This window comes from Catenuloplanes indicus (assembly GCF_030813715.1).
GTDB lineage: Bacteria > Actinomycetota > Actinomycetes > Mycobacteriales > Micromonosporaceae > Catenuloplanes > Catenuloplanes indicus.
In genome coordinates, this window is the sequence record NZ_JAUSUZ010000001.1 from 327,470 (window position 1) to 558,155 (window position 230,686).

200 protein-coding genes, 3 pseudogenes and 2 riboswitches (2 of these 205 cut by a window edge) are annotated in these 230,686 nt (G+C 73.8%); of the genes and pseudogenes, 86 read left to right on the plus strand and 117 right to left on the minus strand.

Annotation, left to right across the window (positions count from 1 at the left end; translation table 11 throughout):
- Positions 1-284 carry the 5' portion of an LD-carboxypeptidase gene (locus J2S42_RS01840; RefSeq protein WP_307234539.1) on the minus strand. 46 nt of this gene lie to the left of the window's left edge, so the window shows 284 of its 330 coding nt (coding positions 1-284); it begins with the start codon at positions 282-284; the stop codon falls past the left edge of the window.
- A 4-nt stretch (positions 285-288) separates the two neighbouring features.
- On the minus strand, positions 289-1,734 hold the full coding sequence (locus tag J2S42_RS01845; protein WP_307234541.1) for an Hsp70 family protein: 1,446 nt from the start codon (positions 1,732-1,734) through the stop codon (positions 289-291).
- A gap of 132 nt (positions 1,735-1,866) precedes the next feature.
- On the opposite strand from J2S42_RS01845, the gene J2S42_RS01850 reads away from it, so the two are divergent.
- The 5 genes from J2S42_RS01850 to J2S42_RS01870 are packed head-to-tail and all read left to right on the plus strand — an operon-like array spanning position 1,867 to position 5,466.
- Positions 1,867-2,625: a glycerophosphodiester phosphodiesterase family protein gene (locus J2S42_RS01850; RefSeq protein ID WP_307234543.1), complete on the plus strand. Its 759-nt coding sequence runs from the start codon at positions 1,867-1,869 to the stop codon at positions 2,623-2,625.
- A 16-nt stretch (positions 2,626-2,641) separates the two neighbouring features.
- The gene (locus tag J2S42_RS01855; protein WP_307234545.1) at positions 2,642-4,009 is read left to right on the plus strand and encodes an MFS transporter; all 1,368 of its coding nucleotides are present in this window, start codon (positions 2,642-2,644) and stop codon (positions 4,007-4,009) included.
- Between the two features lie 42 nt (positions 4,010-4,051).
- Positions 4,052-4,393 (plus strand): ArsR/SmtB family transcription factor, encoded by a 342-nt coding sequence (locus J2S42_RS01860; protein ID WP_307234547.1) that lies wholly within the window; start codon positions 4,052-4,054, stop codon positions 4,391-4,393.
- Between the two features lie 3 nt (positions 4,394-4,396).
- Positions 4,397-4,849 (plus strand): SRPBCC domain-containing protein, encoded by a 453-nt coding sequence (locus J2S42_RS01865; RefSeq protein WP_307234548.1) that lies wholly within the window; start codon positions 4,397-4,399, stop codon positions 4,847-4,849.
- The gene (locus J2S42_RS01870) at positions 4,849-5,466 is read left to right on the plus strand and encodes a dihydrofolate reductase family protein (protein ID WP_307234550.1); all 618 of its coding nucleotides are present in this window, start codon (positions 4,849-4,851) and stop codon (positions 5,464-5,466) included. The genes J2S42_RS01865 and J2S42_RS01870 overlap by 1 nt, the downstream gene beginning before the upstream one ends.
- 126 nt (positions 5,467-5,592) lie before the next feature.
- On the opposite strand, the gene J2S42_RS01875 is transcribed toward J2S42_RS01870, so the two are convergent.
- Genes J2S42_RS01875 through J2S42_RS01890 form a run of 4 tightly spaced genes read right to left on the minus strand, consistent with a single transcriptional unit; the run spans position 5,593 to position 8,561 of the window.
- A complete protein-coding gene (locus J2S42_RS01875; RefSeq protein WP_307234552.1) occupies positions 5,593-6,027 on the minus strand; it encodes a hypothetical protein in 435 nt (144 codons plus the stop codon).
- Between the two features lie 27 nt (positions 6,028-6,054).
- The gene (locus J2S42_RS01880) at positions 6,055-6,897 is read right to left on the minus strand and encodes an SDR family NAD(P)-dependent oxidoreductase (protein ID WP_307234554.1); all 843 of its coding nucleotides are present in this window, start codon (positions 6,895-6,897) and stop codon (positions 6,055-6,057) included.
- A gap of 15 nt (positions 6,898-6,912) precedes the next feature.
- Entirely contained in the window at positions 6,913-7,833 is a 921-nt protein-coding gene (locus J2S42_RS01885) for a nucleoside hydrolase (protein ID WP_307234556.1), read from the minus strand.
- The gene (locus J2S42_RS01890; RefSeq protein WP_307234558.1) at positions 7,821-8,561 is read right to left on the minus strand and encodes a TSUP family transporter; all 741 of its coding nucleotides are present in this window, start codon (positions 8,559-8,561) and stop codon (positions 7,821-7,823) included. The genes J2S42_RS01885 and J2S42_RS01890 overlap by 13 nt, the downstream gene beginning before the upstream one ends.
- Before the next feature lie 194 nt (positions 8,562-8,755).
- On the opposite strand from J2S42_RS01890, the gene J2S42_RS01895 reads away from it, so the two are divergent.
- The gene (locus J2S42_RS01895) at positions 8,756-9,538 is read left to right on the plus strand and encodes an endonuclease/exonuclease/phosphatase family protein (protein WP_307234560.1); all 783 of its coding nucleotides are present in this window, start codon (positions 8,756-8,758) and stop codon (positions 9,536-9,538) included.
- A 261-nt stretch (positions 9,539-9,799) separates the two neighbouring features.
- Here J2S42_RS01895 and J2S42_RS01900 read toward each other — a convergent pair whose 3' ends face one another.
- Positions 9,800-10,759, minus strand: coding sequence for an SDR family oxidoreductase (locus J2S42_RS01900; RefSeq protein WP_307234561.1), 960 nt, complete (start codon positions 10,757-10,759; stop codon positions 9,800-9,802).
- A 423-nt stretch (positions 10,760-11,182) separates the two neighbouring features.
- Here J2S42_RS01900 and J2S42_RS01905 point away from each other — a divergent pair, with 423 nt between their 5' ends.
- Genes J2S42_RS01905 through J2S42_RS01915 form a run of 3 tightly spaced genes read left to right on the plus strand, consistent with a single transcriptional unit; the run spans position 11,183 to position 15,598 of the window.
- On the plus strand, positions 11,183-12,811 hold the full coding sequence (locus tag J2S42_RS01905) for an IucA/IucC family protein (protein WP_307234563.1): 1,629 nt from the start codon (positions 11,183-11,185) through the stop codon (positions 12,809-12,811).
- On the plus strand, positions 12,808-14,454 hold the full coding sequence (locus J2S42_RS01910; RefSeq protein ID WP_307234565.1) for an IucA/IucC family protein: 1,647 nt from the start codon (positions 12,808-12,810) through the stop codon (positions 14,452-14,454). Before J2S42_RS01905 ends, J2S42_RS01910 begins: the two co-directional genes overlap by 4 nt.
- A complete protein-coding gene (locus J2S42_RS01915) occupies positions 14,444-15,598 on the plus strand; it encodes a type III PLP-dependent enzyme domain-containing protein (protein WP_307234567.1) in 1,155 nt (384 codons plus the stop codon). Before J2S42_RS01910 ends, J2S42_RS01915 begins: the two co-directional genes overlap by 11 nt.
- A gap of 8 nt (positions 15,599-15,606) precedes the next feature.
- Here the strand turns inward: J2S42_RS01915 and J2S42_RS01920 are convergent, their stop codons facing one another.
- Complete coding sequence (locus tag J2S42_RS01920; protein ID WP_307234569.1) at positions 15,607-15,912, minus strand: helix-turn-helix transcriptional regulator; 306 nt, start codon at positions 15,910-15,912, stop codon at positions 15,607-15,609.
- 274 nt (positions 15,913-16,186) lie between these two features.
- Between J2S42_RS01920 and J2S42_RS01925 the strand changes: the two genes are divergently transcribed.
- Together J2S42_RS01925 and J2S42_RS01930 are read left to right on the plus strand one after the other, a co-directional pair.
- Positions 16,187-17,194 (plus strand): TerC family protein, encoded by a 1,008-nt coding sequence (locus J2S42_RS01925; protein ID WP_307234570.1) that lies wholly within the window; start codon positions 16,187-16,189, stop codon positions 17,192-17,194.
- A 416-nt stretch (positions 17,195-17,610) separates the two neighbouring features.
- A complete protein-coding gene (locus tag J2S42_RS01930) occupies positions 17,611-18,060 on the plus strand; it encodes a hypothetical protein (RefSeq protein ID WP_307234572.1) in 450 nt (149 codons plus the stop codon).
- Here J2S42_RS01930 and J2S42_RS01935 read toward each other — a convergent pair.
- Both J2S42_RS01935 and J2S42_RS01940 read right to left on the minus strand, forming a co-directional pair.
- Positions 18,032-18,802, minus strand: coding sequence for an alpha/beta fold hydrolase (locus tag J2S42_RS01935; protein ID WP_307234574.1), 771 nt, complete (start codon positions 18,800-18,802; stop codon positions 18,032-18,034). The genes J2S42_RS01930 and J2S42_RS01935 overlap by 29 nt on opposite strands.
- Positions 18,803-18,837: 35 nt before the next feature.
- Positions 18,838-19,503, minus strand: coding sequence for a DUF7919 family protein (locus J2S42_RS01940; RefSeq protein WP_307234575.1), 666 nt, complete (start codon positions 19,501-19,503; stop codon positions 18,838-18,840).
- A 155-nt stretch (positions 19,504-19,658) separates the two neighbouring features.
- On the opposite strand from J2S42_RS01940, the gene J2S42_RS01945 reads away from it, so the two are divergent.
- Both J2S42_RS01945 and J2S42_RS01950 read left to right on the plus strand, forming a co-directional pair.
- Positions 19,659-19,985 carry a YciI family protein gene (locus J2S42_RS01945; RefSeq protein WP_307234576.1) on the plus strand — a complete coding sequence of 109 codons (327 nt, stop codon included), beginning with the start codon at positions 19,659-19,661 and terminating at the stop codon, positions 19,983-19,985.
- 2 nt (positions 19,986-19,987) lie between these two features.
- Positions 19,988-21,922 carry an RNA polymerase sigma factor gene (locus J2S42_RS01950; protein WP_307234578.1) on the plus strand — a complete coding sequence of 645 codons (1,935 nt, stop codon included), beginning with the start codon at positions 19,988-19,990 and terminating at the stop codon, positions 21,920-21,922.
- Here J2S42_RS01950 and J2S42_RS01955 read toward each other — a convergent pair.
- Both J2S42_RS01955 and J2S42_RS01960 read right to left on the minus strand, forming a co-directional pair.
- Entirely contained in the window at positions 21,891-22,580 is a 690-nt protein-coding gene (locus J2S42_RS01955) for a hypothetical protein (protein ID WP_307234580.1), read from the minus strand. The genes J2S42_RS01950 and J2S42_RS01955 overlap by 32 nt on opposite strands.
- A gap of 22 nt (positions 22,581-22,602) precedes the next feature.
- Positions 22,603-23,127, minus strand: a complete 525-nt coding sequence (locus tag J2S42_RS01960; RefSeq protein ID WP_307234582.1) for a SigE family RNA polymerase sigma factor — start codon at positions 23,125-23,127, stop codon at positions 22,603-22,605.
- A gap of 334 nt (positions 23,128-23,461) precedes the next feature.
- Between J2S42_RS01960 and J2S42_RS01965 the strand changes: the two genes are divergently transcribed.
- Positions 23,462-23,734, plus strand: a complete 273-nt coding sequence (locus J2S42_RS01965; RefSeq protein ID WP_307234584.1) for a hypothetical protein — start codon at positions 23,462-23,464, stop codon at positions 23,732-23,734.
- 701 nt (positions 23,735-24,435) lie between these two features.
- Here the strand turns inward: J2S42_RS01965 and J2S42_RS01970 are convergent.
- The gene (locus J2S42_RS01970; RefSeq protein ID WP_307234586.1) at positions 24,436-24,837 is read right to left on the minus strand and encodes a hypothetical protein; all 402 of its coding nucleotides are present in this window, start codon (positions 24,835-24,837) and stop codon (positions 24,436-24,438) included.
- Positions 24,838-24,940: 103 nt separating this feature from the next.
- On the minus strand, positions 24,941-25,087 hold the full coding sequence (locus tag J2S42_RS01975; protein WP_307234588.1) for a hypothetical protein: 147 nt from the start codon (positions 25,085-25,087) through the stop codon (positions 24,941-24,943).
- Between the two features lie 105 nt (positions 25,088-25,192).
- Between J2S42_RS01975 and J2S42_RS01980 the strand changes: the two genes are divergently transcribed.
- Positions 25,193-26,395, plus strand: a complete 1,203-nt coding sequence (locus J2S42_RS01980; RefSeq protein WP_307234589.1) for a cytochrome P450 — start codon at positions 25,193-25,195, stop codon at positions 26,393-26,395.
- Here the strand turns inward: J2S42_RS01980 and J2S42_RS01985 are convergent.
- Entirely contained in the window at positions 26,308-26,877 is a 570-nt protein-coding gene (locus J2S42_RS01985) for a hypothetical protein (protein ID WP_307234591.1), read from the minus strand. The two genes, J2S42_RS01980 and J2S42_RS01985, sit on opposite strands and share 88 nt — an antisense overlap.
- A gap of 69 nt (positions 26,878-26,946) precedes the next feature.
- Between J2S42_RS01985 and J2S42_RS01990 the strand changes: the two genes are divergently transcribed.
- Positions 26,947-27,939 (plus strand): lysylphosphatidylglycerol synthase transmembrane domain-containing protein, encoded by a 993-nt coding sequence (locus tag J2S42_RS01990; protein WP_307234593.1) that lies wholly within the window; start codon positions 26,947-26,949, stop codon positions 27,937-27,939.
- A gap of 207 nt (positions 27,940-28,146) precedes the next feature.
- On the opposite strand, the gene J2S42_RS01995 is transcribed toward J2S42_RS01990, so the two are convergent.
- Complete coding sequence (locus J2S42_RS01995) at positions 28,147-30,393, minus strand: immune inhibitor A domain-containing protein (RefSeq protein ID WP_307234595.1); 2,247 nt, start codon at positions 30,391-30,393, stop codon at positions 28,147-28,149.
- Positions 30,394-30,558: 165 nt separating this feature from the next.
- On the opposite strand from J2S42_RS01995, the gene J2S42_RS02000 reads away from it, so the two are divergent.
- Positions 30,559-30,837, plus strand: a complete 279-nt coding sequence (locus J2S42_RS02000; RefSeq protein ID WP_307234597.1) for an Rdx family protein — start codon at positions 30,559-30,561, stop codon at positions 30,835-30,837.
- A gap of 13 nt (positions 30,838-30,850) precedes the next feature.
- Here the strand turns inward: J2S42_RS02000 and J2S42_RS02005 are convergent, their stop codons facing one another.
- From J2S42_RS02005 to J2S42_RS02020, 4 genes are all read right to left on the minus strand, one after another.
- On the minus strand, positions 30,851-31,156 hold the full coding sequence (locus J2S42_RS02005) for a hypothetical protein (protein ID WP_307234599.1): 306 nt from the start codon (positions 31,154-31,156) through the stop codon (positions 30,851-30,853).
- A 63-nt stretch (positions 31,157-31,219) separates the two neighbouring features.
- A complete protein-coding gene (locus J2S42_RS02010; protein WP_307234600.1) occupies positions 31,220-31,375 on the minus strand; it encodes a hypothetical protein in 156 nt (51 codons plus the stop codon).
- Positions 31,345-32,358 (minus strand): Acg family FMN-binding oxidoreductase, encoded by a 1,014-nt coding sequence (locus tag J2S42_RS02015; protein ID WP_307234602.1) that lies wholly within the window; start codon positions 32,356-32,358, stop codon positions 31,345-31,347. Before J2S42_RS02015 ends, J2S42_RS02010 begins: the two co-directional genes overlap by 31 nt.
- Before the next feature lie 268 nt (positions 32,359-32,626).
- Entirely contained in the window at positions 32,627-33,553 is a 927-nt protein-coding gene (locus J2S42_RS02020; protein ID WP_307234603.1) for a LysR family transcriptional regulator, read from the minus strand.
- Positions 33,554-33,637: 84 nt separating this feature from the next.
- Here J2S42_RS02020 and J2S42_RS02025 point away from each other — a divergent pair, with 84 nt between their 5' ends.
- Positions 33,638-34,270: a hypothetical protein gene (locus J2S42_RS02025; RefSeq protein ID WP_307234605.1), complete on the plus strand. Its 633-nt coding sequence runs from the start codon at positions 33,638-33,640 to the stop codon at positions 34,268-34,270.
- On the opposite strand, the gene J2S42_RS02030 is transcribed toward J2S42_RS02025, so the two are convergent.
- Positions 34,192-34,551: a hypothetical protein gene (locus J2S42_RS02030; RefSeq protein WP_307234607.1), complete on the minus strand. Its 360-nt coding sequence runs from the start codon at positions 34,549-34,551 to the stop codon at positions 34,192-34,194. The genes J2S42_RS02025 and J2S42_RS02030 overlap by 79 nt on opposite strands.
- Positions 34,552-34,574: 23 nt before the next feature.
- Here J2S42_RS02030 and J2S42_RS02035 point away from each other — a divergent pair, with 23 nt between their 5' ends.
- Complete coding sequence (locus J2S42_RS02035; protein ID WP_307234609.1) at positions 34,575-35,459, plus strand: phosphotransferase enzyme family protein; 885 nt, start codon at positions 34,575-34,577, stop codon at positions 35,457-35,459.
- Here J2S42_RS02035 and J2S42_RS02040 read toward each other — a convergent pair.
- Complete coding sequence (locus J2S42_RS02040) at positions 35,377-36,033, minus strand: class I SAM-dependent methyltransferase (protein ID WP_307234610.1); 657 nt, start codon at positions 36,031-36,033, stop codon at positions 35,377-35,379. The two genes, J2S42_RS02035 and J2S42_RS02040, sit on opposite strands and share 83 nt — an antisense overlap.
- A 78-nt stretch (positions 36,034-36,111) precedes the next feature.
- On the opposite strand from J2S42_RS02040, the gene J2S42_RS02045 reads away from it, so the two are divergent.
- From J2S42_RS02045 to J2S42_RS02060, 4 genes are all read left to right on the plus strand, one after another.
- Positions 36,112-36,669 (plus strand): helix-turn-helix domain-containing protein, encoded by a 558-nt coding sequence (locus J2S42_RS02045; RefSeq protein WP_307234612.1) that lies wholly within the window; start codon positions 36,112-36,114, stop codon positions 36,667-36,669.
- A 62-nt stretch (positions 36,670-36,731) separates the two neighbouring features.
- Positions 36,732-38,219: an MFS transporter gene (locus J2S42_RS02050; protein ID WP_307234613.1), complete on the plus strand. Its 1,488-nt coding sequence runs from the start codon at positions 36,732-36,734 to the stop codon at positions 38,217-38,219.
- 684 nt (positions 38,220-38,903) lie between these two features.
- The gene (locus J2S42_RS02055) at positions 38,904-39,962 is read left to right on the plus strand and encodes a helix-turn-helix transcriptional regulator (protein ID WP_307234615.1); all 1,059 of its coding nucleotides are present in this window, start codon (positions 38,904-38,906) and stop codon (positions 39,960-39,962) included.
- Entirely contained in the window at positions 39,959-40,501 is a 543-nt protein-coding gene (locus J2S42_RS02060) for a hypothetical protein (RefSeq protein WP_307234617.1), read from the plus strand. The genes J2S42_RS02055 and J2S42_RS02060 overlap by 4 nt, the downstream gene beginning before the upstream one ends.
- Positions 40,502-40,516: 15 nt before the next feature.
- Here J2S42_RS02060 and J2S42_RS02065 read toward each other — a convergent pair whose 3' ends face one another.
- The gene (locus J2S42_RS02065; protein ID WP_307234619.1) at positions 40,517-41,062 is read right to left on the minus strand and encodes a TrmH family RNA methyltransferase; all 546 of its coding nucleotides are present in this window, start codon (positions 41,060-41,062) and stop codon (positions 40,517-40,519) included.
- Between the two features lie 110 nt (positions 41,063-41,172).
- Between J2S42_RS02065 and J2S42_RS02070 the strand changes: the two genes are divergently transcribed.
- Entirely contained in the window at positions 41,173-41,499 is a 327-nt protein-coding gene (locus J2S42_RS02070) for a TraR/DksA family transcriptional regulator (RefSeq protein ID WP_307234621.1), read from the plus strand.
- 51 nt (positions 41,500-41,550) lie between these two features.
- A complete protein-coding gene (locus tag J2S42_RS02075; RefSeq protein WP_307234624.1) occupies positions 41,551-42,126 on the plus strand; it encodes a mycothiol transferase in 576 nt (191 codons plus the stop codon).
- Between the two features lie 277 nt (positions 42,127-42,403).
- Here J2S42_RS02075 and J2S42_RS02080 read toward each other — a convergent pair whose 3' ends face one another.
- Both J2S42_RS02080 and J2S42_RS02085 read right to left on the minus strand, forming a co-directional pair.
- Positions 42,404-42,631 carry a GNAT family N-acetyltransferase gene (locus tag J2S42_RS02080; RefSeq protein ID WP_307234626.1) on the minus strand — a complete coding sequence of 76 codons (228 nt, stop codon included), beginning with the start codon at positions 42,629-42,631 and terminating at the stop codon, positions 42,404-42,406.
- Positions 42,610-43,002 carry a hypothetical protein gene (locus tag J2S42_RS02085; protein ID WP_307234628.1) on the minus strand — a complete coding sequence of 131 codons (393 nt, stop codon included), beginning with the start codon at positions 43,000-43,002 and terminating at the stop codon, positions 42,610-42,612. The genes J2S42_RS02080 and J2S42_RS02085 overlap by 22 nt, the downstream gene beginning before the upstream one ends.
- A gap of 389 nt (positions 43,003-43,391) precedes the next feature.
- On the opposite strand from J2S42_RS02085, the gene J2S42_RS02090 reads away from it, so the two are divergent.
- Entirely contained in the window at positions 43,392-46,256 is a 2,865-nt protein-coding gene (locus J2S42_RS02090; RefSeq protein WP_307234630.1) for a M36 family metallopeptidase, read from the plus strand.
- Positions 46,257-46,647: 391 nt separating this feature from the next.
- Here the strand turns inward: J2S42_RS02090 and J2S42_RS02095 are convergent, their stop codons facing one another.
- The 5 genes and pseudogenes from J2S42_RS02095 to J2S42_RS02110 all read right to left on the minus strand — a co-directional run bounded on the left by J2S42_RS02095 (position 46,648) and on the right by J2S42_RS02110 (position 49,666).
- Complete coding sequence (locus tag J2S42_RS02095; protein WP_307234632.1) at positions 46,648-47,073, minus strand: hypothetical protein; 426 nt, start codon at positions 47,071-47,073, stop codon at positions 46,648-46,650.
- A 49-nt stretch (positions 47,074-47,122) separates the two neighbouring features.
- Positions 47,123-47,395 (minus strand): annotated as a pseudogene (locus tag J2S42_RS42165) (hypothetical protein); the annotation flags it as partial.
- Between the two features lie 184 nt (positions 47,396-47,579).
- Entirely contained in the window at positions 47,580-47,978 is a 399-nt protein-coding gene (locus tag J2S42_RS02100) for a hypothetical protein (protein WP_307234633.1), read from the minus strand.
- 33 nt (positions 47,979-48,011) lie between these two features.
- Positions 48,012-48,446 (minus strand): DoxX family protein, encoded by a 435-nt coding sequence (locus tag J2S42_RS02105; protein WP_307234635.1) that lies wholly within the window; start codon positions 48,444-48,446, stop codon positions 48,012-48,014.
- Positions 48,447-48,577: 131 nt separating this feature from the next.
- The gene (locus tag J2S42_RS02110) at positions 48,578-49,666 is read right to left on the minus strand and encodes a saccharopine dehydrogenase NADP-binding domain-containing protein (protein WP_307234637.1); all 1,089 of its coding nucleotides are present in this window, start codon (positions 49,664-49,666) and stop codon (positions 48,578-48,580) included.
- Positions 49,667-49,747: 81 nt separating this feature from the next.
- On the opposite strand from J2S42_RS02110, the gene J2S42_RS02115 reads away from it, so the two are divergent.
- Positions 49,748-50,311, plus strand: a complete 564-nt coding sequence (locus tag J2S42_RS02115; RefSeq protein WP_307234639.1) for a TetR/AcrR family transcriptional regulator — start codon at positions 49,748-49,750, stop codon at positions 50,309-50,311.
- A gap of 21 nt (positions 50,312-50,332) precedes the next feature.
- On the opposite strand, the gene J2S42_RS02120 is transcribed toward J2S42_RS02115, so the two are convergent.
- Positions 50,333-51,130, minus strand: a complete 798-nt coding sequence (locus J2S42_RS02120; RefSeq protein WP_307234641.1) for a hypothetical protein — start codon at positions 51,128-51,130, stop codon at positions 50,333-50,335.
- Positions 51,131-51,346: 216 nt separating this feature from the next.
- Here J2S42_RS02120 and J2S42_RS02125 point away from each other — a divergent pair, with 216 nt between their 5' ends.
- Positions 51,347-52,153: an SAM-dependent methyltransferase gene (locus J2S42_RS02125; RefSeq protein ID WP_307234643.1), complete on the plus strand. Its 807-nt coding sequence runs from the start codon at positions 51,347-51,349 to the stop codon at positions 52,151-52,153.
- A 4-nt stretch (positions 52,154-52,157) separates the two neighbouring features.
- Here J2S42_RS02125 and J2S42_RS02130 read toward each other — a convergent pair whose 3' ends face one another.
- From J2S42_RS02130 to J2S42_RS02140, 3 genes are all read right to left on the minus strand, one after another.
- On the minus strand, positions 52,158-52,817 hold the full coding sequence (locus tag J2S42_RS02130) for a DUF4166 domain-containing protein (RefSeq protein ID WP_307234645.1): 660 nt from the start codon (positions 52,815-52,817) through the stop codon (positions 52,158-52,160).
- The gene (locus J2S42_RS02135) at positions 52,814-53,488 is read right to left on the minus strand and encodes a hypothetical protein (protein WP_307234647.1); all 675 of its coding nucleotides are present in this window, start codon (positions 53,486-53,488) and stop codon (positions 52,814-52,816) included. Before J2S42_RS02135 ends, J2S42_RS02130 begins: the two co-directional genes overlap by 4 nt.
- Positions 53,489-53,557: 69 nt before the next feature.
- Complete coding sequence (locus tag J2S42_RS02140; RefSeq protein WP_307234649.1) at positions 53,558-53,980, minus strand: MarR family winged helix-turn-helix transcriptional regulator; 423 nt, start codon at positions 53,978-53,980, stop codon at positions 53,558-53,560.
- Positions 53,981-54,100: 120 nt separating this feature from the next.
- Between J2S42_RS02140 and J2S42_RS02145 the strand changes: the two genes are divergently transcribed.
- Positions 54,101-55,867, plus strand: a complete 1,767-nt coding sequence (locus J2S42_RS02145; RefSeq protein ID WP_307234651.1) for an ABC transporter ATP-binding protein — start codon at positions 54,101-54,103, stop codon at positions 55,865-55,867.
- A gap of 172 nt (positions 55,868-56,039) precedes the next feature.
- Positions 56,040-56,813 (plus strand): aminoglycoside phosphotransferase family protein, encoded by a 774-nt coding sequence (locus J2S42_RS02150; RefSeq protein ID WP_307234653.1) that lies wholly within the window; start codon positions 56,040-56,042, stop codon positions 56,811-56,813.
- Between the two features lie 4 nt (positions 56,814-56,817).
- On the opposite strand, the gene J2S42_RS02155 is transcribed toward J2S42_RS02150, so the two are convergent.
- Together J2S42_RS02155 and J2S42_RS02160 are read right to left on the minus strand one after the other, a co-directional pair.
- Positions 56,818-57,132 (minus strand): hypothetical protein, encoded by a 315-nt coding sequence (locus J2S42_RS02155; protein WP_307234655.1) that lies wholly within the window; start codon positions 57,130-57,132, stop codon positions 56,818-56,820.
- Complete coding sequence (locus J2S42_RS02160) at positions 57,132-57,716, minus strand: GNAT family N-acetyltransferase (RefSeq protein ID WP_307234657.1); 585 nt, start codon at positions 57,714-57,716, stop codon at positions 57,132-57,134. Before J2S42_RS02160 ends, J2S42_RS02155 begins: the two co-directional genes overlap by 1 nt.
- Before the next feature lie 311 nt (positions 57,717-58,027).
- Here J2S42_RS02160 and J2S42_RS02165 point away from each other — a divergent pair, with 311 nt between their 5' ends.
- Complete coding sequence (locus tag J2S42_RS02165) at positions 58,028-58,540, plus strand: globin domain-containing protein (protein ID WP_307234659.1); 513 nt, start codon at positions 58,028-58,030, stop codon at positions 58,538-58,540.
- Here the strand turns inward: J2S42_RS02165 and J2S42_RS02170 are convergent.
- Both J2S42_RS02170 and J2S42_RS02175 read right to left on the minus strand, forming a co-directional pair.
- The gene (locus J2S42_RS02170) at positions 58,535-59,746 is read right to left on the minus strand and encodes a nitric oxide synthase oxygenase (protein WP_307234660.1); all 1,212 of its coding nucleotides are present in this window, start codon (positions 59,744-59,746) and stop codon (positions 58,535-58,537) included. The two genes, J2S42_RS02165 and J2S42_RS02170, sit on opposite strands and share 6 nt — an antisense overlap.
- Before the next feature lie 139 nt (positions 59,747-59,885).
- Positions 59,886-60,545, minus strand: coding sequence for a GntR family transcriptional regulator (locus tag J2S42_RS02175; protein WP_307234663.1), 660 nt, complete (start codon positions 60,543-60,545; stop codon positions 59,886-59,888).
- A gap of 16 nt (positions 60,546-60,561) precedes the next feature.
- Here J2S42_RS02175 and J2S42_RS02180 point away from each other — a divergent pair, with 16 nt between their 5' ends.
- Positions 60,562-63,345 carry an FAD-binding and (Fe-S)-binding domain-containing protein gene (locus J2S42_RS02180; protein WP_307234664.1) on the plus strand — a complete coding sequence of 928 codons (2,784 nt, stop codon included), beginning with the start codon at positions 60,562-60,564 and terminating at the stop codon, positions 63,343-63,345.
- Between the two features lie 50 nt (positions 63,346-63,395).
- On the opposite strand, the gene J2S42_RS02185 is transcribed toward J2S42_RS02180, so the two are convergent.
- On the minus strand, positions 63,396-70,799 hold the full coding sequence (locus J2S42_RS02185; RefSeq protein WP_307234666.1) for a LamG-like jellyroll fold domain-containing protein: 7,404 nt from the start codon (positions 70,797-70,799) through the stop codon (positions 63,396-63,398).
- Between the two features lie 271 nt (positions 70,800-71,070).
- Between J2S42_RS02185 and J2S42_RS02190 the strand changes: the two genes are divergently transcribed.
- Complete coding sequence (locus J2S42_RS02190; protein WP_307234668.1) at positions 71,071-71,997, plus strand: serine hydrolase domain-containing protein; 927 nt, start codon at positions 71,071-71,073, stop codon at positions 71,995-71,997.
- 285 nt (positions 71,998-72,282) lie between these two features.
- Here J2S42_RS02190 and J2S42_RS02195 read toward each other — a convergent pair whose 3' ends face one another.
- Entirely contained in the window at positions 72,283-73,719 is a 1,437-nt protein-coding gene (locus J2S42_RS02195) for an MFS transporter (protein ID WP_307234670.1), read from the minus strand.
- A gap of 80 nt (positions 73,720-73,799) precedes the next feature.
- On the opposite strand from J2S42_RS02195, the gene J2S42_RS02200 reads away from it, so the two are divergent.
- Positions 73,800-74,366: a TetR/AcrR family transcriptional regulator gene (locus J2S42_RS02200; protein WP_307234672.1), complete on the plus strand. Its 567-nt coding sequence runs from the start codon at positions 73,800-73,802 to the stop codon at positions 74,364-74,366.
- Here J2S42_RS02200 and J2S42_RS02205 read toward each other — a convergent pair.
- Positions 74,360-75,262 carry a L,D-transpeptidase family protein gene (locus J2S42_RS02205; protein WP_307234673.1) on the minus strand — a complete coding sequence of 301 codons (903 nt, stop codon included), beginning with the start codon at positions 75,260-75,262 and terminating at the stop codon, positions 74,360-74,362. The genes J2S42_RS02200 and J2S42_RS02205 overlap by 7 nt on opposite strands.
- A gap of 159 nt (positions 75,263-75,421) precedes the next feature.
- Here J2S42_RS02205 and J2S42_RS02210 point away from each other — a divergent pair, with 159 nt between their 5' ends.
- Positions 75,422-76,375 (plus strand): helix-turn-helix transcriptional regulator, encoded by a 954-nt coding sequence (locus tag J2S42_RS02210; protein ID WP_307234675.1) that lies wholly within the window; start codon positions 75,422-75,424, stop codon positions 76,373-76,375.
- On the opposite strand, the gene J2S42_RS02215 is transcribed toward J2S42_RS02210, so the two are convergent.
- Both J2S42_RS02215 and J2S42_RS02220 read right to left on the minus strand, forming a co-directional pair.
- Entirely contained in the window at positions 76,327-77,322 is a 996-nt protein-coding gene (locus J2S42_RS02215) for a ribonucleotide-diphosphate reductase subunit beta (RefSeq protein WP_307234677.1), read from the minus strand. The two genes, J2S42_RS02210 and J2S42_RS02215, sit on opposite strands and share 49 nt — an antisense overlap.
- A 38-nt stretch (positions 77,323-77,360) precedes the next feature.
- Positions 77,361-79,733, minus strand: a complete 2,373-nt coding sequence (locus J2S42_RS02220; protein WP_307234679.1) for a ribonucleoside-diphosphate reductase subunit alpha — start codon at positions 79,731-79,733, stop codon at positions 77,361-77,363.
- Between the two features lie 146 nt (positions 79,734-79,879).
- Positions 79,880-80,096, minus strand: a riboswitch (cobalamin riboswitch).
- Between the two features lie 171 nt (positions 80,097-80,267).
- Between J2S42_RS02220 and J2S42_RS02225 the strand changes: the two genes are divergently transcribed.
- Complete coding sequence (locus J2S42_RS02225; RefSeq protein WP_307234681.1) at positions 80,268-80,489, plus strand: hypothetical protein; 222 nt, start codon at positions 80,268-80,270, stop codon at positions 80,487-80,489.
- 154 nt (positions 80,490-80,643) lie between these two features.
- Here J2S42_RS02225 and J2S42_RS02230 read toward each other — a convergent pair whose 3' ends face one another.
- Entirely contained in the window at positions 80,644-82,413 is a 1,770-nt protein-coding gene (locus J2S42_RS02230; RefSeq protein WP_307234684.1) for a DEAD/DEAH box helicase, read from the minus strand.
- 51 nt (positions 82,414-82,464) lie between these two features.
- Positions 82,465-82,710, minus strand: coding sequence for a hypothetical protein (locus J2S42_RS41850; RefSeq protein WP_370879136.1), 246 nt, complete (start codon positions 82,708-82,710; stop codon positions 82,465-82,467).
- Between J2S42_RS41850 and J2S42_RS02240 the strand changes: the two genes are divergently transcribed.
- Positions 82,630-82,977 carry a hypothetical protein gene (locus J2S42_RS02240; RefSeq protein WP_307234688.1) on the plus strand — a complete coding sequence of 116 codons (348 nt, stop codon included), beginning with the start codon at positions 82,630-82,632 and terminating at the stop codon, positions 82,975-82,977. The two genes, J2S42_RS41850 and J2S42_RS02240, sit on opposite strands and share 81 nt — an antisense overlap.
- A gap of 115 nt (positions 82,978-83,092) precedes the next feature.
- The gene (locus J2S42_RS02245; RefSeq protein WP_307234690.1) at positions 83,093-83,245 is read left to right on the plus strand and encodes a hypothetical protein; all 153 of its coding nucleotides are present in this window, start codon (positions 83,093-83,095) and stop codon (positions 83,243-83,245) included.
- A gap of 330 nt (positions 83,246-83,575) precedes the next feature.
- On the opposite strand, the gene J2S42_RS02250 is transcribed toward J2S42_RS02245, so the two are convergent.
- A complete protein-coding gene (locus J2S42_RS02250; RefSeq protein ID WP_307234692.1) occupies positions 83,576-84,523 on the minus strand; it encodes an NmrA/HSCARG family protein in 948 nt (315 codons plus the stop codon).
- A gap of 92 nt (positions 84,524-84,615) precedes the next feature.
- Here J2S42_RS02250 and J2S42_RS02255 point away from each other — a divergent pair, with 92 nt between their 5' ends.
- The gene (locus tag J2S42_RS02255; RefSeq protein WP_307234694.1) at positions 84,616-85,116 is read left to right on the plus strand and encodes a MarR family winged helix-turn-helix transcriptional regulator; all 501 of its coding nucleotides are present in this window, start codon (positions 84,616-84,618) and stop codon (positions 85,114-85,116) included.
- A gap of 160 nt (positions 85,117-85,276) precedes the next feature.
- Here J2S42_RS02255 and J2S42_RS02260 read toward each other — a convergent pair whose 3' ends face one another.
- From J2S42_RS02260 to J2S42_RS02285, 6 genes are all read right to left on the minus strand, one after another.
- On the minus strand, positions 85,277-86,194 hold the full coding sequence (locus tag J2S42_RS02260; protein ID WP_307234696.1) for an NADP-dependent oxidoreductase: 918 nt from the start codon (positions 86,192-86,194) through the stop codon (positions 85,277-85,279).
- A 429-nt stretch (positions 86,195-86,623) separates the two neighbouring features.
- Positions 86,624-87,232: a DM13 domain-containing protein gene (locus J2S42_RS02265; protein WP_307234698.1), complete on the minus strand. Its 609-nt coding sequence runs from the start codon at positions 87,230-87,232 to the stop codon at positions 86,624-86,626.
- A gap of 36 nt (positions 87,233-87,268) precedes the next feature.
- Positions 87,269-88,291, minus strand: a complete 1,023-nt coding sequence (locus J2S42_RS02270) for a sensor histidine kinase (RefSeq protein ID WP_307234700.1) — start codon at positions 88,289-88,291, stop codon at positions 87,269-87,271.
- Positions 88,288-88,977 carry a response regulator transcription factor gene (locus J2S42_RS02275; protein WP_307234702.1) on the minus strand — a complete coding sequence of 230 codons (690 nt, stop codon included), beginning with the start codon at positions 88,975-88,977 and terminating at the stop codon, positions 88,288-88,290. The genes J2S42_RS02270 and J2S42_RS02275 overlap by 4 nt, the downstream gene beginning before the upstream one ends.
- Positions 88,978-89,066: 89 nt before the next feature.
- Positions 89,067-90,524: a class I adenylate-forming enzyme family protein gene (locus J2S42_RS02280; RefSeq protein WP_307234704.1), complete on the minus strand. Its 1,458-nt coding sequence runs from the start codon at positions 90,522-90,524 to the stop codon at positions 89,067-89,069.
- Positions 90,517-92,064: an NAD(P)-binding domain-containing protein gene (locus tag J2S42_RS02285; RefSeq protein WP_307234706.1), complete on the minus strand. Its 1,548-nt coding sequence runs from the start codon at positions 92,062-92,064 to the stop codon at positions 90,517-90,519. Before J2S42_RS02285 ends, J2S42_RS02280 begins: the two co-directional genes overlap by 8 nt.
- Before the next feature lie 63 nt (positions 92,065-92,127).
- On the opposite strand from J2S42_RS02285, the gene J2S42_RS02290 reads away from it, so the two are divergent.
- From J2S42_RS02290 to J2S42_RS02330, 9 genes are read left to right on the plus strand one after another with little or no spacing between them, the layout of a single operon-like run.
- Positions 92,128-93,609, plus strand: a complete 1,482-nt coding sequence (locus tag J2S42_RS02290) for an aromatic amino acid ammonia-lyase (RefSeq protein WP_307234708.1) — start codon at positions 92,128-92,130, stop codon at positions 93,607-93,609.
- A gap of 10 nt (positions 93,610-93,619) precedes the next feature.
- Positions 93,620-95,173, plus strand: a complete 1,554-nt coding sequence (locus J2S42_RS02295; RefSeq protein WP_307234709.1) for an NAD(P)-binding domain-containing protein — start codon at positions 93,620-93,622, stop codon at positions 95,171-95,173.
- Between the two features lie 5 nt (positions 95,174-95,178).
- Positions 95,179-96,186, plus strand: a complete 1,008-nt coding sequence (locus tag J2S42_RS02300) for an alpha-hydroxy acid oxidase (protein WP_307234711.1) — start codon at positions 95,179-95,181, stop codon at positions 96,184-96,186.
- On the plus strand, positions 96,183-97,514 hold the full coding sequence (locus J2S42_RS02305; RefSeq protein ID WP_307234713.1) for a cytochrome P450: 1,332 nt from the start codon (positions 96,183-96,185) through the stop codon (positions 97,512-97,514). The genes J2S42_RS02300 and J2S42_RS02305 overlap by 4 nt, the downstream gene beginning before the upstream one ends.
- Positions 97,511-98,782: a cation:proton antiporter gene (locus J2S42_RS02310; RefSeq protein WP_307234715.1), complete on the plus strand. Its 1,272-nt coding sequence runs from the start codon at positions 97,511-97,513 to the stop codon at positions 98,780-98,782. Before J2S42_RS02305 ends, J2S42_RS02310 begins: the two co-directional genes overlap by 4 nt.
- Positions 98,783-98,832: 50 nt before the next feature.
- On the plus strand, positions 98,833-99,492 hold the full coding sequence (locus tag J2S42_RS02315; protein ID WP_307234717.1) for a response regulator transcription factor: 660 nt from the start codon (positions 98,833-98,835) through the stop codon (positions 99,490-99,492).
- Entirely contained in the window at positions 99,489-100,712 is a 1,224-nt protein-coding gene (locus J2S42_RS02320; protein ID WP_307234719.1) for a sensor histidine kinase, read from the plus strand. Before J2S42_RS02315 ends, J2S42_RS02320 begins: the two co-directional genes overlap by 4 nt.
- A 9-nt stretch (positions 100,713-100,721) precedes the next feature.
- Positions 100,722-100,982, plus strand: a complete 261-nt coding sequence (locus J2S42_RS02325; protein ID WP_307234720.1) for a hypothetical protein — start codon at positions 100,722-100,724, stop codon at positions 100,980-100,982.
- 55 nt (positions 100,983-101,037) lie between these two features.
- Positions 101,038-102,408: a family 43 glycosylhydrolase gene (locus tag J2S42_RS02330; RefSeq protein WP_307234724.1), complete on the plus strand. Its 1,371-nt coding sequence runs from the start codon at positions 101,038-101,040 to the stop codon at positions 102,406-102,408.
- Here J2S42_RS02330 and J2S42_RS02335 read toward each other — a convergent pair.
- The 7 genes from J2S42_RS02335 to J2S42_RS02365 form a co-directional block, all read right to left on the minus strand.
- Positions 102,375-103,826: a glycosyltransferase 87 family protein gene (locus J2S42_RS02335; RefSeq protein WP_307234726.1), complete on the minus strand. Its 1,452-nt coding sequence runs from the start codon at positions 103,824-103,826 to the stop codon at positions 102,375-102,377. The two genes, J2S42_RS02330 and J2S42_RS02335, sit on opposite strands and share 34 nt — an antisense overlap.
- 297 nt (positions 103,827-104,123) lie before the next feature.
- Complete coding sequence (locus tag J2S42_RS02340) at positions 104,124-104,546, minus strand: hypothetical protein (RefSeq protein ID WP_307234728.1); 423 nt, start codon at positions 104,544-104,546, stop codon at positions 104,124-104,126.
- A gap of 45 nt (positions 104,547-104,591) precedes the next feature.
- Entirely contained in the window at positions 104,592-104,906 is a 315-nt protein-coding gene (locus tag J2S42_RS02345) for a CATRA system-associated protein (protein WP_307234730.1), read from the minus strand.
- Positions 104,907-104,963: 57 nt separating this feature from the next.
- Entirely contained in the window at positions 104,964-105,218 is a 255-nt protein-coding gene (locus tag J2S42_RS02350) for an NAD(P)-dependent oxidoreductase (RefSeq protein WP_307234732.1), read from the minus strand.
- A complete protein-coding gene (locus tag J2S42_RS02355; protein ID WP_307234734.1) occupies positions 105,205-105,438 on the minus strand; it encodes a hypothetical protein in 234 nt (77 codons plus the stop codon). Before J2S42_RS02355 ends, J2S42_RS02350 begins: the two co-directional genes overlap by 14 nt.
- 43 nt (positions 105,439-105,481) lie before the next feature.
- Positions 105,482-105,904, minus strand: a complete 423-nt coding sequence (locus J2S42_RS02360) for a hypothetical protein (protein WP_307234736.1) — start codon at positions 105,902-105,904, stop codon at positions 105,482-105,484.
- 103 nt (positions 105,905-106,007) lie between these two features.
- Entirely contained in the window at positions 106,008-106,571 is a 564-nt protein-coding gene (locus J2S42_RS02365) for a DUF4865 family protein (RefSeq protein WP_307248589.1), read from the minus strand.
- Between the two features lie 137 nt (positions 106,572-106,708).
- Here J2S42_RS02365 and J2S42_RS02370 point away from each other — a divergent pair.
- A pseudogene (locus J2S42_RS02370) lies at positions 106,709-107,986 on the plus strand (ThuA domain-containing protein); the annotation flags it as partial.
- Positions 107,987-108,119: 133 nt separating this feature from the next.
- Complete coding sequence (locus J2S42_RS02375) at positions 108,120-108,365, plus strand: hypothetical protein (RefSeq protein WP_307234738.1); 246 nt, start codon at positions 108,120-108,122, stop codon at positions 108,363-108,365.
- A 375-nt stretch (positions 108,366-108,740) separates the two neighbouring features.
- Here J2S42_RS02375 and J2S42_RS02380 read toward each other — a convergent pair whose 3' ends face one another.
- The gene (locus J2S42_RS02380) at positions 108,741-109,619 is read right to left on the minus strand and encodes a hypothetical protein (RefSeq protein WP_307234740.1); all 879 of its coding nucleotides are present in this window, start codon (positions 109,617-109,619) and stop codon (positions 108,741-108,743) included.
- Between the two features lie 40 nt (positions 109,620-109,659).
- Positions 109,660-110,544, minus strand: a complete 885-nt coding sequence (locus tag J2S42_RS02385) for an AraC family transcriptional regulator (RefSeq protein ID WP_307234742.1) — start codon at positions 110,542-110,544, stop codon at positions 109,660-109,662.
- Between the two features lie 80 nt (positions 110,545-110,624).
- Here J2S42_RS02385 and J2S42_RS02390 point away from each other — a divergent pair, with 80 nt between their 5' ends.
- Positions 110,625-111,536 carry an NAD(P)/FAD-dependent oxidoreductase gene (locus tag J2S42_RS02390; protein WP_307234743.1) on the plus strand — a complete coding sequence of 304 codons (912 nt, stop codon included), beginning with the start codon at positions 110,625-110,627 and terminating at the stop codon, positions 111,534-111,536.
- Positions 111,537-111,695: 159 nt separating this feature from the next.
- Here the strand turns inward: J2S42_RS02390 and J2S42_RS02395 are convergent, their stop codons facing one another.
- Positions 111,696-111,992, minus strand: coding sequence for a hypothetical protein (locus J2S42_RS02395; protein ID WP_307234745.1), 297 nt, complete (start codon positions 111,990-111,992; stop codon positions 111,696-111,698).
- Between the two features lie 298 nt (positions 111,993-112,290).
- Here J2S42_RS02395 and J2S42_RS02400 point away from each other — a divergent pair, with 298 nt between their 5' ends.
- The 11 genes and pseudogenes from J2S42_RS02400 (at position 112,291) to J2S42_RS02445 (ending at position 123,762) form a co-directional block, all read left to right on the plus strand.
- Complete coding sequence (locus J2S42_RS02400; RefSeq protein WP_307234747.1) at positions 112,291-113,928, plus strand: P-loop NTPase family protein; 1,638 nt, start codon at positions 112,291-112,293, stop codon at positions 113,926-113,928.
- A 409-nt stretch (positions 113,929-114,337) separates the two neighbouring features.
- A pseudogene (locus tag J2S42_RS41855) lies at positions 114,338-114,505 on the plus strand (cupin domain-containing protein); the annotation flags it as partial.
- Complete coding sequence (locus J2S42_RS02405) at positions 114,488-114,883, plus strand: helix-turn-helix transcriptional regulator (RefSeq protein ID WP_370879366.1); 396 nt, start codon at positions 114,488-114,490, stop codon at positions 114,881-114,883. The pseudogene J2S42_RS41855 and the gene J2S42_RS02405, both read left to right, overlap by 18 nt.
- A gap of 74 nt (positions 114,884-114,957) precedes the next feature.
- Complete coding sequence (locus J2S42_RS02410) at positions 114,958-117,402, plus strand: excinuclease ABC subunit UvrA (RefSeq protein ID WP_307234749.1); 2,445 nt, start codon at positions 114,958-114,960, stop codon at positions 117,400-117,402.
- 44 nt (positions 117,403-117,446) lie between these two features.
- Positions 117,447-117,623 carry a 50S ribosomal protein L32 gene (gene rpmF / locus J2S42_RS02415; protein WP_307234751.1) on the plus strand — a complete coding sequence of 59 codons (177 nt, stop codon included), beginning with the start codon at positions 117,447-117,449 and terminating at the stop codon, positions 117,621-117,623.
- The gene (locus J2S42_RS02420; protein ID WP_307234753.1) at positions 117,620-118,837 is read left to right on the plus strand and encodes a GTP-binding protein; all 1,218 of its coding nucleotides are present in this window, start codon (positions 117,620-117,622) and stop codon (positions 118,835-118,837) included. Before rpmF ends, J2S42_RS02420 begins: the two co-directional genes overlap by 4 nt.
- 14 nt (positions 118,838-118,851) lie before the next feature.
- Positions 118,852-120,042: a GTP-binding protein gene (locus tag J2S42_RS02425; protein WP_307234755.1), complete on the plus strand. Its 1,191-nt coding sequence runs from the start codon at positions 118,852-118,854 to the stop codon at positions 120,040-120,042.
- A gap of 27 nt (positions 120,043-120,069) precedes the next feature.
- Positions 120,070-120,324 carry a type B 50S ribosomal protein L31 gene (locus J2S42_RS02430; RefSeq protein ID WP_307234757.1) on the plus strand — a complete coding sequence of 85 codons (255 nt, stop codon included), beginning with the start codon at positions 120,070-120,072 and terminating at the stop codon, positions 120,322-120,324.
- Between the two features lie 51 nt (positions 120,325-120,375).
- A riboswitch (cobalamin riboswitch) is annotated at positions 120,376-120,558 on the plus strand.
- 89 nt (positions 120,559-120,647) lie between these two features.
- On the plus strand, positions 120,648-121,649 hold the full coding sequence (locus J2S42_RS02435) for a FecCD family ABC transporter permease (protein ID WP_307248592.1): 1,002 nt from the start codon (positions 120,648-120,650) through the stop codon (positions 121,647-121,649).
- Positions 121,646-122,689 carry an ABC transporter ATP-binding protein gene (locus J2S42_RS02440; RefSeq protein WP_307234759.1) on the plus strand — a complete coding sequence of 348 codons (1,044 nt, stop codon included), beginning with the start codon at positions 121,646-121,648 and terminating at the stop codon, positions 122,687-122,689. The genes J2S42_RS02435 and J2S42_RS02440 overlap by 4 nt, the downstream gene beginning before the upstream one ends.
- The gene (locus J2S42_RS02445) at positions 122,686-123,762 is read left to right on the plus strand and encodes an ABC transporter substrate-binding protein (protein WP_307234761.1); all 1,077 of its coding nucleotides are present in this window, start codon (positions 122,686-122,688) and stop codon (positions 123,760-123,762) included. The genes J2S42_RS02440 and J2S42_RS02445 overlap by 4 nt, the downstream gene beginning before the upstream one ends.
- Before the next feature lie 127 nt (positions 123,763-123,889).
- Here J2S42_RS02445 and J2S42_RS02450 read toward each other — a convergent pair whose 3' ends face one another.
- The 4 genes from J2S42_RS02450 to J2S42_RS02465 all read right to left on the minus strand — a co-directional run bounded on the left by J2S42_RS02450 (position 123,890) and on the right by J2S42_RS02465 (position 128,670).
- On the minus strand, positions 123,890-124,351 hold the full coding sequence (locus J2S42_RS02450; RefSeq protein WP_370879137.1) for a LuxR C-terminal-related transcriptional regulator: 462 nt from the start codon (positions 124,349-124,351) through the stop codon (positions 123,890-123,892).
- 103 nt (positions 124,352-124,454) lie between these two features.
- Positions 124,455-125,618 (minus strand): cellulose binding domain-containing protein, encoded by a 1,164-nt coding sequence (locus J2S42_RS02455; RefSeq protein ID WP_307234762.1) that lies wholly within the window; start codon positions 125,616-125,618, stop codon positions 124,455-124,457.
- A gap of 62 nt (positions 125,619-125,680) precedes the next feature.
- A complete protein-coding gene (locus J2S42_RS02460) occupies positions 125,681-127,039 on the minus strand; it encodes a glycoside hydrolase family 43 protein (protein WP_307234764.1) in 1,359 nt (452 codons plus the stop codon).
- Positions 127,036-128,670 (minus strand): glycoside hydrolase family 27 protein, encoded by a 1,635-nt coding sequence (locus J2S42_RS02465; protein WP_307234765.1) that lies wholly within the window; start codon positions 128,668-128,670, stop codon positions 127,036-127,038. Before J2S42_RS02465 ends, J2S42_RS02460 begins: the two co-directional genes overlap by 4 nt.
- A gap of 302 nt (positions 128,671-128,972) precedes the next feature.
- Between J2S42_RS02465 and J2S42_RS02470 the strand changes: the two genes are divergently transcribed.
- Positions 128,973-131,024 (plus strand): RICIN domain-containing protein, encoded by a 2,052-nt coding sequence (locus J2S42_RS02470; RefSeq protein WP_370879138.1) that lies wholly within the window; start codon positions 128,973-128,975, stop codon positions 131,022-131,024.
- Between the two features lie 247 nt (positions 131,025-131,271).
- On the opposite strand, the gene J2S42_RS02475 is transcribed toward J2S42_RS02470, so the two are convergent.
- The 3 genes from J2S42_RS02475 to J2S42_RS02485 form a co-directional block, all read right to left on the minus strand.
- Positions 131,272-132,879 (minus strand): methyl-accepting chemotaxis protein, encoded by a 1,608-nt coding sequence (locus J2S42_RS02475; RefSeq protein WP_307234767.1) that lies wholly within the window; start codon positions 132,877-132,879, stop codon positions 131,272-131,274.
- A 100-nt stretch (positions 132,880-132,979) separates the two neighbouring features.
- Positions 132,980-133,816, minus strand: a complete 837-nt coding sequence (locus J2S42_RS02480) for a cytochrome c oxidase assembly protein (protein WP_307234769.1) — start codon at positions 133,814-133,816, stop codon at positions 132,980-132,982.
- Complete coding sequence (locus J2S42_RS02485) at positions 133,813-134,283, minus strand: DUF2243 domain-containing protein (protein WP_307234771.1); 471 nt, start codon at positions 134,281-134,283, stop codon at positions 133,813-133,815. The genes J2S42_RS02480 and J2S42_RS02485 overlap by 4 nt, the downstream gene beginning before the upstream one ends.
- Positions 134,284-134,516: 233 nt before the next feature.
- Here J2S42_RS02485 and J2S42_RS02490 point away from each other — a divergent pair, with 233 nt between their 5' ends.
- The gene (locus J2S42_RS02490) at positions 134,517-135,980 is read left to right on the plus strand and encodes a PepSY-associated TM helix domain-containing protein (RefSeq protein WP_307234773.1); all 1,464 of its coding nucleotides are present in this window, start codon (positions 134,517-134,519) and stop codon (positions 135,978-135,980) included.
- Positions 135,981-136,022: 42 nt separating this feature from the next.
- Here J2S42_RS02490 and J2S42_RS02495 read toward each other — a convergent pair whose 3' ends face one another.
- Both J2S42_RS02495 and J2S42_RS02500 read right to left on the minus strand, forming a co-directional pair.
- Entirely contained in the window at positions 136,023-136,499 is a 477-nt protein-coding gene (locus J2S42_RS02495) for a MarR family winged helix-turn-helix transcriptional regulator (protein WP_307234775.1), read from the minus strand.
- Positions 136,500-136,507: 8 nt separating this feature from the next.
- Positions 136,508-137,755, minus strand: a complete 1,248-nt coding sequence (locus J2S42_RS02500) for an FAD-dependent oxidoreductase (protein ID WP_307234776.1) — start codon at positions 137,753-137,755, stop codon at positions 136,508-136,510.
- 119 nt (positions 137,756-137,874) lie between these two features.
- Here J2S42_RS02500 and J2S42_RS02505 point away from each other — a divergent pair, with 119 nt between their 5' ends.
- Positions 137,875-138,405, plus strand: coding sequence for a nitroreductase family deazaflavin-dependent oxidoreductase (locus tag J2S42_RS02505; RefSeq protein ID WP_307234778.1), 531 nt, complete (start codon positions 137,875-137,877; stop codon positions 138,403-138,405).
- 4 nt (positions 138,406-138,409) lie between these two features.
- Here the strand turns inward: J2S42_RS02505 and J2S42_RS02510 are convergent, their stop codons facing one another.
- Positions 138,410-139,060: a DUF4360 domain-containing protein gene (locus J2S42_RS02510; RefSeq protein WP_307234780.1), complete on the minus strand. Its 651-nt coding sequence runs from the start codon at positions 139,058-139,060 to the stop codon at positions 138,410-138,412.
- A 428-nt stretch (positions 139,061-139,488) separates the two neighbouring features.
- Between J2S42_RS02510 and J2S42_RS02515 the strand changes: the two genes are divergently transcribed.
- From J2S42_RS02515 to adhE, 4 genes are all read left to right on the plus strand, one after another.
- Positions 139,489-140,133: a DUF4360 domain-containing protein gene (locus J2S42_RS02515; RefSeq protein WP_307234781.1), complete on the plus strand. Its 645-nt coding sequence runs from the start codon at positions 139,489-139,491 to the stop codon at positions 140,131-140,133.
- Positions 140,134-140,292: 159 nt separating this feature from the next.
- Positions 140,293-142,914, plus strand: coding sequence for an ATP-binding protein (locus J2S42_RS02520; protein WP_307234783.1), 2,622 nt, complete (start codon positions 140,293-140,295; stop codon positions 142,912-142,914).
- A 132-nt stretch (positions 142,915-143,046) separates the two neighbouring features.
- Positions 143,047-145,962 carry an ATP-binding protein gene (locus J2S42_RS02525; protein ID WP_307234786.1) on the plus strand — a complete coding sequence of 972 codons (2,916 nt, stop codon included), beginning with the start codon at positions 143,047-143,049 and terminating at the stop codon, positions 145,960-145,962.
- 267 nt (positions 145,963-146,229) lie between these two features.
- Positions 146,230-148,881, plus strand: coding sequence for a bifunctional acetaldehyde-CoA/alcohol dehydrogenase (adhE, locus tag J2S42_RS02530; protein WP_307234788.1), 2,652 nt, complete (start codon positions 146,230-146,232; stop codon positions 148,879-148,881).
- Positions 148,882-148,934: 53 nt separating this feature from the next.
- Here adhE and chrA read toward each other — a convergent pair whose 3' ends face one another.
- The 5 genes from chrA to J2S42_RS02555 form a co-directional block, all read right to left on the minus strand.
- Positions 148,935-150,308 (minus strand): chromate efflux transporter, encoded by a 1,374-nt coding sequence (gene chrA / locus J2S42_RS02535; protein WP_307234790.1) that lies wholly within the window; start codon positions 150,306-150,308, stop codon positions 148,935-148,937.
- 8 nt (positions 150,309-150,316) lie between these two features.
- Positions 150,317-150,745, minus strand: coding sequence for a chromate resistance protein ChrB domain-containing protein (locus J2S42_RS02540; protein WP_307234791.1), 429 nt, complete (start codon positions 150,743-150,745; stop codon positions 150,317-150,319).
- Positions 150,742-151,215 carry a Chromate resistance protein ChrB gene (locus J2S42_RS02545; RefSeq protein WP_307234793.1) on the minus strand — a complete coding sequence of 158 codons (474 nt, stop codon included), beginning with the start codon at positions 151,213-151,215 and terminating at the stop codon, positions 150,742-150,744. The genes J2S42_RS02540 and J2S42_RS02545 overlap by 4 nt, the downstream gene beginning before the upstream one ends.
- 78 nt (positions 151,216-151,293) lie before the next feature.
- Positions 151,294-154,134, minus strand: a complete 2,841-nt coding sequence (locus tag J2S42_RS02550; protein WP_307234795.1) for a DUF4132 domain-containing protein — start codon at positions 154,132-154,134, stop codon at positions 151,294-151,296.
- A gap of 298 nt (positions 154,135-154,432) precedes the next feature.
- A complete protein-coding gene (locus tag J2S42_RS02555) occupies positions 154,433-155,098 on the minus strand; it encodes a DoxX family protein (protein WP_307234797.1) in 666 nt (221 codons plus the stop codon).
- Positions 155,099-155,180: 82 nt separating this feature from the next.
- Here J2S42_RS02555 and J2S42_RS02560 point away from each other — a divergent pair, with 82 nt between their 5' ends.
- On the plus strand, positions 155,181-156,038 hold the full coding sequence (locus J2S42_RS02560) for a LysR family transcriptional regulator (protein ID WP_307234799.1): 858 nt from the start codon (positions 155,181-155,183) through the stop codon (positions 156,036-156,038).
- A 646-nt stretch (positions 156,039-156,684) separates the two neighbouring features.
- Positions 156,685-157,092 (plus strand): four-helix bundle copper-binding protein, encoded by a 408-nt coding sequence (locus J2S42_RS02565; protein WP_307234801.1) that lies wholly within the window; start codon positions 156,685-156,687, stop codon positions 157,090-157,092.
- A 100-nt stretch (positions 157,093-157,192) separates the two neighbouring features.
- Here J2S42_RS02565 and J2S42_RS02570 read toward each other — a convergent pair whose 3' ends face one another.
- Positions 157,193-158,596 carry a glycoside hydrolase family 16 protein gene (locus tag J2S42_RS02570; protein ID WP_307234803.1) on the minus strand — a complete coding sequence of 468 codons (1,404 nt, stop codon included), beginning with the start codon at positions 158,594-158,596 and terminating at the stop codon, positions 157,193-157,195.
- Between the two features lie 180 nt (positions 158,597-158,776).
- Between J2S42_RS02570 and J2S42_RS02575 the strand changes: the two genes are divergently transcribed.
- The gene (locus tag J2S42_RS02575) at positions 158,777-159,088 is read left to right on the plus strand and encodes a hypothetical protein (protein ID WP_307234805.1); all 312 of its coding nucleotides are present in this window, start codon (positions 158,777-158,779) and stop codon (positions 159,086-159,088) included.
- Positions 159,089-159,287: 199 nt separating this feature from the next.
- Here the strand turns inward: J2S42_RS02575 and J2S42_RS02580 are convergent, their stop codons facing one another.
- Positions 159,288-159,431 (minus strand): hypothetical protein, encoded by a 144-nt coding sequence (locus tag J2S42_RS02580; RefSeq protein ID WP_307234807.1) that lies wholly within the window; start codon positions 159,429-159,431, stop codon positions 159,288-159,290.
- 37 nt (positions 159,432-159,468) lie between these two features.
- Complete coding sequence (locus J2S42_RS02585) at positions 159,469-160,083, minus strand: GOLPH3/VPS74 family protein (RefSeq protein ID WP_307234810.1); 615 nt, start codon at positions 160,081-160,083, stop codon at positions 159,469-159,471.
- A 373-nt stretch (positions 160,084-160,456) separates the two neighbouring features.
- On the opposite strand from J2S42_RS02585, the gene J2S42_RS02590 reads away from it, so the two are divergent.
- Together J2S42_RS02590 and J2S42_RS02595 are read left to right on the plus strand one after the other, a co-directional pair.
- Positions 160,457-160,786: a methyl-accepting chemotaxis protein gene (locus J2S42_RS02590; RefSeq protein WP_307234812.1), complete on the plus strand. Its 330-nt coding sequence runs from the start codon at positions 160,457-160,459 to the stop codon at positions 160,784-160,786.
- Between the two features lie 40 nt (positions 160,787-160,826).
- Positions 160,827-160,952 carry a hypothetical protein gene (locus J2S42_RS02595; RefSeq protein ID WP_307234814.1) on the plus strand — a complete coding sequence of 42 codons (126 nt, stop codon included), beginning with the start codon at positions 160,827-160,829 and terminating at the stop codon, positions 160,950-160,952.
- A 141-nt stretch (positions 160,953-161,093) separates the two neighbouring features.
- Here J2S42_RS02595 and J2S42_RS02600 read toward each other — a convergent pair whose 3' ends face one another.
- Positions 161,094-161,570, minus strand: a complete 477-nt coding sequence (locus J2S42_RS02600) for a MarR family winged helix-turn-helix transcriptional regulator (protein ID WP_307234816.1) — start codon at positions 161,568-161,570, stop codon at positions 161,094-161,096.
- A gap of 141 nt (positions 161,571-161,711) precedes the next feature.
- On the opposite strand from J2S42_RS02600, the gene J2S42_RS02605 reads away from it, so the two are divergent.
- Both J2S42_RS02605 and J2S42_RS02610 read left to right on the plus strand, forming a co-directional pair.
- Positions 161,712-163,223: an aldehyde dehydrogenase family protein gene (locus J2S42_RS02605; RefSeq protein WP_307234817.1), complete on the plus strand. Its 1,512-nt coding sequence runs from the start codon at positions 161,712-161,714 to the stop codon at positions 163,221-163,223.
- A 32-nt stretch (positions 163,224-163,255) separates the two neighbouring features.
- Entirely contained in the window at positions 163,256-164,287 is a 1,032-nt protein-coding gene (locus J2S42_RS02610) for an alpha/beta hydrolase (RefSeq protein ID WP_307234819.1), read from the plus strand.
- Between the two features lie 43 nt (positions 164,288-164,330).
- Here the strand turns inward: J2S42_RS02610 and J2S42_RS02615 are convergent, their stop codons facing one another.
- On the minus strand, positions 164,331-164,492 hold the full coding sequence (locus J2S42_RS02615) for a hypothetical protein (RefSeq protein WP_307234821.1): 162 nt from the start codon (positions 164,490-164,492) through the stop codon (positions 164,331-164,333).
- Positions 164,489-164,902 (minus strand): MFS transporter, encoded by a 414-nt coding sequence (locus J2S42_RS02620; protein WP_307248597.1) that lies wholly within the window; start codon positions 164,900-164,902, stop codon positions 164,489-164,491. Before J2S42_RS02620 ends, J2S42_RS02615 begins: the two co-directional genes overlap by 4 nt.
- A gap of 318 nt (positions 164,903-165,220) precedes the next feature.
- Here J2S42_RS02620 and J2S42_RS02625 point away from each other — a divergent pair, with 318 nt between their 5' ends.
- Positions 165,221-167,533, plus strand: a complete 2,313-nt coding sequence (locus J2S42_RS02625; protein WP_307234823.1) for a discoidin domain-containing protein — start codon at positions 165,221-165,223, stop codon at positions 167,531-167,533.
- A gap of 121 nt (positions 167,534-167,654) precedes the next feature.
- Complete coding sequence (locus J2S42_RS02630) at positions 167,655-169,613, plus strand: hybrid sensor histidine kinase/response regulator (RefSeq protein ID WP_307234825.1); 1,959 nt, start codon at positions 167,655-167,657, stop codon at positions 169,611-169,613.
- A gap of 63 nt (positions 169,614-169,676) precedes the next feature.
- On the opposite strand, the gene J2S42_RS02635 is transcribed toward J2S42_RS02630, so the two are convergent.
- Positions 169,677-170,177, minus strand: coding sequence for a YdeI/OmpD-associated family protein (locus tag J2S42_RS02635; RefSeq protein WP_307234826.1), 501 nt, complete (start codon positions 170,175-170,177; stop codon positions 169,677-169,679).
- A gap of 271 nt (positions 170,178-170,448) precedes the next feature.
- Between J2S42_RS02635 and J2S42_RS02640 the strand changes: the two genes are divergently transcribed.
- Entirely contained in the window at positions 170,449-170,814 is a 366-nt protein-coding gene (locus J2S42_RS02640) for an MmyB family transcriptional regulator (RefSeq protein ID WP_370879139.1), read from the plus strand.
- Here the strand turns inward: J2S42_RS02640 and J2S42_RS02645 are convergent.
- The gene (locus J2S42_RS02645) at positions 170,786-173,119 is read right to left on the minus strand and encodes a hypothetical protein (RefSeq protein WP_307234827.1); all 2,334 of its coding nucleotides are present in this window, start codon (positions 173,117-173,119) and stop codon (positions 170,786-170,788) included. The two genes, J2S42_RS02640 and J2S42_RS02645, sit on opposite strands and share 29 nt — an antisense overlap.
- Before the next feature lie 186 nt (positions 173,120-173,305).
- On the opposite strand from J2S42_RS02645, the gene J2S42_RS02650 reads away from it, so the two are divergent.
- Positions 173,306-173,476 carry a hypothetical protein gene (locus tag J2S42_RS02650; RefSeq protein WP_307234828.1) on the plus strand — a complete coding sequence of 57 codons (171 nt, stop codon included), beginning with the start codon at positions 173,306-173,308 and terminating at the stop codon, positions 173,474-173,476.
- A gap of 19 nt (positions 173,477-173,495) precedes the next feature.
- Here J2S42_RS02650 and J2S42_RS02655 read toward each other — a convergent pair whose 3' ends face one another.
- On the minus strand, positions 173,496-174,215 hold the full coding sequence (locus J2S42_RS02655) for an MBL fold metallo-hydrolase (RefSeq protein WP_307234830.1): 720 nt from the start codon (positions 174,213-174,215) through the stop codon (positions 173,496-173,498).
- A gap of 87 nt (positions 174,216-174,302) precedes the next feature.
- Here J2S42_RS02655 and J2S42_RS02660 point away from each other — a divergent pair, with 87 nt between their 5' ends.
- Positions 174,303-174,884, plus strand: a complete 582-nt coding sequence (locus tag J2S42_RS02660) for a TetR/AcrR family transcriptional regulator (protein WP_307234832.1) — start codon at positions 174,303-174,305, stop codon at positions 174,882-174,884.
- Positions 174,885-174,946: 62 nt separating this feature from the next.
- On the opposite strand, the gene J2S42_RS02665 is transcribed toward J2S42_RS02660, so the two are convergent.
- From J2S42_RS02665 to sbnA, 10 genes are read right to left on the minus strand one after another with little or no spacing between them, the layout of a single operon-like run.
- Positions 174,947-175,699, minus strand: a complete 753-nt coding sequence (locus tag J2S42_RS02665; protein WP_307234834.1) for a thioesterase II family protein — start codon at positions 175,697-175,699, stop codon at positions 174,947-174,949.
- Positions 175,696-176,658, minus strand: coding sequence for a TauD/TfdA family dioxygenase (locus tag J2S42_RS02670; RefSeq protein WP_307234836.1), 963 nt, complete (start codon positions 176,656-176,658; stop codon positions 175,696-175,698). The genes J2S42_RS02665 and J2S42_RS02670 overlap by 4 nt, the downstream gene beginning before the upstream one ends.
- A 15-nt stretch (positions 176,659-176,673) precedes the next feature.
- A complete protein-coding gene (locus J2S42_RS02675; RefSeq protein WP_307234839.1) occupies positions 176,674-177,618 on the minus strand; it encodes a TauD/TfdA family dioxygenase in 945 nt (314 codons plus the stop codon).
- 52 nt (positions 177,619-177,670) lie between these two features.
- Positions 177,671-178,903 (minus strand): MFS transporter, encoded by a 1,233-nt coding sequence (locus J2S42_RS02680; protein WP_307234841.1) that lies wholly within the window; start codon positions 178,901-178,903, stop codon positions 177,671-177,673.
- Complete coding sequence (locus tag J2S42_RS02685; RefSeq protein ID WP_307234842.1) at positions 178,900-179,823, minus strand: ornithine carbamoyltransferase; 924 nt, start codon at positions 179,821-179,823, stop codon at positions 178,900-178,902. Before J2S42_RS02685 ends, J2S42_RS02680 begins: the two co-directional genes overlap by 4 nt.
- A gap of 13 nt (positions 179,824-179,836) precedes the next feature.
- Entirely contained in the window at positions 179,837-191,503 is an 11,667-nt protein-coding gene (locus tag J2S42_RS02690) for a non-ribosomal peptide synthetase (RefSeq protein WP_307234843.1), read from the minus strand.
- Positions 191,500-196,332, minus strand: coding sequence for a non-ribosomal peptide synthetase (locus J2S42_RS02695; RefSeq protein WP_307234845.1), 4,833 nt, complete (start codon positions 196,330-196,332; stop codon positions 191,500-191,502). Before J2S42_RS02695 ends, J2S42_RS02690 begins: the two co-directional genes overlap by 4 nt.
- Before the next feature lie 38 nt (positions 196,333-196,370).
- Complete coding sequence (locus J2S42_RS02700; protein WP_307234847.1) at positions 196,371-196,568, minus strand: MbtH family protein; 198 nt, start codon at positions 196,566-196,568, stop codon at positions 196,371-196,373.
- Positions 196,565-197,596, minus strand: a complete 1,032-nt coding sequence (gene sbnB / locus J2S42_RS02705) for a 2,3-diaminopropionate biosynthesis protein SbnB (RefSeq protein WP_307234849.1) — start codon at positions 197,594-197,596, stop codon at positions 196,565-196,567. Before sbnB ends, J2S42_RS02700 begins: the two co-directional genes overlap by 4 nt.
- Positions 197,590-198,570, minus strand: a complete 981-nt coding sequence (gene sbnA / locus J2S42_RS02710) for a 2,3-diaminopropionate biosynthesis protein SbnA (protein ID WP_307248599.1) — start codon at positions 198,568-198,570, stop codon at positions 197,590-197,592. Before sbnA ends, sbnB begins: the two co-directional genes overlap by 7 nt.
- Positions 198,571-198,744: 174 nt before the next feature.
- Between sbnA and J2S42_RS02715 the strand changes: the two genes are divergently transcribed.
- Entirely contained in the window at positions 198,745-199,731 is a 987-nt protein-coding gene (locus tag J2S42_RS02715) for a TauD/TfdA family dioxygenase (RefSeq protein WP_307234851.1), read from the plus strand.
- Positions 199,732-199,770: 39 nt separating this feature from the next.
- Here J2S42_RS02715 and J2S42_RS02720 read toward each other — a convergent pair whose 3' ends face one another.
- The 21 genes from J2S42_RS02720 to J2S42_RS02820 form a co-directional block, all read right to left on the minus strand.
- Positions 199,771-201,051: a condensation domain-containing protein gene (locus tag J2S42_RS02720; protein WP_307234852.1), complete on the minus strand. Its 1,281-nt coding sequence runs from the start codon at positions 201,049-201,051 to the stop codon at positions 199,771-199,773.
- Complete coding sequence (locus J2S42_RS02725; RefSeq protein WP_307234854.1) at positions 201,048-201,311, minus strand: acyl carrier protein; 264 nt, start codon at positions 201,309-201,311, stop codon at positions 201,048-201,050. Before J2S42_RS02725 ends, J2S42_RS02720 begins: the two co-directional genes overlap by 4 nt.
- A gap of 41 nt (positions 201,312-201,352) precedes the next feature.
- Complete coding sequence (locus J2S42_RS02730) at positions 201,353-203,047, minus strand: acyl-CoA dehydrogenase family protein (protein ID WP_307234856.1); 1,695 nt, start codon at positions 203,045-203,047, stop codon at positions 201,353-201,355.
- A complete protein-coding gene (locus J2S42_RS02735) occupies positions 203,044-206,430 on the minus strand; it encodes an AMP-binding protein (protein ID WP_307234858.1) in 3,387 nt (1,128 codons plus the stop codon). The genes J2S42_RS02730 and J2S42_RS02735 overlap by 4 nt, the downstream gene beginning before the upstream one ends.
- Positions 206,431-206,490: 60 nt before the next feature.
- Complete coding sequence (locus tag J2S42_RS02740) at positions 206,491-207,168, minus strand: 2-hydroxychromene-2-carboxylate isomerase (RefSeq protein WP_307234860.1); 678 nt, start codon at positions 207,166-207,168, stop codon at positions 206,491-206,493.
- A 17-nt stretch (positions 207,169-207,185) separates the two neighbouring features.
- Positions 207,186-207,929 carry a 3-oxoacyl-ACP reductase FabG gene (fabG, locus tag J2S42_RS02745; protein WP_307234862.1) on the minus strand — a complete coding sequence of 248 codons (744 nt, stop codon included), beginning with the start codon at positions 207,927-207,929 and terminating at the stop codon, positions 207,186-207,188.
- Entirely contained in the window at positions 207,926-208,393 is a 468-nt protein-coding gene (locus tag J2S42_RS02750) for a 3-hydroxyacyl-ACP dehydratase FabZ family protein (protein WP_307234864.1), read from the minus strand. The genes fabG and J2S42_RS02750 overlap by 4 nt, the downstream gene beginning before the upstream one ends.
- Positions 208,390-208,743, minus strand: coding sequence for a 3-hydroxyacyl-ACP dehydratase FabZ family protein (locus tag J2S42_RS02755; protein ID WP_307234865.1), 354 nt, complete (start codon positions 208,741-208,743; stop codon positions 208,390-208,392). Before J2S42_RS02755 ends, J2S42_RS02750 begins: the two co-directional genes overlap by 4 nt.
- On the minus strand, positions 208,740-208,997 hold the full coding sequence (locus J2S42_RS02760) for an acyl carrier protein (protein ID WP_307234867.1): 258 nt from the start codon (positions 208,995-208,997) through the stop codon (positions 208,740-208,742). The genes J2S42_RS02755 and J2S42_RS02760 overlap by 4 nt, the downstream gene beginning before the upstream one ends.
- Positions 208,998-209,042: 45 nt before the next feature.
- Positions 209,043-210,104: a beta-ketoacyl synthase N-terminal-like domain-containing protein gene (locus J2S42_RS02765; RefSeq protein ID WP_307234869.1), complete on the minus strand. Its 1,062-nt coding sequence runs from the start codon at positions 210,102-210,104 to the stop codon at positions 209,043-209,045.
- A gap of 10 nt (positions 210,105-210,114) precedes the next feature.
- The gene (locus J2S42_RS02770; RefSeq protein WP_307234871.1) at positions 210,115-210,921 is read right to left on the minus strand and encodes an SDR family oxidoreductase; all 807 of its coding nucleotides are present in this window, start codon (positions 210,919-210,921) and stop codon (positions 210,115-210,117) included.
- The gene (locus J2S42_RS02775) at positions 210,918-211,883 is read right to left on the minus strand and encodes a beta-ketoacyl synthase N-terminal-like domain-containing protein (protein WP_307234873.1); all 966 of its coding nucleotides are present in this window, start codon (positions 211,881-211,883) and stop codon (positions 210,918-210,920) included. Before J2S42_RS02775 ends, J2S42_RS02770 begins: the two co-directional genes overlap by 4 nt.
- The gene (locus tag J2S42_RS02780) at positions 211,880-213,010 is read right to left on the minus strand and encodes a beta-ketoacyl-[acyl-carrier-protein] synthase family protein (RefSeq protein ID WP_307234874.1); all 1,131 of its coding nucleotides are present in this window, start codon (positions 213,008-213,010) and stop codon (positions 211,880-211,882) included. Before J2S42_RS02780 ends, J2S42_RS02775 begins: the two co-directional genes overlap by 4 nt.
- Positions 213,007-214,005 (minus strand): thioesterase family protein, encoded by a 999-nt coding sequence (locus J2S42_RS02785; RefSeq protein WP_307234876.1) that lies wholly within the window; start codon positions 214,003-214,005, stop codon positions 213,007-213,009. Before J2S42_RS02785 ends, J2S42_RS02780 begins: the two co-directional genes overlap by 4 nt.
- On the minus strand, positions 214,002-214,808 hold the full coding sequence (locus J2S42_RS02790) for an alpha/beta fold hydrolase (RefSeq protein ID WP_307234878.1): 807 nt from the start codon (positions 214,806-214,808) through the stop codon (positions 214,002-214,004). Before J2S42_RS02790 ends, J2S42_RS02785 begins: the two co-directional genes overlap by 4 nt.
- A complete protein-coding gene (locus tag J2S42_RS02795; RefSeq protein ID WP_307234880.1) occupies positions 214,805-215,770 on the minus strand; it encodes a beta-ketoacyl synthase N-terminal-like domain-containing protein in 966 nt (321 codons plus the stop codon). The genes J2S42_RS02790 and J2S42_RS02795 overlap by 4 nt, the downstream gene beginning before the upstream one ends.
- A gap of 1 nt (position 215,771) precedes the next feature.
- Positions 215,772-216,917 carry a beta-ketoacyl synthase N-terminal-like domain-containing protein gene (locus tag J2S42_RS02800; RefSeq protein WP_307234882.1) on the minus strand — a complete coding sequence of 382 codons (1,146 nt, stop codon included), beginning with the start codon at positions 216,915-216,917 and terminating at the stop codon, positions 215,772-215,774.
- Positions 216,914-218,146 carry a beta-ketoacyl-[acyl-carrier-protein] synthase family protein gene (locus tag J2S42_RS02805; RefSeq protein ID WP_307234884.1) on the minus strand — a complete coding sequence of 411 codons (1,233 nt, stop codon included), beginning with the start codon at positions 218,144-218,146 and terminating at the stop codon, positions 216,914-216,916. Before J2S42_RS02805 ends, J2S42_RS02800 begins: the two co-directional genes overlap by 4 nt.
- Before the next feature lie 46 nt (positions 218,147-218,192).
- On the minus strand, positions 218,193-218,459 hold the full coding sequence (locus J2S42_RS02810; protein ID WP_307234886.1) for an acyl carrier protein: 267 nt from the start codon (positions 218,457-218,459) through the stop codon (positions 218,193-218,195).
- Positions 218,460-218,581: 122 nt separating this feature from the next.
- Complete coding sequence (locus J2S42_RS02815; RefSeq protein WP_307248601.1) at positions 218,582-219,184, minus strand: LuxR C-terminal-related transcriptional regulator; 603 nt, start codon at positions 219,182-219,184, stop codon at positions 218,582-218,584.
- 29 nt (positions 219,185-219,213) lie between these two features.
- The gene (locus J2S42_RS02820) at positions 219,214-220,497 is read right to left on the minus strand and encodes a sensor histidine kinase (protein ID WP_307234888.1); all 1,284 of its coding nucleotides are present in this window, start codon (positions 220,495-220,497) and stop codon (positions 219,214-219,216) included.
- Between the two features lie 177 nt (positions 220,498-220,674).
- Between J2S42_RS02820 and J2S42_RS02825 the strand changes: the two genes are divergently transcribed.
- The 4 genes from J2S42_RS02825 to J2S42_RS02840 all read left to right on the plus strand — a co-directional run.
- Positions 220,675-221,382 carry an ABC transporter ATP-binding protein gene (locus J2S42_RS02825; RefSeq protein WP_307234890.1) on the plus strand — a complete coding sequence of 236 codons (708 nt, stop codon included), beginning with the start codon at positions 220,675-220,677 and terminating at the stop codon, positions 221,380-221,382.
- Positions 221,376-223,856, plus strand: a complete 2,481-nt coding sequence (locus tag J2S42_RS02830) for an ABC transporter permease (RefSeq protein WP_307234892.1) — start codon at positions 221,376-221,378, stop codon at positions 223,854-223,856. Before J2S42_RS02825 ends, J2S42_RS02830 begins: the two co-directional genes overlap by 7 nt.
- Positions 223,857-224,222: 366 nt before the next feature.
- The gene (locus J2S42_RS02835) at positions 224,223-226,067 is read left to right on the plus strand and encodes an AfsR/SARP family transcriptional regulator (RefSeq protein WP_307234894.1); all 1,845 of its coding nucleotides are present in this window, start codon (positions 224,223-224,225) and stop codon (positions 226,065-226,067) included.
- A 115-nt stretch (positions 226,068-226,182) separates the two neighbouring features.
- On the plus strand, positions 226,183-230,686 hold the beginning of the coding sequence (locus J2S42_RS02840) for a non-ribosomal peptide synthetase (protein WP_307234897.1). The gene runs 5,777 nt beyond the window's last position; only the first 4,504 of its 10,281 coding nucleotides appear in the window; its start codon is at positions 226,183-226,185; its stop codon lies beyond the right edge, outside the window.

A 230,686-nucleotide genomic window follows, 5' to 3' on the forward strand; every position in this document is an offset into this window, starting at 1 on the left:
CTGAACACGGCCGGGTCCAGGTGCGGCAGCACGGTGATCTGGTCGTTCCCGCCGATCGTCGCCATGATCGCCGCGATCGACGGGCCGGTCCACGCGGCGGTCAGGTCCGCGGCCCGGGCCGCGGCGGACGCGCCGACCTGCCGGGTCGTCGGGTGCTCGACCGGGACCAGGCCGAGCCGGTCGGGCAGCACCCGCATGCCCCGCTCGTGGACGTGCGGGAACGCGCCGAGCGCCGCGAACGACGGGGACAGCACCGCCACCCGCGCGCCCGGTGAGATCCGCATCGGGTCAGTATGTCGTGTACGGCGTCGGGGTGGAGCCGGGCCCGCCGTCGGTGTCGGACTCCGGGATCAGGTACAGGCACACGCAGCACAGGATCCAGATGATGTTGATCAGGGCGATCGCCCAGATCCAGCGCGGGTCCTTGTACCAGACGCGTTTCGGTACGCCGGTCATCACCGGCGGGCGCGGTGGTGCGACCGGGCCCTTGGCGACCATCGGCGGGTGCATGACCGGCTGCTGGTGCATCGGCGGGGCCTGGTGCATGACCGGCGGGGGCGGCTGCATCTGCGGCGGCCCGGACGTCGGGTAGGCCGGCCCGCCGGACGTGCTGACCGGCTGGTACGGCGGCACGGACACCGGCGCGGGCCGCTGCGCCGGGGTCGGTGCCGGCCCGCCGTGGTAGGCGGCGCCCTCGGCGACGACGGTCTCCGGCTGCTCCAGCGTGGTGGGTGCGACACCGAGCCGGTTGTGCAGCAGGCTCGCGACCAGCGGGATCCGTGACGACCCGCCGACCAGGAACACCCCGGCCAGGTGGGTCGGGGCGAGCCGGGCGGCGGCGACCGTCTCCAGCAGCGTGTCGACGGTCCGGCCGAGGTGCGGGCGCAGCAGCCCGTCGAACTCCTCGCGGGTGACGTGCGCGGAGATGTCCATCGACGGCACGTGCACGTCCGCGCTGTTGGCCCGCGACAGTGACTCCTTCGCGCCGCGCACGTCGTCGTAGAGCAGCGTCCGCTGCCGGCGCTGCGCCGCGTCGCGCGGGGCGATCAGGCCCTGCCAGAGCGGGTTCGTGCCGGCCCCGTACGCGCGGCCGAGATGGTCGACGAGCAACTGGTCGAAGTCGAGACCACCGAGGTCGTGCAGGCCGCGCTGGGCGAGGACCTCGAACCCGGCCGGGCCGGCGTGCCGGACCACGGCCGCGTCGAACGTGCCGCCGCCGAGGTCGTAGATGGCCAGTGCGCGGCCGGGCGCGAGGTGCGCGCCGAGGACCGCGGTGTAGTAGGACGCGGCCGCGACCGGTTCGGCGATCAGCCGCGGCTGCGGCAGCCCGGCCAGCCGCGCGGCCTCGAACAGCGCGGCGCGGCGGCGTTCGCCCCACTGCGCCGGGTGGGTCATCCGCAGCTCGTCCGGTGCGCCGCCGAGGTGCCGGGCGGCCTCCTCACCGACGCGGCGCAGCACGGCCGCGATCAGCTGCGCGACCGGGACCTCACCGCCGCCGAGCAGGACCGCGCCGTCGTCGATGCGGCGCTTCGGGTTCGGCTCGAACCGGGACGGGTCGTGCAGCGCCGACCGTTCCGCGTCCCGGCCGGTGCGGATCTGGCCGCTGGGGTCGAGGTAGACGCAGGACGGCAGCAGCGGCGAGGAGTCGAAGACCAGCGCGCGTGCCGGGCCGTTGTTCGCCCGCACCACGGCCACGGTGTTGGAGGTGCCGAAATCGATCGCCAGGACGCGCATCGGGACACCCTAAAGCACCGGCGATCATGAGGGCACGCGGGGACAGCGCGCCGTGACGGTCGGCTTCCCGACGCAAAATCTGTTCACCGTCCGGACGCCTGCGCGACGGCGCCCACCGGGCATACTGCGCGGGTGGATCACCCGTACCTGGACACGCCGGCCCCGATCGCGTTCGCTCACCGTGGCGGCGCCGCGGACGGCCCGGAGAACACGGCGGAGTCGTTCGCGCGGGCGGTGCAGCTCGGCTACCGGTACGTGGAGACCGACGTGCACACCACCGCGGACGGCATCCCGGTGATCTTCCACGACCCGGACCTGCGGCGGCTCACCGGCCGCCCCGAGCGGGTCGCGGAACTCACCTGGGCCGACCTGGCCACCGTGCGCGTCGCGGGCGCGGCGGCCGTACCCCGGCTGGACGAGGTCCTGGACGCGTGGCCGCACGTGCGGTTCAACATCGACGTGAAGGCCGACGGCGGCGAGGAACCCACCGTCCGGGTGATCGAGTCGGTGGTCGCGCAGGACCGGGTGCTGCTGGCCAGTTTCTCCGACGCGCGCCTGACCCGCATCCGCGCGCTCGCACCGCGGATCGCCACGTCGATGGGGATGCGCGCGGTCGCGAAGCTGCGCGTGGCGTCGCTGGCCGGCCGGCGGCTGCGGCTGCCGGCGTCGGTGGTGGCGGCGCAGGTCCCGCCCCGGTACGGGCGGCTGCCGGTGGTCGACGCCCGGTTCGTGCGGGCCGCGCACGCGCAGGGCTTGCAGGTGCACGTGTGGACCATCGATGATCCCGCACAGATGCACGCGCTGCTCGACCTGGGCGTGGACGGCATCATGACCGACCGTCTCGACGTCCTACGGGACGTCTACACCCAGCGCGGCGTCTGGCCCGCCTGACACATCTGGACCACTCATGACTGCTGCTGCCGTGCCGGCCACCGGACGGGAACGCACCGGCTGGTACTTCTACGACTGGGCGATGTCGGCGTTCTCGACCACGGTCATCACCGTGTTCCTCGGCCCGTTCCTGACCAGCGTCACGAAGGTCGCGGCCGGCTGCGAGCTCGGCGCGGACTCCTGCGACGCGACCGTCTCCCCGCTCGGGATCACGATCGCGCCCGGCTCGTTCTACCCGTACCTGGTGTCGCTGTCGGTGCTGCTGACCGTGTTCGTGCTGCCGGTCACCGGCGCGATCGCGGACCGGTCCCGGCACAAGAAGGTCATGCTGGCCGCGACCGCGTTCCTCGGTGCGGGCGCGACGATCGCGATGGCGTTCGTGACCGGCGACCGCTACCTGCTCGGCGGCGCCCTGTTCGTGATCGGCAACGTCGCGCTCGGCGCGTCGGTGGTCGTCTACAACTCGTTCCTGCCGCAGCTCGGCGGCCCGGACGAACGCGACCGGATCTCCAGCCGCGGCTGGGCGCTCGGCTATCTCGGCGGCGGCCTGCTGCTGGCGCTGAACCTGGTCGCGCTGACCATGTTCGAGAACCCGGACGACCCTCGCTCGACGCTGGACATCGCCCGCTGGTGCATCGTCTCGGCCGGAGTCTGGTGGGCGCTGTTCACGCTCGTCCCGCTGTTCTGGCTCACGGAACGCCCGTCCGCCGAGGCGGTCGAGGCACGCGGCCGCAACCTCCTGCTCGACGGGTTCGTGCAGCTCGGCCACACGATCCGGCAGATGCGCACGTACCCGCTGACGCTGTTCTTCCTGGCCGCGTTCCTGATCTACAACGACGGCATCCAGACCGTGATCAGCCTCGCCAGCCAGTACGGCACCGAGGAGCTGCGCCTCGGCCAGTCCACCCTGATCATCACGATCCTGATCGTGCAGTTCCTCGCGTTCGGCGGCGCGCTGCTGCTCGGCCGGGTCGCCGCCGCGATCGGCGCGTGGAAGACCGTGCTGGCCAGCCTGGTGCTGTGGACGCTCGTCATCCTCGGCGCGTTCTGGCTGCCGGCCGGGGCCCCGGTGCCGTTCATGCTGCTCGGCGCGGCCATCGGCCTGGTCATGGGCGGCAGCCAGGCGCTGTCGCGGTCGCTGTTCTCGCAGATGATCCCGGCCGGCAAGGAGGGCGAGTACTACGGCTTCTACGAGATCAGCGACAAGGGCACGTCCTGGCTCGGCCCGCTGCTGTTCGGCCTGGTCTTCCAGCTCACCAGCAGCTACCGGATCGGCCTGATCAGCCTGCTGGTCTTCTTCGTCGCCGGGTTCGCGCTGCTGCTGTTCGTCCCGGTGCGCCGCGCGATCGTCGCGGCCGGCAACGTACCCCCGAAGCTGCTCTGAGGTCCTTGACGTTTTCCCATATCGGAAAATAAGCTGCGGTGCATGGCACGAGCAGCGACGACCTCGGACGCGTTCAACGCGATCGCCGAGCCGCAGCGGCGCGACATCCTCACGCTGCTGCGCACCGGCGAACGCCCGGCCACCGACCTCGCCCGCGCACTCGGCATGAGCGCGCCCCAGGCATCCAAACACCTCCGGGTGCTGCGCGAGGTCGGCCTCGTCCAGGTCCGCGAAGCGGGCAAACAGCGGCTCTACACCCTCGACGCCCGCGGGCTGCAACCGATCCACGAATGGACCGGCGGTTTCGCGCAGTTCTGGAGCGGCAGCTTCGACCGGCTCGACACCTACGTGCAGGACCTGAAGCAGACACGGCAGGAGACCTGACCGATGACCGACCGCGAAATCCTCGTCACCCGACTCATCGACGCACCACGCGAACTCGTCTTCGAGGCGTTCACCGACGTCCGGCACCTGTCCCGCTGGTGGGGCCCGGACGGCTTCACCACCACGACCCACACCTTCGCGTTCACGGCCGGCGGCGAATGGACCTTCGTCATGCACGGCCCGGACGGCACCGACTACCCCGAATGGATCACCTGGACAGAGATCGCCGCACCCGAACGCATCACGCTCCTGCACGGCGAGACAGCCGGCGACCCGAACGCCTTCGAAACCACGCTGACGTTCACCCCCGACGGTACGGGAACCCGCGTCCAGATGCGCACCGTGTTCCCGACCAAGGAACAACGGGACGAGGCCGCGGAGAAGTACCACGCGATCGAAGGCGGACAGCAGACCCTCGGCAACCTCGCCGCGTACGTGACCGGGACAGGCCACTGATGGCCGTGTTCTTCAGCGTCTCCATGTCACTCGACGGCGTCATCGCACCGCACTCACCGGACGAACTCATGGGACGACGATGGGTGCAACTACAGTCGTGGGTGTTCCCACAGCGGTTCTTCCGGGAAAACCTGAAACTCGGCGGCGGCGGCGAGGAACAGCGGGACAACGACATCCTCCGGGAGACGTTCGACCGCACCGGGGCGAGCATCATGGGCAAACGCATGTTCGACGCCGGGGCGGCGGCATGGCCCGAGGAAGCACCGTTCCACACCCCGGTGTACGTCATCACGCACGAGAAACGGGACCCGTGGGAACGGCCCGGCGGCACCGTCTTCCACTTCGTCAACGACGGCATCGAGGCGGCACTGGAAGCAGCCCGCGCGGCCGCCGAAGACCGGGACGTGCGCATCGCCGGGGGCGCAGAGACGATCCGGCAGTACCTCAACGCCGGGCTGATCGACGAATTCTCGATCGCGCTGTCGCCGATGATGTTCGGGGACGGAGCCCGGCTGTTCGACGGGGTTGACCAGACACGGGCCGAACTGGAGCAGATCAGTGCGGAATCGCCGTCGGCACGGGCGACGCATCTCAGGTACGCGGTGCGGCGGCGGTAGACACGCCTCCCGGCTCCCGGGACACGCCGAGAGGCCGGGCTCCGGCCCCTCGGCGTGGCATCAGCAGGCTTCCACAGACGCAAGCGGCCCACCGCACCACCTGACCTCGGCAGCGGCGCCGCCCGGCTACCGAGCCTCCTCCACCTGCTCCTCGGTCCACCCGATGAACGCCGCCAGCGCCGCCGAACTCGTCCCCGTCCCCGACACCCACTGCTGCAACACGATCCCCAGATCCCCCGGCAACCCGTCCGCCGGAATCGGCCGGTACGGCTCCGGATCGAACGAGATCTCATCCACGTGCAACCACAGATCATCCGGGTCCAGCCGCTCCCGGACCTCGTCGAACTCGTCGATGCCCTGCTGACCGGACGCGATCGTCTCGCCCGTCCGCCAGTCCTGCAGGCTCCACTGCGCCCCGTGCGCCCGCCCGCCCGTCACGATCCGGTGACCGGCGGCCTCCTCCGCCTCGATCCGGTCCAGCCGGCGCTGTTTGAGATCCCTGTTGTGCAGCAGCACGCGGCGCAGATGCGCGCGGACCGCGTCGGTCGCGTCGTCAGTCACAACAACGATCTTGCCGGAAGGTGAAAATCACACGGCGAACGGGATCCCGGTCAGCTCCTCCGACACCGCCCACAACCGCTCCCCCAACGCCGCATCCCGCGCCCCGGACACCGGCGCGACCACCACCGGACCACCCCACAGCTGCAAAAACGACGGACCGACGAACGAACCGGACACCGCCTCCGGCGCCGTCGCCGCGAACAACGCCGGCAACGCACCCACCGACGCCGGCTGACCGAACACCGGATTCATCACCCGGCCCACCGCCGCCCGTACCCCCGTCGGGCCTGACGTCTGCAGACGCGACCGCGCATAACCCGGGTGCGCGACCACGCTCATCCCGCCCCGCCGATGCAACTCCAGACCGAACACCACGTTCGCGTACTTCGACTGCGCGTACGCACCCTCCGGCGAATACCGCCGGTGCAGATAATTCGGATCAGCCAGATCCAGACGACCGGTCCGGTGCAGGATCGACGACATCGTCACCACCCGCGCCCCGGGCCGCCGCCGCGGCCACAGCAACGCCGTCAACGCGAAATGCCCCAGGTGGTTCACCCCGAACTGCCATTCGAAACCCTGCCGGGTACGCCGCAGCGGCGGCCACATCACCCCGGCGTTGTTCACCAGCACGTCGAAACCGTCCACCGACCCCGCGAAACCCGCCACCACGTCCAGGTCCGCCAGATCCAGCCGGCGCGCATCCACCCCCGGGACCGCGGCCGGATCACGCACCCCGTGAATCACGTGCGCGCCTCGCCCAGCCAGCTCCGCCGCGATCACCGCACCCAGACCACTGGACGTGCCCGTGACGACCGCGACCCTCCCGCTCAGATCCGGAATATCCGCTGCCCGCCACGATCCCGTCATGCGGACCAGACTATGTCAGACGATCCGCTCCAGGACGAACCGCACCACCGCCGGAAAATCCGCACCGACCGCCACCGACACCCCCGCACCACCCGGCCCGACCCGGGTCCGCCCACGCTCCGGACCGAACCCGTGATCCACCTCCACCCGCGCCGGCCGGCACTCCAGAATCCCGGGCCGCACCGCCTCCGCCACCGCCACCGCGTCATGCATCGGCACCCCACCACCGGCCGGCACACCGGACACGTACCCCGCGATCGCATCCGCCACCACCGGCCCCGCACCACCGGCCGCCCGCAACCCGGCTGCGTCCGCCGGGCCGATCAACGTCCGCAACGTCACGTCCAGACCCACCATCGTCGTCGGCACCACCCGCGGCAGTCCCGGCGCGGACAACACCCGGTACGCCGCCTCCGGATCCGCCCACACGTTGAACTCCGCCACCGGCGTGACGTTGCCGGCACCGGCCGCACCACCCATCACCACCAGCCGCCCCAGCCGGGCCGCCACATCCGGGTACAGCGCGAACAGCAACGCCACGTTCGTCAACGGACCCAGCGCCACCAACGTCACCGGACGCTCCGACGCCTCGATCGCCGCCGCCAGGAACGGCACCGCGTGCACACCCACCGGCTCGGCCGGCGACACCGGCAACCGCGCCCCACCCAGACCCGTGTCACCGTGCGCACCCCGACGACCCCGCAAACCCGCCACGACCAGCGGCCGGTCCGCGCCCACCGCCACCGGCACATCCGCCCGGCCGGCCAGCGCCAGCACATCCAAGGCGTTCCGCGCGGTCAGCGCACCACCCACGTTCCCCGCCACCGTGCTCACCCCGAGCAGCGACACCTCCGGGCTCGCGCACGCCAGCAACAACGCCACCATGTCGTCGACACCCGGATCACAGTCGATCAACAGCGGTCTCAGGCCATCCACTGGTCCCACGATAGTTTCACCAGCAACGCCAGCACCACCACCAGCAACACGACCCGCACGAAACCCGAACCGCGCCGCAACGCCATCCGCGCACCGAACGTCGCCCCCACGATGTTGCACACCGCCATCGCCAGACCCAACGTCCAGAAGACGTGCCCACCCAGACCGAACACCACCAGCGCACCCAGGTTCGTGCCCGCGTTCACCATCTTCGCCATCGCCGACGCATGCACGAAATCCGCCCCGATCACCGTCGTGAACGCCAGCACCAAAAACGTCCCCGTACCCGGACCGATCATCCCGTCGTAGAACGCGATCAGCCCACCCGCGACCGCCACCACCACGGCCGCCCGCGTCCGGGTCCGCTTCTCCGGCTCCGACGTCACACCCATCCGCGGCCGGAACGTCACGAACAACGCCACACCCGCCAGCACACCCAACACCACCGGCCGGTACGCCGACGCCGGCACACTACCGGCCAGCACCGCACCCACCCCGGACAGCACCACCGCCGCACCCGCCGCCGGACCCGCCACCCACCAGTCGATCTTCGTCCGGCGCGCGTACGTCACCGCCGCCGTCGCCGTACCCGCGATCGCCGCCAGCTTGTTCGTCCCCAACGCCGTCGCCAGCGGCACCCCCGGCGCTGCGATCATCAACGCCGGCAACAGCAGCAACCCGCCACCACCGACCACCGCATCGACCCAGCCCGCAGCCGCGGCCGCCACCAGCAGGACCGCTATCTGACCCGGATCCACCTACCGCCCCCGCCGCGTCCGCAGCCACCAACCGGCAGCCGCACCGGCGACGAACACCAACGCGATACAGAACAGGGCTTTAACCAGCACGGACGCCACCGTACCCGCGACCCGCGCACCCACTCGGCAGGCCCCGGCACCACATACCCCTTACCGTGACAGGGGTGCGCCTCGCCACCTTCAACATCCTGCACGGCCGCTCCCTGCGCGACGGGACCGTCGACGCCGACCGGCTCACCGACGCCATCAAAACCCTCGACGCCGACATCCTCGGCCTCCAGGAAGTCGACCGCGCCCAAGCCCGCAGCCACCACCTCGACCTCACCGTCCTCGCCGCCGACGCCCTCGGCGCCACCCACCACCGCTTCGCCGCCGCCGTCGTCGGCACCCCCGGCGAGGGCTTCCGCCCCCTCACCCACGACGACGACGGCGCCGACGAACCCAACTACGGCATCGGCCTCGTCTCCCGCTGGCCGGTCCGGCAATGGCGCATCGTCCGGCTCCCCGCCGCACCCGTCCGCTCCCCCGTCTTCACCCCCAAACCCATCCTCATCCGCGACGAACCCCGCGTCCTGCTCGCCGCCGTCGTCGAACCACCCTGGGGCGGCACCCTCACCGTCGCCACCACCCACCTGTCGTTCGTCCCCGGCTGGAACCTCGTCCAGCTCCGCGCCGTCATCCGCGCCCTGCGCGGCATGCCCGGACCACGACTGCTGACCGGCGACCTCAACCTCCCCGCCGGCGTCGCCACCCGGATGACCCGCTGGCGCACCCTCGCCCGCACCCCCACCTTCCCCAGCCCCGCACCGTCACTACAGCTCGACCACGTCCTGCTCGACCCCCGCGACACCGGCGGACTCGGCCAGGTCATCAGCGTCGACACCCCCGAGGTACCCGTCTCCGACCACCGGCCGCTCGTCGTCCACCTCGCCTCACCCGGCCAGTAGACCCAGCACCAACGCCACCGGCGCCCACACATCCCGGCCACCACACGGACGAGCGCGCTCACCTGCACCCGAAAGCAAAGCCCTTGGTGTCGTCGGCGCTTTGCGCCGTCCTTTTTGGTTCGGAATGCCGACAGGCACACCCCGTAGAGCATCCTAGGAAGATAGGTCAGAGTCTGTCGGGCGGAGGGCCAAACCGGTTCACCGTGACGACTGAAGACGGAGGGACGCCCTGCGCCCCATCTTGTGACGCAGGCGCTCTGATCAGAGAAATAGGTCGGCGTTCTCAGCGGCCCATTCGTCGTAGGTACGCGGCGAGCGGCCGATGATGTCGCGGACGGAGGGCCGTTGTGCGACCGTCCATTCGGTGAGTTCGGTCAGGCGCGCACCGTACTCCTGGAGCGCGTACAGCGTTACCTCGATGGCGCCTTCCGGCCAGCCGTTACGGTGCCACGTTGCCCGGCTCTCAGCAGCCGTCACGGTGACAGCCTGAATGTCGCAACCGATGGCGTCAGCGATGCTGCGCACCCGTGACCGGGTCGACAAAGGCAGTCCCACCGCCTCGATGACGGTGCCGGAGTAGTGGTCGGTGTGCATCGCCGCCGCAGCGACAGCGGCGAGATCGTCTTCATGGATGAACGGGTAGTGCCCACTGTCGAGGAACGCTTCCCGGACGACTCCCTCCGTTCGGATGGACTGCGGCCAGTCGGAGCCGGTCGCGGGATACGTGCCGCTCCTGACGGAGCCCATCACGGCGGAGGGCCGGAGATGAGTCCACCGGAGCCCGGAACGCTCTACAGCGCGTTCGATGGCCAGCCAGTGCCAGGTCTCCGGCGGGTTGTACTGCTCGTACTCGGGTCCGTGGGACGACAGCAGCACGATCCGCTGGACACCGGCTTCACCCGCCGACCTCAATGACGCCTCGACGGTCGAGGGATGCGCACCGGCGAGGAATACCGCATCGACGCCGGCGAAGATCTCGGCAGACGGCAACGGCTGGCCGATGGAGCCGATCACCACCTCTACCTCGGCCGGCCAGCCACTGCACTCCCCGGGTTCTGCGAGCACCCTCACCGGGTCCCCGGCGGCAAGCAACTGCCGTGCCAAGCGTTGTCCGACAAGCCCCGTGGGGCTGCAGCCCTCATCCTTGCTCGGCGCGACGACCGTGAGGAGTTTGACGTCCCCGGCGATCGGCCGGCTGTGGGGCGAGTGAGATCTGTCCATGGCAAGACCCTCCAAGAGCTGGCGGGGATCTTGCGCGTGATCGGTAGTGATGCAGCCCGGGCGACTTCCGCGCACCACTGAGATCAACGTTGCGGATCCAACTGCGGCGACTTTACCGGCCCCTGCCGGTGGGTGCCACCCCGGAGAAGACTGCACGGGCGGATGCGCTGTTCGAGTTGACCGAGGCGCTGTTGCGTACCGACGGGCGGTCGAACCGTCCTGACGTTCCGAGACGAGCTCCTCGGTGCTGCCGTCCGTCCCGGCAAGCCTGCTCCGTTCCGACGTGGCCAGGCGCACACCGCGCACCGCGTCCTAGGACGCTAGGTTTGGGTGGGACGGGGGACTTCGGGCGGGGGCGCGCGGTCGGGACACCCCGGACGGGTCGAAAATGGCCAGCGGAACGGCTAGAGGGGGCACACGGCGATGACCACGGCAGCGCACACGCCGGACACGGAACGCACGCGCGAGGATCTCGGGCGGCTGCGGCCGGATCTGGTCGCCGGATACGACGCGGCCCTGCCGGGCGCGCGGGCGGCCGTGCTGACCCGGCTGTGGGGCGCGATCGGCCGCGAACCCCTCCCCGGGCTCGGCAACCGCGCCACCACCGGCGGCCGGCTCACCGTGACCCTGGCCGGCGGCGGCACGCTCACCGGCCCGGCCGCGGCCACCGCCCCGTTCGCGGAAGCCGATGGGCAAGCCGAGGCGGAAAGGGAAGCCGCGACAGGACCGCGGCCCGGCCCGGTGATCGACGGCCCGGGCGGGCCGATCGGCGACCCGGTGCGGCTCGCCCGGCTCGCCGGCTGGCCGGACCGGTTCCACGCCGAACTCGCCAACTCCGTCGCCAACCTGGCTCTGGCCAGGGCGAACGCGTTCCCCACCCCCACCCTGAAACAGCTCGCCGCCGACCCGGAAGGCCTCGCCACGGCCGAACAGTCGGTGGTGGACGGGCATCCGATCCACCCGCTCTGCCGCACCCGGACCGGCATGTCGACCGAGGAGGTCCTGGCCTACGCGCCGGAGCACCGCACGATCGTCGAGCTGGCCGAGGTCCGCGTGCCCGAGGACCGGTGGTACGGCGAAGGCCCGCCGATCCTGACGGTCCACCCGTGGCAGCGCGACCACGTGCTCGACCGGCACCCGGGGCTGCGGCCCACCGGGCGCACCCGGCCGGCCCGGCCACTGATGTCGCTGCGGACGCTCGCCCCGGTCGGCCGGCGCAGCCAGCACGTCAAGACCGCGGTCGACGTGCAGATGACCTCCGCGGTGCGCACGGTCTCCCCGGCCGCGGTCCGCAACGGCCCGGTCGTCTCCGTGCTGCTGCACACGCTCGCCACCGACCTGCCCGGCCTGACGATCCTGCGGGAGACGTTCGCCGGCGCGGTCCTGGTCGACGGCGAACCCAGCCGCAGCCTCGCCTACCTGGCCCGGGAGGCACCCCGGCAGGCGCCCGGCGAGGTCGTCCTGCCGCTGGCCGCGCTCGCGCAGCCGGCACTGCAGAGGGACGCGGTCGACGCCGGCTTCGGCGGCGACCCGGTGGCCTTCTTCGCCACGCTGACCCGCACCGTCCTCCCGCCGCTGCTGGTCATGCTGCACCGCGGCGTCGCGCTCGAGGCGCACGGGCAGAACACGCTGGTCGCGCTGACCGACGGCGTGCCGAACCGGATGCTCTACCGGGACCTCGGCGGGATCCGGATCAGCCCGGCCCGGCTGCGCCGCAACGGCTTCACGCTCGGCGTGCCGGAGCTGCACGGCGACCTCGGCACCGACGACCCGGACGCGTTGCGCACCAAGGTCGTCGCCGCCGCGGTCTCCGGCGCGCTGGCCGAGCAGATCGCGGTGCTCACCCGTACCCACGGCGTGGCTCCTGATCTGCTCTGGGGTCTGGTCGCCGCGGTCGCCCGGGACACCTACGCGCGGCTCGGCACCGGCGACGTCGCGGGGCTGTTCGATGCGACGCTGCCGCTGAAGGCGACGACCGCGATGCGCCTGGCCGCGGACCCGCTCGACGACGTGTGGACCCACCTCGACAACCCGATGGCAGGACTGCGATGACCACCGCCCAGCGCGGCCACCACCTCTGCGAACTCGCCCCGGTCACGCTCCGGGACGCGGTCGCGCACACCACGGCCGGGCTCGGCCGGGCCGCGCCCGGGCTGCTGCCCGCGTTCCGCGACGCGATACCCGAGGCCGCGCGCACGGTCGGCACCCGGCTGCTCGGCGCGCTGATCCGCGAGGACATCGGCGACGCGCGCACCCGGTACGGCGGCCGCGGCACCCGGCACGGCTTCGACCGGGTCGAACCGGATCCGGCCGACGTGCCGGACGACCCGGTCGCGCTGCTCGGCGGCGACCCGGCCGCCTGGGGGCTGGCCGCCGAGATCGTCGACGCGACCGCGAACCTGGCGCTGGCGTTCGCCCGCCCGCCGGTCCGCGTGGACGTCCGGGACGCCGACGAGGCCGCGCTCGCCTACGAACGGCTGGCGATCACCGGGCACAACCTGCACCCGTGCGGGCGCACCCGGCTCGGCTGGGACGTGCCGGACCTGCTCGCGCACGACCTGGAGACCCCCGGCACCACGCTGCGGTTCGTGGCGGTCCGCCGGGACCTGCTCACCGGGCGGCTGGAGCACCCCGATCTCCCGCCGGCCCCGGACGGGTACGCGGTGCAGCCGGTGCACGCCTGGCAGTGGGACGCGGTGGTCCGGCACCGGTACGCGCACCTGCTCGACGACGGCGCGCTCCTGCCGCTCGACGGTGAGCTGCCGGTCTCCCCCACCGCGGCGCTGCGCACCGTGCTGCTGCCGCCCGGGCCGGACGGCGCCCGGCACTACCTGAAGGTGTCGCTGGACATCCAGGTCACCTCCACCCGCCGCAGCATCTCGGTGGCCAGCACGCAGAACGGGCCGGTGCTGTCCGCGCTGCTGCACACGCTGACCGGCGACGACCCGGACGGGCACCGGCTGCTGCTGCTGGCCGAGACCGCCGGCACGGCCGTCCTCGAGGCCGGGCGGGACCTGGCCGCGATCCTGCGCCGCGGCATCGACCACCGGCTGGCCGACGGCGAGACCGTGGTGCCGGGCAGCGCGCTCGCCGCGACCGACCCGGCGACCGGGCGGACCGTGCTGGCCGGGCTCGCCGACGCGTACCCGGGCAGCGCCCTGGACTTCGTCGAGGACTACGCGCGGCTGCTGCTTCCGGTGCCGCTGCGGCTCGCGGCCCGGCACGGCATCGCGCTCGAGGCGCACCTGCAGAACTGCCTGCCCACGTTCCGGCACGGGCGGCCGTACCGGCTGGTGCTGCGCGACTTCGCCGGGCTGCGGCTGCACCGGCCGCGGCTGGTGGCGTCCGGCATCGACCTGCCGCTGTGGCCGGGCTCGGTGACCGCCACGGACGACGACGCGACGATGCGGGCGAAGATCGGCTACACCGCGCTCCAGGCCCACCTGGGCGAGATCATCGTGCAGCTGACCCGGTCGCACGCGCTGGACGAGGCGGCGGCGTGGCGGCGGGTGCGCGCGGTCGTCGACGAGGTCTACGACGGGCTGCGCGGCGGGCCACGCCCGGTGCCGGCCGCGGCCGGGGACCATGCGGCGCTGACCGCGCCGCTGGTGCCGCACAAGGCGCTGGTCCGCATGCGGCTGGCCGGTGCGGGCGACGTCCACCACCCGGTCCGGAACCCGCTCCATGCGTTCTGACGTGCACGCCGCGCTGGACGGCGCCGAGCGGCCGGTCAGCGCCTACGTCTACTCGCGGGCCGTGCTGGCGGAGACCGCGGCGCGGGTGCGTGCGGCGCTGCCGGCCGGTGCGACGCTGCTCTACGCGGTCAAGGCCAACGGGCACCCGGACGTGGTCGCGGCGCTCGCGGCCGCCACCGACGGCCTCGAGGTCGCCTCCGGCGGGGAACTCGCGCTCGCGGTCGCGGCCGGTGCCCGGCGGATCGCCTTCGGCGGGCCCGCGAAAACAGATCAAGAGCTGCATGCCGGGGTACGGGCGGGCGCGCTGATCCACGTGGAGAGCGTCCTCGAGCTGCGCCGGCTGGACGCGATCGCGGGCCGGCTCGGCGTGCGGGCCACGGCCGCGCTGCGGGTCAACCGGGCCGAGGCCGGGCCGGACGGCAGCCACCGAATGACCGGCGTGCCGACACCGTTCGGGATCGACGAGGCCACGCTGGCCGACGCGCTCGCGGTGCCGCTGCGCGCGGTCGACCTGCGCGGCTTCCACCTGCACGCGGTGTCGAACTCGCTGGACGCCGGCGCCTACGCCACGTTCGCCGCCGGCGCGGTGGACTGGTCGGTGGCGGCCGCGGCCCGGTACGGCCTGGACCTGCGCTACGTCAACGTCGGCGGCGGGCTCGGCGTCTCGTACACCGGTGCGGAGACGCTCGACCTCGGAGAGCTCCGCGCCGGGCTGGCGGCGCTCGCCGTACCCGGGGACGTGGATCTGGTCTTCGAACCCGGTCGTTTCCTGGCCGCGGACGCCGGGTGGTACGCGGCCGAGGTGATCGACCTGAAGCGGACGCACGGCCGCTGGTTCGCGGTCCTTCGCGGCGGTACCCACCACTTCCGGCTGCCCGCGGCGTGGGGTTACAGCCACCCGTTCACGGTCCTGCCCCGCGACGACGCGTGGCAGTGGGACTTCCCCCGGCCCACGGTCACGGACGTGCCGGTGGACGCGGTCGGCGAGCTGTGCACGCCGCGCGACGTGCTCGCCCGCGACGTGCACGTGGACCGGCTGCGGGTCGGCGACGTGCTGCTCTTCGCCCGCACCGGCGCCTACGGCTGGGACATCTCCCACCACGACTTCCTCCGGCACCCGCACCCGCAGATCATCGTGGTCTGACCGGTCGGTCAGCGCCGCGGCGCGGCGGTGAACAGCGCGATCAGCTCGCCGACGCGGTGATCGGCCTCGGCCGGGTGCCGGAACCGGCCGGCCGGGTTGATCGTGTACTCGTTGCGGCGGCCGACCCGTTCCCGGTGCAGGTAGCCGTCGGCCTCGAGGTCGGCGACGATCGCCTGCGCGGCGCGCTCGGTGATGCCGACGGACGCGGCGACGTCGCGCAGCCGGGCGGTCGGCTCGCGCGCGATGGCCAGCAGCACGTGCGCATGGTTGGTCAGGAACGTCCACCCGCGGGACGCGGGCGTGCTGCTGGGCATCGATGACCTCGTTCGTCGGCGTGTCCGGGCACCTCAATATAGGACGCACCAGACACGAAACCCGCATCGCATGTCCCCCTTGACATACGAACTGTGCTTCGCGAATAATGGGACGTAGTTCGAGGGGGAGTACCCGACGATCCACGCACCGTCGTCAGTACGGACCTGGCAATCCGGGTCCCGGCGGTGCGGCTACCGGTGCGGTGGCCGGGGAGACCTTCGTCCAGCGCGCCGGCTTCCGCACCGCGGGGCCGGCTGGACGGGAGGTCTCCCCTTGTCCGTGTCCTGGTGGATCTGGGCCGTGATCATGCTCGCCATCGCGGCGATGCTGGCCGTCGACCTGTTCCTGCACCGCGACAACCACGTCATCGGCTTCCGCGAGGCCGTGATCTGGTCCGGCATCTGGATCGCGGCCGGCCTGCTGTTCGGCGTCGTCCTGTGGGTGTGGCAGGGCGGCGAGGTGGCCGGCACCTACTACGCCGGCTACCTGATCGAGAAGGCGCTGTCGATCGACAACGTGTTCGTCTTCGCGCTGATCTTCTCCTACTTCGCGGTCCCGGCCGCGTACCAGCACAAGGTTCTGTTCTGGGGCGTCATCGGCGCCCTGGCGTTCCGGCTGGCGTTCATCTTCGTCGGCGCGGAACTACTGGAGACGTTCTTCTGGACCGCCTACGTGTTCGGCGCGTTCCTCGTCTACACCGGCTACCGGATGGCGTTCCGGCACGGCGAGCAGAGCCCGCCGGACCGCAACCCGGTCGTGCGCCTCGTGCGCCGGATCATCGCGACCGACCCGGCGTACCACGGTGACAGGTTCTTCACCCGGATCAACGGCAAGCGCGTCGCCACCCTGCTGTTCGTGGTCCTGATCGCCGTCGAAGCCACCGACCTGATCTTCGCCATCGACAGCGTGGCGGCGATCCTTGCCATCACCACCAGCACGTTCATCGTCTGGACCGCGAACGCGTTCGCCATCCTCGGCCTGCGCAGCCTGTACTTCTGCCTGGCCGGGCTGCTGCGCCGGTTCGTGCACCTGCACTACGGGCTGGCCGTACTGCTCGCGTTCGCCGGTGTCAAGCTGATCCTGTCCGAGACCCCGGTCGGCAAGCTGCCGATCCCGGTCACGCTGGGCGTGATCGTCGTGACGATCGCGGTGTCGATCGTGTGGAGCCTGCGCAGCACCCGCTCCGCCGTCTCGTCCGGAACGGCTGTGCGGTACGGCACAGGGCGGCCCGCTCAGGTCGTGGCCGGTGATGCCGACCGTGGGCGCGACACCGAGACCTGATTCCCCGCCCCCCTCCCGGAGCGACGCCGTCCGGCCCGTGAAGGCCGGTCGCTCCGGGAGGGCCCTCGTCAGCCGGCGTCCTGCCGGCGGACCATCTCGGAGATCCAGACCGGCACGTACGGCGAGGTGCAGCCGGGTCGCCGGTGGCCCACAGCCGTACCGCCAGGTCCTGCCGGGTCTTCAGTCTTTTCGCCACCGGGCGCAGCGCGCCCAGGTTCACGCCGTGATCGTCGCCGTGTCGCGCGTTCACCGCGCGCACCCGCGGGTCGTCCAGCGCGGCCAGCTCGGCCCGGACGGCGTCCACCTCAGCATCCATCCGACGACTATTTCAGACGTCGCTTATTTAAGGCAACGCTGAAATTGCGATGGTCCTCTACCGTCTCAGGCGTCACCATCCACGTCGAAAGGCTGCTCCAATGAACCGCTCGCTCGCCGCCCTGCTCGCGCTCGCCGTCGCGGCGCCGGTGCTCGGCGCCTGCAGTGGTACCGACAACTCCGAGCTCCGGCAGATCAAGCCGGGCTCCGCCGTCTACATCGACGCCTGGGACGAGAACGGCGACCGCGGCGACCAGGCCCAGGTCGAGCAGAAGCCGTCCGGCCTGTGGGTGGTGCCGCTGCAGGCCCACTTCCGCCAGACCAAGGGCAAGGGCTTCGACGTCAAGGTGGAACTGACCCGCGACGGCCTCTGGCGCGTCGACCCGGAGGGCGCCCAGGTCGGCCGCGACCACGACGACTGCCTCGAGGACGGGGAGGCCTACGCCCAGATGGCCGCCGCCGGCACCGCGCTCCGCTGGGAGCCCGACACCGGCGGCACCACGAGCGGCGGCGACGACTGCTTCACGCTCCAGCAGGAATCGAAGAAGTAACCGCGGCCACCACGAGATCCGGGTCGTCCCGGTGCGGCGAGTGCCCGCACCCGGGCGCGACCCGGAACGTCGCGTTCCCGGTCAGCGCCGCCGCGTGCGCGGCCGTGAAGCTCGGCTCCTCGACCGCCGGATCCGCACCGAGCACCGTCACCGGCGCCCCGATCCGCGCAACCGCCGGCACCAGATCCCACGGCCCGTTGTCGCGCAGGCAGTGCTCCACCACGTACGGCGAGCACGCCGCCGCGGCCGCCGCCTTCAGCCGTACCGTCTCCGGATGCCAGCGCGGCTGCGCCGCCGCGATCTCGGCCGGGGTGGCGGTCAGCTCCGCCGTGAGCGCGACGACGTACCGCTCGATCTCCGGCCCGGAAACCCGCAACACCGGATCCAGCAACAGGTACGCCCGCGCGGTCAGCAGCCCGGACGCCGCCGCCTCGGCGACCGCGGCACCGCCCAGCGAGTGCCCGACCACCACGTCCCAGCCCGCGCCCTCGTCGTCGACCGCGCCGAGATCGGCCGCGTGCTCCGCCAGCCGGTAACTCACCGCGCCCGGCGCCCGCCCGTGGCCGCGCAGGTCCACCGCGGTCACCCGGCAGCCGGCCCGCGCCAGCGCGTCAGCCACCTGCCACCAGACGACCGCCGCCGACGTCAGCCCGTGCACCAGCAGCACTCGCGCGGCCGCATCCCGCGCGCCCCACCGCAACACCGGCAGCTCGACCGGCACCACCCGCTCACCATGATCCATGGCCGGAGAGTAGCCGGATCGCCGACCGGTGGCACCTACGCGTCCGGTCCGACCGGGCGGACGAAGTGCAAGTCGTCACCGGGATGTGCGATACCGTCGAGCACCATCGGGGGCAGGGCGTCCCAGTCGAGGCCGGCGGCGTAGTCGCGCTCGGCGAACGCGATCAGGGAGCGTCCGATCTCGTCTCCCCCGCAGTCGATCAGCAGGTCGTCGGCCAGCACCTGGCGCAGCGCGTCGAATGCTCGCCGGTCGTCCCACTGGGACAGGTCGACGGCGGCCTCAGCGCGCCAGATGAGGTCCGCGGTCCGGTCCAGCAGCACCGCGCGCAGGAAGTCGGCTCGCCGGTCCCAGCGAGGCCGGGCCGCGGCGCCGAGGCCTTCCAGGAACTGGCGCGGCGGCCGGTAGGCATGGGTGTCGACGTAGTGCAGGATCATCGCCGGTGCGGCGTAGGTGCGCTCGTCCGGCAGGTAGTAGCGGTATTCGCCGTTGCCCTCGACCGTCCCGCAGAACTCGCAGGTGTGGAACCCCAGGGCGACGTTGCATATCCGGCGGGAGGCGCCACGCAGCTCTTCCAGTTCGGTGCCCGCCAGGGGTGCCCCCGCCGGTCCCTGCACCCCGTGCTCCGAACCCAGCCAACCGATCGACGTCATCGGCAGGGCGGAATCGGTGTACGTGTACGGCGTCAGATCCAGGTACTCCACGATGTCAGGATCCCGCACCCGGGTGCTGGGGCGGCTGGCGGATCGGCCGCCGGTCCACCGTGCTGACTACGTGACAGGGAACAGCGCCGTTCCCTGTCACATACACTGCGCGTCGTGAGGGTGAAGCATGCTCCACCCACGAGAGGAAACGACCGATGCGCTACCTGATGACGTCCGTCTCCACCGGCACCACGCCCGCGCCGGACGAGAAGCTGTACGCCGACATGGCCGCGTTCGTCCAGGAGCTGTCCGCGACCGGGCAGCTGCTGGCCACCGGCGGCCTGGCACCGGCGGGCACCGTGCTGACCTCCAAGGACGGTGAGATCACCACCGTGGACGGGCCGTTCGCCGAGGCGAAGGAGGTCGCGGCCGGGTTCGCGCTGATCGAGGTGGCGGACGAGGCCGAGGCGATCGAGCTGTGCCGGCGGTTCCGGCGGATGGTCGGCGACGGCACGAGCGTGATCCAGCAGGTGTTCGGCTAGGGATGGAGACCGTCGAGGCGGTCTGGCGCCTGGAGTCGGCCCGCATCGTCGCCGCGCTCACCCGAGTGGTGCACGATGTGGGCCTGGCCGAGGAGCTGGCCCAGGACGCGCTGGTCACCGCGCTGGAGCGGTGGCCGGCCGACGGCGTGCCGGACAATCCGGGCGCCTGGCTGATGACGGTCGCGAAACGCCGCGCCATCGACCATGTCCGGCGGTCGCGGGCGCAGGACCGCGCGTACGCGGAGACCGCGGCCCTGAGCGGCGACACCGCGGCGGACGAGCGCGATGACGTACTCCGGCTGATGTTCGTCACCTGCCACCCGGTGCTGCCGGCCACGGCCCGGGTGGCGCTCACTCTGAAGCTCGTCGGCGGGCTCACCACGGCCGAGATCGCCCGGGCGTACCTGGTCACCGAGCAGACGATCGCGCGCCGTATCTCGTCCGCGAAGCGCACGCTCGCGGCCGCCGGTGTCGCGTTCGCGCTGCCGGCCGGGCCGGAGCTGGCCGAACGGCTGGACGCGGTCCTCGAGGCCGTCTACCTGATCTTCAACGAGGGGTACACCGCGACCACCGGTGACGACCTGCTCCGGACGGACCTGTGCCGGCAGGCGCTGCGGCTCGGGCGGCTGCTGGCCGTGCTCGCGCCGGGCGAGGCGGAGGTGCACGGGCTGGTCGCGCTGATGGAGATCCAGGCGTCCCGGGAGCGGGCCCGGACCGCGCCGGACGGGACGCCGGTGCCGCTGCACGAGCAGGACCGCGGTCGCTGGGACCGGCTGCTCGTCCAGCGCGGCTTCGCGGCCATGCTGCGCGCCCGGGACGCCGGCGGGCCGCCGGGCCCGTACCTGCTGCAGGGCGCGATCGCGGCCTGTCACGCGCAGGCCCGCACGGCCGAGGAGACCGACTGGGCGCGGATCGCCTCGCTCTACGCGACGCTGGAGACGCTGCGGCCGACACCGGTGGTGCGGCTCAACCGCGCGGTCGCGGTCGGCGCGGCGGACGGCCCGGCCGCCGGTCTCGCGCTGACCGACGCGCTCCTCGACGACCCGCGGGTGCGCGACTACCACCTGCTCCCGGCCGTGCGCGGCGACCTGCTGGCCCGGCTCGGCCGGCACGCGCAGGCGCGCGCCGAGCTGCGCCGCGCCGCCGCGCTCACCCGCAACCGGGCCGAGGCCGCTTACCTGCGCGGACGCGCCGACGGCCTGCCGGCCGACAACCACGGTCAAGACCTTCGCGACGGTACGGTACGCGAGCGTGCCACCGAGTTCCTGGCACGGCACGACGCGAGCACCCGCCGGTCGTACGCGCAGACGCTCGACCGGCTCCGCCGGGCACTCGGCGACGACACCCCGATGACCGCGCTCACCGCGGACGCGGTCGCCCGCGCCTGCGTCACCGCCTGGGGTACCGCCGCACCGGCCACCTGGAACCGGCACCGGGCAACGATCCGCTCGTTCGCGGCCTGGGCGGGCACGCCCGGGCTCGCCGCCGGGCTGGACCGGCGCGCGGACACCCGTACCGTCGCGGTGCCCCTGTCCTCCGAGGCGGTGGCCGCGCTGTGCGCGGACGCCGGCCACCCGCTGCGTGAACGCGCGCTCTGGCTGCTGCTGCACGAGTCCGGCGCGACCGTCACCGCGGTGCTCGGGCTGGACGTGCAGGATCTCGACCTGGACGACCGCCGCGCACCCGGCAAGGGCCTGAGCTGGCGGTCCGGCAGCGCGCGGCTGCTGCCCGCGCTGATCGGCGGCCGGGCTCGCGGCCCGCTGTTCCTCGCCGGCCGGCGCCCGGGACCGGCCCGCACGCCGGCGAGCGCGGCGGACCTGTGCCCGGAGACCGGCCGGCGGCGGCTGTCCTACGAGCGGGCCGAATACCTGTGCAAACGCGCGACCGGGGCCACGCTGCGCCGGTTCAGCCCCGCGAGCGCTCGACGTCGTCGGTGACCGTGATCCCGGCCGCGAACTCGGCGATCGTGGCGGTGCCCCAGCGCAGGTTGTGCCACAGCTGCACGTTCAGGTAGGCGCCGCCGTCCAGCCGGACGAACAGCGTGCGGACGCCGTCCTCGCTGGTCCACAGCACGGCCGGCCGGCCGCCGACGGTGAGCTGCTCGGCGGGGGGCCGGTCGTCCGGCGCCTCGTACTGGAGCGAGATGGTGATCTTGTCGGCGAACGAGTTCGGGTCCTGGTCCGGCAGGCCGATCGGCGCGATCAGCAGCGTGGTGGCGACGGAACTCTGGATCTCCCAGCCTTCCGGCACCACGTCGATCGTGAACCCCTCGGGCTGGTCCCCGGCGAACGCGACCAGCCGTACGCCGGCGGGGGTACCGGGGGTGGTGTCGACGGCGCTCGAGGTGCCGCGGGGGATCACCGGTGCGGCCTCGATCCGGTCGCCGCCGGGATCGGCCGGTGCGTCGACGGTGACGGCCGCGACGCCGAGCGCGCCCACCGCCACCAGCGCCAGCGCGCCGCCGAGCAGGCCGCGCACCTGCCGTTTCCGGCGCAGCGCCACCCGGCCGCGCGCCACGTCCGCGTCCACCGCGGCCGGGGCCGGCGGGTGTTCCGGCCCGGCGATCCGGTCCAGGTACTGCCGCAGATCACTCATCGCCCTCGTCCCCAGGCTCTCTTCAGATGACCGCACCGGACACCGACCGGTCCAGTGCCTCGCGCAGCCGGTCCAGGCCACGCGCCGTCTGGCTCTTCACCGTGCCGGTGCTGCAGCCGAGCGCGTCCGCGGTCTCCGCGATGTCCAGCTCGTAGAAGTACCGGAACACGACCGCGGCCCGCATCCGCGGCGGCAGCTCGCGCAGCGCGCGGCGCACCTCGCCCGCGGCCTCCGGCTCGTCGTCCGGCACCGGCGCCTCGGTGTCCGGCGGCGCGGCCGTGCTCCGCTCCGCCCGCCGCCACGGCCGCCGGTGCTCGTCCACCAGGCAGTTGACCAGCGCGCGGCGCAGGTACCCGTCGGGGTTGCGGGCCGCCCGGAACGACGGCCACGCCACGTACAGCCGGGTCAGCGTGGTCTGCACCAGATCCTCGGCCGTGTGCGCGTCCCCGCCGGTCAGCAGCGTGGCGGTACGCACCAGGCCCGCCCGCCGCGCCGACACGAAGTCATGGAACTCCTGGTCGCGCGCGTTGCCTCTCCCGACCTTCATGATCTCCTGACGGAACCACACGGCCCGGGGTTGCATCCGCGACTGTCAGCTGCACGACACTTCCCGGCACGCCGCGACCGGGCGACGGGTCTTGAGCAACCACGCCGGAAGCGGAGGGAGGAGCGCCGGCGACAACCGGTGCACACCCGCACTGCCCACTGATCCGCCGCCACTGATCCGCCGCCACTGCCGGGCCGATGCCGGCCGTGCATCCGCGCGCTCCCGGTGGTCGCGCGCGCTTCGCACGCCACCGGTCCCGCATCAATGCCGGCGGTACAGGCCGTGCCGCCGGTGATCCGCGTGTCTCGCCCGCAGCCGGTCTCGCATCAATGCCGTGCTGCTGGCGATCCGCGTGCTTCGCTCGCCACCGGGGGCGGGGTCGATGCCCGGGATGATCTTCCATCCGTGGGGAATCGAAGATCCAGATGTCGTTGTGGCCACGTCGCCCGGATCAAAAGCAGCCGGCAGCGGCGTACAGATCTCGCACCGCGCCACCGAGCCGGCGGCCGCCGCACCTCACGCCCGAAATATCGCCATATCGGGGGACGAGGCGCCCGGCGACTCGCCGCCAGCCCGGCCCGAAGGCGGCACCGCCGGAACTGAGTGATCAATCAGTGGAGCAAAAAGGAGATCAAATATCGAAGTTTACCTCCATTTCGCTCCACTGATTGATCACTCAGCCGGGCAGGCGGGATTCCCGCGGACACGGACACGCGAAGGCGGCGCCAGATATGGCGATATTTCGGATGCGGGCTTCGCACGCGCTCCGAAACAGTCACGGCCCATCGCTCACTGCGCAGCGTCGGGCCGCGCGGCCCGACGCTGCGCTTCGCGCGTTCGTGCTGCGCGGCGCTTCGCGCGTTCGTGTGGTGCCCGGCACGCCCTTGCCAGGCCGGGTCGCGCCTCGGGTCGGGCCTCGGGCCGGGTCGGGCCGGGTCGGGCCGGGTCGGGCCGGGTCGGGCCGGGTCGGGCCGGGTCGGGCCGGGTCGGGCCGGGTCGGGCCGGGTCGGGCCGGGTCGGGCCGGGTCGGGCCGGGCCGGGCGTGCTGTGAGCGTTCGGGGTGTGGACCCTGCGCCGGTTGCGAGGTATTCCGGCTGGCTGGGGGTGAGGGGGTGCAAGGGAAATGTCGGCGTCCGGGTAGGGCGGGTGGTCGGGTAAGCAGAGCGGAGCGATGACGGTGGAGGGCTTGCGGTCACGGACCGGCAGGGAGGAGCGCCGGCGACGACCGGTGCCCGCGGGAGCATGCGGCACCGGTGTCGCCGGAAGCGGGAAGATCGGTTCGGTCCGTGCGCTCCGGAGGCGCCTGGTTCAGTCCGGCGTGCCGAGGCCCTGCAGGCCGACCAGGATCGCGATGATCCCGAAGATCGCCAGGATCAGGCCGGCACCGACCGCGGTGTCCGCCCGGGCGACCGTGCCGTCGGCCGGGCCGGCCGGGCGGCGGCCGGTCAGCCGGTCCCACAGCAGGAGGACGCCGACGATGATGCCGACCACCTCGAAGTGGAAGACGCGCGGGCCGGAGATCAGGTGGACGATCAGGAAGTAGCCGCCGGTGACCAGCGCGACGATGCCGACGATCCAGCCGAACGCGCCGAGGCGGGCGGCGAAGCGGGCCAGGTCGTCGCCGATCCGGGGCAGGCGGCTCAGCAGGGCTATGGCGAGCAGGAATCCGCCGAGGATGTTGGCGAGATCCAGCAGCAAAGACATGATCATGGGGTGCCGTCCTCCGCACGGCCGACGACGTGGGTTGAGCGACGTCGATCGAGAGCCTAGCGGCGGTCCGGCGAGCTCGCACTGGGAGCGATTCCAGCGCAGGTCAGCCGCGGGAGACCAGCCGGTCGAGCATGCCGCCGGCGAACAGCAGCGCCGGACAGATCCAGACCGCGACCGGCAGCGAGCCCATCAGCGTGATGAACCCGGTCGTCCAGGACGAGATCGTGTCGACGACCACGGCGGGATCCATGCGGAACCTCCGGCTTCGAAGGGGGGTGGGGCCCGCACCGATCGGTCACCCGGCCGCTCACCTGACGGAAACCGTGACCTTGTGCCGCTCTGACAGGATGCCTGCATGATCGATAGGGCGGCTCTGCACGAATGGCGGGTGATCGGCGCGGCGCGGCCCGCACTGCCGCTGCTGCTGACCGCGGGCCGGCTGGCCACGCCGCTGCGGAAGGTTCCGAAGCTCGGCTGGGTGGTCGCCGACCCGGTGACGGCACGCGCGATCCTGAACGATCCGGCACACTTCAACCTGCTCGGCGAGGGCGGCGTCGGCCACATGTGGTCCCAGCTGCTCGGCGACTGGGTCAACGAGGTCTTCGACGGCCCCGGCCACCACAGCCTGCGGTCGCGGACCCGGGACCTGTTCACCGAGGAGAGCGCGACCCGCCTCGCCGAACGCGTGGTCGGCCCACGGCTGGCCGAGGCCGGCGCGGACCTGACCGCCGGCCGGACCGTGGACGTCGCCGACCTGGCCCGGGTGCTCGTCGGCCGGATCGTCGCCGACCTGCTGCACCTGCGCACGCCCGGCACCGACGCGGCCTACCGGGAGATCTTCGCGACCGGCGAGGAACTGGCCACGCTCGCCATGAACGCGTCCACGTCCACCCACCTGGCTCCGTCGGCGCTGGCCCGCGGCCGCGAGATCGTGGCCCGGCTGACCGTGAACGTGCCGGACGCGTTCCGCACCGCGCCACCGACCACGGTCCTGGGCCGGTGCCGCGAGCTGGGCGTCGAACAGCTGCACGCGGAAGGCCTGTCCACGCTGCTGATGGTCGCCGGCACCGAGACCGCCGCGAGCGCGATGGCCCGGATCGTGGCGCTGCTGCACGACTCCGGCACCCAGCACCGGGTGCTGGACGATCAGGACCTGATCCCCGAGGCGGTACGCGAGGGACTGCGCGTCACCACCCCCGCGGCCGCGATCGGCCGCTCGGTGACCGCGGACGTGACCGTGGCCGGCCGCAGACTGCGCGCCGGCGAGCGGGTGCTCATCCTGACCCACGCGGCCAACAACCGGGCCGGCGGCTTCTCCCTCGACCGTGGCTACCTGCCGGAACAACGCCAGCTGTGGTTCGGCGCCGGCCGGCACCTGTGCCTGGGGGCGCCACTCGCGCGAGCGGAGATCGGGGGGATGCTGCGGATGCTGACCGGGCCGGGCCGGCCGTGGAGCATTCGCGGGCGGCGTTACCGGCGGCGGGTGCTGATCCCGTCGTACGAGTCACTGCCGGTCACGCTCGCACCGGCCCGGCTGCCGGCGCTGTCCGGGACGTGACCGCTCCGCGGGCCGTCGGATGCTCGTCCGGCACCTCCGGCGATCCGGGGGCGCCCGGCCCGCGGGAGACCGGCGGACGCGGCGACGGCGTGGCCGGCTCGCCTGGGGCGGGTGGGCCCGGCGTGGCGGGCCCGGCCGCCGCACGCGGCGCGGGCGAAGGCGGCGCGACCGGCCGGCGCGATGCGGGCCGGCGGAAACGGCCCCGCGTACCGCGCCGCCGCGCCACCGGGGAGACCGAGGACTCCGGTGGGCGCGACGCCCGCGGTCCCGGCATGTCCGGCCGGGGCGACGCCGGGGAGGCCGATGCGTCCCGCCTGCGGCGTGACGCCGGAGACGCCGGCGTCTCCGCCAGGTGCGGCGCCGGCCAGGCCGGCCGGCGCGAGCCCGCGGCGGCCGCGCGGCGGGGCGGCGGTGCGATACCGGGTGGACGTGACGTTGGCGACGGCGAGGTTTCCGGAGGTGCCGCCGTTTGCGAGGATCATGCAATGTCGTCGACCGCGCACACTCCGTCGTCTTCGGACAACATTCCGGAGATTTCGGATATATCGGCTATGCCGGAAAAGCGGGCGCGCTGGCGTACCCGATGGGTCCGTCTGGTTCTGGTCGCGGCATCGATCGTGGCGCTGGCGGCGATCGGGTTACGCGGGCGGCTGCCCGATCCGCGGGAGTTCACCGATGCGCTCGGCGGCGCGCACTGGGGCTGGATCGCCGGGGCGGTCGTGCTGCAGGTGATCTCGCTGTCCTGCTTCGCGTTCCAGGAGCGGCACCTGCTGACCGCGCTCGGCGCCGCCATCCGGCGCCGGCGGCTCTTCGCGATCATCCTGGCCAGGACCGCCATATCGATCTCGGTCCCGGCCGGCCCGGCCGTGTCCACCGGGTACGCGATCAACGAGTACCACCGGGCCGGCATCGCCCGGGAGATCGGCGCGGTCTGCGCGATCGTCTCCGGGCTCGCCTCGATCGGCGGGCTCACCGTCCTCTACGCGGGCGGCGGCGCGATCGTGCTCACGCACAGCTCCGCCACCTCGCTCAACTGGCAGCCGCTGGCCATCGTCGCCGCGATCGCCGCGCTCACCACCACCGTCATCGCGATCGGCCGCCGGCTGCCGTCCCGCCCGTTCGACGTCGGCCACATCCCGGAATCCCGGATCGGCCGGTACGCGCACGGCCTGCTGCTCTCCGCCCACGCCGCCTGGCACGCCGGCGCCGGCCTGCGGATCCGCGACTGGTGCGCGGTCGTCGGCTACTCCGCCGTCAACCGGCTCACCGACCTGCTCTGCCTGGTCGCCTGCACCCGCGCGCTGGGCCTGCAGATCAGTCTGATCACGCTCGCCACCATCTACCTCGGCGTCCAGATCGTCCGGCAGGTCCCGCTCACCCCCGGCGGCATCGGCGTCATCGAGACCGCACTGGTCGCCGGCCTCACCACGGCCGGCTCCACCGCCATCACCGCCACCGCCGCCGTCCTCGTCTACCGCGTCATCTCCTGCTGGCTGCTGATCCCGGCCGGCGGCATCGCGGCCCTCCTGATCCGCCGCCGGTAGTCTCCCCCACCGGTCAGCGACGCCGGCCCAGCCACCGCGATACCGTCCGCGTTCGCCAGGGTGACACCGGTGTCGCCGCCGCATCCCGCGGCGCCGGGGCCGGCCGGAGGCGGAAGTGTCGCTCCGGGAGAAGACGTGGGGGCGGGGTCACCCGTACCGTGGGCGGCTCTTCTGCGGGAGAAGGGACCGCCCACGGCACTCGGGAGATCAGCGTTGCTTGGGTGACGTGACCGTGAGGACGGTGAACGGGGCGATCAGTGACCACTCCGTCAGCACCTGGATCTTCACGCCGAGACCGGCGACCTGGACCGAGCCCTGCGGGTTCGCCGCCGAGTAGTACCGGTTCGGGTCGGAGTCGTCGAACGTCGTCACCGGCGGGCGGGACGGTACCGTGACCGGCGCCCCGTTGCGATGGAACGTCACCGCGTCGGTGCGCTGCACGCCGAACGTGGCGTCGAACGGCTGCCGCCGGTTGCCGAGCCGCACGCCGTCCGGGAACACGATCGGTTCCGGGCGGGCGTCGACCGGCAGGACCGCACCGCCGCCCGGGTGGTTGATCGTGTCGTTGTCGGTGTAGGCGTCGTTGACGTACCAGATCAGCAGGCCGTCCTGGTACGGGAACTTCTCCACCCAGTCCGGCCGGATGCTTGTCCAGCCGTAGTTGTACGGCCCGGTCCGGAGCACCTTGTCGTAGCCGGTGTAGGTGCGCCACTCCGCGATGTAGTAGCGCGGCGCGATCCGGGTCAGCGTGCCGGTGAACCGGGTGAAGCCGCGCGCGGTCCAGGCGGAGGTGGCGGACTCCACGTCGTCCGTCCAGACCGGGGCGCCGTTGACGACGAGCGTGATGTCGTCGAGGAACGCGCCGGCGAAGTGGACGCCGCCGTCGGTCTGGTAGCGGAACCGGAACTGCACGGTCTGGCCCGCGAACGCGGTCAGGTCGTAGGTCAGGTCGACCCACTCGCCCTCGCTGGACCCGGTCCGCGGCGATCCGACCCGGGTCCACCGGTTGCCGCCGTCCGCCGACACCTCCGCGTAGAGGTAGTCGTAGCCGGCCTCGATCTCGTGCCACGCCTTGGTGGTCAGCGACGCCGTGGTCGCGCCGGTGAGGTCGAGCGTCCGGGTGAGCGTGGTGTTGAGGTTGTTCGCGTCGCCGCCCCACCACTCGTACTCGCCGGAGTGGGGGGTGTTGTACTCCGTGACGACGGTCTGGTCCGGCAGCGGGACGACCACGGCCTGCGGGAGCGGGCCCTTCGCGTCCGCGGCCTGGCCGAGCACCACGGTCTTCTTCTGCCCGGGCTTGACCGTGGTGTAGTCGAGCCAGCCGAGGAACAGCTTCTCCCAGGCGCCCATGTAGCCGGGCGTGGAGCCGATGTTCTGCGGGTCGTGGGACAGCCAGGAACCGGCCGACATCAGCGACCAGAAGCCGGTGCTGTTGTCGCCGCCCTGGGTGTCGTAGAGGTCGGGCAGGCCGAGGTCGTGCCCGTACTCGTGGGCGAACACGCCGAGGCCGCCGTTCTCCGGCTCGGTGGTGTAGTCGCCGATCCACAGGCCGCTGTCGCCGATCGGCACGCCGCCGAGGCGGTTGTTCTCCGGGCCGGTCTGGCCGTAGTCGCCCTGGTAGGTGTAGCCGCGGTGGGACCAGATCGCGTCCGCGCCCTGCGCGCCGCCGCCGGCCTCCTCGCCCTCACCGGCGTGGATCGCCTGGAAGTGGTCGACGTAGCCGTCCGGCTCGTTGAAGTCGCCGTCGAGGTCGAAGTCGTAGCGGTCCCACACGTCGTACTTCGCCAGCGACGCGGTGATCTGCGCCGGGGTCTGCCCGGCCGCGATCTGTGCCTGGTACCACGCGGTGGCGGCGTCCTTGACGAAGTCCTGGTAGCCCTCACCGCCCTCCCAGGTGTTGCTGCCGTACCGCGCCTCGTTGTACGGCACGGTGACCCAGTCGCTGACCTCGCCGGTGACCGTGTACCGCCCGCCGGACTGCGCGGTGTAGAACGTGGTCATCGACTCCTTCTTCGGGCTGAAGAGGAGCTCCTGGTAGTGCTCCGGGCTGAAGTCCGGCACCCACAGCGTGGTGTTGTCGTTCGCCCGGTCCGGCGCCGGCAGCTGGTTGTGCAGCGGGCCCGGCGTGCCGCCGGTCTGCGGCAGCGTCTGCGTGCCGAACTCGACGAGGAACGTCAGGACCGGGTCGGTCTTGCTCTTCTGCCGCACCTCGACCCAGCGGTCGCCGCCGAGCCGGACGACCTCGGACCCGTTGCGCTGCTCGCTGCGGGCCTCACCGGTGAGCAGTTTGGTGATCGCCTCCTCGCGGGCCGCCTCGCGGGACTCGCCGAGCGGATGCTCCAGATTGTCCGCCTTGACGGGTGTGCGCGGCTCGCTGTCCGCAGCCGGCGGCGTCGCGGTGGCGGCGCCGGCGGGCACGACGAGAACGAACGCGGCCGCGGTGACGCCCGCCATGACGGCTTTGATGTGACCGTGCAAGAGGGGGACTCCTTCCCCATGTGACGAGATGGAAGCACGCTACCCCCTTGATTCAGACATGCAAAGACGTGCATTTAGAGCCGACCGTGAGCCGCGTCATTCCGGGCTCTGCGGGACGATTCACCCGGCATACTTCGACGCGTGACACGAACGCCGAGGCTCGAGATCGAGTACTGCACGCAGTGCCGGTGGCTGCTGCGTGCCGCCTGGACCGCGCAGGAGCTGCTGACCACGTTCGGCCTGCGGCTGGGCGAGGTGGCACTGGTGCCGGGCACCGGCGGCGTCTTCGACGTGCGCCTCGACGGCGACCTGATCTGGTCCCGGAAGGAATCGGGCCACCCCGAGATAACCGAACTGAAGCGATTGGTACGGGACCGTATCGCGCCGGACATGAGCCTGGGCCATTCCGAGAAGCGCTGAACCGGCCTCGAGGTCACGCACGGCCGCGGTGATCGACGGCGGCGGCCTGCAACTCGGTTCGACCAGCCGGACCACCCGGCCCCGGCCGCATCCGGCCGTGGACGCGGACTACTTCGCGCCGTCGCGGAGCAGGTAGGCCGGCGGTGGCGGTGTGCGCGGTGGCGAACCAGGCGACGAGCTTCTCGCCGACGAGCCACTCGACCTCCTCGACCGCGTCGTCGCCGCCGGGGAGCAGGTGCTCGGCGTCCTCGATGCGAGCCGGGTCGAACGCGGACGGTTCAGCGTCGATCCGGGCGACCCGCGCCGGGTCCGCGTACATCGGGAACGGTCACGGGGTCGGCGGACGTGCGCCACGGCGTGGACCACAGATCGGCGAGCGCGGTCAGGCCCACACACGCAACGCGGCGGTCAGCTCTTCCCAGTGCCGGCCGGGCAGAACCGCCTCGCCGGCCGGCGCACCGGGACCGTCCCGGCCCGCCGGGCCGTCCGGCAACGCCACGGGGTCGATCACGAACACGGAGAGGTACTGCTCGGCCACGCCGGCCATTCCGGCACGGCGTACCCCCGTTGGGTCAGCAGGTCGGGCACCGGCCGGCGCGGCGTGCCCGGGTACGCGACCGTCGGGTGACCGATCCGCAGGATCGCCTGGGTGTGACGGCCGCCGAAGCGCGCGTTCACCCGGGCGCGCAGCTCCGGCACCTCCAGCGCCGCGTGCAGCGGCTGCGCGGACAGGCCGGACGCCGCGGCGGTCAGCAACACCCGTTGCAGCGCCTGGCCGGCGTCCACCCAGGCGCGCGGGTCGTCGGTGCGGGTGGTCAGCACGGCCAGCGTCGGCGCGGACTCGAACAGCACTCCGCGGCCCGCGCCGGTCCACCGGCCGGGGATCCGCCGGCGCGCGTCGCGTGCGCCGAACGCGCTGTCCGGCACGCCGTCGAACCGGCCGCCGGTCGCGGTCCACGCGGCCAGCTCGTCCCGGTACGCCGCGGACATCGCCTGCCGGTCCGCGGCCTCCCGGGTGACCGTGAGCAGCCAGTCACGGGTCAGCGGCGGGCAGACGGACAGCTCCGCACCCTCGATCGAGGCGGCCGCGAACATCTCGCGCAGCGCGGACCGGGACGGCGGCGGGTCCGCGAACGGCGCCCGGCTGGTGTGCCGCACGCCGACCGCGGTCCGCAGCCGCAGCAGGCTCGGCCGCGGACGGCTGTTGGCGGCCGGTACCACCGCCAGCACCACGCCCGGCGACGGCAGCACCCGGTGCAGCGGCACCCGGCCGTGCGCGCGGATCGCCAGCCGCAGGTTGAACGCGGCCGCGGCCACGCTCATCAGCAGCTGCCGGCCGTCCGGGTCGATCACCCGCAGGCGTCGGCTCCGGTCCGCGAGCACCCGGATCTCCGTGCCGTCCACCGCGAACCGCCACGGCTGCGTGTTGTGCACCGACGGCGCCGCTATCGCAGCCGCCAGCCAGCCCGGCGCCGCCGCCGGCATGTCGAGTGTGGACGCCCGTTCCGCGGTCACCGTCATCGCGTGCCTCCCTCGTCCCCACCGAGCCTTCCGGCTCGACGATCAAGAGCCAAGGGGCGAAAGACCCACGACGGTACGCCGACAGTGTCGGAGCGTGGCCCTGCACTCCCGGCCGTGACCAACTCCCCCACCGCCGTCGAGACCGCCTTCGCCCTGCTGCGCGAGGGCCATGGCCGGCTTCCGGCGGCGCGACCGGCCGCACGCCGCCTATCCATCCTAGGAGGCTGACCTGATCGCCGTCCAGTCCGGCGGCCGACAGCCCGCGGTGTCAGGATCGGCCGGTGAGCGCGGTGACTGCCTCGTCCAGATAGGTGAGAACCGTGTTCGCGAGCGGCGCCAACCGGGTGTCGGTGAGCGTCGCGGCGTAGAGCGTGCGGTGCGGCGCCGGCGGCGTGAGGTCGCGATGGACGACACCGGCCGCGCCGGTCAGTGCGAGCCGCGGCGCCACCGTGACACCGGCCCCGGCCGCGACGAACGCCTGCGCGGCCGCGTAGGTCGCCGCCTGGAAGCGCACGTCCGGCACGAACCCGGCCGCGCCGGCCGCGCGGTCGAGCTGTTCGCGGTCCACGGTCCCGGCCGGCAGCGCGGCCCAGGCGGCACCGGCCAGCGCCTCCAGAGCGAACGGCTGACCGTCCGCCGCGAGCGGGTGCCCCTCCGGCAGCACCGCCACGAGCGGGTCGGTGACCAGCGGATACAGCGTGAGCTGCGCGGAGACCTTCGGCGCGTCGTCCCAGACCGCGAACACGGCCAGGTCCAGCTCACCGTCCTCGACCAGCGTGAGCGCCCGGTCCAGCCCCTGGTCGAGGCGCAGGTCGGCGACGTACAGCTCGGCGTCGGGCTGCTGGCGGCGCAGCGCACCGAGCGCGGGCGGCAGCAGGTGCAGCGCCGCGGTCTCGCAGGCGCCGAGCCGCAGCCGCAGCGACACCAGGCCGAGCAGCTCGGCGAGGCCCGCGGTGGCCTGCGCGGTCAGCCGGTCGATGTCCGCACCGTGCCGGGCCAGTAGATGACCGGCCGCGGTCAGCGAGTCACCGCGCGGCCCGCGCCGCAGCAGCGGCACGCCGCAGTCACGCTCCGCACGGGCAAGCTCCTGCGCGGCCTCGGCCGGCGATACGCCCAGCTCACCCGCTGCGGCGGCGGTGGAACTGTGTCGGCTGATCATGGCGAGCAGGCGAAGGTGTCCGGGCTCCAGAGGCATCGAGAGATCGTAGTCCGCGCACCGATCCGCCTTCACACCCCGTCACCGGAGACCACGGTTGCGCCACGTTGATCTAATGCCGATGTGGACGGTGCCAGCAACGGTTCCCGGTGGACGCGCGAGGCCGCGGTGGTGGTGCCGGTGATCCTCGGGCTGTGGGCCCTGGTGGCCGCCGTCGAGTTCTCCGGCGTGTGGATCGCCCAGCATCGGGGCCCGTTCAGCTATCTCCGAGAGGTGGCGTACGTCTACGCCGTCCTCCTCACCGCGGCACTGGCGCTCGGCGTGTGGCGACGCGGGCGCCCACGGTGGTCGATCGTCGCGCTCGTGCTCTCCGCGGCCCTGGCCGTGCCGGTGCTGACGGCCGGCTGGCCGCGGTTGTCCATCGACGCCTACTACCGGCAGCACCGCGCGGATTTCGCGGCCGCCGCCGACGCGAACCGCCTGGTCCCGGACGACTACTACGGGCTGCGCCTGCCGCCGCCCCTGCGGCACCTGTCCATCGAGGGCGCGGCGAGCCGGATCGGCGACGGGACGGGCGTCCTGCTGCCGGTCTGGGCCGACTACCCGGATCTCCCCGGTGCGTTCGTCCATCCCGGCGGCGCACCGCCGACCGACATCTACCGGTGCTACGACTCGCTCTACCACTTCCGCTGGGCGCTCGGCGACGGCTGGTACTGGTTCGAGCGCGACCCGGTCTCCTGGGCCGCCGGCCGCTGACCGGTCAGCGCGCGCAGGCCCTCCGCCCAGCGCTCGCGACGTTCCTCCAGGGACTGGTCCCACCACGGGGTGCCGCGTTCGCCGAGCGCCACCTTCGCCAGCTGGACGCGGGCTCGCGCGGGCGCCGGGTCCGCACCCGCGCGCAGCGCCGTACCGACGTCCCGGCGTGCCGACATCAGCGCCGTCCGCAGCCGCGCCGCGACGTCCTCCGGGATCGCCGGGTCGGTGGCACGCCAGCGGCGGCCCTTGACCACGACGTACCGGCCGTCGTCCGTGTGCATCCGTCCTGCATACCATGGCTTCCATGGTGGATCCGGTGGTCGGCGCGCGGTGGCGGATCACGGCCGGGCCGCCGCTCGGTGACCGGCCGCGCGGCACCTGGGCGGCCGCGCGCGACGGCGTACCCCTGGTGGTGAAGTTCTTCGACGAGGCGACGTTCCCGGACTGGCGCTACACCGTGCGGGTCGCGGACGCGCTGCGGGCGCGCGGCTGGCCCACGCCGGAGCTCGCGGACGACACGATCGACGTGCCCGGCGGCGCGTGGGCGCTGTTCCACCGGCTGCCCGGCCGGCCGCGCGACGCCGGGCCCGGCGAGCAGCGCGCGCGGGGCCGGCTGCTCGCCGGGCTGCACGAGTCCGCGGCCGCGACCGGGATCACCGGCCAGCGCGGCGGGTTCGCCGATCCGGCCGCGGTGGTGGCGGATCCCACGGTCGACGACTGGCTGCGGATCCACGAGCGGACCGACCCGGACGGGGCGCGCACGATGTGGCGGCACCTCGATGCGACGCGCGCCTGGTTCGCCGCGCACCCGGCGCCGGACGTGCCGCGCAGCGTGATCCACGGCGATTTCGCGCCGTGGAACCTGCTGTACGACGACGGCCGGCTGACCGGCGTGCTCGACTTCGAGGGCACCCACCACACGGTCCAGGTCGCCGACTTCGCGCTGTCCTGGCGCGGATATCAGGACGAGGTGCTGCGCGGGTACGACGAGGTGCGCCCGCTGTCCGAGGTGGAGTGGCAGCTGATCCGGCCCGCGTTCCGGGCGTGGCTGTTCATCGACGCGCGGGCCGAACTCGCGGCGCTGCGCGGCGGCCGGGCCGCCGCGCTCACCGATCTGTCCTGGCCCCTCGCCCACCTGCGGAAACGGTCTCCGCTGCTGGATCGGCGGGCCGGCCCCGGCGGGCCTTGACCACCAGGTCGCGCAGCGTGCGCCGGTGACCGCCGTGCTGCACCTCGTGGGTGCGGGTCTCCGCGACGGTCACGGTCCACTCGTCCGGGCCGAGCGCGGCCGTGACCGCGTCCGGGCCGATCGTGGCGCCGGCCGCGGCGTGCGCGGCGGAGTGCGTGTCGTGGCCGACGACCAGCAGCGTGCCGCCGGGCGCAACCATCGTGGCGAGCCGCGCGACGAACGCGGTGAACGGCAGGTCCGGGTGCACGTACTGGCTGACCACCAGGTCGTACCGGCGCGGGGGTTGCCAGGTCGTCAGGTCGGCCACCACCCACTCGATGCCGGGGCGGCCCGCGGCGAACGCCTCGGCGGCGCGCACGGCCGTGGCCGAGACGTCGACCGCGGTCACGGTCCAGCCGCGCGCGGCGAGCCAGACCGCGTCCGCGCCGGTGCCGCAGCCGGCGTCCAGCGCGGTGCCGGTGGGCAGGCCGGTGACCTCCGCGGCGAGCTGGCCGCCCGGCGGACCGTGATGCGGCGTGTGTCCCTGGTAGTGCTGCTCCCACCACTGCGGGTCGAACGAGTTCTCGCTGCTCATGCCCGCAACGGTACGGTTCTACGCGCTGGACGCAATCGTTCTTGCGGAATTCGCAAGGGCCTGCGTACCGTGGTGGTCATGGCCGATCTGGAACTCACCGACGTGGTCCGCCAGCGCGTCCGCGGGCTGCGGCAGGCGCGCGGGTGGAGCCTCGACGCGCTCGCGGCCCGCTGCCACATCAGCCCGTCCACGCTCAGCCGGATCGAGACCGGGCACCGGCGCATCGACCTGGAGCAGCTGGTGGCGCTGGCCCGCGCGCTCGGCACCACGATCGACCACCTGGTCGAGCCGGTCGACGACGAGGACGTGATCATCCGGCCGATGCCGCACCAGGAGCCGGGCCTGACCACCTGGGTGCTGTCCCGCGAGGGCGGCGGCCCGTTCGTGGCCAAGATGCGGATCACGCCGGAGCGCCGCGGCGGCCCCGGCCACCTCGCCGTGCACCCGGGCCGGGAGTGGTTCACCGTGATCACCGGCACCGCACTGCTCTACCTCGGCGAACGTCAGCTGGCCGTGCCGGCCGGGCACGCGGCCGAGTTCTCCACGATGGTGCCGCACTCGATCGCCGCGGCCGACGGCCCGGTGGAGATCCTCACGTTCTTCGACCAGGAGGGCCAGCGCGCGCACGCGTCCTAAGATCTTGCAATTCCAGCAAGGGTACGTGCGGAGATCGCAAGATCGCTGGCACGCTTCCGGCCATGACACTCTCCACCGTCCCCGACGCCCGGCAGCGGCGCGCGATCCTGACCGCGGTGTGCGTCGCGCTGATGGCCGTGATCGCCTCGGTCTCCGGGCTCAACGTCGCCCAGCAGCAGATCGCGCTCGCGTTCGGCGCCTCGCAGGGCACCGTCCTGTGGATCATCAACGTGTACACGATCGGCCTGGCCGCGCTGCTGCTGCCGCTCGGCGCGGCCGGTGACCGCTGGGGCCGCCGCCCGGTGCTGCTGGCCGGCCTGGCGCTGTTCGGCGCCGCGAGCGCGGCCGCGGGCCTGGCCACCTCCGCCGGACTGATGATCGCCGCCCGGCTCGCCGCCGGTGTCGGCGCCGCAATGATCATGCCGGTGACGCTCGCCGTGATCACGTCGACGTTCCCGGACCGGGACCGCTCCCGCGCGATCGGCATCTGGACCGGCGTCGCCGGTGGCGGCGGCATCCTCGGCATGTACCTGTCCGCGCTGCTCGTCGACGTGGCCGACTGGCGGTGGCTGTTCCTGCTGCCGGTCGCGCTGGCAGCGGTGGCCGCCGCGCTGACGCTGCGCGCCGTGCCAAACTCCCGGGAGACCACCGGCCACCGTTTCGACACGGCCGGCACGCTCGCGTCCGTGGTCGCCGCGGTCGGCCTGATCGTCACGCTGCACGAGGGCCCGGAACACGGCTGGACCGCGCCGCTCACGCTCGCCGCGCTGCTGGCCGGCGCGCTCGGCACCGCGGTCTTCGTGGCCCGGGAACTGCGCCACCCCGCACCGCTGCTCGACGTGCGCCTGTTCCGGGAACGCGGCCTGGCCGGCGGCTCGGTGGCGCTGCTCGTGGTCTTCGGCGTGCAGGCCGGCATCTTCGTGGTCCTCTTCCCGTACCTGCAGGGCGTGCTGGGCTGGTCCGGGCTGCGGTCGACGCTCGCGCTGATGCCGATGGCGATCCTGATGATGGCCGCGTCCGGTCTCGCGCCACGCATGGCCGCGGTGGCCGGCGCCCGCGCCACGATGTCCGCCGGAATCGCACTCGGCGGCTCCGGGCTGGCACTGATGGCCGTGCTCGTCTCGGTGGACGGCGGCTATCCTTCGGTGTTGCCCGGCATGCTGGCGATGGGCCTCGGCATGGGCCTGACGATGACACCGGCGACCGAGGCGATCACGGCCGCGCTGCCCCGGTCCCGGCAGGGCGTGGCATCCGCGCTCAACGACGTCACCCGCGAGTTCGGCACCGCGCTCGGCGTCGCACTGCTCGGCGCGGTGCTCTCCGCCGGCTACCGCACCTCGATCGGCACTCACCCGTCCGCCGGCGCCGCCCACGACGGCCTGGCCGCCGCACTGTCCACCGGCGACGACACGCTGATCCGCGCCGCACAGGAGTCCTTCGTGGACGGCTGGCGGCAGGCGATGTGGGCCGGCGTGCTGGTGATAGCCACGCTGCTCGCCTACGTCGTCACCCGCGGCCCAGCGCGGCGGCCGGCCACGGCGGGCGGCTGAGCCGTCGGCGGCGCCCGGCGTTCCCTGCCAACCCGGCCAGACCCGGCCAAACGGGCGTTCCAGTAGACCCGGCGGACCCGGCCGCCCCCGGGTCCCGGGGTCCCGGGGGTCCCGGAGGACCCCAGCGTCCCGTCGGACCCGGGCGTCCCGGCGGACCCGGCCCGGCCGACCGGGCGGCCCCGGCCCGACGGACCCGGGTGTCCCGCCGACCCCGGCGGCCGAATCGGAGGGGACGGCCGGGTTCCGCCCGGCGCACCCGGTCTGGCCGCGCAGACGCGGGAAGCCGAACAGCAGCCAGCCCTCCCCGGCACGGACACGGCCGCCACGACGAACTCGACGATCAGCTCGTCCGGCACCGGACACCCGGCAGCCAGGTGTTCCCCGAACCGCAACCCCCACCGGTTCCGGTCGTGCACGGCCGACCGCACCAGATCGCCGACGTTCCAAAGTCCTCAGGCCCAGCTCCGCACCGAGCAGTGCTGCGGCACCCCACGCGTCGAGCACACCGGGCTCCCCGAGCACCGCGACCGTCCTCATCGCGGCAGCCTAGATCACCGTCGTACCGGCGCTGAGGTTTGATCTTGCGGTTTTCAGCATGGGGGGTGGGCGAAACGGACAGGGCTGGCTGGGGTGGGTGGGGTGTGGTTGCATCACGGCGGGGCGTCGAACGACACGGGGGTGGACATGACGAGCCCGGAACATCTGTCGCTGCCGGTCGGGGCGGCGGTGCCGTCGCTGGTCCGATGGGGACTGTCCTGCGACGCCGACCTGGTCTTCCGGACGCTGACCACGATGGGCGGCCGGGACGCGCGGACGCTCGCGGCCGAGCTGGGGCTGCCGGCGCGGCGGGTCGGCGACGCGCTGGCCGAGTTGCGCGGTGCCGGGGTGGCCGCGCCGGGGCCGGGCCGGGCCCGCGCACCGGTGTGGACCGCGGCGCCGGTGCGGGACGCGGTGGCCGCGGTGCGGCGCCGGCGGCTGCGGCTGGTCGACGAGGAGGCGCAGGCGCGCAGCCACCGGACCGTCGTCACCGAGCTGTCGCGGGGGGCGGCGACCGTGCCGGCGGCCGGTGCGGTCGGCGGCGAGCTGGGTGACGGCGTGCGGTACCTGCCGGACCGGCCGCTGACCCGGGCACGGCTGGCCGATCTGATGGACGCGGAGCGCAGTGAGCACCTGGCGATCAACACGGAGCAGGCGTTCGACGCCGCGTCCGCGCGGCCGGCCGCGCCGCTCAGCCGGCGGATGGTCGACCGCGGCGTCCGGATGCGCGTGCTCGGGCTGCCACCGGCCGACCGTGACCTGCACGTCGACGCGGCCCTGTTCGGGCACGCGCGGTTCGGCTACCGGGAGGCCGCCGAGATGCCACTGAAGCTGTTCGTCGTGGACCGGCGGGTGGCGCTGTTCCCGGCCGACCCGGCGGACTTCGACCGCGGCTACCTGGAGATCAGCCAGCCGGGCATGGTACGGGCACTGGTCATGCTGTTCGAACAGCACTGGGCCACCGCGACCGATCCGCGCGAGTCCGGCCTGCCGGAGGTGGTGCTCACCGACCGGGAACGCGAACTGGTCACGCTGCTGGCCCAGGGTCACACGGACGCGAGCGCGGCCGCGCGGATGCGGGTCAGCACCCGGCTGATCACCAAGATCATGCGCGAGCTGATGGACCGCTTCGGCGTGGAGAACCGTTTCCAGCTCGGCCTCGCGCTCGGCGCGGCCCGGGTCACCACCCCACAGGAGAGACCATGACGCTCAGGAAGCTGCTCGCGGTCGTGCTGGCACCGCTGGTGGTCGCGCTGACCGGCGCGTTCGCCCCCGGTCCCGGAGAACCGGCGCTGCCCGGCTGGCCGGGCCGGTCGATCTGCGCCACCGCGTTCTTCTCGCTGGGCCCGCCGCCCTGGTTCCTGCCGGACGGCAACACGGTGCAGCCCGGCCTCCAGGCCTGTCCCGGCGAGGACCCGCAGCTCATCGCCCTCACCCGGTGGGCCGTGGTGCCGTACCGTCCCGGCGTCACGCCGTCCATCGGGTCGATGTCCTTCCTGACCGTCGGCGCGGACGGCTGGGCGATCATCCCAGGCCCCGGATGGGAGTTCGCGCCGGGCAGCCTGACCGAACCGCTGGTGCTGTGCGTGCTCACCGGGCCGGACGAGCGGGCCGGCTGCGCCCGGGTGCGCACCGACGGCGCGGTCACCGTCGAGCCGGTACCGGTCGACGACCCGCTGGTCGACCGGCCGGTCGAGGTCTACTGGGAACAGGACGGCGACCCGGCGTGCGGCGCGTGCGTCTGACCGCGCACGCTCACGTCACACCAGCCCGGCCAGGCGGTACAGCACGAGCGACCCGGCCACCGCGACGTTGAGGCTGGAGCCGGTGCCGATCATCGGGATCTCCACGGCGCCGTCCAGCAGGTCGAGTGCCTCCGGCGGAATGCCGGTGGCCTCGTGGCCGAGCACCATGACGGTCCGCCTGCGGGCGGCGGGCAGGTCGGCGAGGCGGACCGCCTCGTCGGCCAGCTCCACGCCGAGCACGGCCGCGCCGGCCCGCCGCTCCTCGGCCAGCCAGCGCAGCGGGTTCCCGACCCGGTGCACGCAGGCGGGCCGGCGCAGCGTGTTGCCGCGCGCCAGTGCCTCGTCCACCCAGCGGAACGGCGGCACCGCCAGGCACGCGCCGACCGCGTCGCAGGTGCGCAGCAGCGTACCGAGGTTGGCGCCGTGCATCGGCCAGAGCGGCGCGGCGACCAGATGCCCCCAGCAGCGGTGCGCGCGGGGACGGCGGGCCGATCGGATCTCCCGGGGCGTACGCACCCGGATCGCGGCGTTCACCGCACGGGAGCGGCGGCGCTCCAGCATTCGACAGTCATCTGCGGCGTGCTTCGCGGCGCACGCGGGCCATCGACGGATCGAAGATTGCGCAGTGAGACTACACCAACCGGCCACGGATGTGCCGCTACGCTGCGGGGGTGGTGCGGGACGAGCTGGTGCGGCTGCGGGCCGGGACGGCGGCCGAGGCGGCGCGGCTCGCGGCGGACCTGGAGGCGCTGTTCGCCGCGTCGCGGGACTCGAACGCGGACGACGAGCACGACCCGGAGGGCACCACGATCGGCTTCGAGCGCGCCCAGCTGACCGCGCTGCTCGCGGCCGCGCGGGAGCGGATCGCCGAGGTCGACGACGCGCTGCGCCGGGTGGACGCGGGCAGCTACGGCGTCTGCGAGCGGTGCGGCCGGCCGATCGCGGCGGAACGCCTGGCCGCCCGGCCGTTCGCCCGGTTCTGCATCTCCTGCGCGTAGCGGACCCGCGTTTCCCACCGCCCCGACGGCGTCGCACCCTACGGTGACAGCATGACCGACGACACCCCATGGGAACCGCCGCTGGCCGGGGACGAGGCCGGCCACCTGGCCGGCATGCTGGACCGGCTGCGCACCACGTTCCGCTGGAAGGCCGACGGGCTCGACGCCGCCCAGCTGGCCACCACGGTCGGCGCGTCCACGCTGACGCTCGGCGGCCTGCTCAAACACCTGGCCGCGGTCGAGGCGGTCACGTTCACCTGGAAGCTGCACGGCTCCTCCCCCGGCTCGCCGTGGGCGGAGCACCCGCACGACTGGACGCTCACCTCCGCCGCCGGCGACCCGCCCGAACGGCTCTACGCCCACTGGGACGACGAGGTCCGCCACGCACGCGACCGCCTCGCGTCCGCACTGGCCACCGGCGGCCTCGGCCAGCCGGCCCACATCGCCGGCGACGACGGCGCCCACGCCTCGCTCCGCCGCCTGCTCTGCGACCTGATCGAGGAGTACGGCCGCCACACCGGCCACGCCGACCTCCTCCGCGAAGCCGTCGACGGCCGCACCGGCGAGGACCCGCCCCCGGGCTGGCGGGCCGTGTCCGGCGACCCGCCGGTCGGCTGCAGACCCTGAAGAGCTTGCAGAGCTTGATATTCCCGCTTCCGGCGGCGCGGGTTCCGCATGCTCCCGCGGGCCCCGGTCGGCCGCGGGCGGCCTCCCTTCCGGATCCGTGGCCGCAAGACCGAACCCGGGGCACGTGCCGGCTCGGTGTCCGTCTCGTGGACCCGACGGCGACGCCCACGCGTCAGGCGCGGCAACGATGATCCGCCGGTCGGACGCCGCGGCGACGGCATGCGCGTCAGGCGCGGCGCGGGTGAATCGTGCCGCGCCTGACGCGAGCGGAGCCGGGCTACCCGGCGAGGGCCAGGTAGAGGCGTTCGCCGGCCGCGCGGTAGCCGAGGCGTTCGTAGATGCGGCCGGAGTCCGGACCGGTGGCCTCCAGCCAGGGCACGTCGGCACCGGCGGCGTGCAGCCGGGCGGTGATGCCGGCGGTGATCGCGGCCGCCAGCCCACGCCGGCGGAAGGCCGGCCGGACCGCGATCCCGGCCAGCTCGCTCACGCCGTCGTGCGGCGCCACCGCGAGCCCGCCACCGGCGCAGGTACCGTCCGCGGCGACCGCCATCGCACCACGCCACCCTGCGCCCGCACCCGCTCCAGCCGAGCCGCGTCCGCCGCCGTGGCCACCGGGCCACCGCCGAACGCCTCGTTCTGCGCGGCCGCCAGCGCCACCCGCTCCGCGTCACCCCGCGGCTCCCGCACCTCGAAGCCCGCCACCACGAAACCGGACGCCATCTCGGAACCGGACGGAGCGGATGACGGCGGGTTGAGCGAGCCGGGCTCGCAGATCAGATAGTCGTGCCGGGCCTCGACCCCGAATCCGGCCGCGGCCAGCAGGGATTCCAGGCCGGGGGCGACGACGGACTGCTGGATACGCAGATCCAGATGCACGATGAGACCTCTATCGAGGGAGACGGAACGACGAATCACGCCGGGCCGCACCCACCTCGCGCCGGCCGGGCACACCCCGGCGGACGGGTCAGGCGGCCCGCTGGCCGACCTGGATCACAGGCGTCATTCCCTCATCACGACAGCCGCACCTCGCGTGCGGCCGGGCAAGCTCTCCAGCACCGCAACCGCACGTCAACCCCGTACCCGGCGGCCATAACAGCTTGGCCATACCACCCGCTGCGGCAAGCGCCTTGAGCTGCGGTGACGCGGCGCTGAAACGTACCCGGCATCGATCGGGCCTTGTGCGGTCGGCGGCGATCGCGTATTCACGCATCTAGATCGCGCAATCGGATGGTGGCCCGCGGCGGCGCGGGGGTTAGGGGACGATCGTGCGCAGACGCTCAGACCACAGGGGACGGCGGGTGACCGCGGGCGCGGTCGCCCTGATGCTCGGCACCAGCATGTTCGCGGTCCTGGAGCCGGACCCGGCACCGGCCAGCGCCGGGACCTCGATGCGCGACGCGGCGCCGCCCGGCGACGCCGAGCACACGCACCTGAGCCTCGACCTGGACAACCGCACCGGCGTGGTGGCACCGGACGCACGGCAGCGCGGCGCCGCGCCGGACACCCGCTTCAACGCGCTCGGCACGCCGCGCGCGGAGGGGCCGGGCGAGCTCGCGACCGGGCTCCCGGCCGACCCGGTCGCGGCGGCCCGCGCCTACCTGCGGACCGGCGGGTACGGGCTGGACGCCGCCTCGGTCGACGCGATGGACGTGATGCTGCAACGACCGCTCGGCGACGCGACCGTGGTGACGCTGCGCCAGCGCTACGGCGCGCTGCCGGCCGGCTTCGACGGCTTGGCCACGCTGCTGATCAAGGGCGGCACGGTGCTGCGGGTGACGAGTTCGCTGGCCCGGGACACGTCCGCGCCGGAACCGGCCACGATCACCGAGGCGCAGGCGATCGCCACCGCGCTCGCGGACGTGCACCTGCCGGCCGGTACGGAGACGAGCGTGCAGACCGTGGCGGTGCCGACGCCGGCGGACGGGCCGCGGACCGCGTTCGCGGTGACCGCCACGTCGACCGCCGGTACGCCGATCGCGGTGACCACCTACGTGGACGCGCGCACCGGCGGCATCCTGGTGCGCGAGGACCTGGTCGACGCGGACTCCGACAACCCGACCTGGGCGGTGTTCCCGTCCACGCCGAACCAGCGCAACCAGCGCGCGCTGTGGTGCTTCGAACCCAAGCCGGGCTGCTCGCGGACGGTGGCGACCGCGGACACCGGCGCGCCGTGGGACGTCGACCCGACGACCGGCGCGCCCACGTTCACCACCCGGGGCAACTCCGCGACGAACACGGTCAACTGGGGTGGCGGCAGCACGCCGTTCCCGGCCACGCCGCGCGAGGACCGCAACTACACGTACCCGTTCACCGACCAGTGGAACGAGGCGAAGTGCGACCCGGCGGTCTACACGTCGCCGGAGCGCAACGACGCCGACGCGGCGGTGGCGAACCTGTTCGCCATGCACAACCGCATGCACGACTGGTCGTACCACCTGGGCTTCACCGAGTCGGCGTGGAACATGCAGCTGGTCAACACGTCCGGGGCCGGGCTCGGCGGTGACCCGGAGACCGGGCGGGCCCAGTCCGGCGCGCTGGCCGGGTCGCGGAACAACGCGAACCAGTCCACCGGCCGCGACGGGCTGCCGCCGGTGACGAACATGTACCTGTGGCAGCCGATCGCGGGCTCGGCGTACCCGCCGTGCGTGGACGGCGACTACGACATGACCGTGATCGGGCACGAGTACGGACACGCGATCACGAACCGGATGATCGCCGGGCCGGACACCGGGATCGGCTCGGTGCAGGGCGGCTCGATGGGCGAGTCGTGGAGCGACCTGCTGGCGATGGAGTACCTGTACGAGAACGGGCTGCGCGCGGCCGGCGACACCCCGTTCGTCACCGGCGCGTACGTGACCGGCAACACCACCAACGGCATCCGCAACTACGATGCCAGCCGCAGCCCGCTGAACTTCTCCGACGTCGCCTACGACATGGTCGGCCAGCAGGTGCACGCGGACGGCGAGATCTGGAGCGCGATCCAGCTCCGGCTGCGCAAGGCATTCCTGCACCGGTACGGCGACGGCACGCCGGACCTGCAGAAGCGCTGCGCCGAGGGCACGGTGGACGCGTCCCGCTGCCCGGGCAACCGGCGCTGGATGCAGCTGATGTTCGACTCGTTCCTGCTCCAGGCCGGCAGCCAGTTCAGCATGCTGGACATGCGGGACAACATGCTGGCGGCCGACCTGGCCCGGTTCGGCGGCGCGAACCAGAAGCTGATGTGGGACGTGTTCGCCGAGTCCGGCATGGGCCGCGACGCGACCAGCGGGCCGTCGGACGCGCAGCCGGTGCCGAGCTTCGCCTCGCCGCAGACCCGGAACGCGACCGTGACCGTCAAGGCGGCCGCCCCGGTGCAGATCTTCATCGGCCGGTACGAGGCCCGGGTCACGCCGATCGCGGACACCGACCCGGCCACGCCGCTGGGTGACACGTTCGAGATCGTGCCGGGTGTGACGTTCGACTTCGTCGCGGTCGGCGCCGGCTACGGGCACCAGCGGCTGTCCGCCTCGTTCCGGCCCGGCCGTGCCGACACACTGCGGGTGGATCTGAAGCCGAACCTGGCCTCGGCCGCGTCCGGCGCCACGATCACCGGCCCGGGCGTCAACCTGGACAAGCTCATCGACGACACCGAGGCGACGAACTGGGCGTCACTGACCGGCGTGGCCGGGCAGGCGCTCACCGTCGACCTGGCCGGCGACGACCGGCGCCTGATCACGTCGGTGAACGTGAGCGCGCTGCTGCGCCCGGCGATCACCACGGACGCGGACCCGGCGAACCCGCAGAACCGGTTCTCCGCGCTGCGCTCGTTCGCGGTCTGGGCGTGCGACGCGACCCGCGGCGCGGACTGCACCACGGACGCCGGGTTCCGCAAGGTGTACATCAGCCCGCGGGACGCGTTCCCGGCACCGGCCTTCCGGCCGAACGCACCGTCGCTCAACCTGCGCACGTTCCGCATCCCGCCGACCCAGGCCACGCACCTGCGCCTCGAGGTGCTGCACAGCCAGTGCACCGGCAACCCCCGCTACGCGGGCGAACAGGACAACGACCCCGCCGCGGGTACGGACTGCGCCACCAACAGCGCGTTCCGCGACCAGGTCCGGGTGGCGGAGTTCCAGGCCTACGGACGGTGACGCACCACCCCTCTCCTGGTTGTCCTGCCGGATGATGAAGCCGGGAGAGGGGTCCCCACCGTGCTGGACCGGCTGAACGGCACCGCCGTCACCCACCGCGGTCCGGGAACGCCGCTACCGGGCAGCACCTGACCGGCGGTGCCGGCCGCTGCCCGGCCGCCCGACCTGTACCTGCTCGCCGACCACGAGGGCGTCCCGTTCGAGGACGACGGCATACGCGACCGCGAGCGCCTGCGGGCGTGGATGACCGGGCTGTTCCGCGACCGGCTGGCCCCGCTCGGCATACCGGTGGCCGGGCTGCGGGTACGCACCCGGCCGAGTCAGGCGCGGCGCCCCCGGCGACGAGAACGCACCGTACGGTGCGCACTTCAGCGATGTCGAGGTGCGCACGCTAGCGCCGGACCCGGCAGCGCCGGGTGACCGTCACGGCCGGGTCGCTCTCGGACGTGGCGTTCAGGAACACCTCGGCGGTACGGGCGGCACCGCGCGCCGCGCCGACCGCGACCGTGACCGTGGTGCGTTCACCGGCGCGCGCGACCGTGAGCGCGTGCGGCAGCCCGGCCCGCCAGCCGCGGCCGTCGACGGAGGCGGAGAGCCGGTACACGTCGGAGCCGAGGTAGGCGGTGGCGTCCTCGGGATGGGTGCCGCCCGGCACGTACCGCCCGGTGTCGGTCAGCGTGAAACTGCACGCCGCGGGCGCGGTCTGCCGGCCGGGGGCGAGCGCGGCGCCGCGCATCGACGTGCCGGCGCCGTCCAGCGAGCGGACCGCCACCGTGTACGACAGCACGCGGCCGGCGGTCCGCTGGATGTCGAGCACGTAGAAGTGCAGCCGGTTCGTCCGGGGTGAACGAGTCCGCCCCCATCCGGTCGACCACCTCGACCGTGTAGTTGTCGTAGCCGCCGCAGCGCACGTCGGCGGTGATCGAGCAGGCCGGCGAACGGTCGCTGTCCAGCGCGATGTTCAGCCCGTTCAGGCCGGGCGTGGCCACGGCCCGGGCGGTCACCCGCGCGACCACCAACCCGGACCCGGACCGCGTCCGGTCCGGTGAACCGCATCTGGCCGAACTCCTGCCAGGTGGACGACTCGTCCTGCCCGGCGGAGAGGATGAGGACGAGCTCGAAGCCGTCGGCCACGGCACCCACGTCCGCGCGCCACGCGCCGAGCCCGTCCGTGCGCAGGTTGCGGTTGCAGGTCTCGCCGGCCGGGCACGCGCCCGGGTTCATGTCGTTCGTGATCCCGTACTGGTGCGCCGGGTGCGGCATCTCGTACGGCCCGAACGCGGTCAGGTCCACGCCGTACCGGTCGTACGAGTCCTCCATCCACTACGCGTGCAGCGTGTGCCCGCGGTTGAGCGCGCCGGGCGTGTTCAGGAAGTCGCGGTAGAACGCGGGCACGTCCGCGCGGGCGATGCCGGACGCGCTCGGCTGCGGGTTGCCGAAGACCGTGGAGTGCGGCGCCTGGGTGACCACGAAAGGCTGGTCCGGGTAGTCCAGCGTGACCAGCGCGATCCGGAAGTTGCGCACCGATCCGGTGGCCGGCCGGTCCGCGCCCGGGACCGGCACGTAGTCGTCCCACGTCATGTGGTCCGGGTTCGCCCAGCGCTGCGGGTCGACGACCCGGAACGGGTCCGCGGGCGCGGCCCGGACGGCGGTGGCGGGCACGACGATCAGTGACAGGGCCAGGGCCGCGACGATCGCACCGGCCGTCCGGGAACGCTTCATCCGCCTCCTCCTCGTACCTGATCGAACGATCAGTCAGGCGGCCGGTTGCAGCGCCGGCACGGTTTCCCGGCTGCGCCGGGTGAGGAGCGCGTCCAGCGAGTACGGGCCCGGGCCGAGCACCGCGATCAGGAAGAACGACCAGCAGAACAGCGCGGCCGACTCGCCGCCGTTGGCGACCGGGGCGAGCGCGTCCGGCTGGTGCACCACGAAGTAGGCGTAGGCCATCGAACCGGAGCAGAGCAGCGCCGCGATCCGGGTACCGAGGCCGACCACGACCAGCGTGCCGGCGACGAGCTGGATGATCCCGGCGTACCAGCCGGGCCAGGTGCCGGCCGCGATCGCCTCGCCGGTGCCGCGGCTGCCGCCGAAGAGTCCGAGCACGGTCGCGGAGCCGTGCACCGCGAAGATCAGCCCGACGACGACCCGAAACAAGGTCGTAACCGGTACGGACAGTCGGTCGAACATCATTACTCCCTAGCATGAGATCGGTTACCCACCGCGATCTCCACAGGGTGTCATAGATATAGATGTAAGTCGATATGATGAATGCCATGTGGAACGCCGGGATCCGTAGCCGCCGGGTGTGACTCGCCCGGCCGCTACCGGCCCGCGCCGGCCGGCAGCAGGTATTCGCCGCCGCACGACTCCGCCAGCGACGGGCCGAACAGCGCCGCCGGGGTGTACGCGCCCGGCCGCCCCTCCCCCGCCAGCAGCCGCCGGGCCACCTCGGCCGGCACCGCACCGGTGTAGCCCTGCGCCTCGCCCACCCGCAGCCAGCCGTCCCGCACGGTGCCGTCCGCCCAGCGCACCCGCGCGTACCCCCAGGAGTGCGCCCGCGGCCGCGGCCGGGCCGCGAACCGCACGCGGGCCAGCCGCCGGACCGCGAACCGGCGCAGCGCCGCGACCTCCAGCAGCGCGGACGCGGCCGGGAGCACGTGCCGCAGCGGCGCCAGCTCGCTGGACGACGCGGTCACGTCCGGCGCGCCACTGGCCCGCTGCGCCGCGACCAGCTCACCGAGCGGCACGCCCACGGTGCGCACCCCGGTCCCGTCCGGCAGCGTGAGCCGGGTGGCGTCGCCGCCGAGCCGGGCCGGTGCCAGCCGCCCGCCGCGGAACCGGCGCCCCTGGAACCGGCGCCCGCCCTCGACGCCGGGCAGCCCGTCCAGCATCGTGGCGGCCAGCGCCTCGCCGACCGTACCGGCCTCCATCGCCAGCGACGGGATCATGTGCACCCGCACCTCGGCCGGTGCCGGCCGGCCCGCGCACAGCGCCACCACCACGCTCTCGGTCGCGGTCACGCCGAACCCGGCACCGGTCACCACGGTGCGCCCGGCCGCGGTCGCGGCGTCGTCGAGCGCCAGCACCGCGGACAGCGACGCCACGTCGTTCGCCAGGTCGGCGTAGTGCGCACCGGCCGACAGACAGGCCCGCGCGATCGGTACGGCGGTCGCGCCGAACGGCCCGACCGTGTTGATCACCACGGCCGGCCGCTGCCGCCGGATCTCCCCGGCCATCGCCTCGACCGTGCCCGCGAGCACCGTACGGGCACCGCCGCCGACCGCCTCGGCGACCCGCGCGAGGCCCGCCGCGTCGCGACCGGCCAGCACCGGCGTCACCCCGCGAGCGACCAGCTCGGCCGCGATCGCCCGGCCGCTGCGGCCGGTCCCGCCCAGGATCCAGGTCTCCATGCACGTCTCCGTTCCGTGATGACATGAGGTGTCATCACGGTAGCGCGCCATGACACGTCGTGTCATCACTAGAATCGGGGCGTGGGACGATGGGAGCCGGACGCACGGCAGCGACTGGAGCAGGCGGCGCTCGAGCTCTTCGCCGAGCAGGGGTTCGCCGCGACGACCGTGCCGCAGATCACCGCGCGCGCCGGCCTGACCACGCGCACGTTCTTCCGCCACTTCGCCGACAAGCGCGAGGTGCTGTTCGCCGAGGACCAGGCCGCCGAGGCCGCGGAACAGCTGCTGATCACCGCACCGCCCGGCACCGACCCGCTGACGCTGATCCTGGACGGCCTGCGCGCGGTCGCCACCGCCCGTTTCGAGCCGAAGCGCGCCCACCTGCGCGCGCTGCGCGAGATCATCCGCACCGACGACGGCCTGCGCGAACGCGAGCTGCGCAAACGCGGCATCCTACGGGAGGTGGTCCGGACCGGTTTCCTCGCCCGCGGCCTCCCCGCCACCACCGCCGCCCTGCTCGCCGAGACCGGCACCACGCTGCTCTTCGTCTCCGTCGACGAATGGCTCGACCGCGACGACTCCCGCCCGCTGGCCGACATCATCGACGACACCCTCACCACACTCCGGGCGGTCCTGAAGACCTGACCGCGGCGGGCCCGCGCGTGATCAGTACAGGACGACGACTGCTCCGGCGCCCAGCGTCGCCAGCGCGTGCAGCGTGGCGAACTTGGTGCGCTGCGGTGCCGGCCAGCGGCCGAACCAGACCCGGACGAGGGTCAGCGCGCCGATCACCGCCAGCACGGCGAACGGCCACGGCCGGAACGCCGGCGCCGCCCATGGCTGCCGGCCGAGGACCGTCCAGAAGACCGCGAGCAGGCCGGCCGCGACCAGGCCGCCCGGGTTGCGCTCGAGCAGCAGCGGCAGCAGGGTTCCGCCGACGACGATCGGGACCATGACGGCCAGGAAGGACAGCAGCGGATCGTACGGGGTGCCGGGGACCCACATCGGCAGCAGACCGCCGATCACGAGGCCGGTCAGGCCCACGATCAGCAATTCCACCAGCCCCTCGGCGGAACCGACCACGATGCCGGTGAATACCGCCCCGCTGATCAGCAGCAGCGCGTCGAGCCGCGGCACGACCGCGTCGAGCAGCGTGTTCAGCACCACCAGCTGGATCAGCAGCGCCACACCGCCGCACGTGAGCGCCACGTACCACAGCGACCGCCGCAGGTCCGGGTCGTCCTCCCGGGCGCGGCGCAGCCACAGGCCGAGCACCAGCCCGGCGCCGGCGAGCGCGGCGACGACGGACAGGTCGTACCGCGGGTGCCAGCCGAGGACCGGCAGGCTGCACACGCCGCCGACCAGGCCGAGGAACAGCGCGGTGACCGTCCAGCCGCGCACCTTCTCCGGATCGTTCTCCGCCGCCTTCGTCTCGTCGTCCAGCGAGCCGTCGTCCGGGTTCATCCGTCCACGGTGCCGCGCGCCGTACCGGCCGGCCAGTCCCTGCTCAGGGAACAGGGCGGCGCTCCGGCGCCGTGGTCCGCAGCCAGGGGCGCGAATCTCCGTCGCTGAACGCCAGCAACGCCGTCCTCGAACCCATGATCGACACGGTGTGCCGTCCACAGTAGAACCGAGAGCCGGTGTAAGGTCGCGGGGACGCCGGCTCTGGGAGGGTTCGCGATGGAACGTCGTAGTGAGGATCTGCAGACGGATCGGGCGCACGGCGCGCGGATCTACGACTACATCCTGGGCGGCAAGGACAACTTCGCCGTCGACCGGGAGGCCGGGGAGAACTCGCTGCGCATCTGGCCGGCGCTGAAGCCGCACATGCGGGCCAACCGGGACTTCATGCACCGGGTGGCCCGCTACCTGGCGGCCGAGTGCGGCATCCGGCAGTTCCTGGACATCGGGACCGGGCTGCCGACGTCGCCGAACCTGCACGAGATCGTGCAGCAGGTCGATCCGGCCGCGCGGGTGGTCTACACGGACAACGATCCGCTGGTGCTGGCGCACGCGCGGGCGCTGATGCTCGGCACCGTGCAGGGCCGCACCGCCTACGTCGACGCGGACATGCGGGACCCGCGGACCATCCTGTCCGCGCCGGAGTTCGGCGCGACGCTGGATCTGACCGAGCCGGTCGGGCTGCTGCTGATCGCGATCGTGCACTTCATCGAGGACGACGCGGAGGCGCTGCGGGTGGTCCGGCAGGTGCTGGACGTGTTGCCGTCCGGCAGCTACCTGGCGATGTCGATCGCGACCGACGAGTTCGATCCGGTGCCGCTGGCCGAGGTGCAGCGGGAGTACAACCGGCTCGGCGAGAAGCTGATCTTCCGCGACCGGGCCACCGCGCTGCGCTTCTTCGACGGGCTGGAACTGTGCGAGCCGGGCCTGGTGCAGGTGCACAAGTGGCGCCCGGACGGCACCGGCGACCAGGGCGTCGAGGACAAGGACATCGCGATGTACGGCGCGGTCGCCCGGAAGCCGTGACGGTTCACTCGCGCGGGTTCTCGCGCAGCGGCCGGACCGCGGCCGGGACCGGTGCGTGCGCGTCGACGTACTGCGTGGTGAAGCTGCCGGCGTAGCCGAAGATCGGCCCGAACCGGCGGTTCGCCACGGTGACCTCGATCCGGAAGCGGCCGGCCTCCTCGTCGTACCACTCGTGCAGTCGGGCTTCTCCGCTGATCAGCGGCGGGCAGCGGACACCGCCGCGGAACCGTTGCAGCCCGCTGCGGATGTGCAGGCCACCGGCGTCGTCCACGCTCAGGTGCAGGTCGACCGCGATGTGCTGGTGGGTGCCCAGGTAGTCGACGAGCACCCGGCGTCTCTCGCTGTAGACCATGGTGGCGTCGAACCGGCGCCGGCGGGCGGCCGCGACTTCGAACGTGCGCACGAACGTGAGCGTCGGCCGGCCGTACGAGTCGGTGTAGACGTAGTTCTCGATGGTGAACGGCACGTCCGTGCCGGTCTCCGGGAAGAGCACGTGCCGGGCCGTGCCCAGGTGCAGGAACGGCGTGACGAACGCGGGGCCGCGCCAGATGCGGTCCATCACGCCGGTGCCGACGCAGCCGTGCGCGGCGCCGAACCGTTCCCGCATGCGCGGGTGGAGGCGGTCGAAGTCGGCGCCGAGCGCGCGGGCGAAGATGGCGGTCACAGTGTCTCCAGCAGGGTGGGCGCGGTGGCGGCGCGACGGTCGGACGGGCGGCGGAGGCAGCGGCGGGCGGCCGGCGTGTGCCGGCCGGGCGGCAGCAGGAGGGCGGTGAGCGCGGTCAGCGCGACGAGCACCGGGTGCGCACCGGCCGCGGCCGCGCCGGCCACGCCCGCCACCCGCGCGATCACCTGCAGCCAGGCATTGCGCAGTGCGCGCTCGGGCGGCACGCCGCGTTCCAGCCACAGGCGCAGCCGGTCGAACGACCACGCGGTGGCCCAGCCGAACACCGGGCGGAACACCAGATCGATCAAGGGCCAGCGCGCCGTGTACGTGTATCCGGTCAGGAACCGCACGCCGCCCGCGACCGGAATGTACCGCCAGTAGCCCCGGCCGTCCCCGATCGGCGATCGCCGGTCGGCGGAGCCGAAGCGCAGCGCGGACGTGCGGGTGCCGTCCGGCCGGTCGCGCTGTCCGGCGTGCACGCCGTAGCCGCCGATCTCGACGCCGGGCAGCACCGCGGTCACGTAGCGGAACTCGGCCGGCGCGGTGCCCGGCACCGGGTCGATGCGCCCGAAGCGCACGTCCCACCGGCAGTGCCGCACCGGGTCCTGGGTCGCGGCCCAGACGTCGTCCAGCGGTGCCGCGATCACCGCTTCCACATAGATCGAACGCACGCCGGCCTCCCCGTTTGAGCAGTTGCTCAAACGGAGGGTACGAGATTTTGAGCAGATGCTCAAGAGGGGTCAGAGCAGGGTGCGCAGGATCCGGTCCAGCGCGGCGCGGTCGTCGTCCGGCAGCGCGCCGAAGAGCCGGTCGGCCTCGGCGCGGCGGGCCGCCTTGATCGCCTCGCCGGCCGCGGTGCCGGCGTCGGTCAGCGAGACCAGCGTGGCACGCCGGTCGTCCGGGTCGGGGTGCCGGGCCGCGTACCCCAGCGCCTCCAGGCCGTCGATCACCTCGGTCGCGGACCGGGGCGCGATGTGCAGATGCTCCGCGACCGCACTGGGCCGCAGCGGGCCGTGGTGCGACAGCACGCCGAGCGCCCGCGACTGACTCGGCGTGATCGAGAACGGCGCGAGCGTCTCCCGGCTGGCGTGCCGCAGCCGGCGGGCGACCGCCCAGAACAGCTCGGGCAGCGAATTGAGCGAGTCAGGGGACGGTGAGGGCACGGGGACAGCTTGCCATCCCCGCACCCGCCGCCGTGGTGCCCGCCCGGCCGGGAATAGCGGTGGCGGGAGATGGGGTTGTCTCCTCATGATGAGGTTACCTCAGCAATAAGGGAGAACGCTTTGCCCCGAGATCAACGGAAACCCTCCGAGGCCGACCGGGCCCAGGCGCGCGCCGTGTCGCTGCGCCGCATCGCCGCGCTGTTCACCCCGCACCGCAGGCCCCTGGCGATCGTCATCGCGATCATCGTGGTCTCCGCCGTGGTCGGGATGGCGTCGCCGTTCCTGCTCCGCGAGGTCATCGACGTCGCGCTTCCGCGGCAGGACCTGACACTGCTGTCCTGGCTGGTCGTCGGCATGATCGCGGTCGCGGCCGTGACCGCCGCGCTCGGCGTCGTGCAGACCTGGATCTCCACCCGCGTCGGCCAGGAGGTCATGCACCGGCTGCGCGTCGACGTCTTCACCCACCTGCATCGGCAGTCCGTCGGGTTCTTCACCCGCACGCGTACCGGTGAGGTGCAGTCCCGGATCACCAACGACATCGGCGGCATGGAGACCGTGGTGACGAACACCGCGGCCGGTGTCGCGGCGAACCTGACCACCGCGGTCGCCACGATCGTCGCGATGGTCGCGCTGTCCTGGCAGCTGTCCCTGGCGTCGCTGGTCGTGCTGCCGCCGGCGATCTACTTCACCCGCAAGGTCGCCGGCATGCGCCGCGAGATCGTCGCCGAACGGCAGCGTGAGCTCGCCGACCTGAACGTCACGATCGAGGAGGGCCTGTCGGTCAGCGGCGTCCGGCTCAGCAAGACCATGGGCGCGGGCGCGCGCCAGATCGCCCGGTTCACCGGCTCGTCCGCCCGGCTGATCGACCTGGAGCTGCGCTCCGAGCTGGCCGGCCGCTGGCGGATGGCCACGATGAGCATCATCTTCGCCGCGATCCCCGCGCTCATCTACCTCTCCGCCGGCCTGCCCGGCAGCGCCGGCACGGTCAGCATCGGCACGCTCGTCGCGTTCACCGCGCTGCAGAACGGCCTGTTCCGGCCGCTGATGGGCCTGCTCAGCGTGGGCGTGCAGATCACCTCGTCGCTGGCGCTGTTCGCCCGCATCTTCGAGTACCTGGACCTGCCGATCGAGGTGGCCGACCCGGTGTCGCCCGTCACGCTGCCGCACCCGCGCGGCCACCTGCGCCTCGAGGACGTCACCTACGCGTACCCCGGCAGCGACACCGCCGCCGTGGCCGGTGTGACGCTCGACGTGCCCGCCGGCAGCAGCCTCGCGCTGGTCGGCGAGACCGGCTCCGGCAAGAGCACGCTCGCCGCGCTCGTCTCGCGCCTGCACGACCCCGACTCCGGCCGCGTCACCATCGACGGCGTCGACCTGCGCGACCTGCGCCTCGACGACCTGGCCGGCATCGTCGGCGTGGTCAGCCAGGAGACGTACCTGCTGCACACCACGATCCGGGAGAACCTGCGCTACGCGAAACCGGACGCCACCGACGCCGAGATCGAGGCCGCCGCCCGCGCCGCCCGGATCCACGACCACATCCAGACCCTGCCCGACGGGTACGACACGGTCGTCGGCTCCCGCGGCTACCGTTTCTCCGGCGGCGAGCAGCAGCGCATCGCGATCGCCCGCACGCTGCTGCGCGACCCCCGCATCCTGGTCCTCGACGAGGCCACCTCCGCGCTCGACACGTCCACCGAACGCGCGGTCCAGCGCGCCTTCGACACGCTCGCCGAGGGCCGCACCACCGTCACCATCGCCCACCGCCTCTCCACCGTGCGCGACGCCGACCAGATCGCGGTGATCGACCACGGCCGCGTCATCGAATCCGGCACCCACACCGCCCTGCTCGCCCGCAACGGCCGCTACGCCGCCCTGGCCGGCTGACCGAGGCCATCCGGTATCGCGGCGCGGCACCCGCACGTTCTCGAGCGCTGCCGGTTCAGCGAGGACGCCCGTTCCTCCGAGGCAGTCACTTGCACGTGCCAGCCGGCTGGTTCCGCGGGTGTGGCTCGATACCGGTCGCCGGACCTGGTGGGGCGGCGGTAGCGTCGGGCGCGTGGCGGAGCACGAGGTGTTGCAGGAGGGTGTGCACCGGCGGGTGGTGCGGGTCGGTGACACCGTGCGGCGGCCGATGCATCCGTGGTCGGCGTCCGTGCACGAGTTGCTGCGACACCTGGCGGACGTCGGGTTTCCGTACGCTCCGCGGGTGCTCGGGGTCGACGACGAGGGCCGTGAGGTGCTGACCTATCTCGACGGTGACTCCGGTGGCGACGGCTGGGCGCGGGTGGTGGACGAGGCCGGGCTGCGGGCGATGGCGCGGCTGCTGCGCGACTACCATGACGCGGTCGCGGGCTTCCGTCCCCGTACCGGCGCGGTCTGGTCCTCGGGTCCGGTCCCGCGGCACGCGGGTGAGCTGATCTGTCACGGCGACTTCGGGCCGTGGAACCTGGTGTGGCGCGGCACCCGGCCGGTCGGCATCCTCGACTGGGACCACGCGGGGCCGCGGCGGCCGATCTTCGACGTGGCCTACGCGCTGGAGTACGTGGCGCCGTTCCGCGACGACGCGGAGAGCGCGCGGTCGATGCACCACCCGGTCCCGCCGGACCGGCGCCGCCGCCTGGAGATCTTCGCCGCCGCGTACGGGCTCACCTCGCTCGACGGGCTGGCCGACGAGGTGATCGCCCAGCAGCGGCAGGTGCTCACGCTGGTCCGGCGGCTCGCCGCGGACGGGCAGCAGCCGCAGGCCTCGTGGCTGACGGACGGCACGGTCGCGGCGACCGAGGCGCACATCGCGTGGAGCGTCCGCCACCGCGACCTGTTCGGCGGGTGAGCGGTCAGTCCAGCCGGGCCCGGGTGAGCGCCTCGACGTACATGATCTCGTCGTCGACCACGTCGAGGACGAACATCCCGGCCCGCTCCGGCGTGGGCGTGACGCAGCGGTGGCCCGGCCCGTACGCTCCGTCCGGCGGCGGCGCGGTGTAGAAACTCCGGCAGAAGTCGTCGTCGCAACCGCACTCCTGGACGACGCGCAGCCCGGCCACCTGATCCGCCAGCCGCCCCTCGCCCGCCGCGCGCAGCGCGTCCGCCAGCTCGGCCGCGAACCGCGGAAACCGGTCGCTCACCAGCCCGGCGTCATCCTCATGTGCCATCACCGGCGAGCGTAACCGGTGCCGGGCCGGCACTCCGGGCAGATCGGCCGTGCGGCCGATGCCGGCCGGCTCGCCGCACATCGCTGGAACCGTGCGCCGGACGCCCGGTTCGGCACGTGAACGGTGCGAAGCTGCTGGAATCCCTGCTGACGGTAGTAGGCGTGCAGCCGGGTGTTGGTCTTCGACGCGTCCAGTCGCAGCCACTCCTTGCCGCGTCGCGCGGCGTGCCGTGCGGCCTGGCCGAGCATCCAGGAACCGATGCCGCGTCCGCTCAAGGCCCGGTCGACGGCGAGATGACGCAGATAGAGGGCGGCGGACAGGTCGTCCTCCGGACTCCAGAAGTCCTCGTCGGCCACGTCGTCGAGGGTCATGGTGGCGACCGGGACGGCCTCGCGGCTCTCCGCCAGGTAGAGCGCGCCCGCCTTGAGGCCGGGACGGAGTTCGGCCGCGTGCCACGGTTCTCCGCCCCATTGGTCCACGCCTCGCTGCCGCAACCACGTCACGGCCCCGTTGAGTACGGCGAGAAGGCGGTCCAGATCGGCCTCGGTCGCCGGCCGCAGTCGATACCGCACGGATGCAGTCACGTTCCGGATCCTCCATCGCCGCGTCACGTCGAACGAAATACCCTCGACCATCGCGGCGAGAGCCCCGCGCGCAGAGCCGGGATGGTCTCTCCGACGGACGATGCCGGCGCAGCGGCGTCCCCGCATCGTCGACCACCCCCGGCCCGGGGACAATCCATTTCCGCCGGTACGGTCGGCGAGCCCGCGCATACGTCCGGTGTGGACGGTCCGGCACGCCGTAACGTCGCTGAAACTCCTGGTCGACCCGCGTTTTCGGACAAAAACGATGTACAGCCGCACAACCTATCGAGAGCGGACGTTATAGTGCATCGGTGATCGATTTCGGAGGTACGGGCCGCGGCACCGGAGCTGTCTACGCGGCGAGCGTCTCCCGGGCGCCGTCGGGTGCGCCGGGGGGTCATCCCCGGCCGGACGCCGAGGCCATGCAGATCGTGCAGCGGACGGCCGCGTCGGTGGCCGAACGCCCGGTCGCGCTGGCGGAGGCGTTCTACCGGCACCTGTTCGCGATGGCCCCGGGTGTGCGGGCGATGTTCCCGGACGACATGACCGCGCAGAACGAGAAGCTGTGCCGGGCGCTGCTCGACGGCATCCGCGCGCTGGTCGAGCCGGACCGGTACGCGGCGCAGATGGAGCGCTCGCTGCACCGGCTCGGCGCGCACCACGCGGACCGGTACGGCGTGCTGCCGGAGCACTATCCGTACGTCGGGCATGCGCTGGTCCGCGCGGTCGGCGACGTCTCCGACGACTGGTCCTCGTCGACCAGCGCGGCCTGGATCTGGGTCTACGACTGGATGGCCGCGCACATGCTCAGCCAGCGGTCATGAGTGCTGCGGTGTGCTCGCCCGGGCGTGACCGTACCGGGCGAGCAGCCGCGCCTCCTCGTCGAGGTAGAAGTTCGGGCGCTGGTCGGCCTCGTGGTAGTAGCGGTGGAACACCGGCGTGGCCGCGCCGGACATCGGCGGCACGATCCAGCTCCAGTCGGCCGGCACCTCGCGTCCGGCCCGCTGCTCGCGGCGCACGTGCTCGAGGAACCGGGCGGCCTCGGTGTGATGGTCACTGATCTTCACACCGGCCCGCTGGTAGGAGTGCAGCACCGCCCGGTTCAGCTCGACCAGCGCGCGGTCCCGCCACAGCGTCGCCTCCGAGGTCATGTCCAGGCCGAGTCGCTGCGCGACGACCGGGAGCAGGTCGTAGCGGTCGGTGTCGGCCAGGTTGCGGGCGCCTATCTCGGTGCCCATGTACCAGCCGTTGAACGGGGCCAGCGGGTACTCCACGCCGCCGATCCGCAGCCGCTGGTTCGCGATCGCCGGCACCGCGTACCAGCGCAGGCCCAGCTCGGCGAACCAGCCGTGGTCCGGGTGGGTCAGCGGGACCTCGAGGACGACGTTCTCCGGCAGGTCGTACATGTGCAGGCCGTGCCCGGGCGCCTCGATGATCAGCGGCAGCACGTCGAACGGCGTCTTCTCGCCCTTCCAGCCGAGCAGTTCCATCGACTCGGTGAAGTCGGCCTGCGCCGGGTCGCCGAGCGTGGTGCCGTCCGGCATGCGGTACCCGGCGTACCGGATGAGCTGGTCGTTCCACACCCGGGCGTACGGCCGGCCGGGCTTCGCGGGGGCGAACACGCTGAGCACCGGGCGGATCGCGCCCTGACGGACCGCGCGGGCGCCGGGGCGGACGTCGGTGCCGCTGGCTATCTCCAGGTGCCGCACCAGCCCGGCGTAGATCTCGTGCGGCGTGCGGGCCGAGCGCCGGTCCAGCACGTGCAGGCTGCGCCAGTAGAGCCGGCCGATGCAGCGGCTGGCGTTGCGCCAGGCCAGTTTCGCGCCGTAGGTGACCTCGTCCAGCGTGTGCTCGTACGTGCCGGTGACCGCGATCTCCGCGCGGACCTCGGCCAGCCGGGCCGTCACGTCGCCGGCGCCCGGGTTCTCGGCGTGGTACTGCCGCAGGAACTCCTCGGCCTCCGCCTCGTCGATCGGCGCGTCCGGATCCCAGTCGTCGACGGGATGGTCCCGATAGCCGGGTGTACCCACGTTTGTCCCACCGTCTCGCACTAGATCGTGTTAAGAGCGATGAGGATCGTAAATTTCCGACAGATTACCGTCAAGCGGACGGGATCGGCCCGCACCGCCCGAAGTGGCCGCGACCGGCGGAAACTCTATTTCGGAGAGGTTACGCAGCCCGCTGTACGAGCAGCGCGCCGGTGGCGTCGAGGTGGGCGCGCATGGCGGTGAACGCGGCGTCGCCGTCGCGGGCCAGGACCGCGGCCACGACCGGCTCGTGCTCCGCGTGGATCTGGGCGAGCGTGCGCCCGCTGGCCGTGGTGGGCGGCCCGAGCAGCGCGGTGGTGGAGCGCAGCCCGTCGATGACCGCGGCGGTGCGGGGCTTGCCGGCGGCGCGCAGCAGCAGGTCGTGCAGCGCGCGGTCGGCGGCCCAGAACGCGCGCTCGTCGCCGCGCGCGGCCGCGCCGGCCATCTCGTCCAGCGCGGCCCGGACCGCCGCGTGCGCCTCGTCGGTGCCGTCGACCGCGGCCCGGCGTGCCGCGTCCGGCTCCAGCGCCAGCCGGATGCCGATGATCTCCTCCACGTCCGCGACCCGCGGCGGCAGCACCCGGAACCCGCGGTTGCGGCGGATCTCGACCAGGCCGGCCTCGGCCAGCCGGAGCAGCCCCTCACGGACCGGGCTGCGGGACACGCCGAGCAGCTCGGCCAGCTGATAGACGGAGTACGTGGTGTCCGGCACGAGCTGGCCGGCGGCGACGCCGTCGCGGACCGCGCGGGCGACCGCGTCGGCCAGGGTGGGGGCCTCTGGCGGCAGGCTGAGCTGGGGCACGAGTAACATGTTACCTATGACTGATGTAGTGGCGGCGCTGGAGCGGGCCGGGCTCGAGGTGCGTGCCGACGCCGGCACGCGTGGCATGTACGCGTCCGACGCCTCGCTCTACCGCATCCCGCCGCTGGCCGTGGTCCGCCCGCGGCACTCCGACGAGGTCGCGGCCGCGCTCGAGGTGGCCCGCGCGACCGGCGTGCCGCTGACCAGCCGCGGCGCCGGCACGTCCGTCGCCGGGAACGCGGTCGGCCGCGGCATCGTGCTCGACTTCTCCCGGCACCTCAACCGGGTGCTCAGCGTCGACCCGGAGGCGCGGACCGCGGTGGTCGAGCCCGGCACCGTGCACGCGGTCCTGCAGAAGGGCGTGACGCCGCACGGCGTGCGCTTCGGCCCGGACCCGTCGACGCACCCGCGCTGCACGATCGGCGGCATGATCGGCAACAACGCGTGCGGCTCCCGGTCACTCGCCTACGGCCGCACCTCCGACAACGTGGCCGGCCTCGAGCTGCTGACCGCCACCGGTCACAAACTGGTCACCGGGTACGACGCGAGCGGCGCGTTCGCCCGCGGTGCCGATGCGGTGCTCGGCGCGGTGCGGCAGACCATCGGCCGGCACCTCGCCACCGCGCGCACCGAGTTCGACCGGTTCGGCCGGCAGGTCTCCGGCTACGCGGTGCAGCACCTGCTGCCGGAGCGCTTCGACCTGACCCGCGCGCTGGTCGGCTCCGAGGGCACGCTCGCCGTGATCACGCAGGCGACCGTCAAGCTGGTCGTGGACGCGCCGGTCCGGGTGGTGGTCGTGCTCGGCTTCCCGGACATCGTCGCGGCCGGTGAGGCCTCCCCCGCCGTGGTCGCGCACGGCCCGACCTCCTGCGAGGGCCTCGACTCCCGCCTGCTGGACGTGCTGCGCGCCCGCCGCGGCCCGGACGCGGTGCCCCCGCTGCCGTCCGGTGCCGCCTGGCTGTTCGTCGAGCTGGCCGGCGACGACGCCGGCGAGGTCGAGTCGCGCGCCCGGAAGCTGGCGGCCGACGGCATCGGCGCGTCCAGCCTGGTCGTCACGGACCCGGCGACCCAGGCCCGGCTGTGGCGGATCCGGGAGGACGGCGCCGGTCTGGCCGGGCGCGCCCCGTCGGACCGGCCGGCCTGGCCCGGCTGGGAGGACGCGGCCGTGCCGCCGGAGAAGCTCGGCGCGTACCTGGCCCGGTTCGACGAGCTGGTCGCGTCGTACGACATGACGAGCGCGCCGTTCGGGCACTTCGGCGACGGCTGCATGCACGTGCGCCTGGACCTGCCGCTGGACCAGCCCGGCGGCACGAAGATCATGCGGGAGTTCCTGACCGACGCCGCGAAGCTGGTCGGCGAGTTCGGCGGGTCGCTGTCCGGCGAGCACGGCGACGGCCGGGCCCGCTCCGAGCTGCTGCCGCACATGTACTCCGCGGACGCGATCGCGCTGTTCGCCGGCGTGAAGGCCGCGTTCGACCCGGACAACCTGCTCAACCCGGGCGTGCTGGTCGACCCGGACCCGATCGACGCGGACGTGCGCCCGGCCGGCCGGTTCCCGCTGAAGCAGCTCGCCATGGCGTACCCGCACGACGACGGTGACCTGGGCCAGGCCGTGCACCGCTGCACCGGCGTCGGCAAGTGCCGCGCGGACAACTCCGCGGCCGGTGGCGTGATGTGCCCGTCCTACCTGGCCACCCGCGAGGAGAAGGACTCCACCCGCGGCCGGGCCCGGGTGCTGCAGGAGGTGGTGCGCGGCGAGCTGGCCTGGTCGCACCCGTCCGTGCACGACGCGATGGACCTGTGCCTGTCCTGCAAGGGCTGCGCGTCGGACTGCCCGACCGGCATCGACATGGCCACCTACAAGTCCGAGGTGCTGCACCAGACGTACCGGGGGAAGATCCGGCCACGGTCCCACTACACGCTCGGCAAGCTGCCGTTCTGGGCGCGGCTGGCCGGGTGGGTGCCACGGCTGGCGAACCTCGGCGTGCGCCTGCCCGGCGTCGGCAAGCTCGCGCTGTGGCTGGCCGGGGTGGACGGCCGCCGGTCCGTGCCCGCGTTCGCCCGCAAGCCGTTCCGGCGCACGTTCCGGCCGGAGACGACCGCGCGGACGCCGGTCGTGCTGTTCGCGGACTCGTTCTCGGACGCGTTCTCCCCCGAGGTCGCGGACGCCACGGTCCGGGTGCTGCGCGCCGCCGGGTACGAGCCGCGGCTGCCGTCCGGGTCCGTGTGCTGCGGCCTGACCTGGATCACCACCGGCCAGCTCGACTCGGCGAAGAAGATCCTCGCCCGTACCGTGGCGGCTCTTGCCCCGGATGCCCGCGCCGGGGTGCCGATCGTCGGCATCGAGCCGTCCTGCACCGCCGTGCTCCGCTCCGACGTGCGCGAACTGCTGCCCGGCGACGCGGACGCGGCGGCCGTGGCCGGTGCCGTGCGCACACTGGCCGAGCTGCTGTCGCAGACCCCCGGCTGGACGCCGCCGGACCTGTCCGGCACCACCGTGGTCGCGCAGCCGCACTGCCACCACCACGCGGTCCTCGGCTGGAAGAGCGACGCGGACCTGCTCGCCTCGACCGGCGCCACGGTCACCCGGCTGGCCGGCTGCTGCGGCCTGGCCGGCAACTTCGGCGTCGAGATCGGCCACTACGAGGTGTCCGTCGCGGTCGCGGAGCAGAACCTGCTGCCCGCGCTGGACGCCGCCCCGGACGCGGTGGTCCTGGCCGACGGCTTCTCCTGCCGCACCCAGGTCGCCGACCTGCGCGACCGCCCGGCCGTGCACCTGGCGCAGCTGCTGGACCGCTGACCGGACGGCGGGGTACGCGCGGACGCGTACCCCGCCGTCCGGCCGGTTCGCTACCGGCAGCTGGAGCCCGCGTAGCGGCCGAAGATGCGCCGCTTGAGCTTGCGGACGCCGCGGCAGTACTTGGCCGCCCACGGCTTGGACGCGTCCCGCGCCGCCCGCTTGAAGCCGCGCCAGTCGTTGCGGATGTCGTGGTAGCCCATCCAGCCGCCGATGCCGGACAGGATGTACTTCACCTTCTCCCGCCTGGTCTTGGTGCGGAACGGGTGGAACGAGGCCTTCCAGCCCTTCTTGCGCACCGACCGGTAGACCTTCCAGCCGCTGCGGATCGACCGGTAGCCGCCGCGGTAGACCACGCCGGCGCCGAGCATGCCGAACGCGGAGCCGGCGATCCGGGTGCCGTGGAACGCCATCCGCCAGTACGGGTTCTTGCCGTGCTTGCAGAACTTCCAGCACCACTTCCGGCCGTCCAGGTCGAACCGGTTGACCGGGTCGGCGCAGCTGTAGTCGTACGCGTTGCAGCTGCCGTCCGCGATCGGGTCGACGGTCAGGAACCGGCCCAGGCCCGGCGAGTAGAGCCGGACGCCCATCAGGATCAGGTCGCCCATCGCGTCGCCGGACCGCTGCTTCGCGCCGAGCCAGCCGTACCGCAGGTCGGCCTGCCCGGCCAGCGGCGTGCCGAACTCGTCGTACTGGTACACCTCCGGCGTGCCGGCGACCGGGTCGATCACCGCGGCCACGTCGCCGTGCAGGTTGGCCAGCTGCACGAGGACCGTGCCGCCGGAGGTCACCGACGCGCCCAGGTCGCCGTCCGGGCCGGACACGTAGCGCGTCCAGGCGCCGGTGCCGTCCTCGATCGTCCACCGCGGCTCGTCGCTGTCGTCCGCGTAGTGCTGGAGCGTGGTCGCGGTCTCGGTCCAGGTGGTGCCGGCCAGCGTCTCGGTCCGCGCGGCCCGCAGCCGGTGCGCGGGGTCGAGCGTCCAGGTCTGCCGGGCGTCGTCGAGCTGCTGGCCGCGGACCAGGTCGTTGGCGTAGTAGTCGATCGTCATCCCGTCCGGCAGCCCGACCGTGCGGCCGAGCGCGTCGTAGCGGAAACCGGCGTTGGTGATCCGGTCCGCGGTGTCGTGCGTGTAGACCGACTCCGACTCGGCCGTGGACGTGGCGCACCCGCCGTCCGCGCCGGGCGCGTACGCGGTGCTCCGGGTCCGGTTCGTCCGGTCGTCGTAGGCGTACGTGCGGGTCAGGCAGCCGCCGGTGACCGCGCTGTCGTGCCGGGCCGTGACCAGCCGCCCGAACCCGTCGTAGGCGTACGCCGACTCGCCGCCGGTGTACTGGTGCCGCGTCCACTGCCCGGCCGAGTTGTCCACCACCGACTCGGACCAGATCACCAGCCCGTCGGCGGTACGGGTGTAGGTGCGCCCGGCCGGCTGCAGGTTCGCGTCCAGCCGGTCGGTGCGAGTGATCCCGCCCGGATAGGTGACCGTGACCAGCTGCCCGTCCGGGGAGTACCGGGCGGTGAAGCTGCCCGCGTTGCTGTCGGTGAGCCCGGTCAACAGCCCGCGCGGGTCCACCGCCCGGTCGTACTCGTAGGTGGTGGTGCCAGTCGGGTCGACGACGCGCACCTCGTTGTCGTACCGGTCGAGTTCGGTGCTGGTGCGCGCGCCGTCCGCGTCGGTGTAGGCGACCAGCCGGCCGAGCGCGTCGTACTCCCGGGTGATCGTGTCCGTCCCGGCCGTGCTGGTCACCGCGCGGCCGGTCGCCGGGTCGTAGCCGGTCACGACCGCCGGCAGCGCCGCACCCGCGTCCGACGTGACCAGCGTGCTGTACTCCCGGTCCGCCGCGTCGAACGTGATGGTCGTGGTGCGGGTGACGCCGGCCGCGGTCTCGGTCACCGCCGCCTCGTCGCCGAACCGGGTGTACCCGGTGATCCGCCGGACCGGCAGCGCACCGGCCATCCGGGCCGGGTCGTGACCCTGCACCGCACCGGCGGCCCGGGACACGCACAGCTGACCGGCCCACTCGGGACGGTTGCCGCACGCGGTGTCCACGGTGTTCGCGCCGCCGGTGTAGTAGATCATCTCGGTGGTGCGGGCGTCGGTGCCGGTCGCGCCGATGCCCCAGGTGGCGGTGATCCGGCCGGCCGCGTCGTAGACCGTCCAGCTGGTCTGCCGGGCGCCGCCCGGTGTCGCCTCCACGATCGACATGGTCGGCTTCTTCAGTGCCCAGCCGGAGTGGCCGCCCTTCTCCGCCGCGTACCCGGTCCTGGTCACCCGCGCGTCGGCCAGCGGGTAGCCGTCGACGCTGGCGCCCTCGGTCCGGGTGGTCTCCAGGTGGTACGTGGCGCCGTCCGGCCGGCCCTCGTCGTACGCCGAGACGGTCCGGGCGCGCGCGATGACGGTGTCCCCGGCCGCGCGCGCGGTCAGCGGCCCGGTGCCGTCCGGGTCGGCCAGCGGCCGGTCGAGCGTGACCGTCCGGGTCGGGCCGAGGTGCTCCAGCTGGTCGGTGCCGTCCGGGCCGAACGTGTTCACCGTGGACAGCGCCAGCGCCCGGATCGCGGTGCCGGACTCGAGCAGGCCGAGCGTGGCCAGGTCGGCCGCGGCGCCGGGCCGGGTGCCGAGCGCGAGTTCCCGCTCGGACGCCTCCAGCGTGCGCACCACGTTGCCGAACCGGTCGTACTCGCTGGTGTCGATGTGACCGCCGGGCGTCGCGGTGTTCACCTCCTGCCCGCCCGCGTTCAGGTAGTGCACGGTGGCGTAGCCGAACCCGTTCGGGCCGGGGCAGCCCGCCCGGGCGCTGAAGCAGGCCGGGACCTGTTCGGCCGGGAACACCGCGGTGGCGTCGGTCGGCAGGTCGGTCTGCCCCCAGCTGGCGATCGCGGCCGAGTCCAGGTCGTACGGGCCGCCGCTCGCCCTGGTCAGCGGCGTGTTGTAGACCAGCGTGACCGCGGTCTCGCCGTCCGTGGCGGTCTTGCTGCCCGGTTGCAGCGCGGACCGGCGGATCCGCAGCAGCCGGCCGCCGTTCTCGTCACCGGCCAGGTCGGCGATCTGCGCCGCGGTCAGCGCGGAGCCGTAGATGCGCACGTCGTCGATGCCGCCGGCCCACGGGTTCGCGGCCGCGCCGGCCCACTTGGCCCGGCCGACCACGTAGCCGCCGGTGGCGTTCCAGCCGCCGGCCGGCACCGTGGTGCTCTGCGGCACGCCGTCGACGTAGAGCACCATCCGCCCGGTGGCGGTGTCGTGGACGCCGGCCAGGTGGGTCCAGCGGCCGAGCACCGGCGCCGTGTTCGACGTGGCCCGGACCGAGGACGACGAGTCCGCGTCCGCGGTGGTCCGGGAGAACGCCCACCGGTCCGTGTCGGCGACGTAGGTGAGGAAGAATCCGCTGGTCCGGCTGCCGTCCTTGGAGACGATCGTGCGGCTGGCGGACTTGTCGGTGATCCGGGCCCAGGCCGAGACCGTGTACGACGCGGTGTTGGACAGCGCGGTACCGGACGCGGTGATCTGCTGCCCGGCCGCGCCGGTGAACACGGCCGCCCGGTCGCCGGGGTTGCCCGGGTCGTTGCCCTCGCCCCAGGTGACGCCGGTCGCGGTGCCGTTGCGGCCGGCGCCGGAGCCGTCGTTCGCGTTGCCGTCCAGGCCCCAGCGCAGCGCGGCCGCGTCCACGTCCGGGTTGCCGTAGTCGGCCGACCAGGGCAGCTCGCCCGGCGGCGTGGTCCGCACGACCCGGCCGACCGCGTCGTACTCGTAGGTGGTCTTGACCGCGGGGGTGATCCGCGGGTCCCAGACCTCGCGCAGCCGGCCGAGGTCGTCGTAGGCGTACCGGGCCACGTCCACCGCGACCTCGGCGTTGCGCGCCGGGTCCCAGGTCCAGATCCGCACGCCGGTGACCCGGTCGGCGTAGTCGCCGAACACGGTCTGGCTCAGGCCCGTGGCGGTCGCGGTGGCGTGCACGTACTCCAGCACCTCGCAGCCGCGCGCCGGGGTGGCGGTGGTGCAGTCGCCGACGCCGGGCTCCGCCGGGTTGATCACGCGCTTGAGCAGCAGCCGGCCGCCGGTGGTGTCGTAGACGTACCGGCTGGTGGTGTCGCCCTCCGCGGTCCAGGTGGAGGTGACCGTCCAGACGCCGCCCTGCTGGGTGAACTCGGCGACCGTGCCGTCCGCCTCGGTCAGCCGGTACGAGGTCGCGTCCGGCCTGGTCAGCGACAGCGTCTCGCCGCCCGGCTCGGGCGTGAACGTGCTGCCGTCCGCGTTGCGGGAGAACGTGATCCAGCTGCCGTCGGTCATCGTCACCTGGGCCAGCGACGCCTCGGTGAAGGACAGCGTGGTGTAGTCGCTCTCCGCCGCGCCGCCGGTCGCGCCGCCCACCCAGGACGGGCCGAACGGCGCCACCACCTCGGTCACCGAGACGTTGTCCCAGTAGACCTTGCGCCCGCTGCCGCCCGCGTTGCCGTTGTAGAGCCGGAACAGCGCCTCGGTGGCGCCGGCCGGGATCGTCATGGTGACCGACAGTTCCTGCCAGCCGTCCAGGTAGGCGGCCATCGGCGAGGCCACCGGCGTGTACGCGGTCCCGTTCTTGTAGAACCCGACGATCCGCAGGCCGGTCGCCGGGCTGGCCGGGGCGAGCGTGGTCGCGGCCGGCACGTAGATCCAGCCGGTGGCGCGGTAGGTGCGCCCGGCCACCATGCCGAGCCGCAGCGCGCCGGTGTCGCCGCCGAGTGCCACGTACGTGTCGGTGCCGGTGCCGGACGCGGCCGGGGTGATCTCGATCGAGTCGGCCGGCGTGACGTCGCCCTGGCCGCGCGCGGTGGACCGGACCGCGGTGCTGGTCGACGGCACGGCGAAGCCGGTCAGGTCGGTGGAGACCTGCTGCTGGTTCGCGGTCAGCTTCTGCGGCATCGCGGTCCAGCCGCCGTCGGTGCCGCGCGAGGACGCGGTCCGGCTGACCGACAGGCCGAGCTCGTCCACGTCGGTGTCCTCCAGCGTGAGGTCACCGGTGAGCAGGTTGACCGCGCCGGGGCCGGCCTCGTCGGTCGCGGCGCCGTCACCGCTGGAGTCGACCGTGACGCGTACCCACGGGGTGTCGTAGACCGGCCCGGCGGACGTGGCCGTGAAGATCCGGGCGCGGACCTCGACCACGCCGCCGACCGCGCCGAGCGTGTCGGTGGCGGACCAGATCGCGTACCCGCCGAGCGCGGTGAACGCGACCGGCGACGCCGCGGTCGCGGTGACCGGGGCACCGGTGGCGGACATCAGATTCGCCGACGGTACGGGCAGCGCCGGTGCGCCGGGACCGCGCCGGTACTCGAAGTACGCGCGGGTGTAGCCGGCCACCGGCGTGAAGACCTCGAGCTTGGTCCGCTTCACCACGGTCGCGCCCGGCAGCGGCTGGGCCAGCGCGGCCGACCCGGCCGAGAACGTGTACGTGTTCGCCGCGGACAGGTTGCCGGCCCGGTCCTTCGCCTGCACGGTCAGCGTGCGCAGGCCGTCGGCCGGGGTGAGCACGCGGGTGATCGTCCCGGTCGCGGCGACCGTGGTGGCGGCCGCGTCGGTGTCCAGCCGGTAGACGAACGCGGCCAGGTCGCCGCCGCCGCCGGCCGGCGTGAACGTGAACGTGTCCGCCTGCCCGGCACCGCCGTGCGGCTGCCCGTCGTCGAGGTAGACCTGCGCGGACACGAACGGCACGCCGGGCCTGTCGGTGTCCACGGTCAGGTCGGTCCAGCCGGTCCAGGCACCGTCCGCGTACGGGTCCCTGGCCCGCGCCCGCCACTGGTACGTGGTGCCGTTGACCAGGTCCGTGCTCACCTGCCAGGCCGCGGTCGAGCCGTTCGTCCAGCTGCCGGACAGCGTGCCGGAGGCCGCCACGGCCGCGCCGGCCGCCTTGGTGCGCACCTCGAACTCGGCCCGCAGCGCCTGGCCGGCGTTGGTGTCGGCGAGCTTCACCGACAGCGTCGGCCGCACGCCGGACGTGCCCGCGCCCGCGCCGCACGAGGAGTAGCAGGGCGCGACCGCGGGGGCGTCCGGCACGGACGGCGCCGCGTTGTAGGTGACCGTGATCAGCGGCGGGTGAGCGGCCTCCGCCGAGTCGAACTTCTTCCAGCTCGCCGAGGACGTCTCGCTGGTGCCGCGCAGCATGATCGTGACGTCCGCGCTGTTGTTGTCCGCCGCGTACTGCAGCGCCTTGCCGACCTCGACGTAGACGTAGCCGTCACCGCAGGACGAGCTGTAGCCGCGGGTCTCGGTGGACGTGCCGACCTTCTCCCGCGCGGCCGGCTGCGCGGTCCACCGGGTGGCCGTGGTCGCGGTGTCCGTGCGCCACGCCTCCCAGGACGCGGCCGTGCACGAGTACGAGTGCGTGTTCCACAGCCGCAGCTTCGCCGTGGTGATCTGGGTACCGTGGATGCCGGTGGTGCCGAACCGCAGGTACGACCGCGCGGTGTAGGAGCCGCCGTCCTCGATGTGGCCGAGCTTCAGCTCGCTCGCGCCGGACTGGTCGCTGCTGTAGGAGTTCTGCACGAACGCGTCGAACGCGACCGGCAGCGACGCCGGCGGGTCGATCGTGACCGGGAACGTCAGGTCCGGGCGGGCGACGAAGTCCGGGTCCGCGGTCAGCTCCAGCGTCCGCCCGCCGGTGACCTTCAGGCCGACCCCCGCCACGTTGACGTGCTCGCCGGAGCGGGCGCCGACCGTCGCGTCCCACATCACCGGCGCCTGCGCACGCCCGACCGGGCGGCCCTTCGCGTCGTTGAACGTGAGCCCGCCCGCGCCGTCCGCCGCCGGTCTCAGCGCACCGGTGCTGATCGGCAGCCGCAGCGTCGAGATCCGCTTCAGCGCGGCCCGGTCCTTGGCGACGAAGAACTGCGCGTACCCGGTGCTCTGCGCGGTGACCACCAGGTCGACGCCCGGCTGCACCTCACGGTACGTGGCGGTCGGGCCGTCCAGCACCGGCTCCGGCAGCGGGCCGGTCCAGGAGAAGCCGGTACGCTCGCCGCCGCTGCCGAACGCGGCGACCTCGTGGCTGCCGGTGCCCGGCGCCGCGCCGCTCAGCTCCAGCGCACGGGGGTGCACGCGCGGCGCGACCGTACCGTCCGGGCGCTTGACGAGCGTCAGGTCGACGGCCTCCCAGCGGTCGCCGGCGCGCACCCGGACCGGGGCCAGCGCCCGCTCCTCGGTGATCGTGCCGTCCGGGTTCGCGAAGACCTGGGTGGTCTCGGAGCGCTCGCCGAGCGCCTCCACCCGGCCGCCGCACAGCTTCGCCGCGACCGCGGCCGAGACCAGGTCGGCGCGGTCGGCCGGGCACGGCTTCGGCACCGCGTTGCGGGCCTCCGGCGCCAGCACCGCGGCCTCGGCCCGCGCCGCGGCCGGAACGTCCAATGCGGACGCGACGAGCGCGGCTGCGAGCAGGATCCCTAGGCGGGCAACGTATTTTGGTCTGGTTCCGGGCGCACGGCGATACCTCACGTGGCACTCCCCCGTATCAATGGCCGACGATCACCGGGACGCTAGACGCGCTCACAGGAAACTGACAAGAAGCTGCCAGGCGACGCCCATGTTCGGGGCGTGACGGCACGCCCGGCGGATGCGGCGTGGCGCCGTCGGCGTGGCGGGGCCGGGACCGGCCAAGATCGGCCACCGGACCCGTAGCGGCAACGTCACCTGGAGTAGCCGCCGCACCGTTAATTCCGACAAAACCCTGGACTCGCACACCGTGTCAGACCGGATACTCGGTCGCGTGACGGACAATCTGCACGGATTCCTCGTCGTCCAGCATGGACGGACCCTGATCGAACGGTACGGCGCGGGCCCGGACTTCGCCTGGGACCGGCCGCTCGGGCACGTCGCGTTCGACGCGGGCACGCTGCACGACGTGCGGTCGGTGACCAAGAGCGTGGTCGCGCTGCTGTACGGGATCGCGCTCGCCGACGGCCGGGTACCACCGCCGCACGCGCCGCTGCTGGCGTCGTTCCCGGAATACCCGGACCTGGCCGCGGACCCGGCGCGGGCCCGGCTCACCGTGGCGCACGCGCTGACCATGTCACTCGGGCTGGAGTGGCGGGAGGAGATCCCCTACTCCGGCCCGGCCAACGGTGAGATCGCGATGGACCTGGCCCCGGACCGCAACCGGTACGTCCTGGAGCGGCCGGTGATCTCGCCGCCCGGCCTGCGATGGGTCTATTCGGGCGGCGCGTCCGCGCTGCTCGGCCATCTGATCACGGCCGGGACCGGGCGGTCGCTGCGCGACTACGCCGCCGAGCGGCTGTTCGGGCCGCTCGGTATCGACGCGTTCGAGTGGATGGCGGCCGAGGACGGCGTGTTCTCGGCCGCGTCCGGGCTACGCCTCACGCCACGCGGCCTGGCCCGGATCGGCGAGCTGGTGCTGACCGGCGGCGGCGACGTGGTGCCGGCCGCGTGGGTGACCGAGATGCTGACCCCGTGGCTCACCGTGGACTGGGGCGACGGGTACGGCTACCAGTGGTATCTCGGCACGGCCGGCGGGCATCCCGCACCGTCCGCGATCGGCAACGGCGGCCAGCGCCTGATCGTGCTGCCCTCGCTGGCCGCGGTCGTCGTGATCACCGCCGGCGACTACGACGACCCGGAGCAGTGGCGGCTCCCGGCCCACCTCCTCGACGACGTCGCGCTGCCCACGCTCAGCTGAGGCGGCGGCCGGTCAGCCGTGCTGCCGCCGGTGGCGATGTCAGGAAATATCGAGCGGGGGTGCCGATGCCGGGCGGGCGAGATCGCTGCCGTCCGGGCGACACGGCGATGTCTGAGATCCGGCGGGACCGGCCGGACCCGGCAACCGGCGAGACCGGCCGGAACCCGGCAACCGGCGGGACCGGCCCACCCCGCCCGAAACCGACAACCGGCGATACCGGCCCACCGCACCGGGAACCGAGCCCGGGGAGCGTGGCCGGCACCGCCGGGGGCGGTGCCGAGCGGGTCAGCCGACCGGGGCCGGGAGCGGTGTGGCGTTCTCGTCCGCGACGGACACCTGCGCCGCCGACGGCCGTGGGTGGCGGCCGGGGAGGAAGAGCGCGATCAGCGTGCCGGCCGCGACCACCAGGCCGCCGACCATGATCGCCGGGACCAGGCCGTCGACGAAGGCGGTGGCGCTGATGTAGTCGCCGCGGGAGGAGAAGACCGAGGCGAGGACCGCGACGCCGACCGCCACGCCCAGCTCGCGGATCGTGTTGTTGGCGCCGGACGCCACGCCGTGCTGGGACTCGTCGACGCTGGCCAGGACCAGCGTGGACATCGGGGCGAAGGTCAGGCCCATGCCGACGCCGGCCATCGCGAACGCGCCGACGAGCGCGCCGTAGCCGACGATGGCGGTGGAGGCGGCGGCGATCCACAGGATGGCGGCGGCGAGCAGGGCCTGGCCGAGGACGATCAGCGTGCGGGCGCCGACCCGGCCGACCAGCAGGCCGGCGATCGGGGCGACGACCATCGGGGCCATCGTCCAGGGCAGCGTGCGGACGCCGGCGGCGAACGGGTCCAGGCCCTGGACCACCTGGAAGAACTGGGCGAGCAGGAAGACCGAGCCGAACACACCGGCGGAGAACGCGAACGCGACCGCGCTGACCACGCCGAAACCGCGGTTGCGGAACAGGCTCAGCGGCAGCATCGGGACCGGGTTGACGCGCTGCCAGACCAGGAAGCCGGCCATCAACGCCGCGCCGCCGCCGAGCAACGCGAGCACCCGGGCCGAGGTCCAGCCGTGGTCCGGTCCGTCGACGACGCCCCAGACCAGCGCGAGCACGCCGGCGGCGGAGAGGACCAGGCCGAGCGGGTCGAGGCGACGGGCGCCGCCGCGTGACTCGCCGAGCACGACGGCCGCGAGGACCAGCGCGAGCACGCCGACCGGCACGTTCAGCCAGAAGATCCAGTTCCAGTCGAGGCCCTCGACGACCGCGCCGCCGACCACCGGGCCGACCGCGACGCCGAGGCCGCTGATGCCGCCCCAGATGCCGACCGCGGCGTTGCGCATCCTCGACGGTACGGCCGCGGCCAGCAGCGTCAGCGACAGCGGCATGACCGCGGCACCGGCGGCGCCCTGGACCGCGCGGGCGGTGGTGAGCATCCACGGCTCGGTGGCCGTGGCGCAGGCCGCGGACGCGAGCGTGAACAGCGCGATGCCGGCCAGGAAGAGGCGCTTGCGGCCGATCCGGTCGCCGAGCGCGGCCGCGGTGAGCAGCAGCGCGGCGAACGGCAGCGTGTACGCGTTGACGAACCACTGCAGGTCGGTCAGGGACGCGCCGAGCTGGTCCCGGATGACCGGCAGCGCGGTCGTCACCACCAGGTTGTCCAGCGTGACCATGAACATCGGTATGCCGACCGCGGCGAGGACCGCCGCGAGTGGCCGTGTCGGAGCGCTCATGCTCGTACCCCCGGGAAGTTGTTATTGACTGATAACTAATCTCGCCGTGAATGTAGTTATCAACTGATAACCTGTCAACCATGACGGTCCGAACCCGGCTCACCGCCGCCGAGCGAGGGGAACAGCTGATCGCCGCCGCGGTCACCGCGTTCGCCTCCGGTGGCTACGCGGGCACCACCACCGACCAGGTCGCCCGCCTCGCCGGCGTCACCCAGCCGTACGTGATCCGGCTCTTCGGGTCGAAACAGCGGCTGTTCATCGCGGTGATGGAGCACGTCTGCGACCGGATCGAGGCCACCTTCCGCGAGGCCGCGACGCAGGGCACGGACGTGGCGATGCTCGGCGGCGCCTACATCGACCTGCTGGCCGAGCGGGATCTGCTGGCGGTGCTGCTGCACGGCTTCGGCGCGTCCGCGGACCCGGAGATCGGCGACGTGGTGCGCGCCGGTTTCGGCCGGATCTACGAGACGGTCCGCGGACTGACCGGTGGTTCGACGGAGGAGATGCACGCGTTCATGGCCGAGGGCATGCTCTGCACCGTGCTCAGCGCGATGCGGCTGGCCGGCCCGGACGCGGTGCCGGCACCGCCGTGGGCGGCCGCCCTGCTGGCCGGCTTCGGCATGGACGGGACGGGACCGGGTCAGTAGACCCAGACCCGGGTGCCGACCGGCATCGCGCCGTTCGTCCACAGCCAGTCCATCGCCGCGATCGACAGCCGCGCGCAGCCGTGCGACGCGGGCCGCGGCGGGATGTCGTGCGCGCCGTGCACGGCGATCCCACCGTTGAAGTACTTCGGCCGGTAGAGCGGGCCGAGCGGCCCGTACCGCCAGGCGTCGATCTGCCGGCCGACCCGGAACCTCCCGGCCGGCGTGTCCGCCAGGTAGCGCCGGCCCTGGTGGCGGTAGAACTCGTTCGACCCGGTGGAGGTGTTGAAGATCTTCGTGACCGCGCCGTCGTCGGCCAGCAGGAGCAGTTGCCGGTCCAGGTCGATCTCGACGCGGTGGCCGGTCCGGCTCCGCGCGGCCGGGCGTACCCCGGCGGCCAGCGCGGCGAGGGTCCCGGCGTCGGCGCGGCCGGTGCGTTCCAGGCCGGCCGCCTTCTGCACCGCGTACACCGCTTGCATCGTGAGCTGCCCGAAACTGCCGTCGGCCGGCCCGTTCCAGTAGCCCAGCGCGTCCAGTCGCCGCTGCAAGGCCAGGATGTCCGGCCCGGCCTCACCGCGCTCCAGCACCCCGTCCGCACCCGCCGCGGGAGTCGCACCCGGCGACAAAGACGGCGATGAGGACGACGACCGGGGCGGCGACCAGAGCGGCGACCAGGGCGGCACGGAGACGGCCGGTGACGCGGAGGCGGGCGGCGGCAACAGCGCCCCCGGCGCCGGCGAGCCCGGCGTCGGCGAGCCGGTGATGCCCGGGACGGCGCTCGGCGGGACCGGCGGGCCGCCGGTCCCGCCCGGCTGCGCGACCGGCGTGCCGGGCCCGCCACCGCACCCGCCCGCCATCGCGATCACGAAGCCGAGCACCGCCGCCCGCCGCACGTTCATCCCGCCATTTTCCCTGATCACGGCCGCTTTCCCGGGCAAACACGACAAACGCCCCGACAGCCGGCAGCCAGGGTCTCGGACACCTAGGCTGAACGTGGCCTACCTATCCCCGCCCCGCGCGGCCATGCTGGTCCCACGGCCGCGACGAAGGGGGTGGAGATGGACGACAACGCGCTCGGCGAGTTCCTGCGTCACCGGCGGGAACGGCTCCGTCCCGAGGACGTGGGGCTCCCCGGCGGCGGCCGGCGCCGCACCCCCGGCCTGCGCCGGGAGGAGGTGGCGACACTGGCCGCGCTGTCGCCGGACTACTACTCCCGGCTGGAGCAGGGCAGGGTGCGCACCCCGTCCGCGGCGGCGCTGGCCGGCCTGGCCCGGGCGATCCGGCTCACCGGTGACGAGCAGGACTACCTGTTCCGGCTCGCCGGTCAGCAGCCGCCGGAGTCGCGTTCCCCGCTGGCCCACGTCGACCCGGCGATGCTCTACCTGCTCGACGAGCTCGACCGGACACCGGCGCAGGTGGCCGACGAGCTGCTCACCGTGGTCGCGCAGAACCGGGCCGCGCGACACCTGCTGGGCGTCTGGACCGGGCTGCCCGGCTACCGGTCGAACGTCACCTGGCGCTGGTTCGCCGACCCGGCGTCGCGGGACGCCAACGACCCGGCCGAGCACGAGCTGATCGGCCGGGCCTACGCGGCCGACCTGCGCGCCGGGCTGGCCCATCGCCCGGGCGGCAGGTCGCGCCGCTCGCCTCGGCGCCCAAGCTGCTGCGGCACCCGCTGGTCGGCGAGCTGCACCTGCAGTGCTGGTGCCGCCGGCCATCCGGACCACGCTGATGAACCAGCAGAACTCGGAGGTGGCGATGCCGCTGGACGACTTCCTGGACGAGGTGATGAGCCTGCTGGAGGCGGACCCGAAGGCCGGGCAGATCCTGGTCGAGCGGGTGAGGTGGCAGCGCGACGCGGTCGCGGAGGGCCGCTACGCCGACGTGCTCGGCGTGCTCAGCGGCCGCTACCGGTCCTGAGTGGCCGGCCGGGGTCCCGGGCTCCGGGACCCCGGCGGCGTCGTCAGAAGTCGTCGTCGAACGTGACCGAGCCGGTCACGCCGACCTGGTAGGCGGAGACGCGGCGCTCGAAGAAGTTGGACAGCTCCTGCACGTCCTGCAGCTCCATGAACGCGAACGGGTTCACCGAACCGTACATCGGCGCGATGCCGAGCACGGCCAGCCGGCGGTCCGCCACGTGCTGGAGGTACTCGCGCATGTCCGCCAGGGACATGCCGGAGACGCCCTGGTCGAGCAGGTCGGCCGCGAACTGCACCTCGCACTCGACGGCCTCGGCCAGCATGTCGCGGACCTGCCGTTCCATCTCCGCGTCGAACAGCTCCGGCTCCTCCGCGCGCACGGTGTCGACCACGTCGAACGCGAACGCCATGTGCATCGACTCGTCGCGGAACACCCAGTTCGTGCCGGACGCGAGGCCGTGCAGCAGGCCCCGGGAGCGCAGGAAGTAGACGTACGCGAACGCGCCGTAGAAGAACAGGCCCTCGATGCAGGCGGCGAAGCAGATCAGGTTGAGCAGGAACTTCCGCCGGTCGTCGCGGGACTCCAGCGTCCGCATCTCGAAGATTGAGTCGATCCACCGGAAACAGAACTCGGCCTTGCGCGCGATCGACGGAATGTTCTCCACGGCCGCGAACGCCGCGAACCGCTCCTTCTCGTCCGGCACGTACGTGTCCAGCAGGTTCAGGTAGAACTGGACGTGCACGGCCTCCTCGAACAGCTGCCGGGACAGGTAGAGGCGGCCCTCCGGCGAGTTGACGTGCTGGTACAGGTTGAGCACCAGGTTGTTGGCCACGATCGTGTCGCCGGTGGCGAAGAACGCGACCAGCCGGGAGACCAGGTGCTGCTCCGCGGGTGAGAGCTTGGCCAGGTCGGCGAGGTCGGCGTGCAGGTCGACCTCCTCCACGGTCCAGGTGTTCTTGATGGCGTCCTTGAACCGGTCGAAGAAGTGCGGGTACTTCATCGGCCGCAGCGTCAGGTCCATTCCGGGGTCGAGCAACATGAAGATCGAATTCCTTCGGGGGTACGTGGTGAGCGGTGCTACTGGCAGGCTTCGCAGGACTCGGGGTTCTCCAGTGAGCAGGCGAGCGCCTCCGCCGCGGAGACGGTGACCGCGGCCGGTGCCCGCACCGCCACGGTCGCCTGCTGGATCCGGGTGGCCGGCCGCGAGCGCAGGTAGTAGCTGGTCTTCAGCCCGGACTTCCAGGCGTACAGGTACATCGAGGACAGCTTGCCGATCGTCGGCGCGCTCAGGAACAGGTTCAGCGACTGCGACTGGTCGATGTACGGCGCGCGGGCCGCGGCCAGGTCGATCAGCGCGCGCTGCGGCAGCTCCCATGCGGTGCGGAACAGCTCCCGCACGTCCGCGGGCAGCTCCGCGATGCCCTGCACCGAGCCCTCGGCACGCTTGATCCGCTCCCGGATCGGCGCGGTCCACAGTCCACGGGCCTTCAGTTCCCGTACCAGATAGGTGTTGATCTGAAGGAACTCGCCGGACATCGTCTCGCGTTTGAACAGGTTGGACACCTGCGGCTCGATGCACTCGTAGGCACCGGCGATCGACGCGATCGTGGCGGTCGGCGCGATCGCCACCAGCAGCGAGTTGCGCAGCCCGGTCGCGGCGATCCGCGCCCGCAGCGCCGCCCACCGCGCGGTCTGCGTGGGCGTGGCCCCCCACAGGTCCGGGTGCAGGTCACCCTTCGCGGCCCGGGTCTGCGCGAACGCCGGGTGCGCGCCGAACTCCTCGGCCAGCGCCGCGGACGACTCCAGCGCGGTCAGGAAGATCTCCTCCTGGACGCGGGTGGACAGTTCCTTCGCCCCGGCCGAGTCGAACGGTAGCCGCAGCGTGAAGAACGCGTCCTGCAGGCCCATCAGCCCGAGCCCGACCGGCCGCCAGCGCGGGTTCGACGCGGCCGCCTGCACCGACGGGTAGTAGTTGATGTCGATCACCCGGTCCAGGAAGACCACCGCGGTCCGTACCGTGGCACGCAGTTTCTCCCAGTCGACGCCGTCCGCGGTCACGTGCGCGCCCAGGTTGACCGAACCCAGGTTGCAGACCGCGGTCTCGTCGTCCGAGTTCACCTCGAGGATCTCGGTGCACAGATTGGACAGGTGGATGGTGTTGCCGGGCACGCCGGTCTGGTTCGACAGCCGGTTCGACGGGTCCTTGAACGTCATCCACCCGTTGCCGGTCTGCGCGAGCGTGCGCATCATCCGGCCGTACAGGTCGCGTGCCTTGACCGTCTTCACCGCCTTCTTCTCCGCCGCGCGGTAGGCGTCGTCGAACGCCGCGCCGTACAGGTCGGGCAGCTCCGGCGCGTCGGACGGGTCGATCAGCGACCAGTCCGCGTCCGCCTCGACCCGGCGCATGAACTCGTCCGGGATCCAGTTGGCCAGGTTCAGGTTGTGGGTGCGCCGGGACTCCTCGCCGGTGTTGTCCCGCAGCTCCAGGAACTCCTCCACGTCCGGGTGCCACGGCTCCAGGTAGACGCACGCCGCGCCCTTGCGCCGGCCGCCCTGGTTGACCGCGGCCACACCGGCGTCCAGCGTCTTCAGGAACGGCACGATGCCGTTGGACCGCCCGTTCGTCCCCCGGATGAGCGCTCTCCGGCCCCGCACCCGGGACCAGGAGATGCCGATCCCGCCGGAGAACTTCGACAGCCTCGCGACCTGGTGGTAGCGCTCGTAGATCGAGTCCAGCTCGTCCCGCGGCGAGTCGACCAGGAAGCAGGACGACATCTGGGTGTGCCGGGTGCCGGAGTTGAACAGCGTCGGCGAGCTGGGCAGATAGGCCAGGCTGGACATCAGGCGGTAGAAGCCGATCGCCTCGTCCACGGTCCGGGACAGGCCGCAGGCGACGCGCAGCAGCCAGTACTGCGGTGTCTCGACGACCCGGCGGGTGTGCGGGTGGCGCAGCAGGTAACGGTCCGCGACCGTGCGCAGCCCGAAATACTCGAAACGCAGGTCGTTGCGCGTGTCGATCGCCGCGTCGAGCGCGTGCCGGTGCGTCTCGGCGAACGCTGCGGTCTCGTCGCCGATCAGCCCCTCCCGGTGCGCCAGCGCGATCGACTCGGCGAACGTGCCGACGCCCTGCTCGGCGACCTCCTCCTCGACCGCCTTGATCAGCAGCCGGGCCGCGAGCCGGGAGTACTGCGGCTCCTCGCCGATCAGCTCCGCCGCGGTCTGGATGGAGAGCTTGTCCAGTTCCTCGGTGGTCGCGCCGTCGTACAGGCCGCTGATCGTCCGGGTCGCCACCCGCAGCGGGTCGACCTCCGTCAGGTCCCCGGCCCGGCGCTCGACCGCACGCACGATCCGGTTGACGTCCACGGGCTCCAGTGCGCCGTCCCGCTTGCGCACCCGCATCGTGCTTCGTGGCGTCTGCTGCGCCGGTACCGCGGTCTCGGTGACCGTCATCCTCGTTCGCTCCTCGCGAGTCCGAATCCCTCGATGAGGTCCTCGGACCGCGCGGGCGCAGGCCACCACCGGGCACGCGTGGATCGCGGCCGCGGTGGCTGGTCGGCGTCGGCCGTCCCGCGCGGCCTCGGACCACCGCGCGTCCGTTTCGGCGCGGTGCGCTGGCAGGTCTTCGGACTCGCGGGCGCCGTGCTGCTCTGCCTACCGGCCGTCGCTTCCCAGGCGCCTGTGACGACACCCAGTGCTTGTGACGGCTTTCGTTCCCACTCACCGCTGCGGGGCAGTCCCGGATTTCCACCGGGTTCCCTCTTGCCTCGGGCACCGCGTCGCCGCACCGCCCGAACCAGCTGCGTGCAACACCATATCTGGGTACGCCCGCCACGCAACCCACTACATCTCGTACCAGCGTGTCGCCAACAACACAGTGCTCCCGGAACGGAGCCCCCGTGTCCACGACGGACCACCGCGATACTTCTATGTGCGTGGATACCCGCTTCCGGCTCCGGCTCCGGCTCCGGCGGAAGGAGCATCCGCATGGTCGAGCTGCGCACCGGCGCATCCACCGATCGGGACCGGATCCGCCGCCTGCGACACCGCGTGTTCGCCGAGGAACCCGGCCAGCGCGAGACCACCACGGACAGACGGCTGCACCACGCCCCCGACAATCCCGACGTAACCATTGGGACTCAAGATCCTTCCATGCACCACCGCCCTTTCACTCGGCCGGAAAGGGCGTGGCGGATGGAAGGATCTTGAGGGTCGCGTCGACGGCGGAGAAGCTCACTCCCCCAGCGGACCCCGGCCACCCCGGGAATCCTCGCCTCCCCGGAGCCGTGACCCGCCGGAGGCAGCCCTTGACCTTCTTCCCTCAGAGACTCGCGGCTCTCGACCTGTCACCCACCGAACCCGGTCAGCGGTTGTAGCGCTCCCGCCGCACGGATGGGCGGCGCCCGCGGATGAAGCTGTGCTGGAGCGCGTCGATGATCATGTCCGCAGCCGATTCCGGAACCTCGACCAGGGAGAACCGGTCGGTGATCTGGATGGCGCCGATCTCGCGGGAGTTGATGCCGGACTCGCCGGCGATCGCGCCGACCAGATCCTGCGGGCGCAGCCCGGCACGCCGGCCGAGCCCGACGAACAGCCGGGTGACCCCCGCGTCGGACGAGTGGTCCCGCCCGGACCGGCCGCGGTCGCCGGGACCGCCGTCCCGGTCCCGGTCACCGAAGCGGCCGTCCCGGTCACGGTCGCCGGAGCGGCCGTCCCGGCGGCTGTCCCGGCCGCTCGGGCGGTCGTCGCGGTTCCGGGGGGTGCGCTCGCGCGGCGGGACCGGCGACGGGATCTCCTCCTCGTCGTCGTCACCGCCGGCCGCCTCGTGCAGCAACTTGATCGCGGCGAGTGCGACGTCCTCGACGTCGTGCTCGCCGGTCAGCGACTCGAGCACGACCCGGAACCGCTCGAAGTCGCCGCCCTCCAGCGCGGTCTCCAGCGACGCGCGGGTCAGTTCCAGGCGCCGGGCGCGCAGGTCGGTCACGGTCGGCAGCTTCTCCAGCGTTATCCGCTGGCCGGTCAGCCGCTCGATCGCCTTCAGCATGCGCTGCTCGCGCGGCTCCGCCAGGGTGATCGCGCACCCCTCGCGGCCGGCCCGGCCGACCCGGCCGATGCGGTGCACGTACGCCTCCGGCGCGACCGGCACGTTGAAGTTGATCACATGGGTGAGCTGTTCCACGTCCAGGCCGCGGGCGGCCACGTCCGTCGCCACCAGCAGCTCGGTGGTGCCGGCGCGCAGCCGGTTCATCACCCGGTCGCGCTGGTCCTGGCTCATCCCGCCGTGCAGCGCCTCGGCGCGATAGCCGCGCCCGTTCAGCGTCTCGGTGACCTGGTCGACCTCTTCCCGGGTACGGCAGAAGACGATCGCCGCGGTCGGCGCCTCGACGTCCAGGATCCGGCCGAGCGCGGCCGCCCGGTAGGGCCGGGCCACGATGTAGGCGCTCTGCCGGACCAGCGGCATCTCGCCCGGCTCGACGGTCTTGCGGCCCATCGTGATCCGGACCGGTTCGCGCAGGTGGCGGCGCGCGATCGCGTCGATCCGCGGCGGCATGGTGGCGGAGAACAGCACGGTCTGCCGTTCCGCCGGCGTCTCCGCCAGGATCGCCTCGATGTCCTCGGCGAAGCCCATGTCCAGCATCTCGTCGGCCTCGTCCAGCACGACCGTGCGTACGTCGCCGAGGTGCAGCGTGCCCCGGTCGATGTGGTCGAGGACCCGGCCGGGCGTACCGACGACCACGTCGACACCGCGGGCCAGCGCGCCGAGCTGCCGGCCGATCGGCTGGCCGCCGTACACCGGCAGGACGCGGACGCCGAGTTCCTTGCCGTACCGGTGCACCGCCTGGGAGACCTGTTCGGCCAGCTCACGGGTGGGCACCAGGACGAGCGCGCACGGTTCGGTCTCGCGCCGGTTCGCGTCCAGGCCCTGCAGCAGCGGCAGCGAGAACGCGGCGGTCTTGCCGGTGCCGGTCGCGGCCTGGCCGACCAGGTCGTGCCCGGCGACGAGCGGCGGGATCGCCTCCCGCTGGATCGGGGTCGGCTCCTCGTAGCCGAGGGTGGTCAGCGCGCGCAGCAGTTCCGCGCGCAGACCCAGCCCGGAGAAGCCTGCCTCGGTGTCCAACGGTTCGTGTTCCATGAGGTCAACGATAGGAGACCTGCCGGACCGTACCCCCGATGGGGTTGTTTGTCAGTTTTGAAGCTGTTGATCCGGCACGTCGCCGGTGCCGGCCGGGGTCATCCGGCCGGCATCGCGCGGCCGTCGTCGGGGGCACGAAGTAGTAGCCGCCGCCGAACGGCAGCGTGTAGCGTTCCAGCGCCTCGCCGGCCAGGCGGCGCTGCACGGTGGCGAAACGTGCTCGACGTCCCGCTGGTAGCTGATGAAGATCTGCCCCACGTCGGACTCCCGGCGGTACGAGTAGCCGCGCCGCAGCATCCGTGGGCGCTCGCCCGGGTTGGCACGGCGGATGTGCGCGTCCAGCGCGATGATCCGCCCGTCCGGGTCGGCGCACCGCGGCGTCCGGGGACGGCGGGTGGTGGCCGGCGATCCGCCAGCTCCAACCGCTCGGTCTGCGCGTCCGCGGTACCGGCCATCCGCGTCACCGAGTCGGCCCGGCCCCGCGCGTTGTGGATGCACTCGGTGCGCCGGCCGAGCTGGTCGGTGCTGGAGGTGCGCGGCATGCCGGACGCGTCGTACTGGTAGGTGACGGTCCGCGCCAGCGCGGTGCCGTGCGCGCTGGTGTCGGTGAGCACCGAACCCTGCGTCCTCGAAGGTGAACCGGCGGCGGGCGCCGCGCGGGTCGGTCATCGTGGTCTCGGTGACGGCCCCGTTGACCGCGGTGTGGTTGGAACCGTGCGATCCGGCTGCGCTCACGCACGCCGGCGCGCGACACGGCAGGATGCCGGATCTGCTGTGGGATGCGGTCAGGAACTTCTTCGATGACCGCACCGAGGGCGGCCGTTCGCCATGAGCGCGGAGCCGAACCGGAGAACCCCGCCGCCCCCGCGTCCGAGGGGACGCGGGGGCGGCGCGGGTCAGAGGCCGAGGGTGGTCCCGGGTCACCGGGTTCGTGTACTCGTTGATCCGGTCGTCGCGGAAGGTGCGGCGACGGACGTACCTGTTGCGGTAGGGAGCGCCGGTCACGTCGGCGACCGGCCGGGCGATGACCGCACCGGCCGGGTCGACCGGCACCCCGGGCCGGAAGCGGTGCCGGCCTCCGCTCACTCCGGCGTGCCGGGTGCGTGGCACGGCGCGCGGAGTGCCGCGCCCGGCGCCGGGGACCCCGGCGCCGGAGACGTGGTCATGCCGGCACGGTCAGTTCGGCGCGGTGCGCGGCCAGGAAACCGGCCAGGCTCTGCCAGCCCGGGTGCAGTTCCCGCGCGACCGCGGTGTCCCGTCGCCCGGTGTACGACTCCGGGAACTCCGCGTAGTACTGGAACATGTTGCCCAGCTCCTCCGCGCCCGGGAAGCCGAAGCCGCGCAGCTGGTCGTGGGTCGGCGGCCGGTACGCGACCGGCTCGCCGAGCACGTCGCCGAACGCGGCCGCGATCTGCTCGCCGGTCAGGTGCTCGGTCGCGACCGGCACCGTGGCGCCGATCGTCTCGTCCGGCCGCTGGAGCACGCGGGCCGCGATCGCGCCGAGGTCGTCCATGGACACGCCCGCGATCGGGGCGTCACCGGTCGCCAGGTGCAGCGCGAGCGTGCCGTCCGGGTCGCGCTGCGGCGCGAGGTTGCCGAGCAGGTTCTCCCAGTAGAACGACATCAGCAGGTACGTGACCGGCAGCCCGGACGCGGCGAACAGCGCGTCCGCCGCGCCGCCCTTCACGTCGAAGTGCGGCACCCGGTAGCCGCCGTCGAGCATCGGCATCCGGTCGTCGCCGGCCGGGATGGCCTCGCGGGTGTCCTCGAGCGTGGACCACAGCACGTGCCGCAGCCCGGTGGACTGCGCGGCGGCGATCAGGTTCGCCACCTCGGCGAGTTCCCGCTCGGGCGAGCGGTGCTCCCAGTACGGCGTGACCAGGAACGCGCCGTGTGCGCCGTCGAACGCGGCACGCAGGCTGCGCTCGTCGTCGAGCGTCGCCTCGGCGAGTTCGGCGCCGAGCGCGGCCAGCGCCCGCGCCTTGGGCGAGCCGGCGTCGCGGGTGACGGCGCGGACCGCGAACTCGCCGTCGGCCAGCAGCGCCCGGGCGACGCCGCCGCCCTGGGCTCCGGTCGCGCCGAGCACGGTGATCAGTTTCTTGCCGGACATGGTGGTCTCCTGTCGTACCGATGTGGTGCTTCCGATTCGAAGCACTTCTGAACCATAGCTCGTTTCGAATTCAAAGCAAGTAGGATGGGGGTGTGAGTGATGCGACAGCCGGCCTGACCCCCGAGGAACTCGGCGCGTACTTCGCGCTGGTGGAGGTCGCGAACCTGCTGCAGTACGCGGTGGACGGCCACCTGCGTGCCGAGGGCGACCTCAGCTACCTGCAGTTCCAGATCCTGGCCACGCTCAACGACGCGCCCGGGGGCCGGCTGCGGATGACCGACCTGGCCGACGGGCTGGTGCACAGCCGCAGCGGCCTGACCTACCAGGCCGGGCTGCTGGACAAGCGCGGTCTGATCACCCGTTCGCCGTCGCCGGACGACGAGCGCAGCGTGATGGTGACCGTCACCGACGCCGGCCGCGCCCTGGTCGGCCGCGTGCTGCCGGGGCACGTGGCCGATGTCCGGCGCCTGCTGCTGGACCCGCTGGCCGACGGCGACCTGGCCACGCTCAACGACGTGCTCGGCCGGGTCCGCCGGCACATGCGGGCCACGCCGCCCCGGTCGGCCAGGCCCAGGGCGAGGCGGAAGAGCTAGTCCTGTATCGACGTGGGGTCGGAGCGAGGCGTGGTCCGGGTGTCGTCCGGGTGTGCCGGGTGGAAGCCCTCGTACCGGTGTTGTATGTGGGCTCTTGCGACGTGCGGCCAGGCGGCGCCCGGGCCTCGCCGCAGCCCGGCCATCCACGTCGATACAGGGCCTAGACCGTGATGACGGTCTTGCCGGAGACCGCGCCCGGCTCCGCGTGCACCGTGGCCAGGCCGGCCAGCGGCACCCGGCGGGCGACGTCGACGGTGAGCTCACCGGCGTCGACCCGGGCGGCCAGGCCGGCCAGCTGTGCGGCGTCGCCGCGGACGAACAGATCGATGCCGCGTACGCCGCGCGCCTCGTCGGACGGGGCCGGCATCCAGACCGTGGTGTTGACCAGTACGCCGCCGTCCACGATGTGCGGGACCAGCGCGGCCAGCCGGTCCGGGGTGACCGGCGCGAGGTTGAGCACCGCGTCGACCGGCTCGGTGACGGCGCCGGCGTCGCGGTCGAGGACCTCGTCCGCGCCCGCGGCGCGGGCCCGGTCCGCGCTGCGCGGGCCGGTCACGCCGATCACGTACGCACCGGCGCCCTTGGCCAGCTGCACCGCGTAGGCGCCGACCGCGCCGCCCGCGCCGTTGATCAGCACACGCTGACCCGCGGTCAGCTTCGCGTGGTCGAACAGCGCCTGCCACGCGGTGAGGCCGGCCACCGGGAGCGCGGCCGCGTCCGCCAGCGGGATGCTCGCGGGTGCGGGCGCCAGGATGCCGGCGGGCGCGAGCACGTATTCCGCGGACGCGCCCACCGCGACCAGGCCGAGGAAGCCGATCACCGCGTCGCCGGCCGCGAACCGGTCCACGCCCTCGCCGAGCGCGTCGACCGTGCCGGCGACGTCCGAGCCCGGTGTGTGCGGCAGCGCCACCGGGATCGGGCCGCGCATGTAGCCGGCCCGGATGTTCGCGTCGACGCCGTTGAACGACGTCGCGGCCACCCGGATCCGGACCTGCCCGGGGCCGGGGACCGGCCGCTTCACGTCCTCGAGGCGCAGGACGGACGGGTCACCGTACTCGTGGAATCGCATGGCCTTCATGGCCGGACCCTCCTTCGCGAAGAGTTGCTTCGATTTCGAAGCTGCCGCGAACCGTAGCACGCTTCAGATTCGAAGCACTTCGGGAAGGGGTGTGACGTGTCGGACGGCGGCCGGCGGCCGGAGCCGCTCGGTGAGCCCGGCAGGGCCGTGAGGACCAGCGACCCGTGCGACTGCTGCGGACGGCACCGACCCGCGCTGCCGCTCGATCCGGTTGTCGTAGCCGGCCGGCATCCCGGCCGGCGCCGCGACCTCCTCGCGGTGCAGCCCACCGGCCCGGCGCCGGGCGCGCTGGGCAGGCCGGCGTCCTCCGGCTGCAACGCCTCACGGCGCGTCCGGAGGACGCCGGCGAGCTGTGCCCGGTCCATCCGGCCTCCCATGGTGTGACCGCTCCAGCCTGGCCGAAACGATCACCGGGTGGAGCGACCGCGGCTAGCCGGCCGGCGTGAGCGCGGCCGCACCGAACGACACGGAGAACCGGATGCACCAGATGGCGACGCTGTCCAGCGCGTCCAGGTCGGTGCCGGCCGGGATCGCGTAGGTCTGGTCGCCGCGGTTGCCCTTCAGCGCGCCCAGCTCGACCCGGTCGCCGTCGTCGAAGACGTACCAGCCCTCGGTGCCCGGCCGGACCGGCTGGTCGGAGAGCCAGACGCGCAGGTCGGGACCGTCGGACGTGTCCAGGCCGACGAGCTCCAGCGTGTGCGAGCCGTCCGGGTGGCGCACGACCCGGGCGGTGCCCTCGGTGGCGTGCTCGTGGCTGATGAACGTGCCCTGCCGCACGACCGACGGCCCGGACGGCGGTGCCGGCTCCGAGGCCGACGCCATCGCGGAGGTCATCGGCATCGCGGAGTTCATCGGCATCGCGGAGTCCATCGGCATCGCGGAGGTCATCGGCGCCGGGACGGCCGCGAGCTCGTCGTTGACCTCACGGTCGGTGACCAGCTTCCACGGCTGGAACCAGTAGAGAGCCGCACCGGCGACGACGGCCAGGCACAGGGCCACCGCCCAGGTCGCGGGTGCGCGGAGAAGTCGGATCAGCATGTCCTCAGTAGACCGCACACCGGCCCGGTCGGACCCTTACCGTTCGGTGACGGCGGCCGGCAGCCGCACCTCGAACCGGCAGCCGCCGCCGGCGTTGCGCACGCCGACCCGGCCGCCGTGCGCCTCGACCAGCCCGCGGACGATCGCCAGCCCGAGGCCACCACCGGTGTGCGCCGGGTCCGGCGTGCGTGACCGCTCGCCGCGGAACGCCACGTCGAAGACCCGGGCCAGGTCCGGTTCCGGGATGCCGCCGCAGGTGTCGGAGACCGCGAGCCACACGTCCGAGTGGTCCCGGCCGGCCTCGACGCGGACCGTGCCGTCGGCCGGCGTGTACCGCACCGAGTTGATCAGCAGGTTGCTGATCACCCGGGCCAGTTCCCGTTCCGACGCCCGGACCACCGGCCAGCCCGTCTCCGGCGCGTCCAGCGTGATCCGGCGGCTCGCGGCCAGCGGCGCGACGCCGGCCAGCGCGTCGGACACCAGATCCCGCAGCGGTACGGCCGTGGGTGCCAGCCGCAGCGCGCCCGCGTTGATCCGGGACAGTTCGAACAGGTCGTCGACCAGCTGCGCCATCCGGTCCGCCTCGACCCGGATCCGCCGGTGGTACTCCGCCGCGGTGGCCGGATCGCCGACCACGCCGTCCTCGAGCGCCTCCGCCATCGCACGCAGCCCGGCCAGCGGCGTGCGCAGGTCGTGCGAGACCCAGGCGACCAGCTCACGGCGGCCGGCCTCGATCCGGCGCTCCCGGTCCCGGGCCGCGCGCGCCCAGACCGCGGCCGCGGCCAGCCGGTGCCCGAACAGGCCGCCGACGAGCAGGCTCACCACGGCGGACGCGCCGACCGTGACCAGCACGACGCCCAGGTCGTGCCCGGACAGGAACATCGCGTACGCGACCGTGACCACACCGGCGACAACCGCCAGCACGGTGACGGCCAGCAGCAGCAGGATGTGCACCAGGATCGACCGGCCGCGCAGCAGACGCAGGGCCAGCGCTCCCCCGGCGCCGACCACGCCGCCGGCCAGCAGCGCGTACCCGCCGATCAGCAGCAGGTCGGTCATCGGCCGGTCGTCTCGTAGCGGTAGCCGACGCCCCAGACCGTGTGGATCCGGCGCGGCGCGGCCGGGTCGTCCTCGATCTTCTCGCGCAGCCGGCGCACGTGCACGGTCACGGTCGACTGGTCGCCGAACTGCCAGCCCCACACCCGGCTCAGCAGGTCGGTGCGCGACCAGGCCCGGCCGGGACTGCCGAGCAGGAACGCCAGCAGGTCGAACTCGCGCACGGTCAGCGACAGCGGCACCCCGGCCCGGGTGGCGATCCGGCGCGCGGTGTCGACGACCAGGTCACCGTCCGCGAGCAGCAGCGGCCCGGCCGGCGCCCCGGTGGTGCGGCGCAGCACGGACCGGATCCGCAGCACCAGTTCGCGCGGCGAGAACGGCTTGGTGACGTAGTCGTCCGCGCCGACCTCCAGGCCGAGCACCCGGTCGGCCTCCTCGCCGAGCGCGGTCAGCATGACGACCGGCAGGTCCGGCTGCTCACGCCGCAGCCGCCGGCAGACCTCGAGGCCGTCCACGCCCGGCATCATCAGGTCCAGGACGACCAGGTCGGGCCGCGCCGCCGCGATCGCGGCCAGGCCGGCCGCGCCGTCCGCGGCCAGCCGCACCTCGCAGCCGTCCTGCTCCAGGTAGCGCCGCACGACGTCGCTGACGATCGGATCGTCGTCGACGACCAGCACCGAATGTCCCACCCGGGTCAGGCTACCCAGCCCGGCCGGCCCTGGTTCTTTCGGATTCCTTACGTTCCACCGGAACGGCTGATGGCGCGGGCCGGGGCCGGTCAGCGCCGGAGCGCCTCCCGGTCCGGCTTGCCGGCCGGGGTCAGCGGGATCCGGTCGAGCACGGTGATGCGTGCCGGCACCGCGTCCGCGCCCAGTTCCGCGCGCACCAGGCCGCGCAGCAGATCACGATCGAGATCTGCTGCCGCGGGTACGACGTACGCGTGCACCGCCTCGCCGGTGACCGGGGACGGCTCCCCGGCCACGCACACCTCCGCGACCGACGGGTGCGCCGCGAGCACCCGCTCGATCGGGACCGCGTACTGCACGTTCGCGTTCACGATGATCACGTCGCGGGTGCGGCCGGCCAGGTGCAGGTAGCCGTCCGGGTCGAGGCGGCCGAGGTCGCGGGTGCGCACCCAGCCGTCGGCGAAGACCGCGGCGGTCTCCGCGGGGTCGCCCAGGTAGCCGCAGGCCTGTCCGGGCGTGCGCACGAACACCTCGCCGATCTCGCCGGGCGGCACCGGCCGCCCGCCGGAGTCCCGGATCTCGACCGTGTTCTCGTCCGGTGGCCGGCCGACCGAGGCGCGCACCCGCGGATCGGCCATCTCCTCCGGCGCCGCCATCGTGATCATGCCGGTCTCGGTCTGCCCGTACCCGTGGAAGATCACCGGGCCGAGCACGTCGATCGCCTCGGCGAGCAGCCCCGGGTCGAGCGGTGAGCCGGAGACCATCAGCGCGCGCAGCGTCTGCGGACCGGCCCGGTCCGCGCGGGCCGCCCTCACCAGGGCGCGCAGCTTCGCCACGGTGATCACGGTGGACGTGGCGCGGTGCCGGACGATCGCGCCGGGCAGGTCCGGCGCGGCCGCGATCAGCGTGCCACCGGCCGCGAGCGCCATCGTGCCGTACTCGAACATCACCTGGCTGGCGAGCGTGCCGAAGACCAGGTGCCGGCCGAGCCGCGGGGCCAGCCGGCGCAGCGCGAGCGGCCACCGGTCCGGGTGCGGCGCCCAGCCCGCGGCGAGCGCGGCGTAGGTCTGCAGCGCGCCCTTCGGCAACCCGGTGCTGCCGCTGGTGTGGATCACCCGGGCGATGTCGTCCGGCCGCGCGGCCGGCACCGGCTCCTCGTCCGGGCCGGCGCGCAGCGACTCCACGGTGAGCAGGCGCGGCACCGCGGGCAGCGACGCGGCCCGGCCGGCGTCCGCCACCACGGCGATGTCGCCCTGGTCCAGCACGTGGGCGAGGTGCCGTTCGGGCAGGCCGGGCCGGATACCGGTCACCCGCGCACCCACCGTGTGCGCCGCGAGCACGGTGGCCAGCGCCTCGGCCGTGACACCGACCGCGAGCGCCAGGCCGTCGCCGGGCCGGACGCCGGCCCCGGCCAGGCCGCCGCTGATCCGGCCGGTCAGCGCCAGCAGTCGCGCGCCGGTGGTGGCCCGGCCCGGTTCCTCGAAGACGACCCGGTCACCGGCCGCGTGCAGCAGGTCCAGGAGCACACCGGGGTACGGCCGGTCAGCCATCCGCGAGGCACTCCTTCACGAAGACCTCCAGCGGCATCCGGTGCACCGCGGGCAGGTCCCACTCGTTCTCCAGATTCTCCGCCAGGTGGTGCTCGCCGGCCGGCACGCCGTCCCGGTAGTGCCGGACGACCGGGTGCAGGTAGCTGGCGTCGTGCGCGGCCAGCGGGTCGTTCTCCGCGATCCGCGGGACCGTGATGTCGAACGGGTCGACGGTGTCGTGGTCCGGTCCGTACTCCAGCGTGACCACGAACGCGTGCGCGGGCGTGCCCAGGCCGCCCTCGCGGTGGTACGCGACCGGCACCTCCTCGTGGTAGCGCACGTCGGAGCCGGTCACCGTGACCACGTCGCCCAGCACCGCGAACTGCTGCCACAGGCCCGACGAACGGTTGACCCGGGCGATGATCGCGTCGGTGATCCCGTCCCGGGACAGCGCGGTCGCGGGCCACGGCGCACGCTCGTACCGCTGGGTCAGGATCCGGTGCAACGCGCGCACGGCGTAGCGGAAGCCGTGGATGAAGCCGCTGGTCGACTTCTTGAAGTCGCGCTGCTGGGTGAGCGTGCCGGCGAAGAACAGGCCGGGCACGCTCACCGACTCGAACGCCGGGGTCTGCTCCGGGAACCGGTCGTTGATCACCAGCGCGGGCCGGGCGGAGTCGTCGAAGATCGAGGCGTCGAAGCGGAAGCCGGTGCACAGGATGATCCGGTCGTAGTGCAGCACCCGGATCGCCTCGTGCGTGCGCGCGTAGCGGAACTCGACCCGGTAACCGCCGTCCGCCCGCTTCTCGATCCGCTCGACCGTGCCGTCCAGCACCGCGTTGCCGGACTTCAGCTGGTAGGTGTCCAGGAAGTTGTTGTTCACGGCCCGCAGGTGCCCGACGTAGTGCGTCTGCCAGGCGAACCGCACCGCGTGCGGGCCGGCCACGTGGGTGACCGCGGTCGTCTCCATCAGCGCGTCCGCGGTCTCGAACGCGGAGTTGCCCTTGCCGATGATCAGCACCCGCTGGTTCGTGAAGTCCGCCGGGTCCACGCTCACCGTGTCGTAGCGCTCGGCCAGCTCCGCGCCCGGGATCGGCGGCACGTACAGCCTCGAGACGCCGGTCGCGACCACCACCGCGCGGGCCCGGTGCACCGTGCCGTGCGCGTCCTCGACCGCGAAGTCGCCGTCGCCGTCACGGGACACCCGGACCACCGCGGTGTCGTACGAGATCCTCGCGGCGAGCGGTGCCGCGATGTCCGCCAGGTAGCGCAGCAGGTCGTCCGCGGCCGGGAAGTAGCGGCGGCTGTAGTTGCCGAACCGCAGCGCCGGATCGTCGGTCAGCAGCGAGTTCCAGTCCATCCGCAGGTTGCGCTCCGGGTCGGTGTGCCCGGTGTAGACCTTGTTGATGGAGATCAGCTGCCGGTGCCGGGGGTAGGTGGTGAAGAACGTGCCGGGCGCCGGGCCCGCCTCCAGCACCACGAAGTCCCGCCCGTCGCGGTCCAGCAGCGCGGCGAGCTGCACGCCGGCCGGGCCGGCACCGATGATCAGGTAGTCGCGCGTCATGCCGGGCGACGCTAGTCACGGGTTCTCAGAGCCGTTCTGAGAAGCGCTGCCTAGCCTTCGCGCATGCCGATCTCGCTGCCCGGGCCGCTGACCGCCGACGACCTGCACGCGGCCGCCGCGCCGATCCCGGTGGACGTTCCCGCACCGGTACGGGAGTCCGTCGCCGCCGGCCGCCGCTTCCTCGCCGAGTCCCGCGACGGTAATACCCCGATCTACGGCCAGACCACCGGCTTCGGCGCGCTGGTCGGCTATCCCGGCCGGGCCACCGACGCGGACCAGGCCGACAACACGCTCGCGCACCTGGGCGCCGGTCAGGGCCCGGACCTGCCGCTGCCGCTGGTCCGGGCCGCGCTGCTGGTCCGCGCCGGTTCCCTGGCCCGCGGCCGGTCCGGCGTGTCGCCGCACGTGATCGACGCGCTGGCCGCCGCGCTCGGCACCGATTTCACCCCGGCCGTGCCCCGGTACGGCTCGGTCGGCGCGTCCGGCGACCTGATCCCGCTGGCCTATGCGGCGCAGGCGCTGCGCGGGCGCGGGCACGCCTATCTCGCCGGTGAGCGCCTGCCGGCCGCGGCCGCGCTGGAGAAGGCCGGGCTGACACCGCTGACGCTGGACGGCCGGGACGCGCTCGCGCTGGTCAACGGCGTCTCGGTGACCACGGCCGCGCTCGCGCTCGCGCAGCGCGCGGTCCGCCGCTCGCACCGCGCGTTGCAGGACCTGACCGCGCTGCTGGCCGACCTGCTCGGCTGCGATACGCAGTTCCTGGACGCCCGGCTGATCGCGGCCTACGCGCACCCGGGCGCGGCCGTGGTCGCGGCCCGCATGCGCGAGCGGCTGGCCGGGGTCCGGCCGTCCGGGACGCGGCCGTTGCAGGAGCCGTACAGCATCCGGTGCGCGCCGCAGCTGCTCGGTGCCGCCGAGGACGCGCTGTCCTACGTCGACACCGTGGTCATGAACGACCTGCGCTCGGTCAGCGACAACCCGCTGCTGTTCCCGGGCGAGGGCGTGGTGCACGGCGGGAACTTCTTCGGCCAGCCGGCCGCGTTCGCCGCGGACCTGCTGGCCGCGGTCACCGCGCAGCTCGGCACGCTCGCGGAGCGGCAGCTGGACCTGCTGGTCGATCCGGCTCGCAACACCGGCCTGCCGCCGATGCTGGCGGCCGGTCCCGGCCAGCAGCACGGGTTGCAGGGCGTGCAGCTGGCCACCACCGCGTTCGTGGCGCAGTTGCGCCGGGACGCGACGCCGGCGAGCGTGCAGAGCCTGCCGACCAACCTGCACAACCAGGACGTGGTGCCGTTCGGTACACAGGCCGCGTTGCGCGCCTACGACGGCGCCGGGCTGCTGCATCTGCTGTGCGGCTCGCTCGCGCTCGGCCTGCGCCAGGCCGCGCACGCCGGCGCGCGGCAACCCACCGCTGCGGCCTGCGCGGCGCTGCTGGACCGGCTGGAGCACGCGATCCCGCCGGTCGACCCGGACCGGCCGCTGGACGCGGACGTCCGCCGGGCCGCGGACGTGACGGCTGAGTTTTTTCTGAATCGTGCTGCCTAGCGTCGCTACCGTGACCGAAGCGACGCGTGATTACCTCATCCTCGGCGCCGGGCCGGCGGGGCTGCAGCTGGCCACCCTGCTGGAGGCAAGTGGCGACGACCATCTGGTGCTGGAGCGGGCCGCGGTGCCCGGCGCCTTCTTCGCCCGCTACCCGCGGCACCGGACGCTGATCTCGATCAACAAGCCGCGGACCGGGACCGGCGACCCGGAGCTGAACCTGCGGTTCGACTGGAACTCGCTGCTGACCGCGGACCCGGCACTGCGCTTCACCCGGTACAGCGAGCGGTACTTCCCGCACGCGGACGACATGGTCCGCTACCTGGCGGACGTGGCCGCGCCGTTGGCACACCGGATCCGCTACGACACCGAGGCGGTCCGGGTGAGCCGCGCGGGCGACGGCGTGTTCGAGGTGACCGACCAGCGCGGCGACGTGTGGCGCGGGCGCGCGCTGATCGTGGCGACCGGCGTGTCGCGGCCGTACCCGGCGGCCGAGATCCCGGGCATCGAGCTGGCCGAGAACTACGCGGACATCTCCACCGACCCGCGCGACTACTGGGATCAGCGGGTGCTGATCATCGGCAAGGGCAACGCCGCGTTCGAGACCGCGGACGCGCTGATGGAGACGACCGCGCTGATCCACGTGGCCGGGCCGAGCCCGGTGCGGATGGCGTGGCGCACGCACTACGTCGGGCATCTGCGGGCCGTGAACAACAACTTCCTGGACACGTACCAGCTGAAGTCCGCGAACGCGGTGCTGGACGGCACGGTCCGGAGCATCGAGAAGGACGCGGACGGGTTCCGGGTCGCGTTCGCGTTCTCCCGGGCGGACGAGCTGGTCAAGGAGCTGCGATACGACCGGGTGATCGCATGCACCGGCTTCGCGTTCGACGCGTCGATCTTCGACGCAGCCGCCCGGCCCGCGCTGGTGATCAAGGACCGGTTCCCGGCGCAGACCCCGGCGTTCGAGTCGGTGAGCGTGCCCGGCCTGTTCGTGGCGGGCACGCTGAGCCAGGAGCGCGACTTCAAGAAGTCCACCAACGGGTTCATCCACGGCTTCCGGTACGCGGTGCGCGCGTTGCACAAGATCCTTCGCCAGCGGTACGCGGGGGTGCCGTGGCCCGCCGCGGCGATCCCGGCGGACGGGATCACCGACGCGATCATCGCCCGGGTCAACCGTTCGTCGGGCCTGTGGCAGCAGTTCGCGGTGCTGGGCGACGTGGTCACGGTGACCGGCTCCGACGTGCGCTACCACGAGGAGGTGCCGGTCGCGTACCACCGCGAGGGCGGCCTGGGCACGCCCGCGCACGCGTTCGTGGTCACGCTGGAGTACGGACCGGACCACGACACCGTCGACCCGTTCGACATCGAGGTGTCCCGGATCGCGCAGGACACGCCGGGGGTCGCGCACGACGCCGCGTACCTGCACCCGGTGGTCCGGCACTACCGCGACGGCGTCCCGGACGGCGTGCACCACCTGGCGGAGAACCTGGAGAACCGCTGGGACCGGCCGGACGTGCACGTCGCGCCGCTGCGCGCGTTCGTCGCCGCCCGGCTCGCGGCCTGAGCGCCGTGGCCGGCCTCGACCCGGTGCACCGGGACTTCTTCGCCGGCGGCGCGGGCGAGGAGCGGACCGTGCGCGCGAACGCGGCCGCGTTCGACCGGCTGCGGCTGCTCCCCCGGGTGCTGCGCGCGACCGGCACGCCGGACCCCGGCCTGACGCTGCTCGGGGCCGCGCTGCCCGGCCCGGTGCTGATCGCGCCGACCGCGTTCCACCGGCTCGCCCACCCGGACGGCGAGGTCGCCACCGCGCGCGCGGCCCGGGACACCGGCACGGTGCTGACCGTCAGCATGGCCGCGACCACGCCGATCGAGCGGATCGCGGACACCGGCGCGCGGCTGTGGTTCCAGCTCTACCCGCAGCCGGACCGGGACTTCACCGCACACCTGGTCGAGCGCGCCGAGGCGGCCGGTGTGACCGCGCTGGTGGTGACCGTGGACTCGCCGGTGTTCGGCCGCCGCGAGCGCGACCTGCGCAACGGCTTCCTGGACCTGCCGGCCGGCCTGGTCTGCGAGAACCTGCGCGACCCGGCGACCGGCCGGATCCGGGACATCGTCATGGACCCGTCGCTCGGCTGGGACGACGTGGTGCGGCTGCGCACCACGACCCGGCTGCCGATCCTGGTCAAGGGCGTGCTGCACCCGGCGGACGCGGCCGAGGCGGTGGCCCGCGGCCTGGACGGCGTGATCGTCTCCAATCACGGCGGCCGGCAGCTGGACGGCGCGGTCGCCACGATCGACGCGCTCCCGGCCGTGGCGGCGGCGGTTCGCGGCCGCATCCCGGTGCTGCTGGACGGCGGTGTGCGGCGCGGCGCCGACGTGGTCACCGCGCTCGCGCGCGGCGCCTCCGCGGTGCTGATCGGGCGGCCGGTGCTCTGGGGGCTGGCCGCGGGCGGGCGGGACGGCGTCGCGGGCGTGCTGACGGAGCTGCACGAGGACGTGGTGCGGGTGATGGCGCTGTGCGGCGCGGCCACGCTCGCGGATCTTCCGCCGGACCTGGTACGGGAGGTGCGGCCATGACCGCGGTCGCCGTACCGTTGCTGCTGGTCCTGGGTGTGTGGTCGCTGCCGCGGTGGCTGCCGGCCACGGTGGTGCGCCTCCGGGAGTGGATCTTCGCGCGGGTGAACGGGACCGAGGGCATCCCGGTGCCCGGCCCGCTGGTCGGCGCGGAGCACTTCCGGCGCGTGTACGAGCATCCGGCCGCGGACGGGCGCAGCCGCGGCGCCGGCCTGTCCGACCTGTTCTGGTACTGGCTGGCGCCCGGCCCGCAGATGCACCAGGAGCACCTGGAGCCCGGGGAGCGCTACACCACGGTCGCCCGGATCAGCCGCAGGGTCCTGGCGGTGCCGCACGCGCGCGCCGACGCGCTGGCCACGGCCGCGACCCGGCGTGCCCTGGACGCGCTGCCGGGCGGCCGGCCGAGTCCGGTGCGGCTGCGCGACCTGATGATGCCGGTCTGGGCCGAGGTCTACCACGAGCTGGTCTTCGGCGAGGACTGCCCGCCGGACGTGCGGGCCATGATCGTGGCGAACGCGGACGACGTGGTGACCGCGCTGAAGTGCTGCGGGCTGCGGCACCTCGACCGGCGCGACCGGCTCACCCGCTACCTGCGCGGCCGGGTCGAGGACGGCACCGCGCCGGTCACGCTGCCGCCGCCGTTCACCGCGCAGGAGACCGCGTGGTATCTGCAGGGCGCGTTCTTCAACACCGCCGTGGTGCAGATGTCGGAGGCGGCCGCGCACGTGCTCCTCGCGATCGCGCAGTACCCCGGCCGGTCCGCGGCGCCGGACGACGACGAGCTGGACCGGATCATCGACGAGACGCTGCGCGTGCACCCGCTGTTCGGCGTGGCGCACCGGATCACGTCCGCGCCGATCGAGGTCACGCCGGACGTGACGCTCCCGGCCGGTTCCGTGCTGCTGTTCAACTACCTCGCGTACCAGCGCACCGGGCCGGCCGCGGACCCGGTCTTCGACCCGGACCGGTGGCGCACGCTACGCCGGCGCGACGCGCACTTCATCCCGTTCGGCGTGGTGGCGAACCGGGCCTGCCCGGCCCGCGGCTCCGCGCCGGTGATGCTGCGCGCCGCGGTCCGCGAGGTGCTGCGCCGGTACGCGCTCGCCTCGTCCGTCTCGCACACCCGGTCGCTGCCGTCGCGCGGCCCGTGCTTCCTGACCCCGGCCGGCGCCCGCCCGCCGGGCCGGTTCCGGCTGACCGCGATGCGATGGCGCGACCGGTGGGCGGACGTCGGCCGCAGCCTCACCCAGCTGGTGCTGGGCACCGTGATGGTGGTCGACGCGCGGCGGCAGCGGTTGTGCACCACCCACTTCGAAAGGGGAGGCCTGTGAATCCCGTCGACCTGGCACCGCGGTTCTTCATCGCGGTCGCCGTGATACTGGTGTTCTGCCGGGGCGTCTCGTGGCTGCTCGGCCGGGCCGGTCAGCCCGCCGTGGTCAGCGAGATGCTGGCCGGTGTGCTGCTCGGCCCGTCGCTGCTCGGCCTGTTCCTGCCCCAGGTGCAGGCCGCGCTGTTCCCGCGCGAGCTCTACCCGGTGCTGTACGTGGTCGGCCAGGTCGGCCTGGTCATCTTCATGTTCCAGGCGGGGTACGCGTTCCGCTCGCACCGCATCGCCGGGCTGGCCGGCACCGCGGGCGCGGTCTCCGTCGCCGGCGTGTTCGTGCCGCTGTCGCTCGGCGTGCTGCTGGTGCTGGCCACCGGCGATCGGGTCGCGGTGCTCCAAAACGGTGTGCCGATCGGCGTGTCGGCCGCGTTCGTGGGCGTGGCGCTGGCCATCACCGCGTTCCCGATGCTGGCCCGGATCATCACCGAACGCGGCCTGGCCGGCACCCGGTACGGCTCGGTCGCGCTGGCCAGCGGCGCGATCGACGACGTGGTCGCGTGGATCCTGCTCGCCTGCGTGCTCGCGGTCGCGTCCGGCGCCGCACTGCCCGCGCTGGTAACGGTCGGCGGCGCGGCGCTGTTCGCGGCGCTGCTCTGGTTCGCCGGACGCCCGGTCACCCGGATCCTGATGACCAGCGACCGGATCGGGGACACCGCCCGGCTGCTCGGCACGGTCGCACTGCTGTTCCTGGTCGCCTGGTACACCGACGAGATCGGGCTCTACGCGGTGTTCGGCGCGTTCGCGGTCGGCGTCGTCATGCCGCGCACCGCACGCACCGAGTCGGTGGTCGGCACGCTCACGCCGATCTGCCAGATCGTGTTCCTGCCGCTGTTCTTCACGTACTCCGGGCTGCGCACCGAGTTCGCGCTGCTGTCCGACCCGGCCGTGCTGCTGTTCGCGCTGGCCTGCGTGGCGCTGGCGGTGGCCGGCAAGTTCGGCGGCTGCTGGGCCGCGGCCCGGCTGCGCGGCGAACCGCAGCCGGTCGCGCTGCGCGTCGGCACGCTGATGAACGCGCGCGGCCTGATGCAGCTGATCGCGCTGAACGTGGGGCTGGAGGCGGGGATCGTCGGCCCGGCGCTGTTCACCGCGCTGGTGCTGGTCGCGCTGGTGACCACGCTGATGACGACGCCGCTGCTGTCCTGGATCGAGCGGCGCGAGTCCAGGCGGGCGATCCCGGTTTCACCCGCACCCGTTGTTGGTTCCCTCCGAATCTAGGGACATTTACCACTGTCATTATTGAATTGATCTGTGCCATTCTCTTTCGCATGCCGCACCGCCTGCTGCTGGTCGAGGATGACGTCGATCTCTCCGGCACCCTGACCGAGGCGCTGGCCGGCGAGGGTTACCTCGTCGACCACGCCCCGGACGGGCATCGCGGGCTGCATCTGGGGCTCAGCCGGCCGTACGACGTGATGGTCATCGACCGGTGCCTGCCGGCGATCGACGGGCTAGACCTGCTGGTCCGGCTGCGCTCCCGGGCCGTGCCGGCGCGGGCGCTGATGCTCACCGCGCTCGGCACGGTCGACGACCGGATCGCCGGGCTGGACTCCGGCGCCGACGACTACCTGCCGAAGCCGTTCGACCTGGACGAGCTGAGCGCCCGCCTGCGCGCGCTGTGCCGGCGCGCAGCGGACGCGACCGAGGCGCTGCGGATCGGCGCCGGCCTGCTCGACCTGGCGATGCGCGACGCGGTACTGCCGACCGGCGACCGGGTGCCGCTGTCCGCGCGCGAGTTCGAGCTGCTGCGCATCCTGGCCGCGCGCCCGTCCACCGTGCACTCCCGCGCGGAGTTGCGCCGCCGGGTGTTCGACGAGACGCCCGCGCCGTCCATCGTGGACACCTACGTCTACTATCTGCGCCGTAAGCTCGGGCGGGCCGCGGTCCGCACCGTGCACGGCCTCGGCTACCGGCTCGGTGAGCTGTGAGCGTCCCGGTCCGGCGGGACGGCTGGACCGCCGCCGAACGCCGGGCCGTGCGCCGGGCCCGCTGGCAGATCGGGCTGCTCGCCGGGCTGGTGGTGGCCGGCCTGGTCGCGCTGGTCGGCGGCGTCTCGTACGCGATGCTGGTGCAGGGCCAGACCGTGCAGATCCGCCGCGAGCTGCACTGGAGCGCGCAGCACGGGGTGCCGGGCGGTCCGCCCGGCTGCACCTGGCTGATCCTGCTCTCCGGCGGCACGCTGGACACCGGCGCGGTGCCGCCACCGCCGGGCTTCCCGCTGCACGACGCGATCGACGCGGTCGCCGCGTCCGGCCGCGCGCAGGAGGCCACGATCGCGCGCAACGGCACGGTCTACGTGGTGCTCACCGAACGCCGCGGCGCGGACACGGTCCAGGCCGTGTTCGACACCCGCTACCAGCGCGCCGACCGCCGCCTGCTGCTCCGCGCGCTCGGCGTGGCCGAGTCGATCGGGCTGGTCACCGCGCTGCTCACCGGCCTGTTCGTGGGCGGCCGGGCGGTGGCGCCGCTGGCCGACGCGCTCAGCCGGCAGCGCCGCTTCGTCGCGGACGCCAGCCACGAACTGCGCACGCCGATCGCCCGGGTGCACACCCGCGCGCAACTGCTGGCCCGCCGCCCCGCGCTGCTGCCGGAGCACCGCACCGACCTGGACCGGCTGATCGGCAACACCCGGCTGCTCGGCGAGATCGTCGACGACCTGCTGCTGTCCGCGCGGCTCGACGCGGACGACCGGCTGGCCACCGCGTCCCGGATCGACCTGGCCGCGCTGGTCCGCGACGCGGTCGCGCAGGACGCGGACCGCGCGGCCGCGCGCGGCGTCACGCTGGCCGCGGACGGCGTGGCCGCGCCGCTGGCCGTGCCGGGCATCCCGTCCGCGCTGCGCCGGGTGGTGAGCGAGCTGGTCGGCAACGCGCTCGCGCACACCCCGCCGGGCGGTACGGTCCTGGTGCGCGCGACCACGGCCGGCGGCACCGCGGTGCTGGAGGTGGTGGACAGCGGGCAGGGCCTCGACCCGGCGGACACCGAGCGGATCTTCCACCGCTTCCACCGGGGACGGTCCACCCGCCCCGGCTTCGGCATCGGGCTGGCGCTGGTCCGCGAGGTGGTCGAGAAGCACGGCGGCACGATCCGGGCCGCCGGCCGGCCGGGCGAGGGCGCCACGTTCACGGTCCGCCTGCCGCTCGCCTGATCAGCCCACATGGGTTTCTCCCGGCCACGGCGGGACCGGTGCCCGCGGGAGCACTCGGGACGCGACCACGCCGGAAGCGGGAAAGTCCGCTTCGTCCTTGCCCGGTGGACCGCACCGGACCGCTCGACACCGGCGGCCGCCGGCCTGCTCGCCGGCCCCACCGCGCGGCTGGACCACCCGGCCGCGCTGATCCGCCGGGACGGTCACGTCGCCCGGATCGGCGAGGACCAATCAGACCTCAACGACCACCTCGGCCGCTGGTTCTCTTGACACGGACGCCGGTATCGATCGAAGTTGTAACACCACCGACCTCTGTGGAGTGACTATGCGTGCTACCGCACCACGGCGCGGCGCCACCGCCGCCGCCACCGCCCTGCTCCTCGCCGCGGGCCTGCTCACGGCCACGGCCGCACCGGCCGCCGCGGTCGCGTCCGGGCCCGTCATCGACCAGAACTTCGCCGACCCGGACGTGCTGAAGGCCGGCCGCACCTACTACGCCTACGCCACCAACAGCGACGGCCGCAACATCAAGTGGGCCACCTCCACCGACCTGGTCACCTGGACCGTGCAGGGCACCGACGCGCTGCCCACGCTCGGCGCCTGGGCCGACCCGGACTGGTCGTTCCCGCCCGGCGGTTCCGGCGACCACGGCGTGTGGGCGCCGGAGGTGTTCTCCACCGGGCCGCGGAGCTTCGTCATGTGGTACACCGCGCACGACCGCGCCTCCGGCAAGCAGTGCATCGGCGCGGCGACCGCGACCTCGCCCGGCGGCCCGTTCGTGCCGCAGAGCACCGCGCTGGTCTGCACGCCGGAGATCGGCGGCGCGATCGACGCGTCCTCGTTCACCGAGCACGGCCGCCGCTACATCCTGTGGAAGAACGACGGCAACTGCTGTGCGCAGGACACCTGGCTGCGCATCCAGCAGGTCAGCGCGGACGGGCTGCGCCGCACCGGCACCGAGACCCAGCTCATCAAACAGAACAAACCCTTCGAGGGTACGTTGGTGGAGGCACCCACGCTGTGGAAGCGCGGCGGCACGTACGTGCTGTTCTACTCCGCGAACTTCTTCGGCAACGGCAGCTACGTCAGCAGCTACGCCACCGCACCGAGCCTGCGCGGGCCGTACACCAAGGCCGCCACGCCGCTGATGACCACGGACGCGTTCGCCGGTTCGGTGCGCGGTCCCGGCGGCCAGGACGTCGTCACCGGCCCGGACGGCACGGACCGGATCGTCTTCCACGGCTGGAACGCCGACTTCACCTACCGGGCGATGTACTCGCAGCGCCTCGACTGGGAGGGCAGCCGCCCGATCGTCGACGGCGCCAAGATCCGCTACGAGGCCGAGGACGCCGACTTCAGCCGCGCCAACGCCCGGTACGCCGCCGGCGGCGCCAGCAACGGCGTGGTGGTCGGCGGCATCGACTTCGCGGACAGCCGGGTCACGTTCACCGTGCACGTCCCCCGGGCCGGCACGTACCGGCTGTACACCCGCTTCGCGAACGGCTCCGACGCCGGGGCGGCCGGCCACACGCTGACCGTCAACGGCGCCGCCGCCGGCACCGTGGACTACCCGGTGACCGGGTGGGACAACTGGCAGGTCAGCGAACGTGACGTGACGCTGCGGGCCGGCGACAACACCATCTCGTACGGCAAGGGCGCCAACTACGCCGAGATCGACGCGATCGACGTCGCGTGAGCGGGGCGGGGCTCGTCGCGCTGTTCACGCGACGGGCCCCGGTCCCGGAACATGTTGCGGAGGCCGAGCATCAGCAGGGGGTAGACGAAGTAGCCGTAACGGGTGGACGGGGCGAGCGTGAAGATCAGGGACCAGATCACGGCCATCTGCATGACGGCGGCCGGGGCGGTGCGGGCGGGGCGGCGCCACAGGTAGGCGACGGCCGCGGCCATCGCGGCCGCCAGCAGGCCGATCATCAACAGCCTGCCACCGGAACCGTCGGCCGCGACCACCTGGCCCGGCATCGGGCTGGCGGCGGTCGTCTGCTGGGCGGTGAGCCGCAACGGAAACATGACCACGTTGTGGACCAGGTCCCGGGAGTCGGCCAGCATCGCGGGGGCGGTGAGGGCGGCCGAGGCGACGGCCACCAGCGCGCCGGAGGTGGCGAAGGTGAGCGCCGGGCGCCAGCCGGCGCGGGCGAGGAGCAGCGGGATCAGGACGAGGGCGGCGGGGAGGGCGGTGGCCTTCATCGCGCATGCGACGCCCAGCGCCGCGCCGGCCAGGATCAGGGTGTCCAGCGACGTGGCGGCTCGATCGGCCTGCGGGCCGGGTGCTGCGGTCGTGGGCGGGCGGTCCGGCAGACCGGGCGCGGGGCCCGCCACCGGACCGGGCACCGCGGCCGTGGGCCGGTCGCCCGGCCGGCCGGTTGCGGTGCCCGCCGGCGGGTGGTGCGGCAGGGCGCGGGACAGCAGGGCGATGCCGAGTGCCAGCAGACCCAGCACCGGCAGGTCGGTGCTGCCGAGGACGACGGGCAGGGCCAGCACCGGTGAGGCGAACGCCGCGGCCAGCCTCCACAGCGGCCGGTCGGCGTGCACCCGGCGCAGCGCCGCGTAGCCCAGCAGGACCGCGCTGAGCACGAACCAGGTACGCGGGTTGCCGGCCCAGCCGTCCAGTCCCAGCGCGTGCGGCAGGCCGAAGACCGCCAGCGGCGGGCCGTATGGATTCAGTGACTCCGGGCCGGTCAGCCGATCCATCGTCAGATATGGGCTGCCGGACTCCAGCAGCAGCCGGCCGGCTCGCTTGATCACGGTCAGTGGGCCCATCCCGACGGTCGACATGCCCCGGCCGCCGGTCACCATCCACACCAGCGGTGCCACGACCGCACCGGCCAGCGCAACCGCGGTCGCCGTGAACGGCGCCGCGGTATGCCGCCACAGCGACGTGACCAACGCGGCCAGCACGTAACCACCGGCGGCCCAGCGCCCCCACGACGCCTGCACCTCCTGACCGGCGAACGCGCCGACACCGGTCGCGAACACGGCGGCGATCGTGTACCCGGCCGTCCGCCAGGCGACCGGCCGCGCCCGCCGGAAGCGGTCGAGACCGCGTATCGGGCTGGGTATCGGGACGGGCCGCACCGTCGCCGCGGTCCGGCTCATGGCCGCGCCCACCCGGCAACCGGCGACAGCGTCGCACTCCGCCGCCCGGGCGAGCGACGCCCGCGGGTTGCCCGGTCTGAGTGCCGGTTCCAGGAAGAACTCACGCCGAGATCATTCCGATCCCGGCGTGGTCCGCACATCTACCCGCAGCCATATCTCCGAGCGGTCCCCGCTACAACTTTCGGCAGAGGGAGAAGGCACATCGGCCACGGGCTTGCGTACCACCACCTGTCGCCCCACGCCGGGCCGCGCCGGGCACCTCGCGGACCGGCCGCTGCGACGGCGACACCGGCGTCGTCAGGCCGGCTCCACCACCATGGCCGGCATCTCGCGGGTGGCGCGCAGCGGTCCTGACAACAGAGCGGGCAGGGACGCGGCCGTCATGCCGGCGGCGCCGGTCCACAGGACCGCCGGGGCGCCGAGCAGACCGCCGAGTGTGCCGGCCAGCAGGCCCGCGAGCGGCATGCTCCCCCACTGCACGAATCGCACGGTGTCCATCCGGCCGGGCCGCTCCGGCGTGGTCGTCTGGTGCAGGCCCGCCTGCACGATCAGCCGGATCACGCCGCCCGTCGAGACCAGTGCCAGCCCGCCGCACGCCATCGCGGACAGCACCACGCCGATGCCGGCCGGGCCCAGGCCCGCGTGCCGGGCCAGGAAGACCAGCAACATCGTCTGGTACGTGACCAGGAACAGGCTGAAGACGCCGTCGGTCAGAACCACCGGAAGTCCGGTTCCCGCAGCAGACCGGTCCCGCGGCCGGCCATGTCAGCGGGCCTGCGCCGGCTTCAGCGTCTGTTTCAGCGTCCGCTTGCTCTGCGCGATCCGGTCCGGCTGCGCTCGCTGCCGCCCGGTCCCGGCGGCCGCGGCACCCCGGCCACCGACGATCTCCATGTCCCGGACCGTCCACTCGAACGCCTCGACGTCACCGATCAGCGCGGACACGCGCGCCCGCTCGATGATCTCCTCGATCCGCGCCCACGTGTCGTCCCCGGCCGTCCACCCGTCGGTACCGTCGAGCGCGTCGACGAACCGGCCGACGAGATCCGCGGGAAGGGCACCCGGACCGAACGCTTCAGGCATGCGGCGATCCTAGCCGCCCGCGCGGGTCGCGTGTCCCCGGAGAACCCGGCCGTTGGTTCACCGTTCCAGCGGGATCGCGATCCGGCCCGGGTACGCCGGGTGCTCGGCCTCGTCGAGCATGGCGGCGGCCACGGTGGCGCGGCTGATCCGGGACGGGAACGGGCGTGGTGGCTCGTCGCCGAGCGCGGTGGTGCGGCGGGCCGGGGCGTTCGCCGCGTGCGACGCCGAGCCCGGAAAGCAGTCGGGCATGCCCTGCACCGCGTTCATGTTGCCGCCGACCGGGTCGACCACCCACCGGTCACGGGCCGGCACCGTGCTCGTCGTCGTTCCACCGGGAGCCGGGCGGCGCCGCGGGCAGCGCCGCGGTCAGCGCCGGACGCAGGATCTCGGTCACCGCCTCGTCGTTGGCGCGGAGCGCGGCCATCAGCTCGTCCCGGTTGTCGGGTGCCGTCTCCGGCCGCCGGACTCGGGCCGCGGCCCGGCGCACGGCGTCGTCACGGCGGTCAGCAGCTGCTGTTCCATGTCTCGTCAAGTCCGGTGCACCGTCGTTGGGGTACGGATGCCGTGGCCGGCACTCATCGGCCCGGCCCGGCCGGGCCGGTGAGCGTGGCCCGGAACGACGGCCAGGCATCGCGCAGGTAGAGCGCGAACGGCACCCACCAGATCAGGTCGTTCGTGACGATCATGACGACCGAACCGGCCGGCCAGACGCCGGTGGCGATCAGCCACGCCAGCCCGGCCGGACCGAGGATCTTGCCGGTCAGCCCGACCGCCGCGACCGGCCAGCCGGCCTCCGGCCGGCGCGCGACCTCGAAGTAGAGCAGGCCGTAGAGCCCGAGGACCATGCCGAGGCAGGCGAAGATCTGCGGCGAGTTGGACAGCGGCAGCCCGGTGACCCGGAAGAACCACTGTGGATCCAGGACCGCGTAGCAACCCCAGCCGACGTTGTACGCCCCCGCGGCCGCGAACACGGCCCGATGCATCCGACGACGTCTCACGCCAGCCCTCCCCCGGTCACCGATCTCTCCGGGGGAAATCCTGCCGGACGGTTACCCCCGGCGCCTCGGACCGTGGTCCGAGGCGCCGCATCGGACCCGCGGGTCAACCTAGGTCTGCCACGTGCGGCGCGGAGACGTGCGGCGCCTGGTAAAGCTCACCATCACACCGATCGGGGCGGCCGGCATGCAACGAGAACGTGATCACCTCCCACGAGCGCGGGTCGACCGCCCAGGCGATCGAGTGCAGGCCGTCCTCACCGAGCCGGTCCCGCACGGCCACGCTCGCCTCGGCTGCGGCGCCGGACGGGTCGGCGTCCACCGGCATCCGCGCGACGTTCCGCACCGCATGGGTGATCCGCTGGTGGAACGCCGGTCCGCGGTGGTGGCCGCCGCCGATCCAGGTCTCCACGACCGGCCGGCCGAACGAGTCGATCACGCCGGCGAACCCGCCGCCTCCCCACAGGAACCGGGCCGCCGCAGCACTGTCGGCCCACAGGTAGAACGGCGCGTACTGGTTCAGCGGCGAGCCGTCGACGCCGCGCTCGCGCATCAGGAATGCCTTGAGGCCGAGCCCCGGCGTGCCGTCGAAGCGTGGCCCGCCGGCCGCGATCCGCCGGCGGATGATGTCCATGTCGTAGTCGGCCGGCAGGGACAGCCGGTACTGCATGGCGATCACAGGTGCTCCTTCTCGGTGCGCGGCGTGGACAGCACCGCGACGTTACCGGAGTTTCGAGGTTGGCCCGCCCCGGATCGGGCATGCTGTAAGCGGACTGCCCGCATCGACGACGACAAGTGGGTGTTGCCATGATCGGTCGAATCCTCGCGGTCGCGCTGCTGTTGCCGGCACCGGCGCCGCTCCCGGACGACCCCTTCGACGTTCTGGTCTTCTCGAGAACGGCCGGCTTCCGGCACGATTCCATTCCGGCCGGTGTGCAGGCGATCCGCGATCTCGGCGCGGCCGGCGGGTTCACGGTCACCGCCACCGAGGACCCGGGCGTGTTCACCGCCGCCCAGCTCGACCGCTACGAGGCCGTGGTCTTCCTGAGCACCACCGGTGACGTACTCGACGCCGGACAGCAGACCGCGTTCGAGGAGTACATCCAGCGCGGGCGCGGCTACGTGGGCGTGCACGCGGCCGCGGACACCGAGTACGACTGGCCGTTCTACGGCGAGCTGGTCGGTGCGTACTTCGCCTCGCACCCGCCGGTCCAGCCGGCCGTGGTCCGCACCGAGGACCGCGCGCACCCGGCCACCGCGCACCTGCCGCGGTCCTGGAACCGCACCGACGAGTGGTACGACTACCGCACCAACCCGCGCGACACCGCGCACGTGCTGTCCACGCTGGACGAGTCGACGTACACCGGTGGCCGGATGGGTGCGGACCACCCGATCGCCTGGTGCAAGACGCTCGCCGGCGGCCGGTCGTTCTACACCGGTGGCGGCCACACGCCGGAGTCGTTCGCGGACCCCGCCTTCCGGCAGCACCTGCTCGGCGGCATCCGGTACGCGGCGGGCGAGGCACAGGCCGACTGCCGCCCGGAAACCGGCTACACGGCGCTCTACGACGGCGCGACCACCGGCTGGTCCCAGGCCGGGCCGGGCTCGTTCACGAACACGGACGCCACGCTCACCTCGACCGGCGGGATGGGCCTGCTGTGGTACGAGGCGACACAGTTCACCCACTACTCGCTGAAGCTGGACTGGCGGATGTCCGGTGACGACAACAGCGGCGTGTTCATCGGCTTCCCGCCCTCGGACGACCCGTGGTCCGCCGTCGACAACGGCTACGAGATCCAGATCGACGCGACCGACGCCGCCGACCGCACCACCGGCTCCGTCTACACGTTCCGCGCCGCGGACCAGGCCGCCCGCGACGCCGCGCTCAACCCGCCCGGCGAGTGGAACACGTTCGAGCTCCTGGTCGAGGGCGAGCACTTGCGGGTCCTCCTCAACGGCAGAACGATCAATGACTTCACCAACTCCGACCCGGCCCGATCGCTGGCCGGCCACATCGGCGTCCAGAACCACGGCCCGGACGACACCGTCTCGTTCCGCAACATCCGGATCAAGGAGCTGTCCACGGGCTGCTGATCGGCGCGGCGTCGTCAGCTCACGGGCGCCCGCACGGCCGCAATCGCGCGCGACGTCCATCCGCGGCACGATCCGCAGCGCACCGAGCAGGCGCAGCACCGGCGTACGCCCGACCGTTGCGGCGATGCCGCGCATCATCCCGAGCGTCGGCGACACGACCCGCGCACCGCTCGCGACCCCCTGCACCGGCACGTGCGTGATCACGTCCACGCCCGCGGCCGCCGCCCTGGCATGGGTCGCCGGGGTCACCGCGTGCGCGACCGTCAGCAGACCGCGCTCCCGGGCCGCGGCGACCAGCGCGGCCACCGTCTCGGCCGGCAGCCCCGCGGTGCCCGGCTGCCGCCGGTCCTCCACCGCGATCTTGATGTAGTCGGCGCCGTCCGCCACCCGCGCCGCCACCCAGCCGTCGGCGTCCTCCAGGCCGGCGACCGCCACGTGCGCCGGGTAGCCCATCCGCCGGATCGCCGCCGCGCCCGGAGCGACCGCCGGATGCACCGCGCTGAACAGGTCGCTCACCCAGGCGAGGTGCCGCAGCGGAAGCGTCACAGCCGGGCGTGGCGTCCCCATGTCCAGCGCGGTCGTCACGCCCCGGCGGGCCCGTACCCTCGCCGCCGGGGCCGTCGAGAACAGGGTGCAACCGATCGGCTTCCGCACGCGCCGGCTCGCCGCGGCATCACCGTCGCGCCGGGGAACTCCAGCGCCACACGGGCCGGCGCCGCCGGCGGCGCCGGCCTGTGTGGACTGATCAGGACATCCCGGTCAGGTCGGCGCAGGTGTGCTCGTCCGGCAGGAGCGGGCGCAGGTGGACGGTCCAGGTCTTGCCGGCGGACGTCCACGGTGTGATCGCGGTGGCGTTCGCCGCGGCCGTGAGCACGTCGGCGGCGGCCTGGCCGGTCGCGGTCACGCAGCCGAGGTCGAGGCCGTCGCCGAGCGAGGTGCCGGGCAGCTCCGGGCCCGGCCAGGCGACCTCCGGCTGGTCCTTGATCGTCCCGTCTGCCTGCCAGGGGCCGGCCACCGCGGCGATCTCGGTGGGCCGGTACGGTGCCTCGGTACCGGCCCGGCCCGCGCCGAGCGTGGCGGGCAGGTCCTGCAGCGCGGTGATCAGCTCGGTCAGCAGTTGCCGGTCGCGGACCTGCTCCGCGGTCAGGCCGGTGTCGGCGCCGGCGGCCTCGGACAGCGCGTACGCCTCGGTGACCTGCAGCCCTTCCTCGGTCAGCAGCGTGAAACGGGTGGTCGGCACGTCAGTGACGCCGGGGCGGCCCAGGTCCACGCCGTTCTGCACACCGGCGGAGCGGGCGCGCTCGACGAGCTGCGTGACGTCCTCCGGCGCGATCTGGCGGACCAGGACGTTCGGCAGCGCCTTGCCCGGGTACTGAAGCGTGACCGGGCCCTCGGTGATCACCCGGCCGTCCGCGTACACGCTGATCATCGGCAGCCGGGTGGCGACCGTGGCCGGTGTGACGAAACCACCGGTGTAGTCGACGCGCAGCACCAGCGTGCCGGGTGGCGCGGCGGAGGGCGCGGGGGCCGCGGGTTCCCCGGCGCCGCCCGCGTTCGCGCAGGCGGCGGTGAACAGGAGCGCGGCGGTCAGCAGCAGCGCGGCGGGACGGGCGTGAGTCAGCATGCCCGGTACGACGACGCGGACCCCGGCACCGGTTCCACGATCATGATCTTTCCTGTTTCCCCGGCCGCCCGGCGCGGCGGAACGCGCCCGGCGCCATGCCGTACTCCCGGCGGAACGCACCGGCCAGCGCGGACTCGGTGGCGTACCCGGCGCGGCGGGCGACCGTGGCGAGCGGCGCGTCGGTCTCGCGGAGCAGCCGGGCCGCGTGCCGGAGACGGTGGGCCAGCAGGTACGCCGCGGGCGGGCGGCCGAGCGCGGCGGTGAACCGGCGGGTGAACGTGGCCCGGGACATGCCCGCGGCCCGGCTCAGGTCTCGCACCGTCCAGCGGTGGTCCGGATCGGCGTCGATCGCGCGGACGGCCGCGGTGATCGCCGGATCCGCCGGCACCGGCCACGCCGCCGTCGCCAGCCATCGGCGCAACGCGTCGGCGATCATCAGGTCCAGCAGCGCGTGCCGTTCCGCGTCGACGATCGGCCCGGCCGCGTGCCGCGCGTCGAGCAGCGCCACGACCGCGCCGGGCGGTCCGCCCGCTCGCACCACGATCGGGTCCGGCAGCGCGGCCAGGAACGGGTGCACGTGCTGCCCCGGCCGCAGCCGGTAAGCGCCGCAGAGGAACTCCGCGTCCGCGGGGCCGGGCGCGGGCTCCGCCGTGCCGAGTGCGACCGGCACCAGCCCACGCATCGGCCGGGGCGCCGAGGCGAGCCCGTGATCCGCGCCGGACGTGATCAGCACGACGTCGCCCGGCGCCAGCGCGACCGGCGCCCGCTCCGCGGACAGCAGCCAGGCGGTGCCGTGCAACAGCACGTGGAAGCCGCTGCCGGTCAGGCCCGCGTAGCCCAGGCCCCACGCGCCCGACTGCCGGAACCGGCGCACCGTGCCGCGGCCCACCCGCAGCGTGGAGATCGCCTGGCTGATCGGGTCCACCGGCACGATGCTACCGACGCGCATGTTCGTGCGACGCCCGCGCATGTTCCCGGCGCCCGGAACACGGTTGGCTGACCGGCATGAAGGACTGCATCGTCATCGGCGGCGGCGCGGCCGGGCTCAGCGCCGGCCTGACCCTCGGCCGCGCCCGCCGCAGCACCCTGGTCGTCGACGCCGGACGCCAGAGCAACCTGGCCGCCTCCGGCCTCGGCGGCCTGCTCGGCCACGACGGCCGGCCGCCCGCCGCGTACTACGCCGCCGCCCGCGCCGAACTGGCCGCGTACCCGTCGGCCGAGGTTCTCCACGGCGACGTCACCGGAGCGGAACGGCACGACGACGGTACGTTCGAGGTGCCGCTCCCCGGCGGACGCCGCGAGCGGGCACGCGCGCTCGTGCTCGCGCCCGGCATGGACTACCGCTACCCGCCGCTGCCCGGCCTGGCCGAACGGTGGGGCGGCGACGTGTTCCACTGCCCGTTCTGCCACGGCTGGGAGACGCGCGACCGGCCCACGGCCGTGCTGGCGTCCGGCCCGGTCGGCGTGCACGGCGCGCTGAACCTGCGCGCCTGGACCGACGACGTCACGCTGCTGACCAACGGCGTCGCGCTGTCCGGCACGGAGCGGGACCGGCTGGCCGCCGGCCGGGTCCGCTGGGACGAGCGCCCGGTCGCCGCGCTCACCGGCGACGGCCCCCGGCTGGGCGCGGTCACGTTCACCGGCGGCGGCGAACTCGCCGTGACCGCGCTGCTGGTCAAGGCGTTCCTGCACCAGCGGTCGACGCTGGCCCGGGACCTCGGCGCCACGGTCACCTGGTCCCACGACCACCTCGGCGTGGAGGCGATCACCGTCGACCCGATGTGCCGCACCGGCATCCCCGGGCTGTTCGCGGCCGGCGACGCGGCCACGTCCGTCCCGCCGTCCGCAGCCGCCGCGGTCGCCTCCGGCCACCTGGCGGGCGCGAGCGCCGCCGTGTACCTGTCGGCCGGGTACTGACCGCGGGCACTGCGAGGGCGTACCGCCCCCGCAGTGTCCGCGGTCAGGAGGCGTAGGTCTCCGGTTCGGCCGCGGACGGCGTGCCGGTCACGCCGGTGACGGTCAGCTTCTTGAGCGGCGTGGTGGGGAACGAGATCGGGCCGGCGCCGGTGCCGGACCTCAGGACCGCGCCGGTGTCGCCGTCGAGCGGCTGCCGATCGTCCCGGTCGCGCCCGGCTTGATCCGGACACCGGAGACCGTGGTCGCGGTGCTCCACTCGGCCAGGACGCTGCCGGTGACGCCGTTCGGCGACCACGGCGTGGCGGCGTTACCGTCGCGGACGTTGCCGTAGCTGGTGCCGCTCCGGGTCGCGGCCGCGTCCGGCGACGGCAGACCGGCCAGGACCGCGTCCGCGATGCCCGCCACCCCGGTCGTGACCGGCACCGCGTGGAGCCGCGTGGCGTCTCGGCGTTTCACGGGAAGCCTCGTTCTCGTTCGGGTGCGAAGCCGTGGGCGCGGCTTCCGCTACCTGCGCCGTGCGACGCCGGCCCCAGGAAGGCGTTGATCATGCCGCAAGGCGCGTCACCCATTCCCGAAGAACCCCACAACCTCTTCACGGGTACGGACTCACCTCCGCCGGCCCGCTCCGAAACCGACGCGGCCGGTGTCCACCCCACGGATGTCCACGCCGTGGCCGGCAGCCGGCCGGGTGCCGGCCGATCACGGCGGGCCGCACGGTGACGGCCCCGTGGACCGGTCACGTAAGGTGATCTTCGTGGCACCGAGATGGCCGGAGAGCGCGACCTGGGTCGTCGTCCCGACGTCGGCGACGGCCGACTGGGCGCTGGCCGCGGCGGTACTGGCCGCGGCCTCGTCCGGGCGGGTCGCGGTGATCGCCGTGGGTGTCACCGGTCCGCCACCGGAACCACTGCTGGCACACGTCGCCGCCTGGGGCGAACTGCACGACGGCGCCACCGAGCCACTCCGGCTGGCGGACGCGCTGCGGGTGACGGACGCGTTCACCGGCACGCACGACCTGGTGCTGATCGTCGGCGCAGCCGGGCTGACCGCACCGGCCGGACGGCTCGGCTGGACCACGGCCGACCTGGCCGCGGCGCTCGGCGCACCGGGCGTGGTGGTCGTCGGCGACGATCCGCGCGGCGTGAACTACACGACCGTCGAGGCGCTGGAGTCCCGCGGCCTGGCATCGGCGCTGGTCACGATCGGCACGGCACCGGCACGGCTACCGGCGGCACCGGCCGGGCGGATCCCGGCAGGTCTGCGCGCCCTGGACCCGGAGACCGCACGCGGCTTCCTCGACGCGCACCTGCGGTCCGGTCCCGCCCTCCCCCGGCCCACCGCCGGACACTCCGGCGCCGCACGGCCCGAAGCCGGGAACCCCGGCTCGGCGCCACGGTCCGCCTCCGCACGGCCCGGCGCCGGCCGGTCCGGTCGCGAGGACGCGGTGCCGGCACGGGGCGCACCGGCGCCGTGGCCCGAGCGTGGACAGTGGATGGTGCTACCGGTTCCGGCCGGCGTGGACTGGGAACCGGCGATCACCGCGCTCGCGGCGGCGTCCACCGCCCGGGTCGCGGTCGTGGCGATCGGCGTCGCCGGCCCGCCCGCCGCGCGCCCGGCCGCGCACCTGGCCACCTGGATCGGCCTGCGCGAGGGCCGGCAGCAGCCGCTGCGCCGGGCGGACGCGGTCCGGGTGTCCGACGCGCTCGCCCGCACCCATGGGGTGGTCCTCGTCGTCGGCGCGGCCGAACCGGCCGGCTGGCCCCTCACCGACCTCGCCACCGCGCTCGGCGCCCCAGTCGTCCTGGTCACCGCCGACCCGCCCGCCACCGCCACCGGTGCGGTCACCCCTGAACCTCCCGGCGCCGCGGCCGGCGCGGTCACGGCCGAGGCGGCCGCCACGACCGCCGCCGCGGTCGCCGGGGAGCAGCCCGCCCGTGCCGCGGCCGACGAATCCGGCGCCGGTCCGGCCGATGACCGGCTCGCGGCCGTTCGGCGCGCGATCGAGGAGCACGGGCTGGCCTCGGCGGTCATCGCCGTCGGCGACGTCGTGCTCGCCGAGCCACCCGCCGGGCGGGTCCCGGCCGATGCCGGTGACCTGACCGCCGAGGCCGCGCGTGACCTGCTGCATCCCATGCTGCACGCGACGCGGGCGGCCGTACCGCCGCCGGTGCCGGTCCGGCGGCGCCGCCCGGCCGCGCCCCGGACGGCCGCGCCCCGGACGGCCGCGGCCCGGACGGCCCGGCCCGCCGCGCCGCCGGGAACCCGGGCCACCGGCACCCGGATCGTCCTGATGCTGATCTCGATCTTCGTGGTCATGTCGCTGAGCGTCGTCGGGCTGGCCTTCTGCAACCGGACGGTGGCACCGGAGAGCGGCGCCGCGTCCGGCCGCTGACCGGACGGCCCGCCGTGCCGCCGGGCACCTCACGCGGGACCGGTGTCCGCACCCGGTCCCGGAACACCGCGGCCAGTTCCGTGCCGTACGTGTCGCGGCCGTCCACGAGCACGCCGGGCAGCAGATCGCCGAACACGTTGACCTCGGCGACCGCGTGCCGGGACCAGCCGGGGGCGAACATCAGGTCGACGCCGGCGTGCACCGGCCTCGATCTCCGGCACGGCGCCCTGCCGGGCCGGATCGTAGTCGAGCGTGTCGATGACCACCCGGCTGCGCCGCTGCGCGGCCGGGACCTGCCGGTACGCGCGGACCGGGATGCTCACCACCGCGATGTCGCCGGTGGCCGCGGCCTCCCCCGACGTCCGCCGCCCGGGCCCGCGGCCCGAGCGCGGAGGCCAGCTCGCACGCCGAGCTGCTGCTGCGGACGCTGCCGCCGGTGATGCTGGTCCGCACCTCGGACGACCGCGACCGGCTGCGCCGGTGCATCGACCTGGTGATGGAGGAGTTCCGCGCGGCCCGGCCGGGCGCCGATCTGATGGTGCAGCAGCTCGCGCACATGATGCTGATCCACGCTTTGCGTCTCTATCTGTCCGCGCCCGCCGGCGACCACACCGGCTGGTTCGCCGCGCTCGCCGACCCGCGGCTCAGCGGCGCGCTCACCGCGATGCACGCGGACCCGGCCCGCGCCTGGACCGTGCGCGACCTGGCCGCGCTGACCGGCATGTCCCGCACGGTGTTCGCCGCCCGGTTCCGCGCCCGCACCGGCGAGACCCCGATCGCCTACCTGACCCGCTGGCGGATGATGCTCGCCGCCGAACGCCTCCGCACCGGCGACGACACGCTGTCCCGGATCGCCGGCGCGCTCGGATACGACTCCCAGCCCGCGTTCAACACCGCGTTCAAGCGGGTGATGGGCATGCCACCCCGACGGTACGCCCGGTCCGTCCCGGTCTGAGCGACCGGCCCGCGCGCCGCCGGCCGGCCACGTAGGATCGTTCCGCTCCGCCGATCGATCGCCCGGGGGTGCACATGACGGAGAGCTGGATCGAGCTGACCGGTGTGCGCACGCACAACCTGCGCGGCGTCGACGTGCGCGTGCCGCACCACACCATCTGCGCGTTCACCGGGGTCAGCGGCAGCGGCAAGAGCTCGCTGGTGATGGACACGCTGCACGCCGAGGCGCAGTTGCGCTACGTCGAGGGCTTCGACCCGTACGTGCGGAAGTTCCTGACGCCACGCGACCGGCCGCAGATCGACCGGGTGCGCGGGCTGACCGCGACGCTCGCCGTCGACCAGCGCAACGCCAACCGCAACCCGAACTCTACGCTCGGCACGCTGACCGGCGTGGACTCGTACCTCGGCCTGGTCTTCGCCCGGCTGGCGCCACTGGCCGACGGCAGCGCCTGGACCGGGCCGCTGCACCCGGCACAGTTCGACCCGTACACCCGGGACGGCATCTGCCACACCTGCATCGGCGCTCGCGAGATCGTCTCGGCCCGCCCGGACCTGATCGTGCCGCGGCCGGACCTTCCGGTGCCGGAGGGCTCACCGTGGTTCGGCGGCACGCTGTCCAACGAGGCCGTCTACCTGCCCTCGCTGGCCGCCCATCACGGCACCGACCTGACGCGGCCCTGGGCAGAGCAGCCCGAGGGGTTCCGGCGGGCGGCGCTGCACGGTACCGGGGGCGCGACCATCGAGACCACGCTGACCGGCTCCGGCAGATACCTCTACCGGGCGGACGCTGTGCTGACCGGCGCGGTCGCGGAGATCGAGACCGCGTACGCCGCGGCCGCGAATGACGAGGCCAAGGAACTCTACCGGCCGTTCCTGGAACGACGGCCGTGCCCGGCCTGTGACGGCACCGGTCTGGGCACCGTCGCGCGCACGGTCACGCTGCGGGACCTGACCTACCGCGACGTGGTGGACAGCCCGGTCGAGGAGGTGCGCGGCTGGGTCGGGGCCGTCGGCGCGAATCTCAACGACGCGCAGCGTACCGTGGGCCGGGTCCTGCTGCCGGAGCTGCGCGACCGGCTCGACCTGCTGATCCGGCTCGGTCTCGGGCACGTGGAGCTGTGCCGCGGCACGCCCACGCTCTCCGGCGGCGAGCTGCAGCGCGCCCGGCTGTCCGCACAGATCAGCACGGCGCTGTCCGGGCTCACCTACGTCTTCGACGAACCCGGCGCGGGCCTGCACCCGGCGGACAAGGACCACCTCTTCGCGATCCTGCGCGAGCTGCGCGACGCCGGCAACACCGTGCTGCTCGTCGAGCACGACCCGGATCTGGTCGCGCGGGCCGACTGGGTGATCGACCTCGGTCCCGGCGGCGGACGGGACGGCGGCACGCTGATCGCGACCGGCACGCCCGCGGACGTGGCCGCGCACCCGAACTCGGTGACCGGCCGTTACCTGCGGGAACCGCACTACCGGCTGCGGCGCACGGAACGGCCACCGTCCGCGGAGACCGGCTGGCTGACGCTGCACCACGCGGCCGTGCACAACGTGACCGCGCCGGAGGTGCGGATCCCGCTCAACCGGCTCACCTGTCTGACCGGCATCAGCGGCAGCGGCAAGAGCAGCATGCTCAACCGGATCCTGGCCGAGTCCGTCGAGGCCGGGCTGACCGGGCGGCCGTACACGGCGGTGGAGAAGATCTCCGGGCTGAGCGGCCTGCGGTGGGTGACGGTGGTCGACCAGACTCCGATCGGTCGGACGCCGCGGTCGAACCCGGCGACGTACACGAAGGCGTTCGACCAGATCCGGGCCCTGTTCGCGAGCACGGCGGAGGCGCACGCGCGCGGGCTGGCCAGCCCGTCGGTCTTCTCGTTCAACTCGGCCGGCGGCCGGTGTGAGACCTGCCAGGGGCTCGGTCAGATCAAGCTGGACATGCAGTTCCTCGGCGACACGTACCTGGTCTGCCAGACCTGCGACGGGCGCCGCTACACCCCGGACGTGCTCGCGGTGACCTACCGCGGCCTCGCGATCGACGAGGTGCTGGCGCTCACCGTGGCGGAGGCGACCGGGGTGTTCGACGAGCCGGAGCCGCTCGGCGCGCTGCTCGCGGCGATGGACCGCATCGGCCTGGGCTACCTCACGCTCGGGGAGAGCGGCACGGCGCTGTCCGGCGGCGAGGCACAGCGGATCAAGCTGGCCCGGGCCGTGCTCCGCGGCCGGCGCCGCGGCGACCCCGGCCTGATCATCCTGGACGAGCCGGTCACCGGCCTGCACCCGGACGACGCCCAGCGGCTGATGCGGGCCCTGGACCTGCTGCTGGAGCGGGGTCAGACCGTCGTCATCGCGGAGCACGACATCCACTCCGCGGCCGCGGCGGACTGGATCGTCGACATGGGCCCGGGTGCCGGCCGGGCCGGCGGCCGGATCATCAACACGGGTACGCCGGCGCAGGTAGCGGCCGGTCCCGGACCGACGGCACCGTTCCTGCGCCGGTTGCTGACGGCGGGGCGGCCGCAGAGCTGAAAATGGGAACCGTTATCGTCTAGGCTCAGCGAAAGGAGCCGACGATGGCTGTTCCGAAGCGACGTACCTCGCGCGCCAACACGCGGCACCGCCGTGCGCGGTGGAAGGCGAGCCCGCCCGTGCTGGCGACCTGCCCCTGCCCGCGCCGGGAGGCGGTCGTACCGCATCAGGCCTGCACGCACTGCGGGCTCTACCGGGGACGGCAGGTGACCGCGCCGTGAACCGGCTGCCGGTGACGGTGCTCTCCGGGTTCCTCGGCTCGGGGAAGACGACGCTGCTCAACCACCTGCTCGCGAATCGGGACGGGCTGCGCGTCGCGGTCATCGTCAACGACATGAGCGAGATCAACATCGATTCCGCATTGGTACGGAACGGGGGCGCGCTGTCCCGGACCGAGGAGCGGCTGGTCGAGATGACCAACGGGTGCATCTGCTGCACCCTGCGCGACGACCTGCTCGAGGAGATCGTCCGGCTGGTCCGGCAGGACCGGTTCGACTACCTGCTGATCGAGTCCAGCGGCATCTCCGAGCCGATGCCGGTCGCGGCCACGTTCGCGTTCGGCGTGCGGGACACCGACGGCGCGGTGCTGGACGACCTGGCCCGGCTGGACACGATGGCCACGGTCGTCGACGCGCCGCACGTGCTGGCCCACCTGGCCGCCGGTGAGTCGCTGGAGAGCCGCGGGATCGCCGCGTTCGACGACGACGACCGGACCGTCGCGGACCTGATCGTGGACCAGATCGAGTTCGCCGACCTGGTCGTGATCAACAAGACCGACCTGGTCACACCGGCGCAGCTGGACACGGTACGGGCGCTGGTCACCCGGCTCAACCCGCGCGCCCGGCAGGTCTGCACCACGTTCGGCCGGGTGGCGGCGAGCGAACTGATCGACACCGGCCGCTTCGACATGGAGGCGGCCGAGACCGCGCCCGGCTGGGCCGCCGAGCTCAACGGCGAGCACGTGCCGGAGACCCTCGAGTACGGCATCAGCAGCACCGTGTTCCGGGCGCCCGAGCCGTTCCACCCGCAGCGGCTGATGGACTTCCTGGAGCGGGACGTCGTCGCGTCCGGCGTGCTGCGGGCGAAGGGCTTCTTCTGGCTGGCCAGCCGGCCGGACACGATCGGGTTGTGGTCGCAGGCCGGGCCCAGCGGCCGGTTCGACCCGGCGGGGCTGTCCGTCGCGGCGACCGGTGAGTGGCCGGACGACCCGGACGAGCGGGCCCTGCTGGAGCGGCGCTGGGATCCGCGGTTCGGCGACCGTACCCAGGAACTGGTCTTCATCGGGGTCGGTCTGGACATCGGCCGGATCCAGCGGGGCCTGCGCGGCTGCCTGCTCACACCGGCCGAGATCGCGGCCGGCGAGGACGCCTGGCGTGCGCTGCCGGACCCGTTCCCGGAATGGGACCCCGCCGACGCGCACCCCGCGCACGCCTGATCGGCCGCGCCGGGATGACGTCGCAGAACCGGGTCGCGCTCACCGTGGTCAGCGGCTTCCGGGCGGGCGCCACGCTCGCGGCCGCGCGGGCGGTGCGGGCCGCGGGTGCGCTGCTGATCAGCTACGACGTGTCCGGGAACCTGCGCCGCCGGGTCAGCACCGCGGCCGCGGTCCTGGAGGACGTGCCGGTCACGCTGGTGCACGGGTGCGTGTCGTGCACGCTGCGGGAGGAACTGCTTCCGCTGCTGGAGCGGCTCACCCGTACCCACGAAGGGGTTGATCTGGTCCTGGTGCTGCCGGAGGCGATCGAGCCGCGGATGTTCGCCGACGCCTACGCCCACCACCACGCGGTGCACCGGCGGCTGGGGATCGGCGCCTACGTCACCGTCGCCGACGCCGCGCACCTGCTCGACGACCTGGACAGCACCGATGATCTCGCCGATCGCGGGCTGCACGCCGCCGACGACGACCGGCGGTCCGTGGCCGAGGTGGTCTGCCATCAGATCGAGTACGCGGACACGGTCGTGCTGCACGGGGAGGCGCCCGGCGGCGGGCTGGAGACGGCGCGGCTGCAGGTCCTGCTGCACCGGCTCGCGCCGTGGGCGGCGCACGTGCACCTGCCCGCCGGGTCGGTCACGCCGCCGGCCGTCGCGCGTCACGACCCGGCGGCGCCGGATCCGCTGACCCGGAGCCTGGAGGGGTACGCGGTCGGCGCCGATGAGCCGGCGCCGGACTGCGGCGTGGTGTCGCTGCTGTTCCGGGCACGCCGGCCGTTCCATCCGCGGCGCCTGCACGCACTGCTGGAACGCGTGACCGGGGAGACGGTACGGGGACGCGGCGTCTGCTGGATCGCCAGTCAGCCGGACACGACGCTGGTCTGGGAGTCGGCCGGGTACGCGATCTCGCTCTGCGCGCTCGGCCACTGGCTGGACGCGCTGCCGGCGGCCCACCTCGCGCACGCCGGCGACCGGCGCCGGCTCGCCGCCGACGTCGACTGGGACCCGTACTACGGGGACCGGCACACCCAGCTGGTCTTCGTCGGGGTCGACACCGACGCCGCCGACCTGCACCGCGACCTGACCGCGTGCCTGCTCACCGACGCGGAACTGGCCGAGGGCGCGGACGGCTGGCGCGGCTGGGACGACCCGTTCGCCGGCTGCTTCCCGCTGCCGGAACTCACCCGCGCCTCGCACGCGCAGGCGTAGGGATCGTCAACGAAAGGAACCATCGCCATGAAATCCGGAATCCACCCGTCGTACCACTACGTGGTCTACCGCGACCGCAGTGCCGGCTTCTCGTTCCTGACCCGGTCGACGGCCACCAGCGACCGGACCGTCGAATGGGAGGACGGCAACACGTACCCGGTGCTCGACGTGGAGATCTCCGCGGCCAGCCACCCGTTCTGGACCGGCAAGCAGCGGCTGCTGGACACCGCGGGCCGGGTGGAGAAGTTCCGCGCGAAGTACGGGCTGACCACGCCGCAGTGACGGCCGTCGCGTCCCGCCGGTCGCCGGAACCGGCCGGCGGGACGCGTGTGCTACTGTCCGGCGCGAGTCGACCGCATCCTGACGGATGCCAGGGAACTCCGGTGCGATTCCGGGACTGGCGCGCAGCGGTAAGGGCGACGGCGGCACGACGACGCCACTGGGGACCCTTCCCTGGGAAGGCCGTGCCACCGGCTGACCCCGAGTCCGAAGACCTGTCGGCTCACCTTGCTGTCGATGGACTCTCGCGATCAGGGTCTCCGGACCGAGAGGCTCCCCTCGCCGTGCACCTGAGACCGCCCCGGCGGCTGCCGTTCTGGCCGCTCATGATCGTGCTGGCCGTGGCGGCCGTGCTGAGCGTGATCGCCTCGCTGGCCTTCGGCTCCGAACGCATACCGCCGGCCGACGTCGTCGCCGCCGTCACCGACCGCCTCACCGGCGCCGCACCCGGGCGCTGGGACGTGATCGTCTGGGAACTGCGCCTGCCCCGCGCGCTGCTGGCCGTGGTCGTGGGCGCGGGCCTGGCAGTCGCCGGTGCCGGCATGCAGACCCTGGTCCGCAACTCGCTGGCCGACCCGTACCTGCTCGGCATCAGCTCCGGCGCCTCGGTCGGCGCCACCGCCGCCATCACCACCGGCGCACTCGCCGGGTTCGGCATCTACGCCGTCTCGGCCGGCGCGCTACTGGGCGCGGTCGGCTCCGCCGTGCTGATCTGGCTGATCGCCACCGCGCAGGGCGGTCTGACCCCGCTGCGGCTGGTGCTGTCCGGCGTGGTGCTCTCCTCCGGCCTGTCCGCGATCGCGTCCCTGCTGGTCTTCCTCAGCGACGACGCACGCGCGGCGAACTCGGTGATGTTCTGGATGCTGGGCAGTGTCGGCGGCGCCACCTGGGAGAAGCTGTGGATCCCCGCCGTGCTCGTCGCGGTGCTCGGCGCCGGCATGCTGGCGATCCACCGGTGGCTGGACGCGCTGGCCGCCGGCCCGGAAACCGCCGCCGCACTCGGCATCAGCGTGGCGGGCCTGCGGACCACGCTGTTCGTCGGCCTGTCCGTGCTGGTCGGCGTGCTGGTCGCGGTCAGCGGCGGCGTCGGCTTCGTCGGCCTGATCGTGCCGCACGCCGCCCGCCTGGTCGTCGGCGCACGGCACCGCGTCGTCCTGCCGGTCGCGGCCGTGACCGGCGCGGTGTTCCTGGTGTGGGTCGACGTCCTCGCCCGGGTCGCGGTACGCCCGCAGGAGATCCCGCTGGGCGTGGTGACCGGCGTGCTCGGGGCGCCGCTGTTCCTGCTGCTGATGGGCCGGACCCAGTACCGGTTCGGCGGTGACCGGTGATCGCACTCCGGCTGGAGGGCGTCGCGGCCCGGCTCGGCGGCCGTGTCGTGCTGCGCGACGTCGACCTCGAGGTCCCGGACGGCATGCGGCTCGGCATCATCGGCGTGAACGGCGCCGGAAAGACGACGCTGCTGCGCGTGCTGGCCGGCGTGCTGACCCCCAGCGCCGGACGTGCGCTGATCGGCGATGTCGGCCGAGAAGCGGTCGCGGGCGCCGGCACGGCACCGCCAGTCGGCGACGGCACAGCGGTTATCGGCGAAGCCGGCACGGCAGTGCCCGCTGGCACTGATGCAACGGCAACCTTCAGCGCCACACCTGCCGCGACCGCCGATGCCGGCACGGTGGCGGCCTCCGGCGGGCCTGGTGGTGGCTTTGGGGTGGCCGGCCGGGGTGGTCCGCTGGCGTCGGAAGGGCTGGTCGATCTGCGGCGGATGCCGGCGCGTGAGCGTGCCCGGCGGCTGGCGTTCGTGCCGCAGGAGGACATCGTGACCGCGGACCTGCGGGTCGGCGAGATGGTCGCGCTCGGCCGGGTGCCGCAGACCCGGCCCTGGGCGCGCGGTGGCCGGGCCGAGCAGGACCTGGTGCGCGACGCGCTCGACGCGGTCGGGCTGGCCGGCCGGATCGACACCGCCTGCGACCAGCTCTCCGGCGGCGAGCGGCGCCGGGCGGTGCTGGCCCGGGGCCTGGTGCAGCGGTGCCCGGTGATGCTGCTCGACGAGCCGACCAACCACCTCGACGTCGCCTGGCAGCTCGGCCTGCTGGACGTCCTCGCCGCGCAGTCCCGCACGCTGGTGGCCACGGTGCACGACCTCGACCTGGCGTTGCGCTTCTTCGACCGGCTGGCCGTCGTCGGCTGGCATCCGGGCGCGGACCGGGCGACCGAGCCCGCGACCGTCGTCGCCGTCGGGCCGCCCGCCGAGGTGCTCAGCAGCGCGCACCTGGAGTCGCACTTCGGTGTCGGCTCGGTGCAGGTGCCGCACCCCACGCGCCCGCAGCTCCACCTGCTCATCCACCCCCGAGAGGACGCCCCACCGACATGAGTCCCGTTTCGTCCGGCCGTATCCGTACCGCGGTCTGCGCCGCCCTCGTGCTGAGCCTGACCGCGTGCGCCTCCGGCGAGGCCGGCTCCGGCGCGGCCGCCGGTGCGATCACCGTCCAGAACTGCGGGCAGGACGTCAGCGTGGACGCTCCGGTCACCCGGCTCTACGCCTACGACGGCGGCATCATCTCGATCGCGCTGGCCGCCGGGGCGCGCGACCAGCTGGTCGCGGTCACCGGGCTGGACCGCGACCGGGACGTGCTCCGGCTCGCCTACCCGGACGCGCGGGTGGACGAGCTGACCGTGGTCGGGGACCAGTACCCCACGCTGGAGAACGTCCTGGCCGTCAACCCGGAGATGATGTTCGCCGGGTACGGCTACGGGTTCAGCGAGTCGCGCAACCTGATGCCGGAGGACCTGACCGCGCACGGCATCAAGACGTACCTGCTCAGCGAGACGTGCAAGCAGGAGGACGGCGCGCGCGGCACGATGGACGCGTGGACCGCGCTCACCACCGACCTGCGCAACGTCGGTGAGCTGACCGGTCACCGCCCGGCCGCGGACGCGGTCGTCGCCGACATCGACCAGCGTCGCGCGGCCCTGGCCGCCGCGCCGAAGGGTGGCGAGGCACCGACCGCGTTCCTGTTCGACTCGGGCACCGACGCGATCTTCACCTCCGGCTCGTACGGCGGCCCGCAGGCGGTCTTCGACGCGGCCGGCGTCGTCAACGCGACCGCCGACGTGTCCGACACCTGGACCGAGGTCGGCTGGGAACGGCTCGCCGCCTCGGACCCGGACATCATCTTCTTCGTCGACTACTCGGGCCAGACCTACCAGCAGAAGGTCGACGTGCTGAAGGCCAACCCGGCGTCCCGCGATCTGAGGGCGGTCAAGGAGGAACGCTTCGTCAACCTGCCGTACGCCCTGTGGGTCTCCGGCCCGCTGAACATCGACTCGGCGGAGTGGGTACGCAAGTCGGTCGAGCACTTCGGTCTCGCCCCGGCCTCGCCGATCACGCCGACCCTCGACCTCAACCAGCTCAGCGAGCTGCCCGGCAACGCCTGGCTCGACTGACGCGCTGCGGGCCGGAGCCGGGGGCACGCCCCGGGCCGCGATCGGCTCCGGCCCGCCACGCGGGCTGGCCTGCGGTGTGGCTGTATTCCCTTGGCCCTGCTCGGGCCGGCGCAGATATGGCATGGCGTCAACCCGTGGCCAGGCCGGACTCGTAGCCGGCGATCACCAGCTGGGCACGGTCGCGGGCGTGCAGCTTGGTGAGCAGGCTGCCGATGTGGGTCTTCAGCGTGCCGCGGCTGATGTGCATGGTCGCTTCGATCTCGCTGTTGGACAGGCCCCGGGTGATCAGGGCGAGCACGTCCCGTTCGCGTGGCGTGATGCCGTCGAGCGAGCGTCGCGCGGCGGTCCGGTGCAGGGACGCGGCGATCAGGCGGCGGGTCACGCTGGGCGCGAGCGGGGCCTCGCCGGCGGCGACCGTATGGATCGCGTCGATCAGCCGAGGCGGGGTGACGTCCTTCAGCACGAAACCGCTCGCGCCAGCCCGCAGTGCACGGTAGACGTGGTCGTCCAGGTCGAACGTGGTCAGCACCAGCACGTGTGGTGCCGGATCGGCGGCGGTGATCCGCTCGGTCGTGGCGATGCCGTCCATGTCGGGCATCCGCGCCGGTCCGACCCCGGTGCGGACCGCGCCGGTGCCTGCGGGCCGAGGTCCTTCCCGACGCAGCGCCGATCAGGCCCCGGGCGGGTGGCGGTCAGATGTTGGTGCAGGTCGTCCCGGCGCCGGCGCCGGTGCCCGTGCCCTGGAACCCGAACGTGGTGCTCTGGCCCGGGGTCAGCTGCCCGTTGTACGCCACGTTGGTCATCGTCACGGTGCCGCTGGTGCCGGTGCCGGCCGCGTTCCAGACCGAGGTGACCGACGCACCGGACGGCAGGCTGAGCGTGACGCGCCAGCCGTCGATCGCCGCGCTTCCCGCGGTGACGGTCACACCGGCGACGAATCCGCCGTTCCACTGGTTCTGCACCGTGTAGACCGCGGTGCAGGCCGTGGCCCCGCCGGTCGGCGGCGGGGTGGTGGGCGCCGGGCCGCCGAGGCTCAGGTTCTTCTGCTGCACCTGCCAGGGACCGCCGCAGAGCCCGCAGCCGGCACCGGCGAACGCGGTGCCGGCCGAGACGTCGCCCTTCAGCCGCCATTTCAGGTACAGCACGGCCACCCGGCCGAACTCGCCACCGTTGGGCTGGTCGTAGGTGCCGCCGTGCCCGACGTTCAGGTTGCCCATGAACGCGGGCAGCCCGGACGGCAGCTTGCCCCAGTCGTCGACGGCGTTCGGGTAGGCGATGTCGCCCGGCCCGCCGATGAAGTACGCGATCGGTTTGGTGAGCCGGCGCAGCTGGTAGTCGTCGGCGTCGGTGAGCAGGCCGCTGCTGAAGATGAGTGTGGTGGTGACCCGCGGGTCGTCGGAGACCGCGTACGCCTCCAGCCCGCCGCAGGAGAAGCCCGCGACGGCCACGGCGGAGGTGTCGATCCGGCCGTAGTACCGGCTGCCGGACCGCGCGTTCTCCGCGACGGCCCAGTCGATCGACTCGGTCAGCATCCGCGCGCTGGTGGACCCGGAGCCGTTCGGCGCGCCGTTGGCGATGACCAGGAAGCCGTGCGAGGCGATCTCCCGGAGGAAGTTGACCTGCGCGGTGCCGTTCGACGCGCAGCCGCCGTTGCCCCAGACGAGCACGGGCAGCCGCTCGGCCGGCAGGTTCTGCGGCCGGTAGACGGTGTGGTTCGGCAGCCCGGCCGAGGTCTCGTAGTCGGCCGGGTAGGGGCCGGAGCCGCCCACCGCGGCCCCGGCCGGCCCGGCGCCGAGTGCCAGGACGCCGACCGCGACGGCCACCAGGCCCGCGCCGATCATCGTTCTGTTTCTCATCGCTTCCTCCATCGCGTGCGGTCGCGCCGGGCCGAACGGAGCCGTTCGGTGCTGTGCCGTGGTCAGCTCGCGCGGGCGAACTGCCACCAGTCGACGTTGAACAGGTAGCCGCTGCCGCCGGCGAACCGCAGGTACAGGTCCTGCGTGCCGGTCAGCCCATTGACCGGGCAGGAGACGGTCGCCCAGCTCTGCCAGCCGCCGGTGCCCGGCACGGTGCAGGTGCCCACGGTCGTACCGGTGGGGCTGCCGGTCCGTAGTTCGATGCGTCCACCGGCGGCGGCCGACGCGACCCGGGCGGTGACCGTGGCCGCGCCACCGCCGAAGGCGACGCCCTTGACCTTGATGTAGTCACCGTTCTCGAGGAAGCCGACGTTCATGCCGCCCTCGGACGCGCGCTCGGTCTCCACACCGGCGCTCCAGGCGATGGTCTCGGCCTCCTGGCGCGTGTACGGGTCGAGCGTGCCGTTCTGCGGCGCACCGGCCGTGGTCATGGTGATCGTCGGGATGGTCCCGTCGGCGTTGTAGGTGAACTTCTCCACCGCGACCGAGCGGGTGAAACCGCCGCCGCCGGGCAGCGCGCCGTTGTGGTAGAAGAAGTACGACCCGCCGTTGAAGTCGATGATGCCGGCGTGGTTGGTGAAGCTGCTGCCCTGGGTCGGCATGATCGTGCCGCGGTAGGTCCACGGCCCGGTCGGCCCGGGCGCGGTGGAGTAGGCGATGAACTCGGAGCAGCACTTCGCCGCGAAGACGTTGTAGTACAGGCCGTTGCGCTTGTAGACCCACGGCCCTTCCTCGTACAGCGTGGGCCGGTTCGCGTCGCCGGTGCGGGTGCCGAACCCGGCCGTGGTGAGCGGTATCCGGTTCACGCCGCCGGTGTAGCTGATCATGTCGGTGTTCAGCCGCACGTACCACAGGTTGGGGTTGCCCCAGTAGAGGTAGGCCTGCCCGTCGGTGTCGATCATGACGGACGGGTCGATCTCGCCGTTCTCGACCAGCGGCCGGCCGAGCGCGTCGGTGAACGGCCCGGTCGGGCTGCTGGACACGCCGACGCCGATCGCCATCCGCCCGGTCGCCCGGCTGGTCACCGGCACGTACCAGTAGAACTTCCCGTTACGCGCGATCACCTGCCCGGCCCAGGCGTCCGCGCTGGCCCAGGCGAACGTGGCCACGCTCATCGGCGAGCCGTGATCGGTCCAGTTGACCATGTCGGCGGACGAGTAGACCCGCCACTCGCGCATGGTGAACCAGGTGGACCCGTCCTCGTCGTGGCCGGTGTAGAGGTAGACGCGGCCGTTGTGCACCAGCGGTGCCGGGTCGGCGGTGTAGATGGTCTGCACGATCGGGTTGTCCGCGCGGGCCGGCCCGGCGGGGACGACCAGGAACGCGAGCACGCACAGCAGCGCGGTGATCCGGGCCCTCATCGCCGGCTCCACACCTGGTTGGCCGCGCCGGTGCAGGTCCACAGCAGCACGAGCGTGCCGTTCGCGGTCTGGTTGTCGTTGACGTCCAGGCAGAGCCCGGACTGGTTGCCGCGGATCGTGCCGTTGGCCTGGAACGTCCACTGCTGGTTGGTGCCGCCGTTGCAGTCCCACAGCTGCGCCTTCGCCCCGGCCGTGGCGCCGATCGGCGCGTCCAGGCACTTGCCGAGCGCCTGAAGGCTCTGCCCGGTCACGGTCCAGTTCTGGTTCGGTGCGCCGTTGCAGTCCCAGATGACCGGCTGGGTGCCGTTGGCGGTGTTGCTGTTCGGCACGTCCAGGCACCGGCCGGAGGCGGCGCTGGCCAGCCCGCCGGACGCCGGTGTCTGCGGATCGCCGGTGGTGCCGCCGCTGACCCGGTAGACCACCGTGCCGTGCGCGGGCACGCTGGCGCTGATCGTGCCACCGGTGGTGGTGGTCGCGCCGGTCCACGCGTCGACCAGCGAGTAGGACGACGCGCCGCTCTTGCCGATCGCGGCGGCCGTGGTGGAGATGGTGCGGGTGGCGTTGCCGGAGTTGAACAGCGCGACCGCCACGTCGCCGTTGGCCAGGCGCTTGGCGAGCACCCGGTGGCTCGGGTCGCCGGCGACCTGCACGCCCTGCCGGCCGAGGGTGTCCTGGTTGATCGCGATCAGCCGGGGGTTCTTCAGGATGGTCTGGGTGGCGGCGGACATCGACCGCAGGTCGTTGCCGGCGATCAGCGGGGCCGCCATGACCGCCCACATGGCGAAGTGGGAGCGCTGCTCGGTGTCGGTGAGCGTGCCGCGGCCGACCTCCATCATGTCCGGGTCGTTGAAGCCGCCCGGCTCGGCGTAGCGGGCCAGCGGCACGGTGACGTCGATGATGTTCTTGACGCCCATCGGGTACCCGTTGGTCTGGCCGGTGTCCCAGGCGAGCGTGATGTCCTCGGTGGTGCGCCAGATGTTCGCCACGTCGCCCCAGTCGCGCTGCGGGCCGGTCTTCTCGTGGATGCTGTTCGGGTTGATGCTGTAGAGGATCGGCCGGCCGGTGGCGGCCAGTGCGTCGCGCATCTTCGCGAACGTGGCTACCTGCTCGTTGATGGTGCCGGTCGGCGAGCACCAGTCGTACTTGAGGTAGTCGACCCCCCAGGCGGCGAACTGCCGGGCGTCCTGGACCTCGTGGCCGAGGCTGCCGGTCGCGCCCGGGTAGGAGTCGAAGTACTGCGCGCAGGTCTGGTCGAGCGGCGCCTGGTAGATGCCGAACTTGAGGTTGCGGGCGTGCAGGTAGTCGCCGAGCGCCTTCATGCCGCTCGGGAAACGGGACGGCTCGGCCTGGAGGTTGCCGTTCGCGTCCCGGTTCGGTGACATCCAGCAGTCGTCGACCACGACGTACTGGTAGCCGAGGTCGCGCATGCCGGAACTGACGATGCTGTCCGCGGTCTGCCGGATCAGCTGCTCGTTGATGTTGCAGAAGAACGTGTTCCAGCTGTTCCACCCCATCGGCGGCGTGCGGCCCACCCCGTTGTCCAGGGCGTGCGCCGGCGTCGCGGCGATGACGGACGCGGCGGCCGGCACCAGCAGCGCCACCGTGGCGAGAAAGGCTTTCCACCGTCTCATGACTCTCGACCTCTCCGGGCATGACGGGGCTGGATGAGAGCGCTAACATGCCCGTCCGCCACGTTGCCAGAATGTTTCAAGACATTCAAGTGCAAGAATCTAAAAGCGATTTCCCCACGGTACGTACGAGAGTCCGACCCGCAGACCACCTCGCACATAACACTTCCCGCAGCATCGATTTACCGTGATCCCGAAGACGCACCCCCTTGAGTACGCGGAAACGTAATGGCAACATAGCCGACCATAAATACGTTGCGCGGCACACGGATGTGAGCGCCAACACGGCCATCGAGGAGCAGCACGTGACACACCTCCCACGACGCACGGCCACGGCACTGGTCACGGCGTTCCTCCTGCTCGTCACCGCGGGGATCGCGATCGTCACGGCCCGGGCCGCGCACGCCGCCGTCATCGACACCGGCGCCTGGTACGTGCTGGTCAACCGCAACAGCGGCAAGGCACTGGACGTCTACAACCTGGCCACCACCGACGGCGCCCGGATCACCCAGTGGACCCGCAACGACGGCGCCCAGCAGCAGTGGCAGTTCGTCGACTCCGGCAACGGCTACTACCGGATCAAGTCCCGGCTGTCCGGCAAGGTGCTCGACGTCTACAACCTGTCCACGGCCGACGGTGCCGCGATCGTGCAATGGGCCGACGGCAACGGCGTCAACCAGCAGTTCCGCGTCGCCGACTCCAGTGACGGCCACGTACGGCTGCTCAACCGCAACAGCGGCAAGGCGCTCGAGGTGCAGAACGCGTCGACCGCGGACGGCGGCAACATCGTCCAGTACGCCGACTACGACGGCACCAACCAGCAGTGGCAGCTCGTCCCGGCCGGGTCCGCGCCACCGTCCGGCGGCACGTTCACGAACCCGGTCGTGTGGCAGGACTTCGCGGACGGGGACATCATCCGGGTCGGGGACACCTACTACTACTCGGCCTCGACGATGCACTACTCCCCCGGTGCGCCCGTGCTCCGCTCCTACGACCTGGTCAACTGGGAGTACGCGGGGCACTCGGTGCCGCGGCTGGACTTCGACTCCGGCGCCTACGACCTGTCCGGCGGCCGCGCCTACGTCAAGGGCATCTGGGCCTCGGCGTTCAACCACCGGCCGGCGAACAACACGTTCTACTGGCTGGGCTGCACCGAGTTCAACCGCACCTACGTCTACACGTCCGCGTCCGCCGGCAGCGGCTGGTCGAAGCGGGCCCGGATCAACAAGTGCTACTACGACGCCGGGCTGCTGTTCGACAACGACACCCCGTACGTCGCCTACGGCAACGGCACGATCAGCGTCGCCCAGCTCAACGCCGACCTGACCGCGGAGGTCCGCTCGCAGACGGTCTACCAGACCCCGTCGAACATCGGCACGCTTGAGGGCGCGCGGATGTACAAGCGCGGCAACTACTACTACATCTGGCTGACCCGGCCCGCCAACGGCCAGTACGTGCTGCGCTCGACCAGCCCGTGGGGCCCGTACGAGCAGCGGCAGGTACTGCTCGACCTGCCCGGCCCGATCGCCGGCGGCGGCGTACCGCACCAAGGCGGGCTGGTCCAGACGCAGAACGGCGACTGGTGGTACATGGCGTTCACCGACGCCTACCCGGGCGGCCGCATGCCGACGCTCGCGCCGATCACCTGGAACGGCGACTGGCCGGTGCTGACCACGGTCAACGGCCGCTGGGGCGCCACCTACCCGAAGCCGGCGATCAGCACGACGAAGACGGTGGCGCCGATGACCGGCACGGACACGTTCACCTCCGGCCCGCTCGGCCCGCAGTACGAGTGGAACCACAACCCGGACACCGGCCGCTACAGCATCGGCAACGGGCTGCGGCTGCAGACCGCGACCGTCACGAACGACCTCTACAACGCGCGCAACACGCTCACCCGGCGGATCCAGGGCCCGTCCTCCACCGCCACGATCGAGCTGGACTACAGCGCGATGGCCAACGGCGACCGCGCCGGGCTGGCCATGCTGCGCGACCAGTCCGCCTGGATCGGCATCCGCAAGGACAACGGCACCACCCGGGTCTCGATGACCAACGGCCTGAGCATGTCCACGAACGGCTGGACCACCACCGGCACCGGCGCGGAGCAGGCCGGTGCGCCGGTCAGCGGCGGCCGGATCTGGCTGCGGGTCACCGCCGACATCCGCCCCGGCGCGGGCCGCACCGCCACGTTCTCGTACAGCACGAACGGCACCACGTTCACCCCGCTAGGCCCCGCGTTCACGCTGAACAACAACTGGCAGTTCTTCATGGGTTACCGGTTCGGCGTGTTCAACTACGCCACCACCGCGCTCGGCGGCGCGGTCACCGTGAACAGGTTCCAGGTGACGGCGCCGTAGCCGCATCGCCCGGCCGCCGCGTCAGCGGTCCGGCCGGGCGATCACCTCAGGCAGACGGTGCCGCGGCGGTTGCCGGCGGGGCGGCCGTTGAGGAAGCCGCCGGCGAACCCACGGGCACGGCAGAACCCGTTCCCGGCCGCCCACGTACGGGCGGTCCGGGCGGCCGCCCGGACGACTGCGGGCCCCGGTATCGCGGAATCATCACATCACTGACACGCCGGTCGATGCCGTCTGACCGCGCCGGCGCTCAGTAGACGAAGCGGGCGACGGACGTGCGCAGCTCGTTGGACATCCGGGAGAGCTCCGCGGCGGAACGCTGGGCGTCCGCGACCGACTCGGCCGTGGTCCGGGCGTTCGCCGCGACGCTGTCGATGCTGGCGCTGATCTGCCCGGTCGCGGACGCCGCCTCGGCCACGTTGCGGTTCATCTCCGCCGTGGTCGCGGACTGCTCCTCGACCGCGGACGCGATCGTCGTGGTGTAGTCGTTGATCCGGCCGATCACCTCGGCGATCTCCCGGATCGCGGTCACCGCCTGACCGCTGTCGTTCTGGATCGCCTCCACCCGGCGGGAGATGTCCTCGGTCGCCCGCGCGGTCTCCTGCGCCAGGTCCTTGACCTCGGTCGCCACCACCGCGAAGCCCTTGCCCGCCTCGCCGGCCCGGGCGGCCTCGATCGTGGCGTTCAGCGCCAGCAGGTTCGTCTGCTCCGCGATCGACGTGATCACCTTGATCACGTCACCGATCTGCCGGGACGACTCGCCGAGCGTCGCGATCGTCTGGTTCGTCGACTCCGCGACCGCGACCGCCTGGCCGGCCACCTCCGCGGCCGCGCCCGCGCTCTGCGCGATCTCCCCGATCGCCGCACCCATCTCCTCCGACCCGGCCGCGACCGTGGTCACGCCCTGCGACACCTCCTCCGAGGCGGCCGACACCAGGCGTGCCTGGCTGGAGGCCTCGTCCGCGTTCCGGGCGATCCGGTCCGCGATCGTCGAGGTCTCCTCCGCCGCGGCCGCGAGCCCCTGCGCCGCGTTGCCCACCGAGCCGATCACCTCGCGCAACTGGGACTGTGCCCGGGTGAGCAGGCCGGCCATCCGGCCGACCTCGTCGGTGCCGGTCACGTGCGCGGTGACGGTGAGGTCGCCGCGTTCCATCGCGGCCAGCGACGTCTCCACCTGGGCCAGCGGCCGGACGATGAGCCGGGCGACGTACAGCGCCAGCGCGATCGCGATCACCAGGCCGACGACGAGCACGATGACGACCAGCCGCTCGGCCGCGTTCGCCACCGCGGTGTTGCTGTCCGCCTTCGCCTTGGCCTTCGCCGACTGGGCGGCGTTCTCCGCGTCCATCGCGTCCGCCGCGGCCGAGATGATCGGCAGGACGGTCGCGCGGTACTCGGTGGCGAAGCCCGCCGTGTCACCGCGGTCGGCCAGCGGCATCAGCGTGTTCCGGGAGATGTCCACGAATTTCGTGAAGTTGTCGGTGAACGCGGCCATCTGCGCCGGGTCGGCCGCGTACGGCAGATACTTCGCCACACCGTCGGTGACCCGCGCCTCCCGCTCGTCGATCTCCTCCTTCAGATCCGCGCGCGTGGCGGCGGAGGCGACGCCGTACTCCAGCACCCGGCCCCGCATACCCTGGTACGGCTGGTAGATCGCGGCCAGCTGCACCAGCGGGTCGACGCTGTCGGTGTAGAGCGCGCGGCTCTCCCGGTCCAGCACCTGCAACCGGCTGTAGCCGGTGTACGCGATGGCCATGGCGGCGATCGCCATCGCCACCACGATCGACAGGATCTTCGTGTTCACCGGGAGGTTCGCGAACCAGTTCCGCGACCGCGGTGCGGTGGTGCCGGCCGACATGGCGGGTCCCTTCGGTGCGTATGTACTACCGAGGCCCCATCGGACGCGACACCACCGACCTGAGCGTTTCCCGGCCGCGTTCAGCCGTGATCAGCCGTGATCAGCCGCGATCAGCCGCGACCGGTGCCGGCAGCCGCCACGGCGCCCGGGGCGGCCGCTGGTGCGGGATGCGCGGCGTGACCGGCCGGTCCCGCCGCCGCGGGTCCGCCGCCCGGTACCACTGCCGGCAGAACACCACGATCAGCGCCAGGTCGACGGCGTCCCCGCCGTAGTACATCAGCTGGGCACCCGCCCGGGCGTCCGCCGGGAGCACCCCGGCCGGCGGGTGGCCGTACAGGTGCTTGGCCAGGATCGCGTGCGCGGCCAGGAACGCGATCAGCGCGGCCGCCCGGACCCGCGGGCCGGGCCGGTGCGGCGCCGGGTCGACGCCGGCGATCGCGGCGGTGAACAGGTAACCGGCCAGCACCACATGGGCGTGCACCGCGACGTTCACCCCCGCGTGCTCGCCCATCGCCCGGTGGAGCCCGGTGAGGTAGAGCGCCCCCAGGCCGCCGCCGTTGAGCAGCGCCGCGGTCACCGGATGGGTCAGCGTGCGCACCGGGCGGCTCGCCAGCAGGTGCGACAGCGTCCGTGCGCGGGCCACCGGCAGCGCGCGCAGGGCCAGCGTGACCGGTGCGGCCAGCACCAGCAGCAGCGGGGTGATCATGCCGAGCAGCAGGTGCCCGGTCATCTGCGCGGTGAAGTCGTGGTGTGCGGCGTGCGCGGGCGGCCCGAGCAGCGCGGCGGCCGCGGCGACGTGCCCGGCGGCCCAGCAGGCGGCCCGCCCGGCCGGCCACCAGCCGCCCCGGCGGCGCACGGCGACGACGCCGAGCAGGTAGAGCAGCGCGGTGCCGAGCAGCACCGTGGCGAGACACCAGGCCGGTACCGGCGACGTCATGGTGTCCGGCGCGCGCGGACCAGCAGCGCCGCCCCGGCGGCCACCAGCAGCGCGGCGATGACGTTCCACGTCCAGTCGTAGGCGGTGAGGTCCACGTCGTACCGGATCTGGTGCAGTCCCATCACCTTGTGCTGCAGCGTGCCGTCGTAGAGCTGGAACCCACCGGAGCCGAGCAGCAGCCCGCCCCACCAGCGTGCCGCGCTGAACGCGGCCCGGCGGCGCAGGTCGGCGAGGAGGAACAGCGCCGCGACCGTGGCGAACCAGCTGAACGCGTGGAACAGCCCGTCGGAGACCAGCCCGATCGCCGGCGTGGACCGGTCGTAGAAGTGGTGCCAGTGCAGCAGCTGGTGGAAGATCACCTCGTCGGCGAACGCGGCGGTGCCGAGGCCGAGCAGCGCACCGGAGAGCACGTTGCGCCCGGTGGCCACGGCCGGCCGGGTGTCGTCGAGGCGGGCGATGGCGGGCACGGAAGGCCTCCTCCTGCGGACGGGAGGAGTCGGTATGCCCCGCTCCCCTGTGGATAAACGGCGATGCCGGGAACTGAACCGGCTCGCGGCACGACTACCCCGGCGGAGACCAGCACGTGACGCCGGTCTCCGCCGACGCCCCGGTGGTCGTGGGGAATCCGGGCGGGTCGGCTGCCCCCGCCCGGAGGCCGACGCCCTGGTGCGCCGGCGACGCCCAAGACGAGGAAACGCCGATGTCCGTCACCCCCGAGGTCACCGCGCCCGCCCCGGCCTCGACACCCGTCCCCCGTCGCGCGAACGGCGGGTCCGCGTTCGGCGCGCTGCTGCTGCGCGTGCACTTCTACGCCGGCCTGATGATCGCGCCGTTCCTGATCGTCGCGGCCGTCACCGGTCTGCTGTTCGTCTCCACGCCGACGCTCGACCGGATCATCTACGCCGACGAGCTGCTGGTCGCCGACGCCGGTGGCGACACCGTCCCGGTCTCGCAGCAGCTCGCCGCGGCCCGCGCCGCACACCCCGAGGGCACGATCACGGGGGTACGGGTGAAGGGCGGCGAATGGACCACCCACGTCGACTTCTCGGTGCCGGAGCTGGCCGCGGCCGAGAAGGTGCACACCGTCTACGTGGACCCGTACACCGGGGCGGTGACCGGGCAGCTGACCACCCAGTTCGGCTGGACGCCGCTGCAGGCCTGGCTGGACGTGCTGCATCGGGACCTGCACCTCGGCCCGGCCGGCAACCTCTACTCGGAGCTGGCCGCGAGCTGGCTGTGGGTGATCGCGCTCGGTGGGATCGTGCTGTGGTGGCGGCGCCGCCGTACCGTGCGCAAGCTCTTCGCTCCGGAACTGTCCGCCCGCAAGGGCGTGCGCCGGACCCGGGGCTGGCACGGTGCGGTCGGCGCGTGGCTGCTGGTCGGCCTGCTCGGCCTGTCCGCGACCGGTCTGACCTGGTCGAACTACGCCGGTGCGCACTTCGGGCTGCTGATCGACCAGATCAAGGGCGGCACGCCGTCCGTGTCGACCGCGCTCACCGGCGCACCGGGCGCCGAGGCCGGTGGCCACCACGGTGGCGGTGCCGTGCCGGCCACGGCCACGGACCCGGACGGGATCGACACCGCGGTCACGGTCGCCCGGGACAACGGCCTGGACGGGCCGGTCTCGATCGTGCCGCCGGCCGACGCGCGGACGGCATGGAAGGTCAGCCAGATCGACACGCAGTTCCCGGAGCGGCTGGACAGCGTCGCGGTGGACACCGCCACCGGCACGGTCACCGACCGGGTGGACCTCGCCGACTGGCCGTTCACCGCGAAGCTCACCAACTGGGGCATCAACGCGCACATGGGGCTGCTGTTCGGCCCGGTCAACCAGATCGTGCTGGCCGCGCTCGCGCTCGGGTTGCTCTGCATCATCTTCTGGGGCTACCGGATGTGGTGGCAGCGCCGGCCGACGCGGGACGGGCGCCGCGCGCTCGCCGGTGCGGCACCGGCGCGGGTGGACTGGCGCACGGTCCCGGCCTGGGCGATCGTGACCGGGATCCTGGTCGTGTTCGCGATCGGCTGGGCGCTGCCGCTGTTCGGCATCCCGCTCGCGGCCTTCGTCGTCGTCGACGCGATCGTGACCACGGTCCGCGACCGGCGCGGCAACGGGCGCGGTGACCGGGCTGAGGTTCCGGTGTCGCCGGCGCCGACGGGAAGCTGAGCCGACGCCGCCCGGCCCGGCCGGTGCGATCGCGGTCAGCGGTCACCCCGGCCGGGCCGGTACGTCGCGGAGGTCGTCCAGCTCGGCGAGGTACATCGCCTGCATGCGGGCGAAGTGCCGGGCCAGCAGCCGGACCTCACCGGCGCTGTAGCCCTCGGCCAGCTGTGCGGCCCGCGCGGCGAACCGCTCGTAGGGCCGCTCCAGCTCGGCGGCCCGCTCCGGCCGCAGTGTGACGATCACCCGCCGCCGGTCCGCCGGGTCGCGCTCGGCCGTCACGTAGCCCGCCTGCTGGAGCCGGCGCAGCATGCTGGTCACCGCGCCGGTGGTGAGGCCGGTCCGCGCCGCGACCTGCCCGGCGGTGGCGGAGCCGGCGTCGGCCAGGAAGTCCAGGCACTCCAGGTCGCTGACGGTGAGGCCGAGCCGGTCCGCGATCGTGGACCGGAACACCGTGGACAGCCGCGTCATCTCCCGCCCGGCGCGCATCAGGTCGGCGATCGCGGCGGCACGCTCATCGGGCATGCCCGCAATCATGCCTCCGGTACGGTGACCGGGTGCAGCCGCGGTAGCAGCCGGGTCAGCACCCAGTGCGGTGCGGCCGCGCCGCCGGTGAGGCGGCGCATCAGCCCGGCCGCGGTGTCCACGGCGCGGAACGCGTACGGCACCATCTCGTCCTGGTAGCCGGCGATCGCGTCCTCCACCGTCGTGCCACCGGCCCGCGCCTCGGCCAGCCGCCGGCCGAGCAGCGCCGCGTCGCGCAGCGCGGTGTTGCCGCCGTGCGCGCCGAACGGCGGCATCACGTGCACCGCGTCGCCCATCATCGTCGCGCGCGGCACCGCCCACCGGACCGGGCGCCGGCCGGTCGCGAACAGGTTGAGCACCGTGGAGTCCAGCTCGGCCGTGTCGACCAGCCGCCGGATCAGCGGGTGGAAGTCCGCGCTCATCCGGGCCGCCAGGTCCCGCAGCGCCAGCAGGTCCCCGCGGACGCCGGCGGGCACCTCCGCCTGCCGCAGCAGCAGGCCCCACATGACGTAGTCGTCGCCGGTCGGCGCGTAGCTGCCCGGGGCGAGCCGGGCGAACGCGTCCCGCGGGCTCTCGCCGAACCGCATCGAGGTGAAGAAGAACGCGCGGCCCGGCCGGTCGGCCAGCGCCAGGACCCCGCTGGTGCGCAGCGCGTCCGGGATGACGCTGACGCCGTCGCGCCGCAGCGGCGACCGGCCGTAGACGCCGGCCATCGGCGTGTTCTCCGGGCCCGCGTCCGGCATCAGCTGTGCGCGCAGCGCCGAGCCGACGCCGTCCGCGCCCACCACGACGGTCGCGCCGGCGGCACCACCGTCGGCGAACCGGAGCCGGAGCCCGGCCGGGCCGCCGTCCTCCACCGCGACCGCGGACCGGCCGTAGTGGACGCGCCCGTCCAGCCCGGAGAGCAGGATCGACCGCAGCGTGAGCCGGTCGACCTGGCGGGTCGCGTGCGGCTCGTCCTTGAACGTGATGGTGAACGCGTCCCGCAGCCGGCTGTCCGTGAAGCGCAGGTGCCCGCCGGGTTCGTCGCCGGTGGCCAGCGCCAGCCGGTGCAGCGGGCGGGGCAGGCTCTCGCGCAGCGCCGACAGCCCGTACCGGTCGAGGATGATCCGGTAGCCCTGCCGCCGGACGAACGGGCCGGGATCGCGCTCGTAGACGTGCACGTCGATGCCGGCGCGCACCAGGTACTGGGCGAGGCAGAGGCCGGAGAGGCCGGCACCGGCGATCGTCACTGAGAAGTCGGTCGATATGCCCATATGATTATCTTAATGACTAAGATGATTTGGGCAAGGCCACCGGCATGCCACTCCGGGCCGATCGGCCCTGCCGGGCGCACGCCGGGCGGCGCATGCTGCAGCCGGCAAAGGAGGCGCACATGCGTCGATGGCTGCGGGACCGGCTGTACGCGGCGAAACGCCGGATGTATCCCGATGATCGGCCCGGGCGGCTCGCCCGCTGGCTGAACCGGCTGGACGCGGCGCAGTACGGCGCCGGCCTGCTGTCCCCGCGCCGGGCGGTGACACTGGAGGTGACCGGGCGGCGCACCGGCCGGCCGATATCGGTGCCGGTCGTGGTCGCGACGCTCGGCGACGACCGCTATCTGGTCTCGATGCTCGGCGAGCGGGCCAACTGGGTGCACAACGTCCGGGCGGCCGGCGGCCGGGCCGTGCTGCGCCGGGGCCGCCGCGAGGCCGTGCTGCTGACCGAGGTGCCGGCGGAGCAGCGCCCGCCGGTGTTGCGCCGCTACCTGCGGCTCGCGCCCGGAGCGAGACCACACATGCCGATCACGGCCGGATCGTCCGAGGCCGAACTCCGTACCGCGGCATCGGCTTTTCCGGTTTTCCGGGTCCGGCCCCGCACAGCGGTACGCGGAGGGCCCCGGGGAGCCCTCCGCGATCATGGATAGCGATTCAGCACCGCGTCCAGCTGACGTTGAACAGCGTGTCCACGTCGCCCTCGCCGGTGTTCATCGACATGCTGCTGGTGTAGCCGGACGTGCCGCCGTCCACGCGCAGCTCGGTGTTGACGTTCAGGACCCGCTGCGCGGTGCAGGGCGTGTAGATCAGCACCGGCGCCACGTCCCGGGTCGACCAGAAGCCGCCGAGCGGGCCGGTGAAGGTCTCCTCGGTGCTGCTGTTCTCGGACGAGCCCTGCCAGTAGTAGTTCGTGCGCTGCAGGGCCGTCGCGCCGGAGTGCAGCCGGGCGCGGCCCCGGTACTCCGCCTCCGCGATCGCGAACGTCCACCCCGCCGGAACCGTGATCAGGACGCCGATCTGGCAGTTCTTGCGACGCTCCACCAGGGCGGCGCCGCCACCCGAGTAGGCCACGAAGTCGTAGTACCTGATCCGGAAGCCGGACTTGTCGGACTTGGTGGTCACCGACGCCGTGCCGGGCGGGCAGCCGGAGCCACTGGCGGCCAGCACCTCGACGGTGACCGCGCCCTCGGGGACGGCGGCCGCGACCTGGCCCGCGTGCGCCGGCGCGGACAGCGGCAGGGCAAGAACCGTGCCGAGTGCGGCGGCGAGAACCGCGTGCCTCGCGCCGGCGGGGTTTCTTCTCATTGCATTCCTTCCCGTCATGGTTGCGATATCAACCGGTGCCTCGCGGACGCCTCATCGCCAATCCGGCCCATCACGCGCCGCCCCGCCAAGATTCTTGTGATGGGGTACGTCAGGGCTCCGGCCGGTTGCCGCTAGAGAATGTATGCCCGACCATGCCCCTCGCACAAGCATTGGCGTTGATCGATGTTAACGATGGTGGTGAAATCGATCTATACCGCGTTCGGCCGTACGTTAGACACGCATTTGGGTCGTTTTCGAAATGCCCTTCGCGCCAACCCTAGCAAGTGGTTGGTATACCAATTCCCCCGGCCCAGCATCGCCATCCATTTACTGCACAATGGGACCAGAGTTTAAACATTGACGTTCATCTATGTCGCCTTTACCGTTGTCCCGGCGCGCGCACTGTCGTTCACCACGGAGGGAGTTCCATGCGTAAACTGCTGCAAGCCGGAACCGCACTGGCGCTGATCGCCGCCTCACTGTTCGCGGGCTCGCCCGCGTCCGCCGGAAACATCCTGGACGATCCGCCGGCCGATCACATCGTCATCGATCTCGTGGCGATGGCCGGTTCCGGCTGCCGGCCCGGCTCGGCCGCCGTCGCGGTCTCACCGGACAACACCGCGTTCACCGCGATCTACAGCGATTACCTGGCCCAGGCGGGCCCGGGCATCGCCACCACCGAGGGCCGCAAGAACTGCCAGCTCAACGTGCTGGTGCACGTTCCGCAGGGCTTCACGTTCGCGATCACCAAGGTCGACTACCGCGGGTACGGGCTGCTGCAGACCGGTGCGGTCGCCTCCCAGCGGGCCAACTACTACTTCCAGGGCATGACGCAGGGCACCTACGTCAACCACCCGATCACCGCGCCGCTGGACGACAACTGGATCGCCAGCGACGAGGTCCCGATCGCCGCGGTCGTCTGGCACCCGTGCGGCGAGCTGCGCAACCTCAACATCAACACGGAGCTGCGGGTGTCGAAGGGCACCTCGACCACCGCGAGCTTCCTGACCATGGACTCCACCGACGGCAGCATCTCCACCACCTACCACTTCGCATGGCAGCGCTGCCGGTAACACGACCGGCCCGACCGTGGCGGGGGCTCCGGGGCACCGGCGGCCCCCGCCACCGTGCGCCCGACCTCTCAGGTACCACCGCGCACTGCCGATGTCCTGGGTGAGGCATGCCTGACGGTCTCGGCACGACTGTTGACGAAGAGCGGCACGGGACAGTAGATGAGCTTCGGGACGTCGCTGGTCCGTACGATCGCGTTCGCGCTCGTATACGCCGGCGCGACGTACGCCGGCCGGCTGACGGTGCTGGACGAGACGAATCTGAGCCTGGTCTGGCCGGCCGCCGGGGTGTCCGCCCTGTGGCTGCTGGTGCAGTACGACTCCCGGTGGCGGATCCTGGACCTCGCGGCGCTGGCCGCGGTCACCGTCGTGATCAACATGGCGACCGGCGCGCCCGCCACGCTGGCGCTGTGGTTCGTCGCCGCCAACCTCGTACAGGCGTCGGTCTTCGCCTGGCTGTTCCGGCGGTGGCTGCCCCGGCTGTGGGGCGGCGGGGGCCACCGGCCGCTGGCGCGGCTGGCCGAGCTGTGGCGCCTGCTCACCGCCGCCTTCGCCGGCACCGTGTGCGGCGCGGCGCTCGGGCCGACCGGGGTATGGGTGGTCAACGGCTTCTACTCGTGGCCGGCGACCGCGGTGTGGCTGACCCGCAACACGGTGAGCATCCTGCTGATCGGCGCGGCCGGCATCCGCCTCGGCCAGCTCGTGCACGCCCGGCGCCGGGACCCGGCCCGGCGCCCGGTCTGGCACCACTGGCGGGACGTTCCGCCGCGCCGCCGGCTGGAGTACCTGTTCGTCGTGCTGCTCTCCGCCGCGGTCTACACCGCCGTGTTCGGCGTCGACCACCGGCTGCCACTGGCGTTCACCGTCTTCGTGCTGACCGTGTGGGCCGCCCAGCGGCTGCACACCACGTTCGTGGTGCTGCACGACCTGGCGTTCGGCACGCTGGCGGTGCTGTTCACGCTGCACGGCACCGGCGTCTTCGCCCACATCCCCTCGCACGCCGCCCGGGCGCTGGTCGCACAGGCGTTCGTCGGCGTCATCGCGGTGGTCGGCCTGGCGCTGGCGCTGGGCCGGGACGAGCGGGCCGCCCTGGTCAGGCAGGTCCGCTCGGCCGAGCACGCCGCGGGCCGGCAGGCCGGGATGCTGAGCGCCATCGTCGAGTCGATGGCCGAGGGCCTCACCGTCGTCGACGAGGACGGCCGGTTCCTGTTGCGCAACCCGGCGGTGAGCCGGCTCGCCGGCGGCGTCACGAGCGACACCGGCCGGATGGCGCAGCCCGGCTACTACGGCCTGTTCCATCCGGACGGCCGGCCGCTGGCCCCGGACGAGATGCCCTACCGGCGGGCCCTCAACGGCGCGGGCGTGCGGAACATGGACATCCTGATCCGCAACCCCGGCGTACCGGACGGCCGGCTGCTCAGCGTCAGTTCCACCGCGCTGCCCGACGGCACCGACGGCCGCCGCTACGCGGTCACCGTGTTCCACGACGTGACCGCGGAGCGACGGCACCGAGACGAGCTCGCCTCGTTCGCCGGCACCGTCGCGCACGACCTGCAGAACCCGCTCACCACGGTCGAGGGGTGGAGCGAGGAACTCGCCGAGACCCTCGCCGAGCGCGGTGACCACCCGGCCACGGCCGAGATGACGGACGCGACGCGGCGCATCCGGCGAGCCGCTGCCCGCATGCGCAACCTGATCAACGACCTGCTGGCGTACACCACCGCGCGCGACGCCACGCTCCAGCCGACCGTGGTGAACCTGCACGAGCTGGCCGGCGACATCGCCACCGCCCGCATCGACCAGGCGGAGAGCAACGGTACCCCGGTACCCACGTTCGACATCGGCGCGCTGGACCACGTGTACGCCGACCCGGTGCTGGTCCGGCAGCTGCTGGAGAACCTGATCGGCAACGCCGTCAAGTACACCGCGCCCGGCGTGACGCCGCGGATCGGCGTCGGCACCGCCCGCGCGGACGGGCGCGTCACCGTGACCGTCGACGACAACGGCATCGGCATCCCGCTCGATCAGCGGAAGTCGGTCTTCGACAACTTCCACCGCGCCCACCTCGGCGGCGGATACCACGGCACGGGTCTCGGCCTGGGCATCTGCAAACGCATCGTGGAACGCCACGGCGGCACGATCAGCGCCACCGGCAATCCCACGGGCACCGGTGCCCGCATCGTGCTCACGCTGCCCGCGGACGCGATCACCGTACCTGCCGAGCCCGTGACCGAGGACCCGGCGCCCGAGCCCGGCCCGGCTCCGCAGCCCGGCCCGGCCCCGGCGCCCGGCCCCGCCCCCGGACCGGCCCCCGGCCCCGCACGGCCGCCCGCGCCGTCGTTCGAGCGCGCCGCCGGCCTGGTCCTGGACTACCTGCACGAACGGATGCCGCTGGCGTTCTGGTCGGTCACCCGCGTGGAGAACGGCCGGCAGACCTACCTCTACCTCGACGCCGACAACGGCTACGGGCTCCGGCAGGGGCAGAGTCACCCCTGGGAGCAGAGCTACTGCATCCACATGGCCGCCGGTACCGCACCCGCGGTCGCGCTGGACGCACGCCAGGTGCCGGCCTACGCGAACGCCGGCGTCAACGCGCTGCTCGAGATCGGCACCTACGCCGGCGCGGTCATCACCGAGCCGGACGGGAGCCTGTTCGGTGCCATCTGCGGGCTCGACCCGGCCAATCACACCGGCGACCCGCGGATGGCCGACGCGGAGCCGCTGCTCGCGCTGCTCGGCCGGCTGCTGACCGTCGCACTGGCCGCGGACCGCGCGCGGGGCTGAGCCGGCGCGCGCCGCACCCCGGGGGTCACCCCACGGAGGGTCCGCACACCGGCCCTCGTCACGAGGGTGCCGGAGGATGTGCGAAAGTCGGCTGGCCGGGTATGACACCACCGGCCAGGACAGGGGGTAGCGGTGACCGGCGATCTCTTCGCCTCCGGCGGCGAGACCGGGCGGCTGATGGCCGCCCTCGACTGGGCGCGCACCGACCTCGGTCCGGTGTCCGGCTGGCCGCAGAGCCTGCGCGCGGCGGTGCGGATCGTGCTCTCCTCGCGGTACCCGATGCTGCTGCTCTGGGGCTCGGACTTCACCCAGCTGTACAACGACGCCTACTCCGCGCTGATCGGTGACCGGCACCCGGCCGCGCTCGGCCTGGACGTGCGGATCACGCTCGCCGAGGGCTGGGACGTACTCCGGCCGCTGATCAGCGAGGCGATGGCCACCGGCGTCGCCAGCTGGGTGCCGGCGCTGCAACTGCTGCTCAACCGGTCCGGCTACCGCGAGGAGGCGTACTTCAGCGTCTCGCACGCGCCGGCCCGCGACGACGACGGCGTCACGGTCGGCGTGCTCACGGTGTGCAGCGAGGTCACCGAACAGGTCGTCGGCGAACGCCGGCTGCGGCTGCTGCGCGAACTCTCCGCCGGCGGCGCGCTGGACGACGTCGACCGCACCTGCGCCGGCCTGTGCGACGCGATCGGCGAGCACCCGCTCGATGTGCCGTTCGCCGCCGTCTACCTGCGCGAGGGTGGCGTCCTGCGCCGCGTCGCGACCACCGGCGCCGCCGCCCGGGCGCTGCCGGCCGAGATCCACGATCACGACCACTGGGGGGTACGGGCGGCAGCCGCGACCGGCGAGGTCCAGGTGACCGATGTCGGCGGCCGGATCACCGTCCCCGCCGGGCCGTGGAACGATCCGGTCCGGGTCACGCTGGCCCAGCCGCTGCCGGCCGCCGGGCCGGGCGAGCCGGTCGGCGTGCTGCTGGCCGGGGTCAGCCCGAGCCGTGCGCTGGACGACACGTACCGGTCGTTCTTCGCCCTGCTCGGCCAGCAGGTCGCGGTCGCGGTCCGGACCGCACGCGCCTACCAGGAGGAACGCGCCCGGGCCGCCGCGCTGGCCGAGCTGGACCGGGCCAAGACGGACTTCTTCACGAACGTCAGCCACGAGTTCCGTACCCCGCTGACGCTGATGCTCGGCCCGCTGGCCGACGCGCTCGCCGACCCGGCCGCGCCGCTCGACCCGGTCCAGCGCCAACGCGTGGACACCGCGTGGCGTAACGCCGGCCGGATGCTGTCCCTGGTCAACGACCTGCTGACGTTCTCCAGCGTCGAGGCCGGCCGTGCCCGGGCGAACCCGGCCGGGCTGGACCTGCCGGCCGTCACCCGCGAACTCACCGCCGTCTTCCGCGCCGCGGTCGAACGCGCCGGCCTGCGGCTCGTCGTCGACTGCCCGCCGCTGCCCCGGCCGGTCGCGGTCGACCCGGAGCACTGGGAGCGGATCGTCACCAACCTGCTCTCCAACGCGCTCAAGTTCACGTTCGTCGGCGAGATACGGGTGGCCCTGCACGCCGGCCCGGACGCGGTCCGCCTGACGGTCGGCGACACCGGCATCGGCGTCGACCCGGCGGAGCTGCCGCACCTGTTCGACCGCTTCCACCGGGTACGCGGCGCGCGGTCGCGCAGCCACGAGGGCACCGGGATCGGGCTGGCCCTGGTACGCGAGCTGACCCGGTTGCAGGGCGGGGACGTGACCGTGGACAGCACGCCGGGCAAGGGCACCACGTTCACCGTGACGCTGCCGTGGGCGGCCGTCGACGCGACGGACGTGCCGCGGACGGCGGACCCGCAGCCGCTGGCGGCGGCACGGGCGGCGGTCCGCGAGGCCACGGGCTGGCTCGACGACCACAACGTCCCCGGCACCGCTTCCGGCACCGCCGCTGGTGCCGGCACCGCCGCTGGTGCGGGCACCGCCACGGAATCGGCCGGCGGCGGGTCCGAGGTGCGGATCCTGGTCGCGGACGACAACGCCGACATGCGCGCGTATCTGACCCGGCTGCTGACCGCGCAGGGCTGGTCGGTGCGGACCGCCGGTGACGGCGAGGCCGCGCTGCGGTCGATCCGGGCCGACCTGCCCGACCTGCTGATCACCGACGTGATGATGCCCCGCTCCGACGGGTTCACGCTGGTCCGGGCGCTGCGCCGGGAGGAGGCCACCCGCCGCCTGCCGATCCTGATGCTGTCCGCGCGCGCGGGCGAGGATTCCGGCGTCGAGGGCTTCGACGCCGGCGCCGACGACTACATCGTCAAGCCGTTCACCGCCGCCGACCTGATCGCCCGGGTCCGCACCGGCCTCCGCCTGGCCGGCCTCTCCACCGCGGCGGGGCCACGGCCGGCCGCCCCGGCCGGATCCGCCACCGCGCCCCCCGGCCCCGCCGCGGCGCCCGATCGCAACGAGGCCACTGATCGCGTCGCGGCGGCCGGTACCGCCGGCGCGACGGCCCCGGCGGGCGCCGCCGGTCCCCCGGCGGCGGTCACGGCCCGCACCGCCGATGCCCCCGGAACCGGTCACCCGGGGGCGGCCGGTTCGGAAACGGAGGTTGCCGGGCGGGCCGTTGTCATACCCGGTCAGGCCGCGTCCGCACCGGCCCCTCCGGCCGCCGGGTCCGGTGGCGGGCTGCCGGACGCCGACGTCGTCTGGATCTACCCGCTGGCGCCGAGTGCCGCCGGGGCCGTCCGCAACGATCTGCGTGCGGTGCTGCCCGAGGACACAATCGATCCCGACCTGCTCTACGACCTGCAGATCGCCGCGACCGAGGCGGTCAACAACGCGGTCGAGCATGCCCAGCAGCCCAGCCGGCCGCACATCGAGGTCCGGCTCCGGGCCCGGGACGGTCTGATCCGGATCGAGGTCCAGGACTTCGGCACCTGGCGGGCCCGTCCGCCGGCCCGTGACCGGGGCCGCGGCGCGGTCCTGATGAACGCGTTCGGCGACGTCCAGGTCACCCCCTCCTCCACCGGCACCCTGGTCACCATCGAACGCCGCTGGAGGGCCTGATCCGCCGCGGTCTCCGTACCGGGGCGTGTGCCGGTGGCCCGCGTCCGGTGTGGCCGCCGGCCACCGCGACCGGGCGGGGTGAGCCGCCGAAGCCGATCGTGCGGTAGTCCCTCCGGACCGGCATCCGTCGATCCGACCGTCCCTCCGCGGGGTGTGCCGCGGCAGGGCCGAAGGTCCCACCGGCGGGTACCGGTCGCCGCTGACCGAATCGCGGCCCCGCGACGAGGCTGGGAACCGGCACCGATCAACGAGGGTGGAGTGATCCGGATGACGACCGACGCGGTCATCGACGTCCTGGTCGGGCACGGGCTGAAGGCCCTTGCCGACTACGACGGTTTCACGCAGGAGCAGATCGACGAGATCGTGAAGAAGGCGTCCGTGGCCGCGCTGAGCCGGCACGCGGACCTGGCCGGGCGGGCGGTCGCGGAGACCGGGCGCGGCGTGTTCGAGGACAAGGCCGTGAAGAACATCTTCGCGTGCGAGCACGTCACGAACCACATGGCCGGTGTCCGTACGGTCGGGGTGATCAACCGCGACGACGTCGCCGGGGTCACCGAGATCGCGGAGCCGGTCGGCGTGGTCGCCGCGGTCACGCCGGTGACGAACCCGACGTCGACCACGATCTTCAAGGCGCTGCTGGCGCTGAAGACCCGCAACCCGGTGATCTTCGCGTTCCACCCGTCGGCGCAGGAGTGCAGCGCGGAGGCGGCCCGGGTGGTGCGGGACGCGGCGGTCGCGGCGGGCGCGCCGGAGCACTGCATACAGTGGATCACCGAGCCGTCGGTGGCGGCGACGGCGGCGCTGATGCACCACGACGGCGTGTCGGTCATCCTGGCCACCGGCGGGAACGCGATGGTCCGGGCCGCGTACTCGGCCGGGAAGCCGGCGCTCGGCGTCGGCGCGGGCAACGTACCGGCGTACATCGAGAAGTCGGCGGACCTGAAGCGGGCGGTCAACGACGTCGTGCTCTCGAAGAGCTTCGACAACGGCATGATCTGCGCGTCCGAGCAGGCGGTGATCGTCGACGAGCCGATCCTGGCGGCCGCGCTGGACGAGTTCCGGGCGTTGCACGCGCACGTGGCGACGCCGGAGCAGAAGACCGCGCTGGAGAAGCTGATGTTCGGTGTCGCGGCGGACGGCACCGACTGTGCCGGCGCGAAGCTCAACGCCTCGGTGGTCGGCAAGAGCCCGGTGTGGATCGCGGAGCAGGCCGGCTTCGAGGTGCCGCCGGACACCTCGATCATCATCGTGCCGGTCGGCGCGGTCGGCCCGGCCGAACCGCTGACCCGGGAGAAGCTGTGCCCGGTGCTGGCGCTGCTCACCGCACGCGACACCGAGGACGGCATCCGGTTCGCCGAGCAGATGGTCGAGTTCCACGGGCTGGGGCACTCCGCGGTCGTCCACACCGCGTCCGGCGAACTCGCCGAGGCGTACGGCCGGCGGGTCAAGGCGGTGCGGATCATCTGGAACGCGCCGGCGTCGCAGGGCGGCATCGGCGACATGTACAACGCGTTCCTGCCCTCGCTCACGCTCGGCTGCGGCAGCTACGGCCGCAACTCGGTCTCGCACAACGTCACGGCGGTGGATCTCATCAACATCAAGCGCGTCGGGCGGCGCACCAACAACCTGCAGTGGTTCAAGGTGCCGCCGAAGATCTACTTCGAGCCGAACGCGATCCGGTACCTGGCCGACATGCCGGACGTGCACCGGGTCACGGTGGTCACCGACCACACCATGACCAGGCTCGGGTACGTCGACCGGGTCATCTCCGTGCTGCACCGCCGCCCGGAGCGGGTCGCGCTGCAGATCATCGACGACGTCGAGCCGGAGCCGAGCGTGGCCACGGTGGACCGCGGCGCGGAGCTGATGCGCTCGTTCCGGCCGGACACGATCATCGCGCTCGGCGGCGGCTCCGCGATGGACGCGGCCAAGGTCATGTGGCTGCGCTACGAGCACCCGGAGGTCGTGTTCGCCGACATGCGGGAGAAGTTCTTCGACATCCGCAAGCGCGCGTTCAAGTTCCCCACGCTGGGCGACCTGGCGAAACTCGTCTGCATCCCGACCACGTCCGGCACCGGCGCCGAGGTCACTCCGTTCGCCGTGATCACCGACACCGCGACCGGCAAGAAGTACCCGCTCGCGGACTACGCGCTCACGCCGAGCGTCGCGGTGGTCGACCCGGTGCTGGCCGCGGACCTGCCGGCCGTGGTCACCGCGGACAGCGGCTTCGACGCGCTCACCCACGCGATCGAGTCGTACGTGTCCGTCTACGCCAGCGACTTCACCGACGGCCTCGCGCTGCACGCGATCCGGCTGATCTTCGGCCACCTGTCCCGGGCGGTGCACGGCGGGGCCTCGGACCCGGTGGCGCGGGAGCGCATGCACAACGCCGGCACGATCGCGGGCATGGCGTTCGGCAGCGCGTTCCTCGGCATCGTGCACGCCATGTCGCACACGCTCGGCGCCACGTTCCACGTCGCGCACGGCCGTACCAACGCGATCCTGCTCCCGCACGTGATCCGCTACAACGGCAGCACACCGTCGAAGCTGACCGGCTGGCCGAAGTACGAGAGCTACCGGGCGCCGGAGCGCTTCCAGCAGATCGCGCAGATGCTCGGGCTGCCCGCCGCCACCCCGGCCGAGGGCGTGGAGTCCCTCGCGGCCGCGATCGAACGGCTGCGCGACGAGGTCGGCATTCCCCGCTCGTTCCGGGCAGCCGGCGTGGACGAGCGCGCGTTCCTGGACTCGCTGCCGCAGCAGGCGCTCAACGCCTACGAGGACCAGTGCGCACCGGCCAACCCCCGCATGCCGATGCTGGACGACATGCGGGAGCTGATGCGCACCGCGTACTACGGCGACCGGGCCGCGGCCGCCGAGCAGCGCGCACCCCGCCCGCGGAAGGCACGGGCCGCGTCGTAGGCACGCTCACGGGCGCGGCCGCACCCGGCCGCGCCCGTACCCGGCGATGCAGGTCAGACGCCGGGGAGGCCGGCGAGGCCGGCCGCGAGGCCGAGCGCGCCGCAGACCGCGAGCACGCGCAGCACGGACCACTTCCGCCAGAAGATCAGCGCGACCGCGACGACCGTGATGGCCATCGGCACAGGCCGGAGCGTGCCGGGATCGGGCAGCGTGAGGTGGACGATGCCGGCGTCCAGATCACGGGTGCGGGCGAACAGCGTGTGCAGCGCGAAGTACAGGCCGAGATTCGCGATCACGCCGACGACCGCGGCGGTGATGCCGGTCAGCGCGGCCGAGATCGCCCGGTTGCCGCGCAGCCGCTCGATGTACGGCGCGCCGAGCAGCACGAACAGGAAGCACGGCACGAACGTCACCCAGGTGGTCAGCAGCGACGCCGCGACACCGGCGGTCCACGGGTCGAGCGGGCCCGGGTCATGGTACGCACCGAGGAACGCGACGAACTGCACCACCATGATCAGCGGGCCGGGTGTGCTCTCCGCGAGTGCGAGCCCGCGAACCATGTCACCGGCGGTCAGCCAGCCGTAGTGCTCGACCGCGCGCTGCGCCACGAACGCCAGCACCGCGTACGCGCCGCCGAACGTGACGACCGCGGTGCCGGAGAAGAAGAGCCCCTGCCGGGTGTAGACGCTGTCGCCGCCGGTGGCCAGCGCGAACGCGGCGACCGGCGCGAACCAGGCGATCAGGCCCACGGTGAGGACGGTGGCGGTCCGCCGGGCGGACGGCCGCTCGTGGTGCAGCGCGTCGTCGGAGATCAGCGGTTGCGGGCCGTCCGACGCGGCGCCGTGGCCGCCGCCGGTGGTGACCAGCCGCGGGCGCCACCGGTGCAGTGCCCAGCCGGCCAGCGCCGCGGCCGCGACGACGACCGGGAACGGCGTACCGAACACGGCCAGCGCGGCGAACGCGGCGACCGCGAAGCCGACCAGCACCCGGTTCGCCAGCGCCCGGCCGCCGACCCGCCAGACGGCCTGGGCGACGATCGCCACCACGGCCGGGCCGAGCCCGGCGAACAGTGCGGTCACCACGGTGGTGTCCCCGTAGGCGACGTAGACGCCGGACAGCGCGAGCAGCGCCACCACGCCCGGAAGGACGAACAGCGTGCCGGCCACCAGCCCGCCGCGCAGGCCGTTGAGCAGCCAGCCGACGTAGATCGCCAGCTGCTGCGCCTCCGGCCCGGGCAGCAGCATGCAGTAGTTGAGCGCGTGCAGGAACCGCTGCTGCCCGATCCAGCGGCGCTCGTCGACCAGGTGGTGCTGCATCACCGCGATCTGCCCGGCCGGGCCGCCGAAGGTCTGCAGCGAGATGGCGAACCAGGCGCGCACGGCCTGGCCGAACGGCACCACGTCGGTGCGGGGCGCGGTCGTCGTCATGGCACTCCTCAGGCAGGCGGTCGGTCGAGCAGCAGGGCGCGGCGATGGTACTCGTACAGGCCGTCGAAGAGGGGGCCGCTGACGGCCAGGACCTGTTCGTCGGTCAGCGTCATGGACAGCCCGCGCAGCAGCACGTCCACGCCCGGTGCCTCCGGCGCGTCGAAGCGCTCGTCGGCGAGGTCGGCCTCGTGCACGATCTCGGCGATCCGCCACAGCGCCGGGTCGGCCAGGTCGTAGCGGCGCAGGATCGTCTCGAACGAGCAGTCACCGCCGTGGTGGCCCAGCTCCGCGCCGCGCATGTCGAACGGCGTGGCGTCGCCGGGCACGGCCGCCGGGTCGGCGAAGACGAACTCCGCGTCCGGGTCGACGCACCGGCGGATGAGCCACGCGCAGGCCGCGCGGTCGATGTGCACGCCGGGGCGGGTCACCCACCTCATCGGGCCTCCTCGCGGTCGGCCGCGCCGGCCAGCGCCCGCACCGCGTCACGGGCGGTCGCACGCTCCGGCGGCGGGAAGTAGTCGCGCTGCCCGATCCGGCGCAGCTCGCCGCGCAGCCGCCGGACCGCGCGGACCCGGGCCGGGTGGTCGAGGCCCGCGGCGGCGGTGGCCTCCTCGGCCACCACCCGGTACTCGGCGGCGCGGGCGGCGCGCATCTCGCCGGCCACCTGCCGCTCCTGCGCCTCCGTGCCCGGCGCCGCCAGCCACACCGTGGACGAGCCGCCCGCCTCCGCGATCTCCTCGGCCACCCAGTCCAGATGCTCCCGGGTACGGGCGTCGGCGGGCAGCGCGACCAGCCCGTCACCGAGCCGCGCCACACCGAGGCGCTCCAGTTTCCGCCAGATCGCGATCCGCGGCCGGGGCGGCTGCCGGGGCACGCGGTAGGCGAGCAGCACCCACTCACCGGACATGTCACGATGTAACCACGGTTACATCGGCCAGGCAACCTCCCGGGCGGTACGCCCGCCCGGGCAGGTCGCCGGCCGCCGTCATGACGTGGCGAGCGTCAGGTCGCGGATCAGCTCGGACGTCTCCACCGCGCTCAGCGTGCCGAGCGGGACCCGTACCGATTCGATGGCCTGGTCCGGCTCGGACGCCGGCTGCCAGGCGGGGATGCCGGGGTTGAGGTCGACCTCGACGCGGCGGCCGCCGGGCAGGTCGCGGAGCAGCGTGTGCTGCCGGCCACCGTCGCCGTAGGGGTCGGAGATCCGCCGCCAGCCGGACCGTTCCAGGCCCAGCAGCCGGCCGGTCCCGGTCTTCACGCCGTCGAACCGGGTCAGCGTGCCGGACGTGCGCTCGCCCTCGGACGGGGTGAACACCTCGCGGCCGAGCTGCGGGAACGGCTGCACGATCTCGTAGTCGGCGAAGATCTCCGGCCAGGCGGCGTCGATGCCGAGCGCGGGGTGGGCCAGGCGTACCTCCGCGTCGTCGTCCAGCGGTACCGGCGCGTCGCCGGCATCCGCGAACGTGCGGTCCTCGGCTATCCGGAACGCGGTCCCGTCCGCGGTCACCCACAGCAGGCGGGCGCCGACCGGGAACAGCAGCGGGTGGGCGGTGAGTGCGCGCAGCTCCGCGCCGGTCCACGGGCGTTGCTCGGCCAGCGCGGACTCCAGGCGGCGGACCACGTCGGCTGCGACCTTCCGCACGCCCTTCTTCACCTCCGCGAACCGTTTGTGCGCGGCGGCGGCCAGCTCCGCGTCGTCGGCCGCGGCGGCCTTCGGCAGCGACCTCAGCCGTCTGCCCGTGGCGTCGGCCACCCACGGGCGCAGCTGCGCGTCGAACCCGGCGATGACCGTGCGCGAACCGAAATCCAGCGGGAACGTGGCGTCCGGCCCGAGACCGAACACGGGCGTGAGCCGGTCCGCGAGACCGTCCGGGGTCATGCCGATCGCACCGGCCACGTCCGCCGTCCGGAGCACGGCGCGCTCGCGTACCGTGCGGGTCTTCATGGTCGTGGCGATCTCGTGCAGCAGCCGTAGCGCGGTTTCCGTGCCGATCCGGGCCAGTGCGTCCACGCCGCGGACCGCGCGGGTGTGCGCGCCCTCGGCCGGCCACGCGCGGATCTGCGCGGCCAGCTCGGTCGCGGTGACGTCGTCGCCGAACACCGCCTGCGCGTCCAGCGGCCAGGGCTCCTTCGCCGGTGCGTCCGCCAGCAGCCAGGCCTGCAGCAGCGAGCGGACGAACGCGCCCAGGCTCGCCGCGTCGCACGCCTGGCGAACGAGATCCAGACCGGCGTACGGCTCACCCGGCTTGGAGATCATCAGCATGGTGAGCACGTGCCGGACCGCGTCGTCCGGCAGCACGCCGTGCGGCGTGCGGATCGGCTCCAGCGCCTCCACGTCCAGCCAGGCCGGCAGCTCGGGGATCCGCGTGGGCAGCGCGTCCAGCGGATCGGCGGCCAGCAGCGGCTCGATCCTCGTGGCGGCGGCCGGGCCGTACCCGGCGGCCGCGGCCAGCACCACGCCGCGGTGGCCCTCGGCGGCCAGCGTGTGCAGCGCGGCCGTGGCCTGCCGCCGCTCCGGGCCGGCCGGGCCGAACGCGATCGGGATCAGCGCGCGGGCCGCCCGCTCCGGCTCGCGACGCGCCCGGTCCAGCACGGCCGCGCGCGGACCCGTCAGCCAGGCCACCCACCGCTCCCGGTCCGGGCCGTGCAGCCCGTCGACGGACGGCGGCCGGGTGCGCTTGCGCCTGACCGTCCACGGCGGCGTGGCCAGCACCGGCGGCAACACGGCCGCCACCGGCTCGTCGCGTGGCGCGAACCGCGCGGCCAGCTCCGGCGGCAGCGCGGCGGCCAGCTCCGGATGCGCGCGCACGTGACGGCGCAACAGGTCGAGGTGCCGCGGCGTCGGCCTGGGCTCGGCGGCCAGCAGCCGGGCCGCGCGACGCGGGAACCGGTCGGCGCCCGCGCGCGCCGCAGCCGGCACGGTCCTCGCACTGAGATGGCCGAGCAGATACCGGTACGCCCGGTCGGTCGGCAACGCGGCGATCAACGGCAGGTAGAGGCCGGCCACGCCCTCCCAGTCGTGCCACAGGTACCGCTGCTCCTGGCCGGTGATCAGGTCCAGCGCGTCGTCCGGGCCGAGCGCGCCGACGACCGAGGCCAGCAGCGCCGGCGAGGACTCCAGCGAATGGAGCGACCAGCCGGTGGCCCGGAACACCGCGTCCAGCTCGGCCCGGTCGCGCGCACACGCGGCCAGCAGCACGGTGCTGGAGTCGTGCCGGCCGGTCGTGGCCAGCACCGTCAGCGTGTCCGCCAGCCACGGCTCGCCCGGCGCCAGGAACGACGCGACCACCCGGTGCCGCGGGCTCGCCGCCCGCCCCTCGGCCAGCGCCGCGACCGCCGCCTGATACTCGTCGTCCGGCGCGGCCGCCATCGCCTCACGCACCCGGGCGAGCACCGCGACGGTGCGGTTCGAGTGCCACTCGGCGTGCGGCGAGGCGTCCCCGCCGACGCGCAGCACCGCCGGGTTCGTGCTCCGCTTGACGAACAGCAGGCCGGCCAGCTCCAGGCAGGCCCGGGCCGCGAACGGCAGGCCGTGCTCGATGATCCACGAGTCGGCCAGCACCCGCCGGAAGCCGTCGTCCGCCGGCATCGCGGTGCCGATCACCGCCGCGCCGAACGGCGTCCGCTCCCCGGCCAGCCAGGCCAGGCCGGCCGCGGTCACGTCCGGTGGCGTCTGGGTGCCGCCGAGCGTGGCCGCCGGGCTGGCCCAGCGGCCGGCCGCGGCCGCGACCCGCCCCGCCGCGTCCGGCGTCGGCACCCAGTTCGCACCGGAGCCGCGCCACGGATAGCCCGCCCACGGCAGCACCAGCGTGTCCTCGTCGGTCATCCCGTCTCTCCCCCGTCGTCCGTACCGGCGCGGCAGACCTTAGCGCCGCCCTCCGACACTTTCCCCGCCCGGCCGCTGCCGGGCGGCGCCGGCTGGTGGAGCATCAGTTGCACCGTGTCGGGGTCGCGCAGCCGGCGGGCCGGCGATGAGATACGCGTGGTTGCCGATCGAGGCGGCGCCGAGGCCGTGGCGGCCGCCGTGCGGGAGCGGCGGTGAGGCCGCCGAACGCGTAGAGCCTCCCGCGGGAACCGGCGACGCCGACGTGGGTGAGCGGGCGCGGCAGCGGCGCGTGCGCCGACTACCGTCCGGTGCGCAGGTCGTAGCTGGTCACCAGCGTGCTCGCGTAAACCGGCTCGGCGTCGCCCTGCTGCACGGTGCCGCCGGCCACGTACACCCGGCCGTCGGGCGCGGCGACGCCGACCTCCGCGCGCGCCTGCGGCATCGGTGTCCGGTCCCGCCACGACGCCTGCGGGTGCGGGGCGCCCGGTGCGGCCGACGCGGCGGCCGGGTCGTCGCGGGCGAGATCGGCACCGGCCAGGCCGCCGGCCAGCAGCACGACGGCGGCGATGCCGCGCGCCGCGCCGTTTCTCGCTCCGGTACCGAGGTGGGTCGCGGCCAGCCAGGCGGTGACGGCCGAGGCCAGCAGCAGCACGATGTTCAGGCCGATGTCGCCGGCCTCGCCGCGGCTGAGGTGGGTGATGATGCCGCCGACCTGGATCAGGGACAGCCCGGCCGCCGCGGCCACGGCCAGCCGGGGCAGGATGCCGGTCAGCGGGGGCAGCAGCAGACCGGCCGCGCCGAGCAGTTCGAGCACGCCGATCGTGCGGACCAGCGGCATCGGGGTCTGTGCGACCCAGGCCATCATCGGCAGCAGGGCCTCCTGGCTCTGCACGACCTTGACGCCACCGGCGTAGACGTAGAAGGCCGCCAGCAGGGCGGCGAGTATCCAGTAGACGATGCGCATGCACCGACCCTGCGCCATGATCACGACCGGCGTCCAAGTCCGATCCGGTACGCCCGATACCGTACGGGTATCTTGCCCGGTGATGGACCTTCGACTGCTGCGCTACTTCCTGGCCGTCGCCGAGGAGCGGCACTTCGGCCGGGCGGCCGCCCGGCTGCACATGACCCAGCCACCGCTCAGCCGCGCCATCAAGCAGCTCGAGACGGATCTGGGCACGGTGCTGATGCACCGCTCGGCGGCCGGTGTCGCGCTCACCCCGGCCGGGGACATGCTGTACGCGGAGGCGTCCGCGCTGCTGGAACGCGCCGATCAGGTCCGCGCGCGGGTGGCGAGCGCGGCCGGGGACGTGACGCTGACGGTCGGCACGCTCGGTGACGGCGGGGAGGCCGGCGGCCGGCTGGCGGAGGCGTTCCGGCGCGCGCACCCGTCGGTCACGATCCGGCTGCGCGAGGCGGACTTCAGCGACCCGACCGCCGGGTTGCGCGCCGGTACGGCGGATGTGGCGCTGACCCGGCTGCCGTTCGACGGGACCGGACTGCGGGTGCGCGAGCTGCGCGCCGACCCGGTCGGCGCGGTGCTGCGCACCCGGGACCCGCTGGCCGGCCGCGACACGCTGAGCCTGCGCGACCTGGACGGCCGGCCCTGGTTCCAGCTTCCCGAGGGTACGGATCCGCTGTGGCGTGCCTACTGGAACGGTGCGACACCGGCCGGTGACCGGCCGGCCGGGCTCGTCGTCCGTACCGTCGCGGAATGCATGCAGGCCGTGCTGTGGAACGGCATGGTGGGCATCGCACCGCTGACCCACACGCTGCCGGACGGGCTGGCCTGGGTCCGGCTGACCGACATGCCACCGTCCCGGCTGGTGGTGGCCTGGCCGGTCAGCCGGGACAGCGCGCTGATCAGTTCCTTCGCACGAATAGCGGCCGAGATCCACCGGTAGACGGGCTCGGACGACGGTCAGCGTCAGTGTCAGCGTTCCGGTGTAGGTGCCGGGTGCGGTGCCGGCCGGCACGCTGAGCCGCAGCGCGGCGTCGAGCAGCGCGGCGGTCCAGCCGGGCTCGGTGGAGAAGCCGGGCGAAAGCCGGCCGCCGGCCGGGTTCGACACACCCCGCGGTGCGCCTCGGGGTGACGTGAGGCCGGTGGCGGCGGTCGCCGGGCATCGGTGTGCCGGGTCCCGAACCAGGACACCGGCGTACGGATGCCCGGCGGGCCCACGCCGCTCGGGCCGGGCGGCACAGGTGGGTGCCGCCCGGCATTCACGGTGCCCGGCCCCGGTGACGGACCCTGCCCGGGACAATGACGGTTTCGTGACGATCTCCACGGCCAGGTCCTGTATCGAAGTGGATGGCCCGGCACGGCGGCACGTTTGGACGGGCCGCACGGTGGTATGCGCACTCCCGGCGCAGGAGAGGTGCCGACATCGTCGTCGGTGCGCCTCCTCCCACGTCGCCGGGGTGTGCGGACCGCGAGCCGCTGCCGGGGTGATGTCGACTCGCCCGGCCCGCACACCCCGGGCACCCGCGCCCGGCCTGGCGGCAGCGGCCGGAGAACCGTGTGACCGGCCGCCGCTTGGGTATGCGACCGCCATGACGACGACAACGATGCCGATGCTGGAGACCTACCCGAAGACGATCAACCTGGACCGCGCCGCGCTCGCCGCCGCGATCGACGCGCTGACCGCCTGCGCACAGGCCTGCACCGCGTGCGCGGACGCCTGCCTCAGCGAGGACATGGTCGCGGAACTGACCACATGCATCCGCACCGACCTCGACTGCGCGGACATCTGCACGGCCACCGCGCGCGTGCTGTCCCGGCACACCGGATACGACGCGAACATCACCCGCACGCTGCTCCAGGCGTGCGTGACCGCGTGCCGGACCTGCGGCGACGAGTGCGCCACCCACGCCGGGATGCACGCGCACTGCCGCGTCTGCGCCGACGCCTGCCGCGCATGCGAGCAGGCCTGCCGGGACCTGCTGGCGGCCATCGGCTGAGCGCGGCGGGCCGGCCCGTGCAGCACCCGCCCACCACGACGACCGTCGTCGCCGGTGCGGTGTGCTGCGCCCTGCGGGACCGGCGCCGCCGATGCCGGTCTCAGAACGGGACGCCGCCCTCGTAGATGCCGATCTCGCCGACCGTCATGGTGCGCACGGGTGCGGACCGGGCCGGGTCGGCGCTGGCCGCGATCGCGACGTTGAGCACGATGAAGGCACTCTTGCCGAACGGCCAGGTGCGGCCGGACGCGGCCGCGTCGGACGCCCAGAACGTCATCGTGGGGCGGTGGTCGATGTAGAAGCGCACCACGTGTTCGTCGAAGTAGACGCCGTATCGGTGCGCGCGGGAGTCGAGCGGGACGCCGAGGTCGACGGTCCCCCCGGCCTCGCCCCAGCCGTACGGCATGTCGGTGCTCGGGTCTCCGATCTTGGCCATGTGCATGCCGTGGTGGGCGACGGTCGGGGTGGCGCCGGCGCCCTCGAGGATGTCCAGTTCGCCGGACGCGGGCCAGCCGACCGTCTTGACGTCCGCGCCGACCAGCCAGAACGCGGGCCAGACGCCGGTGCCGACCGGCGCGATGATCGCGCTCTCCACGTACGAGCGCGGCTTGATCGTCACCTTGCCGGCGGTGGTGAGGCGGGCGCTGGTGAAGTCCCGGGTGATGCCGTCCGTGCCCTTGGTGGTCTGCCGGCGTGCGGAGATCAGCAGCCGGCCGGCGCCGTCGACGGACGAGTTGGCGGTGCCGGTGGTGTACGTCTGCTTCTCCCGGTTGCCCCAGCCGTGCCCGCCGGTCTCGTGGTTCCAGGTCGCGGCGGACGGCGCGGTACCGGCCCGGCCGGCGAACGAGATCACCCGGCTGGGCCTGACCGCGGCCTTGGCGGGCATCGCGGCGACGTGCTCCTTGACGGTCAGCCCGGTGACCTGGAACCGGAACGCACCCGAGCCGGGCAGGCTCAGGTAGACCGCGGTGTCGGCGCGACCGGCCGCGGTGGCGGTGAACGTGCGGGTGATCAGGTGCCACCCGGCGTCGGTGAACTCGCCGTAGACCGCGGCGTCCGCGGGCCGGTGCGCGTAGTTGCCGTTGGCCAGCAGCATGCCGATCGGGCGGCGGGCGGCATGCAGGTCACGGACCCAGGCCTGCATCCGGTACGTCCGGCCGACGGTGAAGAACGAGGCCGGGTTCCGCAGCGGGGCCAGCGCCATCGCCCAGCTGCCGGTGCCACCGGCCCGGGCGATCTCCATGGCCGTGGTGGCGCTGAACGGCCCGCTCACGCCGGTGACGCGACGCAGCGTCACCGGGCCGGCGACCGAACTCGCGGTCCAGCCGTGCGCGGTACGGGCGACCGCGCCGTCCAGCACACCCTCGGCGCCGTTCAGGACCGCGGCCGCGGCGGCCGGGGTCTCCGGCAGGACGAACACGGCGAGGGTGAGCAGTGCGGTGAGCGCGGCACGCGGGGCGGCCACGAACCGTCGGATCCGGCCGGCGATGCGATGCGGAGGCAAATGTCAACCTTCGATGGGCAACAGGGACAGCGCTCAGCGCGATGCCTGCCCATCGGGGCACCCGGCCCGCATTCAACCGAGGCACCCAACCGCAACCGGTACACACCCCGTTCACCTCGTCCGGGCGGTGGTTCGCTACCCGGAACCTCCCGGACCGCACCCGCCTGAGATCCTGTGCGCATGGCACGTCACGTCGAGATCCACGTCCCGTTGCAGCCCACCGAGTCCGGCGAACCGCACCCCTGGATCGACGAGATCGAGGATTTCCTGTACGGCCTGGACGAGCAGGGCACGATCGAGGTGTTCGACGACGGCGAGGAGTGGGGCGCGGTCTACATCTTCTTCATCGCCGGCGCCCCGGAGGCCCGCCTGCTCGACGTCGCCGCCCGGGTCGCCGCGCTCGACGGCGTCCCGGCCGGCGTGTTCGCCCACATCACCGACGACAAGGCCGCCGACTTCGGCATGGGCCGGCGCGTCGAGCTGCGGCGCTGAACGCCGCCGGCGGTGCCGGCGCGGCATCCGGAGCGTCAGACGCGCCCGCGCGCCCGTCGCCGGGCCCGGACGGCCCGGCGCGCGCAGCACCCGGGCAACCGGGTCGCCGGACCCGGGTGGCACCGCCGTCCCGGAACGGACGGACAGCAGCCACGAACGGCACCGGCGGCCCGCGGCATGCAGCCCGCACCCGCCACCATCAGCGCGTCCTGCCGCCGAGGTCCGCGAGCGGCGCGGCCGGCACGCGACGATCCGTTTCGGACATCCCGGCCGGAGCGTCGGTCACGGACCCGACGTCGCCGGTGGGCAGGCACGACGACAGGTGCGCGAAGGCGATCGGCATGGCCGACACCGTACTGCCGGGGTCCGGTAGAACCAGGTCAGGAGTACGTGTCCCCGATCGCGCCGCGGACCGCGGTGCGCAGGTCGTCGAGGACGCCGGTGACGCGGGGCCTGATGGTGTGCCGGGGCACGCCGGGGAACGCGCGCCGGTGCCAGTCCGCGGCCGTGACCAGCGCGACCATCGCCAGCGTACGGTCGTCCGGGGTGGCGGCCGGGTCGGTGACGGCGGCGAGCATCAGGCGGCGCCGCTCGGTCTCCGCGGTGGGCTCCACGCCGCCCGGGGACGGGTAACGGGTGAACGGGATCAGCCGTAGCACCTTCTGGTCGTGCCGCTCCACGACGCCGGCGGCGACCAGGTGGTCCAGCACCGGCTGGAGCGCCTTCTTGGACAGCCGGTTCACCCAGTCCTTGGTGCGGCGCGGCTCCGGGTCGGCGGCGAGCGTGGCCAGGGCCGCGTCCGTGAGTGGCGCGCCGGTCGGGGTCGCGTCCAGCACGGATATCCGCCCGTCGCGGACCGTGATCCGGCCGGCCAGTGCGAGTTCCATCAGGTGTGCGCCGGCGACGGCGAAGTTCACGGCGGTGCCGGTGCCCCACGCGGTGCCGTCGGTGTCGTACGCGATCAGGACCAGTTCCTCGGCCAGCGACATCGTCATGATCGAAACGGTAGGACACCCGCCCGGCCGCGGGCATCCGCCCGGAGTAGGACCGGCGCGCTCCCACCGTGGACGGACCCGGTCAGTCCACGGCACACCGCCGAGACTCCAGTAGCCGGGAAGGATCGCCGGCGACTGCGGTCTCGGCGCGGACGGTGGCGTGGACGTCGCCGGACAGCGGGTACCGGCTCGATGCGCCGCTCGCCCCAGGAGCCGAAGATTGCGCAGTGCGTCGCCGTGATGTCGGCCGGGGTGCCGTGTTCGGCTCGCCGTGGCTGCCGCATCGGGCCACGGCGCATTCGCCCGAACCCGCAACGGGCGGCGCCCCGGCGACCTACGCTGAACGAACGTATGTGGAGAGGCTGGCGACGCCATGGCGACCGACGCACCATCGGACCCGCGGGCGGACGCCCGCGCGGACGAGGCCGGCGCCGCTGCCAGGCGGCTGGCGGATGCGCTCGGCGCGATCGACGAGGCGCTCAAGCTGATCACGGTGGTCGCCGGGCGGACCCATCTGCTGGCACTCAACGCCACCATCGAGGCCGCGCGGGCCGGCGAGACGGGCAAGGGCTTCGCGGTGGTCGCCGGCGAGGTCAAGGAGCTGGCGGAACAGACCGCGACCGCCACCGAGAGCGTGTCCGGCCTGCTCGCCGCGATCCGCAGCGACGTCGAGAGCGTCACCGCCGCACTCAGCCCCCGCTGAGCGCGGCGGACATGTCAGACCCCCACCCAGGGTGTCGGCCGTGCGCGGGGACCTGCTGTGCGCGCCGAACCTGATCGGACGACCGGGGCTCGGCCTCTCCGAGGTGATGCGCGACGTCGACCTGATCGTCTCGGTCGCTCCCGGTGGCGCAGGTTCGCGTCGATGACGGCCTGGAGCGGGCGGCGCGGCAGCGCGGCTCGTTCATGGTGAGGCCATCGAGGTTCGGCTCGCCGCCGATCCCGTGCGCGGCGCGCACCGGTACGGTCGCGCGCGGGTATGCGGCGTGAAAGCCGCGCCCGGGCCGGTCTCAGGCGTCCGCGGGCGGGGACCAGTCCGCGAGGTGGTCGACGACGCGGCCGAGGAGGTCGGCGAGCCGGTCGTAGTCGGCCGGGCCGAGGCTGGTGCGCAGGTGGTCGTCGAGGTGGGCCATGACGCGGTCGGCGCGGCCGGTCTCGCGCAGGCCCTCGTCGGTGAGGTGCAGTTCCTGGATGCCGGCGTGCCGGGCGTGCGAGCGGCGCTCGACCCAGCCGCGCTCGACCAGTTTGGACACCAGGGGCTGGATCGCCTGCGGCGTGACGCCGACGACGCGGGCCAGCTCGGCGGCGGTCTGGCCGGGCTTGACGTGCAGGTTGACCAGAACCGCGTAGAGCGAGCCCGAGGTGCCGAGCTTCCGCAGCGGGCGTTCCTTGACGGCCAGCATGGCCAGATCGGCGCGGCGCAGGGCCGAGGCGACCCGGCCGAGAATCTGCGCGTCGCTGGCGGGCTCGCCCGTTTTCTCCGTCACGGCTGCTCAACGTACACCACGGCGCGTCGCCGTTCACACATTGCGAGGAATCAAGCATCGATGTTTCATCAAGACCTTGATAAGCCTCAAGAGCTTGCCTACGGTGTACGGGGACGGAGGCGCACAGCCGAAGGGGGAACGATGGACACACGGACAGACCGGGACGGCACCGAGGTGGTGACGCTCGACCAGGCCACCGGCGCGGAGGTCGCGCGCTACCCGGTGGCCGGGCCGGCCGGGGTGCAGCGGGCGGTGCGGTCGGCGCGGGACGCCGCCGAGCCGTGGCGGGACCTCGGGTTCACCGGCCGCACGGCACGGCTGCGGGCCTGGCGGCGCGACATCGCCCGCGGCGGCGAGGAGCTGGCGGCCCTGATCCACGCGGAGAACGGCAAGTCCGTCGAGGACGGCCGCGCCGAGGTCGTCGGCCTGCTCGCGCACCTCGGCTTCGCGATCGACAACGCGGAGCGGGTGCTCGGCCGGCGCGACGTGCCGTCCACCGGCGAGCAGGAGGCATGGGTCGAGCACCTGCCGTACGGCGTGGTGGGTGTGCTCGGCCCGTGGAACTTCCCACTGGTCACGCCCGGTGCGATCGTCGTGCACGCGCTCGCCGCCGGCAACGCGGTCGTTCTCAAGCCCAGCCCGATCACGCCGGGCGCCGGTGACTGGCTGGCCCGCGCGTGGCGCCGGGCGGTGCCGGACCTGCCGGACGTGTTCCAGTGCGTGCACGGGTTCGCCGCCACCGGTGCGGCGCTCACGGAGGCCGGTGTGGACAAGGTCGCGTTCACCGGCAGCGTGGCCTCCGGGCGCGCGGTCGCCGCGGCCTGCGCCCACTCGCTCACCCCGATGCTGCTGGAGCTGGGCGGCAACGACGGCGCGGTGGTCGCCGAGGACGCGGACCTGGACCGGGCCGCCGCGCACATCACCTGGGGCGCGCTGCAGAACGCCGGCCTGGGCTGCATCAGCCTCGAGGTGGCATACGTGGTCGACGAGGTGCACGACGCGCTGGTCGAGCGGATCGCCGCGCTGGCCGGTGCGGTGCGGGCCGGCAGCGGCGAGCACGACCCGATCGGCCCGGTGCCGCTGCCCGCCCAGATCGCGGTGATCCAGCGGCACATCCGCGACGCGCTCGACCGCGGCGCGGTGGCCGTGGTGGGCGGCCCGGCCGGCGACGACGACCGCTACGTGCAGCCGACCATCCTGGCGAACGTGCCGCCGGACACGCTCGCGGCCACCGAGGAGACGTTCGGGCCGGTGCTGTCCGTGGTGCGGGTGCGCGACACCGAGGAGGCGATCGCGCGGGTCAACGCCGGGCCGTACGGTCTGGGCAGCGCGGTCTTCAGCCGCCGTCGCGGCGTGGCGATCGCCCGGCGGCTGCGGGTCGGCATGACCAGCGTCAACGACGCACTCGCCTTCGCCACGAACACCGGGCTGCCGTTCGGTGGCCGGGGACACAGCGGGTTCGGCCGCAAGCACGGCGACGAGGGGTTGCGCGAGTTCGCCTACCCGCACGCCGTCACGGTGCGCACCGTCCCCGCACCGGCGACCGCGTTCGGCCGCGCGCCAGGTGCGATGGCCGCCGCGCTCACCGCGGCCCGCGACCTGCTGGAGTCCCCTGACGAGCTGGAGTCCCACGGCGAGCTTGCGGACAGATGAGCAGCGACCCGACCGACACGAGAGGACATCTCATGCCCACGCCCGAGAGAAGCCGCCGCACGATCCTCACGGCCGGCCTGACGGCGGCCGCCGCGACCGTGGCCGCCGTGACGACCACGCCGTCACCGGCCCCGGCCGCACCCGCCGCCACCCCGGACCCGGAGCAGCTGCTGGACAGCATCGCGGACGGTTTCAGCCGGCCGGCGCGCGCACCGGTGATGCACACCCCGGCCGAGCAGGGCCTGGCCTACGAGGACGTCACGTTCCCGTCCCGCGACGGCGTGCCGCTGGAGGGCTGGTACATCCCGGCGCCCGGCTCCGGCAAGCTCGTCATCGCGAACCACCCGATGGGCTTCACCCGTTCCGGGCTGCCCACGCACCTGGAACCGTGGCACTCCCTGTGGGCCCCGAGCGGCAACGGCTTCGAGGTGAACCTGATCCCGGACTACCGGATCCTGCACGACGCCGGCTATCACGTCCTCGCGTACGACCTGCGCAGCCACGGGCTCAGCGGCGAGGGCAACGGCGGTCTGAGCTCCAGTGGGATCTTCGAGGCCCGCGACGTGGCCGGTGCGCTCGCCTACGCCCGCAGCCGCCGGGACACCCGCAACCTCACCATCGGGTTGTTCAGCCGCTGCCTCGGATGCAGCTCCACGTTCGCGGCGATGACCCAGTTCCCGGACGCGTTCCGGGGCGTGCGGTGCCTGGTCGGGCCGCAACCGGTGACCGCGAGCGTGATCATGGGCAAGCGGCTGGCCGCGCTGGGCCTCGGCGACCGGCTGGCCGACTTCGAACAGCGGATCATCGCCCGCACCGGCATCGGCTTCGGCCCGCGCAGCCCGCGGGAATGGGCCCGCAACGTCCGCGTTCCCACGCTGCTCTACCAGGTGCGCGGCGACGTGCTGACGGAACCCGGCGACGTGCAGGCGATGTTCGACAACCTGCCGGTCGCGGACAAGCGGCTGCTGTGGATCGACGGGACGACCGCCCGCTGGGACGGCTACCTGGAGTTCCAGCGCCGCCCCGAGCCGATGCTGGACTGGTTCGCCACGCACATGTCCTGAGCTCGGTGGCACCGGCCGTGGCGGCCCGCTTCCGCCACGGCCGCTACCGGTCCACGGGCGCCAGCCGCCGCCGGGCCACGGCCCAGACCGCCCGCGCGGCGACGGTCAGGCCGATCGCCGTCGTCGTGATCGCGGTCCAGCCACCGGCGGCCGCGGAACCGATCGCGCCGCCGGTGAAGGTGCCGACCACGACCGCGGTGTTCATCCGGCTGGCACCGGGACGATCCGGTACAGCACGGCCGCGGCGATCACGGTCGCGGCGGCGGCCAGCAGGAAGATCGCCCGCCAGCCGAACAGGCCGGCGACGGCGCCGCTCACCGTGCGGGACAGCAGGATGCCGATCAGCACACCGGACGCGACCGAACCGACGACGCTGCCCCGCCGGTCCGGGACGGCGAGCTCGCTGGCCAGCGGCGTGAGCAGCTGCGCGCCGACGGTGGTCAGCCCGAGCCCGCCGAGCCGCCACCCGTACCGTGGGGCCGCGGCCGCCGACAGCAGCATCCCGGCCGACAGCAGCAGCATCAGCGGGATGAGGCGCCGCCGGTCACGCGGGTCGCCGAGCGGGACCAGCAGGAAGATCCCGACGGCGTACCCCACCTGGGTGACGGTGACCAGCGCCCGCGGCGACGGCGACGACCGCCGTCCGGACCGGCGTCATGTGCGGTGGTGCGGCAACGGACATCGAGCGATCTCTCCATGGTTCGGGCGGGCCGGACGACGTGATCCTCGATCACACTAGCCAGCCGCGCGAGGTGGTGAGGCCGGCGACGCCGATCGCCGTACCGTTGATCGATTTGTCCGTCGCCGGACGGTTGCGAGACGCAAGTAACGCGCCGTCCATCCGTCGGCCACCGCGAGCACCTACCGTCCTTCGTTCACACACCACTGTGGAGGAGAACGGTGCGACGAACACTCAGATCGATGCTGGCGGCCGTGACGGTGACGACGGTGACGGTGGCCGGGTTCGGTGCCGCGCCCGCGCGCGCGGCGGTCCGGAACGACCCGGCCTGCGGCGTCGCCGTCAACGGCACACCACCGGGTGGCGCCGGGCAGGATCCGGCCGGGTACGTGCTGAACGTCGGCGGGGCCAGCGAGTTCGGCACGGTATGGGATCCGCCGGGTGACGACGCGCCGGGCAGCACGCCGGTACAGGCCGCATTCCCGGGCGTGCTCGCGGTGGACGCGGTGGCCACCGACGGGACACCGGTCCGGCGGCAGTACGCCCGGTTCGGGCTGACCCGCGACGACCCGAACATCACCGGGCTCAGCGCGCAACTGGAGTCCGTCGACGACGGCGCCACGTTCCCGGCCGCAACCTACCTCGACGACCCGGCCCGGGCCGTGCAGACGTCGGCGATCCGGCTGCGCGACGGCTCGCTGCTCGCCTACTCGTTCAAGACCCAGCCCCCGCCCTACAACGTCGGCCGGCACGTGCGCCTCACCGCGTATCGTTCCACCGACGAGGGCCGTACCTGGGCCTCCGAGGACGTCCTGGTCGACATGGGCGTGTACTTCCACGGCGGCCGGACGGCCAGCGTCCCGCTGGAGCTGCCCAACGGCGACATCGTGTTCGCCGTCTACGGCAAGTACGCCGACAGCGCCAACTATCGCGTGCAACTGCAGGCCAGCACGGACGGCGGGCGCACGTTCACCCGGCGCGGGATCCTCGCCCCGGCCGACGCCGCCAACTCCTACAACGAGACCGGTCTCGCGGCGCTGCCGAACGGCAAACTGATCGCGGTGGTCCGGCACCACGTGCCCAACAGCGCCGGTTCGCTGGACGACGTCGGCGTGCCGGTCTGGACCACCTCGGCGGACAACGGGGCGACCTGGACGCCGTTGCGGGATCTCAGCGTGACGTTCCCGTACGGCTACGACCCGATGGACGACACCACGAAGAAGCTGGAGGCGGTCGCGCCCGACCTGAAGCTGATGCCGAACGGTGCGCTGGTGCTGCGGGCCGGCCGGCCGGACAACTGGGTGGCCATCTCCACCGACGGCCAGGGCACCGGCTGGATCGGGCAGCTGACCTACCGCAACTGCCCTACCGACGGTGACCGGCACCGCGGCTCCACCGGGTACGGCGGCATCGACTACGTGTCCGCGAACCGTGCCGTCGTGGTCGGCGACAACTGCGACGTCACCTGGTCCTGCACGGCCACGTCGGGCAGCCGGTTCACCGTGGACAAGCAGACCCGGGTCTGGCGGCGCTGGATCGACGTGCTGACCCCGGACGTCGGGCGCATCGACCTGGCCACGAAATACCGCAAGGGAAAGATAACCGTCAGCGGGAACATGACGTCGTCCGTTCCCGGGCACCCGCGGGCGCGCGTCGACGGCGCCTTCGACGGCAGCACCGAATACTGGTCGAGCGCGGTCAACACCGGCGGCGCCGGCACGTACGTGCTGCACCTGGACCGCTCGTACCCACTGACCAAGATCGGCCTGAGCCTGCGTAACGGGCGCACGGCCACCGGCCGGGTCCACCTGTCCTCCGACGGCGTCACCTGGGGGCAGCCGGTCGCCGTCGCGGCGGACCGGACCCACCTGGCGATGGAGTTCTTCACGCTGCCCACGCCGGCCGAGGCCCGCTTCGTCAAGATCGAGGTGGACGCGTCCAGCGCCTGTGCCCCGCACCTGACCGGCAGCTGCTCCTTCCTGAACGAGCTGGAGCTCTACTCGTCGATCAACTCGTTCGAGAACGACCCGGTCAACAACCGCCCGCGCGGCTTCACCGACATCGTGCAGAGCTGGCAGACCCAGCGCGATCCGGCGCTGGCCGACAACGACAGCGCGTCCGCGCTGGTCATCGTGGACACCAACGCCAACCACATCGCCCGGGTGGACCGGCCCGGCACGCCCAGCCCCACCAGGACGCTGGAGTTCCGGCTGAAGCCGCTGCACCTGCTCGGTTTCCTGGTCGACCTGCACGGCCGGGACGCCGCCGGGAAGGACGTGACCGCGTACCATCTCGCGGTCACCGCGGACGGCCGGATCGCCCGGCACGACGGCAACGCCTGGATCAACCTGACCGGGCCCGGCGTGGTGACCGAGAACAACTGGTCGACGCTGCGCGTCACGGCGGACACCATGCGGGCGTCGATCCAGGTCGGCGGCGTCACCGTGGCGCCGGACGTGCCGGCCTCCACCAGGGCGGCCACGCTGACCGGCTACGGCCTGGCCAGCAACGGCACCGCCACCGTCGGCGACAAATACCTGGTCGACGACGTCCTGTTCACGCCGTGAGCGTCGCGGGCTCCCTCCGGCGAGGGAGCCCGCGACGCCGGCTGCCGGAAGCGACCGAAACGGTCCCACCGGGAACGTACCGCTTCTATGCTCACGAACAGGGCCCGGGGAGGTGGACGAGGTGTTTCCGCTGGAGACGGTCGCGGCCCAGCTGGTCGAGGCGGCCGCGGATGCCATCATCGGTACGGATCAGGACGGCCGGATCGTCCTGGTCAACGCCGAAGCGGAGCGCATGTTCGGTTACACCCGTGCTCAGCTGCTGGACCAGCCGATCGAGGCGCTCATCCCGGAGCCGTTGCGCGCCCGGCACCCGCGATTACGCGACGGCTACGTGCGGGAACCGAAACCGCGTCCGATGGGCGCCGGGCGTGCGCTGTCCGCACGCCGGGCGGACGGCAGCAGCTTCCCCACCGAGATCTCCCTGTCCGCGATTCACACCGAGGACGGGATACTGATCGTCTCGGTCGTCCGGGACGTCACCGACCGAGTGCGCAGTGAGGCGAAGTTCCGGGCTCTGCTGGAAGCGGCACCGGATGCGATCGTCGGCGTCGCCACGGACGGCCGGATCGCCCTGGTCAACGCGCAGGCGGAGCGCATGTTCGGTTACCCACGGGACGAGCTGTTCGGTCAGCCCATCGAAATACTGATCCCGGAATCGCTGCGCCCCCGGCATCCCGCGCACCGGGCACGCTACTTCGCCGATCCCCGGCCCCGGCCGATGGGCGAGGGACAACCGCTGTCCGCGGTCCGCAAGGACGGTACGCGATTTCCCGCCGAGATCAGCCTGTCGTCGATCGAGACCGAGGACGGGCTGATCGTCTCCGCCGCCGTGCGGGACGTCACCGACCGCGTCGAAGCGGACGCCGAACGGGAACGGCTCAAGGCCGCGGCCGAACGGGAACGCCTCGAGGCACGACTGCACCAGTCGCAGCGCCTGGAGAGCCTGGGGCAGCTCGCCGGCGGTGTCGCGCACGACTTCAACAATCTGCTCGCGGTCATGCTCAACTACACCAACTTCGTCGCCGAACTCATCGACGACGCCGCCGCCCGGGAACCGGACGGCGCCTGGGCCGATGCCGCCGCGGATCTGCGCCAGGTGATCCGGGCCGGTAACCGCGCCACCGAACTGACCCATCAGCTGCTGGCCTTCGGCCGGCGCGAGGTCGTGCGCCCCCGCGTGCTGGACCTCAACAGTGTGATCATCGAGGTCGAGCAGTTGCTGCGCCGCACGCTCGGCGAACACGTGCGGCTGCACACCGAGCTCGCGCCCGGACTGTGGCCGGTGCTGGCCGATCCCGGGCAGATCGAACAGGTCCTCGTCAACCTCGCGGTCAACGCGCGCGACGCCATGCCCCAGGGCGGCACCCTCACCGTGCACACCCTCAACCACGAGGTGCACGAACCGCCACCCGGCACCACACCGGCCGTACGACCCGGCCGCTACGCGCGCATCCGGATCGCCGATACCGGCACCGGGATGCCGCCCGACGTACTCGACCGCGTCTTCGAACCGTTCTTCACCACCAAACCGAAGGGCCAGGGCACCGGACTCGGACTCGCCACCGTCTACGGCATCATCAGCCAGGCCGGCGGCTACACCACCGTCCAGTCCGCACCCGGCGCCGGCACGGCCTTCATCGCCCTCATCCCCGCCACCGACGACATCCCGGAGCCCGCGACCGCACCGCCGGCCCGCCGGCCGCGCCCGGGCGGCGAGACGATCCTCGTCGTCGAGGACGAGGACGCGCTGCGCGAGGTGACCCGCCGGATCCTCACCCGCAGCGGCTACCGGGTGCACACCGCCGCCAACGGCCCGGAAGCGATCAAGATCGCGGAGAATCACGACCAGGTCATCGACCTGGTGCTCACCGACGTGGTCATGCCGCACATGCAGGGCAAGGACCTCGCCGACCGGCTGCACACCATCCGCCCCGATCTACCCGTGGTGTTCATGTCCGGTTACGCCGAACCGTTCGTCGTCACCGACGGCGCCCTCCACCCCGACGTCAACCTGGTCACCAAGCCGTTCACCGAAGCCGACCTGCTCGACACCCTCCAGCGCACCCTCGCCGGCGCCTGACGCGCTACCCGTGCCTGCCGGAAGGCGTCGCGCCGTCGCGGGAATCCACGGCGGCCGCGTCGTTCAGCGCTGAGGCAGCGCACGGACCAGCGCCTCGATGCGGCGCTGCCGTGCCGGTGCCCGTTCGGCCTCCTCGATCGGCCGCAGCAGCCGCCGGCGCTCGGCGGGACGGCAGCGCGCGAAGGCGTCGTTACGGCCCGAGGCGTCGAGGGCCACCTGGACGTCGGCCGGCACCGGTACGTGGTCGGGGTCGGCCGGCCGCAGCCGGCATGCCACGACGCCGCCGGCCTGAGCGCCGATCCTGCGTTGCAGCGCGACGCCGACGTACATGAACGGGCGGCGCGCGACGTCGGCCTTGTTGACCCCGAGGTTGACGTCCACCGTGCCGAGGCGGCCCTCGACGCGCCGGGTGGCCGCCACGGTGACGGCGTCCTGGAGAAGGTCGTCGAGGTACAGGACGGTGTACGTGTTACGGCCCCACGGGAGAAGCTCGAGCGGAGCGTCGAAAGCGACCCACCCGCCGCCTGCGTCAGCCTCCGGGGGATGCGGTTCCAGCTCGTCCACCTGCTCACCGGCTTCCGCGGGTTAGGCCGTCACGCACCGGGTGCGACAGCCGGGCCGAGACCTCGGCAGCTGCCGGTATCGCAGTCTACGGCGCGTCCGCCGTGCGCGAGGCCAGGACGCGGATGATCGAGCGAACGTGCACTGTGCGTTCCCGTCTGCGGTCGGCGAATGACCTGACACCCCGCACGACGCCCGCGCCGGTACGGCCGAGCCAGGCGCTGTTCGTCCTGGTGACGGCGGCGCCACCCGGCTGTGCGGGCGGCGCGGGGTGGTGCCGTCACCACCTGGTTGCGCATCCGCGCCGAGGCGATACTGGGCGAAGGGACCTGGCGGCACTGGGCGGATTCCTCAGGTCACGCCGCGATCGGCTCGACCCACGGGAACTCGGTTTCGGCGGCTGCTGAGGACCAGCGCCGAGTTCCGGGACCTGTGGGCTCGGCAGCACGTGGCCGTCCGCCGCGCGGACCGTGAACGTCTCCTGCACCCCACGGTCGGCGAGATCGAGCTGAACTGCCTGAGCCTGCTCAGCGAGGACGGCGGCCAGCGCCTGCTGTGGTTCACCCCCGTCCCGGGCAGCACCGCCGTGGAGCAGCTCGAACTGCTGAACGTCATCGGCCGGATCGACGTGCCGGGGTAGCGGCGGCCGCGCGGCCCTCCGGCACGCTCGCCGCGGTGCGGTGCCGGGTGTCGTCGAGCCAGGCCGCCGCGAGCGCGGCGGTGTCCGGGCCGGAGTGCCACAACCGCTCCGGGTCGGTGGGCATGGCCGCGTGCAGCAGCCGGCGCAGCCGGTCCGCGGGCAGGCGGGCCAGTTTGCGGGCCTCGGCCCGCTCCCGGCGCGCGGTCAGGCCGGTCGCGGACAGGAACCCGGGCGGCACCGCCGGGTCGTCGGCCGCCACGTAGAGCGCACCGGTCAGCAGGACCGTGGCGGTGGCCGGCGGCATCGGCAGGTGGAGCGCCCAGCCGGGATCCCACCGGACCGGGCCGCGGTCCGCCAGCAGTTCCACCAGCCGCCGCAGCGGGCCGTACCCGGCGTCCGGCTCCTCGGCCGTGAGCAGCACGATCGTCTCGCGCCCGGGCGTGCTGCCCAGCCGCTCCAGCACGATCCCGCCGGCCGGGGCGTCCGCCCCGTGATCGATCTCCACGGTGACCGCGCGGGCGCGGGCGAACTCGGGGGTGGTCAGCTCGGTCAGCAGCGCGGCCAGTGCCTCGCGGACCGGTTCCGGCGTGGTCGCCATCGCGGCCCGCAACCCGGCCGCGCCGAGCGTGGGAAGGACACGCCACCACAGCGGTACGTCCGGCCACCCGCCGGCCGTGCCGCCCTGCCCGGCACGGAGCAAGTCGCGCACGTGGGCCAGGTGTTCGAGGGTGCGATATCCGGGCAGCGTGCCCGGGGCGGCGGCCGTCCGGTACCGCGGACGGCCGGCGGACGAGAACCCGGACAGGCCATTGGTGACGTGCAGATCGTGGGCGCCCGGTGCGGCTTCCGGCGTACCCGCGACGGTGGTGAACCGGTTCGTCTCCGCGGCGAGCCGGGCGGCCTCGGCGGTGACGCGGTGCACCGCGCCGGCCAGCACCCGGTCGGTGTGCGCGGGTGGGGCGGTGCCGGCGCGCAGCATCGCCGACGCCGCCGGGTCACGCGGCCGCATCAGGTGCCACCAGCCGGCCGGGGGCAGCCACATCGGCCCGCCCGCCTCCGGCTCCCCGTGGGCGGCCGTGCCGGTCAGCGGGTCCCAGATCGTCACCGTGCCGATCGGGGTGGCGGTGAACAGCACGTCCGTTCCGGGGAGGCGCAGCACTCCGGCGATCTCGGCGACGTCCGCGTCCGGGGGCAGCGGCAGCTCCCGGCCGTCGGACGTGCGCACGACCGGTCCGTGCGCGGTCTGCGCCACGGCCCAGTCCCGGACGCCGGGCGGGGGTTGCTCCGGGGGGTCCGGGAGCGTGCCGGCGTCGGAGTCGCCGAGCGGGAACACGGTCTCCGGGCGGTCCGCCCAGTAGCCGTGGCCGCCGTCCTGGTCGTACCAGGTCACCAGCAGGCGGCCGGCCCGCAGCTCGCACAGCGCCGTGCCGGCCGCCTCCGGCTGGCCCGGCACCCCGGCGGCGTAGCGCCCGGCGATGCCGTCGGGTGTGAGGACCACCGCGCTCGTGCCGTCGTAGAGGGCCAGCAGCGGCCACCGCCCGACCCGGCGGACGCGCGACGGGTCCAGTTCCGCGTACGCCTGCTCGTACGCGGGCCAGACCAGTTCCTCGGCGAGACCGGCGCGCAGCGTCCGGCCGAGTGCGGCGGCGACGTCGAGGCCGGCGACCCGGTCCAGCAGCGGGCCGAACGCGGCACGCCCGGCCGCGGACCGTAGCGGCGCCAACCGGCCCACCACCTCGGCGATCGGGCCGATCGGCAGTTCGCCGAGGCGCGCGGTCGACGACTCCACCTCGGCCCGCAGCGCCGCGGCCACGCCGGGCACGGACATCGCCCGGGCCAGCACCAGCGGATGCAGCGGCCGGCGGCCGGACGGATCGGCCCCGAAGTCACGCCGGGTCAGCAGCGCGAACGCCGCCTCCCGGAACCGGTCGCGCACCGCGGGGTGGGAGGCCAGCGCCCGCAGGTCCCGGCGCCCGGGCGTGTCGTCGGCGAACCAGGCGACCAGGTCGACGGTGCCCGGATCGACCGGTGCGCCCGCCGCCAGCAGCAGGTCGTAGACGTCCAGGTCGCGGGACATCGAGCGGTGCGGTGGCACGACCGGCACGCCGTCGGCCCGGAGCCGCCCGGCGAGCAGGCCGGCCAGTTCCAGCAGGACGGGGGACCGGGCGCCGGCGTGGGCGTCCGCCCGGCGGGCCAGGATCCGGTTGATCAGGCGCGCGGCGTCCCCGGGTGCCGCCGCGCGGGCCCGCTCGTCCACCCGTGCCGCGAGCGTCCCCCGCGCGGCTGTCTCCCGGCGTGCTCCCATGCCGCGCACGATAGCCGTCCCCACCGACATTCCCGGGTCCGCGCGCCGGGTGTCATCGGTACCCGGCACCCGGCGCACGTACGGCGCCGCCGGCCACCAGACGCGCGAGGCGATCGGCGTCCGGGGTGTCCGGCGCCGGTGAGCAGACGACGATCCGCACGTCGCTGCCGGGGACCTGCAGGCGCCGTGTACGGGCGGCTGGACGTGCTGGTCGACAACGCGGCCGTGAACAGCGTGGTCGCGCCGCTGGAGCACACCGGCGCGGCCGCGGCCGCCGCGCTCCTGGACGCGAACGTGCTGGGCTCGCTGCGGGTCACCGACGCGTTCGTCGACCGCCACGGGCCGGTGCAACGGTGAGTGCGGTCACCTCGCGTGCTCAGGCACGGCTTCGGCGGACCTGGCGGACGGCCTCGGCGAGACCGCCGTTCCACGGCGTGCCGTGCCCCGGCAGCACCCAGGTCGCCGCGATCCCCCGGGCCACGAGCCGGTCGAGCGAGGCGAGCGCGGCGGCCGGGTCGTCGGTGAACGGCGCCGGCTGCGGGCCGCGCCGGCCGGTCAGCACGTGCCGGGTGGTGAGACCGTCACCGACGAAGATCGCGTCCACCATCGGCACGTGCACCGCGATGCTGCCCGGCGAGTGCCCCGGCAGCCCGACCACGCGCGGCGTGCCGGGCAGACCGAGCACGTCGCCGTCGTTCACCTCGACGACCTCGCGCGGGTACGCCGTGCGGAGCCCGCCCCGGCTCGCCGCGTACCCGATGAACCGGGCCAGCGGCCCGAGGCGCACCCGGCCCCACGCGGGACTGGTGCTGACCTCGCCGCGGGCGCGGGCGGCGTCGCCGCCGTGGACGTGGATCGGCACGCCGTGGTCGCGCCGCAGCCGTTCGGCGAACCCGACGTGGTCGCTGTCGCCGTGGGTGAGCACGACGCCGCGCACGTCGGCCGGCCCGAGCCCCAGCATGCGCAGTTCCGCGACCAGCTCCCGCCAGTGCCCGGGCAGCCCGGCGTCGATCACGGTGACGCCGTCACCGGTCACCACCAGGTACGCCGCGACGATGTCGTTGCCGATCCGGTGCAGTCCGTCGTGGAGTCTCATGATGGTCCGTCCTTCCTGGGGCCCGGGTAGGATGGCTACGATACATAGCCATCATGGCTATGGTCCATAGCTATCAAGGGAGTACACATGCCGGCGCCGGAACGGACGTCGCTGACGGAGATCATCACGGCCGCGCGCGACCTCCTGGAACGGGACGGGCTCGCCGGCCTGACCATGCAGGCCGTCGCGACCCGGGTCGGCGTGCGGGCACCGTCGCTCTACAAGCGGGTACGCGGCCGCGACGACCTGATCCGGCTGACCGCCGAGGCGAGCGTGCGCGATCTCGGCGAGGCGCTGGCCGCGGTGGAGACCACGGGCGAGCCCCGGCGGGTGCTGGCCGACGCGGTCCGGGCGTTCCGCGCGTTCGCCCACGCGCACCCGGCCGCCTATCACCTGATCTTCGCGAGCGCACCGGGTGCCGCCCGCCCCGACCCCGGCGCGGTGGCCGACGCCGCCGCTCCGGTCCTGCGGGTGGCCGCCGCGCTCGCCGGGCCCGAGCACGCGCTGGAGGCCGCCCGCACACTGACCGCGTGGGCGCACGGTTTCGTCAGCATGGAACTGGCCGGCGCGTTCAACCTCGGCGGAGACGTGAACGACGCCTACGAGTTCGGCATCACCCGCCTCGCCGACGCGCTGACCGCCCCCACCCGGCCCACGCCGGCGGACTGACCGCCGCTGGCGTCCCGGAGCGTCCCGGGCTCCCTCCGCGGCGGAGGGCACCCGGGACGGGATCAGGCGAGGTGGGTGGTGAGGTCGGCGAGCAGGGTGGTTTCCTCGGGGACGAGGAAGAAGTGGCCGCCGGGGAAGACGCGCAAGCGGAATCCGCCGGTGGTGGTGTGGGACCAGGCCTCGAAGTCGGGGAGCCGGCCGTCGGTGTCGCGGGCGCCGGCGTAGGCGGTGACGGGTGCGGCCAGGCGCGGCAGGATCGGTGGCGGGCGGTAGGTCTCGATCATGCGGTAGTCGGCGCGCAGCACCGGGAGCAGCAGCTCGGCCAGGTCCGGATCGTCCCAGGCGGACCGGTGCACGTCGTCGAGCCGGCGCACGGCGTCGATCAGGGCCTGGTCGGCGCCGCGGTGCAGCGTGCCGGGCGGCACCCGGTGCGGGGCGGCACGGCCGGAGACGAAGACCCGCCGGGGTACGGCGCCGTGTCGTTCCAGGCGCAGCGCCACCTCGTACGCGACGGTGGCGCCCATGCTGTGGCCGAACAGCGCGACCGGCCGGTCCAGCAGCGGCAGCAGCGCCTCGGCGAGCGGATCGGCCAGCGCGGCCAGCGTCGCGGGGATCGGCTCGCGCATGCGGTCCTGGCGGCCCGGATAACAGGCGGAGAGCAGCTCCACGTCGTCCGGCAGGCCGCCGGCCCAGGTGCGGAACGCGGTGGGCCCGCCACCGGCGTGCGGCAGGCAGACCAGCCGCAGGCGAGGGCGGGCCACCGGGCGGTAGCGGCGGAACCAGCGGGTCGACGTGCCGGGCAGCGCCGTGGTCACGAGGCCACCGGCGTGCCGTGGTGTGCCTCGGCCATCGCCACCGCGATCCGGCGCGGGCCGGTGAACGGCTCCCGGCCGTGCGCCGCGGTCATGTTGTCGACCACCAGCAGGTCGTCGAGCTGCCAGTCGAAGCGTACGGTCGCGGCGCGGTAGCAGGAGCGCAGGTGGTCCATCACCTCGTCCGGGATCCGCCCGCCGTCACCGTAGTAGGTGTTGGTCGGCAGCTCCTCCTCGGTGAACAGTTCCAGCAGGCCTTCGCGCACGTCCGGCGCGAGCGTGGTGACGTGGAAGAACGTGGCGTGGTTGAACCAGACCGGCACGCCGGTGTCCGGGTGGACGTGCACGGCGTCCCGGACCGCGGTGGTGCGCAACGCGTCACCGTGCCACTCGGCGCGCAGCCCGGACCGGGCGCAGTACGCCTCGACGACGGCCCGGTCGCCGGTGTTGAACGCACGCTGCCACGGGGTGCCGATGCGCGGGTGGAAGTTCCGGACCACCATCCACCGGCGCCGCGCGAACTCGTCCCGGATCGCGGGGTCGATCAGCCGGTACACCTCGCGGACGTCGGCCAGCGGCGTGGCGCCCCGCGTGCCGGGCGGGCTGACGCAGTAGAAGAACAGCGTGCGCGGCCAGCCGGCCTGGTACGAGTTCTCGTTGTGCAGGAAGATCTCCTCGTCGGCCGGGTAGTCCGTCGAGGTGTAGACGCGCCCCTCGATCGTGCTGCGCGGCGACGAGCGCTCCTCGTAGGCCAGTGGTTCGCCGGAGAGCGCGCGGACGGCCGCGTCCATGCCGGGCACGCCGCCGACCGTGTACCCGCGGAACAGCACGGCGCCGTGCCGGACGAGCCGGTCGTGCAGTGCGGCGCGGTCCGCTGCCAGCCGGGCCGTGAGGTCGTCGCCGGGGCCGTCCGCCTCGATCACGTACGGCAGGGTGGTCCGGGCCGGTGCTTGCGGTGTCATGCGGTGCCCCTCCCGTCAGTCCGACATCGCGACGAGCACGCGCCGCTTGCCGGTGAACGACCGGCGGCCGTGGCCGACCGCGATGTTGTCGATGAGCATCAGATCGCCGGTACGCCAGTCGACGTCCACCGCGGACGCCAGCCCGACGTCGCGGATGTGCACCGCCCACTCCCCCGGGATCGGCGAGCCGTCGGCGAACGCGACCGACTGGGGCAGGTCCTCCGGCGGCATGATGGCCGCGAGGGCGGCCGCGGTGTCGTCGCCGAGTGCGGCCGCGTGCCACTGGTCGGCCTGGTTGAACCAGACCTCCTCGCCGGTGACCGGGTGCTTGACGGTCGCCGGGCGCAGCTGGGTGACGCGCAGGCTGCCGTCCGGCTTCCAGGTCCACTCGGCCTCGGTACCGGCCAGGAAACGCTCCACCTCCGCGCGGTCGCCGGTCTCGAACGTGTCCTGCCAGCTCTTGCCCAGGCCGTACCCGTCGTGCAGGTTCTGGGTGTAGCGCAGGCCGGCGGCGAACGCCGCGGAGACCTCCGGGTCGAGCGAGTCCAGCCACAGCGTGCCGTCGACGACGGGCGTGGCGCCGCCGGTCTCGGCCGCCTGCTCGCAGAAGAACATCAGCCGGGTCGGCCACTTCGCCGCGTACGACAGCTCGTTGTGCATCGAGATGACGAACTCCGGCGGGTACTCCGTGGAGGTGTAGAGGTTCGCGCCGACCTTGGTGCGCGGCGAGTTGCCGTGCACGTACGCGAGCCGGTTCGGCAGCAGGAAGTTCATGATCGGCTCCAGCGCGTCCGGTCGCAGGCCGAAGCCGCGGAAGACCAGCGCCTTGGCCTCGGTCAGCCGGTCCTCCAGCGGCGCTCCCCCGTCGGTGAGGTGGCGCAGCAGGCCCTCCGGGGTCGCCGGTACGCCGGCGGTCTCCGGGTCGATCTCGGTGGGCAGCCAGCGGCGGCGGGTCTCCATCGGTTCCTCCCTCAGGGGATGGACTGTCACCGGGGCAGGATGCGACCGGTCTCTATACCGTTTCCATATGCGCGACCGCGTCCGGTGCCGGTGCGCGCAGGCTCGGGCTGAGCACGGCGACGACGGCGAGCGCGAGCATGACCGCGCCGAGCCCGAGCAGCACGTGCCCGGTGCCGGCCGCGGACAGGGCGGCGCCACCGGCGGCCGGGCCGAGCGCGTTCGCGCCGGAGCCGAGCAGCGCCAGCACGCTGGCCACCCGGCCCTGTTGCGCGTCCGGTGTAGTGCGGACCTGGTAGATCGCGCCGGCCACGTTGAACACCGCGCCGATGTAGCTCATCAGCGCATAGAGCAGTCCGAGCAGCACCGGGTGACGGGCCGGCACGGCCAGCGGGATGAGCACCGCCCAGGCGGCGAAGCCGGTGATCACCACGGCCCGGGTGCTGAGCCGGGACGTCCAGGCGTTGCCGGTGAGCGCGCCCGCCACGCCGCCGGCGCCGCTCATCGCCATCACCACGCCGACCGCGGCCGGTGAGCCGCCCGCGTCATGGATGATCATGATGACGGCCAGCGTGAACACCTGGAACAGCACGTTGCTGCCGGCCACCAGGAACATCACCACCCGCAGGAACCGGTCGGACCAGGCCGCGCGCACCCCGTCGGCCAGCTCCGCGGTGAGGCTGCGCTCCCGGCGCCGGGCGGCCGGCGGCGCGGTGGCCCGGATGCCCCAGACGGAGATCAGCGACACCAGGTACGCCAGTGTCGTGAACACGAACGGCAGCCAGCGCAGCAGCGCGAACAGCGCGGTCCCGGCCGGCTGGCCGATCAGCCCGGCGGCCCGGCCGCGGGCCTCGTGCCGGGACAGCGCCGCGGACAGGTCGTCCGGGTGCACGACGGTGCGCACCAGCGCCCGGTCGGCGAGCCGGTGGAACACGCCGAGCGCACCCTCCAGGAACGCCACGGCCAGCAGCACCGGCAGCGACCAGTGCCCGAGCAGCAGCCCGGCGGCGAGCGCGCCGGTCAGCAGCGCGCGGCCGGCGTCGCAGGCGAGCATGGTGCGCCGCCGGTTCCAGCGGTCGACCAGCACCCCGGCGGGCAGCTGCGCCACCAGCTGCGGCAGCTGTACGGCGAGGCCGACCAGCCCGGCCTGGGCCGGTGAGCCGGTGTGCCAGAGGACCAGCAGCGGGTAGACGATCGAGTCGGCACGCCAGGCCAGCTGGCCGAGCCCGGCACCGGTCCACAGCAGCAGGAAGTCGCGGTTGCGGCGCAGGCCCGGTGCGGCGGTCACCGGCCGGCGCCGCGGCACCACTCCAGCACCGCCATGGCGCTGTACATCTTCATCGCCGCCTGGTCGAAGGCGAGGCTGTGCGGGCCGTCGAGCACCTCCGCGGTCACCTCGTCGCCGCGGTGGGCCGGCAGGTCGTGCAGGAACACGGCCTTGGGGTTGTCGTCCCACAGCCGCGCGGAGACCTGGAACGGCGCGTAGACGGTGCGCCAGTCCGGGTCCGGTTTGACGGTGCCGGTCGTCTCCCACCGGGTGGTGTAGACGACGTCGACGCCGGTGGGCAGGTCGTCCATGTCGTGGCGTTCCCGGATCACCGTGCCGGCGGCCGTACCGGCCCGGCGCAGCCGCTCGTGGACCTGCGGCGTCAGGCCGTACCCGGGCGGGGTGCGCAGGTCGAGCGTGACGCCGGGGTATCGGCTGAGAGCCAGCGCGAGCGCGGACGCGGTGTTGTTGCCCTCGCCCACGTAGAGCAGCCGCAGCCCGTCGACGGCGCCGAACCGGCGCTGCAGGGTGGACAGGTCGGCCAGTGCCTGGGTGGGGTGCTCGTCCGCGCTCATCGCGTTGATCACCGCCATCCGCCGCTGGCCGGCCCAGGCGCGCATCTCGGCGGGGTCGTCCGCGGTGCGGGCCACCAGCACGTCGAGCATCAGCGACAGCACCCGCCCGGTGTCCTCGGTGGTCTCGCCCGTGTTCGTCTGCAGGTCACCGGGCCCGTACGTGACGAGCCGGCCGCCGAGGCGCAGCGTGCCGGCGCTGAACGCGGTCCGGGTGCGGGTGGAGGTGCGGCGGAAGTAGACGCCGACGACCGCGCCGTCCAGGCCGGTGCCGTCCACCGGGCCCGCGGCGTGCTGCACACCGCGGGCCACGATCCAGTGCAGCGCCTCGTCGTCGAGGTCGTCGATGGAGATGAGGTGCCGTGTCATGGTCGTGCTCCCGTCACTCGTGTCCGGCCCAGTCGGCGGCCAGTTCGCCGCGCCCGAAGTCCTCGTCCGCGCGCCCGACAGCCGCGGCGAGCAGGCGGACGACCTCCTTGCCGGACTCGCCGTTGGTCAGCGCGACGAACCCGCTGCCGGCCCGGACCCGGCTGATCGCCATGTTCCAGTAGCCGACCGGCTCGCCGCCGTGGCCGAACTCCACGTCCGCGCCGGTGTCGTCGACGATCGCGCCGAGCCCGTAGAACGCGCCCGGGTGCGGGGTCAGCTGCTGCGCGGCCAGCTCCGGGGTGAGCAGCAGCGACGGCCGGCCGAGATAGGCCCGCCGGACCTGCGGGGCCAGCCGGGCCAGGTCGGTCGCGGTGGACCAGAGGCCGGCCGCGGCCACCTCCAGCCGGACCCGCCAGCCGCCGGGCATCGGCACGCCGTACTGGTCGTGGCCGACGGCGACCTCCCGGCCGGGCTCCTCCGGCCAGGACTGCTCGTATCCGCTGTGCGTCATGCCGAGCGGGTCGAGGACCAGCTCGCGCATCAGGTCCGGGAAACGCCGGCCGGTCACGTCGGTGAGCAGCTGTTGCAGCACCGACCAGTGCACGTTGGACCGGCGGAACGTGGTGCCCGGGGTCAGCTCGACCCGTACCGGCGGGGTGGTGATCGTGCCGGTGCCGTTGAGCAGGTCCAGCAGGTCCGCGACGGGCGCGCCGCGCTGGTAGCCCTTGTGCGGGGTGACGGCGAGCCCGGCGACGTTGCCGAGCAGGTGACGCACGGTCACGCCGGGTGTGGGCACCCGCCACGAGGTGAGGTAGTCGTTGACGTCGGTGTCCAGGGCGAGCACGCCGTCGCGGACCAGCCGCAGCGTGCCCAGCGCGGTCACGTGCTTGCTGATCGAGCCGGCCTGGAAGACGGTTTCCGGGGTGACCGGGTCGCTGCCGTCCGCGCTCCGCACACCGGCGCAGTGCACGTCGGCGATCTCCCCGTCGCGCAGGATCGCGATGCTGACGCCCGGCACCCGCGCGGACTCCATCGTGGACAGCAGCGTGCCCAGGTCGAGGTGGTGGGTGCGGCGGTGCACGGCCGGTGCGGCCCGGCCGGTCGAGGTCAGGCCGGTCAGCAGCTCCAGGTGCCGGTGCGCGAGCCGGCGTACCGTGGCCTCGTCGTGCCGTGCCGGGTCGAAGCTCCACCGCAGGTAGAGCTGGCCGGCGCCGCTGGCGGCGCGCACGTCGAGCGCGTGGGTGCGCGGCGCCGACGAGGACCGGACGAGCGCCCTGGTCCCGGCGGGCGGCGTGTGCGAGAAACGGACCTCGGCCGGTGGCTGCGCGGCCAGCGCCTCGGCGATCTCCGGGTCGGGCGCGTGGCGCAGCAGGCCGTACGCGCCGTCGCCGCGCATCGGGCGCAGCTGGTCGCGGACCGCGCGGACCAGCGCGGTCCCGGTGGCCCGCGGCGGGATCCACATCGCCACCGGCGTGAGGTCGCCGAACTGGCCGACGCCGCCGCCGGCGGGGCGCAGATCACCGGCGACGTCGATGAGCGCGCGGTCGCCACCGGTCCACCCGGTGAGCACGGCGGCGAGCGTGGCCAGCAGCGCCTCCTCGACGGTCCAGCCGTCCTGCGCGGACCGTGCGGTCAGCGCCCGGGTCAGGCCGGCGTCGAGCGCCACGGTGACCACCTCGTCGCCGGGCTCACCGGCGCCGTCCACGGGGAGCGCGGGGACCGGTGGGCGATGCAGCCAGAGGTGGGCGCGGGCGGTGACGTCGTCGCCGCCGGCGCGGGCCGCGTGCGCGTCGGCCCACGCGCACCAGTCGGGCGCCGTGGGCAGCTCCACCGGCTCGCCGGCGGTGGCGAGCGCGTACCCGGTGGCGAGTTCGTCGGCCACCACGAGTAGCGAGGGTTCGTCGACCAGCAGCGCGTCCGCGATCAGCAGCAGCCGGGCGGACGCGTCGCCGTGGCGGACCAGCAGCCCCCGGATCGCCTGGCCGGGTGCGGCCTCGAGGTCGGCGGCGATCCGGTCGGCGGCCTGCGCGACCGCGGCCTCCTGGTCGGCGGCGGACAGCTGTGCCACGTCGATCGGGGTGGGCGCGACGGTCTGCGGGCGCGGGTCGGGCAGGACCGCGTGGTCGGCGTCCGCGGCCGGGCGCAGCCAGACCGCGGTGTGCCGGGTCAGGACCGTCTCCCACACCCGGGTGAGGATCTCGCCGTCCGCGGCCGGGCCGAGCGGCAGTACCGCGCGGTGGTGGCCCGCGGCGGCGCGCAGCCGGCGCTGCTCGGCGGTGAGCGGGACCTGCCGGGCCGCGGCGAGCTGGTCCTCGTCGACGGAGCGGGCCAGCTCGGCGAGGGTCTCCTGCTGGTACATGCGCCAGATCGCGATGGACAGGCCGTGCTTGCGGGCCTCGGCCAACACCTTGATCATCAGCAGTGAGTGGCCGCCGAGGTCGAAGAAGCGGTCCTGGGTGCCGACGCGCGCGACGCCGAGCACGTCGGTCCAGATGCCGGCCAGGATCTGTTCGGTACGGGTGGCCGGCGCGACGTACGCGTGTGTGGACCGCAGCGCGCGCAGGTCGGGGTCGGGCAGCGCGGTCCGGTCGACCTTGCCGTTGCGGTTGAGCGGCAGCGCGTCCACCGCGATCAGCTGTGCCGGGACCATGTAGTCCGGCAGCCGTTCCCGCAGGTGCTCCGACACCGCGTCGCCGCTCTCGCCGACGACGTAGGCGACCAGGCGGATGTCCGCGCCCTCACCGACCGGCAACACGAACGCGTCCGTGACCCGCTCGTGCGCGACCAGCGCGGCGCGGACCTCACCCAGCTCGACCCGGTAACCGCGCACCTTCACCTGGTCGTCGACCCGGCCCAGGAACTCGATCTGCCCGTCACCACGACGGCGCACCAGATCACCGGTGCGGTAGAGCCGCCCGCCGCCGAACGGGTCCGGCACGAACCGCTGCGCCGTCAGATCCGGCCGGCCCAGGTAGCCGCGGGCCACGCCGACGCCGCCGACGAACAGCTCGCCGGCCACGCCGAGCGGGACCGGGCGCAGGCGAGAGTTGAGGACGTAGAGTGCCATGCCGGGCAGCGCACGGCCGATCGGGACCGGGCCGGGCCCGACCGCGCCGATCTCGAAGATCGACGAGCCGACGGACGCCTCGGTCGGACCGTATTCGTTGATCAGGCGGCCGGGGCCGGTCGCCTGGCGGGCGAGCGAGGCCAGCTCCGGCGGGAGGACCTCACCGGCGACGACCATCGCGGCGGCGAGCGTGCCGGCCTGCGTCGAGTTCATCTGTTCGGTGAGCACGCGCAGATATCCGGGGGTGAGCTTGAGGAAGCTGAACGGGCCGTGCTCCAGCAGCCACGGGCCGAGGGTGTCGAGACCGACGCCGGCCGGGGCGACCGCGAGCCGCTGCCCCGCGGCCAGCGGCGCCCACACGTTCGGCACCGGCAGATCGAACGCCACCGACGAGAACAACGCACCACCACCGGAACCGGAACCGGCCAACCGCTCCACCGCCCACGCGATGTGATTCGCCACCCCCCGGTGCGAGACCAGCACACCCTTCGGCCGCCCGGTCGAACCCGAGGTGTAGATGACATAGGCAAGCGAGTCCAGATCGACCGGCCGGGGTACGAAGCCGCTCTCCGGCAGCTCGGCGTCGGCGCAGACGACTTCGTGGCCCGCGGGAATCCGGTCACGCAGCGACTCCTGGGTGACCACCACCCGCACACCCGCATCCGCCAGCACGGTCCGCAACCGGTCCACCGGGATCATCGGGTCCAGCGGCAGATACGCACCACCGGAACGCCACACACCGTAGAGCGCACCGATCAACTCCGCCGACCGGTCCATCACCACCGCCACCACCGACTCACACCCCACCCCATGACCCGCCAGCACACCGGCCAGCCGGTCAGCACGAGCCCGGAGATCACCGAAGGTCCACCGCACCTCCCCGCACTCGACCGCCAGCGCCGCCGGATCCTGCGCCGCGACCAGCTCCGGGACCGCGACCAGGACGGACGGCGCCGGGGACACGTCGCCGAGAACCAGGCCGGTCTCGCCGGCGGGCAGGTGGGCGCCGGAGGCGTCACCGAGCGGGTCGGCGGCCATCGCCTCCAGGACCGAGCGGTACATCTGCACCAGACGTTCGGCGTTCGCGCGGCTGAGTACGCCGGTGTTCGTGGTCAGCACCAGGTAGCCGCCGACCGCGGCCACGGCCAGCGGGAACTCGGTCGCGCCCTCGCCGAGGCTGGCGTCGACGTCCACCCGTTCCGTGTCGACCTGGTCGAAGTCCTGGTAGCTGAAGCGCACGTCGAGCAGCCGGTCCCCGGCCATCTCGCGCTGGATCACGGGCATCGGGAACGCCCGGTGCGGCCACAGTTCCACCTCGCGGTCGAAGACCGACCGGACCACGTCCAGCCAGGTGCCGGCCGGGCGGTCGAACGCGAACGGCAGCGTGTTGAGGTACATGCCGTACACCCGGTCCGCGCCGACCGCCTCCGGCCGGGCGCTGGTGACCAGGCCGGCGCAGAACCGCTCGTCCGGGGTGAGCTGGGACAGCACCGTGAAGTGCGCGGCGAGCAGCACGCTCTTCAGCGACGCGCGGGCCCGGGCGGCCAGCGCGCGCAGCCCGGCCTCCAGGTCGGTCAGCGGCACGCCGGCCCGGAACGGCGCCGGCTCCGGCTCGAGGTCGGCCCAGGCCGGCGGCAGCGTGAACCGCGGGTACCGGTCGATGACGTCCTGCCAGTACGCCCGGTCGCCGTCCCCGTCGATCGACGCCAGCTCGGCCGCGACGAAGTCGGCGTACCGGATCGACGGCGGGGCCTCCGGCGCGGGCGGCCGGCCGTCCCGGAACTCCCGGTACGCGTCCAGCAGCTCCATCATCAGCGTACGGTGGCTCCAGCCCTCGGTGATGGCGTGCGCGACGGTCAGCGACAGCCACCACGCGTCGTCCGCGTCCCGGTGCACGGCCATCCGCAGCATCGGCACGTCACCGGGCGTGAACACGTCCGCGCGCTCGGCGGCCCGGTGCGCGCGCAGCCGCTGCTCGACCTCGGTCGCGTCCACTTCCCGCAGGTCGGTGACGGTCAGCGGGATCCGCGCGGAGGCGTGCACCAGCTGCATCGGCACCGAGCAGGTGTCCAGGTCGAACGAGGTGCGCAGCATCTCGTGCCGGGCGGTGACCAGGTCGGCGGCGGCCCGCAGCGCGTCCGCGGAGAACGGCCCGTCGTCGCGGATCCGGAACGAGGCCACGTTGTGGTACGGCCGGCGGCGGGTGTCGGCCAGCATCTCGACCAGCATGCCGAGCTGCACCTGCGACAGCGGGTACGCGTCCGTGAGCCCGTCCGGTAGCAGCGCCCGGTCGGCGGCGCCGATCAGCGCGAACGGCGCGACCGGCACGGCCGCGGCCGCGGGTGCGGGCCGGCCGGTGACCAGTTCGCAGAGCGCGGCGACGGTCCGGTGCTCGAACACGTCCCGGACGCCGATGTCGAATCCGGCGGTACGTAGCGCGCCGACCAGCATGACCGCGCGGATGGAGTGCCCGCCGACGTCGAAGAAGCTGTCGTCGCGGCCGACCCGCTCCAGGCCGAGCACCTGCGCCCACACGTCGGCGATCCGCTGCTCGGTGACGGTGCGGGGGGCCTCGTACCGGTCGGCGGTCAGGTCGGGGTCGGGCAGCGCGGTCCGGTCGACCTTGCCGTTGCGGTTGAGCGGCAGCGCGTCCACCGCGATCAGCTGTGCCGGGACCATGTAGTCCGGCAGCCGGGTGCGCAGGTGCCCGAGGATCTCCTCGCCGCCGACGCCCACCACGTAGGCGACCAGCCGGATGTCGGCGCCGTCACCGACCGGCAGCACGTACGCGTCGGTGACCCGCTCGTGCGCGACCAGCGCCGCGCGGACCTCACCCAGCTCGACCCGGTAGCCACGCACCTTCACCTGGTCGTCGACCCGGCCCAGGAACTCGATCTGCCCGTCACCACGACGGCGCACCAGATCACCGGTGCGATAGAGCCGCCCGGTCCCGAACGGATCCGGCACGAACCGCTGCGCGGTCAGGCCGGGACGGCCCAGGTAGCCGCGGGCCACGCCCACACCGCCGACGAACAGCTCACCGACCACGCCGTACGGCACGGGCCGCATACGCGGATCGAGGACGTACAACGCCATGCCGGGCAGCGCACGGCCGATCGGGACCGGGCCGGGCTCGACCGCACCGATCTCGAAGATCGACGAGCCGACGGACGCCTCGGTCGGACCGTACTCGTTGATCAAACCCTCCCGGGCCAGCTCCACCGGCAACGCCTCACCGGCCACGACCATCGCACCCGCCCGCGGAACGGCGCCCTGATCGGTGAGCACGCGCAGGTATCCGGGGGTGAGCTTGAGGAAGCTGAACGGGCCGTGCTCCAGCAGCCACGGGCCGAGGGTGTCGAGACCGACGCCGGCCGGGGCGACCGCGAGCCGCTGCCCCGCGGCCAGCGGCGCCCACACGTTCGGCACCGGCAGATCGAACGCCACCGACGAGAACAACGCACCACCACCGGAACCGGAACCGGCCAACCGCTCCACCGCCCACGCGATGTGATTCGCCACCCCCCGGTGCGAGACCAGCACACCCTTCGGCCGCCCGGTCGAACCCGAGGTGTAGATGACATAGGCAAGCGAGTCCAGATCGACCGGCCGAGGCGCGAAGCCGCTCTCCGGCAGCTCGGCGTCGGCGCAGACGACTTCGTGGCCCGCGGGAATCCGGTCACGCAGCGACTCCTGGGTGACCACCACCCGCACACCCGCATCCGCCAGCACGGTCCGCAACCGGTCCACCGGGATCATCGGGTCCAGCGGCAGATACGCACCACCGGAACGCCACACACCGTAGAGCGCACCGATCAACTCCGCCGACCGGTCCATCACCACCGCCACCACCGACTCACACCCCACCCCATGACCCGCCAGCACACCGGCCAGCCGGTCAGCACGAGCCCGGAGATCACCGAAGGTCCACCGCACCTCCCCGCACTCGACCGCCAGCGCCGCCGGATCCTGCGCCGCGACCAGCTCCGGGACCGCGACCACGGCCGGCATGGGCGGGGAGGCGTCGCCGAGAACCAGCGCGTCCTCGCCGGACGGCAGGTAGGTACGGGCCGCGTCGGCGAGCGGGTCCGCGGCCATCGACTCCAGCACGCCCCGGTACATCTGTTGCAGGCGTGCCGCGTTCGCCCGGCTGACCACGCCGGTGCTGGTGGTGACGATCACGTAGCCGACGCGGGTGGAGACCGACAGCGGGAACTCCGTCGGGCTGTCGTCGATGCTGGCCAGGTAGTCGATCAGTTCCGTGTCGACCTGGTGGAAGTCCTGATAGCTGAAGCTGACCTGGACCAGGCGCTCGTCCGCCATCTCGCGCTGGATGACCGGCATCGGGAAGAACCGGTGCGGCCACAGCTGCACCTCCCGGTCGAAGACGTCCCGGACCAGCTCCAGCCACGAGCCGGCCGGGCGGTCGAACGCGAACGGCAGCGTGTTCAGGTACATGCCGTACACCCGGTCCGCGCCGACCACCTCGGGGCGGGCGTTGCAGACCAGGCCGGCGCAGAACCGCTCCTCCGGCGTCAGCTGGGACAGCACCTTGAAGTGCGCGGCGAGCAGCACGCTCTTCAGCGACGCGCGCGCCCGCGCGGCCAGCGCGCGCAGGCCCGGCTCCAGGTCGTGGAACGGGATGACGAACTGGTGCTTGCGGTTCTCCGTCCCGGTGTCGCCCCAGCCGGCCGGCATGGCGAAGCCCGGGTACCCGTCGACGATCTCCTGCCAGTAGTCGCGGTGATCGCCGCGGTCCAGCAGCTCGACCTCGGCGGCGATGAAGTCCGCGTACCGGACGGCGGCCTGGCCGGCCGGGGCGGGCGCCTGACCGGACCGGATCGCACGGTACGCGTCCAGCAGCTCCATCAGCAGCGAGTGGTGGCTCCAGCCCTCCAGGATCGGGTGGCACTCGGTGACCGACAGCCACCAGGTCTTGTCGTCGCAGAGGTGGGCGAACAGCCGCAGCATCGGTGGCCGGCGCAGGTCGAACAGCCGGGCCCGGTCCCGCCGGGTGAACTCGTGCAGCTCCCGCTCGATCTCCTGCTCGTCGAGGTGGGAGAGGTCCTGCACGCCGATCGGCACCTCGGCCGTACCGTGCACCAGTTGCAGCGGCGTCGTGTAGGTCTCCAGGTCGAACGACGTGCGCAGCACCTCGTGCCGCTCGGTGACCAGCGCGGCCGCGGCCCGCAGCGCGTCCGCCGAGAACGGCGCGTCGTCACGGATCCGGAACGAGGTGGTGTTGTGGTACTTGTTCACGCCGTCGTCGGCGAGCATCTCGACGAGCATGCCGAGCTGCACCTGCGACAGCGGGTAGGCGTCCACCACGCCGCGCGGCAGCCGGGCCCGGTCCTCGTCGCCGGCCATCGCGAACGGCGCGACCGGTACCACCGGCGTCGACGGCGCGGCCCGCCCGGTGGCGAACTCGCACAGCTCCGCGACCGTGCGGTACTCGAACACGTCGCGGACGGCCACGTCGAGCCCGGCCGCGCGCAGCTCACCGACCATGGCGACCGCCTTGATCGAGTCACCGCCGACGTCGAAGAAACTGTCGTGCACGCCGACCCGTTCCAGGCCGAGCACCTGCGCCCAGGCGGCGGCGACGCGCTCCTCGACGGCGGTGCGCGGGCCGACGAACGCGGTGTCCACGCCGGTGTCCTCGCGCTCCGGCGCGGGCAGCAGCCGCCGGTCGACCTTGCCGTTGCCGGTGAGCGGGATCGCGGCCAGCGTCACGAACGCGGCCGGGACCATGTAGTCGGGCAGCGTGGCGCGGCAGAACACGGCCAGCTCGGTGGCGTGCGGCACGGCGTGCCCCTCGGCCGGCACCACGTACCCGACCAGTTCGCCGGCGTGCACGGCGGCGACCGCCTCCTGCACGGCCGGGTGCCCGGCGAGGACCGTCTCGATCTCGCCGAGCTCGATCCGGTGGCCGCGGATCTTCACCTGGTGGTCGACCCGGCCGGCGAACTCGGTGACGCCGTCCGGGCGTAGCCGGCCGAGGTCGCCGGTGCGGTACAGGCGCGCGCCGGGCGGGCCGAACGGGTCGGGCAGGAACGCGCGGGCGGTCAGGTCGGGGCGGCGGGCGTACCCGCGGGCCAGGCCGGCGCCGCCGATGTAGATCTCGCCGATCACGCCGGGCGGCACCGGGTTGAGCCACCGGTCGAGCACGTACATGGTGGTGTTGACGATCGGGGTGCCGAGCGGGACCAGCTCGCCGCGCTCGGTGCCGGTGACCGGATAGCCGGAGTTGCCGACGGTGATCTCGGTCGGGCCGTACTCGGCGGCGAGCCGGGTGCCGTGCTCGCCGGCCGCGGCCCGCCACCGCTCGGCCAGCCGCCAGGTGAACGCGTCACCGGCCGCGACGACCAGCCCGGCCAGGCCGGCGATCTGCGCGTCCGGCAGCTCGGTGAGCAGGTCGAGGTGGCCGGGCGTGAGCTTGACGAAGCTGAACGGGCCGCGCCGGGCCAGTTCGTCCGCGAGGTCGGCGGCGGGCAGCCCGTCGGGCAGCAGGTGCACCGGGCGGCCGAGCATCAGCGGGGTGTACAGGTCCGGGACGCCGAGGTCGAACGTGATCGGCGAGAACAGCGGTGCACCGCCGGGCGCGGTGGCGTACGCGCCGGCCGTCCAGTGCTGGTAGTTCGCCAGTCCACGGTGGGTGACCTGCACGCCCTTGGGCCGGCCGGTCGAACCGGAGGTGTAGATGACGTAGGCGAGCGTGTCCTGGTCCACCGGCGCGGGCGGGTGCGCGAGGCCGGCGGCCGGCAGCTCGTCGATCAGCAGCAGCGGCGGGTGGCCGTCCGGGAGCCGGGCGGCCAGCGCCCGGTCGGTGACCACGACCCGCGCGTCCGCGTCGCCGAGCACGTATCCGGTGCGGTCCGCGGGCGATTCCGGGTCCAGCGGCACGTAGGCGCCACCGGCCCGCCAGACGCCCAGCAGCGCGCCGACCAGCTCCGGGGAGCGTTCCAGCAGCACGCCGACGACGGACTCGGTGCCGATCCCGGCCGCGCGCAACGCGGCCGCGACCCGGTCGGCGTAGGCGCCGAGCTCGCCGAACGTCCAGTCGGCACGGTCGGACCGGATCGCGGTCGCGTCCGGGACCTCGGCGACCCGCTCGAAGATCGTCTCGGGGAGCGCGCGGTCCGGCAGCCGGCCGGCGGTGTCGTTCCACTCGGCCACGATCCGGTGGCGTTCCCGCGGCGTGAGCAGGTCCACGTCGCGCAGCGGGGTGGACGGCGCGGCGGTGACCGTCTCCAGCAGGCGCACGTAGTGGCCGGCCATCCGGTGCGCGGTCGCCGCGTCGAACAGGCCGGTGGCGTACTCGAGGTGGCCGGTCATGGTGCCGTCGGCGCGTTCCTCGATCTGGAGCGTGAGGTCGAAGCGCGCGGTGCGCCGCTCGCCGGTCACCGCGCCGACGGTCACGCCGGGCAGCGCGAACCCGTCGCCGCGGGTCTCCACGAGATCGAAGACGACCTGGAACAGCGGCGTACGGGACAGGTCCCGCTCCGGTGCGAGCGCGTCGACGAGCCGGGCGAACGGGGTGGCCTGGTGGTCGAACGCGTCCAGCACCATGCCGCGGGTCCGGTCGAGCAGCTCCGCGAACGTGGTCGTGCCGGTCCAGCGGTTGCGCAGCACGAGGCTGTTGATCCCGTACCCGGCCAGGCGCTCCAGCCCGGGGCGGCCGCGCAGCGACACGGCGGTGCCGACCGCGACGTCCTCGGTGCCGCCGTACCGGCCGAGCAGCACGTGCAGCGCGGCCAGCAGCGTCATGAACGGGGTGGCCTCGTGCCGGCGGGCCAGGTCCCGGACCGCCTCGGCGAGCGGCGCCGGGATCGGGAACGACAGGCTCGCGCCCGCGGAGTCACGGACGGCCGGGCGCGGACGGTCGGTGGGCAGCTCCAGCGGCGGCAGACCGGCCAGCCGCGCCCGCCAGTGCTCCAGGTCGTGGCCGGCCGGCCGGGCGCGTTCCCAGGCGGCGTAGTCGGCGTACTGGACCGGCAGTTCCGGCAGCGCGGGCGCGACACCGACGGTCGCGGCGCGGTACAGCTCGGCCAGGTCCTCCAGCAGGATCCGGGTGGACCAGGCGTCGCAGGCGATGTGGTGCAGCGCCAGCACCAGCACCACGTCGTCGGCGGCGAGCCGGAGCAGGGTGAGCCGGGCCGGCCACTCCCGCTCCAGGTCGAACGGTGTGGCGGCCAGCGCGGCCGCGCGCGCCTCGGCCTCGGCCTCGGACGCGTCGGTCATCTCCTCGACGGTCACCGCGGCGGCGTCGGCCGCGTCGACGACCTGCCACGGCTCGCCGTCGGCCAGCACGTACCGGGTGCGCAGGATCTCGTGCCGGTGCACCAGTCCGGACCAGGCGTGCCGCAGCGCCGTCAGGTCGACGGCGCCGTGCAGTCGCAGCACCAGCGGGACCAGGTATTCGGCGCTGTCCGGGGCGAGGCGGTGCAGGAACCACATCTGGCGCTGGCCGGAGGAGAGCGGCAGCGGGGCGGTCCGGTCCGCGCGCGGGATGTCGGTGCGCGCGCCGCCGCCCGCGCGGCCGGCGAGCCGGCGCCGGAGCAGCTCGGCGCGGGCCTCGCCGTGGCCGGCCGGTGAGGTGCTGGTGTCGGTCATGCCAGGTGCTCCTTCGAGGATGCGGCTTCGGCCAGCACGTCCGCGTCGGACAGCGCGGCTACGTCGGCGGTGATCCGCTCCACCAGCGCGGCGGCGAGCTGCGCCACCGTGGGGTGCTCGAACACCATCCGGATGGGTACGTCCACGGCGAACTCGTCCTGCAACCGGGAGATGAGCCGGATCGCCAGGATGGAGTTGCCGCCGACCTGGAAGAAGTCGTCGTTGCGGCCGGCCCGGGGCCGGCCGGGCAGCAGGTCGGCCCAGATCTCGGCGATCCGCTGCTCGGTGACGGTCTCCGGGGTCTCGTACCGGCCGGGGTCGGTCAGGCCGGGGTCGGGCAGCGCGGTCCGGTCGACCTTGCCGTTGCGGTTGAGCGGCAGCGCGTCGAGCGCGACGAGCTGCGCCGGGACCATGTAGTCGGGCAGGAGTGCGCGGACGTGCGCGAGCACCTCGTCATCGGCGGCGCCGACGACGTAGCCGATCAGCCGGATGTCGGTGCCCTCACCGACCGGGAGCACGAACGCGTCGGACACCCGCTCGTCGGCGACCAGCGCGGCCCGGATCTCGCCCAGCTCGACCCGGTAGCCGCGGACCTTCACCTGGTCGTCGACGCGGCCGAGGAACTCGATCTGACCGTCGGGGCGGCGGCGCACCAGGTCACCGGTGCGGTAGAGACGACCGCTGCCGAACGGATTCGGGACGAACCGCTGGGCGGTCAGGTCGGGGCGGCCCAGGTAGCCACGGGCGACGCCGACACCACCGACGAACAGCTCACCGACCACGCCGCACGGGACCGGGTGCATGTGCGGGTCGAGGACGTAGAGGGCCATGCCGGGCAGGGCGCGGCCGATCGGGACCGGGCCGTGCCCACCGGCGACGATCTCGAAGATCGACGAGCCGACGGACGCCTCGGTCGGGCCGTACTCGTTGATCAGCCCTTCCCGGGCCAGGTCCGACGGCAGTACCTCGCCGGCGACCACCATCGCGCCCGCTGGTGGGACGGCGTCCTGGTCGGTGAGGACCCGCAGGTAGCCGGGGGTGAGCTTGAGGAAGCTGAACGGGCCGTTGTCCAGCAGCCAGGGGCCGAGGGTGTCGAGTTCGATCTCGGCCGGGGCGACCGCGAGACGCTGACCGGCGGCCAGCGGTGCCCACACGTTCGGGACCGGCAGATCGAACGCCACCGACGAGAACAACGCACCACCACCGGTGCCCGCACCCGCCAACCGCTCGACCGCCCAGGCGATGTGGTTCCCCACACCCCGATGCGACACCAGCACACCCTTGGGCCGGCCCGTCGAACCCGACGTGTAGATGACGTAGGCCAGCGAGTCCAGGTCGACCGGGACGGGCACGAAAACACCGTCCGGCAAGTCGGCGTCGGCGCAGACCACCTCTAAACCGGCCGGGATCCGCTCACGCAAGGACTTCTGCGTGACCACCACCCGTACCCCGGCATCGGCCAGCACGGTCCGCAGACGGTCGGCCGGGGTCGCCGGATCAAGCGGCAGATAGGCGCCACCGGACCGCCACACACCGTAGAGCGCACCGATCAACTCGGCCGACCGGTCCATCACCACCGCCACCACCGACTCGGCGGCCACGCCGAGTCCGGACAGGACAGTGGCGAGCCGGTCGGCACGCTGCTGAAGATCGCCGAACGTCCAGCGGGTCGCTCCGCACTCGACCGCGAGCGCGGCCGGGTCCCGCGCGGCGACCAGGTCCGGAACCGCGACCACGGACGGCAGGGCCGGGGACACGTCGCCGAGGGCCGGTGCGCGCTCCAGCCCGGGCAGCAGGTCCAGGGCGGACAGCGGGGTGGCCGGGGCGGCGACGGCGGATTCCAGCAGGCGCAGGAAGTGGCGGGCCAGGGCGGCGATCGTGGACTCGTCGAACAGCGTGGTGGCGTACTCGAGGACCGCGGCCATCGCGCCGTCCGGGCGCCGCCGGACGAAGAGCGTCAGGTCGGTCTTGGCGATCCGCCACGAGCGCTGGAACAGCGTCAGCTCGTCGGTGTCCGCGCCGCCGCGGGTCAGCGACGCGTCGTGCAGGTCGAACGCCACCTGGTAGAGCGGGGTGCGGGACAGGTCGCGGCGGGGCGCGAGCTCGTCGACGAGCCGCTCGAACGGCACACCCTGGTGGGCGAACGCGGCGCGGGCGGTGTCGCGGACCCGGTCGAGCGCGTCGCCGAACGCGGGGTCGCCGGTCAGGTCGCAGCGCAGCACCAGGGAGTTGAGGAAGAAGCCGACCGTGCCCTCGATCTCGGGGCGTACCCGGCCGGCGACCGGGCTGCCGATCGCGACGTCCCACTCGCCGCTGTGCCGGGCCAGCAGCGTGGCGAACGCGGTCAGCAGCGTCATGAAGTCGGTCGCACCGTGCGCGCGGCCGAGCCCGGTCAGCGCCGTGACCAGCGGCTCCGGGATCAGGAACGGCAGTACCGCGCCGGCCGGGTCGCGCTCGGCCGGGCGGGGGTGGTCGGTGCGCAGCGGCAGCGGGCGCAGGCCGTCGAGCCGGGCACGCCAGAAGCCGAGGTCCTCGGCCAGGCCGTCGGTCAGGCGCTCGTGCTGCCAGCGGGCGTAGTCGGCGTACTGGAGCGGCACCTCGGGCAGCGTGCCGCCGGGGGTGCAGAGGATCAGCAGTTCGCGTTCCAGGATGCCGGCGGACCAGCCGTCGCAGGCGATGTGGTGCAGGGTGAGCAGCAGCAGGTCGTCCTCGCCGGCCCGGCGGATCAGCCGGGCCCGCCACACCGGGCCGGTGGCCAGGTCGAAACCGTCGGCGAACGCGGCGCGCAGCGTGGCCGGCAGCTCGTCCGGCTTCTCCTCCGACTCCGGCAGCGCGACCGGCGCGAGCGCGGTGACCGGGTCGACGACCTGGACCGGCTCGCCGTTGACCACCGGGTACCGGGTGCGCAGGATCTCGTGCCGGGCGACCAGCGCGGCCAGCGCATCACGGACGGTGCCGGTGGCGGTGCCGGGCGGCAGCCGGACCAGCAGCGGGGCGAGCCACTCCGGGCTGCCGGGGCGCATCCGGTCGAGGAACCACAGGCGGCGCTGGCCGGAGGACAGCGGCCCGGGGCCGGAACGGGTGGCCGGGCGGATCACGTCCGGGTCGGGGGTGGCCGCCTCCAGCAGGCGGGCCTGCTGCTCCACGGTGACGGCGTCGAAGAGGCCGCGTAGCTGCACGTCGCCGCCGGACGCGGTGCGCAGCCGGTTGGCCAGCCGGGTCAGGTGCAGGGAGGAGCCGCCGAGCGCGAAGAAGTCGTCGTGCACGCCGACGTGGTCGACGCCGAGCAGCCGCTGCCAGATCTCGGCCACGGTGCGCTCGGCCGGGGTGCGCGGGGCCACCCGGGCCGGGGCGTCGTCGCCGGTGACCGGGGGCAGCGCGGCGCGGTCGACCTTGCCGCTGGCGTTGAGCGGCAGACTGTCCGCGGCGCGGAAGACGACCGGGACGTAGGCCTCGGGCAGCCGGCGGCGCAGCGCGTCCCGCAGCGCGGTCTCGTCGACCGGCGCGGCGGTGAGCAGGTGGGCGCCCAGGCGGGTGGAGCCGTCCGGCGCGGTGAACGGCACCACGACCGCGCCCCGGATCCCGGGCTGGGCGCTGAGCGCGGCCTCGACCTCGCCCGGCTCGATCCGTACCCCGTTGATCTTCACTTGGGTGTCGCGGCGGCCGAGGTAGTGCAGCAGCCCGTCGGACTGCCAGCGGACCAGGTCGCCGGTGCGGTAGAGCCGGGAGCCGGGCGGCCCGAACGGGTCGGGTACGAAGCGGGCGGCGGTCAGGCCGGGGCGGCCGAGGTAGCCGCGGCCGACGCCGGGACCGCCGACGAACAGCTCGCCCGGCACGCCGACCGGTGCGGGATCGCCGTCCTCGTCGAGGACGAGCGCGCGCATGCCGTCCAGCGGGCGGCCGATCGGGACCGGGCCGGAGACCGCCCGTGGGTCGACCCGGTGTGCGGTCACGTCGATGGCGCACTCGGTCGGACCGTACGTGTTCCACACCTCGACGTCGCGGCGGGCCAGCAGCCGCTGCACGAGTTCGAAGTGCAGCGGCTCGCCGGCGGAGAACAGCAGCCGCAGCCGGTCGCAGCGGTCCCAGCCGGGCGCCTCGACCAGCTCGCGCAGCACCGACGGCACGACCTGGAGCACCGTGACGCCGTGCGCGGCGACCGCGGCCAGCATGCGCGCCGGGTCGCGTTCCGCGCCGTCCGGGGCGAGCACCACCGCGCCGCCGCTGACCAGCGGCGCGAACAGCTCCCAGACGGAGGCGTCGAAGCCCAGCGAGGTCTTCTGCAGCACCCGGTCACCGGCGCCGAGGCCGTGCCGGCGGACCGTCCACATCACCCGGTTGGCGATGCCCTCGTGCGTGACGACGACGCCCTTGGGACGGCCGGTCGAGCCGGAGGTGAAGATGACGTAGGCCGCGTCCGCGCCGGTGACCGCGGCGGTGGCCGGCCCGGCCGGGCCGGCCGCGTCCGGGCCGGCCACCGTCAGGCCGGACGCCCCGGCCGGTGCGGGCCGGTCGCTGACCAGCAGGCGCACACCGGCGTCGGCGAGCATCCAGGCCTGGCGCTCCTCCGGTTGCAGCCGGTCCAGCGGCAGGTAGGCGGCCCCGGCCTTCCAGATCGCCAGCAGCGCCACGACCAGGCCGGGCGTGCGCGGCAGGCGCACACCGACCGGCCGGTCCGGGCCGGCGCCGTGCCGTCGCAGCGCCGCGGCGAGGTCGTCGGATCGCCGGTCCAGCTCGGCGTAGGTCAGCGTCCGGTCGCCGCTGATCACGGCGGTGGCGGACGGGGTCTCGGACGCCTGAGCCGAAACGCGCTCGTGCAGCAAGGTCATCGCGTGCTCCTGTGGGTGTCTCGGCTCGGGCGGTCGTCTCAGGCGGCGTCCTGCGCCATCCGGCGGCGCAGGCTCAGCGGGCGCAGGTCCGTCCAGACCTCGTTGATCCGGGCCAGGCACTCGTCCTCGGTGCCCTCGGTGCCCTCGGCACGCCAGCCGTCGGGCAGGTCCCGGCCGGCCCACCAGATCGAGTACTGCTCCTCGTCGTTGAGGACCACGCGGTACTGCTCGCTCATGACTTCTCCTCGGTGTTGTCGGTGTCTCCGGGCAGGAAGCCGGGAACGGTCACGCCGCGGCCGCCGGCGACCGCGCGGGCGCGGACCAGCTCGGCGACCGCGAGGTCGAGCACGCCCAGGCCGAACGGCGAGAACACCACCACCCGGCCGGGCGCGACGTGCACGCTCTTGCGGCCGAGCAGCAGGTCGCCGATGGTGGCGTCGATGAAGTCCCGGTGGCCGAGCAGGCCCTCGCCCAGGTGCAGCGAGGTGGACTCGCGGACCGCGTGGTCGACGTCGTCGACGACGTTGTGCTGCCGGACGATGTCCTCGGCCACGATGTCGCGCAGCGACAGGTGCAGCACCAGCGAGCCGGGCGCGCAGGCGTCCAGCCGCAGGTGCGGGGTGGTGGCCGTGGTCGCGACCGACACCAGCGGGTGCGCGGCCAGCACGGCCTCCGGGGTGGGCGCGACGGTCAGCCGGGTGCCCGGCGCGACGAGCGGCGCGGCGCGGCGCAGGAACGCCTCGGCGCGGGCCGGGTCGACGTCGAAGACGGTGAGCGCGCCGCAAACCGGCGCGACCGCGGCCAGGTAGCGCAGCACCTCGAAATTGATGACGCCGCAGCCGATCAGGCCGGTGCCGTCGCCGTCCGGTGCGCGGCCCAGCGTGCGGGCGGCCAGGGCGGCGCTCGCGGCGGTGCGCCCGGCGGAGATCAGCGACGCCTCCAGCAGCGTGTGCGGGCGCCCGGTGCGCATCGAGTTGAGCACCACGACGGCGCTGGCGCGGGGCAGGCCGGCCGCGAGGTTGCCGGGGAACGAGGCGATCCACTTGATGCCGGCGTACCCGGAGTCCCCGTCGTCGCCGGACAGGTGGGCGGGCAGCCCGATGATCCGCTCGCCGCGGGTGCCGGGCAGCCGCAGGAACGACGAGTGCGGCAGCGTGCTGCGGCCCTCCGCGTGCCACCGGTAGGCACGGTCGACCGCGTCGATGACCTCGGTCTCCCGGCCGGCGAGCAGTTCCCGGACCTCGTCGTACGAGACGATCAGCATGTCGTCGCTCCCGCCATGGTGTCCTTCCACAGGTGTGAGACCTCACCGAAGTGCCGGTTGATCCACGCGTCGGAGTAGATGGTGTCGAGGTAGCGGTCGCCGCCGTCCGGGAAGACGAGCACGCAGGTGCTCCCGGCCGGGATATCCGGCAGCATGCGCTCCAGCGCCGAGGCCACCGCCCCGGACGAGCCACCGGCCAGGATCGCCTCCCGGTTGCTCAGCCGCCGGCAGCCGACCACCGCCTCCAGGTCGGTCACGTGCACCACCCGCTGCGCGGCGGTCAGGTCCAGCAGCGCCGGCGCGACCGCGGCGCCGTACCCGGGGATCAGGCGCCGGCCGGGCGGCTGCCCGAACAGGACGCTGCCGCTGGCGTCCACCGCGACCACGGTGGTGTCCATCCCCTGACCGCGCACGTACGCGGCGCAGCCGCCGAGCGTGCCGCAGGTGCTGGTCGCGCAGAACAGGTAGTCGACCCGGTGGTCGAGCGCCTCGGCGATCTCCCGCATGGTCGTCTCGTGCGCCAGCGGGTTCAGCGGGTTGGCGTACTGGTCCGGCCAGAACGCGTGCGGTGTCGCCGCGACCAGTTCCCGCACCCGCGCCAGCCGGGCCGGCAGGAACTCGCCGTTCTCGTCCGGCTCGTCGACCACCTCGACGGTGACCTGGAGTGCCTTGAGGATCGCCAGGTTCTGCGTGGTGGTCTTGGAGTCCACGACGCAGACGAACTTGAGCCCGTGGTAGCGGCAGATCTGCGCCATGCCGATCGCCAGGTTGCCCGAACTGGACTCGATCACCACGGACAGGCCGGGTTTCAGCGCGCCACTGTCCAGGGCGTGCATGAGCATCGTCCGGGCCGACCGGTCCTTGATGCTGCCGCCCGGGTTGAACCTCTCCATCTTCGCGAACACCCGGCCGTCGAAGCCCGGCGCCAGCCGGGTCAGCTCCACCAGGGGTGTGTCGCCAATGGTCCCGAGAATCCCCTTGCTGGTCCTCGCCCTCACGGACTCTCCTCGCCTCGCACCGATGCTGGAGCGACTGCATCGTGGGACGGGTGCCTATCCGCCTTCTATAAGCGCCGCGCGGATAGAGGGGTGATAGGCGACGGCGGGAAGCTGCGTGCGCCCGTCCCTTCGACCGAAAGCGACTTGACGATGACGACGGCTCACACGGTCGACCGGGACTCCGGCGCCGGTCGACCAGCCCTGGACGACAACGACCGGGCCGCGCTCGCCCGGCTCGCCGACGACCTGGCCGCGACCGCGCCCGGCCGCACCGACGACCCGGACTGGGTCGCGGCGGCACGCCGGCTGTCCAACCGCCTCCCGCTGTCCCTGCTGGACACGCTGCGGTCGTTCCGCGCCGATCCCGGCCCGGACGGTGTGCTGCTGCTGCGCGGCCTGCCGCTCGGCGCGGACCTGCCGCCCACGCCGAGCGTTCCCGAGTCGGTCGAGCGTCGCGCGGCACGGCCGTCGGCGCTGATCGCGCTGATCGGGATGGCGCTGGGCGAGCTGGCCGCGTACCGGGACGAGAAGTCCGGCGCGCTGGTGCAGAACGTGGTGCCGGTGCCGGGCCGGGAGGAGTCGCAGAGCAACGCCGGCTCGACGATGCTGGAGATGCACATCGAGAACGCGTTCCACCCGTACCGGCCGGACCTGGTCGGGCTGCTCTGCCTGCGCAACGACCACGACGACCTGGCCGGGCTGCGGACCGCGTCGATCCGGCGGGCGGTGGCGCTGCTGGACGCGCCGACGCTGGCGGTGCTGCGCGAGCCGCGGTTCCGGACGGCCGCGCCGCCGTCGTTCCACGACCTGGCCGGCGTGACCACGCCGCATCCGCTGCTGGCCGGCGCGCCGGAGGACCCGGACCTTCGGGTCGACTTCACCAGCACCGCGCCGGACGACCCGGCCGCGGAGAAGGCGATGAGCGTGCTCGGCGACGCGCTGTCCATGGTGGCCGAGACCGTGATCCTGCACTCCGGCGATTTGGCGTGGGTGGACAACCGGGTCACCATCCACGGGCGGACCGCGTTCACGCCGCGTTACGACGGGCGGGACCGGTGGCTGCACCGCTGCTTCGTGCACCTGGACCGCCGGCGGTCGCGGGGCGCGCGGCCGGGCGACGGCAGCGTCCTGATCTAGAGCCCGGCGCCGTCGCGGGGCGCGCGGCCCCGCGACGGCTCAGGCGGTCGCGCCGCCCCAGGCGAGCACGTCAGCGGGGGCCGGCACGGCCCGGACCCGGGTGTCCGGGGCGGTACCGGCGGTGTCGAGCATGCGCAGGTAGAGGTCGCCGAAGCGGGCGACGGTCGCGGCGTCGAACAGCTCGGTGTCGTAGCGGAGCACCACGGTGAGGGAGTCCGGGCCGCGGCGCAGCTCCACGTTCAGGTCGAACTGGCCCTCCATGTGCGGCAGGTCGACGAGCTCCAGGCGCAGCCCGTCCCGGGTGATCCCGCCGGTGGCCAGGCCACGGACCGGTAGCCGGTCGACTGCCACCATCGTCACCGCGATCCGGAAGCCGGGCGGCGGGCCGGCCGGTTCCGGGCGGCGCAGGGCCGCGAACGCGCCGAGTACCTGGGCGTGCGCGTCCCGGACGGTGCCGGCGAGCGTGCTGTCCCGGTGCAGTCGCGCGGTCACCGGCACGGTCCGGACCAGATAGCCGACCAGATCCCGCAACCCCGGCACGGTACGGGTGGTGGCCGGGCAGCCGAGCGTGAACTCCTTCTGCCCGCCGGTGCGGTGCACGGCCGCCTGGAACGCGCCGAGCAGCACCGCGAACGGCGTGACCCGCAGCCGCAGCGCGAGCGCGGTCAGCGCGGCCGCGGTCCCGGCGGCGACGGGCAGGGTCAGCGTGGCGCCGGCGAACCCGGGCCGGGCCGGGCGGGGGCGGTCGGTGGGCAGCTCGGCCGCGGGCGGCAGCACGGGCGGCGCGGGCCGGGCGCGGGCCAGCTCGTCGCGCACGTACCGGTCGAAGTCGATCGGCAGGTGCGGCCAGTCCGGCTGCCGGTCCTGGCGGAACGCGCCGTAGGCGTCGAGCAGGTCGCGGACCACCAGCCAGTGCGAGGTGGCGTCGCTGACGATGTGGTGGGTGACCACGATCAGCACCGCGTCGCCGGGTGCCCGGCGCAGCAGGGTCACGCGCAGTCCGGGCTCGGCGGTCAGCCGGAACGGTGCGCGCGCCGCCCGCTCGGCCGCGCCGGGCGCGTCGTCGCGGACGGTCAGCGGCGCCGGGCCGGGCGGGCCGACCACCCGGTACGGCACGCCGTCTCGCTCACCGAAGCGGGAGCGCAGCACGTCGTGCCGGGCGGCGAGCGCGGCCGTGGCCCGCCGCAGCGCGGCCTCGTCCAGCGGCCCGCGGGCCGACAGTGCCACCACGATGTTGTACGCGGCGCTGTCCGGTGCGAGCCGGTGCAGCAGCCACATCGCCTCCTGGCCGGGGGTCAGGGGCAGCAGCTCGCCGGTCAACGTGCCGTCAGCTCCTTCGCCAGGTGCGCGGCCATCGCGTTGACCGTGGGATGGTCCCAGGGCAGCGTGGGCTCGACGATCAGCCCGAAACGCTCCTCCACGTCACCGCAGATGGTCAGCGCGTAGACCGAGTCCAGGCCCATCTCCAGCAGCGGCGTGTCCGGGTCGACCCGCTCGGCCGGCTGCTCGATGTAGAACGCGACCCGTTCGATCAGCCAGTCCCGGATGGTCACGGCCGGTTCCGTCGAGGTGTCCGTCATGGTGCTCCTCCCCTGCCGGCGGTCGTGGCCGCCGGCGTGTGTCAGGTGGTCGCGCCCGCGAGCCGGGTCGCGCCGAGGTCCAGGGTGCGGGCGTCGGCGAGCCGGCGACGCAGCTCCGCGTGCAGCGGTTCGTGCAGCCCGGCCGGGGTGGGGCCGGCCGCCGTGCCGAGCCGGGCTGCGAGCCGGTGCAGCGCCGCCTCCAGCCAGGCCGGGTCGCGCAGGAACGCGGACTCCGCCTGCCGCCAGACGCCGACGCAGGCGGCGGCCGCGACGAGCGTGGCGTACCGGTCGGCGAGCGCGAACGCGGCCGGGCCGGCGATCACGGTGCGGTCCCGGGGCGGCAGCTCCCGGCAGTCGTCCCGCAGCCGGCGCAGTTCCCCGGCGAACACCCGGCACAGTGCGGCGATGCGCGGGTCGGTGTCCGCGCGGGCGGCCTCGGCGGGCAGCACCGCGGTGATCCGGTCCCGGCCGCGGGCGGTGATCTCCAGCGCGTCGAAGCGCAGCGGTGGCAGCGCCGCGTCCAGGCGGAACACCTCGGCCGGGGCCGGTTCGGCGCCGGACCACGCCGCGGCGGCCATCCGGGGCAGCTGCGGGATGATCGTGGCCTGGCAGACCGCGGCGCCGGCGTGGGCGAGGCTCACCACCGGCAGGTCGCGCAGGTTCTTCTGGAACATCGCACAGTCGCCGTCGCGCAGGAACGAGCGGGCGCCGAGCAGTACGGCGAGCCGGTGGTTGGCGTCCTCCAGCAGCTTCGGCACCAGGTACTTGACCACGGCGGTGGGCACGCTGGTCTCGGCCGGGAGCACGTGCAGCGCGCGGGCGCCGACGGTGGCCAGGCAGTCCGCGACGAGCAGGTCGGTGAAGACCCCGGCCAGCACCGCCCGCGCGTGCGGCAGGTCGGCCACGGTACGCCCGTAGAGGCGCCGGCCGGCGGCGAAGCGCAGCACGATGCGCAGCTGGGTGTCCAGCACGCCGACCATCACGCCGGGCAGCACCGCGCGGGTGGTCTGGAAGGCGCGCAGCACGGTCTCCATCGCGCCGCCCTGTTCGCCGATCATCGCGGCGCGCGGGACCGGGCTGTCGCGGAACTCGACGCCGCCGAGCATGCATCCGCGTACCCCCGAGGTGTGGAACCTGGGCAGGTGGCGCAGCGTGCGGCTGGGCAGCGTGGTCAGGTCGACCATCAGGTGCGAGTGGCTGCGGCTGCCCGGGCGCAGCTCGGTGCGGGTGAACAGCACCAGCGTCTCGGCCCGCCCGACGTTGTTGATCAGTTCCTTGCGGCCGTCGACGAGCAGGCTGCTGCGGTACGGCCGGGCGGTCAGCTCCGCGCGGGAGAAGTCGTTGCCGTGCGCGAGTTCGGTGTAGCCGGCCGCGGCCCGTCCGCCGCCGAGCAGCAGGCCGGCGAGCCGGCGGCGCTGGTTGTCGTCGCCGGAGGTCCACACCGGCGCGGCCGCCACGAAGTTGGTGATGCCGTAGCCGAGTCCGAGCGTGCAGTCGCGGCGGAACACGGCGCGCACGGTGCGGGCCAGCCCGTCCGCGGTACGCAGCCGCCCGCCCAGCTCGGCCGGGACGAACTCGGCGTTCATCCCGAAGTCGGCCAGCGCCGTCTCGCCGTCGGCGAGCAGTTCGCCGCGCTCGTCCGCGGCCAGCACGGCCGCGGTGCCGAGCGGGTTGGCCGCGTCGTCCGGGTCGCCGAGCCGGGTCTCGAGATCGCTCAGGGTGCCGGCGGCGGTCATGGCTGTTCCTCTCGGAGGCGGCACGTGAGCGGGGAGAACAGCAGCCCGTCGCGATGCTGGCCGAGCATCGGCGCGGCCAGGCCGGTCAGGTCGTCACCGGCCGGCTCACCGAGGTGCTGCAGCGCGCGGGTCAGGCAGGCGCGCACCCAGAGTTCGTCGCGCCACAGCAGCCCGGCCGGGCCGGTGGTCTCCGCGGGGGTGCGCCGCCACAGGTGCAGGCAGGCCGCGGCCGCCCAGATCCGGCAGTACCGCTCGGCGAGCGTGTAGGACGACTCGGGGACGTCCCGCGCGGAGACCGGTTGCGCGGCCATCTGCCGGTGCAGCCGGTCCGCGGCGCGATGCAGCCGCCCGGCGAGCGCGGCCAGCGGCGCGGGCAGCCCGTCGGCCGCCTCGGCGAGCGTCTGTACGACGCTCGCGCCGTGCCGGGCGACCAGCGACAGCCGGCCCGGGTCGAACGCCGGGACCGGGGTGTGCAGCCCGGCCGCGGCGTCCAGGCCGGCCCGGTCGGCCCGGCCGGCGCGGTACCCGGCCGCCAGAACCCCGAACTGGTTGATCACCATGTTCAGGTTGACCAGCGTGCTGCCGTCGAAGATGCCGACGATGTGGTGGTCGCGCCGGACCTTCTGGAACGTGCCGTCGGTCAGCAGTGAGCGGGCGCCGAGCACGCCGGCCAGCCGGTCGGTGATGTCGTCGACCAGCGTCGGCACCAGGTACTTCACGACCGCGGACGCGATGCTCTGCTCGCCGGGCAGCGCGTGCAGGCTGCGGGTGGCGACCAGGGTGACCGCCTCGGCGGTGAGCAGGTCGGCGTAGGCGGCGCACAGCGTGTGCCGGGCCTGGGGCAGGTCGGCCAGCACCCGGTCGTAGAGCCGGTGGCCGGTGGCGAAGTCCAGGGTGAGCCGCAGCGCGCGGTCGGCGGCGCCGAGCGACAGCCCGGCGCAGAGCGTGCGGGTCAGCTGCATGCCCTTGATGACCAGTTCCAGGCCCTCGCCGGGGCGGCCGACGAGGTCGGCGTGCCGGGCCGGGGCACCGGTGAACGTGATCCCACTGATGTCGGCGCCGCGGATGCCGTGCAGCCGGACCGCGGGCAGGTGGGTGACGGTGCCGGCGGGCAGCCGCCGTTTGTCCATCAGCAGCATGCTGAACCCGCGCGGGCCGCCGCCCGGGTCGGTGCGGGTGAGCAGGCAGACCACGTCGGACCGGGTGGCGTTGTTGATCAGCCACTTCTCGCCGTCGACCGTCCAGCCGTCCGCGGTGGGCCGGCCCTCGACCTCGCCGGCGAGCAGGTCGCTGCCGTGGTCGCGTTCGGTGAGTCCCCAGGAGACGACCGCGCCGGCCAGCACGTCGGCGGACATCCGGGCGGCCGCGGCCGGGTCGTCGGCCACCCAGGCGGAGACCGCGCCGAGGAACGTCTTGCCGTGCGCGATCGCCACGGTCAGGTCACGGCGGGCCATCAGGCGCACCACTTGCAGCGTCTCCTCGAAACTGCGGGCCGCGCCGCCGTGCGCGGCGGGCACGTACCAGGCGGGGATGCCGGCCTTGTCCAGCAGCGCGCAGACGTCGTCCGGGAAGTCCTCGCGGGCGTCGAGCTCCAGGCAGCGCGCCAGTGAGAACGTGTGCCCGGGCAGGTGCGGGCTGCCCAGCTCGCTCTCCAGCGTCTCGGTGAGCGCGTACGGCGGGTAGCCGGGCCGGGCCGGGTCCTCGAGGATCGGGTCGAGCTGCCCGGCGAGGTAGAGCTCGCGCATCCGGTTGCGGCGGATCTTGCCGCTGGTGGTCCGCTCGATCCGGCCGGGCCGGACGAACACGACGGCCGCGGGGCTCGTCCCGGCGTGCGCGGTCAGCGTGGCGCGGACCGTGCCGGCCAGGGCCTCCAGGCCGGCGGCGGTCAGGTGCCGGCCGCGCGCCTCCTGCACGACGACGAGCCGTTCCGGTGGGCCCGGTACGGTGAACACGCAGGACGGCAGCGCGGCCAGCCGCTCGTCGGCCTCGGCGATGCGGCGTTCCAGGTCGTGCGGGTAAAGGTTGCGGCCGTGCAGGATCAGCGTCTCCTTGATCCGGCCGGTGACGTACAGCTCGCCGTCGAGCAGGGCGCCGAGGTCGCCGGTGCGCAGGAACGGGCCGTCGCCGGTGCCGGTGCGCGCGCCGAACGTGCGGGCGGTCTCGTCCGGGCGTCCCCAGTAGCCGCGGGCGACGCTGGCGCCGCTGACCCAGATCTCGCCGACCGTGCCGTCCGGGAGCACGGCCGCGGTGTCCGGGTCGACGATGCGTACCGTCAGGTCGTGCACGGTACCGCTGCTGACCAGGGTGGTGGTGGTCTCGCCGGGCGCGGGCGGGCGCAGCCGGTGGCCGTGCAGCGACTCGGTGCCGACGTCGCGCAGCACCGGCGGGCGGCCGGTCCCGGCGCCGGAGACGTAGAGCGTGGTCTCGGCCAGGCCGTAGCCGGGCAGCAGCGCCTCGCGGCGGAAGCCGGCGGCGGCGAACCGGCGGGCGAACCGGTCGAGCGTGCCCGGGTCGATCGGCTCGGCGCCGTTGCAGGCGTCCCGCCACGTGCTCAGGTCCAGACCGGCCAGCTGGTCGTCGGCGATCAGGCGGGCGCACAGGTCGTAGGCGAAGTTCGGCGCGCAGCTGACCGTGGCCCGGAACTCGCTGATCAGCTCCAGCCACAGCCGCGGACGTTTGAGGAAGTCCGTCGGGGCGGTGATGATCGTGCGCGCGCCCAGCAACAGCGGCGTGAGCAGCATCGCGATCAGGCCCATGTCGTGGTGACCGGGCAGCCAGCCGCAGAAGACGCTGTCGCGGTCCCAGCCGTGCCGGTCGCGCATGGTCTCGATGTTGTGCAGCAGGTTCGCCTGGCTGACCATGACGCCTTTGGGGTCGCTGGTCGAGCCGGAGGTGTACTGCAGCAGCGCGAGCGCGTCCGGGCCGGCCGCGGGCGGGTCCCAGGCGGCGGGGGTGAGCGTGTCGGTGGCGAGCGGTCGCGGGGCGACGTCCTCGGCGGCGAGCCGCGCCGTGACCAGGGGGAGCGTGGCGGCACCGGTGAGCACCACGGCGGCGGCGCAGTCCGCGGCGATGCCGGTGGCGCGGGCGGACTGCGGGCCGTACTGGCCGGGCAGCGGGACCGGGACCGGGACGACACCGGCGTAGAGGCAGCCGAGCATGGCCTCGACGAACGCGGGCCCGGCCGGGTACATCAGCAGCGCCCGGTCGCCCGGCGCGCAGTGCCGGGACAGCCACTCCCCCACGGTACGCGCGGCTCGGTCCAGCTCGCCGTAGGTGCGGGTGACCCGGACCGGTCGCGCGGCCGGTCCGGTGTGGAACAGCAGCGCGTCGCGATCCGGCTCGGCGCCGGCGACGTGCCGGAAACGCTCGGCGTAGGTGGCCATGCGACTCCTCTCTCCGTGCACAGCGTGTCGTCCCCGGCTATCCGCGCCCTATAGCGGCGCTCAGCCGCAGCCGCCCGCGTGCCCCTCGTCGGTGGCGCGCTCGCGCACGGCCGGGTGGGCCGGCTCGCGTGGCACGCCGACCGCACCGGCCCCGGCCGCGAACGCGGGCAGCCGGTCGACGCCCCAGAACCGGTCCCGGCCACGGACGAAGAACGGCACGCCGAAGACGCCGTCGCGGTGCAGGGCCAGCAGCGCGGTCACGCCCTCGGCGCGGACCGCGGGATCCCGTGCCGCGCGGGCCAGCTCGGCGCCGTCCACGCCGATCTCCGTGCCGAGCCCGGCGACGGTTGCCGGGTCGCAGATGTCGCGGCCGTGCTCCCAGCGGGCGCGGTAGGCGGCGTCGACGAACGCCCGGCCGCGGCCCTGCCGGTCGGCGACCAGGTACGCCAGGTGCGGCACCTCCCACCACGGGTCGCGGTCGACCGGCCAGCGCATGCTCAGTCCCCGGTCGACGGCCAGGCGGCGGACGTCCTGCAGCACGTAGAGGTGCTTGGCGCGCGACATCGGCGTGTAGAGGAACGCGCCGCCGGCCTCGTCGAGCGCCTTGAGGTTGTCGTCGTCCGGCTCCCAGAACGGCCGCCATTCGATCTCCTCCGCCAGGCCCGGGTAGCGGTCCAGCAGGTCGCGGTAGGCCAGCCAGGAGTACGGGCTGCGCAGCGAGAAGTAGAAGCGGGCCATCCGGGCTCCTTGCCGGTTCACAGGGCGAGTCCGCCGTCGATCTGGAAGACCTGGCCGGTGACGTACGCGGCGCGGCCGGAGAGCAGGAACCCGGTCAGCTCCGCCACCTCCTCGGGCGTGCCGAACCGGCGCAGCGAGGTGCGCCGCCGCATCTCCTCGACGACCTTGGCGGGCAGCTCGGCGGTCATGTCGGTGGTGATGAACCCGGGCGCGACCACGTTGGCCCGGATGCCGAACCGGCCGGTCTCCTTGGACAGCGCCTTGGTGAAGCCGATGATCCCGGCCTTGGACGCGGCGTAGTTCGTCTGGCCGGTGTTGCCGGCCACGCCCGCGACCGAGGAGAGCGTGACGACCGCGCCGGCCCGCCGCTTCATCATGGCGAACACGGCGGCCTGACAGACGTGGAAGGTGCCGTCCAGGTTGGTGCGCAGCACGGTGTCCCAGGCGTCGGGGTCGAGGAGCACCATGGACGCGTCCCGGGTCACGCCGGCCGCGGTGACCAGCGCGGTGATCGGCCCGAGCTCGGCCTCGGTGCGGTGCACGACCGCGCGGGCCTCGTCCCGGACCGCGACGTCGGCGCGGATGGCCAGCGTCCGCCCGCCGTGCCGGCCGGCGTCCTTGGCGACCGTCGCCGCGGCGTCCTCCTGGGACCGGTAGCAGAACGCGACGTCGTACCCCTCCGCGGCCAGGTGCGTGACGATCGCGCGGCCGATGCCGCGGGACCCGCCGGTGACCAGCGCGACCGGCCGGCCGGCGGTCATGCCGCACCGGTCCGCAGCTCGGCAAGGTCGCGCAGCGCCACCACGAAGTGCCCGACGGTCAGCACCCGGCCGCCGTCGGCGTCGGTCTCCCCGGCCAGGATCGCGGTGTCGCCGATGCCGCGGACCAGCCGGACCCGGTGCCGCAGCACCTCACCCGGGTGGACCGGCACGCCGACCCGCAGGTCCTTGATCGCCCCGGCCAGCTCGATCTTGCCGGCCAGCACGTCCGGGTTGGGCTGCTCCCAGACGGCCAGCAGGACCGCGGCCTGCGCCCACGACTCGATCAGCAGCGGTACGGGGTAGGCGTGGTCACCGTCGGCGGCGTCCCGGTAGTGCGGCTCGTTGACGGTGATCGCCTTGACCGCGGTCAGCTCCCGGCCCGGCCGCACCTCGATCACCCGGTCGACCAGCAGGATGGGGTAGCGGTGCGGGATGATGCGTTTGATGGCGTCGGCGCCGATCACCGGGCGTCTCCCTCCGCGGGCGGGTATCCGAGCGTGAGCGTGGCGACGGTCTGCCCGCCGGCCGTGGCGACCGCCGTGCAGATCAGCCCGCCGCCGGCGTCCGGGCGCAGCCGCGCGGTGACGGTGACCCGGTCGCCGGGGTAGACCGGTCGCCGGAACCGGATGCTGTCCACGCTGGACAGCCGTGGCAGGCCGGGACCGGCGGCGGCGCGCGCGGCCCGGTCGGCGTACCCGATGAGGTAGACGCCGGGCAGCACCGGATAACCGGGGTAGTGCCCGGCGAAGACCGGGTCGTCGGCGGGCACACCGACGACGATCTCCGCGGGTGCGATCTCCAGCGCGCCGGTCACGACGCCAGCTTGTCGAGCAGCAGCTTGTAGGTGCCGTTGAGCGAGGAGACCCCGCGCATCTCGGACTCGTCCAGGCTGATGCCGTACCGCTTCTCCAGCCGGACCGTGATCTCCAGCGCCATCAGCGAGTCGACCTCGAGGTCGTCGACGAAGTTCGCGTCGTCGGTGATCTCCTCGACGTCGGCCTCGAGCGTCTCGGCGATGATCCGGCGTAGTTCTTCCTTCTCCGGTACGGACGTCGTCTGCTCGGTCATGGTGTGCCTCTCCCCTCGGCGGCCCGCCCCTGCGGCGGCCGTGTGCTATCGGTCGGTGGTCAGGCGCAGCAGCAGGCAGCCGACACGGCCGTCCCGGTCCACGGCCGTGACCAGCGCTGCCTCGCCGGGCCGGGCCGCGGGCCCGGCCAGCACCTCGGCGATCTGGAACGCGCCGGCCGCGGCCGCGGTGTCGCCGAGCAGGGCGCGGTGCGCGGCGCCGGGCGTGACGTCGCCGTCGCAGATCGCGCGTACGGCGGCACGCTCCTGGTCGCCGAGCGGGCCGGGCGGCGCGCTGACCGAGACCGCGCGGATCTCGGAGGCCTTGACACCGCTGTCGGCCAGCAGCGCGGTGACGCACCGTTCCAGGGCCTCCCGCGCGGTCCCGCCGGGCCGGGTGGCGCCGAAGCGCAGCCCGGCGACCTCGGCCAGCGCGTGCCCGGCGGTCTCCGCCGGCTCCAGCCGGAACACGGCGGCGCCCTCGCCGGCCGGGCCGGGCGTGACGCCGGGTGCGGCTCCGGTGTGCTCGATCCAGGCGCGCTGCGCTGAGTATTCCTCGGCCGCGCCGCACAGCGCCCGCGTGCAGCGACCGGCGCGCAGCAGCCGGGCCGCGTAGCCGAGCGCGAGCAGCCCGGTGAGCGCGCCGCCGGCGATCGTGGTGTTCGGCCCGCGGATGCCGTGCCAGATGGCGCTGGTCCCGGCCGCGCGGTTCATCACCGTGTTCGGGAACCGGGCCGGGTCGACCAGGTACGGCTTGTCGCCGGTCAGCGCGTCCCGGGTGAAGTCCATGATGCTCTGCACGCTGCCGGTGCCGGTGCCGAGCACCAGCGCGGTGTCCGGGCCGGCCGGTTCCGGGCCGAGCAGTTCGCCGACCGCGGTGATCGCGATGGCGGTGACCCGGTCCATCGCACGGGTGCCCTTGCGGCCCAGCCGGCCGACGACGTCGAAGCCGGGGATCACCGCGCCGGTCCGGGCCGGTCCGGGCCAGCTGCCGGGGTCGAGCGCGGCGATCGCGGTCCGGCCGGCGGCGAGCCCGTCGGCGAACGCGGCCGCGCCGACGCCGAACGGTGAGACCGCCGACCATCCGGACAGCACGAGTCGGTACGTCATCGTTCGCTCCTCACTCGCCGTGCCGGGCCCAGGCGTGCCCGGCCGCGTGCAGCTCGCCGCCGTCGACGCCGATGGTGTTGCCGGTGATCCACGAGCCGGGGGCGGCGGTCAGCGCCACGATCGCCTCGGCCACGTCCCGCGGCCGGGTCAGCCGGCCGTGCGGGTTGCTCAGCGCGGCCTCGTCGATGAAGGCGGCGTGTTCCGGGATGCGTTCCAGCGACGGGGTGACCGTGACGCCGGCCCGCAGCGCGTTGACCGCGACGCCGCGCGGTGCCAGCTCCAGCGCGAGCTGCCGCACGTGCGACTCCAGCGCGGACTTGGCCGCGGAGACCGCGCCGTAACTGGGCAGGTGCTGGGTGGTCCCGGAGCTGGTCAACGCGAAGATCTTGGCGCCGTCGCCGAACAGGCCGGCGGCGGCGAGGTCCTGGGTCCAGTGCACGAGGCTGTGCGCCATCACCTCCAGCGTCATGGTCAGCTGCCGGGAGGTGAGCCCGTCCGGGAAGCCCGGCCGGGGCAGGTACGGCACCAGCGTGCCGAAGGCGAGCGAGTGGACCAGCACGCGCAGCCCGCCGTCGCCGGCCAGCTCGGCCAGCCGCGGTACGACCTCGGCACGGGTCCGGTGCGCGGCCGCGTTCGCGTTGACCAGGTCGTGCTTGACGCCGAGGCGGTCGAGCTCGGCGCGCAGCGCGTCGGCCTCGGCCGCCCGGGCCGCGGTGTCGAAGTGCAGGCCGGCGATGTTCAGGCCGGTCTCGGCCAGCGCCACGGCGGTGGCCCGGCCCATGCCGCTGGACACGCCGAGGATCAGGGCCCAGGTCACGGTGTTCCTCCTCTGCTGGGTGCGGCGGTCAGCGCGGCCACGGCCACGTTCCCGGCCGCGGTGGCCGCGACGACGAGATGGTCACCGGCGCCGGTCGCGGCGAGCCGGGTGAGCGTGAGCATCGGGGACAGGCAGCCGGCGCCGGCCGGGACGACGCTGACCGGCGTACCGCCGCCGACCGCCGCGACGACCGCCGCGACGACCGCCTCGCCGACCGGTGAGTCGTCGACGATCACGTACGCGGGTGGGCGGGCGCCGCCGGTGACGTCGTCGATCGCGGCGGTGACCAGCTCGCGCACGGTCGCCGGGTCCGGCGGGACGAACAGCGTCCGGCTCCGGCAGCGGGTGCGCCCGGGACCGGCGGGCGCGGTGGCGGGCTCCAGCAGCAACGCCACCGCCCCCAGCTCCGGTGCCGCCGGCCCGGTGCCCGGCGGCGGTTGTTCCACGGCGCCGGCCAGCAGCACCGTGCATCGCCCGGCGGCGAGCGCGCGGGCGCCGGTGGCCAGCGCCTCGAGCCCGGCCACCAGCGGCGAGGTGAACGTCAGTGCGAAGCCGTGCGTGCGCTGCTCGGTCGCGGGGCGGTTGGCGAGCACGTTCACGGCGAAGAACGGCGCGGTCGCCGGGCTCAGCCCGGCCGCGGAGCCGGACACGACCGCGTCGTCCATGGCGTCCAGCGTGGCGGTGAGCCCGGCGTTGGTGGCCAGGGCCAGGCCGCGGTCCTCGCCGGGCACCTCGTCGAGGCCGCCGCGCCCGGCGACCGCGCGGCGGGTGGCCAGCAGCAGGTACCGGCCGGAGTCGGGCAGGTAGCGGTAGCCGCGCGGGCCGAGCAGCGCGGCCGTGTCGAACCAGTCCGCCGGCGGTGGCCCGGCCGGCGGCGGGGCGGCCTCGGCCGGGTCGGCGGTCCACGGCAGCGCCACGCCGAGCCCGGTCACGGCCAGCTCCGGTGAGCGCGGCACGGTCATGACGCGGTCTCGATCAGCAGCGAGGCGTTGCTGCCGCCGAACGCGTACGCGTTGACCAGCACCCGCCCGTCCGTGAGCGGCCGCTCGCCGCCGGGCAGGTCGACCGGGCAGTCCGGGTCGGGGTGCTCGACCGGCACGTTCGGCGGGATCCGCCCGGCCCGCAGGATCAGCGCGGCGGCGCAGGCGGCCAGCGCGGCCGCGGCACCGCCGGTGTGCCCGAGCAGTGCCTTGACGCTGTAGAGCGGCGGCGGCCCGCCGTCGAAGACGGTGTGCAGCGCCTGGCTCTCCACCAGGTCGTTGTGCCGGGTGCCGGTGCCGTGCGGGATGACGCAGCCGACCGGTGCGGGCGCGGGCCCGAGCGCGGCGCGCATCGCCCGGACGATCTGGGTGCCGGCCGGGTCCGGCGCGGTCGGGTGGAAGGCGTCGCAGCTCCACCCGGACTCGGCGACCCGGCCGTAGGCGGTGGCGCCGCGGGCGCGGGCGTGGTCACCGCGCTCCAGGACCAGCACGCCGGCGCCCTCGCCGAAGACGGTGCCGGCCCGCCGGGCGTCGAACGGCCGGCACCGGACCGGGTCGACCGCGCCGAGCCGGTTGAAGCAGGCCAGTGCCACCCGGGAGTAACCGTCCGCACCACCGGCGAGGACCACGTCGGCCTCGCCGGTGCGGATCAGGTCGGCGGCGATGCCGATGGCGAACCCGCCCGCGGCGCATGCGGCGGCGACGCTGATGTTGGGCCCGTGCGCGCCGAACCGCGCGCCGACGCGCGCCGCGACCGGGAACGGCTGACCGAACGGCCGCGGGCCGGGCAGGTCCCCGGCCCGCTCGACGACGTCGGCGTCCCCCATGCAACTGCCCATGACCACGCCGGTACGCGCGCCGGTGCCGGACAGCCCGGCGTCGCCGACCGCCTCCCGGGCGGCCCGGACCGCCAGCGACGAGGCCCGGCCGAGCCCCGCGTCGTCGTGTCCGGGCACCCGGTAGATCATCGGCAGGTCCATGTGGGCCAGCGGGTCGTCGGCACGGTCCGGCAGGCGCACCTCGGCGGCCGACATCGCGCGCCACAGCCGTGGCGCGCCCGCGCCGCAGGCCGAGACGGCGCCGATCCCGGTCACCAGCACGTCGGTCATGGCCGGGCGCCGGCCCCGGCGCGGCCCCGGCCGGTCACGGACGCGGCACCGCCGCCGAGCGCGTCGCGCATCCGGTCGTCGAACTCGACCAGGTGCCAGTCGCGTCGGTTCTCGATCACCGCGTATCCGTGGGTGATCCGGCCGGTCGCCACCGGTGTCAGCACGCCGTCGCGCAGCACGTAGCAGTCCATCCGCGCGGTGTAGGTGAAGCCCTTGAACACGTTCTCCACCGTGAGGACGGTGTGCACCTCCTCCTCCATCAGCGCCTCGTCCAGCACCGTGATCTGCGAGTGCGGCACCACCGGGATCCAGGACTGCTCGCGCAGCAGCGTGTCGATCGAGATCTTGCGCTCGGCCAGGAACAGGTCGACGACCTCCTCCATCAGCCGCAGGTACCCGGACATCTGCACCCGGCGGGTGAAGTGGCAGTAGAAGTACGGGATCCGCCAGGACCAGGCGACCGCGTTGCGCCCGGCGGTCAGAGCGTCCCGCGGGTCGGTGCCGGCCAGCAGGTCCGGGACCCGCGGCGCCCGGCGGGTGACGCCCGCGAGCCGGTCGGTCACGTAGCCGGCGAGCGCGTCCGGTACCGGTTCGGCGTCCGCGCCGTCGGGGTCCAGGCGCAGCTGGACGAGGACCTTCGCGGCGACGGCGCGCAACCGCTCACCCCGGTCCACGGTGATCTCGACGGCGAACGCCAGCCCGGTCGTGGCCGGGTCGGGCAGCCGGCGCACCTCGGCCACGGCCACGTCGTCGATGTGGAACGCGTGCAGGATGCGGGTGTCCAGGTCGACGAGGTCCACGCACAGCCCGAACCGTTCGTAGAGCGTCCCGGCCGGCATGCCGTGGCGGCGCAGGTGGTCCAGCACGGCCTCCTCGACCAGGTAGTTGACGTGCTTGAAGCCGATCCAGGTGCAGATGTTCGAGCCCTCGTAGCGGGGGCGGACCGGTCGGCGGGTGGTCGCGTCGACGGCCGGCGGGACGATGGTGGCGCTCACGGCAGCTCCAGGGTGGTGTCGAGGAAGGAGTGCACCGCCGCGGCGAATCGCGCGGGCACCTGCATCATGGGGAAGTGGCCGCAGCGGTCGAGGATCTCGGCCCGCCCGTGCGGCAGCGCGGCGGCGAGCGCTCGCGCGTCGTCCGCCGGGGCCGCGACGTCCCGCTCGCCGGTGATCGCCAGGACCGGCACGGCCAGCGACGACACCGGCAGCAGCGGGGTGCGCAGATAGCTGTCGAAGAAGCGCATCCAGCCGTACGCGCCGATCCGCTCCCGGACCCGCAGCGCCATGGCGGCACTGATCTCCGGTTCCAGTGGGTTGCGGGTGGCGGTCCGGATGCCCTCCTCCAGGATCAGGTGGAACCCCTGCTGGTAGTAGGCCATGGTGTCCCAGCCGAAGTCGTGCGTGCTCGGCCGGTAGAACGGCGAGGCCAGCACGGCCGCCCGGGGCAGGTGCGACGGGTGCGCGGCGAGGTGTTCCAGCAGCAGCGTGGCGGCGAACGAGTGGGCGATCACCACGTCGGCCGGCCCGTCGAGGGCGTCCCAGACGCCGCCGAGCCAGTCGGTGGTGAACGAGTGCCACGCCCAGGCCGGGTCGCCCTCGGACTCCCAGGGCAGTTCCGCGGTCCAGAGTTCCCAGTCCGGGTCCGCGCAGCGCACGAAGCAGTCCCACACGTCCGCGGTGCTGGCCAGCCCGTGCAGCAGCAGCATCCGGCCGGTGGGCGTGCCGCGGGCCGGGCGGCGCAGCCGGGCGCCGACGCGCGGGCCGGGCGGCACGGTGCGCTCCAGCGGCGTGAGCGTCATCGGCCCGCCCCGGTCAGCAGCAGGGCCGCGCCCGCGTCCTCGCCACCGGCCGCGCCGAGCCCGGCGGTGGCCAGCACCGAACCGGTACCGCCGCGGCCGAGCCAGGCCACACCGGCCGCGGCCTGCACCACGCCGAGCGCGCCGGAGCAGTGGCCGAGCCGGCCGGCCAGGTCGCGGGCGTCGTGGTGCGGCGGCGCGTCGAACGGCAGCGGCCGCGTGCTCTCCGGCCGCAGCCACAGCCGGGCGCCGTCCGGGGCGACCGCGTGCACGGCGTCGCGTACGTCCCGGCGGCGGGCGTATCCGCCGATCGTGGCGCGGGCGGGCACGCCGTGCGCGGCGGCGCCGTCGGTGGTCCACAGCACCAGGGCCGCCGCACCGTCCAGCATCGGCGTGCCGGCGTGCCGGTCGCCGTGCGCGACGTGCCGGGCCGGGCCGTTCGCGGGTTCCACGCCGACGACCAGGACCGCCCGGGCCCGGCCCGCGGCCAGCAGCATCCGCGCCCAGTGCAGCGCGTCCAGTCCGGAGGTCGGGCCGTTGCACAGCGTCAGGTTCGGGCCCTGCAGCCCCCAGCCGATCGCGACCCAGGACGCGGTGACGTTGGAGGCGGTGCCGGGTAGTTTCATCGGGCTGGTGCCGGTGTAGGTCTCCGCGGCGATCGTGCTGACCGTCTCGCAGACCGTGTCCAGGTTGCCGTAGTTGGTGCTCACCACCACGCCGACCGAGGCGGCCGGCAGCGCGAGGCCGTCGTCGCCGAGCACGCCGCCGTCGCGCAGCGCGGCGCCGGCCGCGACCAGCGCGAGTTTGGTGGCCCGGTCCCGGTAGCGCAGGCCGCGGCCGGTGAGCCGGCGGGCCGGGTCCGCGGCGCCGTCCGGTCGGGCGCCGGCGGCCAGCAGGTCGTCCGCGGTCTCCAGACCGGACACCGCGATCCCGGTTCCGGTGACGACGACGGGGGTCAGGGGCATCTCAGTCCATCCGTTCCACGACCGCGACGGCGTTCAGGCCGCCGAATCCGAACGAGTCGACCTGCGCGATCCGCATCTCCTCGGCGATCGCGGAGCCGCGCACCAGCGGGAACCCGGCGACCTCGTCGATCGGGTCGTCGAGGTGCAGGATCGGCGGTACGAAACCGGCACGCAGCGACTCGATCGCGACCAGCAGGCTGTGCAGGCCGGACGCGCCCGCGGTGTGCCCGGTCATCGACTTGATCGCGGTCATCCGGGGCAGCCGGGGCACGCCGCCGAAGACCTTGCCGATCGCGTGCGCCTCGGCCTCGTCGTTCAGCGCGGTGCCGGTGCCGTGCAGCATGAGCAGGTCCACGTCCTCGGGGCCGACGCGGGCACGCCGGTGCGCCTCGGTGACGGCCGCGGCGATGGTGGCCGCGTCCGGTGCGGACGGGTGCACCGCGTCGCAGTTGACGGCCACGCCCCGCAGCCGGGCGTAGACCCGCCCGCCGGCCGGGCCGTCCTCCTCGCGGCGCAGCACGATCGCGGCCGCGCCCTCGCCCTGGAGCATGCCGCGCCGGGCCCGGTCGAACGGGCGTACCCGGTCCGGCGCCTCCGCGTAGCAGCGGTCGAGCAGCCCGTAGGTGCTCTCCGTGATGGTGTCCACGCCCGCGACCAGCACGGTGTCGGCCGCGCCGGTGGTCAGCAGGTCCACGCCGAGCGCGGCCGCGTAGAGCGAGGCGGAGCAGGCGTTGGCCACCGTGTACGTCTGCGCCGCGCCGAACCGCCGGGCCAGCGCGGTGCCGAAGTGCAGGTCACGTACGTCGAACGGGATGCCGTCGCGCCAGCTCAGCTCCACCGAGCGCAGTTCCCGCAGCGTGGTGCCGATCAGCACCGGCACGTCGGAGAGGTCGTCGCCGAGCCCGGCCTCGGCGGCCGCCTGCGCGACCGCGTGCTCCAGCCAGCGGGTGGCACGCAGCGGCACGTCGCCGCCGGCCGGCCGGTCGTCGATCTCGTACGCGTGCCGGGTCCGGAACCGCCCGCGGTCGAAGCCCTTGATCTCGCCGAGCCCGCTGTGCCCGGCGCAGAGCGAGTCGAAGATCTCCGCGCTGGTCCGGCCGATGCCCGCGATCGCGCCCAGGCCGGTGACCAGGTGCCCGCCGTTCACGCCGGCGCCTCCGCCCGGTCGCGCGGCTCGCCGAGGATCAGCACCGCGTTGTTGCCGCCGAACGCGAGCGCGTTGTTCTGCGCCACCCGCAGCCGGGCCGGGCGGGCCTGGTTCGGCACGCAGTCGAGGTCGCACGCCGGGTCGGTCTGCCGGTGGTTGATGGTCGGCGGGATGAACCCGTCGGCGATCGCGAGCGCGCAGGCCGCGGCGGCGAGCGCGCTGGCCGCGCCCATGGTGTGCCCGATCATCGCCTTGATCGAGATGGTGGGCGGCGGGCGTTCGCCGAAGACCTGGTGGATCGCGCCGGCCTCGACGACGTCGTTGGCCTTGGTGCCGGTGCCGTGCGCGGAGATGAAGTCGACCTCCTCCGGCCGGATGCCGGCGTTGCGGTGCGCGCGGGTGATGCAGTCGGCGAGGCTGTCCCGGTCCGGGGCGACCGGGTGCAGCGCGTCGCAGTTGAGCCCGTATCCGCGGATCTCGGCGTAGACGCGCGCGCCGCGGGCCCGGGCCGACTCCTCGCTCTCCATCACCAGGATCCCGGCGCCCTCGCCGGTGAGGATGCCGCGGCGGTGCAGGTCGAACGGCTGGCAGATCTCCGGTGCGATGGTGCCCAGGCGGTAGAAGCCGGTGAACGTCTTGCGGCACATCGCGTCCGCGCCGCCGCACAGCGCCAGGTCGACGTCGCCGGCTCGGATCGCGTCGAAGCCGTAGCCGACGGCGTAGTTGCCGGCCGCGCACGCGGTGGGGATGGTGACCGCCTCCACGTCGTACAGGCCGAGTTCGCGCACGATGCCGGCGGACAGCTGCCCGGCGCCGGTGCGGCGGGCCACCCGCGGGTCCGCGTCCTCGCCGCGCAGCTGGCCGGCGACCAGGGCGTCGAGGTCGCGGGACTCGCCGTCGGTGGTGCCGATCGAGATCAGGGAGCGGCGGTCCCGGGCCGCGTCGAGGTCGAGGCCGGCGTCCCGCAGGCCCATCCGCGCGGCGGCGACCGCGAACTGCGCGGCCCGGCCCAGCTCGGCCGGGTCGCTCTCGCGCACCCACCGCTCGGGTACGAAGTCGCCGACCTCGCATCCGTTGGCGTAGGCGAACCCGGCGGTGTCGAACGCGGTGATCGGGCTGACCCCGCTGCGGCCGGCGCGCAGTCCCGCGCGGAACTCGTCCACGCCCGTGCCGATGCTGGTGACGATGCCGAGGCCCGTCACGACCACCCGGCGTTGCCGATTGTCCATGCTGTCCACCGTCCTTGAGGGCCGCGCGCGGAGATGCCGGTCCGGTTCAGGCGCGGCGCGCGTCGTCGACGACGGCGTAGACGCCCTCAAGGTTGACCATCCGGCTCAGCTCGGCCTGGTCGATCTCGATGCGCAGCTCCCGCTCGAGGGCCGCGAGGATCTCGATGGCCCGCAGCGAGTCGGCGTCGTGCTCCTCCTTGAAGAGGCTGGTCTCGGTGACCTCGTCCGCGTCGATCTCCAGGACGTCGCAGATGATCTCCTTGATCGTGCTCTTCTGCTGCGCGTCGAGGGTGGTGGGGTTCGCGCTGGTCATGTCGCCTCCGCTGCGATCTCGGCGCGGCGGCGGGCATGCTGCTCGCCCGGTCGCTGCCGATTCCTGTGGTCCGGTGGATCGCAGCGTGCCGGGCGGCGCTATGAGATTCCTATCAGCTCGGCTCAGCGGCGCAGATACGCCAGCACGGCGAGCACCCGGCGGTGGTCGTCGCCGTCCGCGCGGATCTCCAGCTTGGCGAGGATGCTGCCGATGTGCTTGCCGACCGCGGCCTCGGTGACGCTCAGCGCCCGCGCGATGCCGGCGTTGGACCGGCCCTCGGCCATCAGCCCGAGCACCTCCCGCTCGCGCGGGGTGAGCCGGTCGACCGGGTCGCGGTAGCGGCGCATCACCATCCGGACCACGTCCGGGTCGATGACGGTGGTGCCGGCGGCGACCCCGGCGAGCGCGTCCATGAAGTCCCGCACGTCGCCGATGCGGTCCTTGAGCAGGTAGCCGACGCCGCCGTCGCCGGCGGAGTCGAGCAGTTCCATCGCGTAGGTCTGCTCGACGTACTGGCTGAGCACCAGCACGGCCAGGCCGGGGTGGCGCCCGCGCAGCGTGACCGCGGCCCGCAGCCCCTCGTCGGTGAAGGTGGGCGGCATCCGCACGTCCGCGATCACCAGGTCCGGACGGTGCGCCTCGACCTCCGTGATCAGGTCCGCGGCGTTGCCGACGGTGGCGACGACGTCGTGGCCGAACCGGCCGAGCAGGTGCGCCACGCCCATCCGGACGAGCACGCCGTCCTCGGCGATGATCACGCGTAGGGAGCCGTCGGTCGGCAAGGGACCTCCAGTCGGAGCAGCGTCGGCCCGCCGCGCGGGCTGGACAGGATGACGGTGCCGTCCAGCACGGCCAGCCGGTCGGCCAGCCCGGCCAGCCCGGTGCCCGCGCCCGCGTCCGCGCCGCCGACGCCGTCGTCGCGCACCTCGACGACGAGCCGGCCGGCGTCGATCCGGCCGTCCACAGTAGCCGAACCGGCCCCGCTGTGCCGGGCCACGTTCGCCAGTGCCTCGCAGACCGCGAAGTAGGCGGTCGACTCCACCGCGGACGGCAGCCGGTCCGGAAGATCGAAACGGACCTGCACGGGTACGGCGGACCGGTCGGCCACCGCGCCGACCGCGGCCGGCAGCCCGCGGTCGGTGAGCACCTGCGGGTGGATGCCGCGGATCAGCTCGCGGATCTCCTCCAGCGCGAGCCGCGCCTCGTCCCGCGCCTGCGCGACCAGCGCGCCCACCTCGTCCGGCTCGCAGACCTCGGCCAGGCCGAGGGTCATGGACAGTGACAGCAGCCGCTGCTGCGCGCCGTCGTGCAGGTCCCGCTCGATGCGCCGGCGTTCGGCCTCGAACGCGTCGACCAGGCGGGCGCGGGAGCGGGACAGCTCCTGCACCCGCTCGGTCAGCTCGACCTGGGTGCTGCCCAGCAACCGGCGGCTGAGCACCGCGCGGGCCGCGGCCAGGCCGGTCAGCACGTATCCGCCGGGGACGAGCAGGACCAGGCCGGCCACCGCCGTCGCCCACGCGGGTCCCCAGGAGACGATCTGCCACGTCTTGAGGACCTTGACGCCCTCCTCGTCGGCGAACGCGAGCAGCAGCGGGGTGACCAGCAGCGCCAGCGGGACGACCAGGCCGCCGAGCAGCGCGGTGACCTCGACCAGCCACAGCACCAGCGCGCTGAGCATCAGGTGGCCCAGCTCGCGCCAGGTGCCCGGTTCCCGCCACCGGGTCCGCAGCCAGCACCACAGCCCGGGCTCGGCCGGCACCCGGTGCGGGCCGTCGATGGGGGCGCTGTCGACGAGCGGCAGCAGCCGCCGCTCGATCACGGCGGCCGGCACGCCGGCCAGGGTCACACCGCACAGCAGCGGTACGCCGACGAGCAGCACGACGGTGGCGGTGCCGAGCAGGAACAGGCTGAGCACGACGATCAGCCCGATCACGCCGAGCGTGGCGGTGGCCGTCAGGTAGGCGGCGGAGCGCCAGGGCCACGCGGTGAGCAGCAGATCGCGCCGCCGGAGTGCGGCCCAGGCGGTTGGCGTGTGCACCGCATCACCCTATGTCATGGTCCGGGTGAGTCCCAGGGTCCTCGTACCACTACCGGGGGTATGCCTAGCACTACCCCAAGACTCCATCCTGTACCAATGTGCCGGCGGCCCGGATCGCGTTGACTGTGCATCGTGGAATCCGCTGCCCTTCGCACCCCCGCCGTCCGTCTCGCCGCGGTGTCCAAGACATACGGCACCGGCTCCGCCGCCGTACCCGCGCTGCGGGACGTGAGCGTGGAGTTCGCCGCCGGCGCGCTCACCGCGATCATGGGGCCGTCCGGGTCCGGCAAGTCCACGCTGCTCCAGGTGGCGGCCGGGCTGGACCGGGCGGACACCGGCGAGATCGTGGTCGGCGAGGTGGAGCTGTCCCGGCTCAGCGAGACCCGGCTGACGCTGCTGCGCCGTACCCACATCGGGTTCGTCTTCCAGGCGTTCAACCTGCTGCCGGCGCTGACCGCGGAGCAGAACGTGAGCCTGCCGCTGCGCCTGGCCGGGAAGCGGCCGGGACGCGCCGCGGTCCGGGACGTGCTGGCGCGGGTCGGCCTCGCCGACCGGGCCCGGCACCGGCCGGCCGAGATGTCCGGCGGCCAGCAGCAGCGAGTGGCGATCGCCCGCGCGCTGGTCACCCGCCCGGCCGTGCTCTTCGCCGACGAGCCGACCGGCGCGCTGGACAGCGTGACCGGCCGGGAGGTGCTGGTCATGCTGCGTGAGCTGGTCGACCGGGAACGGCAGACGATCATCATGGTCACCCACGACCCGGTCGCCGCGTCGTACGCGGACCGGGTGGTGTTCTTCGCCGACGGCCGGCCCGCCGGTGAACTGCTGCGGCCCACCGCCGAGGCGGTCGCCGCGCGGATGACCGGCAGTGGGGCGCTGGCGTGCTGATCGTGGCACTGCAGACGCTGCGCAGCCGGTGGGCGGGCTTCCTCGGCACGTTCGTCGCGCTCGCGCTCGGCGTCGCACTGCTGACCGCGACCGGTCTGGTGCTGAACGCGACGGTCAGCGCGCCGGCCCGGGCGCCGCAGCGGTACGCGGCGGTGCCGACCGTGGTGACCGGCTACGACCAGCTGCGGGTGGAGACCACCAACGGCGTGGACAGTCAGCCGCTGGGCGTGCCGTCCGGCGTGCCCGCCGAGGTGATCGACGGCGTGCGGCGCCTCGATCCCGGCGCGGTGCTCGACCGCACGTTCTACGCGCAGCTGGTGCGGGACGGGCGGGGCGGCGGCGCGCGCACCGGGCACCCGTGGCCGGCGGCGGCGCTCACGCCGTACCAGCTGGTCGACGGCACCGCGCCGGGTGACGACGGCGAGATCGTGGCCGGCACGGACGCGGGCGTGGCCGTGGGCGCGTCCGTGCCGGTCCTGACCGTCGCCGGCGTCCGCGACTACCGGGTGTCCGGCCTGGTCCGGCCGGTGCCGTTCGAATCGGCGCTGTTCTTCAGCGAGGCGGAGGCCGCGCGGATCTCGCCGCGGGTCGACGCGGTGGCCACCTCGGCCGGCGCGGACGCGGTGACCGGCGTGGTGGGCGCGACCGGCGGGCGGGTGCTGCACGGCGACGGCCGGCGGGAGGCCGACCCGGACCGGGCCGCCGACGCGGAGGCGCTGGTCACGGTGAACGCGATCGTGGGCACCTCGGCCGGCATCGCCGGGTTCGTGGCGATCTTCGTGGTCGCGTCGACGTTCTCGTTCGCGGTGGTGCAGCGGCGGCGGGAGTTCGGGTTGCTGCGGGTGGTCGGGCTGACGCCCGGCCAGGTGCGCCGCATGGTCTACACGGAGGCGCTGGCCGTCGGGCTGGTGGCGGCCGCGGCCGGGGTGTGGCTGGGCCGGGCCGGCGCGGCACCGCTCGGCCGGTGGATGACCGGCCTGGGCCTGGCGCCGCCGTGGTTCACGGTCGGGCCCGCGACCTGGCCGATGATCACGGCGTTCGCGATCGGTGTGCTGGTGGCGCTGGCCGGGGTGGCGGCGGCGTCCGCGCGGGCCGGGCGGGTGCGCCCGGTGGAGGCGCTGCGGGACGCGGCGGTCGAGGGCCGGGCGATGACGCCGGTGCGGTGGCTGGCCGGTCTGCTGTTCCTTTCCGGCGGTCTGTACCTGATGCTGTCCGCCGCGGCCACCGATCCGGAGAGCGTGGTCGGCCGCAAGTGGTACACGACCGTACCGATGCTGCTCCTCGTCGCTTTCGGGCTTCTCGCCCCGGCGCTGGTGCCGCCGGTGGTCCGCCTGGTCGGGCTGCCGTTGCGCGCGATGCGCGGCGCGGGTGCGATGGTGGTCCGGCAGAGCGCGCTGACCGCGGCACGCCGGACCGCGTCCACGGCCGCGCCGGTGATGCTCGCGGTCGGGCTGACCGGGTCGCTGCTGGGCGCGACCGCCACCATCGACGCGGCGAAGGCGACCGAGCGGCGGGAGCGGATCGCCGCGGACTTCGTGGTGCTGCCGCGCGACACGCCGGGGCTCAGCGAGACGGCCGTGGCCCGGGTCCGGGCGGTGCCCGGTGCGGACGTGCTGGCGTCCCGGGCGACCACGCTGTACGTCGTGGAGGGTGGCGAGACGTTGCTGCGGCAGTCCGCCGAGGCGGTCGACCCGGGCGCGCTGGGCCGGGTGGCGCTGCCGCCGGTCGCCGCCGGATCGCTGGCCGGACTCGACGACGGCGCGATCGCGGTGAACGCGGAGTGGGATCGCGCGGTCGGCGACGAGGTGGCGGTGTGGCGGGCGGACGGCAGCGCCGCGACGCTGCGGGTGGTGGCCGTGCTCGACGCCGGCATCTCCGGCGCGGGCGTGTACGTGACCCCGGCCAACGCCCCCGCCGGGCTGACCGGCGCGGTGTACGTCAAGGCCCACCCCGGCACCGACACCGGCGCGCTTCGCCGGGCACTGGCCGCGGCGACCGACGGGCTCGCCGCCTCGGTCACGCCGATGCCGGAGTGGGCGGCCGCCACGGCGGCGAAGAACCGGCAGACCACGGTGCGCGGTCTGCAGGCGGTGCTCGGCGTGACGCTGCTGTACACCGCGATCGCGATCGTGAACACGTTGCTGATGGCGGTGGCCGGCCGGTCACGGGACCTGGCGGTGTTCCGGCTGTCCGGTGCGACGCGAGCGCAGGCGCTGCGCACGATCGCCGGTGAGTCGCTGGTCGTGGTGGCGGTCGGCGTGGCGCTGGCGGCGGGCGCCGCGGCGCTCAACCTGGCCGGCATGTGGCTGTCGGTGGTCCGACTCGTCGGGTTCACGTCGATCGCCGTGCCGTGGGCCGCGGTGGCGGCGGTGGCCGGGATCTGCGCGGTGCTGGCGCTGGTCGCGTCGATCATGCCCGCGTACTTTGCGCTGGTCCGGCGGCGTGCGATTAGCGCCGCGGCGGCCCGGGAGTAAGGAAGCGGGCCGAGGCGCCGGATTCCCCCGGTCCGGCGCCTCCCACTTCCCGCAGTGCTATCACCCATCGTTACCGGGTTGACACGCAGATGAAATCTGCATTAGCTTCCACCACGGCGCACGACGATGGGGGGGAATCGATCATGGCCACGGTGGATAGCTGACGACCAGCACCTCCACAGCTCGTTCACAACATTCACTCAGGTCTTCATCCAGGTGCTCGGCGGACGATGCCGTCCCCGTCCTGAAGACGGCCTGACCTGCTCAGCAGTGCGAACCGCGCCGACCATGACGGGCGGCGCGTCGTCATGCCCGCACACGTGAATGAACAGCGGAAGAGCAGGGCTCATACGCCACGGGGGAAAGATGCAGTTTCGCATTCTTGGACCGGTCGAAGCATGGGACAGAGGAATCGAGATCCCGCTCGGCGGGCATAAACAGAGAACGGTTCTGGCCGCTCTGCTATTGGCTCGCGGTCGCATTCTCTCCGATGATTACCTGAGCGATATCCTCTGGGGCGACAATGCGCCCAGCACCGCTACCGCGCAGATCTACAATTACGTCTCCCGGTTGCGCAAGCAGCTGGAACCCTCGGTGCGGATCATCCGGCAACGCCCCGGATACCTGCTGCGGATGGGCTCGGCGGACTTCGACTACGACACCTTCCGGCGGGTGGCGCAGACCGGGCATCACGCGTTGCGCCGCGGCGAGCACCAGGAGGCCGCCCGGCACCTGCGGGCCGCACTCGCCCTGTGGCGCGGCCGGCCGCTGATGAACGTCACGGACCTGCTCGCCGACGCGGAACTGCCGGCGCTGCAGGAGAGCCGGCTGGCCGCGGCCAAGGACCGCATCGACGCCGACCTCGCGCTCGGGCAGCACGCCGAGCTCGTGCCGGAACTGTCCGCGCTGCTCGCCGAGCACCCGCTCCAGGAGTGCCTGCGCATCCAGCTGATGACCGCGCTGTACCGGGCCGGCCGCCAGGCGGAGGCGCTGGACGTCTACCACGACGGGCGGCTGACCCTGGCCGACAGCCTCGGCGTGGAGCCGAGCCCGGCGCTGTTCGCCACGTACAAGGCGATCCTCGACGGTGACCTGGAGCTCGTGCCGCCACCGGAGCGGGCGCAGGTGACGGTCCGGCCGGTCATCACACCGCGGATGCTGCCGGCCGACATCACCGACTTCACCGCCCGCGACGCCGAGGTGTCGGCGATCCGCGCGTTCCTGGGCAGCCCGCCCTCGGGCAGCCATCCCAGCGTGCTGCTGATCACCGGCCTGCCCGGCGTCGGCAAGTCCGCGATCGGCACGCACGGCGTGCACCGGTGCCGCGACCGGTTCCCGGACGGGGAGCTGCACGCGGATCTGCGCGGTTCCACCGACGCGCCGGTCGATCCCGGCGTCGTCCTCGGCTGGTTCCTGCGAGGGCTCGGCGTGGCACCGGACGACATCCCGGACAGCACGCCGGAGCGGCAGCAGCTCTACCGCAGCCAGCTGGCCGGCCGGCGGCTGGTGGTGGTGCTGGACGACGCGGCCGACTCCGCGCAGGTGCGGCCGCTGCTGCCCGGTGGCGCGACCTGCCGGGTGATCGTGACCAGCAGGTCGTACCCGGGAGTGGTCGAGGCCAGCCGGTCACTGGAGATCCGGCCGTGGAGCACCGAGGCGTCGCTGAGCCTGCTGGCCGACATCATCAGTCACGACCGGGTGGCCCGCCGCCCGCACGCGGCACGCCGGATCGCCGACCTGTGCGCCGGGCTGCCGATGGCGGTGCGCATCCTCGGCGCCCGGCTGGCCGCCAAGCCGCACCTGGCCATCGACAAGCTGGCCCGGCGGGTCGCCTGTGACCCGCTGCGGGAGCTGCGGCTCGGCCCGGTCACCGTGCGCGGCAACCTCGAGGCGATGTACGACCGGCTGGACGAGCCGCACCGACGGGCACTGCGCCGGCTGGCGGCGCAGGAGAGCCCGGCGATCGCGGCGGACACCGCGGCGCACCTGCTCGGCCTGACCGAGCACCGCGCCGAGGAGATCCTGGAGGACCTGATCGACGCGCGGCTGCTCCACACCACCGGCGGCGAGGGGGGCCGGCTGCTGGTCGGCATGCACCCGTTCGTGCGTCAGCTGGCCCGGCACGTGAGCGCGCCGGCCGACCCGGCCCGGCGGGAGACGCCGGTCGCGCGCGCACCCGAACGCGTGCTGCTGCGCCCCGCGCTCGCCTGACCGGCGGCGCGACGCCGCCCGGGTCCGCCACCGGTCCGGGCGGCGTCCTGATAGGGGCGTCATAGCGGCTGCGGGAAGGCTGACCGGGTCGCCGCCGCCCGCACAGGAGCCGCTCATGACGATGCCGAATCAGCCGGACCCGCGCGGAGAGCTTCTGCGCCGCAGGCTCGCCGGTGCCGCCGCCGGTGACCGGGCCGGGATCCCCCGGGTGCCGCGCACCGGGCCGCTGCCGCTGTCCGACGGGCAGCGGCAGATGTGGTTCCTGCACCGGCTCGACCCGGACAGTACCGAGTACCACCTGCCGCTCGCCCTGCGGTTGCGCGGCCCGCTGGACGTGGCCGCGCTCGGCCGGGCCTGGGCCGCCACGATCGCCCGCCACGACATCCTGCGCACCCGGTACGTCGTGGTCGACGGGGTGCCGGCGCAGGTCGTCGACCCGCCCACCGGCGCGGGCCTGCCGGACGGCGAGCCGGCCGGCACGCCGTTCGACCTGGCGGCCGAGTGGCCGATCCGGGCGGGCCTGCGCCGGCTCGCCGACGACGACCACGTGCTCAGCCTGGTCGTGCACCACATCTGCTGGGACGCGTGGTCGTTCGGCGTGCTGGCCGCGGACCTGGCCGCGGCCTACCGCGGCGAGCCGCTGCCCGCGCCGGACATCCAGTACGCCGACTACGCGGCATGGCAGCGCGCGCAGGTGACGGACCGGCAGCTCGGCTACTGGCGGTCCCGGCTGGACGGGATCGAGCCGCTGGACCTGCCCACCGACCGTCCCCGCCCGGCCGTGCGCGGTCACGCGGGCGCGGCGGCGTCGTTCGTGGTGCCCGCGCGGACCGTCGCCCGCCTGGACGCGCTGGGCGCGACCCCGTTCGTGGTGCTGCTCACCGCGTTCGCGGTGCTGCTGTCCCGCTACACCGGCCGCACCGACGTCCCGATCGGCACCGTGGTCTCCGCCCGCACCCGCCCGGAGCTGGAGCACCTCATCGGGTACGGGATCAACACGCTGGTGATGCGCGCGGTGTGGGACGGCCCGGAGTCGTTCGCGGAGCTGGTCCGGCGGGTCCGGGCCACGGTCCTGGACGCCTACGACCACCAGGCGGCGCCGTTCGCCCGGCTGGTCGACGCGCTGCAGCCCGGCCGGGACCTGTCCCGCACGCCGCTGTTCCAGGCCGCGTACACCACCCACGCCGGCACCGGCGGGCTGCTGCGCCTGCCGGGTGTGACGGCGGAGCCGTACGGTCCGGGCGAGCCGGTCGCCAAGTGGGACCTGGAGCTGCAGACCCGGCAGGACCCCGACGGCACCGTGCACGGCCGGCTGATCTATCCGACCGCGCTGTTCGACGCGCCGACCGTGGACCGGATGGCCCGGCAGCTGGCGTGCCTGCTGGACCGGGCCGCCGCCGACCCGGCCGCACCGGCCGACGCGATCGACGTGCTGGACGAGGCGGAACGGGCGGTCACGCTCGGCGCCCCGGCCGCACCGGCGCCGCCGGTACCGGCGCGGTCCGTCCCGGAGGCGTTCGCGGCACGGGCCGCGGCGGCACCGGACGCGACCGCGGTGCTCCACGGCGACGCCCGGCTCAGCTACGCACAGCTCGACGCGCGGGCCGAGGCGGTGGCACGCCGGTTGCGGGCCCTCGGCGCCGGCCCGCAGGCCCCGGTCGCGGTACTGCTGGAACGCGACCTCGACCTGGTGCCCGCGTTGCTCGGCGTGCTCCGGACCGGGGCCGGCTACCTGCCGCTGGACCCGGCGCACCCGGTGGAACGGCTGCGGCGGATCGCCGGTGGCTCCGGCGCGACCGTGCTGGTGACCGCGCCGACGCTGCGCGACACGGCCGCCCGCTGCCACGACGGCGCGGTGCTGGTGCTCGGCGAGGACGGCGCCGAGGCGGCCGGCCCGCCGGCCGCGATCGACCCGGACTCGCTGATGTACGTCATCCACACCTCCGGCTCGACCGGACGGCCGAAGGGCGTGTGCGTGACCCACGCCGCCGTGCACCGTCTGGTCCGCACCGCCCAGGAGCACCTGCGGGCCGGGCCGGGCGACGTGTGGGCGCTGTGCCACTCGTACGCGTTCGACGTGTCCGTCTTCGAGATCTGGGGCGCGCTGCTGACCGGCGGCGCGGTGAGCGTCGTACCGCAGCGGACCACCCGCTCCCCGGACGACCTGCTGGACCTGCTGATCGCGCACCGGGTGACGGTGCTCAGCCAGACACCGTCCGCGTTCGGCGGGCTGGTCGCGGCCGCCGGCGCCGGTGACCCGCGGGTCGGCCGGTTGCCGGTCCGCGCGGTCGTGCTCGCCGGCGAGAACCTGGACGTGCCGTCGCTGCGCCCGTGGGTGGCCCGGGCCGGGCTGGAGCGCACCGCGCTGCTCAACATGTACGGCATCACCGAGACGACCGTGCACGCCACCGTCCACCGGATCACCGCCGCCGACCTGGACCCCGCGGCGGCCGGGAGCCCGATCGGCGTACCGCTGCCGGACCTGACGATCAGGCTGCTGGACGCGGGCGGCCGGCCGGTGCCGATCGGCGTGCCCGGGGAGATCCACGTCGGTGGGCCCGGGCTGGCGCGCGGCTACCTGGGGCGGCCGGACCTGACCGCGGCCCGGTTCGTGCCGGACCCGTACGGGCCGCCGGGCAGCAGGATGTACCGCAGCGGCGACCTGGCGCTGCGGACGGCCGACGGCCGGCTGCGGTTCCTGCGCCGGGCCGACGACCAGGTCAAGATCCGCGGGTACCGGGTGGAGCCGGGCGAGATCCGCGCCGTGCTGCGGGCGCATCCGGCGGTCCGGGACGCGGTGGTCGTCGCCGCCGACGGCCGGCTGCTGGCCTACGTCGTCGGCGACGGAGTGGACGGGCTGCGCGCGCACTGCGCGGGCCTGCTCCCGGCGTACATGGTGCCGGCCGCGATCGTGCCGCTGGAGGCGTTCCCGCTGACCGCGAACGGCAAGCTGGACACCGGGCGGCTGCCGGCCCCGGACCGCGGCGCGCTGACCGGCCCGGCCGGGTACGCGGCGCCGGAGTCGGCCGAGCAGGAGCGGATGGCCGCGGTGTGGCGCGCGGTGCTGGGGGTGGACCGGGTCGGCGTCCAGGACGGCTTCTTCGACCTCGGCGGGGACTCGATCCGTGCCGTGGCGCTGATCGGGCGGCTGCGCGAGGCCGGTTTCGACGTCACGGTCCGGGACGTGTTCGCGCACCGGACCGTGGCCGCGCTGTGCGCGCTGGCGTCCGGCCGCCGGGCGCCCACCGTGCCGGTCGTGGCACCGTTCGCCCTGATCGGCGCGCAGGACCGGCGGCTGCTGCCGGACGGGCTGACCGACGCGTACCCGATGCTGCGCACCCAGGTCGGCATGGTCGCCGACATGCTGGCCGGGCACCGGCCCGGCAACTATCACAACGTGGCCTCCGCCCGGATCCGCGACGGGCGGCCGTGCGACCCGGACGCGCTGCGTGCGGCGGCACGGCTGCTGGTGGCCCGGCACGAGGCCCTGCGCACGTCGTTCGACCTGCACACCTGCGCCGCGCCGATGCAGCTGGTGCACGCGCACGCGGAACTGCCGGTTGACGTACGGGACCTGCGCGGCCGGGACGCGGACGCGGTGCGCCGGGCGCTGGAGGAGTTCCACGCGGCCGAGCGGGCCCGCCCGTTCGACCTGGCGGCCGCGCCGATGATGCGGCTGACCGCCCACCTCGCCGACGACGGCTGGTGGCTGTCGATCACCGAGTTCCACGCCGTCGTGGAGGGCTGGAGCTACCACTCGCTGATCCGCGAGCTGCTGACCTGCTACCGGGCGCTGCGGGCCGGTGAGCAGCCGCGGCTCGATCCGCTGCCCGCGGTGCGCTTCGCCGACGCGGTCGCCGGCGAGCTGCGCGCGCTGGCCTCGGCCGACGACCGCGCCTACTGGGCGGACGTGCCGCCGCCGGTCACGCTGCCGGCCGCGTGGGGCGCGCCCGGGGAGTCGGAGAGCTACTGGGAACACGTGCCGTTCGCCGATCTGGTGCCGGGACTGCGCGCGCTCGCGGCGGCGGCCGGCGCGTCGCTGAAGAGCGTGATCGTGGCCGCGCACGGCGCGGTGCTGAGCCGGCTGACGCATCGCGGCGAGTTCAGCACCGGGCTGGTCACGCACATCCGGCCGGAGGCAGCCGGTGCGGAGCAGGTGCTGGGCATGCACCTGAACACGGTGCCGTTCGCGGTACCGCGTGGCGGGCGCACCTGGCGGGAGCTGGTCGCCGCGGTCTTCGCGCGGGAGACGGCGATGTGGCCGCACCGGTTCTTCCCGATGCCGGAGATGCAGCGCCTGGCCGGTGGCGCGCGCCCGGTCGACGTGCTGCTCAACTACGTCGACTTCGACGAGCTGCTGCCGGACGGCGACACGCTGGACCTGGCGTCGGCGATGACGCCGGGCACGACCGAGTTCGACCTGGCGGTGACCACGGTCGGCGGCCGGGTCTCGCTGAAGAGCCACACCCGGGTGCTCGCCCGCGCGCACGGCCGGCGGCTGGCCGGCATGTACCGGTCGGTGCTGGAGGCGATGGCGGCCGATCCGGACGGCGACGCGCACCCGGTGTTCGGCCCGGCGGCGGTCGCCGGCCATCCGGTGACGGCGTTCCCGCCCCGGT

Excerpts from the sequence above, each read along its gene's own strand:
- J2S42_RS02805 (WP_307234884.1), bottom strand. The coding sequence starts at position 218,146 with ATGGACAATCGGCAACGCCGGGTGGTCGTGACGGGCCTCGGCATCGTC.
- J2S42_RS02675 (WP_307234839.1), bottom strand. The coding sequence starts at position 177,618 with ATGGAGACCCGCCGCCGCTGGCTGCCCACCGAGATCGACCCGGAGACC.
- J2S42_RS02110 (WP_307234637.1), bottom strand. The coding sequence starts at position 49,666 with ATGGAGACCTGGATCCTGGGCGGGACCGGCCGCAGCGGCCGGGCGATC.
- J2S42_RS02730 (WP_307234856.1), bottom strand. The coding sequence starts at position 203,047 with ATGACCGCCGCCGGCACCCTGAGCGATCTCGAGACCCGGCTCGGCGAC.
- J2S42_RS02030 (WP_307234607.1), bottom strand. The coding sequence starts at position 34,551 with ATGCACACGGACGACGGCCGGTACGTCGTGGTCAAGGGCCGCCGCTGG.
- J2S42_RS02550 (WP_307234795.1), bottom strand. The coding sequence starts at position 154,134 with ATGACCGACGAGGACACGCTGGTGCTGCCGTGGGCGGGCTATCCGTGG.
- J2S42_RS02035 (WP_307234609.1), top strand. The coding sequence starts at position 34,575 with ATGGTGGATCCGGTGGTCGGCGCGCGGTGGCGGATCACGGCCGGGCCG.
- J2S42_RS01870 (WP_307234550.1), top strand. The coding sequence starts at position 4,849 with ATGGCCGTGTTCTTCAGCGTCTCCATGTCACTCGACGGCGTCATCGCA.
- J2S42_RS02740 (WP_307234860.1), bottom strand. The coding sequence starts at position 207,168 with ATGGCCCGCTTCTACTTCTCGCTGCGCAGCCCGTACTCCTGGCTGGCC.
- J2S42_RS02645 (WP_307234827.1), bottom strand. The coding sequence starts at position 173,119 with ATGGGAGCACGCCGGGAGACAGCCGCGCGGGGGACGCTCGCGGCACGG.
- J2S42_RS02670 (WP_307234836.1), bottom strand. The coding sequence starts at position 176,658 with ATGACACCGCAAGCACCGGCCCGGACCACCCTGCCGTACGTGATCGAG.
- J2S42_RS02455 (WP_307234762.1), bottom strand. The coding sequence starts at position 125,618 with ATGAGAAACAGAACGATGATCGGCGCGGGCCTGGTGGCCGTCGCGGTC.
- J2S42_RS02505 (WP_307234778.1), top strand. The coding sequence starts at position 137,875 with ATGCGTCGATGGCTGCGGGACCGGCTGTACGCGGCGAAACGCCGGATG.
- J2S42_RS02055 (WP_307234615.1), top strand. The coding sequence starts at position 38,904 with ATGACGAGCCCGGAACATCTGTCGCTGCCGGTCGGGGCGGCGGTGCCG.
- J2S42_RS01860 (WP_307234547.1), top strand. The coding sequence starts at position 4,052 with ATGGCACGAGCAGCGACGACCTCGGACGCGTTCAACGCGATCGCCGAG.
- J2S42_RS02560 (WP_307234799.1), top strand. The coding sequence starts at position 155,181 with ATGGACCTTCGACTGCTGCGCTACTTCCTGGCCGTCGCCGAGGAGCGG.
- J2S42_RS02500 (WP_307234776.1), bottom strand. The coding sequence starts at position 137,755 with ATGGGCATATCGACCGACTTCTCAGTGACGATCGCCGGTGCCGGCCTC.
- J2S42_RS02815 (WP_307248601.1), bottom strand. The coding sequence starts at position 219,184 with ATGGGCGTGGCGCACCTGCTCGGCCGGTTCGGCCACGACGTCGTCGCC.
- J2S42_RS02060 (WP_307234617.1), top strand. The coding sequence starts at position 39,959 with ATGACGCTCAGGAAGCTGCTCGCGGTCGTGCTGGCACCGCTGGTGGTC.
- J2S42_RS02330 (WP_307234724.1), top strand. The coding sequence starts at position 101,038 with ATGCGTGCTACCGCACCACGGCGCGGCGCCACCGCCGCCGCCACCGCC.
- J2S42_RS02515 (WP_307234781.1), top strand. The coding sequence starts at position 139,489 with ATGCGTAAACTGCTGCAAGCCGGAACCGCACTGGCGCTGATCGCCGCC.
- J2S42_RS02760 (WP_307234867.1), bottom strand. The coding sequence starts at position 208,997 with ATGACCGAGCAGACGACGTCCGTACCGGAGAAGGAAGAACTACGCCGG.
- J2S42_RS01880 (WP_307234554.1), bottom strand. The coding sequence starts at position 6,897 with ATGACGGGATCGTGGCGGGCAGCGGATATTCCGGATCTGAGCGGGAGG.
- J2S42_RS01915 (WP_307234567.1), top strand. The coding sequence starts at position 14,444 with ATGCGTTCTGACGTGCACGCCGCGCTGGACGGCGCCGAGCGGCCGGTC.
- J2S42_RS02835 (WP_307234894.1), top strand. The coding sequence starts at position 224,223 with ATGCAGTTTCGCATTCTTGGACCGGTCGAAGCATGGGACAGAGGAATC.
- J2S42_RS02695 (WP_307234845.1), bottom strand. The coding sequence starts at position 196,332 with ATGACCTTGCTGCACGAGCGCGTTTCGGCTCAGGCGTCCGAGACCCCG.
- J2S42_RS02490 (WP_307234773.1), top strand. The coding sequence starts at position 134,517 with ATGTCCGTCACCCCCGAGGTCACCGCGCCCGCCCCGGCCTCGACACCC.
- J2S42_RS02105 (WP_307234635.1), bottom strand. The coding sequence starts at position 48,446 with ATGATGTTCGACCGACTGTCCGTACCGGTTACGACCTTGTTTCGGGTC.
- J2S42_RS02075 (WP_307234624.1), top strand. The coding sequence starts at position 41,551 with ATGACCGACGACACCCCATGGGAACCGCCGCTGGCCGGGGACGAGGCC.
- J2S42_RS02020 (WP_307234603.1), bottom strand. The coding sequence starts at position 33,553 with ATGCCTCTGGAGCCCGGACACCTTCGCCTGCTCGCCATGATCAGCCGA.
- J2S42_RS02045 (WP_307234612.1), top strand. The coding sequence starts at position 36,112 with ATGGCCGATCTGGAACTCACCGACGTGGTCCGCCAGCGCGTCCGCGGG.
- J2S42_RS01985 (WP_307234591.1), bottom strand. The coding sequence starts at position 26,877 with ATGATCCTCGCAAACGGCGGCACCTCCGGAAACCTCGCCGTCGCCAAC.
- J2S42_RS02520 (WP_307234783.1), top strand. The coding sequence starts at position 140,293 with ATGAGCTTCGGGACGTCGCTGGTCCGTACGATCGCGTTCGCGCTCGTA.
- J2S42_RS02605 (WP_307234817.1), top strand. The coding sequence starts at position 161,712 with ATGGACACACGGACAGACCGGGACGGCACCGAGGTGGTGACGCTCGAC.
- J2S42_RS02410 (WP_307234749.1), top strand. The coding sequence starts at position 114,958 with ATGACGGAGAGCTGGATCGAGCTGACCGGTGTGCGCACGCACAACCTG.
- J2S42_RS02050 (WP_307234613.1), top strand. The coding sequence starts at position 36,732 with ATGACACTCTCCACCGTCCCCGACGCCCGGCAGCGGCGCGCGATCCTG.
- J2S42_RS02205 (WP_307234673.1), bottom strand. The coding sequence starts at position 75,262 with ATGAACGTGCGGCGGGCGGCGGTGCTCGGCTTCGTGATCGCGATGGCG.
- J2S42_RS02345 (WP_307234730.1), bottom strand. The coding sequence starts at position 104,906 with ATGCCTGAAGCGTTCGGTCCGGGTGCCCTTCCCGCGGATCTCGTCGGC.
- J2S42_RS01975 (WP_307234588.1), bottom strand. The coding sequence starts at position 25,087 with ATGGATCCCGCCGTGGTCGTCGACACGATCTCGTCCTGGACGACCGGG.
- J2S42_RS01955 (WP_307234580.1), bottom strand. The coding sequence starts at position 22,580 with ATGAGTGATCTGCGGCAGTACCTGGACCGGATCGCCGGGCCGGAACAC.
- J2S42_RS02040 (WP_307234610.1), bottom strand. The coding sequence starts at position 36,033 with ATGAGCAGCGAGAACTCGTTCGACCCGCAGTGGTGGGAGCAGCACTAC.
- J2S42_RS02555 (WP_307234797.1), bottom strand. The coding sequence starts at position 155,098 with ATGCGCATCGTCTACTGGATACTCGCCGCCCTGCTGGCGGCCTTCTAC.
- J2S42_RS02405 (WP_370879366.1), top strand. The coding sequence starts at position 114,488 with ATGCTGATCCACGCTTTGCGTCTCTATCTGTCCGCGCCCGCCGGCGAC.
- J2S42_RS01910 (WP_307234565.1), top strand. The coding sequence starts at position 12,808 with ATGACCACCGCCCAGCGCGGCCACCACCTCTGCGAACTCGCCCCGGTC.
- J2S42_RS02260 (WP_307234696.1), bottom strand. The coding sequence starts at position 86,194 with ATGAAGGCCATGCGATTCCACGAGTACGGTGACCCGTCCGTCCTGCGC.
- J2S42_RS02390 (WP_307234743.1), top strand. The coding sequence starts at position 110,625 with ATGAAGGACTGCATCGTCATCGGCGGCGGCGCGGCCGGGCTCAGCGCC.
- J2S42_RS02685 (WP_307234842.1), bottom strand. The coding sequence starts at position 179,823 with ATGACACGGCACCTCATCTCCATCGACGACCTCGACGACGAGGCGCTG.
- J2S42_RS02220 (WP_307234679.1), bottom strand. The coding sequence starts at position 79,733 with ATGACGGTCACCGAGACCGCGGTACCGGCGCAGCAGACGCCACGAAGC.
- J2S42_RS02265 (WP_307234698.1), bottom strand. The coding sequence starts at position 87,232 with ATGCTGATCCGACTTCTCCGCGCACCCGCGACCTGGGCGGTGGCCCTG.
- J2S42_RS02325 (WP_307234720.1), top strand. The coding sequence starts at position 100,722 with ATGGGTTTCTCCCGGCCACGGCGGGACCGGTGCCCGCGGGAGCACTCG.
- J2S42_RS02005 (WP_307234599.1), bottom strand. The coding sequence starts at position 31,156 with ATGTACGCGGACCCGGCGCGGGTCGCCCGGATCGACGCTGAACCGTCC.
- J2S42_RS01960 (WP_307234582.1), bottom strand. The coding sequence starts at position 23,127 with ATGAAGGTCGGGAGAGGCAACGCGCGCGACCAGGAGTTCCATGACTTC.
- J2S42_RS01930 (WP_307234572.1), top strand. The coding sequence starts at position 17,611 with ATGAACCGCTCGCTCGCCGCCCTGCTCGCGCTCGCCGTCGCGGCGCCG.
- rpmF (WP_307234751.1), top strand. The coding sequence starts at position 117,447 with ATGGCTGTTCCGAAGCGACGTACCTCGCGCGCCAACACGCGGCACCGC.
- J2S42_RS02375 (WP_307234738.1), top strand. The coding sequence starts at position 108,120 with ATGCCGCGCATCATCCCGAGCGTCGGCGACACGACCCGCGCACCGCTC.
- J2S42_RS02795 (WP_307234880.1), bottom strand. The coding sequence starts at position 215,770 with ATGCCCCTGACCCCCGTCGTCGTCACCGGAACCGGGATCGCGGTGTCC.
- chrA (WP_307234790.1), bottom strand. The coding sequence starts at position 150,308 with ATGACGACGACCGCGCCCCGCACCGACGTGGTGCCGTTCGGCCAGGCC.
- J2S42_RS01945 (WP_307234576.1), top strand. The coding sequence starts at position 19,659 with ATGCGCTACCTGATGACGTCCGTCTCCACCGGCACCACGCCCGCGCCG.
- J2S42_RS02425 (WP_307234755.1), top strand. The coding sequence starts at position 118,852 with ATGACGTCGCAGAACCGGGTCGCGCTCACCGTGGTCAGCGGCTTCCGG.
- J2S42_RS02765 (WP_307234869.1), bottom strand. The coding sequence starts at position 210,104 with ATGACGTACCGACTCGTGCTGTCCGGATGGTCGGCGGTCTCACCGTTC.
- J2S42_RS01950 (WP_307234578.1), top strand. The coding sequence starts at position 19,988 with ATGGAGACCGTCGAGGCGGTCTGGCGCCTGGAGTCGGCCCGCATCGTC.
- J2S42_RS02810 (WP_307234886.1), bottom strand. The coding sequence starts at position 218,459 with ATGACCAGCGCGAACCCCACCACCCTCGACGCGCAGCAGAAGAGCACG.
- J2S42_RS02480 (WP_307234769.1), bottom strand. The coding sequence starts at position 133,816 with ATGACGTCGCCGGTACCGGCCTGGTGTCTCGCCACGGTGCTGCTCGGC.
- J2S42_RS02215 (WP_307234677.1), bottom strand. The coding sequence starts at position 77,322 with ATGTTGCTCGACCCCGGAATGGACCTGACGCTGCGGCCGATGAAGTAC.
- J2S42_RS02305 (WP_307234713.1), top strand. The coding sequence starts at position 96,183 with ATGACCGCGGTCGCCGTACCGTTGCTGCTGGTCCTGGGTGTGTGGTCG.
- J2S42_RS02545 (WP_307234793.1), bottom strand. The coding sequence starts at position 151,215 with ATGTCCGGTGAGTGGGTGCTGCTCGCCTACCGCGTGCCCCGGCAGCCG.
- adhE (WP_307234788.1), top strand. The coding sequence starts at position 146,230 with ATGACGACCGACGCGGTCATCGACGTCCTGGTCGGGCACGGGCTGAAG.
- J2S42_RS02195 (WP_307234670.1), bottom strand. The coding sequence starts at position 73,719 with ATGAGCGCTCCGACACGGCCACTCGCGGCGGTCCTCGCCGCGGTCGGC.
- J2S42_RS02210 (WP_307234675.1), top strand. The coding sequence starts at position 75,422 with ATGGACGACAACGCGCTCGGCGAGTTCCTGCGTCACCGGCGGGAACGG.
- J2S42_RS02335 (WP_307234726.1), bottom strand. The coding sequence starts at position 103,826 with ATGAGCCGGACCGCGGCGACGGTGCGGCCCGTCCCGATACCCAGCCCG.
- J2S42_RS02225 (WP_307234681.1), top strand. The coding sequence starts at position 80,268 with ATGGTCGAGCTGCGCACCGGCGCATCCACCGATCGGGACCGGATCCGC.
- J2S42_RS02580 (WP_307234807.1), bottom strand. The coding sequence starts at position 159,431 with ATGCCGATCGCCTTCGCGCACCTGTCGTCGTGCCTGCCCACCGGCGAC.
- J2S42_RS01855 (WP_307234545.1), top strand. The coding sequence starts at position 2,642 with ATGACTGCTGCTGCCGTGCCGGCCACCGGACGGGAACGCACCGGCTGG.
- J2S42_RS01935 (WP_307234574.1), bottom strand. The coding sequence starts at position 18,802 with ATGGATCATGGTGAGCGGGTGGTGCCGGTCGAGCTGCCGGTGTTGCGG.
- J2S42_RS02610 (WP_307234819.1), top strand. The coding sequence starts at position 163,256 with ATGCCCACGCCCGAGAGAAGCCGCCGCACGATCCTCACGGCCGGCCTG.
- J2S42_RS02125 (WP_307234643.1), top strand. The coding sequence starts at position 51,347 with ATGGAACGTCGTAGTGAGGATCTGCAGACGGATCGGGCGCACGGCGCG.
- J2S42_RS02715 (WP_307234851.1), top strand. The coding sequence starts at position 198,745 with ATGACGACGGCTCACACGGTCGACCGGGACTCCGGCGCCGGTCGACCA.
- J2S42_RS41850 (WP_370879136.1), bottom strand. The coding sequence starts at position 82,710 with ATGCTGCGGCGCGGCTACTCGTACCGCCGGGAGTCCGACGTGGGGCAG.
- J2S42_RS01905 (WP_307234563.1), top strand. The coding sequence starts at position 11,183 with ATGACCACGGCAGCGCACACGCCGGACACGGAACGCACGCGCGAGGAT.
- J2S42_RS02790 (WP_307234878.1), bottom strand. The coding sequence starts at position 214,808 with ATGACGCTCACGCCGCTGGAGCGCACCGTGCCGCCCGGCCCGCGCGTC.
- sbnB (WP_307234849.1), bottom strand. The coding sequence starts at position 197,596 with ATGCTGATCGTCTCGTACGACGAGGTCCGGGAACTGCTCGCCGGCCGG.
- J2S42_RS02775 (WP_307234873.1), bottom strand. The coding sequence starts at position 211,883 with ATGACCGTGCCGCGCTCACCGGAGCTGGCCGTGACCGGGCTCGGCGTG.
- J2S42_RS02700 (WP_307234847.1), bottom strand. The coding sequence starts at position 196,568 with ATGAGCGAGCAGTACCGCGTGGTCCTCAACGACGAGGAGCAGTACTCG.
- J2S42_RS01920 (WP_307234569.1), bottom strand. The coding sequence starts at position 15,912 with ATGCCCAGCAGCACGCCCGCGTCCCGCGGGTGGACGTTCCTGACCAAC.
- J2S42_RS02590 (WP_307234812.1), top strand. The coding sequence starts at position 160,457 with ATGGCGACCGACGCACCATCGGACCCGCGGGCGGACGCCCGCGCGGAC.
- J2S42_RS02230 (WP_307234684.1), bottom strand. The coding sequence starts at position 82,413 with ATGGAACACGAACCGTTGGACACCGAGGCAGGCTTCTCCGGGCTGGGT.
- J2S42_RS02475 (WP_307234767.1), bottom strand. The coding sequence starts at position 132,879 with ATGTCGGCCGGCACCACCGCACCGCGGTCGCGGAACTGGTTCGCGAAC.
- J2S42_RS01980 (WP_307234589.1), top strand. The coding sequence starts at position 25,193 with ATGATCGATAGGGCGGCTCTGCACGAATGGCGGGTGATCGGCGCGGCG.
- J2S42_RS02465 (WP_307234765.1), bottom strand. The coding sequence starts at position 128,670 with ATGAGACGGTGGAAAGCCTTTCTCGCCACGGTGGCGCTGCTGGTGCCG.
- J2S42_RS02155 (WP_307234655.1), bottom strand. The coding sequence starts at position 57,132 with ATGGCACATGAGGATGACGCCGGGCTGGTGAGCGACCGGTTTCCGCGG.
- J2S42_RS02380 (WP_307234740.1), bottom strand. The coding sequence starts at position 109,619 with ATGCTGACTCACGCCCGTCCCGCCGCGCTGCTGCTGACCGCCGCGCTC.
- J2S42_RS02200 (WP_307234672.1), top strand. The coding sequence starts at position 73,800 with ATGACGGTCCGAACCCGGCTCACCGCCGCCGAGCGAGGGGAACAGCTG.
- J2S42_RS01990 (WP_307234593.1), top strand. The coding sequence starts at position 26,947 with ATGCCGGAAAAGCGGGCGCGCTGGCGTACCCGATGGGTCCGTCTGGTT.
- J2S42_RS02575 (WP_307234805.1), top strand. The coding sequence starts at position 158,777 with ATGGCACGTCACGTCGAGATCCACGTCCCGTTGCAGCCCACCGAGTCC.
- fabG (WP_307234862.1), bottom strand. The coding sequence starts at position 207,929 with ATGACCGCCGGCCGGCCGGTCGCGCTGGTCACCGGCGGGTCCCGCGGC.
- J2S42_RS02065 (WP_307234619.1), bottom strand. The coding sequence starts at position 41,062 with ATGCTGGAGCGCCGCCGCTCCCGTGCGGTGAACGCCGCGATCCGGGTG.
- J2S42_RS02270 (WP_307234700.1), bottom strand. The coding sequence starts at position 88,291 with ATGACCGACCTGCTGCTGATCGGCGGGTACGCGCTGCTGGCCGGCGGC.
- J2S42_RS02780 (WP_307234874.1), bottom strand. The coding sequence starts at position 213,010 with ATGACCGACGTGCTGGTGACCGGGATCGGCGCCGTCTCGGCCTGCGGC.
- J2S42_RS02655 (WP_307234830.1), bottom strand. The coding sequence starts at position 174,215 with ATGAGACTCCACGACGGACTGCACCGGATCGGCAACGACATCGTCGCG.
- J2S42_RS02180 (WP_307234664.1), top strand. The coding sequence starts at position 60,562 with ATGACTGATGTAGTGGCGGCGCTGGAGCGGGCCGGGCTCGAGGTGCGT.
- J2S42_RS01845 (WP_307234541.1), bottom strand. The coding sequence starts at position 1,734 with ATGCGCGTCCTGGCGATCGATTTCGGCACCTCCAACACCGTGGCCGTG.
- J2S42_RS01970 (WP_307234586.1), bottom strand. The coding sequence starts at position 24,837 with ATGATCATGTCTTTGCTGCTGGATCTCGCCAACATCCTCGGCGGATTC.
- J2S42_RS02690 (WP_307234843.1), bottom strand. The coding sequence starts at position 191,503 with ATGACCGACACCAGCACCTCACCGGCCGGCCACGGCGAGGCCCGCGCC.
- J2S42_RS02015 (WP_307234602.1), bottom strand. The coding sequence starts at position 32,358 with ATGACGGTGACCGCGGAACGGGCGTCCACACTCGACATGCCGGCGGCG.
- J2S42_RS02510 (WP_307234780.1), bottom strand. The coding sequence starts at position 139,060 with ATGAGAAGAAACCCCGCCGGCGCGAGGCACGCGGTTCTCGCCGCCGCA.
- J2S42_RS02280 (WP_307234704.1), bottom strand. The coding sequence starts at position 90,524 with ATGGCTGACCGGCCGTACCCCGGTGTGCTCCTGGACCTGCTGCACGCG.
- J2S42_RS02615 (WP_307234821.1), bottom strand. The coding sequence starts at position 164,492 with ATGAACACCGCGGTCGTGGTCGGCACCTTCACCGGCGGCGCGATCGGT.
- J2S42_RS01900 (WP_307234561.1), bottom strand. The coding sequence starts at position 10,759 with ATGGACAGATCTCACTCGCCCCACAGCCGGCCGATCGCCGGGGACGTC.
- J2S42_RS02100 (WP_307234633.1), bottom strand. The coding sequence starts at position 47,978 with ATGAAGCGTTCCCGGACGGCCGGTGCGATCGTCGCGGCCCTGGCCCTG.
- J2S42_RS02450 (WP_370879137.1), bottom strand. The coding sequence starts at position 124,351 with ATGGACGGCATCGCCACGACCGAGCGGATCACCGCCGCCGATCCGGCA.
- J2S42_RS01865 (WP_307234548.1), top strand. The coding sequence starts at position 4,397 with ATGACCGACCGCGAAATCCTCGTCACCCGACTCATCGACGCACCACGC.
- J2S42_RS02445 (WP_307234761.1), top strand. The coding sequence starts at position 122,686 with ATGAGTCCCGTTTCGTCCGGCCGTATCCGTACCGCGGTCTGCGCCGCC.
- J2S42_RS02365 (WP_307248589.1), bottom strand. The coding sequence starts at position 106,571 with ATGCAGTACCGGCTGTCCCTGCCGGCCGACTACGACATGGACATCATC.
- J2S42_RS02725 (WP_307234854.1), bottom strand. The coding sequence starts at position 201,311 with ATGACGGACACCTCGACGGAACCGGCCGTGACCATCCGGGACTGGCTG.
- J2S42_RS02660 (WP_307234832.1), top strand. The coding sequence starts at position 174,303 with ATGCCGGCGCCGGAACGGACGTCGCTGACGGAGATCATCACGGCCGCG.
- J2S42_RS02735 (WP_307234858.1), bottom strand. The coding sequence starts at position 206,430 with ATGGCCACCTACGCCGAGCGTTTCCGGCACGTCGCCGGCGCCGAGCCG.
- J2S42_RS02540 (WP_307234791.1), bottom strand. The coding sequence starts at position 150,745 with ATGAGGTGGGTGACCCGCCCCGGCGTGCACATCGACCGCGCGGCCTGC.
- J2S42_RS02565 (WP_307234801.1), top strand. The coding sequence starts at position 156,685 with ATGACGACGACAACGATGCCGATGCTGGAGACCTACCCGAAGACGATC.
- J2S42_RS02495 (WP_307234775.1), bottom strand. The coding sequence starts at position 136,499 with ATGCCCGATGAGCGTGCCGCCGCGATCGCCGACCTGATGCGCGCCGGG.
- J2S42_RS02585 (WP_307234810.1), bottom strand. The coding sequence starts at position 160,083 with ATGACGATGTCGCTGGCCGAGGAACTGGTCCTGATCGCGTACGACACC.
- J2S42_RS02290 (WP_307234708.1), top strand. The coding sequence starts at position 92,128 with ATGCCGATCTCGCTGCCCGGGCCGCTGACCGCCGACGACCTGCACGCG.
- J2S42_RS01995 (WP_307234595.1), bottom strand. The coding sequence starts at position 30,393 with ATGGCGGGCGTCACCGCGGCCGCGTTCGTTCTCGTCGTGCCCGCCGGC.
- J2S42_RS02120 (WP_307234641.1), bottom strand. The coding sequence starts at position 51,130 with ATGAACCCGGACGACGGCTCGCTGGACGACGAGACGAAGGCGGCGGAG.
- J2S42_RS02460 (WP_307234764.1), bottom strand. The coding sequence starts at position 127,039 with ATGAGGGCCCGGATCACCGCGCTGCTGTGCGTGCTCGCGTTCCTGGTC.
- J2S42_RS02315 (WP_307234717.1), top strand. The coding sequence starts at position 98,833 with ATGCCGCACCGCCTGCTGCTGGTCGAGGATGACGTCGATCTCTCCGGC.
- J2S42_RS02435 (WP_307248592.1), top strand. The coding sequence starts at position 120,648 with ATGATCGTGCTGGCCGTGGCGGCCGTGCTGAGCGTGATCGCCTCGCTG.
- J2S42_RS02430 (WP_307234757.1), top strand. The coding sequence starts at position 120,070 with ATGAAATCCGGAATCCACCCGTCGTACCACTACGTGGTCTACCGCGAC.
- J2S42_RS02250 (WP_307234692.1), bottom strand. The coding sequence starts at position 84,523 with ATGTCCGGCAAGAAACTGATCACCGTGCTCGGCGCGACCGGAGCCCAG.
- J2S42_RS02285 (WP_307234706.1), bottom strand. The coding sequence starts at position 92,064 with ATGACGCGCGACTACCTGATCATCGGTGCCGGCCCGGCCGGCGTGCAG.